Below are 228,262 nucleotides of genomic sequence, written 5' to 3'. Positions count from 1 at the left end.
GAAAGTCTCGACATGGAGGTCCACGGTGGCGGCGAAGAGATCTTCCTTGGAGGAGAAATGCGCCCAGAGCGTCGCCTTCGACCCGCCGAGCGCGTCGGCGATCGCCGACATCGTCGTCGTGGCGTAACCTTGTTCGAGGAACATGCGCGAGGCGACGCCGACGATTTCCGCGCGCTTGCGCACCTTGTTGAGCTCGCGCTTCGAGAGACCTGTCTTTTCTGCCATGGTGTACTCTTCAGTACAGTTTTTGATTGACAGCCGCAACCCATGAAACGATTAAAGCCGTACCGATGAGTACAAAATTCTCCTCCCGAGTCGCGACGGCCGCGCTGCTGATCGCCACCACCTCGCTCGCTGCGTGCGGCGCGCCCAATCTTGGGCCGCGTCCCGAGCTGCGCCCGCCGTCGAGCCTCGACAGTGCGGCCTCGATCCAGGGCACGTCCGCCGAATGGCCGCAGGAGCGCTGGTGGACCGCCTATGGCGATCCGCAGCTCGACGGGCTGGTGGACGAGGCGATCAGGAATTCGCCCGATGTCGCCACAGCGCTCGCCCGCATCCGGCAGGCGCAGGGCGCGCTCGAATCCTCGCGCGCGGCGCTGCTGCCGCAGATCGGCGCATCGGGCTCGGCCTCGGTCGAGAAGCAGAGCTACAACAACGGCACCCCGGCCGAAGCGCTGCCCAAGGGCTGGAAGGACTATGGCATGCTCGGCGTGTCGGCCAACCTGACGCTCGACATCTGGGGCAAGAACCGCGCGCTGCTCGCCGCCGCCACGTCGGCGAGCGAGGCCGCCGTCGCCGACGAGCGGCAGGCCGAACTGGTGCTCGCCTCCGAAGTGGTGTCCTCCTACTTCGATCTCGGCCGCCTGCTCGAACGCCAGAAGGTGCTCGAAGCGACGCTGGCGGCGCGCGAAGGATCGGCCAAGCTGACCGGCCAGCGCGTGCAGCAGGGCATCGACAACCAGAGCTCGTCGCGCCAGTCGAACGCGCTTGCCGCGCGTGCCCGCGTCGATGTCGCCGCCAACATGGAGCAGATCGACAAGCGCCGCCACGCGATCGCCGCGCTGATGGGCGCCGGTCCCGATCGCACGCTGACGCTCACCCCCCCGCCGATCGCGACGATAGAGCCGACCCCGGTGCCCAGCGACGCGGGCATCGCGCTCGCCGGTCGCCGCCCCGACATCGTGGTGGCGCGCAAGCTGGTGCAGGCGGCGGACAAGGGCGTGGAATACGCCAAGAAGTCGTTCCTGCCGGACATCTCGCTCAGCGGGCTGATCGGGCTCAGTTCGCTCGGCCTCTCGCACCTGTTCGACGACGGGTCCGACTTCGGCAACGCGGGCGCGGCGGTCAGCCTGCCGATCTTCCAGGGCGGCAAGCTCTCGGGCCAGTATCGCCTTGCCCGCGGCGGCTACGACACCACCGTCGCCAGCTACAACAAGGCCGTGATCGGCGCGCTGCAGGAAGTCGCCGACGCGCTTTCGGCGCGCACCTCGGCTGCCGAACAGGAGCGCCACGCGCTCGTCGCCCGGACCGAGGCGGACGCCGCCTACGACCTTGCGCTCCAGCGCTACAAGGGCGGCCTCAGCACCTACATCGACGCGCTGAGCGTCGAGACCACCGCGCTCGACACCCGGCTTGCCGCCGTCGACGCCCACTTCGCCACGCTCGCCAGCGAAGTCGCGCTCAAGCGCGCCCTGGGCGGCGGTTACGCAGACGATTCAGCCAAGAAAGCCACGACCGATGAGTGAACAGAACGCCAGCGGAGCCGAATCCGGCAGCGTGGTAGACAAGAGCAAGCGCAAGAACCTCCTGCTCGGCCTCGGCGGCGCGGTGGTGGTGATCGGCGGGCTATGGTTCCTGTATGAGGAGTTCATCGCCAGCCGTTCGGTCTCGACCGACAACGCCTATGTCGCGGCGGAGAACGCGCAGGTCACGCCGCTGACCTCGGGCCGCGTGGTCGAGGTGCTCGTCACCGACACCCAGCCGGTGCGCAAGGGCCAGCTCCTGTTCCGCATCGAGGATGCCGACCAGAAGATCGCGCTCCAGCAGGCCGAGGCCAATCTGGCGCAGGTCGAGCGCAAGTACGGCCAGTCGCTCGCCAACAACGCGGCGCTCGGCGCGGCTGCGGGCGCGAACGAGGCGCAGATCAACACCGCGCGCGCTGGCCTCGCCTCCGCGCAGGCGACGCTGACCAAGGCGCAGGAAGACTACAAGCGCCGCGCCGCCCTCGCAGGCTCGGGCGCGGTCTCGGCCGATGAGCTGACCTCGGCCCGGCAGGCGCTGGACTCGGCGAAGGCATCGTATCAGGAAGCGCAGGCCGCCGTTTCGCAGGCGCAGGAAAACGCCCGCAGCGCCCGCCGTCAGGAAGAGGCCGCCGTGGCGCTCACCAAGGGCACCACGCAGCAGACCGCGCCCGAAGTCCTCGCCGCGCAGGCGCAGCTGGCGCAGGCGAAGCTGGACCTCGAGCGCACGGTGGTACGCTCGCCCATCGACGGCGTGATCGCGCGCCGCACCATTCAGGTCGGCCAGCGCATCCAGACCGGGCAGGCGGCGATGACCATCGTGCCGGTCGCCCAGCTCTACGTCGATGCGAACTTCAAGGAAGACCAGCTCGGCAAGGTCCGCTCGGGCCAGAAGGCGACGCTGACCTCCGACTTCTACGGCGGCGACGTGGAGTACCACGGCAAGGTCGTCGGCTTCTCGGGCGGCACCGGCGCGGCGTTCTCGCTGATCCCGGCGCAGAACGCGACCGGCAACTGGATCAAGGTGGTGCAGCGCCTGCCGGTGCGCATCCAGCTCGACCCCAAGGAGCTCAAGGAGCACCCGCTGCGCGTCGGCCTGTCGATGGAAGCCGAGATCGACCTGACGGACAACGACTGATGGCTGGTGGCGCTCCGGCTGCTGCGGCGCAGGGGGGCGGGGCCGCTCCGCTGACCGGCGCCAGGCTGATCCTCGCGGGCTTCGTGCTCGCGATGGCGAACTTCATCGTCGTCCTCGACACCACCATCGCCAACGTCTCCGTCCCGCACATCGCGGGCGGGCTGGCGGTCTCGGTGTCGAGCGGCACCTGGGTCATCACCTCCTATGCGGTGGCGGAGGCGATCTGCGTGCCGCTGACCGGCTGGCTCTCCGGCCGGTTCGGAACCTTGCGCGTCTTCATGTTCTCGCTGGTCGGTTTCGGCGTGTTCTCCACGCTGTGCGGCCTGTCGGGCACGCTCTCGGCGCTGGTGATCTTCCGTCTCGGGCAGGGCCTGTGCGGCGGCCCGCTGATGCCGCTGACGCAGACGCTGCTGCTCAAGGTCTTCCCCAAGGAGATGCAGCCCAAGGCCATGGCGATGTGGGCGATGACCATCGTCACCGCGCCGATCGCCGGCCCGATCCTCGGCGGCTACATCTCCGACAACTGGTCGTGGGAGTGGATCTTCTTCATCAACGTGCCGATCGTGGCGCTGATCTTCTTCGGCGTCTGGGTGCTGCTGCGCGGGCAGGAAACGCCGACGCAGAAGCTGCCGATCGACAAGGTGGGCCTCGCGCTGCTCGTCATTTTCGTCGGCGCGTTCCAGATGATGCTCGACCTCGGCCGCGACGAGGACTGGTTCTCGTCCACCAAGATCGTCGCGCTGGCCTGCATAGCGGCGGTGTTCTTCGTCGCGTTCCTGATCTGGGAACTGACCGAGGAGCATCCCATCGTGAACCTGTCGGTGTTCCGATACCGGGGCTTCTCCGCCTCCACGCTGTCGCTGACGATCGCCTTCGGCACCTACTTCGCCTCGATCGTCATCATCCCGCAGTGGCTCCAGACCTCGATGGGCTACACCGCGACGGAGGCGGGCAGGGCGATGGCGTTCAGCGGCGTGCTGGCGGTTGTCGCCTCACCCTTCGTACCGGCGCTGATGAAGCGGTTCGACCCGCGCCTGATCGTCTTCGTCGGCGTGTCGTGGATCGGCATCTGCTCGCTGATGCGCATGACATGGTCGACCGAGATCACCTTCTGGACCATCGCCATGCCGCAGCTTCTGCAGGGCGTCGGCGTCTCGCTGATGATCGTGCCGCTGACGACGATCAGCCTCAGTTCGGTGCAGCCGCACGAGACGGCGGCGGCGGCGGGCATCGCCAACTTCGGACGTACCCTCGCGGGCGCCGTGGCGACGGCCATCGTCACCACCATCTGGAGCGACATGGGCCGCGAGCGCGGCGCGGAACTGGCGGGCGTGCTCAACGGCGCGGACGCCACGTCGGACATGCTCCAGCAGCAGGGCTACAGCGCCGAGCAGGCGCGCGGCGTGATCGCGCGGCTGGTGGAGAACCAGGGCGTCGCGGTCGGCACCGCCGAACTGTTCGGCATCTGCGCCATCGCCCTGTTCATCGCCGCGACCACCATCTGGCTGGCCCCGCGCCCGCCCAAGGGCGCCAAGCCCGCCTCCGGGCACTGATACAAGAACAGCCGGCGTCTCCCTCCCCCTGTCCCGGGAGACGCCGGCGCGACCGGCCGGACCGAAAGCATAGACAGCCCCCCGTCCCCCCGCTTTCGATCCGGCCGGCGCACCATCTGGTCCGATACGCCACTTGCAGGATGTCATGGCAGTCCCCATGGCTCTGCCATGCAGCACGAAGCCCCCTCCCGCGACGCGCGCCGACAGGCCCCCGCCACCGCGCGCAACCGCGATCCGATCCTTGGTGTTCTGCGCGAGGCGCTGCCGGTCTCGGGCCGGGTGCTGGAGATCGCGAGCGGCACCGGCGAACACGCCGTCCACTTCGCCGCCGCCTTCCCGGACCTGCTGTGGCAGCCCACCGACCCCGACCCGCAGGCGCGCGCCTCCATCGCTGCATGGCGCGAGGATGCAGGGCTGGCGAACCTGCTGGACCCGCTCGAACTCGACGCCGCCGGTGAATGGCCCGTCGCTGAGGCCGAGGCGGTGGTCTGCATCAACATGATCCACATCAGCCCCTGGTCCGCGACCGAGGGCCTGATGGCAGGCGCGGCGAGGGTGCTCGACAGCGGCCGCCCACTGGTGCTCTACGGCCCCTATAGCCGCCACGACCACCCCCTAGAACCGAGCAACGCCGCCTTCGACGAAGACCTCAGGCGCCGCAATCCGGAGTGGGGCCTGCGCAGCGTCGAGAGCGTCCACGCCTGCGCGCTCGATCACGGGCTTGAGTTTGACCGGCTGGTGGAGATGCCCGCGAACAACCTGATGCTGGTGTTCCGGAAGCGGTAGGGCTCAAAGCATTACTCACCCAGCGAAGCTCCGCCGGACCAACCTTGGCAGCACCAGCGCCTGACCCACGGCCCGCCCGCCGAACAACACCGCGAACGCCGCCCAGAGCCCATGGTTGCCGAGCGGCTGGAGCGCCCACAGCAGCACGAGGTAGGCCGCCATCGCCGCCGCCATCGTCCCCAGCATAGCCCGCGTCCATCCCGCGCCGACGAACACCCCGTCGAACACGAAGGACGAGACGCCTAGGATCGGCAGCACCGCCAGCCACGGCGCATATTCCGCCGTCGCCGCGATCACCGCCGGGTCCGTGCTGAACGCCCCCGCGAGCCGGGCGCCCGCCAGCGCATAGACTGCCGAAACGCCGAGCCCGGTCACGCCGCCCCAGATCAGCGAGGCGCGCACGGCGGCGGTGAAGCGGGCGCGGGCACTGGCGCCAAGGGCCTCTCCGCAGAGCACTTGCGCGCCGCTCTCGAACCCGTCGAGCAGCAGCGTCGCCAGCATGAAGAGCTGGAACAGCACGCCGTTCGCCGCCAGCGTCACCGGTCCGGCGCGCGCGCCGACGCGGGCGAACAGCAGGATCGATCCGGTCAGCAGCAGCGTGCGGATGAACAGGTCGCGGTTCAAAGCGAAGAGCTTCGCCAGTTCCGTCCGAGCCCATGTGCCCTTGCGACCGATGGCGGAGAGAGCCTCGCGCGCCGCACCCGTGCGCATCACCACGGCGGCGAGCAGCGCGAACTTGAGCAGTTCCGAACTCACCGTCGCCATGGCGACGCCCGCGACGCCCCAGCCGACGACGAGCACCAGCAACAGGTCGAGCGCGATGTGGACGAGGTTCGCGGCGATCTCCACGATGAGCACATGGCGCACCTTGCGCCGCCCGATGAGCCAGCCCACCAGCACGCAGTTGGCCAGCCACACCGGCCCCGCCCAGTAGCGGATCGCGACGTAGCTGCGCGCAGCCTCGCGCACCGGCCCCTCGGCGCCCAGCAGGTCGAGGCCGAAGGGCAGGGCCAGCGGCATCGCCATGAGCAGCACCGCGCCGATGCCGAGTGCCACGGCCATCGCGCGGGCCAGCGTCTCGCCCCCGTCGCCGTCGCCGCGTCCCGACCCTTGCGCAGTCAGCGCCACGGTGGAGGTGCGCAGGAAGTTGAAGACGTTGAGCAGGCCCAGCATGAACTTCGCGCCCAGCTCCACCGCCCCCTGCGCGGGCGCGTCGCCGAGGCGACCGATCGCCCACATGTCGGCGAGGCCGAACAGCGCGGTCGCCACGTTGGTCAGCATCGCCGGAAGCGCGATGGACCAGAGCTGGCGGGCGGTACTGGAGGACGGGGTGCTCAGGATGCGGGCCGATCGCAGGGGTTGGAAGGCCAAGCCGTATCGGACGCGCCGAATCCGGGCAACCGCCGCGAATCACGCAAGTGCCGGAATGAAGGTCGAAGAGGGTGCAAGCCTATGTTGCACCGCACAACCTGTCCCAATTAACAATAAGCAAACACCCTAAGTAGGGCTTGTTAAGTCGAGGAAAATCAGGAAGGTTACGGAGTGTTCGGAGCTTTGCAGGCCTGCTGCAGAAGCGAAAGAAATCGGCGCGCCGGAGTGATTGGATCATCCCCGGCGCGCTCTCTCCCAACACCGGTAAGGTTACAGGAACCTTTCACCGACCACATTGCACAAGAATTCGGCTTTGGCAAAGCCCGAATTGCATCCGATGCTGCGCAGCATGCAGAAAATTCGTTTATGGTTTTCCCTAGCGTTTCTGCGGTGTTTCTTGTCCAGCGTTGTCACTCGCACAGTCATCGGGGCGATCAATTGACGCCCCCGGTTGCGCGTCATCCGATGCGATGATCCCATGTCCTCAAAGGAGAGGGCGATGACGCACAATGTCGAAATCGGCATGGATCTGAAGCAGCAGAACGCGGACCCGGCTGGCTGTCTGGCGGCGACGGATGCGCAGGCGCGCCGGGTAGAGACGCCCTGCGGCGGGGGTACGATGGTCTGGCGCATCTGGGGCGCGGATCACCTGCCGCCGCTGGTGCTGGCCCACGGCGCGCAAGGATCGTGGACGCACTGGGTCCGCAACGTCGAGCGCCTGTCCCGCCATCGCCGCCTGATCGTGGCCGACCTGCCGGGCCACGGCGATTCCGCCATGCCGTCGACCGAAGATCATCCGGGCATCTCGGCGGCGCTGGCGACGGGGCTCGAAGCGATCCTCGGACCCGAGCGCCTGCCGGTGGACTTGTGCGGCTTCTCCTTCGGCGGCGTCGCGCTGGCGCATCTGGCCGCGCTTCATCCGCAGGTGGCGCGGCGGCTGGTGATCGTCGGCTGCGGCGGGCTCGGCACGCCGATGGGGCACCCCCGGCTCGGGCGGATCAGCGGCCTCGTCGGTGAGGCGCGGCGGGAGGCGCTGAAGGGCAACCTGCTCGGGCTGATGCTCCACCATCCCGAGAGCGCGGACGATCTCGCCATCCACATGCTGCTCCCCACCGCCAAGGCCGCGCGCCTCCACGCCGCGCCGCTGGTGGTGCCGGACAAGCTCATCCGCGTGCTGCCCGAAGTGCGCGCGCCGGTGGCCGCGATCTGGGGCGAGCACGACCTCCCGCACCCGGACCCGGCGGCGCAGGAAGCAGCCCTGCGCTCGGTCCAGCCCGATGCCGGGTTTCGGGTGATCGAGGGCGCGGGGCACTGGGCCATGTACGAGAGGCCCGAGGCGTTCGAGGCGGCCTTGCTGGGTATTCTGGCGCGGGATGAGCGCTGCGCCGATGAGGCTTCGACAAGCTCAGGGTGAGCGGGGTTAGTGTAACAACCTATCAACTCGGCTCAGGCTGAGCCTGTCGAAGCCCCCGGGCCATACGCAGCCCTTCACCTCACCACACCAGCGGCAGATGCTCCGGCCCGATGACGCCGCCGGGGCGGTACTCGATCCGGGTGCCGGGCTTCACCGAGAACGCCGGGATGCGCTTGAGCCATTCCTGCAGTGCGATCTTCACCTCAAGCCGGGCGAGGTGCGCGCCCATGCAGCTGTGGACGCCCACCGTGAAGGCGAGGATCGTCTTGCGCGGGCGGTCGAAGTCCACCTCCTTCGGGTTCGGGAACACTTCCGGGTCGAAGTTGCAGGACGGCAGGATGAAGGTCACGCGGTCGCCCTTCTTCATCTGCACGCCGCGCATCTCGTGGTCCTTGTCGAGCACCCGGCCCGAGAACGTCACCGACCAGCGGCGCAGCAATTCCTCGACGATCCGGTCGATGTCCTGCGGGCGCGAATGGATCTCCGCCAGCTTGTCCGGATTCTCGGCCAGATAGAGCCAGATGTTGTTCAGCGTCGCGAAGACGGTGTCGAGCCCGGCGATGAACAGGAAGCAGACGAAGCCGAAGATCTCCTTGTCGGACAGCGGCACGCCGTCGGGCGCGGAGTGGGCGATGCGGCTGACGACGCCGTCGTCGGGGTTGGCCTTCTTCTCCTCGATGGCCTGGCGCAGATAGGCGGTGATCTTGCCCATCGTCTCGCCCATCACGGCGCGGTCGTTGGAGTGGAGCAGCTTCATCGCCCAGTCCACGAACTCGTCGCGCATGTCCTGCGGCAGGCCCATGATGTCGAGGAACACCGTGACCGGCAGCGGGCGGCCGTAGTCCTCGGTGAACTCGCACGTCCCCCCGGCCGCGACTTTGGCCTCGATCTCGTCGATCAGGCCGTTGGCCCGCTCGCGGATCTGGGCTTCCAGCTTGAGCACGCCCTGCGGGCTGAACACGGGGTCGACGATGTTGCGGTACTTGCGATGGTGCGGCGGGTCGATCTCGATGGGGATGAAGTAGAAGTAGTCGTCCGGATCGCGCGGGAAGGGCGTGGCGCCCTCGTTTGAGAAGATGTCCGGGTGGCGCAGGCCGAACAGCGCATCCTCATGCTTGATGAGGTGCCACATGTTCCCCATCGGGCTGACGTCGTAATAGATCGGCGGCTGCTTCTCATGCAGCGCGGCCATGAAGTCGTGCGGGTTGGCGAGGAAGTCCGGCCCGACCGTCAGGCCCGACTGGCGCACCAGTTCGGGCGGGACGTGGTCGGGCACCTGATCCATCCCGACGTGGCGGGGGAAGCTGGGCGGAACGGGGTTGGCGGCGTCGATCGGCATCGGTCTTCCCCTTCCTCAGAACTGCGTTTCAGGCAGGTGGACGATCAGCCCGTCGAGCGCCGAAGTCATCTCGATCTGGCAGGAGAGGCGGCTGCTCGGGCGCAGTTCGGTAGCGACCGCGTCGAGCAGTTCGGCCTCGGTGTCGGAAGCGGGGCCGCCGACGGTATCGACCCAGTCTTCGTCGATGTAGCAATGACAGGTCGCGCAGGAGAGGCCGCCGCCGCATTCGCCGACGATGCCCTCGATCCCGTTGTAGAGCGCCCCGCGCATGACGTTTTCGCCCAGCGGCACATCGACGCGCGTCTCGTGCCCGTCGTGATCGACGTAAGTGACCTGCGGCATGGAATCCTCTCTTCTCTGTCCTGCGAGAACGTCGTTCTCAACCTTGTACGCGCGCGGCGGCGGCAAAGTCAACCTGGGCCGATGAGCGTCACGGCAGGACAGGGCTGGACCACGACGATGCGCGGGCGTAGCGGAGAGCGGATGGTCACTGCATATCCGCCGCTCTACACGATGCCCGATGCCGCCGCCGCGCTCGACGGGGAGGGCGACCGCACGCGCCTGCTGATCCGCACCGCCTACGACCTGCTCGACGAGTCCGGGCTGGAGGGCCTCACCATCCGCGCCGTGCTGGCCCGCGCAGGGCTGGCGCGGCGGGCGTTCTACGAGCGGTTCCAGGGCAAGGACGATCTCGTGCTGGCGGTGTTCGACAGCTCGCTGCGCGCGGCTGCGTTGCAGTTCCGGGAGATCACCGGGCAGTGCGACGGGCCGGTCGAGGCGCTGCGATCGATCGTCACGGGGATCGTCGTCGGCCAGTTGGGACAGGATCGCATGGGCGCGAACCGGCGCGGCGCCGCGCTCAGCCGCGAGCACCTGCGGCTGGCGCAGACGCGCCCGGCGGAGCTGAACTCGGCGCTGGAGCCGCTGCTGGACCTGATCGCCGGGCACGTCGGCGAGGGCATGGCGGGCGGCGTGTTCCGGCAGGCGGACGCCCAGTTGCAGGCGCGGCTGATCTACAACCTCGTCTCGACCACGGTGCATACCGTGCTGCTGGCGGAGGAAGAAGGCGTCGCGGATCGCACCGTCGATCGCACTGGGCGCGAGGAACTGGCGAACGAGTTGTGGGACTTCTGCCGCAGGGCCATCGTGGCCTGAGCATCGTCATTGCGAGCGTAGCGAAGCAATCCAGCGGCACCGCGCCGGGCTGGATTGCTTCGCTACGCTCGCAATGACGATTTGTGGGGGAAGGCCCCCATTCCCAAGTCCCGTCGCCCCTGCGAAGGCAGGGGCCCATCAGGTCCATAGCCACGGCACCTTGCTTGCTGTGAGGCTGCCAGTTTGGGATGGGCCCCTGCCTTCGCAGGGGCGATGGGGTAGGGGGAGCCCCGCTTAGCCCACCAGTCGGACCGGGCTCGCCTGGTTCACCACCGCCGGAGCGGCCTTGCCGAACAGGTAGCCCTGTCCCTGCGTGCAGCCTTCGTCGCGCAGGTAGTCGCGCTCGATCTCGCGTTCGATCCCCTCGGCGGCGACGGTGAGGCCGAGGCTGCGGCCAAGGCCGATCACGGCGCGGATGACCGCGCGCGAGCTCGCTTCGTCGTCGAGGTTCAGGATGAACGACTTGTCGATCTTGATCTTGGTGAAGGGGTAGTTGAGCAGATAGCTCAGCGAGGAATAGCCGGTGCCGAAATCGTCGAGCGAGATGCCGATGCCGAAGGCGCGCAGGTTGCGGATGATGGCGGAAGGGCGCGGGCCCTTTTCCATCAGCACCGCCTCGGTGATCTCAAGCTCCAGCCGTTCGGCGGCGAGGCCCGAGGTGGAAAGCGCGTTGATGACCGTGCTCAGCAGGTTGCCGTTGCGGAACTGGAGGGGCGATACGTTGACCGCCACCTTCACATGGTCCGGCCAGCCCATCGCGGCGGTGCAGGCGCTGCCCAGCACGAAGCGGCCGATCTGGTCGATCAGGCCGATCTCCTCGGCCAGCGGCACGAAGACGTCGGGCGGCACCGCGCCGCGCTCCGGGTGGTGCCAGCGCAGCAGCGCCTCGTAGCATTCGACTTCGCCGGACTGGAGATCGACGATGGGCTGGTAGTGGACCTCCAGCCCGCCCTCGCGCACGGCGGCGCGCAGGTCGATTTCGAGGCGGTTCTTCTCCTGCGCGGCGGCGTCCATGCCCGCCTCGAAGCTGCGGCAGGTGCCGCGCCGCTCGCCCTTGGCGGCATAGAGCGCAAGGTCGGCGTAGCGCAGCAGCGTTTCCGCATCGCGGCTGTCGTAGGGGGAGGAGGCGAAGCCGATGGTCGCGCCGATGTGGATCATGTGGCCCTGCACGAAGAACGGCTCGGACAGGGTGGTGATGATCGACTTGGAGACCAGTTCCGCCTGCGTGAGGCTGGACCGGCGGAAGATCAGCGCGAACTCGTCGCCGCCGATGCGGCACAGCAGCGCCTCGGGCGGGATCAGGTCGCGCATCCGGCGCGCGGCTTCGGTCAGCACGATGTCGCCGAAGTGGTGGCCGTAAGTGTCGTTGACCGGCTTGAAGTGGTCGAGATCGACGAGGGCCAGCGTCACCGTCTCGTGCGGTCCGGCCTGCTCCAGCACTTCGCGCAGGTGCTGGCGGCAGTGCGGGCGGTTGGCGAGGCCGGTCAGTTCGTCGTGCCGCGCCATGTGGGCCATGCGCTGCTCGATGCGGCGGCGCTCGGTCACGTCGAAGATAGAGACGATGGTGCCCGCGAAGCCCTGGATGTCGGAGGTGCGCGTGGCGATCACGGTTTCGAGGCAGGCGCCGTCGCGGCGGAGCATCTTCCAGCAGTCGCCGGTGTCGGCGCGGTCGGTTGCGAGCATATCAGCCGCGCGTGCCCGCACTGTTTCGGGGAAGAGGTGCCGGGCGGGCAGGCCCGCCATCTCGTCGGCGGAATAGCCGAACAGGCTGCAGGCGGATTCGTTGGCGGCGCAGATGCAGCCGCTGTCGATGTCGTAGACGAACATGGCGAGCGGGTTGCGCTCGAACAGCAGGCGGAAGGCGGCTTCCTTCTGCTTGAGGTCGGTGATGTCCACGCGCACCCCGATGGTGCCGCCGCTGCCGAGGCGGCGTTCCTCGATCATGATGCAGTTGCCGTTCGACAGCCACTGCTCATGACGCGTGCCGGGCTGGCGCAGGTGCTGGAGGCGGCTGGCGAGCCACTCCTCTTCCTGCCCCAGCGCTTCGGGATAGTCGCCCCGCGCGATGCCGATGCGCAGCGCGTCGCCCAGCTTGACGCCCGGCTTAAGCAGGTCCGCCGACTTCTCGTAGATCTCGGCGTACTTCTCGTTCCAGAGGATGTAGCGGTCCTCCTCGTCGAGGAAGACGAGACCCTGCGGGATCGCCTCTATCGCCTCGCGCAGCCGGGTCTCGGCCAGCGATGCGGCCTGGAGAGCGGTGTCGAGCGAACGCAGGTCTTCCCCGTCGCCGGATGCGACGCAAGGTTCCTTGCCCGTAATGTCGTGTTCAAGCCCCAAGTACACGCGGTTCCCCACCTGGTTTCACGCAGGCTATGGGCGAGAGGGTTAAAATTCTGCCCTATGGCGACAGCGATGTGACGAGCCGGATCGCGGAAATTCAGGGCTCTACGGGATGAATTTTTGGTAAGGGATAACGCAAATGGCCCGCCGCACCGGGGTGCGACGGGCCAAGCTTTCCTCCCCAGGAAATTGTGTTCAGTCCGGTCCTAAAGTGTGGCTTCGGACCGTTCGGCGCCTCAACGCCGGATGGCGCTGCCGAGGCGGTGATAGAGGTTGGAGTACTTGGACGAGATCGGATCGTCCTCGTGCGCCTTGAGATAGTAGACGACGGCTTCCTGCAGCAGCTTGAAGTCCTCGTTCGAGAGCACCGCGCGAGCGCGGGTCGGTTCTGCGGTCATGGTGGTCATGCTATGTCCTTTCCTTGCTTTGCGGGGTCTTTCCCGATGTGCCGGAGGGGCTGTCCCTCCGGCTTCCTTCTCGAAACTCTTCACTTCGTCATCGCGAGGACCGAAGGTCCGTGGCGATCCAGAACGGCGTTCCGCTGCGCTGGATTGCTTCGCTACGCTCGCAATGACGAACGCGGGGGTGGGCCGCCTCAGGCGGCGAACTGGTTCCCCGGCCGCCTCAGGCGGCGAACTGGTTCCCCGGCCGCCTCAGGCGGCGAACTGGTTCATCGTGTTGCGCGCGCCGCCTGCCTTGAGTGCGGCTTCACCGGCGAAGTATTCCTTGTGGTCGTCGCCGATGTCGGAGCCGGCCATGTTCTGGTGCTTCACGCAGGCGATGCCCTGGCGGATCTCCTGACGCTGCACGCCCTTGACGTAGCCGAGCATGCCCGCCTCGCCGAAGTACTCCCTGGCGAGATTGTCGGTGGACAATGCCGCGGTGTGGTAGGTCGGCAGGGTGATCAGGTGGTGGAAGATGCCCGCCTCGCGCGCCGCGTCCTTCTGGAAGGTGCGGATACGCTCGTCGGCCTCGTCCGCCAGTGCGGTGCCGTCGTAGTCGATGCTCATCAGGCGCGCCCGGTCATAGGCCGAGACGTCCTTGCCTTCGGCGCTCCACAGGTCGAACACCTGCTGGCGGAAGTTGAGCGTCCAGTTGAAGCTGGGCGAGTTGTTGTAGACCAGCTTGGCGTTCGGGATCACCTCGCGGATGCGGCTGACCATCCCGCCGATCTGGCCTATGTGCGGCTTCTCCGTCTCGATCCAGAGCAGGTCCGCGCCGTTGCGAAGGGCGTGGATGCAGTCGAGCACGCAGCGGTCCTCGCCGGTTCCCGGGCGGAACTGGTAGAGGTTGCTGGGCAGGCGCTTGGGCTTGAGCAGCTTGCCGTCGCGGCTGATCAGCACGTCGCCGTGGCCGACCGTCCCGATTTCCTCGCAGTCGAGGAAGGCGTTGTACTGGTCGCCGATGTCGCCCGCCTCACGGGTGAAGGCGATCTGCTTGGTCAGGCCCGCGCCGAGCGAGTCGGTGCGCGCCACGATCAGGCCCTCATCGACGCCCAGTTCCATGAAGGCGTAGCGGACCGCGCGGATCTTCGCGATGAAGTCCTCGTGCGGGACCGTGACCTTGCCGTCCTGGTGGCCGCACTGCTTCTCGTCCGAGACCTGGTTCTCGATCTGGATGCAGCAGGCGCCCGCCTCGATGAACTTCTTGGCGAGGAGGTAGGTCGCCTCCGCATTGCCGAAGCCCGCGTCGATGTCGGCCACGATCGGCACGACATGCGTCTCGTAGGCGTCGATGGCGTGCTCGATGCGCTTGGCCTCGACCTCGTCGCCGCTGTCGCGGGCCTTGTCGAGATCGCGGAACATGCCGCCAAGCTCACGCGCGTCGGCCTGGCGCAGGAAGGTGTAGAGTTCCTCGATCAGCGCCGGAACGCTGGTCTTCTCGTGCATCGACTGGTCGGGCAGGGGGCCGAACTCGCTGCGGAGCGCGGCGACCATCCAGCCCGACAGGTACAGGTAGCGGCCCTTGGTGGTGCCGAAGTGCTTCTTGATGGAGATCATCTTCTGCTGGCCGATGAAGCCGTGCCAGCAGCCGAGCGACTGCGTGTAGTTGGCCGGGTCGAGATCGTAGGCCGCCATGTCCTGACGCATGATGCGCGCGGTGTAGCGGGCGATGTCGAGGCCGGTCTGGAAGCGGTTCTGCAGGCGCATGCGGGCGACCGATTCCGCCTCGATCCCGCTCCAGTGGGATTCGGTGCCGATCGTCTGTCCGGCTTCGATGATCTTGCTCTGGTAGGTCACGGTCGGGAATCCTCTTGCGTAACGATGTTGCGTTCGATGACGCCGAGGTAATCGGAACTTTCGCGGCGCGGAACTGCCTGCGAGGTGCTGTTGTCAAACTTTACAGATGTTCCTTGTAAAGTTGTGTGGTTGTGACAGAATGGCCGCAAATGGCAGAAAACCGTCCCTTATACTTAGGTCCAAGGCTGCGCCGCCTGCGCCGGGAACTGGGCCTGACCCAGCAGGCCATGGCCGACGACCTGGAGATCTCGCCCAGCTACGTCGCCCTGCTGGAGCGCAACCAGCGCCCGGTCACGGCGGACATGCTGCTGCGCCTTGCGAAGACCTACCGCCTCGACATTGCCGACATCGCGGGCGACGACGGGGAGGACTACGGGAGGCGGATCAATGCGGTGCTGCGCGATCCGATCTTCGCCGATATCGACCTGCCCGCGCTGGAAGTGGCGGACCTCGCCACCAGCTTCCCCGGCGTGTCCGAGGCGCTGCTGCGGCTGCATCAGGCTTATGTCCGCGAAGCGCAGGCATTGGCGGAACAGCGCGCCGCCGGGCCGATGGCGGACGAGAACGAACCCGTGCGCGAGGCGCAGCGCTTCCTTGCCGCCAACCGCAACTACTTCCACGCCCTCGACACCCGCGCCGAAGAGCTTGCAGCGGAGATCGACAAGACGGGCGGCGCGACCGAGTGGCTGGCGAGCAAGGGCGTGCGGGTACGCCTGCTGCCGCCCGACGTGTTGATGGATTCGCTGCGCCGCTTCGACCGGCACAACCAGCAACTGCTGATCGCCGATACGCTCGACGCATCGAGCCGTGCGTTCCAGATCGCCACGCATATCGCGCACACCGCGCTGCGTTCGGAGATCAAGCAGACCATCCGGGCCGAGGCGTTTTCCAGCCGCACCACCGCCACCCTGCTGCTGCGTGCGCTGGCGGGTTATGCCGCCGCCGCCATTGTCATGCCCTATGGCCGCTTCGCCCGCGCGGCGGACCAGCGCCGCTACGACATCGACGCCCTGTGCGCGCTGTTCGGCGCCAGCTTCGAGCAGGTGGCGCACCGCCTCACCACGCTCCAGAGGCCGGGCGAGGAGCGCGTCGGCTTCTTCTTCATCCGCGTGGACGAGGCGGGCAACGTTTCCAAGCGGCTGGACGGCGCGGGCTTTCCCTTCGCGGCCCATGGCGGGGGATGCCCCTTGTGGAGCGTGCATCAGGTATTCCGCCGCCCCGGAGAGATCGCGACGCAGTGGCTGGAACTGCCGGGTGGGGAGCGGTTCTTCTCCATCGCGCGAACCGTCACCGGCGGTGCGGCAGGCTACGACGGCCCGCGTGTCCTGCGCGCGGTGGCGCTCGCCTGCGCGGCGGATCAGGCGGGGCGGCTGGTCTATGCGCGCGGGGCGGAACCCGCGACCGCGCCGGTCACGCCCATCGGCGTCACCTGCCGCCTGTGCCAGCGCGCCGAATGCACCGCGCGCTCGGTCCCGCCGATCGGGCGCGACGTGCTGGCGGACGACTACCGGCGTGCCGCGCAGCCTTATACGTTTGCGGAGAGTTGACGGGGGTTTTTAGGGTAAGGGGGTGCGAGCATCCGTCAGCGCAGCAGCACGGGCAGCCCCGAAACCCCCTGCTGCTCCAGCCCTCCCGTCATGAACGGCGCGGGCGCACCGGGATCGAGCCGCATCGCCGGGAAGTGATCGAGCAGGGCGTTGATCCCCCGGTTGATCTCCACCCGCGCGACATTCATGCCGAGGCAGCGGTGCGTGCCGAGGCCGAAGGCCATGTTGGTCAGCTTGGGCCGGAACATGTCGTATTCGTCGGGCCGCTCCCACCGCTCGGGATCGCGGTTGGCGGGACCGAGACCGAGTTCCAGCACCGACCCTTGCGGGATCGCGTGGCCGTAGAACTCGGTGTCGGCCATGACCATGCGGTAGAAGTAGGGCGCGGTGGGATACCAGCGCAGGCTTTCCTCGATGGCGTCGTCCACCAGTGAACGGTCGGCGCGGACGGCCTCAAGCTGCTCTGGGTGCGTCAGCAAGGCGTAGAGCGCGATGCCCATCTGCCGCCAGGACGTACCGCCGCCCGCCACCATGACGAGCTTGACGTGGGCCATGATCTCGCGGTCGGTGAGGGGGCGCGGTTCCTCGCCGGGCACCTGCAATTTCATCTCGATCAGGAAGCTGACAAGATCATCCTTCGGCTCCAGCCGCCGCCGCGCGATCAGGCCGAGCACGGTGCTCTCGACGATCTTCGCGTTCTCGATCCGCTGTTCCATCGTCACCGTGCGGCTGGAACTGGTGGAGTTGAGGTAGGCGTGGCGGAAGCGCAGCGCCTCGTCGCCGTCGAGGCCGATGGCGGTGGTGATCGTGTAGACCGGGATGCGCGCGCAGTAGTCGAGGTTGAGGTCCGCACGCTCGCCGCGCGCCATGCGGGCGATCAGGCGCTCGATGATGGTGTCGATCGTATGCGTGCGCCACCAGTCCATCGCGACGGGCATGTTGAAGCGCGGCTGGATGGTGCGGCGGTAGGCGCGGTGGATCGGCGGGTCCATTTCGAGGATGCCCATGGTCTTCTCGCCCGCCGGGTTGTCGTGTCCCTGCACCGAGTTGGAGAAGATCGCCGGATCGCGGAACGCCGCCTCGCACGCCTCGTAGGACAGCACCGTCCAGTGCGGCCGCCCCGCCGCGCGGGCGTGACGTTCGTGCAGCGGCAGGCCGAGCAGTTCGCGCAGCCGCCCCTTGATGACCGGACCCTGCGCGCGCAGGGCGTGGACTTGCGGCATGATCGCCGCGACCTCCACCGAATTGCCGACCGACTCCGCCTCGCGCCGGACGTCGTAGAGTTCCTCGTAGAGCGGGTCGTCGGCGGTGAGGACGTCGTCGCCGTCAGGGGCGGTGGCCGCGTCCAGCATCAGGAAATGCCCAGCAGCTTGCAGGCGTTGTCATGGATGATCGCGCGCACGTCCGCCTCGGGCACGCCCTCGAAATCGCGCAGGATGACCTCGCGCGATTTGGGGAAGGTCGTCTCCGAATGCGGGTAGTCTGACGACCACATGATGTTCCGGCCGCCGGGCATGTCGCGGTTGAGGATGCCGGTGCGGTCCTGAATGAACGATCCGTAGACGTTCTTGTCCATGTAGTAGGTCGGCGGGTTCTTGAGCTGGCTTTCGGTCCAGAACCGCTGCCGCTCCCAGGTGCGGGTGATGTATTCGGCGTACCACGCGAACCAGCCCACGCCGCTTTCCATGCTGCCGATGCGCAGGTCCGGGAAGCGGTCGAAGATGCAGTTGAAGATGAAGATGCCGATGGGTTCGGCCATGGCCATCTTGCTCATCGGCATGTCGGGCAGGAAGAACTCCTTCTGCCCGAAGCGCGGCACCCGCGCGCCGAGGTGGAAGGTGATGACGAGGTTGTGATCGCAGATCGTCTTCCACAGCTTGTCGAAGGCCGGGTCGGAGTACTGCAGCGCCCCCTTGCTGTCGCCGGTGAGCGCCGAGACCTGCCCGTCCTTCATCGCGGCGATGCCGGAAGAAGTCTTCCAGGCGTCCGGGTTCTGCGGGAAGGCGGGCAGGTTGATCGCCCGGAAGCCCTTCTTCGCCAGCCGCGTGACGTGCTGGCAGGTCTCGTCGATGTCGCGCATCGGCACGTAGCCCACGGGATAGAGCCGGTCGGGCGCGACCGAGGCGAAGTCCATCACCCAGTTCTGGTACGCCTCGTAGCTGGCGATGTAGAGTTCGTTGTCGAACGAGCCGAGCGGGCCGCCGCCGAACAGCAGCGCCGCGTCCATGCCGTCCGCATCCATGTCGGCAAGGCGGGTGGCGGGCTCCCAGACCTTGCGCTGGTCTGAGAGGCGGCCCTTCATCTTGAAGTTCTTGCCCTCGCGACCGGCCTGGTTGTTGATCATCATGAACGGGCGGCGATTGCCCTCGAAGCAGATGTAGTCCCCGTCCTCGGCGTGCTCGATGTAAGGCGCGCGGTCCTTGAGGTGCGAGGGGAGGTAGTCCTTCCACATGTCATGCGGCGGATCGATGTGCGCGTCGGCGTCGAAGATCGGGCCGTACTGCCAGTCCGCCGCGGCTGCGGTGCGGATTGCGGGATCTGCTTCGCTCATTTTCCGTTCCTCTCGTCCCGTTCTTATATTCTAAATAGCGAATTGATTATCGCACTTGTGAATGAGTCGGTCAAGCGGATCGGTTTGATGCTGGGGTGGCAATCTCCTCCTCGTCCGTCATTGCGAGCGCAGCGAAGCAATCCAGCGGCATGGGGAAACCGTGGATTGCTTCGCTGCGCTCGCAATGACGAAGGGTAAGTTACATTCAGTCGCGCCGCAGGATCATCGCGCCGTAGCCGTAGCCGCCGTTGGAGATGATGCAGGTCTTCGCGTCGCGCACCTGCCGCCCGCCGCCACGCCCCCACAGCTGCACGGTCGCCTCATGGATGTGCCCGTAGCCGTGGAAGCGCCCGGCGGAGAGCTGGCCGCCGCCGGTGTTGAGCGGGAGTTCGCCGTCGAGCGCGATCCGCGTGCCGCCCTCGGTGAAGCGGCAGGCTTCCCCCTTCGGCACGAGGCCGAGCGCCTCCAGCCACATCCAGACGTGGATCGAGAAACCGTCGTAGATCTGCGCGCAGTCCATCTCGGCGGGGCCAAGGTCCGTTCGCTGCCAAAGCATCGCCCCGGCGCGATGGGCGGCAGGCAGTTCGGTGAAGTCGCCGTCATGCCGCCCGACCCAGAGCCCGCCGACCGCCATGCCCATCGCCTCGACATGCAGCGGAGGGTTGCGCAAGTCCCTCGCGGCGTCGCGATGCGACAGGACGATCGCGGTCGAGCCGTCGATATGGCTGTCGCAGTCGAACAGCCTCAGCGGGGACGAGATCACCCGGCTGGCGAGGTAATCGTCGAGGCTGAGCGGCTTGCGATAGATCGCGTTGGCATTGTGCGCGGCGTTCGCGCGGTTGTTGACCGCGATGGCGCCCAGCTGCGCCTCGTTCGCGCCATACTTCTCGAAGTAGGCCTGCGCGTAGAGGGCGAAGGTGTTGATCGGCGAGAGCGCATTGTAGGGCACCGTCCAGGCGTTGTTCCCGTCCACCCGCTCGCGCGCGCCGGACATCAGCGTGGACGCGCGCGAGACCAGCCGCGCCTGCGCCTGCGCGACGCTGCGGAACACGACGACGTGGCGGGCAAGGCCGCAGGCGATGGCGGTGATCGCGTTGAAGATCGGCGCCATGTGGCTGAACCCCTCCGCCGAGGCGAGGATCCAGCGCGGCTCGATGCCGAGCACGGCAGCGGCTTCGGACGGGCTGACGGGCGCGATGCCGCCGCCTTCGCTGCTCTTGCCGGGATAGGTGGCGATGCCGTCGATGTCGGAGGGGGAGAGGCCCGCATCGGCGATGGCGGCATGGCAGGCATCGGCGGTCAGTTGCAGCGCCGTGCGCGGGGAGGGGCGCCCGACCTCCGACTGCGCCGCGCCGGTGATGCAGACGAGCTTTTCGGGGAGGTGGGTCATCGTGCGCTCCCCTCTCGACCCGATACCCCGTCACCCTGAACTTGTTTCAGGGTCCATTGCGCCTGAAGCGCTGCGCTATGCCTCTGCGAACCGACAGGGCCTTTGGTGAAACCACCGTCGGGCACCGACTGCCCGATGGACCCTGAAACAAGTTCAGGGTGACGAAGTGGAGAGGGGGAAGTCATGCCTTTTCCTCTCGAAACATCGGCAGCCAGACGTCGTCGTGCTGTTCGAACGACACCGTCAGCGGCATGCCGACGCGCACCTCGTCGGCCAGTATGTTGGTGAAGACGTAGAGTTGCGCTTGCTCGGCCAGTTCGACGACGCCGAACACGAAGGGCACGGCAAGGCCCGACACCCATGCCTCGCGGTTCACGGTGTAGCTGGCGAGCCGCCCCTTGCCGGACACCGCCTCCGGCGCCACGGCCTCGCTGCCGCAGGACGAGCAGCGCGGAAAGGGCGGGTGCTGGTAGGTGCCGCATTCCGTGCAGCGCTGGATGCGCAGCACGCCTTCGGCTCCGGCGGTCCAGTAGAACGCGGTCTCCGGCTCCAGCCTGGGCAGCTTGCGCTCGGCCATCAGAACACCACGCCCTGCACCTTGAGGTCGATGATCTCGTCCTCCGAATAGCCGAGGCTCTCCAGCACCGCGTCGCTGTGCGCGCCGAGTTCGGGCGAGCGGGCGGAGGGCAGCGGTGCGCCGTCGAAGACCATCGGCAGGCCGACCATCGGGATCTCGGTGCCGTCGCCGTAATCGACGCGCTTGATATAACCGTTGGCCTGCGCCTGCGCGTCGTCCTTCATCTCGCCCACGTCCTGGACGACGTCCCACTGGCCGGACTGGCGGGAGAGGATCGCCTTCCACTCCTCCAGCGACTTGCCGGCGAACAGGCCCTTTATTTCGGCATAGCAGGCCTCGATGTTCTCCCTGCGCGCGGCGGCATCGACGAACCGCGGATCGGCGGCGAGGTCGGGCCGCCCGGCGACTTCGCAGAAAGGGTGCCAGTACTTGTCCGCCTGCAACATGCACAGCGCAAGGAAGCGCCCGTCGGACGTGCGGTAATTGCTGACGAGGACGTTGTTTGGCCGGTCGGCGGGCGGCTTGGGGAACTTCTGCACGCCGTCCGCCGTCGCCTGGCAGACGTAGCGCTGCATCGACCACATCGCGGTGCCGAGCAGCGAGACATCGACCGTGGAAGCCTCCCCCGTCAGCGCCCGCTTGGCGATGGCCGCGCAGATCGCACCCGAGAGCATCGAGCCCGAAAGCGTGTCTCCGAAGGCCGGTCCCGGCGGGCCTACTGGAAGCGCCGCGTCGGGCTCGGTCAGCGAGGAGGAGATGCCGCCGCGCGCCCAGAATGTGATCGCATCGTACCCGCCCTTCTCGTAGTCCGGGCCATTGGGGCCGAGCGCGCTGCCGCTGGCGTAGATGAGGTCGGGGTAGGCGGCCCGGATCGTCTCCGCGTCGATCCTCATCGCACGGCGCGCGGGGGGTAGCAGGTTGGTGAGGAACACGTCGGCATCCGCCAGCAGCCGGTCGAGCACCGCGCGGCCCGCAGGCTGCTTGAGGTCGAGCGTGACCGAGCGCTTGCCGCGGTTGTAGCTTTCCCACGAATAGTCGATCCGGCTGTTGGCCATACCCCCGATGGAGAGCCCGCGCAGGGGGTCGCCGGTGGGCGGCTCGATCTTGATGACGTCGGCACCAAGGTCCGCGAGCATCCCGCCGCAGGCAGGCACGAAGGCCCACATCGCGACTTCGACGACCTTGATGCCTTCCAGCGGCTTGCCCATCGATCTCTCCCGTTTCTGTTACCATCGCTTGACCGATGAAATTCTATATTGCGAAGGATGGAACGAAATGGCGAATTAGGTCAAGCCGAACGAACAGATATCGGGAAAGGGAAAAGGCATGTCCGAAGTCCTCGAAAGAAGGGTGCCGTCGCAGCCGCAAGTGACGGTTCCGGCGACGCTGGAGCAGGCGCTCGATCCGCAGTGGCTGTCAGGAGCGCTGGCGGAAATTGCCGCTGGCCGCGCGATCATGAAGGTGGAGCAGGTCGAACTGATCCGCACCGTCGCCACCAAGGTGCGCTTCGCGGTGACGTTCGACGATGGCGAGACGCGGGGCTTCTGCCTCAAGGGCCTGCTCGACGTGGACGCGATGACCGCGCGCGGCGGACCGACCTGCGTGCTGGAGTCGGAGTTCTACAACAAGGTCGCCCCCGTCATCGACGTGCGCGTGCCCCAGTGCGTCGCCACGGTGATCGACCGCGAGGCGCAGCAGGCCGTGACGATCATGCGCGACCTGATCGTCGACGGCGCGCGGTTCTGCTCGGCGCTCGATCCCTTCACGGCTGACGATGCGGTGCAGAGCCTGACGCAGCTGTCGCTGCTCCACGCGAAGAGCGATTTCCTCAATGGAGCCGACTGGATTCGCCCGCGCGCGGCGGAACTGGCGAAGATGAGCTACGTCACGCCCGAGGCGTTGCAGGAACTGCTCGACGGCCCGCGCGGCGACAATCTCTCCCCCCGCGTGCGCAGCGCGGCCAATCTTGCGGTGGCGATCAAGGAACTGGCGGCGCGCGACGGCGGGCGGCCGCAGTTCATGATCCACGGCGATGCCCATGCCGGGAACGTGTTCCGAACGCCCGAGGGGATGGGCGTGATCGACTGGCAACTGCTCCAGCGCGGCGGCTGGGCGCTCGACGTGGCCTACCACCTCAACGCCGTGCTGCCGACCGAAGTGGCCGAGGTGGAGGAACGCCGCCTGCTGGGCGAATACCTTGCCATGATGCGCGGGCACGGCATGGCGATGCCGGACGAGGAACAGGCGTGGGCGCAGTACCGCGAGGGCGTGACCTACGGCTACTACCTCTGGTCCATCACGCGCCGCGTCGACCCGCCGATCATCGTCCAGTTCGTCGACCGGCTGGGCAAGGCGGTCATGCGGCACGACAGCTTCGGCCTGCTCGGCGTCGGCTGAGTTCCCCTTCCTTCGTCATTGCGAGCGCAGCGAAGCAATCCAGGGTTGGCGCATGACGCTGGATTGCTTCGCCGCGCTCGCAATGACGACGAGACAAGCAAGCCCATGAAAAAGCCACGCCGCATGCGGCGTGGCTCAGTTTGGCCGGAGGGCCAAGTGAACCCCGCGCACTCGGTCGGCGCGGGGTTCTTGTCTGTATCAGCGGCCGAAGGCGTACTTCAGGCGGACGCCGTACATGCGCGGCGGGCCGTACATGAAGTCGCCGATGCCCGACGATTCGAAGCCGCCGCCCGCCGTGGTGCGGTAGTGCTTGTTAGTGACGTTCTGGGCGAAGGCGGCGATGTCGAACCCGGTGCCGCCGATATCGTTGATCCCGGCGTTGAGGTTGAGCAGGTTGTAGCCGGGTATCCGGTTGTTGCCGTCGACCAGTTGCTTGGCGGTGTAGGTATAGATCACGCCGAAGTTCAGCTCGCCCACGCCTTCACCCAGCGAGACCGAGTAGTCGCCCGAGAGCGTCAGCTTGTGCTTGGGCGAGTAGGTCAGCGCACCGCCGATGGTGCCGCGCGGGATGATCTGCAGGAACGGGCTGTCGGCCGAGAGGGTCGGCGGGGTGAGTTCCTTCAGCTCGGTGTCGAGGTAGGTGTAGCCTGCCGAGAACCGCAGCCCCTGAACCGGCGTCACGCCAGCGTCGACTTCGACGCCCTTGATGACCGACTTGCCCGCGTTGATGATCGCCGCGCCGCCCGCAAGGCCGCTGTCCGGCTTGGCAATGAGGGCGCCGAACACCTGCTGGTTCGAGAAGTCGTTCCAGAAGCCGGCGACGTTGAAGTAGCCGGGCAGGGCGCCGCGGAAGGTCAGCTTGGCGCCCACTTCATAGGCGTCGACCTTCTCCGGCAGCGCGGTTTCGAGGCCGGGGTTGGTGAAGTTCACCGTGCCCTGGCGATAGCCGCGCGCGTACTTGGCGTAGACCAGCGTGTCGGGCGTCGGCTTGAAGTCGATGTCGATCAGCCAGGTCGGCTTGTTGGACTTGTTGACGATGCGGGTGCCGCAGGCCGCAAGGTTGCCTCCGTTGGTGAGCAGGTTGACGGTGCGGTGGTTGAGGTTGTCGTTGCAGACCCAGCTGACCACGCTGGTGCCCCGTCCGGGGATCGTCGCCATCGTGCGGCGGTTGCTCTCCGAATAGCCGTCGATCTTGTCGAAGGTCCACCGTCCGCCGAGGGTCAGCGAAAGCTGCTCGGTGAACTTGTAGGTGCCCTGCGCGAAGATGCCGTGGTTGTCGAAGGCCAGCTTGGTGCGCGATTCCGAGATGAGGTTGCCCGGAACGGTTACGCCCGGCGCGATCGGCACCAGCGGAATGCCGCCGACGCAGTCCATCACGCCCGGATCGACGCAGTTGCCGTAGATGCCGGTGCGCTGCTGGTTCCATCCGATCGGGCGGCTCCATTCCAGATAGCCGCCGACCACGAAGTTCAGCTTGCCGTCGGCCGAGCGGCCCTGCAGCTGGAGTTCCTCGGTCGTCGTGGATTCCGACGCGGCGTCATAGCCGGGCTGGGTGCCGAGCTGGATGTAGTCGAACCGCTGCCCCGGCAGTGGCCCGCCACGTCCCGCGAAGAACTGCGTGACCGGCGTGTTCGGAATGAAGAAGTTGTCGCTGTAGAGCTGGAACTGGCTCTGCTCGCGATACTCGCCGTAGCTGACGATGTTCTTGATCGTGATCGTGTCGCTGGCCTGCCAGGTGGTCGTGTTGATCGCCTGCCATGTGCGCAGGAACATGCGCGGGTTGGGGTTGCCGACATCGACGTCGAGCTTGCCGTCGCCGCGCGCGGCCTGGCGGTCGATCTGGTCGCAGGCGGCGAGCGAGGTATAGTAGCGCGGCAGGTTGCCGCCGGTAAGCGGCGAGGCCGGATTGCGGTCGCAGAACTCGTAGTGCGACGCGTAGCCGTTGGTGTCCGAACGGCTGTAGTGGAAGATCGTGTAGTTCTCCAGCTCCGGCGTCAGGTCGGCGACGATGCTGAGGCGGCCGTAGAAGTAGTCGACGTCGTTGAAGTCCTTGGGGCCGATGCCCGACTGGTTCTTCATGTAGCCGTCGCGCTTGTTGCGGTCGACCGCGACGCGGACCTTGAAGGTGTCGGCCAGCGGGACGTTGATCGCCGCCTGCACGCGCTTCTGGTCGTAGTTGCCGTAAGTGCCCTCGATCGAGCCTTCGAGCAGGTCGGTCGGCTTGGTAGGCACCAGCAGCACCGCGCCGCCGGTGGTGTTGCGGCCCTGCAGGGTGCCCTGCGGGCCTTTCAGCACCTGCACGTTCTGGAGGTCGGTGAAGGCGCCCGCGCCGACGGTGTTGCCGCCCGCAGTGCCGCCCTGCGCACGCACGCCCACGACGTCGGCGAAGTAGACACCCACGGTCGGCGCGGTCGAGGCGTCCTGGTTGAAGCCGCGGATCGAGAAGGTCGACTTCTCCGGGCCGTAGCGCGTGTTGACCGAGAGGGACGGCGTGAACACGGCAAGGTCGGAGGCGACGGCAATGTTGCGCTTCTGGATCTGGTCACCGCTGAACACGGTGATCGAGATCGGCACGTCCTGAAGGCGTTCCTCGGTACGGCGGGCGGTGACGATGATGTCGCCGGGGTTGATCCCCTCGTCCTGCGCCATGGCCGGCATCGCGGCGATACCCGCGAAGGCGATCCCCGAAAACGCGACGCCGCGCATCAGAACACCTCTGAAATTCCTTGCAACCATGATCTCTCCTCTCCTCCGGAAACTATGTTCTCGTTATCGGCAGACGGTGCTGCGGGACGGCCGGCTCTTGCCGGTCCGCGCGGGAGTTTTTCGGATAATCGAAGTCGGGGAAGCGCCTGGCGCGGGTCACCCCGGCCAGTATTTAGACGCCCCCCTGCGTCTGTCCTCTCTCCCTGGTGCCGATGCCCGGCATCCGTTCTTGCCTGAGGGAAACACTACGAATCCCTCAACTGTTTGCAAGAATAACTGCGACGCATTCAGTTCACAATTGGGAATATGAGGTCGCTAAAGTGAATTTACCTGACGTTGTGACCTGATTGTAACACCTGTTCAGTCAATCATGCCGCGAGGGTCACCTGCAGCAGCCCGAGTGTGCCGCTCCAGGCAATTCGATGTGCCACCGGGTCATAGGCTATCCCCTCCGCGATACCGTCATGGTCGGGGTCGGTGAAGGCGTGGCGGGCCTGCGAAAACTCCATAACCGAGTAGTCTGCCCCGGCCGCATCGAACTCGGACCGCAGGGCGTCGAGGTCGGCACGGGGCGCATAGGGATCGCGACCGCCGGTCCAGACGGCGACGCGCGCGCCCACCGCTCCGGCACGCGCCGGGGCATGGGTGGTAAGCAGCCCATGGAAACTCGATACCGCGCGCACCGGCGCACCGCTGCGTGCCAGTTCGAGGACGCACTTGCCCCCGAAGCAGTAGCCCACCGCCGCCACGCGTTCGGGATCGACGAAGCGCAGTGCGCACACGGTATCGAACCATGCGAGCACGCGGGAGCGGAGCAATTCGGGCCGGGCCATGAGGTCGGCGAAGTACGCTCCGGCCGACTGGGGCGTCGCGATGTCCGCGCCGCGTTCGTAGACGCTGATGCCGATGGCGGCATAGCCAGCGGATGCCAGTTCACGCACGGCCGCCTCGAAGCTCGGGCCAGAGCCGGTCGCGCCGGGGAACATCAGCACGGTCGGATGAGGCCCGTCTCCCTGCGGCCTGGCGAGGAAGCCTTCCATCGCGGTTCCGTCGTGGCTGCACTCGACGGGCTCGAAGCTCTGCGTCATCGCGGCACTCCCTTTGCTGGCGGATCGTCGTATATGCGAACGCTCTATCGCCAGTTGGAATGCTTGGCGGGGGAGGGCTTGTCAAAGGTTGCGCGTGCTTGTGCGCCCGTGCGATCAGCGGGGCATGTCGCGCCGGGATGCACGTATCGAAGGCAGGCCACGCCGGCCCCCGCGATGGGGGATCGCTGCGCTGGTCCTGTTCATGCATGTCGTCGTGGTCGCGGGGCTGGTCCGGGCCTTCACGCCCGATCTCGCGCAGCAGGTCGTGCGCTCGGTCACGCAGGCGTTCACGATAGAGGCGACCCCGCCGACCCCTCCCGAGCCCAGCCCCTCGCCGAAAGCCGCACCGGCACCACCGCAGAAGGAAGGCGCGGCGGGAGCGCCGGGCCGCAAGGCGACGCCGCGCGATATCGCGGTCCCGCGCGCGCCGGTGGTCGTCAGGCCGACGCAGGCTCCGCCCGTTGCAGGGCAGGGCACGCAGGATGCGGCAGGCGCGGCGGCGCAGGGCGAAGGGACCGGAGCATCGGGCAGCGGCACGGGCACCGGATCGGGAGCAGGCGGCGCGGGTACCGGTGGCGGAGGTGGTGCGCCTACGGTCAAGATCGCGGGCGACATCAATTCGGCGAAGGACTACCCCCGCGACACGCGCGAATTGCGCATCGGCGCCTCGGTCGTGATCGATCTTTCGGTGGCGACTGACGGGCACGTGTCGGCCTGCCGGGTGGTGCAGCCCAGTCCCGATTCGGAAGCAGACCGCATCACCTGCCGCCTTGCCACGAAGCGTTTCCGCTTCCGGCCCGCAAAAGACGGTTCGGGAAATCCTGTGGAAGCGGTCTATCGCTGGCGTCAGCGCTGGTTCTATTGAAGACTGTAACACGCCGTGCGTTGCATCGCAGCAACGGACGACTATTAGCATTGCGATGAAAACCGTCGCCGACGAGTGAAACTTACTGCATGCCTACGATCGTACCGGTAATTCTTTGCGGAGGCAGCGGCACGCGCCTCTGGCCGCGCAGCCGCGCCGCGATGCCCAAGCCGTTCCTGCCGCTGGTCGGCGACAGCACGCTGTTCGAGGCGGCGCTGGGGCGCTGCCCGGCCGAGGGCGGCTTCGCGCCGCCGGTGGTGGTGACGGGGCACAAGCATCTTGCGCATGTCGAGGCGCAGCTTGGCGCGGTCGCGGGGGCGCAGGTCATCGTCGAGCCCTCGGCGCGCAACACCGCCGCCGCCATCGCGCTTGCGGCCTGCCGCCTGCCCGAGGATGCGGTGATGCTCGTCTGCCCGAGCGACCACCACATCGGCAATGCCGAGGCTTTCGCGGTCGCCGCCTGCGCCGCCGCCGATCTGGCCGAGCAGGGCTGGCTGGTCTCCTTCGGCATCGAGGCGACGCGGCCCGAGACCGGCTTCGGCTATCTCAAGCGTGGTGAGGCGATCGACGCGACGGGCTTCCGCACCGCGCAGTTCGTCGAGAAGCCGGACCTCGAGCGCGCCAAGGCGTTTCTGGCCGAGGGCATCTATGCCTGGAACGGCGGCATCTTCGCGTTCCGCGTGAAGGATTTCCTCGCCGAACTGTCGGCGCACCGTCCCGAAGTCGCGGCGGGCGTTGCCGAGGCGGTGGCGAAGGGCACGGCCGAGGGGCAGCGCTTCCATCCCGACGCGGCGACGTTTGCCGAAGTGCCCAGCGTCTCGGTCGACTATGCGGTGATGGAAAACACCACGCGCGCGGCGATGGTGCCGGCCGACATGGACTGGTCCGACATCGGCAACTGGCAGGCGCTGCACGAGGCGCTGCACCGCGACGAGGACGGAAACTCGGTGCGCGGATCGGGCGCGGTCGAGATGGTCGACTGCCGCAATGTCCTCGTCGACAGCGACGGGCCGCGGGTCTCGGTGATCGGGCTGGAGGATGTCGTGGTCGTCGTCGACGGCGACGACATCATGATCACCACCATCGCCGGGGTACAAAAGGTTGGCAGCCTTTCCGGCGCGAAGAACCAGTGAGCACGCAGATGACCGCTTCGCTTCCCATCCGCCAGGTCGAGAAGCCCTGGGGCAAGGACGTCCTCCCCGCGCCGTTCCACGCGCCCGAAGGCCAGCGTATCGGCGAGATCTGGTTCGAGCCGCCCGCCGCGCTGCCCGAGCTTCTGGTCAAGTACATCTTCACCAGCGAGGCGCTGTCGGTGCAGGTGCATCCGTCCGACGAGCAGACGATCGCCAAGGGCATCGGGCGGCAGGGCAAGGAAGAGTGCTGGCTCATCATCGCCGCCGAACCGGGCGCGACGCTGGGCATCGGTTTCAATGACGAGATCGACGCCGACGCCATGCGTGCCGCCGCGCTCGACGGTTCGATCGAGCAGCTGATGACCTGGCACGAAGTCGCGCCGGGGGACTTCTTCTACATCCCGGCCAACACCGTCCACGCCATCGGTGCGGGCGTCAGCCTGATCGAGGTGCAGCAGAACAGCGACATCACCTACCGCCTCTACGACTACGGCCGCCCGCGCGAACTGCATCTGGAGGAAGGCATGGCGGTGTCGCGCGGCGAGATCTACTCGCGCGCGCAGTGGCACAAGCACGTCCCCGCGCATGGGTCGCAGGTGCTGGTCGATGGTCCGCTGTTCGTGCTCGATCAGGTCGAGGGCACGCCGACGCCGGACATCGCCGCGCGCTACCCCGATACGCTGCTGGTGATCCCGCGCGAGGGCGAGGTTCAGGTGGACGGCGAGACGATCGCGCCCGGCGGCTGCGCGCTGGCGACGAGCCTCGATGCCGTTCAGTTTGCGGATAAGGGCGTCTGCCTGCTCGCCCGGGCCTGTGCAAGCGCCGCCTGACGTTGCATGAGGGACGGCATGATCGTCCAGACCATCCAGCTCGCCCTGACGCCGGTCTTCGTGCTGGTCGCTATCGGCAACATCCTGAACATCCTCTCGGCGCGCCTTGGCCGCGTGGTGGACCGTGCGCGCACTCTGCAGGAACGCCATCCCACCACCGAAGGCGGCGAGCATGACATGGTCGTCGCCGAACTGCGGCTGGTGCATCGCCGGATGACGCTCATCACCCTCGCGGTGCGCTACATGGTGCTCTCGGCGCTCGCTATAGGCATTACAGTGGCGGTTCTGTTCCTTTCAGGTCTGGGTGGAATGGACTGGCACACGGCCGCCGCGGTGACGTTCCTTGCCGCGATCGTGCTGCTGCTCGTCGCCCTTGTGCTGTTCCTGCGCGAGACGCAGGTGGCCGCCGACGCGCTGCGGATTCCGACCGATTACCTTGAGCTTCACCGCCAGATCTGACCGCTATCGCAGCGGCGATTGGAGTTTGCGCGGTTTCGCCTAGGCTCTCCACCGGGAGAGCATCGACATGGCGACAGCGACGGGCGGGGCATTGCAGGAATGGAAGCGCGGCTGGGCTGTGGTGGTCGCGGCGATGGCGGGTTTCTCGTTCTTCTCCGTCCTGCTCTCGGCGACGGGCCTGTTCATCGAGCCACTGGAGCGCGCCTTCGGCTGGGACCGCGCGACGCTCTCCATCGGTCCCGCCATCGCCACCGCCGTCACCGCGCTGCTGTCGCCGTTCTATGGTGCCCTGATCGACCGCTTCGGCTCCCGCCGTCTCGGCCTTCCGGGCGTCGTCGCGACGATGGCGGCGACCTGCATGTTCGCCTTCGCCAGCGGATCGAAGACGCAGTGGGTGGTGATGTGGGTGGTCTTCGGACTGATCCTGACCTCCATCAAGTCGACCATCTGGACCACCGCCGTGGCGGGCACCTTCAGCAAAGGCAGGGGCCTCGCGCTCGGTCTTGCCGTGACCGGCCCGGCCATTGCACAGACGCTGGTGCCGCCGCTCGGCAATTTCCTGATCGAGAGCTTCGGCTGGCGCGCGGCCTACCTGTGGTTCGGCCTCGGCTGGGGCGGGGTGACGCTGCTGCTGTGCTGGCTGTTCCTCGCCGACGCGCACGATCGCAAGGCGCGGGCGACGCAGGCGGCAGGCGCGCTGGAGAGTGCCGCGCGTGTCGTGCTGCCGGGCCTGCGCAAGCGGGAGGCGTTGCGCAGCGTGGCTCTGCTGCAGGTCGCGGTCTCGTCGTTCGTGGTGATGATGATGACCATCGGCCTCTCGATCCACCTTTTCCCGATCCTGACCGAAGCAGGCGTCGCGCGGGCGGACGCCGCGTGGCTGCTGTCGCTGGGCGGGATCGCGGGCATCGTCGGCAAGCTGGTGACGGGGGCGTTGCTCGACCGGTTCCGGCCGAACTGGACCGGCAGCCTGACGATGGGCGTCACCGCCGTGACCTTCGTGGTGCTGGCGCGCTTCCTCGATTCGATGCCCGCGCTGATCGGAGCGCTCATCATCAACGGTTACGCGGCGGGCTCGAAGACGCAGATCACTGCGTTCCTGACGGCGGGTTATGCCGGGATGCGCAACTTCGGGATGATCTATGGCGCGATGTCGGCGCTCGTCGCGCTGGCGTCTGGGCTCGGGCCGTGGATCGCGGGCAGGGTCTACGATGCGACCGGCGGTTACGAGCCGTTCCTGTGGACCGGGGCGGTGGGCTGCGTAGTCGGCGGCGCGCTGCTGCTGGCGCTGCCGCCGATGCCGAAATGGGAAGAGGCCAGGCCTCAGGCCGACTGAGCGGCCTCGTCCGAATAACGCGGGTCGGGGTCGGCATCGTCCTTGCGGATGAAGCTGATCTTGCCTTCGGGTTCGAGGATGGCCCAGGCGATCTGGCTAAGGCTCGACAGCCCCGCAAGCCGCATCTCGATCGCGAGTTCGGCATCGTCGATCCGCTCTTCGTCGAGGTTGCTCTTGAGCAGCCGCCCGTCGCGCACCAGCACCACCGGGCGGCTCTCCAGCACGCGGCGCGCCTTGGGATAGCGGTGCGACAGGAGCCCCATCGCGAAGCTCCACGCTGCAAACGTGAAAATCGCCAGCATCGCGCCGGTCAGCGAGAAATCCTGATGCGTCACGCCCTGCTGGATGAGATCGCCGGTCACGATCAGCGACACGAGTTCGAACGGTGCCATCTGTCCCAGTTCGCGTTTCCCCATGAGCCTCAGCAGCACATAGACCAGCACGAACATCACCGAGGCGCGGATCACGATCTCCATTACGGCAGCACCGTGACGTTGAGCGGGATCGACAGCAGCGGTCGGTCGCCATCCTCGATGCGGATGCTGCCGGAGAGCGTACGCAGCGCGCGCGGCTGGATCTGGCCGTCGAACTTCATGCGGAAGGTCTCGCCCGCCTTCACCTTGCCGAAGTGGTGGGCGTAGCGGCCGTCCGTCGCCTCCACGCTCTCGGCATCAGGGGTGAGGGTGTCGATGCTCATGCCGCGCCAGAGCGGCTGGTCGACGGCGATGACGAGGTCCGCCGCATCGTGCGCGGGGGTGACGTTGAGCACCGTTTCGAACCAGTTGCCGCTGCGCAGGACGGGCTCGTACTCCAGCGTCGCCTTGGCTTTCGGCGCTCGGTATTCGGTAACGTCGGGCGGGCCGCCGCCGAGCCAGCCTGCCAGCGCGCTGCCCAGCACCACGACGAAGACGGCGGTTGCCAGCGGCGTGCGCCAGCGGGCGAGGCCGGGCACCTCGCAGTGGAGCGGGTCGATGCCGTAAGGGGCCTGCGAGGGGGCGCTGTCGGACATGGCCGAGGAGAAAACCGCGCGCCCGGTCCCGGTTCCCTGCGCATGAAAAAGGCGGAGCGCCTTTCGACGCCCCGCCTTTTCGTGTTCCGTCAGCCGTGGATCAGGCCGCGAGCTTGAACGGCTCGATCTCGCCCGAAAGGTACAGCTTCTTGGCCTTGGCGCGGCTGAGCTTGCCCGAGCTGGTGCGCGGCAGGCTCTTGGGCGGCACCAGTTCGACCACGCAGTTCATGCCGGTGATCGAGCGCACCTTGTCGCGGATCAGGTCACGCAGTTCGACGCGCTTGACCGGGTCGGAGACGCGGCAGTGGACGAGCACGGCGGGGGCTTCCTCGCCGTTGTCCATCTCCACCGAGAACGCCGCGATATCGCCGTGGTTGAAGCCCGGAAGCTGCTCCACCGCCCATTCGATGTCCTGCGGCCAGTGGTTCTTGCCGTTGATGATGATCATGTCCTTGGCGCGGCCGACAATGAACAGGTAGCCCTCCGCCATGTAGCCCATGTCGCCGGTGTCCAGCCATCCATCGACGAGGCAGGCCTCGGTCGCTTCGGGATCGCGGAAGTAGGAGTGCATGACCGAAGTGCCGCGGCACCAGACCTTGCCGATCTTGTGGTCGCCGAGCGTGCCGCCGTTCTCGCCGCGGATCACCACTTCCATGTCACGCACGGGCTTGCCGCAGTTGACGATGGCGCGGTAGCGGGCCGGGCGGGAGAGGTCGCGGGGCGCGCCCGAGAGACGCTCTTCCTCGACCAGCTCGACGCGGATGCCTTCGCCCGGGGGCATGATCGTCACCGCCAACGTCGCTTCGGCCAAGCCGTAGCTGGGCAGGAACGCCGATGCCTTGAAGCCCGCATCGGCGAAGGCGTTGACGAAGTTCTGCATGACGTCGGGACGGATCATGTCCGCGCCGTTGCCTGCGATGCGCCAGCGCGACAGGTCGAAGCGGTCGCTCACCGGGCTCTGGCTGGAGATGCGGCGCGCGCAGATGTCGTAGCCGAAGGTCGGCGAATACGACGCCGTCGTGCCCTGGTTGCGGGTGATGAGGTCAAGCCATGCCAGCGGGCGGCGGGCGAAGTCCTCGGTCTTGAGGTAATCGGCCGAAACCTGGTTGGCGATCAGCGACAGGAAACAGCCGACGAGGCCCATGTCGTGATACCAAGGCAGCCACGAGACGCAGCGGTCGGTCGGCTGGAACTCCATGCCGTGCGCGTGGCTGGCGAGGTTCGACAGCAGCGAACGGTGCGTGACCGCGACGCCGTGCGGGAAGCGCGTCGAGCCCGAGGAATACTGCAGGTAGCAGATGTCGTCCGGGTCGGCCTTGGGCAGATCGACCGGGGCGGCGTCCTTCGCCGCGAAGTCGCTCCACGCGGCGTGGGCGCAGCCCTGGCGCTCGGCGGCGGCGGCGGTCATCGCCGCGATCTCATCCGGGCCGACCAGCAGAATCGGGTCCGAGCTGGAAAGCTGGACGGCGAGCTGGTCGATGTAGTTTTCCTTGCCGCCGAAGCTGGTCGGCAGCGGCAGCGGCACCGGCCAGGCGCCTGCGTAGACCGTGCCGCAGAACAGCGCCGCGAAGTCCACGCCCGTCTCGGCGATGAGGGCGACGCGGTCGTCCTTCTTCACGCCGCGCGCGATCAGCGCATAGGCGACCTTCAGCGCGTCCTCGCGCAGTTCGGAGAAGGGATAGACCCGCGTCAGCGTGCCGCGCGGATCGTGGAAATTGAACCCGCGTTTGCCTTTCGCGGCATAATCAAGGGCATCGCCGAAGGTGGCGAAGTCGGCGAAGATGCGCTCGAGCGTGTCTTCGTTGGGGGTGGGGATAAGTGCCTGCCCCGTATTCGGCACCAAGTCGATGGTGTCGGCCATATGATCTAACCCGTTGTAGTTATACCGTTACTCTCGCGAGACCGGTGCTTCTATCCGGTCCATTCTGAACCGGAGTTAGCTGTGTTGCGTCCCATGCGGTCTCGCGCGCTCTCCCCAATCCGGCCTGAGTGTGGCACGAATAGGGCAACATGTCGGACAAGCGTCGCAATCCCCATCGCAGTGGACCGCCACCCCTGAACTCGATCCGCCTGGAGGAACTGGCGCTGGCCTATGTCGCGCGTTTCGCGACGACGCAAGCCAAGTTGCGCGATTATCTCCAGCGCAAGCTGCGCGAACGCGGCTGGGACGGGGAGGGCGACGCCCCGGTGGAAGACCTTGTCACCCGCTATGCCGAGAAGGGTTATGTCGACGATGCCTCGTGGGCACGGATGAAGGCAGGCAGCCTGCTGCGGAGCGGTTACGGTGCGCGGCGCGTGGGTGAGGCGCTGGGGCAGGCGGGCGTCGCGGAGGACTTGCGCGACGACACCCGGCCCGGCCCCGCCGAGCAGCGCCGCGCCGCTCTGGTGCTGGCGCGGCGGCGACGGTTCGGTCCATTCGCCGTTCAGGCGGTCGACGACATCAAGCTGCGCGACAAGCAGATCGCGGCGATGCTGCGCGCCGGGCACCCGCTCGACATCGCGCGCCGGATCGTCGAGAGCGAGGACGCCGACGCGCTGGAAGAATGGTGCGAGTCGGAATTCGGAGACTGATTGAATGCGCCTGACCCGGTCGAGTTTCGCCGTTGCCCTCCTGCTGGCCTTCGCCGCGTGCTCGCAGGCACCGCAGGACGCCACCGCCAAGGCGTCTTCGAAGGCGGCCGTCCACCCGATCTCGGGCCTGCCGGTGGTGCCGCTGACGGTGAAGTCGGCGAACGGCACGCATGCCTTCAAGGTCGAGGTTGCGGTGACGCCGGAACAGCAGGCCAAGGGCCTCATGTTCCGCAGCGAGATGGGCGCGGACGAAGGCATGGTCTTCGTGAACAAGCCAGCCCGCCGCGCCGCGTTCTGGATGCGCAACACCGTGATCCCGCTCGACATCATCTTCATCGGTACGGACCATCGCGTGCTCAACATCGCCGCGAACGCGGTGCCTTACGATGAGACGCCGTTGCCTTCGGACGGCGTGGCGGCGGGCGTGCTGGAGCTTAACGGCGGCCGCGCCGCGCAGCTCGGCATCAAGGCGGGCGACAAGGTCAGCTGGTAAGCAGTCCGCAGCGTAATCCCATGATCTCGTAACCTCACCACGCTATAACCCCGTCGCCCCTGCGCAGGCAGCGGCCCATCCCAAGCTTACCGCCTCGCGGTGAGCGGAGTGCCGGGGCGAGAGGCCTGATGGGCCCCTGCCTTCGCAGGGGCGACGGGTTTGCTGGGCGAGATCTCGACGCGATACTCGTCGCGCTTTTCTTCCGCCCCGCTCCCCAATAGACGAGGTGCCCTGCGCATCGCTCTTTCCTAGCATCACCCCGCAGATGGGCATGACGGGAGAGAGGATATGGGCTCGCTGACGGGCAAGACGGCGCTGGTGACCGGCGGATCGCGCGGGATCGGGCGCGAAGTGGCGTTGCGGCTGGCGGCAGATGGCGCACGGGTCTGTGTCAACTACAACAGCAACGCCGCAGCTGCCGACGACGTCGTCACGGCCATCCGCGCAAGCGGCGGCGAGGCGTTTGCGCTTCAGGCCGATGTCGGCTCCGCAGAGGCCATCGCGACGATGTTCGCGGCATTTGACAAGGAGGCCTACGGCCTCGATATCCTCGTCAACAACGCGGGTATCGGCGAGATGGCGACCATCGCCGAGACCGACGAGGCGCTCTACGATGCGATGATGCGGGTGAACGCCAAGGGGCCGTTCTTCGTGACGAAGGAAGCCCTGCCGCGCCTGCGCGACGGCGGACGCATCGTCAACCTGTCTTCCATGGTCGCCCGCGCCGCCTACGCATCGTGCCTTGCCTATGCGATGAGCAAGGCGGCGGTGGAGCATTTCACCCGCTCGCTGGCGCAGGAACTGGGACCGCGGAACATCACCGTCAACGCGGTCGCGCCCGGAGCGACGATCACCGACTTCGCGCCCGCACTGTTCAACGATCCGGCGACAGTGGACTATCTGGCCTCGGTCGCGGCACTCGGGCGGGTCGGCCAGCCGGGCGACGTGGCGCGCGTGATCGCCTTCCTTTGCGGCCCGGACGGGGCATGGGTGACGGGCCAGGTGATCGAGGCGAGCGGCGGGATGCATTTGTAGCATGCGAAGAGGGCTGTTCGCGCTTGCCTTGAGGGGCGCTTCGGGGCTAACGCGCGGCTCATGGGAATCCTGTCCAAGATCTTCACCTGGTGGGACGGTGCCACCATCGGCACCTCGCTCTGGAGCTCGCGCAATGGCGAGCACGTCGGCACCGACGCGCAGGGCAACAAGTACTATCGTTCCAAGAACGACAAGGTGAAGACCACCGAAGGGTGGGATCGCCGTTGGGTGATCTATGCCGGCGCCAACGACGCCAGCAACGTCCCCGCCGAATGGCACGGCTGGCTGCACCACTCCTATGACGGCGTGCCCGAAAGCCATCTTCCGGCCCCGCGCATCTGGGAGGTCGACTACACCCCCAACGCCACCGGCACCGCGACCGCGTATCGCCCGCAGGGCGCGCTGGAGCGTGGGGGCGTGCGCGCTGCCGCGACCGGCGATTACGAAGCCTGGTCGCCGGAAGCCTGAGGGCTTACCGGAAGTGATTCGCCTGAGGGCTCTGGCGGTCCTGCCTTTGCTGTCGGTCCTTGCGGCCTGCGGCGGCGAGCCTGCGCCCGAAGTTCAGGATACCGGCGTTCCGGACGCGATCGCGGGGATGCAGGCCGGACCTGCGCAGGCGGCCAAGGGCCAGCAGATCGGCACGCCCAACAAGGACCGCGTGGTCACGCTGGGCGTCCTCAACAAGCGCAACAACCTCACGCAGGATCTTGTGATGAAGCCGGGCGAATCGCGCCGGCTCGGCAACCTCGTCGTGAAGGTCGCGACTTGCGAGAAGACGCTGCCCTGGGAAAAGCCGCAGGAAGAGGGCGCCTTCGTCCAGGTCTTCGTCGAACAGCGCAAGACCACGGCGGAGAAGCTCGCCTGGCACAAGGTCTTCTCCGGCTGGCTGTTCAAGAACAACCCCGGCGTCAACGTGGTCGAGCACCCGGTCTATGACGTCTGGGTGAAGAGCTGCGCGATGAGCTTCCCGGGCGAAGAGGCGAGCCCGCAGGATGCCGCGTCGCCGAGCAGGGCGTCGAACGCCTCGGGCAGCGAGAGTACGCCGGCTCCGGCCGCGTCGGCCTCGCCCACTGCATCCGCCGCGCCAGCCGATCCCGAACCTGCCGAAGAGGCCGTCGTCGAGCAGTAAGCCGAGTTCTGCGCTGCCTCGAGTAGCGCCAGATAGCGCTTCTGCGGCATCTCCACTGCCCCCAGCGACGCCAGGTGCGGCGTCATGAACTGGCAATCGAGCAGCGTCGCGCCGCCGCGCCTGAGCGCCGCTACCAGCCAGCACAGCGCCACCTTCGACGAATCGCTGACGGTCGAGAACATCGATTCGCCGCAGAACACCCGGTCGAACCCGACGCCGTAAAGCCCGCCGACCAGTTCACCTTCGCGCCAGACCTCGATCGAGTGTGCATGGCCGAGGAAATGCAGGTTTTCGTAGCTCGCCTGGATGCGGTGGCTGATCCAGCTGCCGCCGTCGTCATCCTCACGCGCGCGGCGCGGGGCGGCGCAGGCGTCCATCACTTGCGAGAAGGCGCGGTTGCACGTCACCTCGAACCGCCCGCGCCTGAGCGTGCGCGCGAGAGAGCCCGATACGTGCAGCCCGTCCAGCGGCAGGATCGCCCGCAGTCGCGGCTCGATCCAGAAAAGCTCCGGGTCGTCGCGGCTGTCCGACATCGGGAAGATCCCGCTGCGGTAGGCGAGCATCAGGAGTTCCGGCTCGATGATCGGGTTGGAGCGGGGAGCGTGCACGGCAGGTGTCCTAACAGAAGGCGCGATCGGGTGCTAACGAACGCAATCGGTTGCTTGTCCACAATCGCCGCTTGCCATCCCGCAACTCTCCCATTAGAGGCCCCCGAGCCCGCAGGAGTGTAGCTCAGTTGGTAGAGCATCGGTCTCCAAAACCGAGGGCCGTGGGTTCGAGTCCCTCCACTCCTGCCAGCATCTTCCCAAAATCGCGATAACCACCCCTTCGGGGGAAGCCCGTCGTCGCGACGTTCAATTGCGGGCCGACTTGCTCTAGGAGAGCCCGTTCGCCGATTCGGGCACCAGCGGGAAAAGATCCAGTCGCACATGAACGCAAGCGCGCTCACTGAGGCCGTAGAGGCCACGAACAGCTCCCCCGGCAGCGAGAGTTACAAGAGGATCCGTCACGAGGCGGTGTGGATGGGCATCGTCCTGTCGCTGCTGGCGATGCTGCCCGCGATCGTCGCGTGGACGCCGCAGATGACGGACTACCCCTCGCACCTCGCGGGCTACAAGATCATGCTCGATCACGGGCACGATCCGTTCCTGACGCGCTACTTCCTGTTCAAGTGGGAATGGACCGGAAACCTCGGCGCCGAGCTGCTGATGGTGCCGCTAACCCCGCTGCTGGGACTGGAAGCGGCGGGTCGCTTCATCGTCGCGGCCATCCCGTTCCTGACCGGCATGGCGATCATGGCGGTCGAATGGAGCCTCAGGAAGCGCGTTGGCGTCGGCGCGATCCTCGCGTTCCCGATGATCTGGTCGCCGTCGTTCCTGATGGGCTTCCTGAACTACTCGCTGTCGATCGCCTTCGCGCTGTTCGTGCTGGCGGGCTGGGTGCGGCTGGAGAACTGGCGCTGGCGCTGGGCGGTGATGATCCCGGCCAGCTTCGTGGTGTGGCTGTGCCACGTCTCGGGCTGGGGCGTGATGGGCGTGCTGGTGTTCGGCTACGAGTGGTCGAAGCGTTCGAGCTGGCGCGACTGGCGGCCGTTCCTCAAGCCCTGGCCGCTGATCTTCCCGATCCTGCCGATGCTGCTGGGCATGGGCGCCAATTCCAAGGTGTCCTACGGGCGCTGGGGCGTCCTCGAATACAAGTGGCAGATCCTCTACCGCGCGATGCGCAGCTACGACATGACCTTCGATATCGTGAGCCTGTGCCTGGTGCTGGCGGTGATCGTGGCGGCGCTGTTCGTCCGCCGCTTCGATGGGCGCGTCGGCTGGGCGGCGCTGATGCTGCTGATCCTGACGCTGATCGTCCCGCGCCAGATCTTCGGCGGCGACTATGCGGACTATCGCCTGAGCACCGCCGCGCTGCTGGTGGCCTGCCTCGCGATCGACTGGCCGGTGCCGCGCTGGGGGCTGGCGCTGGCCGGGCTGCTGTTCACCACGCGCATCGCGGTGACGACCGTCGTCTGGTACGAGGACGCGCAGACCGCGCGCCAGCTGATCGGCGCGCTGAACTACGTGCCCGAGGGCTCGCGCGTAGCGACCGCCATCGCGATTCCGCGCCGCCAGTGGTTCTTCGGCCCGTTCGAGCATTTCGGCAGCTATGCCGTCGTCCGGCGCAGTTCGATGGAGAATTCCAACTTCGCGCTGCCCGACGTCCACATGCTGTCGATGCGCGAAACGCGCTACCGCTTCAACGACCCGACGCAGCGCATCCTCTATGCCGACAGCCAGCGGATCGACCTGCGCAAGTTCAAGCCTGCGCGCCATGCCGACTACCTCTGGTACATCGGCACCAAGGCGCCGGTGGCGATCCCGGACGGGGCGCGGATCGTCTACGCGACGCCGAACTCGTTCCTCGCACGGCTGCCTGACTCGGTGGACCTTGCAAATCCGGGCGACGGAAGCTAAATCCCCGTCTCCTCCCGACAGGCGGACTTCATCAGCCCCTCCCGGCCTCGGCCGGGGCGGCGATGACCCCTAGGCGGAAGAATCGCAGATTTTCCGCGCAAAGCGGCATAGTAGAGAGCGACGTAAGATGGCCAAGATCACCCCCGGCGAATTCATGCGCCAGGTTCAGGCGGAAACGCGCAAGATCCACTGGCCCTCGCGCCAGGAGACGACGACGACCGCGATCTTCGTCGGCCTGATGACGGTGCTGCTGGCGGTGTTCTTCCTCGGCATCGACGCGCTGTTCGGCTGGGTCGTCAGCACGCTCCTCAACGCCCTTTGATCGCCAGAATACAGGACTAAGAGACAGACATGGCCCGCTGGTATATCATCCACGCCTACTCCGGTTTCGAGAGCAAGGTTAAGGAAGCCATCATCACCGAGGCCGAGCGCATCGGTCTTTCGCAGCTCGTCGAGGACGTGCAGGTTCCCTCGGAAACCGTCACCGAAGTGAAGCGCGGCAAGAAGGTGCAGACCGAGCGCAAGACGATGCCGGGCTACGTCCTCGCCAAGCTGACGCTGAACGACGACGTCTACCACCTTATCAAGAACACCCCGAAGGTGACCGGATTCCTGGGTGCCAACAACAAGCCGCAGGCGATCAGCGAAACCGAGGCCGCGCGCTACTTCGGCGCCGCCGAGGCCGCTGCCGCCGCACCGCGCAAGACCGTCAGCATCGATTACGAGATCGGCGATTCGGTGAAGGTGCTCGACGGCCCCTTCGCGAGCTTCAACGGCATCGTGGAAGAGCTCGACTTCGACAAGAACCGCGTCAAGGTCGCGGTCTCGATCTTCGGCCGCGCCACCCCGGTGGAGCTGGAATTCGAGCACGTCGAACTCAGCAAGTAAGCGGGCGGGGGCCTCGCGGCCCCGACCTGCTGCCTGAGGCGCCCCGCAGGCCAGCCGGCCTTGCGGGGCGTTTCGCGTTTCGGGAAACGACGAATTAACCACTCCCGGCCTATCGCGGGGACATGACCTCGAACCGACTTGCGCCGCTGGATGGACTGCGCGGCCTTGCCGCGTGCGGGGTGGCGTTTCTCTATCATGCCAAGTCGCTGTTCTCCCCCGCCGCCGTTGCGAGCATACCGCAGCCCTTTGCCTGGGCGGTCGAATGGGGCTGGACCCTGGTGGACCTGTTCTTCCTGATATCCGGCTACATCTTTGCCCACGTATACCTGCAGGGCGACGGGCTCGCGCGCGGACGACTGGGCGACTTCGCGCTTGCCCGGTTCGCGCGGCTCTATCCGTTGCATCTGGTCATGCTGGTGGCCTGCGCACTGCTGCTGCCCGGCGAGCCGGGCAATACGCCGCATGCCTTCTTCGCCCATCTGGCGATGATGCAGCAGTTCGTGCAGCCGGTCGGTCATACTTTCGACGGTCCGGCGTGGTCGATCTCGGTCGAGGTGATCTGCTACGTGATCTTCGCCATGGCAGCCGTGCGCGGCCCGCGCGTGCTGCGCTGGACTAGCGTGGCGGCAATGCTTGTCGCGGTTGGTCACTTTGCCTTGCAGGGCAGGGCTGGCGGCCCCTGGGTCGGCGACGGCGTTCCGCGCGGTCTGCTCGGCTTCTTCCTCGGGCAGATGCTGTGGCAGGCGCGTGCGCGGCTCGCTGCCGTGCCGACCGGGTTTCTCGTGGCCACCCTTGTCTTGGGTCTGACGATCGACACCGGGACCGTCAGTTCGTTGCTGCCGCTGACCCTGCTGGCGTGGCCGGCCCTGCTGCTGCTGGCGCTGCGGTTTCCTGCGCTGGGTTCGCGACCGATGCTCTGGCTGGGCGACCGCAGCTATGCGATCTATCTCGTCCACTATCCGCTGATCCTGCTGCTGGAGCGCTGGCATGGGCCTTTCGGCGGAGGGCTGTGGACCGTGGCCCTGGTGACGGCCTCTTACACGGCGGTCGTGCTGGTGCTGTCCGACCTCAGCTTCCGCTTCGTCGAGGGGCCTGCGCGCCGTGCGATCCGGGCAGGCTTCCGGGCGCGTCTGGCGGTTCCGGAAGCGGCCTGAAACGGGCTCTTTCCTTCCTTCCGATTTTCGTATAGGGGCGCCCACTTCGGAAGCGGCTTGTGCCGTTCCCGATTCCCTGCGGGAGGGTGCTTGCGCCCGTCAACCGCTAGACATGAGCGCGGCATCGCCCGCGCGACAGTGTGAAAAGGAGTGGCCCCATGGCCAAGAAGATTACTGGTTACATCAAGCTGCAGGTTCCTGCAGGCAAGGCCAACCCGTCGCCGCCGATCGGTCCGGCTCTGGGTCAGCGCGGCGTGAACATCATGGAATTCTGCAAGGCGTTCAATGCCGCCACGCAGGAACTCGAGAACGGCATGCCGATCCCGACCATCATCACCGTCTACGCCGACCGCAGCTTCACCTTCGTCACGAAGACCCCGCCGGCCACCTTCCTCATCAAGAAGGCCGCTGGTCTGAAGTCGGGCTCGAAGGAGCCGGGCAAGATTTCCGCCGGCAAGATCGCCCGTTCGAAGCTGTCCGAGATCGCCCAGGTCAAGATGGCCGACCTCAATGCCAACGACATCGAGGCCGCAACGAAGATCATCGAAGGCTCCGCTCGCGCGATGGGCCTCGAAGTGGTGGAGGGCTGAGATCATGGCCAAGCAGACCAAGAACCAGAAGGCTCTCGCAGCCAAGCTCGGCGACAACATGAAGCTCTACGGCGTTGACGAAGCGCTGCAGACCCTGCGTGACGTCAAGGTCACCAAGTTCGACGAGACCATCGAAGTCGCGATGAACCTGGGCGTCGATCCGCGTCACGCCGACCAGATGGTCCGCGGCATGGTTTCGCTCCCGGCCGGCACCGGCAAGACCGTTCGCGTCGCCGTGTTCGCCAAGGGCGACAAGGCTGCCGAGGCTCTCGCCGCCGGCGCTGACAAGGTTGGCGCCGAAGACCTCATGGAAGACATGCAGGCTGGCAACCTCGACTACGACCGCGTCATCGCCACCCCGGACATGATGGGCGTCGTCGGCCGTCTCGGTAAGCTGCTGGGTCCTAAGGGCCTGATGCCGAACCCGAAGCTGGGCACCGTCACCCCGAACGTGACGCAGGCCGTGAAGGACGCCAAGGGCGGCCAGATCGAGTTCCGCGTCGAGAAGCAGGGCATCATCCACGCCGGCATCGGCAAGATGTCGTTCTCGGATGCCGATCTGAAGACCAACTTCTCGGCCTTCGTGGACGCCATCGTCAAGGCAAAGCCCTCGGGCGCCAAGGGCAAGTATGTCCGCAAGATCTCGCTCTCGTCCTCGATGGGCCCGGGCCTCAAGATCGACACCACCGAGATCGCTGGCGCCTGATTTCAGCGCTGACGTAAACGGATAGAAGGGCCGGGAGGGAAACCTCCCGGCCCTTTTCGTTTGAGCGATATCTGTCTCGTTTACGTCCGGGAGCTTCGGGTGTATCGGTGTGCTGTACATATGTTCAGCATAACGCCGGGAGAGACGGCCAGATGGCTATCCGCTTCGAAGACATCAAGGAATTCATCGGTTCGCGCGTGCTCTGGGACGATCGTGCAGACCTGTTCACCCCGGAGGCCGCGAAGGCGATTCGCGCCAAGGTGGAAGAGCGTACCGTGCTCGTCTTTCCCGAGGTGAACCTGTCCGACGCCGAACAGCTCGCCATCACCAATGCGATGGGGGAGAAGGTGCGCCTGACCGCGCGCAACAACGTCCAGAGCAACGATCAGGACGTCTATCAGGTCACCCTGGACGAGAAGATCAACCCGCAGCCCGAATACGTGCTCGGCACCTTCTTCTGGCACATGGACGGCATCACCGTGGACATGCCGCCGCCCTTCGCCACCCTGCTGTCCTGCCGCATCGCACCCGACAAGGGCGGCGAGACCGAGTTCGCCAGCACTTATGCCGCCTACGAGGGGCTTCCGGAGGAGGAGAAAGAGGCGCTCGAGGGACTGAAGGCGGTCCATTCGGTCCGCGCCAGCCTCTCGCCAATCGCCGATGCCATTCCGGAGAAGCATCGTGAGAAGGTGCTGGGGATCGGGCTCATCAAGGAGCACCCGCTGGTCTGGACGCACGAGTCGGGCCGAAAGTCGATGGTCATCGGCACCACCGCCGACCACATCGTCGGCATGGAGGTGCCCGCCGGGCGCGCGATGCTCATCCGTCTGCAGGAATGGGCCGCACAGCCCGCGTTCTCGCTGCGCCACAAGTGGACCAAGGGCGACTTCGTGATCTGGGACAACACCGGCGCCATGCACCGGGCGATTCCCTACGACAAGTCGACCGGGCGCATGATGCACCGCACCTCGATCGCGGGGACGGAGGCGGTGGCGGCCTGAAGTGTCCATCGTCCCGGGCCATGTCCGGGACGATGATCAGCGCAAGTTTGCTGCCGTGTAGCACTCCACCAGATAGGCCAGCGGCCGCCCGTCTGGCAGCATCAACATGGCCTGATGGGTGGAGATCGTGTCCGCCGGGCAATTCTCCGCCGGGCCGGCCACCCTCGAGAGCGAGCGGCGGCGGAAGTTCAGTGCCGCGACCACCTTGCCGAACGGCACGTCGGTCGAGCGCAGCGCCTCGTTTATCTCCGGCGTCAGGCGCGCCGGAACATACCAGTTCCACGCGACCGAAAGCACCGTCCCGCCGCAGCTGAGCCGCACGTTGCGCATGGCGAACGTCTCGCCTTCGCCAAGGGCAAGGCGCTCAGGCATCTTTGCGGGCGGATCGTCGCTGGTGGCGCTGAGCGTCTGTGCGGTGATGCGGGCGGGGTCAGCCATGCCGCGCTGGGCGCACCATTCCTCCAGCGCGAGCGTGGCGCTGTCATGGCGGCGCAGGACGGCTTCGAAGGCCTCCAGGGTGGGCGGGGAAATCACGGCGGGAGTTGCAGGCGTGGCCATCAGCGCGAGTGCGGCGACAAGCTCAGATGCCACCGGGGACCGCCGGGCGGCCCATCACCGCGAGCCCGTCGACCAGCATCCGCGTGCAGGCGGCGAGATCGTCCGCGCTGACCGAGCGGATCACGAAGTTCGCGCCGGTGCGCCCGTCTGCCCAGAACGGGTAGGAGCCGATCTGGCAGCTCTCGAACGCCTTCTCGGTCTCGCGCAGCAGTTCGGCGACTTCACTCTCGCCGACCCAGCAGCCGACCGTCTCGGACAGCAGCGGCGCGCCGCCTTCGAGTTGGCCCGAGAGCGCGTCGAGCATTCCGGCGGTGATGCTGGGGACGCCTGCCATGATGAAGACGTTGCCTGCGCGAATGCCGGGCGCGCCGGTGTAGCGATTGGGGATCAGGCTGGCACCTTCGGGCGTGCGGGCCATGCGCAGGCGCGCATCTGTGAGGCCGCCACGCGTGGTGTAGTATTCCTCAAGGATCGCGCGCGCTTCGGGGTGGACGATCACGGGTACGCCCAGCGCTTCGGCGATGGCGTCCACGGTGATGTCGTCGTGCGTCGGGCCGATGCCGCCGGTGGTGAAGCAATAGTCGTTGCGCGCGCGCAGCGTGTTCACCGCCTCGACGATGGCCGGGGTATCGTCCGCCACCACGCGCACTTCCTTCAGGCGGATGCCCTGGATCTGCAGCCAGGTGGCGACTTGCGCGATGTTCTTGTCGTGAGTGCGGCCCGACAGGATCTCGTCGCCGATGACGACGAGGGCGGCGGTGAAGATTCGCTGCTGGGAAGCCATGCCTGCTTCGCTAGGGCAAATGCGCGCAGACCGCCAGCCCATGCGCTCACGCCACGGTGCAGGTGCAAAAAGAAAGGGCCGGTCCGAGGACCAGCCCTGTAGAAGTTTTGGGAGAGGATGCCTGAAAGGCCCGATCCTTATGTCCAAATCGGCGCATTGCTGCAAATGCGAAAAGATTTAACAAAGTTGCAAGGAATGCAACTTGGAGCGTGCGGTTAGGGAAATCGGTCTGTTGGCCTCAGGAAACCGCGCGGAGAAGCGGAGGAACAAGCGTCAGCAGCCCGATCAACGCCGCAGCGATGGAGGCGACGAGCACCGCGCCCGCGGCGATGTCCTTCACGCGGCCGATGGTGGCGTCGAACTGCGGGCTGACACGATCGCACAGGTGTTCCAGCGCGGTGTTAAAGGCCTCCGCCAGCCAGACGATCGCGATGGCGAGCACGATCCAGCGCCAGTCGGATGCGGAAATGTGGAGAAGGAACCCGGCGGCTACCGCGACTGCGGCAGCTGCGAGATGTACCCGGGCATTGTGTTCACGCTCTACCATCAAGTGCAACCCGCGTGCCGCGAAGACGAAGCTGCGGAAGCGCGCCTTCATGCGGAAGCGTGCTGGCCCCGAAGTGGTATTTTGATTCTGCAAATGACGTTCCCTCCGCGCATCGGGTTTGATGCTGGAGGAACGATGTGCGGCAAGCGCAGTCCGGGCAAATGGAGATCGCGTGCAGAGGCGAAGGCTGGAGCACTGGTAGCGCGCTCGCCGTCGAGGCCAAAAAGAAAGGGCCGGTCAGAAGACCAGCCCTGTAGAAGTTTTGGGAGAGGATGCCTGAAAGGCACCCCCCATATGCTGTTCGGGGCCGATTCCCGCAAACGCGCAAAGCGCCACGTTAGTTGCATGCCTTGCAACGATCGTGTGCCGTGCGCTGAGCGTCAACTTTGCAAAACGGCTCCGTAAAGGTCGTGCTCGTCGGCATCTTCGACGAGAACGTCAACGATATCACCGACTTGCAGGCCCGAAGCGTCGCGCAGGAAGACGTTGCCGTCGATCTCCGGGGCATCGGCCTGCGAGCGGCCGGTTGCACCGACATCACCATCTTCGTCCGCCTCGCCGACCTCGTCGATGATGACCGGCAGGACGCGACCGACCTTGGCGGCAAGCTTCGCGGCACTGATCGCGGCGGTCTTCTCCATGATGCGCTGGTAGCGCTCTTCCTTGACCTCTTCCGGCACAGGATCGGGCAGGTGGTTCGCCGAAGCGCCTTCCACCGGCTCGAAGCGGAAAGCGCCGACGCGGTCGAGCTGGGCTTCGTCCAGCCAGTCCAGCAAATACTGGAAATCCGCCTCGGTCTCGCCGGGGAAGCCGACGACCAAGCTGGAGCGGATGGCGATGTCCGGGCAGATCTCGCGCCACTTGTGGATGCGGTCGAGCACCTTGGCTTCGTTCGCCGGGCGCTTCATCGCCTTGAGCACGGACGGGGCCGCGTGCTGGAAGGGGATGTCGAGGTAGGGCGTGATGAGCCCCTCGGCCATCAGCGGGATGACGTTGTCGACGTGCGGGTAAGGGTAGACGTAGTGCAGGCGCACCCACGGCTTGCGGCCCTGCGCATCGCTGAGCTGGCCGAGTTCGCGGGCGAGGTCGGTCATGTGGGTGCGGACCGCGCGGTCCTTCCACATGCGTTCCTCATGCCGCACGTCGACGCCATAGGCCGAGGTGTCCTGGCTGATGACGAGCAGTTCGCGCGTGCCCGCCTGCACCAGCTTCTCCGCCTCGCGCAGCACCGCATCGATCCGGCGGCTCGCCAGCTTGCCGCGCAGCGAGGGGATGATGCAGAACGAGCAGGCGTGGTTGCAGCCCTCGGAAATCTTGAGGTAGCCGTAATGGCGCGGCGTCAGCTTGACGCCTGCCTCGTCGTAGGCCTGTGGGATCAGGTCGAGGTAAGGCGAGAGTTCGGGCGGAGCCGCCTCATGCACCGCCTCGACGACCGCCTCGTACTGGTGGGCTCCGGTGACGGCCAGAACCTGCGGGAACTTGGCGCGGATCACTTCGGCTTCGTTGCCCATGCAGCCGGTCACGATGACGCGCCCGTTCTCGGCGATTGCCTCGCCGATGGCGGCAAGGCTTTCCTCCTTGGCGGAGTCGAGGAAGCCGCAGGTGTTGACCAGCACGACATCGGCGCCGGAATAGTCCGGGCTCATGTCATAGCCGTCCGCGCGCAGGCGGGTGAGGATGCGCTCGGAATCGACGAGCGCCTTGGGGCAGCCGAGGCTGACCATGCCGACTTTCGGCGGGGAGGGGAGTTCGATAGCCATGGGATTGGCGCGCCCGATACTCTCAAACGGCACGCGAGTCACGAAAAACGAAATTTGCGGATGATTCGCAAAACTTGCACAAGTGTACGGAGCCTGCAAGACAGTGACCGCAGGGCGCAGGGACGTGTCTGAGGGAAGGATTTTCGAATGGGTCCGGTGAATTGGCTGGCGGTCGTGCTCGCGGCGGCGCTCGCGGTGGCGATCGGCATTGTCTGGAACGGGCCGCTGTTCCGCACCGGGCGGCAGCTGCTTCCGGGCAATTCGGAGCGCGCGGGCGGATTCGTGACCGTCACGATCGTGTTCCTCATCAGTTCGATCATGCTCGGCCATGCCTTTGCGCGGATCGGTGCGGAGACGCTGGCGGTGAAGCCGTGGCTCTACTTCATGCAGACAGGCGGGATCGCCATTGCCTTCGTCATCCCGTCGGTCTGGCTGACGCACTTGCGCAACCGCACCGAGCCGATGCGCCGCGTCATCGACTGCGCGTTCTGGCTGATCGCCTACCTGGCGATGGGCCTCGTATTCTGGATTCTAGGCTAAGCCTTCGCGGCGGATGGTGGGCGCAACTTCGACCACCACGTCGCCGGCTTCCAGCTTGTGCGCTTCCGGCTCCCAGAAGCCGAAGCAGCGGTCGCCGCGATAGATGCGCACGCCCTTGCCGGTCTTGACGTCGTCGATCGAGCGGCCGATTTCATCGGGCGCGACGGGGCGCTCCACCAGTTGCACCCGGCCGCCGACCGAGGCGAGATCGGACATGTATTCGGCGATGTGCTTGCCCTCGGCCGAGCCCGCCAGCAGCAGGCCGGTGAAGCGGACGGGGTTGATGACGTTGTCCGCCCCGGCCTGATTGGCGAGCAGTTCGTTGTCGTCGGCGCGGATCACGGCGGTGATCGGCACGCCGGGTGCGAGATGGCGGGCGGTCAGCACGATCAGGATCGTCGTGTCGTCGCGCCCCGCCGAGACGAGGATCGTGCGCGCCGCGCCGATGCGCACCGCCGCCAGCGTCTCGTCGCGCGTGGCGTCGCCTTCGAGGATGTTGCAGCCCACCTTCTCGGCCAGCTTGAGCCGCGCGGGGGAGGGGTCGACGACGACGATGCAGGCAGGGTCCATGCCTCGCTCCATCAGTTCCTGCACCGCTTCCGCGCCGCTGACGCCATAGCCCAGCACGACGACATGGTCGGACAGGCGCTCCTGGATGCGTTTCATGCGCCAGCTCTCCCAGCTATGCTTGATGAAGTAGTTGTAGGCGGTGCCCACGAAGATGAAGATGACCGCGAAGCGGATCGGCGTGACCAGCACCGCCTCGATCAGCCGCGACCGGTCGCTGACGGGGGCGATGTCGCCGAAGCCCGTCGTCGTGATCGAGATCATCGTGAAGTAGAACACGTCGAGGAAGCTGACCGCCCCGTCGTGGGTGTCCTTGAGCCCGTCGCGGTCCATCCAGTGGACGAGCACGACGATGAAGACGAGCAGGAACGCCCCGCCGAGCCGCAGCGAAAGATCGGCCCAGACCGGCAGGTCGATGGCGCGCTTGAGGGGCTTCTGGACCGAAACCGGAGAAGCGGCGCGCCGTTTCGACATGACGCTCAGGGAGCCTTGGGAAGCTGGTCCCGCGGGTCCACGGGCTTCCCGTCCTGCCGTACCTCGAAGTGCAGTTCGCTGCCCTTGGCGCGACCGGTGGTGCCGACGAGGCCGACGCGTTCCCCGGCGGCGACCCTGGCGCCTTCCTTGACGGTCACACGGCTGAGGAAGCCGTAGGCGGTGTGCCAGCCGTCACCGTGATCGACGACGACGAGGTTGCCGAACTGGTCGGCCTCCTTGCCTGCGAACACGACCGTGCCTGCCGCAGCGGAGCGGACCATGGTGCCTTCGGGCGCGGTGATGTCGAGGCCGTCGTGATAGTCGCTGCCGGTGGCGTAGCCGCGCCGCACGGGACCGGCGAGGGGCCATGCGAAGCGGGCGGACTTCGCAGTCGTGGGTGCGGCGGCGGGCGTCGCGACCGGCCTGGGCGCAGGCGTCAGCGTCTTCGGGCCGGTCTTGGCGGGGTCTATGATCGTGGGGATCAGCAGGTTCTGCCCGACCTTCACCGGCGCGTCCGGATCGAGATTGTTGGCGAGCGCGATCTGTTCCCAAGGGACGGCGGTGTCCATCGAGATGGAAAAGCCGGTTTCGCCGGTCTTCACCACATGGCGACCGGTGCGCGGAATCCTGAGCTTCTGCCCGACGCGCACGTCGTAGGGCGGCTGCAGGCCATTGGCTTCCGCGATGAGCACGCGGGGAACCTTGGTGCGCGTGGCGATGCCGCCCAGCGTCTCACCGGGGGCGACGAGGTGCTCGGTCTCATACTCCGCCGCGCTGGGGGTGGAGGGCGCGCGGGCCTCGATCACGCGCGCGGCCTTGGCGACCTGCTTTGCGGCGGGTGCTGCGGCGTCGGCGGTGCGGGCGATGGCCTTCCTGTCCTGCGCGGCCTTGCTCTCACGCGGGATCGCCAGCTTCTGCCCGACGCGCACCGTGTAGGGCTCCTTGAGCGTGTTCGCCCTGACGATCGCGGCTGCCGTCACGCCCGCGCGGTTGGCGATGCCGTTCAGCGTCTCGCCCGGCTTGACGACGTGAACCGTCTCTTCCTCGACCGGCGCGGCGTAGGCGGGGGCGGCCGCCAGTGCGGCGGCGAGGACGAGGGCGCGCCTCACTTCGTGAAACGCTCCGCCAGCGCCTTCAGCGAGGCATCGTGAGTCAGGTCGAGATGCAGCGGCGTCACCGAAACGTAGCCCTCCGCGATCGCCTCAAGGTCCGTATCGTGACCCGGCGTATGTTCGATCCCGTGTAGCCCGAACCAGAAGTACGGAAAACCGCGCGGGTCGCGGCCTTCCACAACCGAGCCGCGGGCGTAATCGTGGAAGCCCTGTCGCACGACGCGGATGCCCTTCACGTCCTTGCCGAGCAGCGGCGGGAAGTTGACGTTGACGAGCGTGCGCGGAGCGAAGGGCTGGTCGATCAGTGGACGCAGCACTTTCGCGCCCCATTCCTCGGCGGCGGAGAAATCGACACCGTCGCCCAGATCCTCGCGCGAGGGCACCTGGCTCAGCGCGATCGAGCGGATGCCCGCCAGTGCGCCTTCGAGCGCGGCGGAAACGGTGCCCGAATAGGTCACGTCATCGCCAAGGTTGGCGCCGCGATTCACGCCCGAGAGGATCAGGTCGGGCTGGCCGGGCAGGGCCTTCTTGAGACCCAGCGTCACCGAATCGGTCGGCGTGCCGGTCACCGAGAAGCGCTTCTCCGCATGCTGGCGCATGCGCACCGGACGGTTGAGCGTCAGCGAGTGACCCGCGCCCGATTGTTCCTCACTCGGCGCGCAGATCCAGATGTCGTCGGAAAGCTGCGCGGCGATCTTCTCCAGCACGTAGAGGCCGGGAGCGTTGATGCCGTCGTCATTGGTGAGGAGAATGCGCATGTCTTGCCTTTAACCATAAGTGCGCGGGCAAGATACGGACAACTCTTACCTTTGCGACCAATTCCGACGAAATCGGGTGCCTGCTTACGCCAGCACCTCCAGCTTCTCGATACCACCCATCCACGGCTTGAGCGCCTCCGGCACCAGAACCGAGCCATCTTCCTGCTGGTAGTTCTCCAGCACCGCGACCAGCGTGCGACCGACCGCGAGGCCCGAGCCGTTGAGCGTGTGGACGAACTCGGTCTTCTTGGAGCCCTCGGGCTTGTAGCGCGCGTTCATGCGGCGGGCCTGATAATCGCCGCAATTGGAGATCGAGCTGATCTCGCGGTAGGCGGACTGACCCGGCAGCCAGACTTCGAGATCGAAGGTCTTGCGCGCCGTCGCGCCCATGTCGCCCGCGCAGAGCAGCACCTTGCGGTAGGGCAGGCCCAGCGCTTGAAGGATGCCTTCGGCGGCGGCGACCATCTTCTCGTGCTCGGCCTCGCTCTCCTCAGGCTTCGCGATCGTGACGAGTTCGACCTTCTCGAACTGGTGCTGGCGGATGAACCCGCGCGTGTCGCGCCCCGCCGCGCCCGCTTCCGAGCGGAAGCAGGGGGTGAGCGCCGTCATGCGCAGCGGCAGCGCCTCGGGCGAGAGGATTTCGCCAGCAACTGCGTTGGTCAGCGAGACTTCGGCGGTGGGGATCATCCAGCGACCGTCCGTCGTCTTGAACAGATCCTCGGAGAACTTGGGCAACTGGCCGGTGCCGTAGACGGCCTCGTCCTTGACCAGCAGCGGGACGTTGCATTCCATGTAGCCGTTGGTGCCGGTCTGCGTGTCCAGCATGAACTGCGCGAGCGCGCGGTGCAGGCGCGCCATCTGGCCCTTGAGGAACGTGAAGCGCGCGCCCGACAGCTTGGCGCCCGTCTCGAAATCGAGGCCGAGCGCGGGGCCGAGGTCGGCGTGTTCCTTCGGCGTGAAGGCGAAGTCGCGTGGGGTGCCCCAGCGGGTCACTTCGACGTTCTCGGCCTCGTCCGCGCCGTCCGGCACTTCGGCGACGGGGATGTTGGGCAGGCCCGCCAGCGCGTCCTGCAACTGCGCGGTCAGTTCCTTCTCCTCCGCCTCCAGAGCGGGGAGGGTGTCCTTGAGCTGCGCGACTTCGGCCTTGAGCGCCTCTGCCGTGGCGGTGTCGCCCGAGCCCATGGCCTTGCCGATCGCCTTCGAGGCTTCGTTGCGACGGTTCTGCCCCTCCTGCATGCGCGTGGCGACGGCGCGGCGCTGCTCGTCGAGGGCGACGAGGCTGGCGGAGACGGGCGCAACGCCGCGGCGGGCAAGGCCGGCGTCGAAGGCTGCGGGATTTTCGCGGATCTGGCGGATGTCGTGCATAGTGCGGCTGCCTATGCCGCCTGCGCCTTGCACTCGCAAGACGGCGAGTAGGAAATGCCACCGATCCTGAGGGAAAACCGCTACCATCCTTGGGGAAGGATGGTGGGCGCGACAGGGATTGAACCTGTGACCCCACCCGTGTGAAGGGTGTGCTCTACCGCTGAGCTACGCGCCCGCTCCGTTAGCGGAAGCGCGCCTTTAGACAGGCCGGATCGAATTGACAAGCGGGGAATGCAAGATAAATCGCTGCGGCATGACTGAAGAGAACATCACGCCCGAAACGGCCCCGACGACCTCTGGCTCGGACGTGCCGCCCGATCACCTCGCGATCAATCCGCGCAGCCCGTTCTTCGATCAGGAGAAGCTGCAGCGCGGTGTCGGTATCCGCTTCAAGGGCACCGTTCGCACCAACGTGGAAGAGTACTGCATCTCCGAAGGCTGGGTGCGCGTGCAGGCCGGCAAGACCACGGACCGCAAGGGCAACCCGCTGACGATCAAGCTCGTCGGCCCGGTCGAGGCCTGGTACGAAGACCTCGGCGAGAACGCGCCGGTCGCGAAGAAGGACTGACCTCGCGCTCCAACGAAAAAGCGCGCCGCAGCAGGGCTGTGGCGCGCTTTTCGGAGGGGTGAGGGCTTAGTGGGATGCGGCGATGATGTCGCCGATAGGGTCGCTGCGGCGGCCCTTTTTGCTGGGCGCCTTGCGCGGCGATTCAGCCAGCCGGGATTCGGCGCGGGGCTCGACGGGAGCGACATCGCGCAGCTTCGCGCCGGGCCTGGCGTTGTAGATGAAGCCCGAGACCGGCCAGTGCGTATTGCCGAGGTTCTGCGACGGGCCGTACCAGATGCGCACTTCGCTCCAGTCGTTGTTCGGCGACACGTCGAGGGCGGTGACGTTGCGCTCCACCGCGCCGGGGACCGACCAGTTGGCGTGGCTCAGCAGCACGGTGCGCGAATCGACCAGTCGGCTGACGGTGGCGACGTGGCCGAGCTTCGAATTGTTGAAGGGCTTGATCGCCATCACTGCGCCGACGCGCGGCGTGCTGCCGGTGGCGTAGCGGCTGCGCGCCTGGCCCCACCAAGTCCACGCATCGCCGTAGATCTGGATGCCGGACGTGGTGCGCGCATAAGGCACGCATTCCAGATAGCCCGGCGCCTTGGGTGCGGTGAGCGAGGCGGCGACGTCCGCATCGCCATCGACGTCGATGGAGGTGCGGGCCATGGCGGCCGCCGGCAGCAGGAGCGCAGCGGCCAGCGCTGCAGCGGTGATCTTTGCGTAAACCCTCATGTACGCCGTTTTGCCCTCGGAACATTGACGTGCGTCTTCCGGGGTTGGTTAACGGCGAGAGCGGGAAAGGTTCCGCGCCTTTCCATCCGATCCACGCAAAAATGTGACAGCAATCGTTTGTGGATTCGTTAATGCGCCGATGTGCCGCTTCGGGTCATTCTTACGCAATGCTTGCCAAAACCGCCGAAAATGCCCAAGCGCATCCGATCATGCTTCCCCAAGTCATCATCATCGGCCGACCCAACGTCGGCAAGTCCACGCTGTTCAACCGACTCGTCGGCAAGAAGCTCGCTCTGGTCGACGACCAGCCGGGCGTCACGCGCGACCGTCGCTTCGGCGACGCGGAACTGCTGGGCCTGAAATTCCAGATCGTCGACACCGCCGGCTGGGAGGATGACGAGGCCGAGACTTTGCCCGGTCGCATGCGCAAGCAGACCGAAGCGGCGCTGGAGACGGCGGACGTCGCGTTGTTCGTGGTTGACGCCCGCTCTGGGCTGACTCCGCTCGATGACGAGATCGGCAATTGGCTGCGTTCCTCGCCGGTGCCGGTGATCCTGCTGGCCAACAAGGCCGAAGGCCGTGCGGGTGAGGGCGGACTGCTGGAGGCCTATTCGCTGGGCCTTGGCGATCCCGTCGGCATCTCCGCCGAGCATGGCGAGGGCATGGCCGACCTGTTCGAGGCGCTGCTGCCGCACCTCGACCCGCTCCAGCCCGAAGAGCCGGAGTTCGAGGAGGAAGAGGACGAGGAAGCGCGCCTGCGCGCGCCGCTCAAGCTGGCGATCGTCGGTCGTCCGAACGCGGGCAAGTCCACGCTGATCAACAAGCTGCTGGGCGAGGATCGCCTGCTGACCGGGCCGGAAGCGGGAATCACCCGCGATTCGATCACCATTCACTGGGACTGGACCGACCCGAAGACCAAGGACGTGCGGCAGGTCCACCTGATCGACACGGCGGGCATGCGCAAGCGCGCCAACGTGACCGAGAAGCTGGAACGCCTCGCCGTTGCCGACGCGCGACATGCGATCGACTTCGCCGAAGTGGTCGTGCTGCTGCTCGACGCCACGCGCGGTCTGGAGCATCAGGATCTGACGATCGCCTCCAAGGTGCTGGAGGAAGGCCGCGCGCTGATGATCGCGATCAACAAGTGGGACGTGGCCGAGGATGCCTCGGGCCTGTTCAACGGCATTCGCGGCGCGCTCGACGATGGGCTGGCGCAGGTCCGCGGGCTGCCGCTGCTGGCGGTCTCGGCACGCACGGGCAAGGGGCTGGACGATCTGATCGCCGCCGCCTTCGACATTCGCGAGGCGTGGAACAAGCGCGTGCCGACTTCGGCGCTCAACCGCTGGTTCGACGATGCGCTGGCCGCCAACCCGCCGCCGGCGCCGGGCGGCAAGCGCATCAAGCTGCGCTACATCACGCAGGCCAAGACCCGCCCGCCGGGCTTCGTGGTGTTCGGCACCCGCCTCGACCTGCTGCCGGAGAGCTACAAGCGCTATCTCATCAACGGGATGCGGCGTGAACTGGGCTTCGAATCGGTGCCGATCCGCCTGAACCTGCGCAGCGCGAAGAACCCGTTCAAGAAGGACTGATGGGGCCGAAAGGTCGCCACATTTCGTCTTTGCGAGCGTAGCGAAGCAATCCACGGTCGGCCCATGCCGCTGGATTGCTTCGCTACGCTCGCAAAGACGAATGGGTGAGAGGCGGCGGCTACCCGTCTACGACGGATGCGCCACTGCCTCTTCGGCAGCCTTGGCCGCTGCCGCCTCGGTTTGCACCGGCACCGGAGAGCCCTCTGCCACAGCGACCTTGGCTTTGCGCCGGTCGCGGTGCTGGTTCCACACCGCGATGAACAGCGCGGCGATGACCGGGCCGATGATGAAGCCGTTGAGGCCGAACAGTTCCAGCCCCGAAAGCGTCGCGATCAGCACCACGAAGTCGGGCAGGCGGGTGTCGCGGCCGACGAGGATCGGGCGCAGCACGTTGTCGACCATGCCGATGATGAAGACGCCGCAGAACACCACGATTCCGGCCTTCACCATGTCTCCGGTCGCGCCGAGGTAGATCGCCACGGGCACCCAAATGATGCCGGTGCCGACGGCGGGGAGCAGCGAGAAGAAGCCCATCAGCACGCCCCAGATCAGCGCGCCTTCGATGCCCAGAGCCGAGAACAGAACGCCACCAAGGAAGCCCTGAACGACCGCGACGACCACCGTACCGCGCATCGTGGCGCGCACGACGAGCAGGAAGTTCTGGATCAGCGAATCGCGGGTGTCGGCGCGCAGCGGCAGGCTGGTGCGCACCATGTCGCCATAGCGGTCGCCGTCGCGCAGCAGGAAGTAGCTGAGGTATAGCATCACGCCCAGCGCCGCGACGAAGCTCAGCGCGCCCTGGCCGACAGAGAGCACGCGCCCGGCGACGGTTTGCAGGCCGCTGGTGATGCTGGAGCCGAACTGGCGGCGGATCGTCTCGAAGTCGTTGAGGCCGTATTCGGCGACGAGGCCGCGCACGCGGCGGGGCATCGCGTTCTGGATCTGCTGCATGATGCGGCCGAAGTCGATCTGGCCGCTGGTGATCTTCTGGTAGAGCGCCGTCGCCTCGTTGACGAGGCTGATGCCGAGCAGGATCGTCGGGATCACGAAGAGCGCGATCAGCCCGAACAGCACGATCGAGGCGGCAAGGTTCTTGCGACCGTTCAGCCGCGCGGCCAGCTTTGCCGTCATCGGCTGGAACATGATCGCCGCGACCACACCCCACAGAACTGCCCCGAAGTAAGGGGCCAGCAGGTACGCTGCGGCGAGGGAAATGAGCACTACGAGGACGGCGAAGCCGATGTCCTCGATCTCGAAACCGCTGTTGTCTTCCGAACCCATTCTTCCCCCTTACAACGCGACACCGCTCCTGCCAGCCAATAAATGACGGCAGGAGCGGCGGTTCCCGTTGTCAGGGGTACGCGAGAATTACGACTCGGATTCGCCGGCCGGCTTGCTCTGGAGCTGGCAGTAGTTCTGGATGCCCATGCGGGCGATCATGTCGAACTGTTTTTCGAGGAAGTCGACGTGCTCTTCCTCGCTCTCGAGGATGCGCGCGAAGATCTCGCGGCTGACGAAGTCGCGCACGCTCTCGCAGTGGGCGATGGCTTCCTTGAGCATCGGGATCGCATCGTATTCGAGCGCGAGGTCGGCCTTGAGGATTTCCTCGACCGTCTCGCCGACGCGCAGCTTGCCCAGGTTCTGGAAGTTGGGGAGGCCATCGAGATAGAGGATGCGGTCGGCGAGCACGTCGGCGTGCTTCATCTCGTCGATCGACTCATGACGCTCGTACTCGGCGAGCTTCTTGATGCCCCAGTTGTCCAGCATGCGGTAGTGCAGCCAGTACTGGTTGATTGCGGTGAGCTCGTTGAACAGCGCCTTGTTCAGAAACTCGATAACCTTGAGGTCGCCCTTCATCGCGCGGAAACTCCTATGCTGGAGCCGCGGCCTATAGTCGGCAAAGGTGAGTCGGGCAAGTCAGGTCATGAATTACGCGGCGGCAGCTATTCCCATTCCAGCCGAGGAATGCTCCTCGGCGATGATGTCTTCGGCTTCGTCCAGGCACTGGCGGCACTGCGGCGTGCGTCCGAGGGCACCGTAGATCGCTTCGGCGTCACCGCGGATGCGGCGGGCGGCGCAGCGAAGTTCGGTTTCCCGGATGGCATTGCAGATGCACACGTACATGAGCGAATCCTCTATTCCCGTCCCAATATATGCGAGTGCGAATGGATCGCAATAGCATATTTTGCATCAGGCTAGACGATTGTTCAGCACCTTGTGCTCGACGAGGCTGCGCCACAGCCATTCCAGCGGCCCGCGTCGGAAATGCCGCAGCCACAGCGGGCTCCAGCCCAGCATGAGCGCCCAGCCGCCCAGCACGAAGAGCCATTGCCCCATGCTATGGAACTGCCCGTAGAGGCCCAATCCCCAGCCGTAGAACGCGAACGTCATGACCAGGCTGGTGAGCACGTAGTTGCTGAATGCCATCCGTCCGGCGTCGGCGAGTCGCTGGCCGAGCCGGGTCGCGGCGAGGCGCGGTGCGGCGAGGACGAGCAGCCCGGCATAGCCGATCCCGCCCAGCAGGTGCGGCATGGCGAGGCCCCAGACGAGCGCCGCCTGCATCGCCACGGGCGGGAAGTGGCGCGGCCATGCCCAGCCGAGGAACATCGCCGTCAGCGCCAGTCCTGCGAACGTGCAGGCCAGCGAGACCTCTACCAGTTGTTTCCTCGGCAGGCGGTCGTCGAAGAAGCCGCGTCGGTAGAGGACGATGCCGACCAGCATCAGCGGCAGCGTCTCCGAGAACGCGCCCGACACCATCTGAATCTGCCATAAGGGCCGCTCGACCAGCTTGACGTGGACCAGATCCAGCCAGCCGAGCGTGCTTTCACGCAGTTCCTGCGCCGCCCAGGCCTGCATCGGCTCGATCCGTCCGGCGAGGAGGCGCAACTGTTCGGCGGTGGCGGTGTGCAGGCGCACCGCGTTCTCGGCGTCGATCGCGTCTGCGGCGTCGAACATGCCCCAGATGTGCCAGGCGTAGTAGAGCGCGAGCGCGATCCACAGCAGCGCGCGGTCGCTCATCGGGCGCATCAGCAGCGCCGCGATCCCGCAGGCGGCGTAGAGGAACAGGATGTCGCCCCACCACAGCAGGACGTAGTGGGCGGTGCCGAACAGCAGCAGCCAGCCGAGGCGGCGCAGTTGCAGGAGATCGCCGTCGCGCCCGGCGGCCTCGGCCCGCTCCCAGAACAGCATCAGCCCCGCGCCGAACAGCAGCGTGAAGAGCGCGCGCATCTTGCCTTCGAACACGAAGAAGCCGAGCGCCCACGCCGCCTCGTCCAGCGCGCCGACGGGACGCGGCAGGTTGGGCGTGGTCGTGCCGATCATCGGCCCGGCGAACCCGGCGATGTTGATCGCCAGGATGCCGAGCACGGCGACGCCGCGAATCAGGTCGAGCGTCGCCAGCCGCGCGGGTGCGGCGGCGGGTGCGTCCTCTTCGGCGAGGGCCGGGAGGATCAGTCCCTGCTCGGCAGGCACCCGAAGCCACCTGCGGTGAGGCGGGCGCAGGCGGCATCAGCCTCTGCCTTGGATGCATAGCCGGTGGCCTGAAGCTTGGTCAGGCGTCCTGCGGGCACGAGGGCGCGCGGATGCCCGGCCAGTTCGGGACGGCCCTTGATCTTGGTCCAGAGCGCCTCGGCATTGCCCGCGACACCGAACGCCCCAAGCTGGACGCGCCACGGCCCGGAGGCGACCGCCGGGGCGGGCTTGGGAGCCGGTTTCGGTTCCGGTTTGGCGGCGGTCTGAGGCGCAGGCTTCGGCGTGACCGCCTTGGGCGCAACCGGCGCTGCTGCGACTTTCGCCGGGGTCGCTGTCGGCAGCGGCGGGCGGGGCACGGCCATCGGCGGAGCGCTGCGCGGCTTCGCATAGTCCGCACCGGCGGTCGCGGGGCTGTCGGTTCCGGCGACGCGCGAGGCTTCTGTGACGGCTTTCTGCGGTTCCACGATCTCCGGCGCGCGGGCAGGGGCGGGGTCCGTCACGGCGAGGCCGGTGCCCAGTTCCGCCGAGGCGCTGAGGCGCTGGCGGTTGGCCTGCGCCTGCGCGGCGATCTGCTGGGCAAGGACCACGCTCTTCTGCCGGTCGGCGAGCGGGATGTACGAATCCATCTGCGTCAGCGCGCTGGTCGCCTGCGGTAGTCCGGCCTGCCGGGCAAGGCTGGTGAGGGCATAGGCGCGCACCCAGTCCTTCTTCACGATGTCGCCGTTGAAGTGCGCGACGCCCAGGATGTACTGCGCGCGCGGATCGCCGCGCGAGGCGGAGCTTTCGATATAGGGCAGGGCGCGCTGGCGTTCGCCGCGCTGGAACAGCAGCAGGCCGTAGGCGTCCCCGGCCTGCACATGGCCCTTCGCCGCCGCCTTGCCGTAGAGATCCTCGGCCCGGGTGAGGTCGAGCGGCACGCCGCGACCCAGCTTGTAGGCCTGCGCGAGGTTGAACATGGCGTCGGCGTCGCCCTTGTCGGCCAGCGGACGCCACACGCCGATCGCGGCGTCGTAGTTACCGTTGGCCCAGGCATCGACGCCGGCCTTGACGTCCGTCAGCGCAGCCGGGGCCGCCAGTGCCCCGGAGGCGACAAGGCCCATCGCGGCGGCAGTCAGTATCGGGAGAATCTTGCTCACGTCGTCGGGGTTCCGGTGCTGTCCCTGCAATGGCCGTTCCAGTAGGCATAACAGGGTGCGCCGCGCCAGCACGAAGCGCGCCCCGTTCCCACTATGAAGCGCGGATATGGGTACATGTGAAGAGTTAACGGGTCGTGGATGGTGATACCGTCCCGGAAAGGCCCCTCTGTGGCTCACTACCGCGCATCTAAGCAATTAACCGTAAATTAGGAACGATCTGGCACTCCCGGGGCTGAGGGAGGCGCGCCCGTCGCACGCCGCCCGCAAAGGGGGCTTTGTTTTGCGCGTACTGGCTTTGGCATCGCAGAAGGGCGGATCGGGCAAGACCACGCTGTCCGGCCACCTCGCCGTGCAGGCGGAGCGTGCGGGAGCAGGCCCCGTGGTGCTGATCGACATCGACCCGCAGGGCTCGCTGTCCGACTGGTGGAACGAGCGCGAGGCGGAGACTCCGGCCTTCGCGCAGACCACCGTGGCGCGGCTAGCCGCCGACCTTCAGGTGCTGCGCCAGCAGGGCTTCAAGCTTGCCGTCATCGACACGCCGCCCGCGATCACGCTGGCGATCCAGAGCGTGATCGCGGTGGCGGAACTGATCGTCATCCCGACTCGCCCCAGCCCGCACGACCTGCGCGCGGTGGGCGCGACGGTCGATCTGTGCGAGCGTTCGGGCAAGCCGCTGGTCTTCGTCGTCAACGGCGCCACGCCCAAGGCGCGGATCACGGCGGAGGCTGCCGTCGCGCTCTCGCAGCACGGCACCGTCGCGCCGGTCACCATGCACCAGCGCACCGATTTCGCGGCCTCGATGATCGATGGCCGCACCGTCATGGAGGTTGACCCCAACGGTCGCTCCGCCGCCGAAGTCGCGGCGCTGTGGGCCTATGTGGCCGACCGCCTCGAAAAGAATTTCCGCCGCACGATCTTCGCCGCACCGGCCGCCGCAGGGCAGCCGGTGCCGGGAGGCGTGCTTCGCCCCGCAGGCGGCTTCGGCCGCCGCGTACCGGCCTGATTGGGGAAAATGGCCATGAAGAACCGCCACAGCAGCAGCGCTCGGACCGCGGGCTTCACCTTGTGCTCGGCGATGGTTGCCGCGCTGCTCGCCGGTTGCGCGGGCGGACAGCCCTCGGTCGCCAGCGCGGGCGGATCCCGCGTCGCCGACGGTTCGGTGACGGGCATCGGCGAAGGTGTCAGCGACGCCTCGCTCGCCAAGGTCGAGGCGCGGGTCGCCAAGTCGCCCAACGATGCCGTGGCGCGCGCGGCGCTGGCGCAGGGTTACCTTGCCGCCGGACGCTTCGATTCGGCTGCCACCACCTTCGAGGACGCGCTGGCGCTGGGCGATCGCAGCCCGCGCACCGGCCTCAGCCTCGCGCTCGCCTATGTCGGGTCGGGCCGCAGCGCCGAGGCGCGCGATGTGCTGGCGCGCTTTGCCGACAAGCTTCCCGCGAGCGACTACGGCCTCGCGCTCGCCCTTGCGGGCCAGCCCGCGCAGGGTGTCACGGTGCTGTCCGAGGCAGTGCGCGGCGGTGAGAACACCCCCAAGATGCGCCAGAACCTCGCCTATGCCTACGCGCTCGACGGGCGCTGGGCCGAGGCGCGGGTGATCGCCTCGCAGGACGTCGCGGGCGACGATCTCGACGCGCGGATGCAGGAATGGGCCGCCGGTGCGCGTCCTGACGCCCGGGCCGATGCCGGTCGCGTGCGCGTTGCGGGCCTGCTCGGCACGCCGCTGCGCCTCGATCCGGGCCAGCCGACCGCGCTGGCGCTGAATGGTGTCGATCACACACCGCGTGCGATGATGGCCTCGGCCGAGCCGGTCGCCGCGCCCGCCGAACTGCCTGCGGTGGAAGAGGCCGCGCCGGTCTACGTGGCCGAGGCTCCCGCTGCACCGGTGGCTCCGGTCGAGGCGTCGGGGCGCAGTTCGATCGAGCGCGCGTTCGACGGCAGCCTCGCGAAGATGCAGAAGGCCCCGGCGCCTGCGAAGGCCGCCGTGGAGCGCCGTGCGGAGGCTTCGACGCACCTTGTCCAGCTCGGGTCGTTCCGGTCGATGGAGGGCGCGAAGCGGGCCTGGGGGATATTCCAGAAGCGCGACCCGTCGCTGCGCGGCCACAAGCTGCGCATCATCGAGGCGGACGTGAACGGCCAGCGCTATTACCGCGTCGCCGCAGAGGGCTTCGGCCGCAGCACGGCGCAGTCGATGTGCTCCACCGTCAAGCAGCGCGGGCAGCAGTGCTTCGCCTATGCCGACGGACGCCCGATGCAGGGCGCCATTGCCCCGAACGGCGCACAACTGGCGCGCCGCTGAGTTTCACCGGTTCCATGTGAACCTTGCACGGCCCTTCGTCCCTCGGGACGGAGGGCTTTCTTTTTGACGTAAGCCCCGTCGTCCCGGACTTGATCCGGGACCGCTGGCCGTGAACGGCCCACCCATCGGCAGGGCGGCTAACGGTCAACGATCACCTAAAGACAGACACCGGTCCCGGGTCGAGCCCGGGACGACGGGTTTCTGCGGGCCTCAGCCGCCCGTTTTCTTCATTCGCACCGCGACGCCGCCCTTGAACAGTGCGAGGACGCGGCCCTGGACGGGCTGGCGGTCGAACGGGGTGTTGCCCGCCGCCGCAGCCATCTTGTCCGAATTGACGATCCACGGGCGGTCGGCATCGACGATGGCGATGTCCGCCTCCGCACCCAGCGCCAGCCGTCCCGCATCGACACCGAGCAGGCGCGCGGGGTTGGCGGCGATGAGGTCGAAAGCGCGGCCCATGTCGATCACGCCGTCGCGCACGAGGCTGAGCGTGAGGGGCAGTAGCGTCTCCGCGCCCGCCATGCCGGGGGCCGAATCGGAGAAGGGCAGGCGCTTGTCCTCGGGCCCGCGCGGGTCGTGGCCCGATGCGATCACGTCGATGGTGCCGTCGGCGATCGCGGCGACCACGGCCTTGCGGTCCTCCTCGCAGCGCAGCGCGGGCGAGAGGTGGGTGAAGGTGCGGAACGCCCCGATCGCAAGGTCGGAGAGCATGAAGTAGGCCGGGCTCACGCCAGCCGTCACCTTGAGGCCCCGCGCCTTGGCGGCACGCACGAGGTCGAGCCCGGCGGCGGTCGTCACGTTGCGGAAGTGGATGGCCGCCCCCCCTTGGTCTTTGGCAGCCATCTCGGCCAGCGCGATGTCGCGGGCGATGGCGAGCGCCTCCGCCTGCGCTGGCGCGCTCGGCAGGCCGAGGCGGGTGGCCATCTCGCCTGCGGTGGCGACGGCATTGCCGACGATCCCGGCGTCCTCGGCATGGGCGATCACGACCATGCCCAGCATCCCGGTGTACTGGAGCAGGCGCAGCATGGTGCCCGAATCACCGACCCAGCGGCGGCCGGTGCAGACCGCGCGGGCACCCGCGTCGCGCATCATCGCGATCTCGGCGAGGGACTTGCCCTCCAGCCCCTGCGTCGCGGCGGCGAGCGGGTGGACCCAGAAGTCCGGCTTGCCCGACTGCGCCGCGAAGCGCACACGCGCCGACACGTCGAGCGGCGGGCTCTGGTCCGGCATCAGCGCCGCGCGGGTGATCCCGCCGAAGTGGAACGCGGGCTTGTCGATCGCGAAGACGCCGATGTCGACGAGGCCGGGCGTGACCAGCTTGCCCGCCGCATCATGCACGGTGTCGCCATCCTGCGCCGTCACGTCCGCGCCGATGGCGGTCACGAAGCCGCCTTCGGAGCGCACCGCGCCGGGCTGGATCGAGCCGTCGGGCAGCAGCAGGCGGCCGTTGACGATGGTGAGGGGTGCGTGAAGGCTCATGCCCAGCCCTCCATCTTGCGGCCTTTTCGGGTGAGCACGTCCAGGCAGGCCATGCGGATGGCGACGCCCATCTCCACCTGCGTGGTGATCATCGAGCGCTCCACATGGTCGGCGACGTTGCTGTCGATCTCGATCCCGCGGTTCATCGGACCGGGGTGCATCACCAGCGCATCGGGCTCGGCGAGTTCGAGGCGGTCGAGCGTCAGGCCGTAGAGATGGCGGTATTCGCGCGGGGAGGGGATGAACTGGCCCTCCATGCGCTCCATCTGGAGGCGCAGCATCATGACCACGTCCGCGCCCTTCAGCGCCGCGTCGAAGTCATGGAAGACCTTCACGCCCATCTGCTCGATATCGGCGGGCATCAGCGCGGGCGGTGCGCAGACGCGCACTTCGGCGCCCAGCGAGGCGAGGCACAGGATGTTGGACCGTGCCACGCGGCTGTGCAGGATATCGCCGCAGATCGTCACGCGCAGGCCGTTGAAGGCGCGCTTGGCGTGGCGGATCGTCAGGGCGTCGAGCAGCGCCTGCGTCGGGTGCTCATGCTGGCCGTCACCGGCGTTGAGCACGGGGCAGTCCACCTTGTCCGCAATCAGCTGCACCGCGCCCGAACTGGCGTGACGGATCACGATGGCGTCGGCGCGCATGGAATTGAGCGTCATCGCCGTGTCGATCAGCGTCTCGCCCTTCTTCACGCTGGAGGTGGCGACCGCCATGTTCACCACATCCGCGCCGAGGCGCTTGCCCGCGATCTCGAAGCTCAGCAGCGTGCGCGTCGAGTTCTCGAAGAAGGCGTTGATGATGGTCATGCCGGAAAGCAGCTCGCGCCGCTTCTGGGCTCCCCGGTTCATCTCGACCCACTGTTCCGCCTCGTCGAGCAGGAACCAGATCTGGTGCGGGGCAAGGCCCGCGATGCCCACGAGGCCGCGATGCGGGAAGGCGAGCGCGCCTTCCGGATAGGTGTATTCTGGGGATGTCATCAAAGACCACGCCATAGGCGGGGTGTAGGGGAGCGGCAAGGGGGTGTGAGGGGATCGTCCACCGCACAGGCGTGTTGCGGTCCATGCACTATCCAGCACGTCGCCCCTGCGCAGGGGCGACGGGGAAGGAAAGGTAATGGAACCGCTTTGGCTCCCGCCCCTTTCCCATCCCGCACCGCAGCAGGTAAGGCTGCATTCGAAAGGTGGTCGATACATGAGATTCGCGCGCAAGGTCTGGAAGTTGCTGGTCGCCGTGAAGGATGCGCTGGCGCTGCTGTTCCTGCTGGCATTCTTCGGGGTGATCTACGCCGCGCTGATGGCGCGCCCGGCGCCGGGCCGGGTCGAGGACGGCGCGCTGCTGCTCAGCCTCGACGGCACCGTGGTCGAGGAGAAGAGCAAGGCCGATCCGCTGGCGCTGCTGGCGGGCTCGGGCGAGCGGATGCAGGAATTCCAGGCCCGCGACGTGGAACGCGCGCTGCGGCTTGCTGCCACCGACACGCGGATCAAGGCGGTTGTCCTCGACCTGTCGCGCTTCCTCGGCGGGCGCTACGTCCACCTGCACGACATCGGCGCAGCCATGGATGCGGTGCGCAAGGCGGGCAAGCCGGTGCTGACCTTCGCCAACGTCTATGCGGATGACGGCGTGCAGCTTGCCGCCCATGCCAGCGAGGCGTGGGTAGATCCGATGGGCGGGGCCTTCGTGGCCGGGCCGGGCGGCAACTTCCAGTTCTACAAGGGCCTGTTCGACAAGTACGGCGTCAACGCCCACGTCTACCGCGTCGGCACCTACAAGAGCGCGGTCGAGCCCTACCTGCGCACCGACCTCTCGCCCGAGGCGCGCGAGGATTTCAAGCTGGTGCTCGACGCGCAGTGGAACGCGCTGCGGACGGAAGTGGCGAAGGCGCGGCCCAAGGCGCAGCTCGACCGCATGGTCGCCGACCCGGTCGGTTGGAACCGCGCGGCGGGCAACGACATGGCTGAGGCCGCCAAGGCCGCAGGCCTGATCGACCGCATCGGCGACGCCACCGAATTCGACGCCCGCGTCCAGAAGATCGTCGGCGAGAGCAAGGCGCCGCATGGCGAGGATGCACCCGGTTACGCTCACACCGCCCTCGCGACATGGCTGGCGGCGAACCCGGTGAAGGAAGAGGGCGACGCCATCGGCGTCGTCACCATCGCGGGCGAGATCGTCGACGGCGATGCCGGTCCGGGCACGGCGGGCGGTGATCGCATCGCCAAGCTGCTCGACGAGAATCGCGAGGAGGGCATGAAGGCGCTCGTCGTCCGCATCGATTCGCCGGGCGGCTCGGTCATGGCCTCGGAACGTATCCGCCGCGCGATCCAGCGCTGGCGCGACGCCAAGATTCCCGTCGTCGTCTCGATGGGCAGCATGGCGGCGAGCGGCGGCTACTGGGTCTCGACCCCCGGCCAGCGCGTCTTCGCCGAGCCCGCCACGATTACCGGCTCGATCGGCGTCTTCGCCTTCATCCCCAGCTTCGAGAAGACGCTCTCAGACTTCGGCGTGACCAGCGACGGCGTGCGCTCCACCCCGCTGGCGGGCCAGCCGGACATTCTCGGCGGCTTCACGCCCGAAGTGGACGGGCTGCTGCAAGGCTCGGTGGAGAGCATCTACGGCAAGTTCCTCGGCATCGTCGGCAAGGCGCGCGGCAAGTCGCCGCAACAGGTCGACGCCATCGCGCAGGGCCGCGTCTGGCCGGGCGCGGAAGGCCAGCGCATCGGCCTCGTCGACCAGATGGGCGGGCTCGACGACGCGCTCGCCTACGCGGCGAAGCTTGGCGGCGTCGGCAACGGCAAGTGGCATGCGGAATACCTCGCCGAGCCGGAGGACGGCTTCAGCGCCTTCGTCGAGAGCCTGACCTCGGGCTCGCAGGAGCAGGCGGCCTACGACTTCGCGGGACTGGTGGCGATGCGCCAGCGTTCGCAGATGGCGCAGGCGGTCTCGCGGCTGGATGCAGTGATGGGCGCGCGGGGCGTGCAGGCCTACTGCCTCGCCTGTGCGGCGGGGCCGGATTATCGCGCGAAGGTGAGGCCGGTGCGGGAGGACTCGACGCTGGCGATGCTGGCACGGGTCGTGGGATGGAAGTAGGGCCATCGTCGTCCCGGACTTGATCCGGGACCGCTGGCGGCCTTTAGGTGCGACGTCTCGTTAGAACTCCTCGCCGATAGCGTGGTCGTTCACGGCCAGCGGTCCCGGATCAAGTCCGGGACGACGGGCTTTCAATCCGGCGGCGGCAGTTCCACCGGAGCCTCGTTAGGCTGGTCGAAATCCGGCTCCTGTGGCGGCGTTTCGTCCGGGCTGCCGGGGAAGCCGGGGTCGTTGGCGGGAGTAGGAAATTCCGCAGGCGTGTCGCCGGGATTGTCGGCAGGCGGCTGGGTGGCCATCGTCTTGCTGCTCCTCTCGCCCCGCTCCACCGTCCAACTTGGGCACCGTCCGACCGATACGCAAGCCCTGCAATTTCGCGGCCCCGACTCGTCCCACTTGCCCTTTTTCGCGCGACGCTATAAGCGCCCGTCCCTTGAGTTTCGGGCTACACTCATGCGGGCGTGGCGGAATTGGTAGACGCGCTGGTTTTAGGTACCAGTATCGAAAGATGTGGGGGTTCGAGTCCCTTCGCCCGCACCAATCCGCCGCCTGTGCGAGGGAATGCCGCGTAATACGGGCCTCCGGGCCAATTGGATTGCACAGGAAGGCATCGAAATGCAGATCGTCGAAACGACCAACGAAGGCCTGAAGCGCGCCTACACGGTCACCATCCCCGCCGCCGCCATCACCTCGAAGATCGAGGGTGAGGTCAAGAAGATCGCCCCGCAGGTGAAGATGCCCGGCTTCCGCGCCGGCAAGGTTCCCGCGAACCTCGTCAAGAAGCTGCACGGCCCGGCGATCCACCAGGAAGCGCTGAACACCTCGATCCGTGAAGCCATGGACAAGCTGGTCGCCGACAAGGCGCTGCGTCCGGCGATGAACCCCGACGTCTCGCTCGGCGAAGGCTACGAGGAAGGCAAGGACGCCGAACTGACCGTCAGCCTCGAAGTGCTGCCGCAGATCGAAGCGCCCTCGCTCGAAGGCCTGAAGCTCGAAAAGCTGAACGTGCCGGTTTCGGACGAAGCCGTGACCGAGGCGGTCGAGAACATCGCGAAGCAGCAGCAGCGCTTCGAGACCAAGGACGGCGCGGCCGCCGACGGCGACCAGCTCATCATCGACTTCACCGGCAAGCTCGACGGCGTCGAGTTCGACGGCGGCAAGGCCGAGAAGGCCCCGCTGGTGATCGGCTCGGGCCGCTTCATCCCCGGCTTCGAAGAGCAGCTCGGCGGCGCCAAGGCCGGTGACGAGCGCACCATCACCGTGACCTTCCCCGAGGACTACCCGGCCGAGAACCTCGCCGGCAAGGAAACCACCTTCGACATCGTCGTCCACGAAGTGAAGGCACCCGCCGAATCGAAGCTCGACGACGACTTCGCGAAGGAACTGGGCCTCGAGAGCCTTGAGCAGCTCACCGGCCTGCTGCGCGGCCAGCTGGAGCAGGAAACTGCCGGCCTGACCCGCACCGCCATGAAGCGCTCGCTGCTCGACCAGCTTGCCGCGGGTCATGACTTCGACGTGCCGCCGACCATGGTCGAGGCCGAATTCTCGCAGATCTGGCAGCAGCTGACCCAGGAAGCGCAGAACGAGGAAGACCCGGTCGCCGCTCTCGAAGAGATCGAGGCCGAGAAGGACGACTACCGCAAGATCGCCGAGCGCCGCGTGCGTCTGGGCCTGCTCCTGTCGGAAATCGGCCAGGCCAACGGCGTTGAAGTGACCGCGCAGGAAATGTCGATGCTGGTCTCGCAGGCCGCTTCGCAGTACCGCCCGGAAGACCGCCAGCGCTTCATGGAATACGTCCGCCAGGACCCCATGATGGCCGCCCAGCTGCGCGCCCCGCTCTATGAGGACAAGGTCGTCGACTTCCTCATCGAGAAGGCCGAAGTCACCGAGCGCGACGTGACCCGCGAGGAACTGCAGGCCGCGATCGAGGCCGACGCCGACGGCGAGAAGCCGGCAGAGGCGAAGAAGGCTCCCGCCAAGAAGACCCCGGCCAAGAAGGCTGCCGCCAAGAAGGAAGAGGCTTCGGAAGAAGCGCCTGCCGCTGAAGCCGCTGCCGAGGAAAAGCCGAAGAAGGCTCCCGCCAAGAAGGCCGCGGCCAAGAAGGCCGACGCTGAGGAGGCTCCTGCCGCCGACGAAGCCAAGCCCGCCAAGAAGGCTCCGGCCAAGAAGAAGGCTGCTGCGAAGGAGGACTGATCCCTCCCTCGCGGTGTGACCGCTTAAAGAAAAAGGCCCGGTGCAGCGATGCACCGGGCCTTTTTCGTGTTCCCGTCGTCCCGGACTTGATCCGGGACGACGACGAGTTCAGTCGTCGATCTTCCCGAACGGCACCAGCTTGCGCGCCAGTTCCGCCGCCTTCTTCCCATCACCCGCGCGCAGGGCCGGGAGCACCGCCTGCGCGGCGCGCTTCATCAGGGCGTCGAGCGGGGTCGCCGCCTGCCCGCCGGACGCGGCTTCCGCCCAGCGGCGGGCGAGGGCGATGTCCTTGGGATCGTTGCGGATCTGGAGCAGCGCGGCGAGGCCGGGATAGAACGACCGGTCGCCGCCGAGCGACACCGCCTTTGCCAGCGCCGCTTCACCCGCAGCCGTCTTGGCGCCGAGTGCGGTGCGCGCGATGAAGCCGCCGAGTTCGTCCACCGCGCCGAGGTGCCATCCGGCAATCACCATCTGCGCCTCGGGATCGCGCGGGTTTTGCGCCGCCAGCTTCTCGAACACACCCAGCGATGCGCGCACGTCCGAGCGGCTGCGCGTCAGCTTGCCGCGATAGCCGATGGCGATGGCGCGTTGCAGGGTCGCTTCCCGGTCATTGGGACGCGCCGCGAGAATCCGCTCCGACGCGGTGATCGCCTGCGCGACGAGTTCAAGCGCGCGCGGCTTGGTCGACGTCTGGAATGCGGCGGTGGTGAGCAGTTCGCGCGGGGTGTCTGCCCTCGCGGCGGCCGGAGCCATAGAAACGATTGCACTGAAGGCTAGCAACGTCGATCGGTACACAGGGGCTCCTGCGAGGCTGGAAGGCGGCACGATGGCCGAATAGTGGGACGCCCGCCAGTCACTATCGTCGCGGCGCGCGTCCCGGTCGTCCCGTTTTCGGCCTATTGCGCCCAGTTTCGCAGGGCGGGAGCGGCCAGCTTCGCGCTGCGCGACCGTTCGTAGGCGGCGCCGATGCGCAGCACTTTGGCGTCGTCCCATTTCCCGGCCATGAATGAAATGCCCACCGGCAATCCCTCGACCGCGCCCATCGGCACCGAGAGGTGCGGATAGCCCGTCACCGCCGCCAGCGTCCCGGCACCGGCATCGACGAAGTGGTCGCCCAGCACCGGGTCGATCGGCCATGCCGGGCTGGTGGTCGGCGCGACGAGGACGTCGACGTCGTACTTCCTCAATAGCGCGTCGATCCCCTCGGCACCCGCGAGCCGCTGCGCATCGGCGCGGGCCTTGGCGTAGACGGCGGGGTCGGTGGCGGCGAGCGCCTGCTCGAAGGTTTCCTGCCCGTACCAGCGCAGTTCCTCTGCGGCATGGGCCTTGTTGAAGGCGATCAGCCCGGCAAGGTCGCGCGCGGGGATGGCGGCGGGCGTCCCGGCGAGATAGGCGTTCACGCCTTCGCGGAACTCGTGCAGCAGGACGGTGAACTCGGCCTCTCCGAGCCGCTCGTCAGGCTTGTAGTCGATCTCGACCACCTGCGCCCCGGCGCGCTTCATGTCGGTGAGCGCAGTGTCGAACAGCGTGGTGAGGGCGGGCATGTCGCCGACCTGACGGCGCAGCACGCCGACGCGCACCGCCTTGAGGCCAACCTTGCCGAGCCCCACCGTGAAATCGGGCTTGTGCCGGTTGGCCTCTGCCGTCGCCGGGTCGGCGGGGTCAGAGCCCGCGATGGCGTTCAGGATCAGCGCGGCATCGGCGACGCTGGTGCTCATCGGTCCGGCGGTGTCCTGGCTCGCGCTGATCGGCACGATATGCGTGCGGCTGACGAGGCCGACGGTCGGCTTGAACCCGACGATGCCCATCACCGAGGCCGGGCAGGTGATCGAACCGTCGGTCTCGGTGCCGATCGCCGCCCATGCCATCCCCGCCGCCACCGCAGCGCCGCTGCCCGAGGACGAGCCGCAGGGGCTGCGGTCGAGCGCATGGGGGTTCTTCGTCTGCCCGCCGATGGCGCTCCACCCGCTCGACGAGTGCTCGCCCCGGAAGTTCGCCCATTCGGAGAGGTTGGTCTTGCCCAGGATCACCGCGCCCGCACTGCGCAGCTTGGCCACCAGCGGGGCGTCGCGGCCGGTGGCATTGTCCTTCAGCGCGAGGCTGCCCGCAGTGGTCGGCATGTCGCGCGTCTCGATGTTGTCCTTGACCAGCACCGCGCGGCCCGCGAGCGGTCCTCTCGCCTTGCCCTTCGCGGCTGGCGCATCCTGAGGCGCAACGGCGACGACCGCGTGGATCGCCGGACCGCTATCGTCGATCGCCTCTATCCGTTCGAGGTAGGCGGTGGGGGTTTCCTGCGCGAATGTCGGAGAGGCGGCGAAGGCGCAGAGGGCGATAAGGGCACCGTGATACGCAGAGGGTCGGTACAAGGATTGCTCCCGGTTGGGCTGGACCGCACGAGGATGGTGCAAGCCAATGCCGTGCGCCAGTCCATTCCCGCCGCCTTCTCCCCCGTCCGTTAGGTTAACCCCCTTGAACATCGCGCATTGCCACGCGACATAGGCGGGGCAAATCAGAAGAGGACTCCCATGCTCGACCTGTTTGGCGCTTCGGGCGCCCAAGGAAAGTTCACCACCGATCCCGTGACGGGCGCACTCGTGCCGATGGTCGTCGAGCAGACCAGCCGCGGCGAGCGTTCGTTCGACATTTATTCGCGCCTCCTGCGCGAGCGCATCGTGTTCATCACCGGCCAGGTGGAGGACCACATGGCCTCGCTGATCGTGGCGCAGTTGCTGTTCCTCGAGTCGGAAAACCCGACCAAGGACATCTCGATGTACATCAACTCGCCGGGCGGCGTGGTGACGGCCGGCATGGCGATCCACGACACCATGCAGTACATCAAGCCGCGCGTGTCGACCGTGTGCATCGGCCAGGCTGCCTCGATGGGCAGCTTCCTGCTCGCCGCCGGTGAGCCGGGCATGCGCATCGCGCTGCCGAATGCGCGCATCATGGTTCACCAGCCCTCGGGCGGCGCGCAGGGCATGGCCAGCGACATCGAGATCCAGGCGCGCGAAATCCTGCGGATGCGCCGCCGCCTGAACGATCTCTACGTGAAGTACACCGGAAAGTCGCTCGACGAGATCGAGAAGGCGATGGACCGCGATACCTTCCTCGAAGCCGACGAAGCACTGGCGTTCGGCCTCGTGGACAAGGTGTTCGAAACCCGGCCCGACGCCGACAAGGCGGAAGGATAATCACTCTGTCCGAGGGAAGCCGGTCTTCAACCTATCGCAAGCATTATGGCGCTAGGATTGCAAAACCGGCTTCCCCCGGAGTAAGAGTCGGCGAGTCGCCTCGCTAGGAGGCTAAAGACGGAAAATGACGAAATTGAGCGGATCTGACGCGAAAAGCACCCTTTACTGCAGCTTCTGCGGCAAGTCGCAGCACGAAGTGCGCAAGCTGATCGCGGGCCCAACGGTGTTCATCTGCGACGAATGCGTCGAGCTTTGCAACGACATCATTCGTGAAGAGACGAAGGCCGGAATCGCCGGGCGCAAGGACGGCGAAGTCGTCTCGCCGCGCGAAATCTGCGAGACGCTGAACGACTACGTGATCGGCCAGGAACGTGCGAAGCGCGTCCTGTCGGTGGCTGTCCACAACCACTACAAGCGCCTCAAGCACAGCGGCAAGCAGGGCGACGTCGAGCTGTCGAAATCGAACATCCTGCTCGTCGGGCCGACCGGCTCGGGCAAGACGCTGCTCGCGCAGACGCTCGCCAAGACCTTCGACGTGCCGTTCACCATGGCCGACGCCACCACGCTGACCGAAGCGGGCTACGTGGGCGAGGACGTGGAGAACATCATCCTCAAGCTGCTGCAGGCGTCCGACTACAACGTCGAGAAGGCGCAGCAGGGCATCGTCTACATCGACGAGATCGACAAGATCAGCCGCAAGGCCGAGAACCCGTCGATCACGCGCGACGTTTCCGGTGAGGGTGTCCAGCAGGCGCTGCTCAAGCTGATGGAAGGCACGACCGCCTCGGTTCCGCCGCAGGGTGGTCGCAAGCATCCGCAGCAGGAATTCCTGCAGGTGGATACGACCAACATCCTGTTCATCTGCGGCGGCGCCTTCGCCGGTCTCGAAAAGATCATCGCGGACCGCCTGCAGAAGCGCTCGATCGGCTTCGGCGCGCATGTCGCCGACCCGGACAAGCGCCGCGTGGGCGAACTGCTCCAGAAGGCGGAGCCCGAGGATCTGCTCAAGTTCGGCCTGATCCCCGAATTCGTCGGCCGCCTGCCGGTGATCGCGACCCTCAACGACCTCGACATCGAGGCGCTGGTCAAGATCCTCAAGGAGCCGAAGAACGCGCTGATCAAGCAGTACGCCCGCCTGTTCGAGCTGGAGGACGTGGAACTCACGTTCACCGACGAGGCTCTCGAGGCGATCGCCCAGAAGGCGATCGACCGCAAGACCGGCGCACGCGGCCTGCGCTCGATCGTGGAAGGGCTGCTGCTCGACACCATGTTCGACCTGCCGACCGAGCGCGACATCGCCGAAGTCGTCGTCGACAAGGACGTGGTGGACGGCCGCAAGGAACCTGTCCGCGTCCTCAAGGGCGACAAGACCGAGGCTGCTGCCTGACGGCTGCGCGCTTCGGATCGCAATCATCGAAAGGCCCGGTCGGTTCGCCGACCGGGCCTTTTGTCGTGAAGGGGCAGGCGGCGTGAAGCGGTTCCTCTTCATATGCAGCCAGAACCGCCTGCGCAGCCCGACCGCCGAGCAGGTCTTCTCGCGACGCGGCGATATCGAGGTGGCATCGGCGGGAACCAAGGCCGATGCCGAGGAACCCCTGACCGGCGAACTGGTGGCCTGGGCGGACGTCATCGTCGTCATGGAGAAGCAGCACCGCGCCAAGCTGCAACGCCACTTCCGCCGGTGGCTCAACGGGCAACGGGTGATCTGCCTCGATATTCCCGACGACTATGTATTCATGGATCCCGAACTGATCCGACTGCTGGAAAAGCGGATGGCACGCTATCTTCCGACGCTGCCGGAGACGGCCTGAGCGCATCCGATATCGCCGGGACGTGGGTTCCCCGGCTTGGCAGGCCCGGCGCGGCATCACACTCTGCCCCGATAACGCAGGGGAGAGAGCCATGGCCGCGCGCATTCCGGTTTCGCGGGTGATCCACACCATCCACGCCGTCACCGATATCCACGCGGCGCGGGCGCTCTATCAGGATGTGCTGGGCGGGCTGGTCTTCGCCGAGAACTACTTCCCGGCCGAGGATCGCGACGCGGCGCTGCTCTACGTCACCGACCACATGGTCGAGCCGATGGCGGCGCGCCATCCTGAAGACCTGACCAAACCCTTCGCCCGGCAGGCGGCGAGGATCGGGCAGGCGTTCCACTCGTTCGAGATCAAGGTCGCCGACGGCAAGGCGGCCAGCGCCGCCTTTCGCGAGGCCGGATGCACGGTCGCCAGCGACTACGGGGTGTTCTTCTTCGTGAAGCCGGAGTCGACCGGCGGCGTGCTGCTGGAAGTCTGCGAACTGCCGATGCCCAACGATCCGTGGGAGCGCGGCAACTGGGATCCGAAGGTCGGGGCAGGGCACCACTGCACCGTCACCGGCCTCGACCACATCGCCTGCGTCACCGCCGACATCGAGACGGCGCTGCGCTTCTTCACGCAACTCGTCGATGGCGAGGTGCTGGAGGATGCGCGCACCAACCTGCCGCAACCGGGACGACGCGTGCTGCTGCGCGTCGGCGACACGCGTGTCGCTTTCGTGCAGCCGGATGACACCACCTCCGGCCCACTCGGGGCGTTCCTGTCGCGCACGCAGAACGGCATCTATGCGCTCGTCTGGCGGATCGCCGACGAGGGCAGGGCGCGGGCGCACTTCGCGGAGAAGCTCAAGCTGCGCCTGACGGGGGAGGGCTGCGTCTCGCCCGGGTTCGCCATCGATCCGGACGACTTCATGGGCGCCCGGCACGAGTTCGTGAGTTAGACGACGCCCTCGCTCTCCAGCGCACAGGGGCTGGTGGGGTCGGTCTCGATCTGGATGGTCGGATGGCCGATGCCGAATTCGTGCGCGAGATCGTCGGCCAGCGCGCAGAGGAAGGCGTCGCCGGGCTGCCCGCCCGGCATGACGAGGTGTGCGGTCAGGGCGGTTTCGGTCGTGCTCATCGGCCAGATGTGGAGGTCATGGACGCGCACCACGCCGGGGCGCGCCGCCAGGAAGGCGCGCACCTTGGCGCCGTCGATCCCCTCGGGCACGCCGAGCATCCCCATGCGCAGCGAATCCCGCAGCAGCCCCCAGCTCGACCAGCCGATCACCGCCGTGATGACGAGCGAGGTGATGGGGTCCACCAGCGCCCACCCGGTCCAGGTGATGACGAGGCCCGCGATCACCACGCCCACGGACACCAGCGCATCCGCCATCAGGTGAACGAAGGCCCCGCGCAGGTTGAGGTCGGACTTGGAGCCCTTGGCGAAGAGCAGGGCGGAAAGGCCGTTCACGGCGATGCCCAGCCCCGCAACGATCATCATCGTCGTGCCGCCCACCGGCTCGGGTTCGGCCATGCGGCGGATCGTCTCCACCAGGATCGCGCCGATCGCCACCCACAGCAGCGCCGCGTTGGCGATGGCGGCGAGGATCGAGGAACTCTTGAGCCCGTAAGTGAAGCGCTCCGAAGGCGGACGGGCCGAAAGCACCGCCGCCGCCCATGCCAGCATCAGCGACAGCACGTCGGACAGGTTGTGCCCGGCATCCGCCAGCAGCGCCATCGAGCCGCTGATGAACCCCGCCGCCACTTCCGCGACGACGAAGATCAGATTGAGCGAAACCGCGATCGCGAACGCGCGCCCGACATTGCCGGACGTCGGGTGCGCATGGGCATGGCCGTGATGATGGCCATGGGAATGCCCGTGGCCATGATGGTGCCCGTGCCCGTGCCCATGCTGGTGTCCGTGGTGATGCTGATGCCCTGCGCCCATGAGTCGGAGGAGTGGCACGGCAATGTCCGTCGCATCAAGGCATGACGTAACATCACACTGAAAATGAACCGATAAGGCGGTCGCTTGACCCCTCACGGGTTTCCCTTTCCCGTGACATTTATGCCGCAGTGCAGTATGCGCAATGTTTCACAACGCATTGGAAAATATGTGTTTTATAGCGAATGATGTCGATATGTGACCGTAGTGTCACAAAATTTCGTGGCGGCGCACGTATTTGAATCCCAAACGTCAGAAAGTTGTCATATTGCGCTGCTCTTAGCAGCCGCAGCAAATGCGGCCGGGCAACAGTTCGTCGCACATTGTGACCACTCCAGTCTGACAAGCTCAGGGGCATAGCATGAAATTCACCTCCCTCCTCTCGACGGCGACCAGCACCATCGCCGTTGGCGCCGCGTTCATCGCGGTGCCTGCGTTCGCGCAGTCCACTGGTTCGCTCGACTTCGAAGAAGGCGAGATCGTCGTCACCGGTCAGGTCGAGCGCGGCGTTGCCGGCGTTCAGCTGCCGCCGACGACCAAGGCCAAGCAGGTCCTGACGCAGGAGATCATCTCCACGCAGGCTCCCGGCCAGTCGATCAACGACATCATCAATCTCGTTCCGGGCGTCAGCTTCCAGAACAACGACCCGTTCGGTTCGTCGGGCGGTACGCTGACCATCCGCGGCTTCGACGATGGTCGCATCTCGCAGACCTTCGACGGTATCCCGCTGAACGACACGGGCGGCTACGCGCTCTATTCGAACCAGCAGCTCGACCCCGAGCTGATCGAGCAGGTCAACGTCAACCTCGGCTCGACCGACGTCGACTCGCCGACCGCCGCTGCCACCGGTTCGACCGTCAACTACCGCACCCGCAACCCGCGCGACGAATTCGGCGTCCGCTTCCTGGGTTCGGCCGGTGACTTCAACTTCATGCGCATGTTCGGCGAGATCGACACCGGCGTCCTGAACTCGTCGGGCACCAAGGCGTTCTTCGCAGCGTCGAAGGCCACCAACGACGTCGTCTTCGGCAAGATCGGCCAGGTCGACAAGATGCAGCTGAACGCCAAGATCTACCAGCCGATCGGCGACAACGGCGACTTCATCTCGATCGCCGGCCACTGGAACCGCAATCGCAACAACTTCGGTGGTTCGGTGCCGCTGCGCAACGACGCCAGCCGTCCGGTCAACAGCGACTCGGCCATCGGCCGCTTCCCGTTCACCAAGGCTGAGCGCGACAACTACGACGTCGGCGCCTACGACGCCGCCAACTGCCCGACCGCAGCCGGTGTCAACGGTCGTGCCGATGCGGCCAGCAGCTGCGGTTCGCTCTACGAGTACCGTTTCAACCCGTCGAACACGGGCAACATCCGCATCAACTCGAAGTTCACACTCACGGACAAGCTGACGCTGACCGTCGACCCGAGCATCCAGTACACCCGCGCCAACGGCGGCGGCACCGTCGTCGCTCGCGAGGGCTTCTACACCCAGACCGCCAACGCCACGCGCTCCGCGATCACGGCTGCGCAGCAGGTCTCGGGCTACATCGGCGGCGCGCCCTACTTCGGCGGCGTCGACCTCAACGGTGACGGCGACACGCTCGACCAGGTCCGCGTGCTTGCTCCGAGCAACACCGAAACCTGGCGCCTGGGCCTCATCGCCTCGCTGCGTTACGACTTCGACGAATCCAACCGCGTTCGTATCGCCTACTCGTACGATCGTGGCCGTCACCGCCAGACCGGCGAAGTCAGCCTGCTGAAGCCGAACGGTTTCGCGACCGACGTGTTCTCGGACAGCAAGCTGACCGACGCTGCGGGCAATGTCCTGCAGAAGCGTGACCGCCTGTCCTACGCGATCCTGCACCAGGTCTCGGGCGAGTACTCGGGCGACCACCTGAACGACAAGCTGCACATCAACATCGGCGTGCGCGCACCGTTCTTCAAGCGCAACCTGACCAACAACTGTCTGGCCACCAGCGCTTCGGGCTTCGTCGACTGCTTCACCACGAACACCGCGGACCAGGCCGTCTACGCCGCTGCGAACCCGACCTACAAGCTGCCGCAGCAGCGCATCTTCAATTACAACAAGGTGCTGCCGAACGCCGGTTTCGTCTATGACTTCACCGACGAGGCGAGCCTGAACTTCAACTACTCGAAGGGCCTGCAGCCCCCGGGCACCGACAACCTCTACCAGTCGTTCTGGTTCCCCGCCGACTCGGCGCAGGCGACCCCGGGCGTGGAAACCACCGACAACTTCGACCTCGGCGTCCGCTACAGCTCGGGCATCATCCAGGCGATGCTGACCGGCTGGTACACGATCTATCACAACCGTCTGGCCTCGTCGTATGACCGTGACCTCAACGTCACGATCTACCGTAACCTCGGCCGCGTGGACAAGTACGGCATCGACGGCAGCTTCGCCGTCCGCCCGATCCCCGAGTTCAGCCTCTACCTCTTCGGTTCGTACCTGAAGTCGGAGATCAAGGAAGACGTTGAAACCGGCAACGGCGTGTTCGCCCCGACCAAGGGCAAGCGCGAAGCCGGTGCCCCGGTCTACACGCTGGGTGCCCGCGCCGACGGCAACATCGGTCCGGTCTCGCTGGGCGCGCAGATCAAGCGCACCGGTCCGCGTTACGTCAACGACGTCAACCTGCCGATCATGAGCGGCACGACGCAGGTCTACGGTCGCAAGACCCCGGCCTACACGTTGGTGGACCTCGACGCCAAGGTCAGCCTCGAATTCGCCGGCCTCGGCGAACGTACTTTCCTGCAGCTCAACGTCCTGAACGTCTTCGACAAGCTCTATGTCGGCGGCTTCGATGGCGCTGGCACGTCGCAGACCTCGGTGCCGTTCGCGCAGATCGGTTCGCCGCGCACCTTCATCGGTTCGGTCAGCTTCGGCTTCTGATCGCCACCGATCCGGTAACGGAAACAGGGAAGGGGAGGGACCGCAAGGTTCCTCCCCTTTTCGTTTGTGCGGGACGGGAGCGGCGACGGCGCGTTCTGCGTTTTCCTACAGGCGTCGCGCTGGAGTACCCTCTCGCGAATGGATGCCGCTTACCAAGCCTTTCCCCTGCAGCCCCTCGGGCCGGATGCGTCGATCGCTCTGGTTCCGGAATCCATGCCCTTCGGGGGCAGGCGGCCGGGCGATGGTCATGCGCGCAAGGCGACACTCCACCCGCACAAGGCGACACCCAAGGCGACAGGTTCACACCGCAAGGCGACACATCCTGGCCACAAGGCGACACTCTCCGGTCCGGGAAGGCCGGTTTCCTCTCTGGACCGTGTAAACCGTGTAAACCTCTGTCGCCTTATGGGGCGGCGGGGGCCTTGGGGCAGGGGCTTACTCGTAGACGCAGCTGTCGTAGCCACCGCGCTTCACGGTGCCGATGCGTGCGGCGATGGTGTTGCCATAGCGGCGGGTGAAGCCCGCCGGGTTCTTGACCGAGCGGGTCTTGGGGCTGGGCAGGGCGGCGGCCATGCGGCCGGCCTCGGCGGCGGAAAGGTGTGCGGCGGACTTGCCGAAATAGCGCTGCGCACCGGCTTCGACGCCGTAAGTGCCGATGCCGGTCTCGGCGACGTTGAGGTAGACCTCCATGATGCGGCGCTTGTCCCACAGGTTCTCGATCAGGAAGGTGAACCAGACTTCGAAACCCTTGCGCGCGTAACGCGTCCAGCCGTCCCCCTGCCAGAGGAACACGTTCTTGGCGGTCTGCTGGCTGATCGTGGAGCCGCCCCGGATGCGCCCGCCCTTGGCGTTACGCTCCATCGCCTTCTCGATCGCGTCGGTGTCGAAGCCGTTGTGGGTGCAGAACTTGCCGTCCTCGGCTGCGACCACGGCGGCGACCATGTTGGGATCGATGCGGCTCAGCGGCACCCAGTCTTTGGTGATACCATTGCCGTCCACCAGCATCGTCACCGTCACCGGCGGCGGCACGAAACGGTAGAGCACCGTCATGCCGACGCTGATCGCGATGAACCAGAGGATGATCTTGGCGATGAGACGCATGGAGGAGAGATGCCCGGGAGAAGTGACAGAAGAACGTCCTCTCTAGTCCAGATCGCAGGGGCTGCGCCAGCGTCCTTGAAGCGGCGCGGCGCGACGCTCCACCGATGAGTGTATTCGCCATATCGACGTTTCATTTGCAGTTGCGACCGATCTCTCCGATACCTTCGCCATAACGAGAGACGGGAGAGCAGGCGCATGGCGGCATCGTTCGGCGTGGGGTGGAGGCAGGTGGCGGTCGGCTTCATGCTGCTGGCGGCGACGGGGATGGTCGCGGCGACCTACTCCATCGTCGCGGTGCCGCTGGCGCAGGAGTTCAAGCCCAGCCGCACCGTGCTGATGCTGGCGATGACGGTGATGTCGGGCATGAGTGCGATCCTGGCGCCGCTGCTCGGGACGCTGATGGACCGCTTTCCGCTGCGGCGGCTGATGGTGACGGGCGGGGTATGCCTGGGGCTGGGTTACGTGGCGATCTCGCTGGCGACCTCGTTCACGCAAGTGCTGGTGATCTTCGGCGTGCTGATCGCGCCCGCCAACGTGCTGACGGGACCAGTGGCGATCACGGTGCTGCTCTCTCGCTGGTTCGCGCAGAAACGGGGCAGGGCGGTCGGCATCGCCATCGCCGGGATTTCGGCGGGGGGCTTCGTGTTCCCGCTGATCGTCTCGGGCCTGTTCGCCGCCTTCGACTGGCGCATGGCGCTGCGGGCTCTGGCGGTGGTGCTGTTCATCTGGACGATCCCGATGGCCATGCTGGTGATCGATCGCCCCTCCGACCGGGGCCTCAACCCCGACGGCGCGGAAGAGCCTCCACAGCAGGCGCAGGCGGAACTCGCAAGGAAGCCGATCTCCGCGCGCGAGATTCTGAGCGACCCGACGTTCTGGATGATCGCCGTCACTGTCTCGATCGTCACGGCGGGCATGAAGGGGATGATTACGAACCTCGCCCCGCTGGCGATCGACACCGGGGTGACGGCGGCGCAGGCGGCGCCGCTGATCTCGATCTACGCGGCCTGCGGCTTCACCGCCAAGCTGAGCTTCGCCGCGCTTGCCGACAAGGTGGGCCCGCGCATCCTGATGTTCTGCGGCCTCGGCGGCTTCGCAGCAGGCATGGCCTGCCTGACGCAGGCGCAGTCGGGCTATGCCGTGATCGCGCTGGGCGTCGCGATCACGGGCCTGTTCGGCGGGCTGATGGTCCCGGCCGAGAGCTACCTCGCCCCGCGCATCTTCGGGCAGCGGGGAGTAGGGCGCGCCATGGGCCTCCTGTCAGGCGCGATCCTGCTGGCGATGCTGGCGACGCCGCCACTCTACGGCCTGATCTACGACCTCACCGGCAGTTACACCGGCATGTTCTGGACTTTTGCAGGCGTAGCGGTGGCGGCGCTGTTCTGGGTGCCGCTGCTGCGGTTGCATCCGCGCGGAGCCTAACAGCCACCGTAACTTGTTTGAACTCAAGGCTTGTGGTCTCTCCTGCCCGGCAGAAGAGAGGGAGAGACATGGCGAAGCTCGACGTGCTGCTGACCGCGCGTCAATACGATCCGGACTTGTGCATGCTCCGCAAGGTCATCGTGCTCGACCGCAAGCCGCAACTGTCGGAAGTGGTGCTGCGGACCGAATACGGCAATGCGGTGACCCTCTTCATCGATCACCAGACGCTCTATGTCATCGCCATCGATTGTGGTGCGGGTCCGTGGCGCATCCCCGACGCTGGTTTCCCGGAGGTGCCCGGCGCCAGGACGCTGGAGTTCGGGGGCAACTACAACGACCTGTGCATGCACCTTGAGCGGATCGAACTGAGCGCGGGGCTGCTTGAGGTGGCGGTGCGCAAGCTCTCGTTCCATCGACCCGGCGCGAAGGGTTCCGATTTCATGCTGGGCGAGAAGCAGGATCTGATCCGCCTGATCTTCGTCGTTTCGGAGGCGCTGCGGTTCTGGACCATCCAGCGAGACGTATCGAACCTGCTCAAGGATCCGGCGAAGTCGCTGTACGTCAACGACTACGCGGGCAGCGACAAGCCGCTCAACAGCTGGGGAACATGGTCCGAGCGGATCAACTGGCCCGACAAGGGCATCTTCGTGCCCAAGATCGTCTAGCCTCGGCGGCGCAAAGCAAAGCGGCCGGAGGATAAGTCCCCCGGCCGCTGTTTGCTTAGCTTGCAGCCTGACGAAGATCAGGCCGGCAGCAGGCGCTTTTCGCCGGCGATGCGGTTCATGGCCTTCTGCAGCTTCTCAAAGGCGCGAACCTCGATCTGGCGCACGCGCTCGCGGCTGACCGAATAGACCTGGCTCAGTTCTTCCAGCGTCTTGGGATCGTCGGTGAGGCGGCGCTCCGTCAGGATGTCGCGCTCGCGCTCGTTGAGCGAACCCATGGCTTCGACCAGCATGTCGTGGCGAACCGAGGCTTCCTCGGCGTCCGCGACGGTTTCGTCCTGCAGCGGGCGTTCATCCGCGAGGATGTCCATCCACTGGCCTTCGCCTTCCTCGCGCAGAGAGACGTTCAGCGAGGCATCGCCGCCCATCATCATGCGCCGGTTCATGTTGACGACCTCGGTCTGCGAGACGCCCAGCGTGGTCGCGATCTTCGCGACATCGTCGGGGTGCAGGTCGGTGTCCTCGTAGGCGTCGAGGTTCTTCTTCATGCGGCGCAGGTTGAAGAACAGCTTCTTCTGCGCAGCGGTGGTGCCCATCTTCACGAGGCTCCACGACCGCAGGATGTATTCCTGGATCGAGGCCTTGATCCACCACATCGCGTAAGTGGCAAGGCGGAAGCCCCTTTCGGGCTCGAACTTCTTGACGCCCTGCATCAGGCCGATGTTGCCTTCGGAGATCAGTTCGGACACCGGCAGGCCGTAGCCGCGGTAGCCCATGGCGATCTTGGAGACGAGGCGCAGGTGGCTGGTCACCAGCTGGGCGGCTGCCGCCGGATCCTGATGTTCCGAATAGCGCTTGGCGAGCATGTATTCCTGCTCAGGAGCCAAGATCGGGAACTTGCGGATCTCCGACAGGTAGCGGTTGAGGCTCTGCTCACCACCCAGGGCCGGGACACTCGGCAGGTTTCGATTATTGCTCACGATCATCCGTCCTTTCTAGGTCGGTACACGGTCTAAAACCCTTCATAGGCGTCTTAGCTTGTGACCACCCTTATACGTTAGCATGGATTTGCGATTTCAGTGTCGCAGTTCGTCGATCAGTGTCCGCATGTCGTCGGGCAGCGGGCTCGCGAAATGGACCCTTTCCTTTGAAACGGGGTGAACGAACCCAAGTTCCGCGGCGTGCAAGGCTTGGCGGGAAAAACCGAGTCGCTGGAGACTCGGGCGCAGCGGAGAAGGGGTTCGCCCATAGACAGGATCTCCTAATAGCGCATGACCGATTGACGCCATGTGAACGCGAACCTGATGCGTGCGCCCGGTTTCCAGGCGGCACTCCACCAGCGTGGCGCCGCGCAGCGCCTCCAGCGTGCGAAAATGGGTGATGGCGTGCTTGCCGCGGCGCCCTTCGTCTCTGGCCTCGACCAGTGCCATCTTCTTGCGATCATGCACCGAGCGCGCGATCGCGCCGCGTACGGTTCCGGCCACCGGCACCGGGCGGCCGCCGACGACCGCGTGGTAGGCGCGCTCGATCGAGTGATCGGCGAACTGGACGGCCAGTCCCTCGTGCGCCTTGTCGGTCTTGGCGACGACCAGCAGGCCCGACGTATCCTTGTCGATGCGATGGACGATGCCCGGGCGGGCGACACCGCCAATGCCCGAGAGCTGGCCCCGGCAGTGGTGAAGCAGCGCGTTCACCAGCGTCCCGTCGAGGTTGCCCGCCGCCGGATGGACGACGAGGCCCGCAGGCTTGTCGACGATGATGAGATGGTCGTCTTCGTAGACGACGACGAGCGGGATATCCTGCGCCACCGCTTCGGCAGGCGCGGCTTCAGGCACGTCGATGGCGAAGCGGGTGCCGGGCTCCACCTTGAGCGAGGCCTGCGCGACCGGCTTGCCTGCCAGCGAGATGCGCCCTTCGCCCATGAGCGCCTTGATGCGTTCGCGCGAAAGACCGCTGACTTCGGCGAGCGCCTTGTCGATCCGGCCGCCGTTCGCGACTTCGCCTTCGATGATGTTTGTAACGACCCCCATTGTAGGTAGGATTTGGGGATGATCGTCGAAGTGACAAGAGGTGTTCTCGCCACATTGGAGCGGGAAGCGCGCCGTGCCGCTCCGGAGGAATGCTGCGGGCTGTTGCTGGGCAGCAAAAGCGGCGCTTTCGAGCGGATCGAACTGGCACAGGCGGCGGTCAATGTCGCGCAGGACCGGCGCATTCACTTCGAGATCGATCCCGTGGCGCTGCTGGCGGCGCACAAGGCCGAACGTCAGGGAGGGGCGCGGGTGCTGGGCTACTATCACTCTCATCCTGCGGGGATTTCCGTACCGTCTGCCACGGATCAGGAACATTCCACCGGGGATTCGCGCATCTGGGCGATCATCTCCGAGAGCGAGGTTGCTTTCTGGCGCGATAACGCCAATGGATTTGCCGCCCAGCCGTTCCGCGTCGTCGAATAGGCAGGGTCAGAGAAGTACGAAAGAGCAGCTCAAGCCCATGACCACGAGTTCGATCGAACTTGCCAGCCTCCTGTGTTCGCGCCTTTGCCACGACATGCTGAGCCCCGTCGGTGCGCTGACGAACGGCCTCGAACTGCTGGCGGACGAAAAAGACCCGGAGATGCGCCAGCGCTGCTTCGAGCTGCTCGATCAGAGCGCCCGGATTTCGACCGACAAGCTGCGATTCTTCCGTCTTGCCTTCGGCGCGGCGGGCGGCTTCGGCGAGATGGTGGCGGTGAGCGAGGCCAAGGTGCTCGTCGATGCGCTCGTCGCCAACAACCCGCGCGTGACGCTCGCCTGGGCGCTGCCGAGCGATTCGCTGCCCAAGGCAGCGATCAAGACGCTGCTGAACTTTGCGCTGATCGGGCTGGAAGCGCTGCCGCGCGGCGGTACGCTGGAGATCGCGGCGGAATACCGCGATAACCACAGCGAGCTCGTCGTCCGCGCCGCGGGCCCGCGCATTGCCTTCGACCGTTCGGTCGGCTCGGCGCTGGAAGGCACCTTGCCCGAAGGCGAACTGTCGAGCCGCACCGCGCCCGCCGCGATGCTGCACCAGCTGGCGGTCGAACTGAAGGGCCAGTTGCAGTACGTGCTGGCGGAGGACGCTCTCGTCCTCGGCGCGATGCTGCCGAGGGTTTGAGGAAAGGGGCGCGCGACACGATGAACCGCTGGCTCGTCAATCGCACCGTCGCCTCTCCCAACTGGAACGAGCGCAAGCTGCCGGTCAGCATGGTCGTGCTGCACTACACCGGCATGAAGTCCGCCGACGAGGCGCTGGAGCGCATGTGCGATCCGGAGGCCGAGGTCTCCGCGCACTACATGATCGACGAGGAGGGCATTGTCACCTTGCTGGTCCCCGAGGACAAGCGGGCCTGGCATGCCGGACGCTCCTACTGGCGCGGCGAGACGGACATCAATTCGGTCAGCGTCGGCATCGAACTGGTCAATCCCGGCCACGAATGGGGCTACCGCCCGTTCCCGGAGCCGCAGATGGACGCGCTGCTGCCGCTGCTCGCCGACATCATGGACCGGCATGACATCCCCCGGGCCAACGTCGTGGCGCACTCCGACATCGCGCCTGCCCGCAAGCAGGATCCGGGCGAATACTTCGACTGGAACCGCCTCGGCGAACTCGGTCTCGCCCTGGAGATCCCCAAGGCGAAGATGAACCTGTTCTACGACAACCCGGGCGCCTTCTATCTCGCGCTGGAGCGTTTCGGGTACGACATAACGGACGGTAGGGCTGCAGTAGGTGCATTTCAGCGCCGCTGGCGTCCCGAGTACATCGACGGCGAGATCGACGGGGAAATCGGCGGAATCCTGTTCGAACTCCTGTTGGAGCGCGACATCGGTCGTGCTAGGTGACCGCCCGCGTCGGGGAGCCGGGCAGCCGCGGGGTCGCAAGACCGCGAGGAAAGTCCGGGCTCCACGAAACAAGGGTGGCGGGTAACGCCCGCCGGGCGAGTCGGGTTTTCAGGCCCGGGGAAGCTCAGGGAAAGTGCCACAGAGAGCAAACCGCCTAAGCCTCGCAAGAGGCCGGTAAGGGTGAAAGGGTGCGGTAAGAGCGCACCGCGCTGCCGGTAACGGTAAGCGGCATGGTAAACCCCACTCGGAGCAAGACCGAATAGGGGCTGCGCGCCGGCGTCGCGAAAGCGAGGGATCGGCGGGTTCGTTTCGGACCCAGGCAGCCCGGGTTGGTCGCTTGAGCGATGCAGCGATGCATCGCCTAGAGGAATGGCTGCCGCCGCGGCGTAAGGTCCCTCGCACAAGGCAACTTGGGGGGAGACCACGCCAGGCACAGAACCCGGCTTACAGGCTCCCCGACGCGTTAAGGAACTTAAGCGGCTTCCCTGCAGGATTTTTCCGCGTCGCTGGCGGTCAGGAACCACCGGTCGGTGCCCTGGAGGCCGATCGCGGTGAGCGTACCGTGCAGGAACGCCCCGGTGTCGATGCCGATGCGGTTGTCGCACACGTCCGGCTCCTGCGTGATCGTATGGCCATGCACCACGAACGCGCCGAAATCCCCGCGATGGCTAAGGAACGGCTCGCGAATCCAGCGGCAATCGCGGCCGAGCTGGTGCTCCAGCGGCGTTTCCGGGCGCACGCCAGCATGGACGAACACGTAGTCACCGATGCGGACCATCTTCTTGAAGCTGTCTAGGAAGTCGAAGTCGTCCTGTGGGATGACCTCGTTCATCAGGCGCTGCATCTCTTCCGGTTCGGCGGCAAGCAAGGCTTCCTTGTCGACGCCGTAGGACTGGATCGTCTCCAGCCCGCCGAACTTGAGGAAGCCGCGCAGCGCATCCTTATCGTTGCGCGCGACGAGGAGCATTTCCTCGTGGTTGCCCTGGATGAACTCCACCTCGCGCTGCAAACCCCACTCACGTGCCCGCGCAACGACGGCGGCGCTGTCGTGGCCGCGATCGATAAGGTCGCCCAGCAAAACGACCGTCGTATGCGCACGGCCGCGCTCGGCGTCGTCCTTCTCGATAGTGTGGATCAGATCCTCGAAGAGATCGGCCCGGCCATGGATATCGCCCACGGCATACACCCGTTCACCGGAGGGGGTCGAGGGGGCTCGCCGAGGTTCGGCCCGGCCCAGAAGCTTGCGTATGGTGCTCAGCATTTATTGCATTGCGGTATAAACCGGCGCTGCGTCCTGCACAACCCGTTGCATATCTCAGCGGTATGCGTGGCATAAAATCCACATATCATTTCTCTAATATTGCTGTTCTGAAATTTTTCTTGTGCGAACTCTGGGTGCGGTGCAGCAATATTGTGTTGCCGCAATCGGGGTCCGGGACGAGACCTCATGCGACTGACGCAGGTGGGACAAGCAGCAAAGACAATAATTTGTGAGGGAAAAACCATGCTCTTGTCCGTCCGCGGCGTAATCGCCGCCACTCTCCTTGCGGGCACTGCGCTTTCCGCCGCGCCGGCACTTGCGCAGGACGCTGAGGCGCCCAAGGAATTCACCGCCACCGGCAGCGCCGCTGTCACCACCGACTATCGTTTCCGCGGCGTTTCTCAGTCGGCGGGCGACATTGCGATCCAGGGCGGCATCACTGTTTCGCACGCCAGCGGGTTCTACGTGGGCACCTGGGGATCCTCGATCGACCTCGGTTCGACCTACGGTCACACTGAACTCGACCTGTTCGGCGGCTGGACCGGCGAAGTCACGCCCGGCCTGACCTTCGATGGTGGCCTGCTCTACTACGCCTATCCGAACGGCCACGTCGGCCATGCCGAGTTCTTTGAGCCCTATGCCTCGGTGTCCGGGCAGGTCGGTCCGGCCAAGCTCAAGGTCGGCGCCACTTATGCGTGGGACCAGAAGTCACTGCCGAACTTCGCCGGCACCAAGAAGGACGACAACCTCTATCTCTACAGCAACGTCGACATCGGAGTGCCGAACACGCCGCTGACCGTCTCGGGACACCTCGGCTACACCGATGGCGTGCTGGCGCCGTGCTACTACTGCAACGCGGACAAGACTGGCCTCGACTGGTCGATCGGTGCCTCGGCGTCGCTGTTCGGCCCGCTGTCGCTCAGCGTTTCCTATATCGGCGTCACTGGCCCGAGCGTTGACAGCTACACCGACGACACGGTGGTTGCGACGCTGACCGCATCGTTCTGATCGATACACAATTACGAGAAAATCGCAGGAGGCGGCCCGTCCGGAGTGACCCGGACGGGTTTTCTCATTTGAGGTAGAAATCGATCGTCGTGACGACCCGGACCTTCTTGTAAGGCGTGTCGGACTGCCCCCATCCACCGCCCGAATCGCCGTCGCGCGATTCGATCGAGAAGTATCCCTGTGCAGCGCTCTTGATGGCGCCGACTTCCGCTCCGCTGTCCTTGGCGAACTGCTCGGCGGCGGCGCGGGCATCCTGCGTCGCGGTGGCGACCATCTGCGGCTTGATGTCGTTGAGCTTGGTGAAGGCATAGGCCATCCCCGAACCTTCTTCGAGGATCACGCCGCGGCGGACGAGGTCGAACTGGCGGCGCACCGCATTCTCGGCGCGCTTGATGTCGGTAGTGCGAAGGCTTACCCGCTGGCGCACCGTGAAGCTGACGATGCCATTGTCCTTCATCTGGTTGACGTTGACGCCGGTGGGTTGAAGCGCTTCGGCGGGGAAACCGAGTTCACGGAAAAAGGCGCGAATCTGCGCAGTGTCGCGATCGACGCTGGCCTGAGCGGTGGCGACATCCGGCGCATTGGCGGAATAGCTGATTGTCCATGTGGCCAGATCCGCAGTGACGTTCCGCTCGGCCAGGCCCTTTACCGTAACCGCGCGGTCGGCGCGTTGTGCCCGCTTGATGCCATCTCCAAGAGCGAAGCCGCCGATGACGATGCCGATTGCGAGAATTGTCGAACTGGCTAACCAGCGGCCTGTCGCGCTGCCAAGCATCGTCCCGCTCTTGCCTGCGCTTTCACCCGAACTATCTTCGCCCATCGCACTCTCCATGACGGTCGCTTACTGATGATCGCTGACGGCTGTATGTGCGATGAACTGACGTATTTTATCGACGAAATGAAAAAGGCTTCCCATGACCCGCTACCTCCACACCATGATCCGTGTGTCCGATCCCGACGAGACGATCCGATTCTTCGAGTTGATCGGATTGAAGGAAACGCGCCGATTCTCCAGCGAACAGGGTCGATTCACGCTGATCTATCTTGCGCCTCCGGGTCAGGAGGAGACCGAGGTCGAACTCACCTACAACTGGCCGTCCGAGGACGGTTCCGCCGAAACCTATCAGAGCGGCCGGAATTTCGGTCACCTCGCGTTCCAGGTTCAGGACATCTACGAGACCTGCCAGCGCCTTCAGGACGGCGGTGTGACGATCAATCGTCCTCCGCGCGATGGCCACATGGCTTTCATCCGCACGCCCGATGGTATCTCCATCGAACTGTTGCAGGACGGCCGTCTCGAACCGGCAGAACCATGGGCCAGCATGCCAAACGTAGGTAGCTGGTAAGCGAGGCCAACGTCGCGTTAACTTTGTGAAATTGCGCGTAATCACGTTTGCCGAGGTGCCGTCGCTGCTCATAAGCTGGGCCGACGATAGAACACGGGGGTGTCTGTCGTCGGCGGCAGCCAGGGGGAAGACGTGCAGGCATCGCAGGCGTTACTCGGCGTTATTACCGGTTTACAGGCGTTCGAGCACGAACTGCTACTGTTCGTCGCATTCTGGTTCGTGGTTGGCGCTCTCGACGAATTTGCGATCGATGTCTGCTGGATAGCACTGCGCCTTACAGGCAAGGGGCGCGACGGACGGATCGTCCAGTCTCAGGCTTCGGCTGCGTTGTCAGGCCGCGCCACGATCCTGATCGCTGCCTGGCGGGAAGCCGAGGTCATCGGTCATACCGTCCGGCATGCGCTGTCGGCCTGGCCTCAACAGAGTTTCACACTTTACGTCGGCTGCTATCCCAACGATCCGGGCACCATCGCGGAAGTCGTTGCGGCTGCGGCGGGCGATCCTCGACTCCGGCTTGTCATCAATCGCAGGCCCGGGCCGACGACGAAGGCGGACTGCCTCAATGGCGTGTACTCCGCGCTCTGCGATGACGAAGGACGCAATCGCTGGAGGTTTCGCTCCGTCGTCCTTCATGACGCCGAGGACATGGTGCATCCCGCCGAACTGGCAGTCATCGATGGCGCGCTCGATCGCGCCGACTTCGTGCAATTGCCGGTCTGTCCGGAACTCATGCACGCGTCGCCATGGGTATCTGCACACTATGCGGACGAGTTCGCCGAATCGCACGGCAAGGCCATGGTGGTGCGCGACGCGCTGGGTGCAGCGATTCCGGCAGCCGGGGTGGGCTGTGGCTTCTCACGCGAAATCATCGCCAGGATCGCACGGCGGCGGGATCGGAGTGATGGACCGTTCGCGGCAGAGTGCCTGACCGAAGACTATGAACTCGGCCTCCTCATCCGGCGGGAGGGAGGGGCGTCGAAGTTTCTGCGGGTCCGAGATGCCGCAGGCTCTCTGGTAGCGACCCGGGCGTACTTTCCGGCACGCCTTGCCGACTCGGTGCGGCAGAAGTCCCGCTGGGTGCATGGTATAGCCTTTCAGGGCTGGGAGCGGCTCGGCTGGACGAGCGGACTGGCCGACACGTGGATGGCGTTGCGTGACCGTCGCGGGCCGTTGACGGCGATCGTGCTCGCCTGCGGTTACACGGTGCTGGCTATCGACGTTGCCCTCTGGCTGGGCAGATGCAGCGGACTGATCGGCCAGATTCCGCACATGGCCTTCTCGTCGCTGTTGCAGGCTTTGCTCGGGATCTGCTTTGCCAGTTTCCTGTGGCGATCCGCGTCACGCTTCTTCTTCACCGCGCGCGAGTATGGGGTGATCGAAGGGCTCGGCGCCATACCGCGTGTGCTGATCGCAAATGTCATCGCCATCTGCGCCGGAGCGAAGGCCTTCCGGGGTTACGCCCGCACCTTGCGTGGGGAGGCCGTGCGTTGGGAGAAGACTTCTCACGAAGGGCATCCGACGGTCTATGAGCCTGCCCCGCAGTTGGGGATGGCGGCGTGATGAAGGGCGGCACCTTGACGCGGGGGCATCCGCTGTTCGCGCTGCTGGCACTTCTGGCAGGCTGGGCGGGCGGTCGTGCGGCGACGTGGGAACCGCAGGCCGCACAGGCTACTGCGGCTGTCCCGGACACCTACGTCGCCGGTGCGCAGTCGATGCCCGGATCGGGAGCAAGCTATCCTGGTTCCTATGAAGCAATGACTGTTGGCGAACCCGGTACGCCGAGCCTTGTCCGCTACATTGTACAGGCTGTGCCGTCATGGTCTGCGCAGCCCGCAATTCACTCGACGCTGCGGCCATTCCCCGAAACTTCGGGCTTGTCGCATCTGCGCCAAGGTTTCGCGGAAATCGAAGAGTTGCCGAAGTTCTACGCTCCGGAGGTGGTGGGCACTACTCCCGCATCGCCGCCTGGCTCGCCGATCGCGCCGCAGCGCCAGCGTCGCTGGTCGATGGACGCATGGGCAATGTTGCGGCGTGACGATATGGGCGCTCCATCCCCCGCGGGGCTGCTGCCCGCTACCTATGGAGCGAGCCAGGCTGGCGGAGTGCTGCGATATCGGCTGGCGCTAGGCAATGCGCATCGACCGACCGTCTATTTGCGCAGCACGTCTTCCACCGGCATGATTCGCGAGACGGCTGCGGCGCTTGGACTATCCGCCCGACCCATCATCGCGATACCGGTGGTTGCGGCACTGGAGGGGCGCGTGACCGATCAGGGCGGCCAGCGAAGAATTCAGGGTGCCGCGATGGCGATCACCGAGTTGCCACCTTTCCGCCTTCCCTTAGGTCTGCGCGGCGAAGCTTATGCGCAGGCGGGCTATGTCGCGGGTCGATACGCGACTCCGTTTGTCGATGGACAGTTCAGGGCAGATCGCAGGCTCGTGCGGCTTGGCTCGGTCGATGCGCGGCTGGGTGCAGGTGTATGGGGCGGGGCGCAGAAGGGCGCAGCGCGGCTTGACGCCGGACCGAGCGCTTCGGTCGCGATGCCGCTCGGTCGCGGGATGAACGGACGGGTCGCAGTAGACTGGCGCTTCCGCCTCGCGGGCGATGCAGTACCCGGCTCAGGCCCCGCCGTGACGCTTTCCGCAGGATTCTGAAACGCGGCTTTTCCGCGACGCCATGCTGCGGTAGCGAGGGAGCCGCAATGGACGTCTATCTCCCCATCGCCAATCTCTCGGTCAACGGTCTCATCATCGTCGGCCTCGGAGCGCTGACCGGCGTGCTTTCGGGCATGTTCGGCGTCGGTGGCGGATTCCTGACGACTCCGCTGATGATCTTCTACGGCATCCCGCCGACGGTGGCCGCGGCTTCCGCTGCCAGCCAGGTGACGGGCGCCAGCGTCTCGGGCGTCTTCGCGCATACGCGGCGGGGCGGCGTGGACTACCAGATGGGCGCGGTCATGGTGGCGGGTGGCATTATCGGCACGGGGCTCGGCTCGCTGCTGTTCAACCTGCTCGAACGGCTCGGCCAGATCGATACGGTCATCAACATCCTCTACGTGGTGCTGCTAGGCTCCATCGGCGGACTGATGGCCAAGGAGAGCATCCAGTCGATCCGGGCCGAGCGGACGGGCGTGCCCATCGCGGCTAGGAAGCGGCGGCATCACCCCATGGTGGCCAGCCTGCCGATGCGCTGGCGGTTCTATCGCTCGGGCCTTTACATCTCTCCGCTGGCACCGCTGCTGCTGGGGATCGGCACCGGCATCCTGACCATGCTGATGGGCATCGGCGGCGGTTTCGTGCTGGTTCCGGCGATGCTCTACATCCTGGGCATGAGCGCCAACGTGGTCGTCGGCACGTCGCTGTTCCAGATCCTCTTCGTGACGATGGCGACGACGATGATGCATGCGCTGACCACGCATGCCGTGGACATCGTGCTCGCCTCGCTGCTGCTGCTGGGATCGGTGTCCGGAGCGCAGGTCGGCGCGCAGTTTGCCCAGAAGGCGAGCCCGGTGAAGCTGCGTCTGGTCCTTGCCGTGATCGTGCTGCTGGTCGCGGGGAGAATGGCGCTGGGCCTCGGCTATCGGCCGGACGAGATTTACACGGTAGCGCCGCTGTGAGAGTGCTGCTCGCCCTGCTGACGCTTTTCGCGCTGACGGGCGCGCGCGATCCGATCCTCGTGCCTGAGATCTCGCAGCATGAGGTCGATCTGCAACAGGGGTTCACCGGCACCGAACTGTTGCTGTTCGGAGCCGTTCTTACACCTGAAGGTTCCCGAGCCGCGCAGGACTATGACATCGTCGTGGTGCTGAAAGGGCCAACCCAGTCGATCGTGCTGCGCGAAAAGCAGAAGGTCGCGGGCATCTGGATCAACGCGGCCAGCACCGAACTGCGCAGCGCGCCGAGCTATTACGCCATCGCCTCCAGCCGCCCTATCGCCGATATCGTCGACGACAAGACCGCCGCGATCTACGAGCTCGGCCTCAAGTGGCTGCAGTTGTCCCCCATCGGCGCGATCGACCCGGAGGAGCAGACGCGGTTCTCCGGGGGGCTGGTCGATCTCAACCGCCGTACCGGTCTGTACCGCGAGCAGGAGGGCGGCGTCACGGTCAAGGAACAGGTGCTCTATCAGGCACGCATCGAACTTCCATCGCGCGTGCCGACCGGCATCTATACGGCCGAGACTTTCGCCATTTCCAAGGGCAGGGTGGTCGCCTCCGCAAGCAGCCAGGTGGAGGTGCGCAAGTTGGGCGTCGAGCGCGCGATCGCCAATTTCGCGGAAAACTACGGTTTCGCTTATGGCCTGCTCGCGGTTTTCGTGTCGGTCGCGATGGGGTGGCTGGCAGGGCGTCTGTTCGCGCTGATCTGATCCTTGATCGCTACCGGTTCCGTTCACTGGTGATCGCCTTAGGGGGAAATTAACCTAGCGGCTGATAGGCACCGCAATCGGTTGCGAAACAAGCGCGATGGGTTGACGAAGCAGATGCACCTCGATGGTCTCGACACGTTCCAGGGCACCCGCGAGGATGCGAGCCTGACGGCCGTGAACGGGCTGGACCCGATCGGCGTCGTGCTCGACATCAGCGGTGCGGGCAGCCGCGTCGCCTTCGACATGGAGCGTCTGCACGAGATCGGCGGCGATGCCGACCCTTCGGTCGCGATGTCGGGACAGGTCAGCAGCCAAGTCAAAATCCGGGTCGGGACCGGCTGGCTGCTCGCCAACGTGCGCAATCAGAAGCAGGACGGACGCGTCGCGGGCGTAGTGTCGGAAATCGACTTTCTCGGCGAGGGGCTGGAGGAGCGCCTGACCGGCCGCATCCATGGCTTCCGTCGCGGCGTCACCGCCTATCCGATCCCCGGTGCGCTGGTCTATCCGGCGACGAGCGACGATCTCAGGCAGATCTACGCCAGTGACGGCCGCTCGGCGATCCAGGTCGGCAACGTCTATCCCACCAAGGACATCCGCGCGGGGCTCTATGTCGATGCGCTGCTGGGCAAGCATTTCGCGCTGCTGGGTTCCACCGGCACCGGCAAGTCGACCAGCGCCGCGCTGATCCTTCATCGCATCTGCGACCATGCGCCTGAGGGGCACATCATCATGGTCGATCCGCACGGCGAATATGCGGCGGCGTTCCGCGATACCGGCGTGATCCTCGACGTCTCGAACCTCCAGATGCCGTACTGGCTGATGAACTTCGAGGAGCACTGCGAGATCCTCCTGACCTCGCGCGGGGACGAGCGGCAACTGGATGCCGAAATTCTCGGCAAGGCGTTGCTGGAGGCGCGGTCGAAGAACCGGCTGGCCGAGCAGATGGGCAAGATCACGGTGGATTCGCCGATTCCCTATCTGCTGTCGGACTTTGGCAACATCCTCAACAACGCGATGGGCAAGCTCGACAAGGGGCACACCAGCGCGCCCTACCTGCGCATCCGCAACAAGCTGGACGAACTGAAGTCCGACCCGCGCTACCAGTTCATGTTCTCGGGCATGCTGGTGGGCGACGTGATGGCGGACTTCATCATGAAACTGTTCCGTCTGCCGTCGCGCGGGCGGCCGATCTCGATCATCGACGTGTCGGGCGTGCCGACCGAGATCACCTCCACCGTCGTCGCGGTGCTCAGCCGCATGGTCTTCGACTTCGCGGTCTGGGCGCGCGAGGAGGAGACGCGGCCGATCCTGCTCGTCTGCGAAGAGGCGCACCGCTACGTGCCGAACGAGCGGAACGCCGATGGTTCCTCGGTCGGGCGCATCCTTTCGCGCATCGCCAAGGAGGGCCGCAAGTACGGCATCTCGCTCGGCCTCATCACGCAGCGGCCCTCCGATCTGGCCGAGGGCGTGCTGTCGCAGTGCGGCACCATCATCTCGATGCGCCTCAACAACGAGCGCGATCAGGCCTTCGTGCGCGCGGCCATGCCGGAGGGCGCACGCGGGTTCCTCGATTCGATTCCCGCGCTGCGCAACCGCGAGTGCATCGTCTGCGGCGAGGGCGTGGCGATCCCGATGCGCGTCGCTTTCGACGACCTTGAGGAGCGCAAGCGTCCTGCCTCCGCCGACCCCTCGTTCACCCAGCTATGGAACCAGACCGGCGGCGAGGAGGAGATGGTCCTGCGCACCGTTCAGAGGTGGCGCGCCCAGGGGCGGTAAGTACTGGGGCGGTAAACCCGTGGGCGGCAGGCTCAGAGCTTGAAAGCCGCCCGCCACTTGCCCCAGCGGTAGTAGCCGAGCGAGATCAGCACCGTCAGGCCGGAGCCCACCGGGAAGGCCCACCAGACCGCGTCGCTGCCGATCAGCGGGCGGGCGAGGGCGTAGAACCCGAGGCGCCCCGGATAGAGCCCGACGAACAGGATCACCAGCGGGGCGACGACGGCGCCGTAGGCGCGCATCGTGCCGGTGAGGATCATGGTGATCGAGACGATCACGAACGAACTCGTGCAGACGAGCTGGATGTGCTCGGCGATCGGCATCGCCGGGCTGTTGCCGCCGAGGAACAGCGCGAGCAGCGGACGGTCGAAGCCAACGATCAGCGCGGCCAGCGCGCTCGACATCACGAGGTTGGTGACGAGGCCGATCGTCGTCACCTTGTCGACGCGGCCATGGTCCCCCGCGCCCAGCGACTGCGCGACCATTGCGCTGACCGCGGAGCCGATCGCGAAGGCGGGCATCTGGAGGTAGTTCCACAGCTGGAGCGATGCGCCGTAGGCGGCAGCGGCGTTCAGCCCCTCGCGGTTGATGAGGCTGATCATGATGAGGCCCGCCGACGATACGATGAGCATCTGCGCGCCCATCGGCAGGCCCTTGGCCAGCACATAGTGCAAGTCCTCGCCGCGCGGGCTGAGGTAGCCGAGTTCGGCGCCGCGCAGGCGCAGCGGCAGATCCTTGCGGTAGATCACCCAGATCTGGAACAGCATCCCCGCCGTGTTGGCGAGCGCGGTGGCGATGGCCGAGCCCGCGACGCCCAGCGTCGGCAACGGGCCGACGCCGATGATGAGCAGCGGGTTGAATGCGATGTCGAGCACGACCGCGATGATCATCGCGTAGAGCGGCGTCTTGGAATCGCCGACGCCGCGCATGCCCATCGACACCATCATGTTCACGGTGGCGAGCGGCAGCGTGATGAAGATCACGCGCAGGTAATCGAGCGCGTCGGTGCGGCTGACGGCGGGCGTGCCGAGCGCATCGAGCAGCGCGCCCGCCCCGAACCAGCCGATCACCCCGGTGGCGATCGAGATCAGGATGCAGAAGCCGACGCCGGTGCCGAAGGTGCGCCGCGCCGCCTCGATGTCGCGCGCGCCGAAGTGCTGGCCGACGCGCACGGTGGTCGCCATGCCGAAGCCGAACACGGCGGCGAAGACGAGGAACATCACGATGTTGGCGTTAGCCGTCGCCGCCAGCGCGCTCTCGCCCAGCAGGCGGCCGACCCAGATCGCGTTGACCGATCCGTTCAGCGTCTGGAGGACGTTCGAGACCAGCATCGGGATCGAGAAGAACAGCAGCGTCTTCAGGATCGGTCCCTTGGTGAGATCACCGCGCATCGCGGGGCGCGCGGCGGCTTCCTCCTGCGGCTTGTCGGCGGTCGAGCTGTCCTCGCACAGCGGGATGGGCGATGCTTCGTTCATGTCCCTCTCGTGTCGCCCCAGAGGTGGATGTGCAAGCGGTCGGTGAAGCGCAGTCCATTAGTCGAGCAGAAATCCGCCAGCCAGCCTGACCGTTCCCGGATGACATCGCTGGAGCGGCCCTCTGGCATCAGGAACAGGCGGTTGCCGGGGATGGTGTAAGCCTGTTGCAGCGCCATGACTTCGTCGAGGTCTTCGGGCTTCGCCACCACGAACTTGAAGAAGGCGCGCGGTTCGGCGGCCCATGCCGCAAGGCGGTCGGGCAGCAGGGCGAGGTCGGCGGGGTTGCCGCTGTGCGCCAGCTTGGGGCTGACGTTGTACTGGTTCACCCGCGCGTCGAGCGCGGCGTGCGGCGCGACGGTGGAGTTCGTCTCGATCTCGACATGCATGCCGGGACGGATCTCGTCGAGCGCGGCGACCATGCGGGCCAGCGCCGCGCCTTGCAGCAGCGGCTCGCCGCCGGTGATGACGAGGCGGTCGGGGACGAGATCGGCCACCGCCTGCGCCAGTTCCGCCTCCTCCATCTTCACCTGGTTTTCCTGCCGCTCGAAGGCGAGGTCGTCGCGGTGGAAGCGGTTGTCGCCGGTGAAGCGCCATGTGTAGGCAGTGTCGCACCACTGGCACGCGAGGTTGCAGCGCGACAGGCGCACGAACGTGCTCGGGCGGCCCATGGACGGGCCTTCGCCCTGCAGCGAGGCGAAGATTTCCGGCTGGCCGGGGGTGGTGGTGGCTAAGGTGAGGGTCATCGTTCGGGTGTCATAAGGTGACAGGTTTACACGGTTTACACGGTCCAGAGGGAAAAGGTGTCACCCGGGGCTGAAAGTGTCGCCTTGCGAGGGTGAGGTGTCACCTTGCGGGGCGAAAGTGTCGCCTTGTGCGCTCGATGTGTCACCTTATGCGGCTGGATAGTGGTCATGGCGCGAGGGTGCCAGACGCAGGACGAGTAGGAAAGCGCAGTTCCTCCCCGGAACGGGGAGGGGGGCCATGCGAAGCATGGTGGAGGGGCACCATCGGGATCACCGGACCTCGCTGCGCGCACCTCAGACAGCGCCGCCTTTCGAGGGCAAGTGATCCGCCGCGTGCCCCTCCACCACCCTGCGGGTGGTCCCCCTCCCCCGATGGGGGAGGAGCTTACCCGAGCCTCGCCAGCGCCGCCGCGAGCCGCTCCGCTTCGGCGGAGTGGGCGGCGTGGTCGGCCTTGGCCTTCTCGACCGCTTCGGGCTTGGCCTTCTCGACGAAGGCGGGGTTTTCGAGGCGCTTGCCCAGCGAGTCGCGTTCCTTGGCCGAAGTCGCCAGCGCCTTTTCCAGACGGGCCTTCTCGGCGGCGATGTCGATCACGCCTTCGAGCGGGATCGCCAGCATCGCATCGCCTGCGCCGACCTGCATCGCAGCCCCTGCCGGAGCCGCCTCGAAGCGGATGGGCTCAAGGCGGGCGAGGCGGTCCACGACGGCCGGGTTGCGCTCGATGATCGCGCGCGTCTCGGCCGAGGGATCGGCGAGGTAGGCGGAGAGGCGCGCGCCCGGCGAGATGCCGAGTTCGGCCTTGGCGCCGCGCAGGTTGCCGACGAGGGCGATCAGCCATTCGACTTCGGCCTTGGCCCCGGCGTCCACCGCAGCCTCGGGCGCGGGCCATGCGGCGACGATCAGTTCGTGCGCGCGCTCGCCGGTCTTGCTCCACAGCTCTTCGGTGACGAAGGGCATGAAGGGGTGAAGCATGACGAGGATCTGGTCGAGCACCCAACCGGCGACGGCCTTGGTCTCGTCATCGAACTGACCCTTGATGAGTTCGATGTACCAGTCGCAGAACTGGTTCCAGACGAAGTGGTAGATCGCGTTGGCGGCGGCGTCGAAGCGCAGGTCGGCCATCGCCCTGTCAAGCGCGGCGACGGTCTCGACCACTTCGCCGATGATCCAGCGGTTGACCGCCGAAGTCGCCTTGGGCGCGGCGATCGAGCCTTCGCGGCCGACGATGCCGCCAATGATCCCATTAGCCTGGCAGAAGCGCGCGGCGTTCCACAGCTTCGTGGCGAAGTTGCGATACCCCTCGACGCGCTTCTCATCCATCTTCACGTCGCGGCCCTGGCTCTCCATGGCGGTCATGAAGAAGCGCAGCGCGTCGGCGCCGTACTGGTCGATGAGGCCCAGCGGATCGACGACGTTGCCCTTGGACTTCGACATTTTCTGCCCGTCGGCGGCGCGTACCAGACCATGCAGGTAGAGCCGCTTCCACGGCACTTCCTTCATGAAGTGAATACCCTGCATCGCCATGCGCGCATCCCAGAAGAACAGGATGTCGAAGCCCGAGACGAGCAGGTCGTTCGGGTAATGCTTGGCGAGCAGCGCCGAGTCCTGATCGGGCCAGCCCAGCGTGGCGAAAGGCCACAGGGCCGAGGAGAACCACGTATCCAGCACGTCGCTGTCGCGGGTCAGCGCCTTGTTGCCGGCAAGGGCCTGCGCCTCTTCCTCGGTCTCGGCGACGAAAATCTCGCCGTCTTCCGAGTACCACGCCGGGATGCGGTGGCCCCACCAGAGCTGGCGGCTGACGCACCACGGCTGGATGTTCTCCATCCAGTTGAAGAAGGTCTTCTCCCACGACTTCGGGACGATCTCGATCGAGCCGTTGCGCACCGCTTCCATAGGCGGGATGGCGAGGGTGGCGGCATCGACGTACCACTGGTCGGTCAGCCACGGCTCGATCACCACGCCGCCGCGGTCGCCGTAGGGCGTCGCGATGGTGCGCGGCTCGGCGTCGTGCTCGACCGGGTTGCCTTCCTTGTCCTTGGTGACGTGCGGGATCAGGAGGCCCAGCTCCTTCATCTCCGCGACCACGGCGGCGCGCGCCTCGAAGCGGTCGAGGCCGAGGAAGGGGTGCGGGATAAGGCCGTCGGCGGTCTGGCAGACCTTCGCCTCGGCATCGAGCATGTTGAGCATGTCGCGCGCCTCGATCCCGGCGCGCTTGCCGACCTCGAAGTCGTTGAAATCATGCCCCGGGGTGATCTTCACCGCACCCGAGCCCAGTTCCGGGTCGGCGTGCTCGTCGGCGACGATGGGGATCTCGCGGCCCGTGATCGGCAGGGTGACTGTGGCCCCGCGCTCCAGCAGCGGCTTGTAGCGCTCGTCGTTCGGGTTCACCGCGACGGCCATGTCGGCCAGCATCGTCTCCGGGCGCGTGGTGGCGACGGTGATGTGGCCCGAGCCGTCGGACAGCGGATAGCGGAAGTGCCAGAAGTGGCCCTGAATCTCGCGCGTCTCAACCTCAAGGTCGCTGATCGCGGTCTTGAGCTTGGGATCCCAGTTCACCAGCCGCTTGTCGCGGTAGATCAGGCCCTGCCTGTGCAGGTCGACGAAGACCTTGACCACGGCCTTCGTGAAATGCGGGTCCATGGTGAACTGCTCGCGGCTCCAGTCCATCGAGCAGCCGAGGCGGCGCAGCTGGCCGGTGATGGTGCCGCCGCTTTCGGCCTTCCATTCCCAGACCTTCTCGATGAACTGCTCGCGCGTGTAGTTGGTGCGCTTGTCCTGCTTCGCTTCCATCTGGCGCTCGACCACCATCTGCGTCGCGATGCCCGCGTGGTCGGTGCCGACCACCCACAGTGCATCCTTGCCGCGCAGGCGCTCGTAGCGGATCACCACGTCCTGCAGCGTGTTGTCGAGCGCGTGGCCGATGTGCAGCGATCCCGTGACGTTCGGTGGCGGGTTGACGATGGTGAAGGGCTGCGCGTCGGGACGCTCGGGGCGGAACAGGTTGTTCTGCTCCCAGTGGGCGTACCACTTGGCCTCGATCCCGGCGGGGTCGAAGGTCTTGTCGAGAGCGGGTTCTGCGATCTGGTCGGTCATGGCGGGGGCCATGCCAAAGCGCGGGTTTGGGCGCAAGTTTGCATTGCCACGGTTTTGCCGCATGCATGTGCGAACCAGTCGCAGAAACACAAACGTCACACTTCGTCGCCACCATGGAACATCTTGCCGGTCCAAGGTTTTTCCCCCAAAGCGAGCGAACATGCGGGAATGGGCTGAATTCACCCTGTCGGAAAACGACCAAGGCGCCGACCATGTCCTGGCGCTGAAGGGGGCGCTGTGCGTTCACTCGCTGGGCAATCTCGACGCCAAGCTGCACAAGTTGAGCGGGAATTTCACCCGCGTCGACATGTCCGGCGTGACCGACATCGACACCACCGGCGCCTGGCTGGTGACGTACTACGCCAATCGGCGCGGGCTTGAGATCACCGGCGAGAGCGAGCAGGCCCGCCGCCTCTTCGCCGCCATCGGCAACATGCACGAACATGAGTGCGAGCCCGAACCCAAGCTGCCCTTCATCACCCGCCAGATCGCCGAACTGGGCGACCTGATGGCCAATTGGGGGCACGGCATCATCAAGGTGCTGTCCTTCTTCGGCGAACTTGTCACGGCGCTGGGCGCGGTCCTGCGTCGCCCATCCAAGCTGCGCGGCACGGCGCTGATCTTCCACATGCAGTATGTGGGCATCAATTCGCTGTGGATCATCGGGCTGATGAGCTTCCTCATCGGGATCGTCATCGCGCAGCAGGGCGCGGTGCAGCTCGCGCAGTTCGGCGCGGAGTTCTACACGATCAACCTCACCGGCCGCCTGTCCATGCGCGAACTGGGCATCCTGATGACCTCGATCATGGTCGCCGGGCGCTCCGGATCGGCCTTCGCGGCGCAGATCGGCACGATGAAGCTGACCGAGGAAGTCGACGCCATGCGCACCATCGGCGTCTCGCCGGTGCAGGCGCTCGTGGTGCCGCGCGTGCTGGCCTCGATGCTGATGATGCCGCTGCTGGGCTTCTACAGCTCGGTCCTCGCGATCATCGGCGGCGCGGTGATCGGCGACCTTGCGCTCGACATTCCGTTCTGGACCTTCCTCCAGCGCACGCAGGAAGTTGTGCCGATCACCGACGTGTGGATCGGCCTCATCAAGGCCCCGGTCTTCGCGCTGATCGTGGCGCTGGCGGGCTGCTATCAGGGCATGCAGGTGACGGCCAACGCCGAGGAAGTCGGCGCGCGCACCACGCAGGCGGTGGTCACGGCGATCTTCACCGTGATCGTGCTCGACGCCTTCTTCGCCATCTTCTTCACCAAGATCGGTTGGGCATGACGGACCTGTCCGACGACTATCAGGGCGAGTACCCGATCCTCGTCGAAGGGCTGCGCAACAGCTTCGGCGAGCATGTCATTCACGAGAACCTCGACCTCAAGGTCCGCAAGGGCGAGATCCTGGGCGTCGTCGGCGGATCGGGCACCGGCAAGTCGGTGCTGATGCGCTCGATCATCGGCCTCCAGCAGCCGACCGACGGCAGCATCACCGTGCTCGGCCACAGGATGGGCGAGGCGACCGAGGACGAGGACATCGACCTGCGCTCGCGCTGGGGCGTGCTGTTCCAGGGCGGCGCGCTGTTCTCCACGCTGACCGTGGGCGAGAACGTGGAAGTGCCGCTCAAGCAGTTCTTCCCCGAGATCACCGACGACCTGCGCGCTGAGATCGGCCGCTTCAAGGTACGCCTCTCCGGCCTGCCCGAGAACGCGGCGTTCAAGTATCCGAGCGAGCTTTCGGGCGGCATGAAGAAGCGCGCCGGCCTTGCTCGCGCGCTGGCGCTGGACCCGGAACTGCTGTTCCTCGACGAGCCGACCGCGGGCCTCGACCCGATCGGCGCCGCCGCGTTCGACAGCCTGACGCGCGAACTGAAGGAGACGCTGGGGCTCACCGTCTTCCTCATCACGCACGACCTCGACACGCTCTATGCCATCTGTGACCGGGTGGCGGTGCTGGCGGACAAGAAGGTCATCGCGGTGGGCACGATCCCGGAATTGCTCGCGCTCGACCATCCGTGGATACAGGAATACTTCAACGGCCCGCGCGGCCGTGCGGCTCTCGCCGCGAAACACGACCCGGCGGTTGCGCCGGAACAGGACACGGCAGCGGCCGTTGACACAAGCTCGCCGTCCGATGTGGATAGCAACAGGTCGGAGGCATAGGGACGCAGGCGATGGAAACACGGGCCAATCACGTCTGGGTCGGGGTCGTCACGCTGGTGCTGCTGGCGGCGCTCGCGGCCTTCGTCATCTGGATCGCCCGCCTTGGCGACGGGGCGAAGAACGAATACGACATCTTCTTCAAGCAGTCGGTCGACGGGCTCGCGAAGGGGTCGGAGGTCGGCTACGCGGGCGTGCCTTCGGGGCAGGTCACGCAGATCGAGCTGTGGCCGCAGGATCCCAGCTTCGTGCGCGTGCGCGTGAAGGTTGACCAGAAGGTGCCGATCACCGTGGGCACCACCGCGACGATCCAGGGCAGCTTTACCGGCGTGTCCGACATCCAGCTCGAAGGCGCGGTCAAGGGCGCGCCGCTGTTGACCGATCCCGGCCCGGAAGGCGTCCCCGTCATCCCGACCAAGCGCGGCGGCTTCGGCGAACTGCTGTCCAACGCCCCGCTGCTGATGGAGCGGCTGGCGACGCTGACCGAGAACCTCAACCAGCTGATGAGCGCGGAAAACCGCAAGTCGATCACCGGCATCCTCGCGAATACCGACAAGATGACCAAGGATCTGTCGCAGGCGACGCCGCAGCTGCGCGCGACGATGACCGACCTGCAGGGCGCGCTCCAGCAGGCGACCCGCACGCTCAGCGCGTTCGAGGGCGTGGCAAGCAAGGCGGACAGCCTGCTCGGCGACGAAGGCAACTCGCTGGCCGAGCAACTGCGCCAGACGCTGGCCTCCGCGCAGCAGTCGATGGACCAGTTGAACAAGACGATGCAGCATGCGCAGCCCGCGCTTGATCAGGTGTCGCAGCAGACGCTGCCCGCCGCCGAAAGCGCGATCCGCGACCTGCGCGCCACCAGCAAGGCGCTGCGCAGCCTGACTGAGAAGATCGACGAGCAGGGCGCAGGCGCGCTGCTCAAGGGGCAGAAGCTGCCCGACTACAAGCCATGAGGAATCTGGCCTTGAGGGGTATCACGATGCGCAACATCCGCCTGAGCCATGGCCTGCTCTCCGCCGCGGCCGCGCTGGCCCTGTCCGGCTGCGTCAGCCTTGGCACCAAGCCGCCGGACGAGCTGCTCAAGCTCACGCCCGAGGAAAGCGCGCCCGCCGGGGCGACTGTCAGCGCGCAGCTGACCGACGCCATCTTCGTGATGGACCCGGAAACCGACCGTGGGCTCGACGTGCTGCGCGTGCCGGTGACGGTCGATGCCGCCAGCGTCGCCTATCTCAAGGATGCGCTGTGGGTGGAGCGCCCCGCGCGCCAGTTCCGCTCGCTGCTGGCCGAGACGCTGCGTGCCCGCACCGGGCAGATGGTGGTCGAGGGCGGCGACTTCGAGACGACCGGCAGGACGCTGCTCGGCGGTCGCCTGCTGCAGATGGGCTATGATGCGCAGAAGCAGGCGGTCGTCGTGCGCTTCGATGCGATGCGCACCGATCGCGGCACCGGCCCGGTCCAGACCCGCCGCTTCGAGGCCGTGGTGAACGGCGTCGAGGCCAAGGCCAAGCCTGTCGGCGCGGCGCTCAACCAGGCGGCGAACGACGTGGCGCGGCAGGTTGCGGACTGGGTGAAGTAGGCCCGTCGTCCCGGGCTCGACCCGGGACCGCTGGCTGTCTTCAGGTGAGTGCTATTGGCGGGGGCTTCGACAGGCTCAGCCTGAGCGGATTTGAGGGAATGCCTTCCGCGACTGGGCGCGGGCCATTCGCCGCCAATTCGTCATTGCGAGCGCAGCGAAGCAATCCACGGTCGGCCCACGCCGCTGGATTGCTTCGCTGCGCTCGCAATGACGAACTGACGGGTTCCCGCTCAGGCTGAGGCTGTCGAAGCCCCCTCGGCTTGGCGCATCTTGGCCGCTCAGGCTTCGCCTTTCGCTGCAACCGGGGAAATCACCACCCAGCGGTTGATCTCACGACAAGGGCGACTAGTCTCCGCGCCATTCAAAGGCTCAGAGAGGTTCCCCCCATGAAATTCGCGTCAACCGCACTGGCCGCGCTCGCCGCCGGGCTGTCCTTCGTCGCCGTGCCCGCGCACGCCGAGGACTATCCCGTCACCGCTGAGGGCGCGGCGAAGTTCGTCGCCGATGCCGAGAAGGATCTGTTCGACTTCTCGCTCGACAACAACCGGATCAACTGGCTCAACTACACCTACATCAACGACGACAGCGACGCGCTCGCCGCCAAGTCGAACGGCGAGGGTACCGAGAAGCAGGTGAAGTATGCGGTCGAGGCCGCGAAGTTCGCCAAGGTGCAGGGCCTCGACGCCAACGTGTCGCGCAAGCTGGGCATCCTGCGGCAGGGCATCGTGCTCCCCGCACCGAGCACGGCGGGCGCCGCCGCGCAGCTCGCCGAGATCAACACCCGCATGTCCTCCACCTATGGCAAGGGCAAGGGCACGCTCGACGGCAAGCCGATCAACGGCTCCGACATCGAGGCGGAGATGGGCAATCTCCAGCACACGCCCGCCGAATTCGCCGAGATGTGGACGAGCTGGCACGACAATGTCGGCAAGCCCGTCAAGGACGACTACGCGAAGATGGTCGGCATCGCCAACCAGGGCGCGAAGGATCTGGGCTTCGCCGACGTCGGCGCGATGTGGCGTTCCGGCTACGACATGAGCCCCGAGCAGTTCGCGGCGGAAACGCAGCGCCTCTGGGAAGAGACCAAGCCGCTCTACCTCGCGCTGCACACTTATGTGCGTCGCAAGCTGAACGAGAAGTACGGCGATGCCGTGCAGCCGCGCACCGGCCCGATCCGCGCCGACCTGCTCGGCAACATGTGGGCGCAGGAGTGGGGCAACATCTACCCGCTGGTGGCGCCGCAGGGTGCGGGCGATCTCGGCTACGACATCGGCGATCTGCTCAAGGCGCAGAACAAGACCCCGATCGACATGGTGAAGGCGGGCGAGGGCTTCTACTCCTCGCTGGGCTTCGATCCGCTGCCGGGCACGTTCTGGACCCGCTCGATGATCGTGAAGCCCGCCGACCGCGAGGTGATCTGCCACGCATCGGCATGGGACGTCGACAACAAGGACGACATCCGCATCAAGATGTGCACGAAGGTCAATTCCGAGGACTTCGTGACGATCCACCACGAACTCGGCCACAACTACTACCAGCGCGCCTACAACAAGCAGCCGTTCCTCTACCTCAACGGTGCGAACGACGGCTTCCACGAGGCGATCGGCGACTTCATCGCGCTGTCGATCACCCCGCAGTACCTTGTCCAGATCGGCCTGCTCGACAAGGCGAAGGTGCCCAGCGCCGACAAGGACATCGGCCTGCTGCTGCGTCAGGCGATGGACAAGGTGGCGTTCCTGCCGTTCGGCCTGCTGATCGACCGCTATCGCTGGCAGATCTTCGACGGCACCATCCAGCCCGCCGAATACAACAAGGCGTGGACCAAGATGCGCCTCGACTATCAGGGCATCACCCCGCCCTCGGCGCGTCCGGACGACGCCTTCGACGCGGGCGCGAAGTATCACGTTCCGGCGAGCACGCCTTACACGCGCTACTTCCTCGCGCGCATCCTGCAGTTCCAGTTCTATCAGGCGGCGTGCAAGCAGGCCGGCTGGAAGGGCCCGCTGCACCGTTGCAGCTTCTACGGCGACAAGAAGGTCGGCGCGAACCTCGACAGGATGCTGGCGATGGGCCAGTCGAAGCCCTGGCCCGAAGCGCTGAAGACCTTCACCGGCTCGCCGCAGATGAGCGCCAAGCCGATGCTGGACTACTTCGCGCCGCTCAAGAAGTGGCTCGACGCCCAGAACAAGGGCGAGACGCAGGGCTGGTGATCTCCTCCCACAACGCGAAGTCCTCGGCGTAGAAGTCCTTCACGAAGGCTTCCTGCCGGGGGCTGAGCACCAGCGGCGCGGGCGCGCTGCTGCGATTGAGGCGGGGCAGGTCGGTCAGGCCATCTAGGCCGGTGATCTGCCCCAGCCGGTCGATCTCATGGTACGGCACCAGCCTGTCCACGCGGCAGGCGCCCTGCGCATCGTTGAGATACCAGGACTGCGGCCGGAAGATGTGGTCGACGTCGAACGGGCTGCGCGCCGAGGCGAGGTGGTCGATGGCGTCGTCGATCCGGCTGAAGGCCCGGTAGCGCGCGTTGAACGGGCGCGCCACGGCGCGGTCGCGCGTGCCGCCGCTGCGGGCATAGGCGAAGGCCGAACGGAACCGGCAGACCGGATCGCGCAGGATCGCGAAGCTCGGCAGGTCCAGCACGTCGGGCGCTACGCTGGCGTAATAGCGCACCGTCTCATGCTTGATCTGCGTGCCGTAGAGCTGGTGGCACACCGATGTGCCCGCGTTCTTGGGGACATGGATGAACAGCACGCCGCTGTCACGGATCGCGTCGATCCGCGCGCGCCGCCGGGCATTGGGGCGGTAGGGGATCGGCGAGCGGGTCAGCCGCTCGGGCACGTCGCTGACGAGGCGGACGCCGAAGGCGGAAGCGATCAGGCGGTTGATGCCGGTCGTGCCGGACTTGCTGGAGGGCGGCTGGTACATGCCGCTCTGGGTAAGGTTGCAAGGTGAGCGCAGGATTTCGCAATGTTGCAACTCAAGCAACCCGCCCCGCACGATGCAGGGCCTGCCTCGAGGCGAGCCGGGGGTGGGGTAGGGCGCCAATTCCTCCCCGAGATTAGGTCGGGGAGGAATTGCCTTACCTGAACGGCGGTTCGTTGCCGCCGCCGTTCACCTGAACGGCGGTTCGTTGCCGCCGCCGTTCACCTGAACGGCGGTTCGTTGAACGCGCGCAGCTTGCGGGAATGCAGGCGGTCTCCCTGTTCGCGCAGCAGGTCGCAGGTGATGAGGCCTATCTTGAGGTGGCTGGCGATCGCTTCCTCGTAGAAGCGGTTGGCCTGGCCGGGCAGCTTGAGTTCGCCGTGCAGCGGCTTGTCCGATACGCAGAGCAGCGTCCCGTAAGGCACGCGGAAGCGGTATCCCTGCGCGCTGATCGTGGCGCTTTCCATGTCGATGCCGATCGCGCGGCTGAGGGAGAAGCGCTTGGCCGATTCGGTGTAGCGCAGTTCCCAATTGCGGTCGTCGGTGGTGACGATGGTGCCGGTGCGCATCCGCTTCTTGAGGTTCGCGCCGCCTTCTCCGCTGACGACTTCGGCCGCCTGCGCCAGCGCGAGCTGCACTTCGGCGATGGCGGGCAGCGGGATCTCGGGCGGCAGCACCGGGTCGAGCACATGGTCGTCGCGCAAGTATGCATGGGCGAGCACGTAGTCGCCGATGCGCTGGCTTTCGCGCAGGCCGCCGCAGTGGCCGATCATCAGCCATGCCTCGGGACGCAGCACGGCGAGGTGGTCGGTGATGGTCTTGGCGTTGGACGGGCCGACGCCGATGTTGACAAGAGTGATACCCGAGCGGTCCTCGCGGATGAGGTGGTAGGCGGGCATCTGGTGGCGGCGCCATGCGGTGTCGGACAGGCGCGCGCGCGCCGCGTCGATCGGCGCGTCGATGTAGAGCCCACCGGCGCCCGAAAGCGCGATGTAGCCGTCCGAACCGACCTGCTGCCCCGCCCAGTCCACGAACTCGTCGACGTAGCGGTGATAGTTGGTGAACAGCACGAAGCGCTGGCAGTGGTCAGGGCTGGTGCCGGTGTAGTGCGCCAGTCGCGCGAGGCTGAAGTCGGTGCGCAGCCCGTCGAACAGCGCGAGCGGGTGCGGTTCGTCCTCGCCCGACAGGAAGGTGCCGTCGGCGATCTCGTCGCCGATCATCGCCAGTTCGGTGCTGGGGAAGTGCGCGGCCAATTCCTGCGGCGTGACGCTGCCGACCGAGACGCCTTCGAGGACGTAGGGGAAGGGGATCTCCTGCGTGGAGGCGGCGACTTCGAACTCCACCTCATACTCGGCCTCGATCAGCGCGAGTTGTTCGGCGAGGTAGTCGGCGAAGAGGTGGGGGCGGGTGACGGTGGTGGCGTAAGTGCCGGCCATTTCGAGCCGCCCGAACGCGCGCGATGCCCGCGCGGCGCGCTCGGTGCCGCGGTAGGTGATGCGCAGCTCCGGATAAGTCCAGAGGCGGTTCGCGCGGCGATCGGCGGGGGGGAGGGTGCCATGCTCGACGAAGGCGGCGATATCGGCCTTGAGGGTGGAGACGGCGGTTTCGTAGACGCGGACCAATTCCGCGAGGGTTTCTGTCATCTTTTGCATGGCCATCTATTACGCATTCCGTGGTGCGGTGCAATAGCGGCCCATGGAGGCGGGGCGATGACGGTGCCTGGCCGTCATTGCGAGCATAGCGAAGCAATCCATGGGCGGGCGTGACGCTGGATTGCTTCGCTATGCTCGCAATGACGAATGTGAGGCTTACAGTTCCAGCGCCAGGTACGTCACCGTCTTGCCGTTCCCCAGCAGCGCCTCGCCCACAGGAGCGAAGCCCAGCGCGGCGTGGAAAGCGTCGGATGCCGGGTTGGGCGGGTCGGAATTGACCTCGCAGACGATGCGCTGGTGCCCGGCGTCACGTGCGGCATCGAAGAGGTGCGCGTAGAGTTGCTTTGCGAGGCCGCGCCCTCGGGCATCGGCGGCCACGACCACGCGGTCGACGTAGACGAAGCTGGCGTAGTTCTCCACGAACCAGCGGTAGTTGGCGCTGTCGTAGGCGGCGCCCGGCGCGAATGCGAGCAGCAGGGCGTCCACCATGCCGACTCGTGCGGCGAGGAAAGCCTCGTCCACCAGCATCGCCATGCGCGCCTCGTCCGCAAAGGAGAGTTCGACGGCATGGGCGTTGTTCAGCGCCAGCATGGCTGCGCGCAAGGATGCGTCGGCGCGGTAGTCGGCGGGGGCGATGGGGTGGATCATGATTTCCTCGCGGTGCTCGCGCTCCGCGCAAGCCGGGACAACGGGAAAAAGGAAAAGCCCCCGTTCCGCTGGGGAACGAGGGCTTTCGTATTCCTCGGATATCCGAAGGAAGGACTTAGGCCTGGGCCTCGCCCTCTTCCTCGGTTTCCTCGACCGCGATTTCGCCGGGTTCGGCGTTCGGGTCGTAGGCTTCGGTGAAGCCCGAGACGTCCTGTTCGAACATCGCGGCCATCACGTCCACGCCCTGCGACTGCAGTTCGGCTTCGTCGGGCGAACGGGCGACGTTCACCTTGACGTTGACCGAAACTTCGGGGTGCAGGTTGACCTTGACGTCGAAGATGCCGAGCGTCTTGATCGGGCGCTCGAGCACGATCATCTGCTTCGACACGCCGGCGCCCTGTTCGTTCAGGCCGTCGACGATGTCGCGGACCGAGACCGAACCGTAAAGCTGGCCCGAGTTCGACGAGGCGCGGATCAGGACGATCTGCTTGCCTTCGACGTTGCCCGAGTTGGCTTCGGCGGCCGAACGACGCTCTGCGTTGTCCGACTCGATCTTGGCGCGGTTGGCTTCGAAGACCTTCTTGTTCGCCTCGTTGGCGCGAAGGGCCTTCTTGTTCGGAAGCAGGTAGTTACGGGCGTAACCGTCCTTGACCGAGACGACGTCGCCGATGGCGCCGAGCTTCTCGATGCGCTCCAGGAGGATGATCTGCATGGGTAGGTCCCTCCCTTACTTCACGATGAAGGGAAGCAGGCCGATGTGGCGGGCACGCTTGATAGCCTGGCCCAGCTCACGCTGCTTCTTGGCGGAAACCGCGGTGATGCGGCTCGGAACGATCTTGCCACGCTCGGACATGAAGCCCTGGAGCAGACGAACGTCCTTGTAGTCGATCTTCGGCGCGTTCTTGCCCGAGAACGGGCAGGACTTGCGGCGGCGGAAGAATGCACGTGCCATGGAAATCAGTTCCCTTCACGTTCGCGACGGCGAGTACGCTCGCGGTCGGTCTTGCGCATCATCACCGAGGGGCCTTCCTCGTGCTCGTCGACGCGGATGGTGACGTAGCGGATGACGTCTTCGTTGATCTGCGTCTGACGCTCGAGCTCGGCGACGACGTCGCCCGAAGCTTCGATGTTGAGCATCACGAAGTGCGCCTTGCGGTTGCGCTTGATCTTGTAGGCGAGATTCTTGAGGCCCCAGGTCTCGGTCTTGACGACCTTGCCCTGGTTCGACTCGACGATCTCGGTGGCGGCGGCAGCAAGCGCATCGACCTGCGCCTGGCTGAGGTCCTGGCGTGCCAGGAACACGTGCTCATATAGAGCCACGGCAGCTTCCTTTATCTAGTCTAACCGATCGCTGGCGACCCGCGGGATTGCGGGGCCCCTCCGGCTTTCTTTCAGTTTCCCCGTGCCACATGGCTGCGGGGAAGGGGCGCCCTTAGCGGATTCGGCGCAGAAAGCAAGGGTAGCGCATGGTGCGCGGAGTTCGAAATTGTCTGACCCTTCGACAAGCTCAGGGTGAGCGGAGTTTGCGTAACAACCTTTTACGCAGGCCAGGCTGAGCTTGTCCAAGCCCCGGGCGCTACCGCAAAGTGAGTGCGTGTAAAGTTGCACATTGCAGTTAAATTGTTGCGTCCCTGAGACAGAGCGTTAGCAAAGCATCATTATCCCCCCTTCGTGAGTCGCAACATAATGAAGAAACCGTATCGTCGCGCCGCGCTGGCGCTTCTCGCCGGCGTTGCTCTTCCGCTGTCCGCTTCGGCGCAAGACGCGGGGCAGGGCACTGGCGCCTCCTCGACCACCAAGGGCGCGACCGCCGATACGGTGACCACGCAGCTTCCCCGTTCGGTCCGTCCGAGCCACTACGACATCACCGTAACCCCCGATGCGCAAGCGATGACCTTCGCGGGCAAGGCGGCAATCACCGTCGATGTGGTCGAGGCGACCAGCACGATCACGCTCCACGCCGCCGACCTCGCGATCGCCAAGGCCGCTCTCGCCACCAAGGCGGGCAAGAAGGCGGGCACGCCCACCGTCGCCATCGATGCGGAGACGCAGACCGCGACCTTCACTTTCGCCAAGCCGATCGCTCCGGGCAGCTACGTGCTGTCGATCGACTACGCGGGCAAGATCAACACGCAGGCGTTCGGCCTCTTCGCGCTCGACTACAAGGCGGCCGACGGCTCGCAGAAGCGCGCGCTGTTCACCCAGTTCGAGAACTCGGACGCGCGCCGCTTCATGCCTTCGTGGGACGAGCCGTTCTGCAAGGCCACCTTCAGCCTGAAGACCGTGGTGCCGACCAGCGAAGTCGCCGTCGGCAACCTGCCGGTCGAGAGCCGCAAGGATCTGGGCAACGGCAAGACCCTCGTCACCTTCGGCACCAGCCCCAAGATGTCGACCTACCTGCTGTTCTTCGGCCTCGGCGATTTCGAGCGCAAGACGAAGATGGCGGGCCAGACCGAAGTCGGCGTGCTGACCAAGAAGGGCGATCTGGCGCAGGCGGACTACGCGCTGAACGCCTCGGCCGATCTGCTGCCGTGGATGAACGAATACTTCGGCGAGAAGTACCCGCTCCCCAAGCTGGACCACATCGCGGCGCCGGGCCGCAGCCAGTTCTTCTCCGCGATGGAGAACTGGGGCGGCATCTTCTACTTCGAGAACGCCATGCTGCTCGACCCGAAGATCGCGTCGAACGCCCTTCGCGAGCGTATCTTCACCGTCGTCGCGCACGAGATGGCGCATCAGTGGTTCGGCGATCTCGTCACGATGTCGTGGTGGGACGATCTGTGGCTGAACGAGGGCTTCGCCTCGTGGATGGAGAGCCTCGCCACCGCGAAGTTCCACCCCGAGTGGCACCCGGAGCTCTCCGCACTCGGCTCGCGCGAGGCGGCGATGGCGCAGGATGCCTATGCCACCACGCACCCGGTCATCCACCACATCGCGACGGTGGAGGAGGCCAGCCAGGCCTTCGATTCGATCACGTATTCCAAGGGCGAGTCGGTCATCCGCATGCTGGAGGCCTACGCCGGTTCGGACCAGTGGCGCGCAGGCGTGCAGGCCTACATGGCGCGCTACAACCATTCGAACACCGTCACCGACGACCTGTGGCGCGAGATCGACAAGACCTCGGGCAAGCCGATCAGCGAGATCGCGCACGACTTCACGCTCCAGCCGGGCATCCCGCTGGTGAAGGTGACGGCAAGCTGCGCGGCGGGTTCCACAACGCTGGCGCTGGAGCAGGGCGAGTTCACCCGCGACCGTGCCGACAAGCAGCCGCTGAACTGGCGCGTGCCGGTTCGTGCAGCGGGCCAGGGCGGTCAGGCCGAGACGCTGCTGCAGGGCAAGGGCGCGCTCAAGGTCGCGGGTTGCGGCCCGGTCGTCGTCAACGCGGGCCAGTCGGGCTACTACCGCGTGCTCTATGATGCGAAGACCTTCGCCGGTCTCGCCAAGGGCATCGCCACGGTGCAGCCGGTCGACCAGCTCGGCATCCTGAACGACGCGGTCGCGCTCGGCTATGCGGGCAACCAGCCGATGGCCGACATGCTCGACCTCGTTAAGAACCTGCCCGCCGATGCCTCGCCGCAGGTGATGGAGCGTGCGGCCAGCGTCATCGGTGGCCTCGCCGATTTCGCCAAGACCGATCCCAAGCGCAAGGCGGCGCTTTCGCGCTTCGCCTCGGCGCGCCTGCTGCCGGTGCTGAACGCCCTCGGCTGGACCCCGAAGGCCGACGAGCAGGCGACTGCGGGCGATCTGCGCGCGTCGCTGATCGAGACGCTGGGTGGCCTCGGCGAGCCCACGGTGGTGGCCGAGGCGCGTCGCCGCTTCGCCGATCCCGCCTCGATAAATCCGTCGGTCAAGGTTGCCGTGCTGACCGTCGTTGCCAAGAACGCCGACGCGCAGACCTGGGACGCGCTGCACAAGATGGCGCAGGAAGAGACTTCGGCGCAGGTGCGCACGACGCTCTATTCGCTGCTCGGCCGTGCCGAGGACACGACGCTGACGCAGAAGGCGCTGGCGCTTTCGCTCACCGACGAGCCGGGCGTGACCACCAGCCCGGTCATCATCAGCTCGGTCGGTGCGGCGCACCCGGAGCAGGCGTTCGACTTCGTGCTGGCGAACTACGACGCGGTGATGAAGCGCGTCGACGTCTCGGGCGCGACCCGCTACGTCGGCCGCCTCTCGGCCGGCAGCGGCGATCCGGCGATGGTCGGCAAGCTCGACGCTTATGCCAAGGCCCACCTCGCCGCCGGTTCGCGTCGCCCGGTGGACGAGGCGATCGCCAAGATCCAGGACCGCGTGAAGGTCGGTCAGACGCGACTTCCCGAAGTCGACGCCTGGCTGGCGAAGTCTGGCTACTGAGCTATAGAGGGGAGGGGCCGCGAGGCCTCTCCCTTTTTCTTTCGTCATTGCGAGCGTAGCGAAGCAATCCACGGATGCCCGGCGCCTCTGGATTGCTTCGCTACGCTCGCAATGACGAGATGGTATTCAGGCCATCGCGAGGATCATGTTCCGCACTTGCGGATAGACCTCGCGCTCCCACTTCGAGCCCGAGAACACGCCGTAGTGGCCCACTCCCGGCTGGAGGTGGTGGCGCTTCAGGTGCGGGCGCAGGCTGGTGCAGAGCAAGTGCGCCGCCGCCGTCTGGCCGACCGCGCAGATGTCGTCCCGCTCGCCCTCGACGGTGAGCAGCGCGGTCTTGCGGATCGCCGCGCAGTCCACCTTTCGCCCGCGATGCGTGAGTTCGCCGCGCGCCAGTTGCGCCTGCTGGAACACCTTGTCGATCGTCTCCAGATAGAACTCGGCGGTCATGTCGAGCACGGCGAGGTACTCGTCGTAGAAGTCCTCGATCTTCGCCGCCTCGGCCATCTCCAGATCGGCGAGGTGCTGGTAGAGCTTGCGGTACTGCGCGTTATGCCGCCCCATGTTCATCGACATGAACGCGGTGAGCTGGATGAAGCCCGGATAGACCTTCCGCCCTGCGCCCTTGTAGCGCCACGGCACGGTGTGGATCAGGTTGCTCTCGAACCAGTCGTAGCTCTGCGCGTTGGCCAGTTCGTTCACCACCGTCGGCGATTCGCGCACGTCCACCGGGCCGCCGAGCAGCGACATCGTGCGCGGCTGGCAGGGATCGTCGTTCTGCGCCATCACCGCCACCGCCGCCAGCACCGGCACGCAGGGCTGGCACACCGCAAGGACGTGCGCCCCGCGCCGCCCCACTGCACCGTCTTCCGGATCGCCCAGTTCCTGAAGGAACCGGATCACGTAGTCGATGTAGTCCTCCAGCCCGAACCGGCCCGCCGAAAGCGGCACGTCGCGGGCGTTCTTCCAGTCGGTGATGTAGACGTCGTGGTCGCGCAGCAGCGTCTCCACCGTATTGCGCAGCAACGTGGCAAAGTGGCCCGATAGCGGTGCGACGACCAGCACCTTGGGCTGCGGCGCACTGACTTCCGGCTTGGCGAAATGCAGCAGGTCGCCGAACGGCAGGTCGAGTGCGACCTGTTCGACCACCGGGGTCATCGCATTGCCGGACAGCACCTCGTCGATGCCGTAGGGCGGGCGACTGTGCGTGATCGTCGCCTTGTCGAACGTCTCGGCCAGCGCGAAGAAGCGGCGCGCCATCGGCATCTTTTCCGCGCCGCCCAGGAACTTGTCGCGAAAGCCGGTGGCGGCGCGCGCGGCCATGCGGGCCGGCGTCATCGCGTCGCAATACGCCTGATAGGCCTGGTAGAGCATCCGCAGAACCCCTTTGAACCTCGCGATTCGCGCCCTCACGATTCGGACAGGGAAGCGCAAACGGTTGTGGATTCATGCTGCGCTGCATCATAAGCTGATGCAAGCTAAACGAAGGGGCAGGGCGGATGACCGATACCGAAGCCACGCTGACGATATCCAGCAAGACCTATTCGGCCTGGTCGCTGCGCGGCTGGCTGCTGTGCCGCCTCGCCGGGCTTGAGGTTGCGGAGAAGACCGTCGCCAACGACGCCGCCAACCGCGCCGAACTCCTGCTGCTGTCGCCTTCCGTACTTGTGCCCCGCCTCAGCTATCGCGGCGCGAGTGTCTGGGACACGCTCGCCATCGCGGAGTTCCTGAACGAGCAGTTCCCTGATGCCCAGATGCTTCCGGCGGACCCGATCGCGCGGGCGCACTGCCGGTCGATCTCGGGCGAGATCCACTCGGGCTTCACCAACTTGCGCTCGGCCCTGCCGATGAACCTCAAGGTGAAGCACGAGAGGTTCCCCGTCTTCTCCGGCGCGCGCCCGGATATCGAGCGGATCGAGGCGATCTGGCTGGAATGCCTCGACCGCTACGGCGGGCCGTTCCTGTTCGGCGATACGCCCACCGTGGCCGATGCGATGTACGCGCCGGTGACGACACGCTTCGTCAGTTACGCCGTCGCCCTGCCGCCCGCCTGTGCCGCCTATTGCGATACCATCGCCGACTGGGCGCCGATGCGCGAATGGATCGCCGCGGCAAAGGCGGAGCCGGAGGAGATGGAAGAACTCGACGTCGAGTTCTGAAGCCACGTCGTCCCGGGCTCGACCCGGCACCGCTGGCTGCCTTTAGGTGAGTGCTATCTGCGGGGGCTTCGACAAGCTCAGCCTGAGCGGTGTTGATAGATCAGCTCTAAATCCGCTCAGGCTGAGCCTGTCGAAGCCCCCACGAAAACACCCGGCGGCCATTGCTGACCGCCGGGCATCCGGCCTTCCGGGACGGGGAAGGCATTCCAAGGTGTCTCTTAGCGCAGCAGCGAGAGGACGTTCTGCTGGCTCTGGTTGGCCTGAGCGAGCATGGCGGTGGAGGCCTGCGAGAGGATCTGCGCCTTGGCCATCTGCGTGGTCTCGGACGAGTAGTCCGCGTCCTCGATGCGGCTGCGGGCGTCCGACAGGTTGGTGACCGTGTTGGTCAGGGTGTTGATCGCCGATTCGAGGCGGTTCTGGCCGGCGCCCAGCGAGGCGCGGGTGGCGTTCACGTCGGTCAGCGCGGCATCGACATTGGTCAGCGTCGTCGCGGCAAGCGCGGCGGTCGTCACGTCGAGCGCGGTGGCCGAAACCTTGGTGCCGTCGATCGCCTTGGAGGTCAGCGTGACCTGCTGGCCGCCTTCCGAAACCCATTATCAACGCGATGAGCCGGAGACGCCGCAAAAAGGCCCGGCTGACGCCGGGCCTTTCCCACTCCATCACGGCACGATCACGAAGTCCGGGTTCGACACCGCAAACACAGCCTCACGATCCGGCGCAGGCGGATAGATCCACACACCGTTGATCTCCTGCTTGAGCTTCTTGCCCTCTTCGCGGGTAAGGTGGACCTGCCGGTCCCAGCCCTCCGTATAGAGCGCACCCCAGGCGCCGAGGTCGAGGCAGGTTACGTACTTGGGCTGGCTGTAGGGGTGCAGCGGCAGGTCGACCAGTTCGGCGGCGGCATTGTGACCCGCGACACGACCGAGGCTCAGCGCATGCTGGCAGGACATGACGGTGAAGTTGCCGATGTCGTCGGTGGCGGCCTTCACGGTATCGCCGGTGACGAAGACGCCGGGCGCCTCGGGAGCGCGCAGGAAGGCATCGCCCAGCACGCGACCGGTTGCGTCATGCTCGCCGGGAACCTGCGCGGCGAGGGGATGGGCGCGCATGCCTGCGGACCAGACAACCGTCGCCGCCTCGATCCGCGAGCCGTCGGAGAGGGTGACGCCTGCGGCGTCGACCGCCGTGACGCGGACGCCGGGGCGCTGCTCGATGCCCATCTCGTCGAGCGCATCGCGCACGATCTCGGCAGCGTCTGCGCCCATCTCGGCAGCGATCTGTTCGGCGGGATCGACGATGACGACGCGGATCGCTGCATCGGCGCCGAGCACTTCGCGCAGGCGCTCGGGCATTTCCGCCGCGCCTTCAAGGCCGGTGAAGCCGCCGCCGACCACCACGACCGTGCCGCGCGCCTCATCGGTTCGGGCCGCCAGCAGCCTGAGATGGGCATCGAGGCGCTGCGCCGCATGGAGCTGATCGACGTTGAAGGCATATTCCTCGATCCCCGGCACGGGCGGAGTGGCGAGGCGGCTGCCTGTGGCGAGGACGAAGCGGTCCCAGCAAATGGTCTCGACCGTACCGTCGTTGCGGGTGATCGTGGCCGCCCTATCATCCGCGCCGATGTCCGAGACGATGCCCGGCACGAAGCGCGCACCGACCGCCGCAAGCAACGCCGAGATGTCGGGGTTCATGTTCTCCAGCACGGCTTCATAGAGGCGCGGGCGGATCACCAGCGTCGGGCTGGGCGAGACGACGACGATCTCAATGTCGTCCTCCCGGCCCGCGAGCGATACGGCGCGGGCGGCCGAAAGGGCGGCCCAGACTCCGGCGAATCCGGTGCCGGCGATGAGGATGGTCTGCTTGTTCATGGCTCTTCTCCTTCGTGTGTGCCGGACGCGCTTCATCGTTCCGGGAAGCACGTCGCCGTGGATGCGGCGCACACGTTCCGGTGCTTTCCCGGTGCGTCCGGCAGGAAGCCGAGAAAGGTGTTCGGGGATCAGGGACGGCGCGCAGTCACGCGCCCGACTTCACCGTGTCAGGAAGGTCCGTCGCGCTTCGGGCGGCCTGAGCGGGCGGTGCGGGTGTTCTGGCGGTCCCCCGCCCAGTCGCGGAAATCGCTGAAGAAGCTCTCCGGCGCCTTGCGACCGAAGCGAGTGGCGACATCGCCGAGCGTCTGCGCGGCAAGCGCATCGCGCATGGCCTTCTCGGCCTGAAGCATGACGGCATGGACCGCGCAGGTTCCGGCAGTCGCCCAGCCCGGCGCGGTGCCGCCGAACAGGGCGCAGCGGCCGCGCACTTCCTGGCAATCGAACAGCGGCTTGTCGCCTTCGATGGCATCGACGATCTGGAGGAACGTGATCTCCTGCGCCGGGCGGCCGAGGCGATAGCCGCCGCGCACGCCTTCGTTGGCGGCGACGATCCCGGCCTTCTCCAGCTTGGGGAAGATCTTCGCCAGGAAGCTGGGCGAGATGCCCTGAAGCTCGGCGATCTCACGGCTGCTCAGCGCCCGCGTCTCGTCGTCGACGAGCCAGAGGAGGCCGTGGATCCCGTATTCGACGCTGGTGGTGATGTGTGCCATGAACACGGAGTTACTCAATCCGCGTTATTGAGTCAAACATAAAACGACGACTATTTTAGTCCTCGTTATTTATCTCCGAAGCCCATGCGAAAAGGGCGGGCCCTTGCGGACCCGCCCCTAATTGCGCCGAAGCGGTGTGGCTGTCTGGTTCAGCCGCGCGCCTTGCCGAAGGCGACGATCTGGAGCAGGCCGCCGGCAATCGCGATGTTCTTGAAGAAGTGGATGAACTGGTTCTGGTCGGCCAGGTTGTTGTGGAAGAAGACCGCGGTTGCGACGCTGAACAGCGCGATCACTACCGCGACGGTGCGGACGCGGTAGCCGACGATCAGCAGCGCGCCGCCGACCAGTTCGACGACGATCGCGGCAGCCAGCGCCACGGCGGGGAGCGGCAGGCCGACAGAAGAGATGTAGGCCATCGCGCTGGCGGGATCGGTGATCTTGGAAATGCCGCTGAGGATGAAGATCGCGGCGATCAGCACGCGGCCGACGACGGGCAGCCAGGCTTCGAGCGAATTCGAGACGGCGGGAGCAGTTTGCGCATTGGTGGTCATGATGGAACTCCGGCGATGATGGAGGGGATCGAGTTGGCTTCGACGATCCGGGGATCGTTCTGATGCCGCCAAGATGGTCCACATCCGGGGTCCAAAATAGTGCGATAAATCGCGATCACATGTGCAAGAAAGCCGAACAGATATCCCCGCAGGGTCGGTCAGCCCTGGGGCAGTTCCGCCGCGTACAAAGTGATCTGACCGTGGAGGCCGTCCTCGGAGGACTGGCCCACCCAAATGTCGAACACGCCCGGCTCCGCCAGCCGCCGGTTGCCCGCGCCGACGAATTCGAGGTCCGCGCGCGCCAGCGTGAAGCGCACGGCCCGGCTTTCGCCCGGCTCCAGCGTCACGCGCTCCATCTTCTTGAACTCGCGGATCGGGCGGGTGCGGCTCGCCACGCGGTCGCGGATGTAGAGTTGCACGGTCTCGCTGCCGCGTCGCTTGCCCTTGTTGGTCAGGCGCGCGGTGATCGTCACGCTTTCGTCCCAGCGCAAGGCGGGATCGGAAAGCTGCAGCCGGTCGAGCGCGAACTGCGTGTAGCTGAGGCCGTGGCCGAAGGGATAGCGCGCGCTATTGTCGGTCGTCGCGTAGCGGGCCTTGTACTCGGTGCTGCCTCTGGCCAGCACGGGGCGGCCGGTGGACTTGCGGTCGTAGAAGAATGGCTCCTGCCCGGACTCCCACGGGAAACTGACCGGCAGCTTGCCCGAGGGATCGACCTTGCCGAACAGCACGTCGGCGATGGCGTTCCCGGCCTCGGAGCCGAGGAACCACGTCGCCAGCACCGCATTCGCGTTTGCCACGCCGCCGTGGATCGCCAGCGCGCGGCCGTGGCGCAGCAGGACGACGGTGGGCTTCTTCACCGCCGCCACCGCATCGGCGAGGGCTTGCTGGGCGGGCGGGATCTCGATGGTGGTGCGCGACTGCGCCTCGCCCGACATGTCCTGCGCCTCGCCCACGGCAAGGATCACGATGTCCGCGTCCTTCGCCGCCTTCACGGCGACCTCGATGCCACCGTCGATGGCGTCTTGGATGCCGCAGCCGGGCATGACGGAGAGCAGTTCCGCGTCGCCCATCGCCTCGCGCAGCCCGCTGGCGACGTCGATGCCCTTGCCGGGGTCGCCATAGAAGGCCCATGGGCCGTAGAGGTTGGTCTTGTCCTCCCCGAACGGCCCGATCAGCGCGATCTTCTGCTTCCTGCCCGCATCTAGCGGCAGCACGCCGTCGTTCTGGAGCAGGACGATGGAGCGCGCGCCCGCCTCGCGCGCAAGGGCGCGGTGGCCCGAGGTCTCGATGCGGCTCTTCTCGGCGTTCTCGTCCAGCGAGCGCCAGGGGTTGTCGAACAGGCCCATGGCCATCTTCACGTAGAGGATGCGCCGCACCGCCACGTCCACGGTGCCCATCGGCACCGCGCCACTCTTCACGAGGTCGGGGAGGTAGCGGATGTAGAGCCCGCTCTGCATCGACATGTCGACGCCCGCCAGCACCGCGAGGCGCGCCGCGTCGCGTTCGTCCTCGGCAAAGCCGTGGGCGATCAGTTCCTCGTCCGCCGTGTAGTCGGAGAAGACGAAGCCGTGGAAGCCCATCTCGCCGCGCAGGATATCGGTGAGGAGCGTGCGGTCGGCGGTGGCGGGGACGCCGTTGATCTCGTTGAAGGCCGCCATCGTCGTCAGCGCGCCCGCGCTGAAGCCCGCGCTGAACGGCGGGAGGTGGGTTTCGCGCAGGGTCTCGTCGCTGATATCGACGTTGCCGTACTCCAGCCCGCCCGCGACGGCGCCATAGGCCGCGAAATGCTTGGGGCAGGCGAGCAGGGAATCGTCCTTGCGCAAGTCGCGCCCCTGGAACCCGCGTATCCGCGCCGCCGTCAGCAGAGAGGTCAGCGTCACGTCCTCGCCCGCGCCCTCGACCACGCGGCCCCAGCGCTGGTCGCGCGCAACGTCGGCCATCGGCGCGAAAGTCAGGTGCAGGCCCGCGGCCGTCGCCTCTATCGCCATGGCGCGCGCGGTGCGCTGGGCAAGGCCGGGGTCGAAGCTGGACGCCTCGCCAAGAGGCACCGGGAAGATCGTCTTGAGGCCGTGGATAACGTCGCCCGCGAAGAGCAGCGGGATGCCGAGGCGGCTGCCGTTGACCGCCAGTTCCTGCGCCTTGCGCGCACCCGCCACGCCGATGCCGTTGAACAGGCAGCCGACGCGGCCCTTGCGGATCTCGTCCGAGAGGCGCTTCTCGTCCTGGATGCCAACCTGGGGATTGGGCGGGTTGAAGGGGCGGAAGCTGTCGGCAAGGCAGGTCATCTGCCCGGCCTTCTCCTCGATCGTCATGCGCTTGATGAGATCGTCGACGCGCGCCACTTCGGCGGCGGCGAGTGCCCTGAACGGCAGTCCGGATGCGATGGCGCTGGCGATGATGCCGGAAAGAACGGTGCGGCGGTCTAGGTTCATGAACTCGTGAAGGCTGGTGCGTCGACTTGTCCCGAGAAGTCGCGGTAGGCCAGTTTGTTGCATTGCGGCAAGTATCCGAACGGGCAATGGCATTCGGCCCGCCGCGCCGCAGATGCCGCTCGGCGCGCGGCAATGCTTCGATACGCGACAGGTACGAAGGTTCAGACCATCGGGCTCTGCCGACCGCCCCGATGGTGCAGCAGCGCGTCGAGCACCTCCAATGCGCGGGCAAGCCGGTGACGGTCGAGGCTGCCGCCGATCGACAGCCGCACCGCGCCGGTGCCCTGCGTCGGATCGACCGCGAACTGCTCGCCGGACACCACCGAGACGCACAGCGGACGCAAACCGCCGATGACTTCGTAGGGCTGGATACCCCTCAGCGGCACCCAGAGGTGATACCCGGCCTGCGCGGCGCGGTAGCTTCCGGCAGGCAGGTGCGCGGCGACGATGCGCTGGCGTTCGAGGCATTCCTCGCGCACTTCGCTCACCAGCCGCTCCCAGGTGCCGTCGCCCAGCCAGCGGGTGCAGACCGCAAGGTTGATCGGCGGCGGCATGATCGTCGTCTCGTGCGTGTCGGCAGCCAAGGTCAGCGCATCGCGCAAGTGCGGCGCGCGCAGGTAGGCGATGCGCAGCGCCGGGGAGACGAGCTTGGACAGGCTGGCGACATGCCACGTCCGTTCGGGCGCCAGTGCCGCCAGAGAAAGGGGCGCGGCGGGATCGAGGCGCGAATAGGGATCGTCCTCGATGATGCGCACGTCGTGGCGGCGGGCGATCTCGACGATGCGGGCGCGGCGCTCGGTAGACAGCGTGGCGGTCGTCGGGTTCTCGTTGTCGGGGACGAGGTAGATCGCCCGCACCGCCTCGCGTTCGCAGGCGGCGGCGAAGGCATCGGGGTCTATCCCGCCCTCGTCCGCCGCGAGCGGGACCAGCCGGACGCCGCGACGGCGACAGATCGCGCTCCAGCCCGGATAGACGAACGGCCCTGTACAGACCGCATCGCCGGGCTGGAGCACCGCGCTCGCCACCGCGTGGAGCGCCGTCTGCGCGCCGCTGGTGACGAGGACATTGTCCTCCGACGCCGCGATGCCCGAGGCCGCCAGCCACCGCGCGCCCGCCAGCCGATCCTCCGGCGCGCCGCCTGCGGGCTGGTACTGCATCCGGTTCGCACCTGCAGGACCGTTCAGCACCTCCTGCACGCCTTGCGTGAAGGCGGCGGCGAAGCTGGTGCGCTGCGGGATCGGCGGCAGGTTCATGCCGGTGTCGAACGGCTCCACCTGCGCGCCGACGCCCGGCCGCTCGCGCACGAAGCTGCCGCGCCGGCCTTCCGCCTCGATCAGCCCCTGCCGCCGCGCCTCGGCATAGCCGCGCGTCACCGTGCCCAGATCGATCCCTAGCGCCTCTGCCAGTTCGCGCTGCGGGGGCAGGCGGTCGCCCGCAGCCAGCCGCCCGCTGTCGACATCGCGCGCGATGGCCTCGCTGATCGCGAGATAGAGCGGGCCTTGCGTCGCGCTCAAGCTGGGTCGCCAAATTTGCGTCACGGTTTGCATTGACTTTGTATGCATACAAAACCCATATGGGGCAACAGTCGATTCCCACAATGCCGGAAAAACGCATCATGGCTGACCAGGACCCCCACCGCGCAACCAAAGGCAGCTGGATATTCCACTGCGGCCTCAAGGGGTTGTGCCCTCACTGCGGAAAAGGCGCGATGTTCCGAAAGTGGCTCAAGCTGCAGGACAAATGCCCCAGCTGCGGCCTCGACTACGGCTTCGCCGCACCCGACGACGGCCCGGCGTTCTTCTCGCTGTGCATCGTCGCCTTCCCGCTGACCTTCTTCGCAGTGTGGCTGCAAGTCCGCTTCGAGCCGCCGTTCTGGGTCCATCTGCTGACCTCGTTCCCGCTGCTCGGCGTTGGTTGCGTGCTGCCGCTGCAGTACATCAAGGGCTGGCTGGTCGCCTCGCAATACGTGAATAAGGCGCAGGAGGCGGGCACGGAGAAGCTCTGGGCCGACCTCAACGCCCGCGCATCGCAGGACCGCGAATGAACGCCGCCGCCTCATCAGCCGCGTCGATGGCGCGCGAGTTCGCCGCCGGATACCTCGGCGCTATGGGCCGCGCGGACCTTGCCCGCATGGTGCTCGACGGCGAGGGGGACGACTTCGCCGAGGTGCAGGCCGCCTCCTCGCTGCTCGACCGCCAGGCCGAGCGCCTCGCCCGCTACGAACAGGCGCTGGCGCTCTATGCCGACGCGGACTTCTGGGACGACGCCCTACCCGGCGGCGCGCTCGCCGCGCATGACGGCGGCGAGATGGCGCGCAACGTCCTTTCGGGAAAGCCCGCCTTCTTCCACCGCGACTGAAACTTCCTGACCGCAAGCCTTGACGCTCCCCGCCTCGACAGGCACAGACGTTTATGCGAATAATTCGCAATAGCGCTCGTTAATTCCTGCATAGGGGGCCGTCATCCGTCCTGCGTCCATATCTTCTGGCAAATCCGGCGGCATCTCCACCGGCATCGCCGCCGCCCTGCTCGCGCTGGCGATGGCGGCAAGCCCCGCGCTCGCCCAGCCGCCCATCGCCAAGGCGCAGACGGCGACCACCTTCGAGCAGGACCGCGCCGACATCCTCGCCATGGCGGGCACTTACAAGGTGCGCTTCGACATGCAGGAGACGACGCCGTGGGTCGCGGGCTACACCCCGCTCGAACGCAAGATTTCCGGCGGCAACGAAGTCGTGCGCGTGATCGAGGATACGGGTCGCCACATCGCCCTCCAGCACCTGCTCGTCGTCGAGCACGGCGGCGAGACGATGGTCATCAAGCACTGGCGGCAGGACTGGGACTACGAACCCGCCCGCGTCCTCGTCTACGACGATGCGAGCGCGTGGAAGTGGGAAGCCATCCCTGAGAAATTCCGCAAGGGCCGCTGGTCGCAGACGGTCTATCAGGTGGACGATTCCCCGCGCTACGGCGGTTGGGGCGCGTTCGACACCGAAGGCGGCGTGCGGCGCTGGCGCTCCAACTGGACCTGGCGCCCGCTCGCCCGGCGCGACGCGGTGCGCCATCCGGTCTACGACCGCTACCTCTCGATCAACCGCCACCAGAACACGCCCGACGGGTGGATCCACTGGCAGGACAACACCAAGCTCGGCCTCAAGGACGGCAAGCTGGCGCCGGTCGTGCAGGAATTCGTGCTCAACACCTATACCCGCTTCGACGGCTACAATGTGAAGGCCGCGGACGACTACTGGGCGGCGACGAAGGACTACTGGGCCGCGATCCGCGCCGAATGGGCGAAAGTGGCGGAGAGCAAGGGCGGCATCGCCGTGACCGAGGAGGCCGAGACCGGCACCGTCATCAGCGGCCGCCTGCTCGAGATCGCCGACGAGATCCAGTCCGGCAAGACCGACACCACAAGGGCGCTGGTCGAAGCGCGCAGGCTGATCTCCGAAAACACCCGGAAGCTGTAGGAGGCGATAACCCCGTGTACGACTTCATTGACCGCCCCGTCACCGAACTCGACAACGACGGCCGCTTCCTGCTCTGGGCGATGCGCGGGTGGGTGCATTCGGCGGCGAAGGGCAACTGCCCGGCGCAGTCGCTGGGCCGCGCCTTCGCGGGTCACAACGCGACCACCGTGCTGCCCGACTTCCACATGGCGATGTCGCTCATCAGCCGCCGCGCCACCGAGCGCGTGATGCTGGCGCCGATGGGCTGCCACCGCATCTGCGAGCACGAGGCCTTGCTCCTTGCACTTTGGCGCGATGTCGGTATAGGCCGCCGCGAAAACGTGCGCGCGACTCTCGCGCATGTCGTGCCATGCGACACGGTCGCCGCGGTCGCACAGGCCATGTGCCGCGCCAGCGCCGCAATGACCATCGCAGGCTTCGGCATCGCACTGATAAACCCGCCCGCCTGACCAGTTGATATGTATCGAGGACCGATGTTGATGAGCGATAGCAAGGCCGAAGCCGCCACTCTTGATACGTCTGCGGCGCCTGCCACCGTTCTGGAGCCCACCGGCGCGCTCAGCGTGGAGACCGTGCTGTCGGTCCATCACTGGAACGAGCACCTCTTCAGCTTCAAGATCACCCGTCCGGCCTCGTTCCGCTTCCGCTCGGGCGAGTTCATCATGATCGGCCTGCAGGGCGACAACGGCAAGCCGCTGCTGCGCGCCTACTCGATCGCCAGCCCGTCGTGGGCGGAGGAGATCGAGTTCCTGTCGATCAAGGTCGAGGACGGCCCGCTGACCTCCAAGCTCCAGCTGATCCAGCCGGGCGACCAGATCTACCTCGGCCGCAAGCCCACCGGCACGCTCGTCACCGACGCGCTCTCGCCGGGCAAGCGCCTGTTCCTGTTCGGCTCGGGCACCGGCCTCGCGCCGTTCCTGTCGCTGATCCGCGACCCGGACGTCTATGAATGCTTCGAGCAGGTCGTGGTCGTCCACTCGGTCCGCCGCGTGTCGGACCTCGCCTTCCGCCAGGAGCTGGAAAGCCAGCTCGCGGGCGACCCGCTGTGCGAAGACCAGGCGCTGCTCCAGCTCAGCTACGTGCCCACCGTCACGCGCGAGCCTTTCCACACCACCGGCCGCATCCAGACCCTGATCGAGACCGGCCGGATGTTCGAGGGCCTGAAGGGCGAAGCCCGCCTCGACCCAGCGACCGACCGCGTGATGCTCTGCGGCTCGATGGCGATGAACAAGGACATCGCCTCGATGCTCGAGGGCCTCGGCTTCGTCGAGGGCTCGAACAACAAGCCCGCCGATTTCGTGATCGAGCGCGCGTTCGTAGGGTAATCTGGCGTCGGGTAATCCGGCGTCGGCTGATTTTCAGTCCTGACGATGCAAGAGCGGCCTGCCCGAAAGGGCGGGCCGTTTTCGTTTGGGGGGCGGGTTATGCCCTTCCCCCTTACCTTCGTCATTGCGAGCGCAGCGAAGCAATCAACGGTCGGCCCGCGACGCTGGATTGCTTCGCTGCGCTCGCAATGACGAACGGTAGCGTGCCGTTCACCCGTGCGCCGCCACCCAATCCTTCAACGCATCGTCGATCCGCGCCTGCCAGCCCGGCCCGGTCGAGCGAAAGTGCGCGATCACTTCGGGCGAAAGCCGGATCGTCGTGCTCACTTTGGTCGGTGCCTTCTGAACGCCGCGGCGCCTGATAGTCTTTGCAAGGTCAGGAAATGCCTCCGCGAAAGGCACTGCCTTTGCGAAGTCCTCCTCGGACCATTCGGGGTTGTCGCTGACCGCATCCATGTCGGCCTGCGTGTATTTGGGCTTGCTCACTGGATCAACCTCCGTTCCTTCGTGCTCGCGGGCCGGGCCGAAACGAGCGAAACGCCCTCGGTCCCGAGGGTCATGAAGATCACGGCGATGACGCCGTCCATCCGTCCGATCGCTGCATAACGGCCATCTTTGGCCTGCCGGATCAACGCGGAAGCAAAGAACTCCTCGGTGACATCGGCAAAATCAATGCCATGCTTGGCGAGATTGGCGATGCGCTTCGGCTCGTCCCACACGATGATCATACTCAGATTGTAATTACGATTTATGTCAATGGCAAGCCACTCGGCTTTCGCGAAAGCTCCCCCGGAACCGCGCCGCCCCCACGCGTGTTAGCGCATGCAGCATCATGCAGGAGGCATCGCATGTCACAGGGGCCAGCAGCCGAAGATTTCTCCTTCTCCCGTCCCGAGCGGATGATCCACGAACTCGGCGCCGAATATACCGGCGAGGGTACGCATTTCGGGGTGTTTTCCGAGAATGCCGAAGCCATCGAGCTATGCCTGTTCTCCGACGACGGCACCGAGGAGACCGCGCGGCTCGAACTCCCCTCGCGCGAGGGGTCGATATTCTCCGGCTACCTGCCCGGGGTTAAGCCCGGCCAACTCTACGGGCTGCGCGCCCATGGGCCTTACGATCCGGCGAGCGGCCACCGCTTCAACCCCAACAAGCTGCTGCTCGATCCCTATGCCCGCGAAGTCTCGGGCGCGGTGAAGTGGGACGATGCGCTGTGGGGTTATGACCTGACGACCGGTGACGACACCACTTTCGATACCCGCGATTCCGCGCCCTTCATGGTCAAGAGCGTGGTGCAGGACCCCGATTTCGACTGGGAGGGCGACAAGTCCCTCTCCCGCCCCTGGACCGAAACGATCATCTACGAGGCCCATGTCCGCGGCCTGACGATGACGCACCCGGACGTGCCCGAGGCCCTGCGCGGCACCTATGAGGGAATGGCGAGCGAGCCGATCCTCGATCACCTGCGCAAGCTCGGCGTCAGCGCCATCGAACTGCTGCCCAGCCAGTTCTTCCTCGACGACCGGATGCTGCTGGACAAGGGGCTGTCGAACTACTGGGGCTACCAGACGCTCGGCTTCTTCGCGCCCGAGCCCCGCTTCCTGCGCAACGGCGACCTCGCCCCGCGCGCGATCCGGCAGTTCAAGGACATGGTGAAGCGGTTCCACAAGGCCGGAATCGAGGTCATCATGGACGTGGTCTACAACCACACCGCCGAGGGTTCCGAGCGCGGGCCGACGATGTGCTTTCGCGGTCTCGACAACGCCAGCTACTACATGCTGAGCCCCGAGAACCCCCGCTTCAGCTTCGACAACACCGGCACCGGCAACACGCTGGCGGTCGCGCATCCGATGGTCATGCGGATGGTGCTCGATTCCCTGCGGTACTGGGTGCAGGTGATGCACGTCGACGGGTTCCGCTTCGACCTCGCCTCGACGCTGGGGCGCGAGCAGACCGGGTTCGACCGCGAGGGCGGCTTCTTCGACGCGATCCGGCAGGATCCTATCCTGGCGGGCGTCAAGCTGATCGCCGAGCCGTGGGACATTGGGATGGGCGGCTATCAGGTCGGCGGCTTCCCCCACCCCTTCCGCGAATGGAACGACAAGTTCCGCGACGACGTGCGCGCGTTCTGGCGCGGGGACGAGGGGCTGGTGGGCGACATCGCCCAGCGCCTGATCGGCTCCCCCGTCCAGTTCAACCACTCCGACCGCGGCGCGACGAGTTCGATCAACTTCCTCGCCGCGCATGACGGGTTCACGCTGATGGACACCGTCTCCTTCAACGAGCGCCACAACGAGGCGAACGGCGAGGGCGGCGCCGACGGGCACGACAACAACCTGTCCGACAACATGGGCGTGGAGGGCGACACCGACGACAAGGGCATCGTCGCCGCCCGCGCCCGCCGCCGCCGCGCCATGGTGGCGACGCTGATGGTCAGCCAGGGCGTGCCGATGCTCCTGTCCGGTGACGAGATCGGCAACGGCCAGCAGGGCAACAACAACGTCTACTGCCAGGACAACGAACTGAGCTGGCTCAACTGGGGCAGGAAGGACGACCAGTTCCTCGACTTCTGCGCGAAGATGATCGCCCTGCGCCGCCAGTACCCCGTGCTCGCGCAGGAGAACTTCCTGATGGGCGAGACCGGCGACAACGAGCGCGTCGAGATCGCATGGTTCCAGCCGGACGGCCGGGCGATGGATCAGGAACTGTGGAGCCAGCAGGGCCTGCGCGTGCTGGGCCTGCTCATCGACTATTCGACGCGCGAGGTCTTCCTCGACGGTGGGCGGCCGCTGTTCACCGTGGTCAACGCGGGCGACGGCCTCGACTTCAAGCTGCCCGAGGGCGAATGGGTCCGCGTGCTCGACACCGCGCGGGACGATCCCTTCACCGAGGAGGCGATCGAGGGCGAGGCGGCGGCGATCTCCCCCGCCAGCCTCTGCCTGTTCCGCCCCGCCTGATGGCCACGCACTGGGGCGCGAGGCCCATCGGAAACGCCCAGTGGCGCTTCGGCCTCTGGGCGCCCGACGCCGAGGAGGCGCGGGTGGAGATCGACGGCCTCGCCATGCCCGCGCTCGCCGCCGGGCAGGGCTGGTGGCTGTTCGAGGGTGAGGCCGAGGCGGGTGCATCCTACCGCTGGGTGATCGAGGGTACGCCCTACCCCGACCCCGCCGCCCGCGCGCAGGAGGGGGACGTCCACGGCCCCTCGAAACTCGTCGATCCCGCCGCGTTCGCATGGCGCAACGACTGGCAGGGCCGCCCATGGCACGAGGCGGTGATCTACGAACTGCACATCGGCACCTTCACCGCCGAGGGCACCTTTGCCGCCGCCATGGCCGAACTGCCGCGCCTTGCCGCGCTGGGCATCACGATGATCGAGATCATGCCCGTCGCCCAGTTCGAGGGGGAGCGCGGATGGGGCTACGACGGGGTGCTGCCTTACGCCCCGCACCCGGCCTATGGCACGCCCGACGACCTGCGCACACTGGTGGACGCCGCGCGCGGCCACGGCATCGGCGTGCTGATGGACGTGGTCTACAACCACTTCGGCCCCGCCGGGAACTACCTCGCCGCGTGGTGCCCCTCGTTCTTCCACCCCGAACGCGCCTCGCCATGGGGCGCGGGGATCGCCTTCGAGGCCCCGGCGGTCCGTGAGTTCTTCATCGCCAACGCCCTGCACTGGATCGACGAATACCGCCTCGACGGCCTGCGCCTCGACGCCGTCCACGCCATCGAGGACCGGTCGCCGACGCACTTCCTCGACGAACTCGGCCAGCGCATCCGCGCGCATGACCGGGGCCGCCCGATCCACCTCGTCACCGAGGACGAGCGCAACCACGCCCGCTACTTCACCACCGATGCGCCCTACGACGGCACCTGGAACGACGACTGGCACCACGCCGTCCACTGCCTGCTGACCGGCGAGGACGAGAGCTACTACGCCCCCTTCGCCGTCGATCCCGTCGCCGACATCGCCACGGCCCTGTCGGACGGCTACATCGAGCAGGGCCAGCCGCGCAAGAATGGCGACGCGCACCCGCGCGGCGAACCCTCCGCCGCCCTGCCGCGAACAGCCTTCGTCAACTTCCTCGGCAACCACGATCAGGTCGGCAACCGCGCGCAGGGCGAGCGCCTGCACCAGCTGCTGACGGACACCCATGCGTACCGGGTCATGACCGCGCTGACCCTGCTCGCCCCGTTCACGCCGATGCTGTTCATGGGCGACGAGTTCCTGACCGACGCCCCGTTCCAGTTCTTCGTCGATTTCGAGGGCGATCTGGCCGAGGCGGTGCGCAAGGGCCGGGCGCAGGAATTCGCGCGCTTCAGCAGCTTCGGCGGCGCGGTGCCGGACCCGGTTTCGCCCGAGACCTTCCTCGCCTCGAAGATCGGCGCTCCGACACGCGAGGAGCAGCGCGCCCACGCCGGGTTCGTGGCCGACATGTTAAAGCTGCGTTGCAAATGCATAATTCCGCTGCTCGCCCGGAACCCGCAGCCCCTCGTCGCCGTTCGGCGAGTGGGTGAGGATATCGAGGCGCAATGGTCGTTCGGCCCGGGCACGCTGCAACTGCGCGTCCGGCTGGGCGAGACGGAGAGCCCGTTCGAGCCTCACCCGGAACCTGTCCTGCTGCTTTCCGACGCGCACAGCCCCTTCGCGCTTTCGGTGGCCGTCACGCCGGAGTGAGCCTGTTGCCGAACGCCCTTCCCCTTATCGCCACCTATCGTCTTCAATTGCGCAATGGCGTCGATCTCGATGACGCCCGCGCGCTCCTGCCATGGCTGGGCAAGCTGGGCGTCAGCCACCTCTACCTCTCGCCCCCGTTCCACGCCGCCGCCGGATCGACGCACGGCTACGACGTGATCGACCCCGACCGCATCGACCCGGCGCTGGGCGGTGACGCCGCGTTCGCGCGGCTGAGCGAGGCCGCGCAGTTGGCCGGCATCGGTATCGTGCTCGACATCGTGCCCAACCACATGGGCTTCACGCCGGAAAACCCCTACCTCGCCGACGTGCTGCGCCATGGCCGCGAGAGCCGCTATGCCACCGTGTTCGACATCGATTGGCAGGCGATCGGGGACGGCGCGCGCATCCACTTCCCGGTGCTGGACGGGACGGTCGCGCAGCTTCTCGCCGATGGACAGATCGGGATCGCCGGTACGCCCGACGATCCCCGCCTTCGCGTCTACGACCGCGAATATCCGCTGCGCCTGACCGAACAGGCCGCCTATCTCGCCGGCATCTCGCGCACGCTGGATGCCGCCACGCTCGATGCGCTGCTGGCCGAGCAGCACTGGTCGCTCGGCCACTGGCGCGACGGCGACAGGACGATCACCCACCGCCGCTTCTTCAACATCTCCGACCTGATCGGCGTGCGGCAGGAAGACCCGGAAGTCTTTGCCCTCACCCACCGCTGGATCGTCGAGCAGGTCCGCGCGGGGCACGTACAGGGTCTGCGCGTCGATCACATCGACGGCCTCGCCCGCCCCGGCGGCTACCTCCATCACTTGCGCGAAGCCGTGGGCGACGTGCCGGCCTGGGTGGAGAAGATCGTCAAGGACGCCGAGCCGCTGGCCCCCAACTGGCCGGTCGAAGGCATGAGCGGCTACGAGTTCATGACCCCCGTGACCCGCCTGCTCACCCACCCGGACGGGCTCGGCACCCTGCGCGAAGCGGCGGAGGACGCGGTGCCGCCGTCCTACGGGCGCGAAGTGCGCAAGGTGCGCCGCGAACTGCTGGACGCGGTGTTCGTGCCGGAGCGCGAGCGCGTGGCCGACGCGGCGATGGCTGCGCTCGCCATCGATGCCGAGGCGCGCCCCGGCGTGGTCGAGGCGGTCTGTCGCCTCGCGACCGCCTGGCCGGTCTACCGCTCCTACGCCGCCGACCTGTCTCCGCTGTCCCCCGCCATCGCCGAGGCTGTGGCCGACGCCTGCGACCAGCCGCTCGTCGCCTGCCTGCTCGACCTGCTGCGCGCCACCGACGACGCGCTCGCCCGCACTTTCGCGACGCGCTTCGAGCAGCTGACCGGCGCACTGACCGCCAAGTCGGAGGAGGACACGGTGTTCTTCCGCAGCGTCGCCTACCTGCCGCTGTGCGAAGTAGGCGCCGAGCCCGACCTCGACGCGATCGACCGGGCCGCGTTCGAGGCCGCGATGGCCGAACGCGCACGGCTGACCCCGCTGGCGCTGAACGCGCTCTCCACGCACGACACCAAGCGCTCCGCCGATGCCCGCGCGGTGCTGGTGGCGCTGAGCCACTTCCCCGCGCTGGCGCGCGACCTCTACGCAGAAGCGCGGAGTCGCGCCGTCGCCGCCGGGGTGCCCGAGCACTGGGGCCTCTATGCGCTCCAGACCGCGCTGATGCTGCGGAGCGAGCCCGAGGCGGACACGCGCATCGCCGATCACATCGCCAAGGCCATGCGCGAGGGCAAGGAACTGTCCCGCCACGAAGACCCGGACACCGCAACCGAAGCCGCCGTCGCCGACCTCTGCCGCGCGCTGCATGGCGACCTGCCCGCGCGCCTCGGCGCCGGGTTCGAGGAGATGGTGGAGGCGGTGACGCTGGCGCAAGTCGCGCTGCAACTCACCGCGCCGGGCATTCCCGACATCTATCAGGGGACCGAGGGCCTGTCGGTCGGGCTCACCGATCCAGACAACCGCCGCCCGGTCGCATGGGACACGCTCGAACACGCCGAGGGGGGAGGCGACCTCAACGCCCGCAAGCTGCGCCTCACCCGCGACCTCCTCGCCCGTCGCCGCGCCGCGCCAAACCTGTTCGCGCGGGGAAGCTACCGGCTGCACAACGACGACGGCATCTGGACCGTCGAGCGCGAATGGCAGGGCCAGTCGGTTTGGGTGCGCATCCCGATGCCCGCGTCCGCTGCGACAGCCAGGCCGGACGCTCTCCTCCCGGTCTAGGCCACCAGGAGTCCCACCCGCCGTTGACATGAGGCACTCCCCCGCCTAGCGCAATTTTGCGATTGCGTCGCAATAACGAAAGCCGCTTTGGCGGCGGGGGACATCTCTTGAATACGCTCAATGCCTGCAACCCGACCGGGCACGCCCCGCTCCTGCCCCTTCGGGGCCGGTGACCGCCATGGCGCAACGCAAGCAGGGCATCGGTCGCGGTGAAGTGGCAGCGCGGATCATCGCAGCGATCCCGGCGAACTATCTGCTGACTTCACTGGCCACCGCCTGCCTCGCCCGGCTGCTCTGGAAGGGGTTCGGGGTCGATGCGGCCAACGCCAGCGTGGCCGCCACGCTGTTCGCGTTCGCCCTGTTCGCCACCGTCGCGCTCGTGGCGTTCGCAGTGCGCTCCGTGAGTCGCCTCTGGCTCTGTCTGGTGGCGCTAGGTGCCGTTCAGTGCATCGCCCTGTGGCTCTCGATCGAGGCGGGAGGGCGGCTGTGAAGGAGAGCCTGCGTCAGTCGATGTGCCTGGTCCACACCTGGACCGGACTCCTGCTCGGATGGCTCCTCTTCGCCATGTTCGCGACCGGGAGAGCCGCCTATTTCCAGGACGAAATCACCCGCTGGATGCAGCCGGAAGTCACCGGAACCGCCGATCCGGCCCGCTCCGCGCAAGGCGCGATGCGCTACCTGAACACCGTCGCCCCGGATGCGAAGAGCTGGTACATCTCGCTCCCCAACAGCCGCAGCGCGACCACGCAGGTCTACTGGCAACCGGGTGGGGCAAAACCCGCAAAACGCAGCGAAACCAGAGCCTTGCTTGACGGCGAAGGCCGGGAAATCACCTCGCGCGACACCCGCGGCGGCTTCTTCCTCTACCGCTTCCACTTCGACCTGCACTACATGCCGGTGCTGTGGGCGCGCTATCTCGTTGGAATCGCTGCGATGTTCATGCTCGTCGCGATCCTCTCGGGCATCATCACCCACAAGAAGATCTTCGCCGACTTCTTCATGCTCCGCTTCGGAAAAGGGCAGAGAAGCTGGCTCGACGCGCACAACGTGACCGCCGTGATCGCGCTGCCGTTCCACCTGATGATAACCTTCACCGGCCTCGTCACGCTGGCCGTGATGTACATGCCCTGGGGCATCGCCGCGAACTACGCCGCGCAGGACGCCTTCTACGAGACCGTCCTCGGCCGCCCCGGCCCCGCCGAGCCCGCCGGAAAACCGGCTCCGCTGGCCGATCTCGCGCCGCTGGTGCGCACCGCTTCCGCGCAATGGGGCGAGCGCCGCGTCGGCTACATCAGCGTGTCCAATCCCAACGACGCCGCCGCCCGAATCGAAATGACCCGCGCCCCCGAGGCCGCATTCGGCGCACGCGGCGAGACCGTCTCCTTCGAAGGCGCAACCGGCCGCCTGCTGTTCTCCCACGATGCGAAGGGCGCAGCGCTCGCCACCGAGAGCGTCATGATCGGCCTCCACACTGGCCGCTTCGCTGAATGGGGCCTGCGCTGGCTCTACTTCCTGAGCGGACTTGGCGGCACGATCATGGTCGGCAGCGGCCTAGTCCTGTGGACCGTCAAGCGTCGCACCCGCCTCCCCGATCCGACGCGCCCGCACTTCGGCTTCCGCCTCGTCGAACGGCTCAACATCGCCGCCATCGCGGGGCTGGCGACCGGCATTGCGGCCTATTTCCTCGCCAACCGGCTGCTGCCTCTGGGCATGGCCGACCGTGCGGAGCGTGAGATCGACTGCTTGTTCCTCGCCTGGCTTGCCGTCGGCCTCTGGGGCATGGTCCGCCCCGCCGCACGGGCATGGACCGAGGGGCTTGCGCTCGCGGGAGCCTGCTTCGCTGCCGTTCCCGTGGTCAACGCCCTGACCACGGCACGCGGCCTCGTCCCGAGCCTGCTGGCGGGCGACTGGATCTTCGTCAGCTTCGACCTCGTCATGCTCGCGCTGGCAACCGGTTTCCTGCTGGCTGCCGCGAAATCGAAAGCGCGCGCCAGGGCCGGTGCCAAACCGCGCACATCCTCGCGCCGGGCGGTGAGTTCATGATCCACTTGCTCGCCCTCCTCATCGCCTGCGCCGCGTTTCTCGCGCTTGCCGTATCGATGAAGCGCCATCAGCGCGATCTCGTCGGTCGTTCGCTGCCCGACACGCAGGCACGCATGGCGCGGATCACCGGCTGGCTGCTGCTCGCGGTCGTCTGGGCCATCGAGGCCGCGCTGATCGGCCCGGCCATGGGCTCCATCGTCTGGTTCGGAGAAGCGAGCATCGGTGCCTGGCTGACCGTCGCGACGATCAACTGGAAGACGGCGCGCTAACCCGCTGTCAGGCACCCGGCAGCACCAGTTCGGCCTCCAGAAAGTCCAGAAAAGCGCGGATCCGGGAGGCCAGCCTGCGGTGCCCCACGTAGAGGGCGTGGATGTCCTCATAGTCGCCGGGATTGCAATCCTGCAGAATCTCGACGAGCCTGCCTGCCGCAAGATCGGCAGCGACGTGGAACCGCCCAAGGCGCGCGATGCCCCCGCCCGCGACTGCCATCATGCGCACCACTTCGCCCGAATTGCCGAGAAACGCGCCCTCGATCGGTCGCTGCACCAGTGCGCCGTCGATGCGGAACGGCCAGGTGTCGATCGAACGGCGGAAACTGAACTGGAGGCACGGATGCGCCGCCAGTTCGCGCGGATGCCGGGGCTCGCCACGCTCCTGCAGGTAGCCGGGGCTGGCGACGACGGCCATCGCGCTGCGGCCCAGCTTCTTGGCTTTCAGGCCGGTGTCGCGCAGCGGCCCGATGCGGATGGCGATATCGGCGCGTTCTTCCACCAGATCGACAAGCGTGTCCGCAAGGGCAAGGTTCACCGTGACGCCTGGATGGCGAAGCTGGAAACGCGGCAGGATCGGCAGCAGACACTGCGTCCCGAACGGGACCGACGAATTGATCCGCAGCGGCCCGCGCGGCGCTTCGTCCTCATGCCCGAAGCCGCGCTCCACCTCGTCGATCTCGGCGACGAGCCCGGCCACACGCGCCCGATAGACCTCCCCCTCCGCCGTCAGGGCCAGCGCGCGCGTGGTGCGCGAGACGAGCTGAGTGCCTAGACGCGCCTCCAGCCGCGCGATGGCGCGACTGACGGCGGAAGGGGTCAGCCGCAGTTCCCGTGCGGCCCCGGCAAAGCTGCCGTTCTGCGCCACCGCGAGGAATATCTGCATGTCGCCGAAGCGGTTATCCATTCGTATCATCCGTGACTCTGGATCACTTCTGATATGCATTGCCGCGCACTGTGCATCAATGCCGGGCGCACCTAGATTTCCGTCCACATCAGGAAGGAATACCAACATGGATCTCAAGCTTACCGGCAAGACCGCGCTCGTTACCGGCTCAACCGCCGGCATCGGCCTCGCCATCGCCGAACGCCTCGCCGCCGAAGGCGTCGACGTCGTGATCTCCGGCCGCAGCCAGGCCAAGCTCGACGAGGCCGCCGCCAGCGTTACCGCCAAGGCCGCGAACGGCGGCAAGGTGCGCGCCGTGCTTGCCGACCCCGCCACCGCCGAAGGCGCAGAGGCGCTCATTGCCGCGGTTCCCGAGATCGACATCCTCGTCAACAACCTGGGCATCTACGAGGCCAAGCCCTTCGCAGAAATCACCGACGAGGACTGGCACCGCTTCTTCGAGGTCAACGTGGTCAGCGGCGCGCGCCTCGCCCGCCACTACTTCCCGAAGATGCTCGAAAAGAGCTGGGGCCGCGTGATCTTCATCGCCAGCGAAAGCGGCCTCGTGATCCCGGGCGAGATGATCCACTACGGCATGACCAAGACCGCCCAGCTTGCCATCGCACGCGGCCTCGCCGAGCAGACGCGCGGCACCGGCGTGACGGTGAACTCGGTTCTCCCCGGCCCGACGCGCTCGGAAGGCATCGGCGAGTTCATCCGTTCGGTCGTGGACAACAAGGACGCGCCGGAGGCCGAGCGCGAGGCCGAATTCTTCGCCAAGCTGCGCCCGCTCTCGCTGATCCGCCGCCTGATCGAAGCGGACGAGATCGCCGCACAGGTCGCGCTGCTGGCCAGCCCGCTGGGCGCGATCACCAATGGCGCCTCGATCCGCGTCGAAGGCGGGATCGTCCCTACCATCGCGTAAACCTTCGAACCCCCTGTCATTCCGCCGCATATGGGTGGCAGGGGGTGCTCGCGTAGCGGGAATGCTCCATTTCCCACATTTTACCGAGGTAATTTTGGTTGCAACGCAGCGACGTTTGACAGAGGGCATAGCCTCCCGTTTTTTACGGAGATTCCCTTGGTCGGGTCGTTGTCGCGTCGCATTGTGATTCTGTGCAGCTTTCTGTGCCTGCTCCTGGCACTGCTGGCCGGACTCCTGCTCGAAGGCTCCTCGCAGACACGCAGCAGTCTGGCGTGGGTCACGCATTCCGCTCAGGTGCTCAAGACGGCGAACAAGGCGCTCAGCCATCTCCAGCAGGCGGAATCGGGCGAGCGCGGCTTCGCGCTGACGCACAAGCCGGAATTCGGCGAAGCAGTCGAGGAAGAAGTCGGCAAGGCGCGCGCGACAGCCGCCGAACTGGTCATTCTCACCAGCGACAACCCGGCGCAGAATGACCGCGCCAACCAGATCCGCACGCTGATCGGCCAGCGCGCCGACCTGCTCGAACAGATCGCGAAGCAGACCCGCGCGGGCGACTTCACCGGCGCGCAGGCCGCCGTGGCTTCGGGACGTGGGCGCTATCTCATGCAGCTCGTCGATGCGCGCGTGGGCGACCTGCTCAATGAGGAACGCGGGCTTTCCGCCAGTCGCACGACTGCCGTGGAACTGCGGCTCAGCTACATCACCTGGCTCGTCATCATCGGCGTGCCGCTGACGATGGCCGCCATCGCCTATACCGCGACTTCGCTGATCCGCCGCATCCGCCGTCCGGTCGACGAGATGATGACGGTGATGGGCCAGCTGGGCTCCGGTGACCGCTCCGCCCGTGTCGAAGCGCGGATGGATTCGAGCGAATTCGAACGCCTCGCCAATGGCTACAACGCCATGGCTGACGAATTGGAAGCCGCCGTCGCCGACCAGCACGAGAGTCAGGATCGTCTCCACGTCGCCAACGCCGAACTCAGCCGCAACACCGAAGTCCTGCGCGAGCGCGGCGAGGTGATCGAACTGCTCGGCGGCATGGCGCATCGCATGCAGGCCGCTCGGACCGACGACGAACTCGCCTCGATCATCCGCGTCTTCGTGCCCCGCGTGCTGCCCGAAATTCCGGGCGCGCTCTATGCGCACAACAATTCGCGCAACCTGCTGGTGCCGATCGCGGCGTGGGGCGGGCTCGACGTCTCCTCCGCCGGGTTCGCGCCCGACCAGTGCTGGGCGCTGCGCCGGGGCCAGAGCCATTTCGTGGTCGAGCCTGACTCCGACATCGTCTGCGCGCACGTCGGTAGCGAGACCGACCACTACCACTGCGAGCCGCTGCTGGCGGGCGGCGAGGTCATCGGCGTGCTCTATCTCAAGGGCGTCGTCGGCGCGGAAAACCGCTTCCGCCTGACGGTCCTGACCGAGAACATCGCCTCCGCTCTCGTCAACCACCGCCTCCAGCGCGGCCTGCGCGAGCAGACGATCCGCGATCCGCTGACCGGGCTGTTCAACCGCCGCTACATGGAGGAGACGCTGGCGCTGGAGATCGCGCGCGCTTCCCGCTCGGGCAGTCCGCTCAGCCTCGTCATGTGCGACGTCGACCATTTCAAGCGCTTCAACGACGAGTTCGGCCACGATGCCGGCGACGCGGTCCTGCAGGCGGTGGCCGCGGAAATGCGTGGCCGTTTCCGCGACGGCGACGTGATCTGCCGCTTCGGGGGCGAGGAATTCACCATCATCGCGCCCGGAACTTCGGCCGTCACGCTGGCTACGCGGGTCGATGCGGTGCGCCAGTCGATCAGCGAACTGGTGGTCCATCAGGGCGGCAGGGCGCTGGGTTCGATGACGATGTCGTTCGGCATCGCGACCTGGGAGGAGAACATGGAGCGCGACGGTTCCACGCTCATCAAGGCCGCCGATGCCGCGCTTTACCGCGCGAAACGCGAAGGTCGCAACCGCGTCCTGGTCGATGCGCGGTCGGAAGCTCTGGCCGCCTGAGGGGTGTACTGAACGGCACCTAAAGGCACCTACGCGCACCAAGCGGGGCTTGAGCGCCACTCAGCGTTCGATGAAGCCGCGCCGGATCGCCACCGTGACGGCATGGGTCCGATCATCCACGCCGAGCTTTTCGAACGCCCGCTTCAGGTGCGCCTTGATCGTGTCGATCGACAGGTCGAGCCGCCAGGCGATCTCCTTGTTGGCATGCCCCTCCGCGACCAGCCGCAACACTTCCAGCTCGCGGTCGCTTAGCGGCTCGTCGAGGGCGTGTGCGGCAAGGTCGTGGACGATCTCCGGGCTGAGCGCGGGTCGCCCGGTATGGACCATGCGGATCGCATCGAGCAGTTCCTTGCGGATGCCGTTCTTGAGCAGGTAGCCCGCCGCCCCCGCCTGGATGCAGCGCACCACCTGCGCATCGCCGGGGTAGGTGGTGAGCACGAGGATCCGTGCATCGGGCGACCGCCCGCGGATCGCCTCTATCGCTTCGAGCCCGCTGATGCCCGGCATCTGGAGGTCCATCAGGACGACGTCAGGCGCAAGTTCCGCAAAGCGGGCGATACCCTCGGAACCGTCCCCCGCCTCGCCCGCCACCGCCATGTCCGGCTGGCGCTCGATCAGGGTCGCAATCCCATCCCGCAGGAACGGGTGGTCATCGACGATCAATACCCGTATCGGCCGGTCCAGGCCCGCTTCTGACGCCATCCGTCTGCTCTCCCCGGGCAGCCGCAGCGAATGCGATGATCTGCCCGGCATCCTGATCTCGGCTGAGAATGCTGGGAAAAGCGGTCCGGATCAACGCGATTCCCAATATCGCGCCGCCAAATACCCGAATGAGTGATGCGTAGCCCCCAATCGGGGGTCGGTGCCCGGCAGGCCTCTGGATACTCTCAGGCATAGTCCGCGATGCGGCCAATCCGAGGCAACCGAGGGGGCAGGCAGATGACCAGTGCTATCCGGTTCGACGAAGCGCACGGCTTCGCATTCGGGCCTTTCATTCTGAAGCCCACGCGCCAGCTCCTGCTGCGCGACGGAGCGCCCGTGCCACTCGGCGGCCGCGCTCTCGATCTCCTGACCGCCCTGGTCGAGCGGCCGGGCGAACTGGTGGAAAAGCGCGAGCTCATGGCGCGCGCCTGGCCCGATACCAATGTCGAGGACGGGAATCTCAAGGTCAACATCGCCACGCTTCGGCGCGCCTTGCGGCATGATACGGAGGAGAACGGGTATATCGCCACCGTGACGGGGCGCGGCTACCGCTTCGTGACGCCGGTGCATCGCCTGCCCGGAGCGACATCGGCGGCATGCACGGCGGCGTCACCGCGCACGGCAAACAACCTGCCCGAAGCGATCCAGATGGTTGGCCGGGCACGGCAGATCGCAACCGCCCGCACCGCGATCGATCAAGGCCGATTGCTGTCCGTCATCGGCCCCGGCGGTGCAGGCAAGTCCGCCCTTGCGCTGGCGCTGGCACGCGAGCTTGTCGCCGAAACCGGTAACGCGGCCCACCGGGTCGATCTTTCCGCGCTGGATCCGGCAGACGCCCCGTCAGCCGTCCACACCGCAATCGCGAGCGCGCTCGGCCTCGATGCCGGAACCACATCCCCTTCCGCCCTCGCCGACGGGTTGCGCGGGCGCGGCACCCTGCTGATCCTCGACAATTGCGAGCCTGCCGTCGATGCGGTCGCCATCACCGTGGACAGCCTGCTCGCGGCGGCCCCCGCCCTGCGCATCGTCGCCACCAGCCGCGAGCCGCTCTGCGCGCGCGGGGAGCGCATCCTGCGCCTCGGCGGTCTCGACCTTCCGCCCGAGTGCCCCGGCCTGTCCGCCGACGAAGCCCTGCGGTCCGGCGCCGTCGAGCTGTTCGTCGACCGGGCGGGCGACCTGACGCGGCCGTTCCGGCTGAACGACGACGAAGCGCCCGAAGTGGCGCGCCTGTGCCGGATGCTCGACGGACTGCCGCTCGCGATCGAGCTCGCCGCCATGCAACTGGCCGCGTTCGGCGTGCGGCAATTGCGGCTGCTTCTGGAAAGCGGCATGGAGCAGCTCGGCGGCTTCCGCAGCGACGCGCCCCGGCAGCGCAGCCTGCGTTCGTGCATCGACTGGAGCTACCGCCTGCTGTCCGAGCGCGAGCGCTTCCTGCTCCGGCGCCTGAGCGGGCACCCGGACAGCTTCACGCTGGCCCTCGCATGTCGCACCGGCATGGACGCGGGCATGGTGGAAAGCGCGGTGATCGACGATCTTTCCGCGCTCGTCGCCAAGTCCATGGTGGAGGCGCAGACCGGCCCGAGGGCAACGCGCTACCGCCTGCCGCATACCGTGCGGGCCTACGGCCTCGCCCGTTCGGCGGAGACCGGCCGCAAGGATGAAACCTGGCCGAACCCGGCGGGCGGTGCGTTCCCCGGCATGGCAGCGGCGGATGCGCGGCGGAAACGGTGCTGTATCGGGCTGGCCGCTACGGCTTGAGGGTGGGGTGAGAAGCGGACGTGACATTCCGCTTCGTCATCCTGAACTTGTTTCAGGATCCATCAGGCAGTGTGTGCCGGATCGTCGTGCTGCACGTTGCACCCTCGGTCCACTGATCCCAAAACTGAGCGAGCGGCCTGATGGACCCTGAAACAAGTTCAGGGTGACGGCGGATTTTGGGTGGATTGCTGCCGTTCGCCTATTCGTCGTCTTCGTCACGGAATAGCGCGTCCACATCCTCGGGCCGCATACGTTTCAGCTTTGCGTCGAGCTTATGATCGAATCCTCGATCGTTTGGCTCCAGTCCCTTTTGAGCCTGTCGCCCAATCTGCTTGAGGTAGCGAGCAGTGGCGGCGGCCAAGCGCTGCTTCTTTTCCAGTGCTTTCATGACCCGAAACTATCATTTCAGTGAATGACGACAATGGGGCGCTTGCGGTTTGTCCGAATTCCGGGGCGATAGCGTGGATTGCCGACATTCACTCCACATGAAATGCGTCTATGATTTGCTGTTCTGATATTCCCTGCTGACGCGCCCAAAGCGTAAGGTATCCAGCAAGATGCCAATCTATCTCTTCATCTGGTCGCGCGAGGCAATTTGAGAGGCGCAACCCGCTCTGCTGATCGATTGGCAGAGGTTTCATCATCGCCCACATCTCGTCTTGAAGTGCCAGACCGTGTGTACTCTGTTCACCACGGTCGAAGGTCTCCAACGCTCTCTGCTGAACGGCCTCCACCAAACGCATATGCCGATGAAGGGCGCGAACCACTTTATGAGTGCGCGGTCGTAGCCTCCCCTCGTCGATCTCATCGACAACCGTATCTGCATTGACCATGTCCGTCGTCATAATTGGAGAATAGGCCAAAGCGGAACGTCTGTAACGGGGCGCAACCAGCCGTCACCCTCTTTCCAGTTTTAACCCAATCATCCTCAGGCCGAACCTGTCCAGGCGTGGCAGCCAGTTCCTCCCCTGGACGGGGAGGGGGAGCACCCGCAGGGTGGTGGAGGGACGCGCGGCGGATCGCGTGACCTCTCGTTCGAACGTTCGGGGACAGGGCGCGCCGATCGACGTTCGGCGATCGCGAGGGTGCCCCTCCACCATGCTTCGCATACCCCCCTCCCCCCAAGGGTAGGAACTGGTCACCCCGCGCTGGCACTCATCACGTAGGCCTTGGTGGTGTCGAGCATCCGGTAGAACGGCGCGTCGCTGCGGAAGTCTACCGAGAGCAGCGACTTTTCGTAGAGGCTGGACAGCGCCTCGGGCGGGCGGGTGCAGCCGGCGCGTTCGCACAGGGCGATGGCGTCCTCGGCGGTGAACGGGCCGGAAAGCGTCGCGAGGTGGCCCAGCGTCTTCTGCTCGGCATCGGACAGCAGGCTGTAGCTCCAGTCGAGCGCGGCGGAGAGCGTGCGGTGGCGGGGCAGCGCGGTGCGCCGGCCGCGCGTGAGGATCGAGAAGCAGTCGCCCAGCCGTCCGGAAATCTCCCTCAGCCCAAGGTCCGAGACGCGCGCCGCCGCGAATTCGAGGGCGAGCGGGATGCCGTCCAGCTTGCGGCAGATCTCCGCGATCATCGGCAGGTCGCGCGCGTGGAGCGCGAACAGCGATTGCGCCTGCACCCGCTCGTTGAAGAGCACCACCGCCGAGAACTGCGCCATGTTCTCGGGCGTGAGCGGCTGCGCCTCGTCCGGGAACGACAGCGAGCACAGGCGGTGGCTCCATTCCCCGGAGGCGCGCAACGCCTCGCGGCTGGTGAGCAGCAGCTTGAGGTGCGGGCACTGCGCCAGCAGCGTCTCCACCAGCGCAGCCATGGCCTCGACGATGTGCTCGCAGGTGTCGAGCACCAGCAGCGCCTCGCGGCCGCGCAGTTCCTCGCAGAGCACGGCGAGCGGGTTGTCCTCTGCCTCGATCCCGAGCGCGGCGGCGATCGCATGGGCCGCCTGCTCGCCGTCGTTCGCGGGGGAGAGATCGACGAAGCCCATGAGCCCGCGATAGGACCGGGCATAGCTGTGGGCGATGGCGACCGCGACTGTGGTCTTGCCGATGCCGCCCGGGCCGGTGATCGTCACCAGCCGCCGCTCGTCCAGGGCCTCGGTCACGCGGACGATCACCTCGTCGCGGCCGATCACCGGGTTGAGCAGCACCGGCAGCGGCGCGATCACGGGCAGCGGCGCGCCGGAGGACGACACGCCGGTGAGGTTATGACGGACCGGCAGGATGAAGCAGTAGCCGCGCAGCGGGATCGTCTCGATCGCGCGGTGCGCCTCGTCGCATTGCGAGAGGATCTTGCGCAGCATCCCCATCTGCACGCGCAGATTGGCCTCCTCCACGGTGACGGAGGGCCAGACGAAATCCATCAGTTCGTTGAGGCTGACCACGGTGCCCGCGCGGGACACCAGCATCAGCAGGACGTCGAAGGCCCTGCCGCCGATGGTGACGAGTTCCGAATCCCGCAGGAGCGTGCGCTGGTGCGGATAGAGGCGGAAGCTTGCGAAGGCGAAGCATTCCTCCGACGGCTCCGGCAGCATCACGCCCTCCCCCGGCGCAGGCGCGCCGCAGTTTGGGACGGAACCACCGGGACTCGGGACTCGCAGGTCATAGTCGCCTCCTCTTCGAACGCCACATTACTGCAGCGCCGGGAGGAGCGGGGTTAAGTGAGGTTAAAAGGGGGTCAGGGCGCGCGACGCGCCCGGCCCCGTCCTACTGGAGTGTGGCGTCGAGCGTGATCTCGCATTTGAGGAGCTTGGAAACCGGGCAGTTGACCTTGGCGCCCGCGACGATCTCGTCGAATTCGGCCTGTTCGATGCCGGGAATGCTGGCGACGAGCGTGAGCGCCGACTTGGTGATGGTGAAGCCGTCACCGTCCTGCACCAGCGTCACCACTGCCTTGGTGTCGAGCGTGCCGTCGGTCCGGCCGGTCCCCGCGAGCGCGAAGGACAGCGCCATGGTGAAGCACCCGGCATGCGCGGCGGCGATCAGTTCCTCGGGGTTGGTGCCGGGCTCGTTCTCGAAGCGGGCGCCGAAATCGTAGCGTGCTTCCGTCAGCACGCCGGACTGCGTGTTCAGGCGACCCTTGCCGGCCTTGCCGAGACCTTCGTAATGCGCGGTGCCGGAGCGGTTGATCATCGCTATCTCCCTGTGAATGGACGGATCTTAGGAACGGCCGAAGCCCGGCGCATGAAACGCCGGGGACGGCACCTTGTCACAGGTGGGGCGAATTGCGTCATGTAAATCGTCATAGAATCTGCACGGTCCGCCGCTCACCGCCGTGCTGCCCGAACGGGCGCACGCGATGCCGGAAACATGTACAGCGGCACTTTTACAGGATTTGCAGGAATTTACTTGCGACGGATCGGGACGCCGGTGCCCTGGGGGGAGGGCGGAACGGCACCGGCGCCCCGATCTGCGGCCCGGCGGGACAAGGCCGACCGCAATCGCTGATCGTCGATGCGCCCCGCTAGGCGCGCCCCGCCGCTTCGGCATGCCAGGCGGCGGCGGGCTGGCGCGCCACCCCGGCATCCAGCGTCATGCGATGATCCGCGCGGGCATCGGCGCGTGTGAAGGCGGTGAGGTTCATGTCGTGCGTGCGCCCGGCAGCGGTCGGCCGGAACAGCGCGCGATCCTGGAACACCTGCGTCTCGATCGCGCTCATCAGCGCCCGGACGCGCGGGTACTTGGCCAGATCCTCATGCACCGCGAGCCAGTAGGTCCGCTCGAACACGGCCTCGTCGGGCAGCAGCCGCTCCAGCGCGGGCTGCGCGTCGGCGACGAAGCAGGGCAGCGCCGCGAGCGCATATCCGCCTATTGCCGCGCCGAGCTGCACGGTCATGCTGGTGGTGCGATAGCGCACGCAGGCTTCCTCCGACGCGCGCGGCAGGAGCTCCAGCTCGGGCGTGAACAGCAGTTCCTTGATGTACCCGCACCAGGTCTCCTGCGAGAGTTCCTCCATCGAATCCGGCCGCTCGCGATCCCCGAAATAGGCGCCAGTACCGTAGACACCGAACTCGACGTCGGTCAGCTTCTTGAAGCGCACGTCCCCGGTGGTCGGCCGGTCGAGGCTGACGACAAGGTCCACCTCGCGCGTGGCGAGCGAGAAGGAGCGCGGCAGCGCGACCAGTTCGATCTCCAGCCCCGGATGCGCCGTGGTGAGCGCGCAGAGACGGGCGGCAAGGTAATGCGCGCCGAATTCCTCGGTCGTGCCGATCCGCACCGGCCCGGCGATGCGGTCCCGCTCGCCCGACAGGCTGAGGATCTCCCGCAGGATGATGGATTCGAGCTTTTCCGCCGACATCTTGAGCTTCTCACCCTCGGCGGTCAGCGAGAGGCGGCGCCCGGCGCGCTCGAACAGTTGCACGCCGGCCTCGCGCTCCAGCCGCGAGATGCGTCGGCTGATGGTCGAATGATCCATGCGCAGGATGCCGGTCGCCCCGACCATGGTGCCTTCGCGGACCACCTGCAGGAAAACCCGGATATCGCTCCATTCCATAGATCGCTCCGATCGCTGTCTGGGCCGACGGCAAATACCGCCGATAGACAAGGTGTATCGGAGATGCCGCGGGGCGGCCCGTTAATTTAGGTGAAAGTTGGATAGCGCGCTCTTTACCTCGCCACGGGAAGCTCCCGTGATTCGGTGTGCAGGCGACGCTCGTCTGCGCAGGCCAGCCGCACAGCAGGCCGCGCGGCGATACGCATGTGCCAGCGTCCGATGTTGCCGAACCCCGTCGCCTCACCGGCGAGGCAGGGTATCGCCCCGCCATCTGGCGAGTGCCCCTTTGCAAGCAGAACCCAGATATAGATGTCGGCGATGGTGAGCCCGCTGCCGCACAGATACGGCCCCGTCGCCAGTTGCAGGTCGATCCAGCCGAGCTGACGAAGCGACACGGCGCCATCCGAGCCCTCCGCGCAGTGCAGCCACTCCGACAGGCGCAGCGCGGGCAGGCTGTCGCATAAGGCGCCGTCATCGGGTGCAGCCAGTCCCGCCCACGGTGCGAGCCCGGCAACGAAGCGCAGGATGACCGGCGCGTGATGCAGCGTCGCGCCGTCGTCCAGTTCCAGCAGCGGCACTTGCCCGAGCGGGCTCAGCGCGTCGAAGTCCCGACCGTCGTCGGTTCGTCGACGGGCGAGATCGACGCCGATCGCCTCCACCGCGATGCCCGCCTCGTGAAAGGCGATCTGTGGAGCCAGCGACAGGGTTCCGGGGGAACAGTAAAGCTTCATGGGCGCCTCACCCGCGACGGAACGCGGCTCATCGGCGCAATTGCTCGCCTTTCGGCCCGGTCGTGGCAACCGGGCGATTTCGCACAAGCCCCGTTCGGCATCTCCGATTGTTCCGCGCGTCGATAGGCCGACACTCGGGGCCAGAAGCGAGGACACCATGCCAAGGCTTTACACGACCCTGACCCTGGACGACGCGAAGCAGATGCTGGCTGCCGGAGAGGCCGCCGCGCTCGAAACCGGGCTTGCCTACAACATCGCCGTGGTCGACGCGGGCGGCAACCTGATCGCGTTCTCGCGGCAGGACGGTGCCCTGATCGGCAGCATAGATCTTGCCATCGGCAAGGCGCGGACCGCGCGGCTGTTCGACAAGACGACTGACGAACTCTCCCATCTCGCCCAGCCCGCAGCGCCTCTGTTCGGCATCGAGCAGAGCAACGAGGGCAAGATCGTGATCTTCGGCGGGGGGCTGCCCGTCCACCTCGACGGCGCGATCATCGGCGCGGTGGGGACCAGCGCCGGGACGGTCGAGCAGGACATCGCCGTCGCCAGAGCGGCCGTCTCCGCCCTCGCACACGCATCGTAGAAGGAAGGAAATCCGCCATGAAAGCTGCGCGCATCCTCGAATACAAGAAGCCGCTGGTGATCGAGGACATCCCGATTCCCGACATCCAGCCGGACGAGGTGCTGGTGAAGGTCGCCGCCTGCGGCATGTGCCAGTCGGACATCCTGCTGGTCGATGGCTTCTTCCAGACTTACGCGGACATCCCGCCGCCGGTCATCCCCGGCCACGAGATCACCGGCACCATCGAGAAGATGGGCAATCTCATACCCGCGATAGCGGGCCTTGCCGAAGGCGACCACGTCGCCGTATCGCCCGGTTGGGGCGACGGCGTGTGCCGCCACTGCCAGGCGGGCAACCACCAGATCTGCCCCAACGTGCGCTGGCCGGGCTTCGGCACTTACGGCGGCTTCGCGGAGTATATCCCGGTGCCCGCCCGCTACATCATCAAGGTGCCCAAGAACCTAACCCTCACCCAGCTCGCCCCGCTGACCGATGCGGGCCTTACGCCCTATCGCGCGATCAAGAAGATTCGCGATGCGGGCGGCTTCGGGCCTGACCGGGTGATCGGCGTGTTCGGCGTCGGCGGCCTTGGCGCCTATGCGGTGCAGTACGCCAAGCTGATGAGCGGCGGCGGCAAGGTCGTCGCCTTCGCGCGCAACCTCGACAAGCTCGCCATCGCCAAGGAATACGGCGCGGACCACATCATCGCGATCAAGGGCAAGTCCGCCGCCGATGTCGGCAAGGAGCTGCAACAGGCGACCGGACAGGGCAAGCTCGACGCGATCATCGACACGGTGGGCGCCACCGAAATGATGCAGATGGGCTTCTCGCTGCTCGCCACCAGCGGCCACTATGCCGATGTCGGCTTCATGGGCGACCGCATCGACGTGCCGCTGTTCCCGCGCGTCTCGGGCGAGCAGACGTTCCACGGATCGTTCTGGGGCAACAACACCGACCTCAGCGAAGTCATGGCGCTCGCCGCGCAGGACAAGATCAAGCACACGATCAAGACCATCCAGTTCGATCAGATCAACGAATACATCGAACTGCTGCGCGCCGGCGAAGTGATCGGCCGCGCCGTGGTGGAATACTAGGTTCACCGCGCGCCCGTCGGCCGGCGCAACGATCCACCCGGAGAGCCCGGCCGACGGCTCTCCGGCCACCTTAAGGCCCCATCTGCCGCAGGTGCCGCAGGTGCCGCCGCTTGGGATACTACATTTCGTCGTCATGCCTCCCTGAAATTCAGGTGAGATCCTCGCGATCGCCCTTGCCCTTTGCGATCGCTGCCTGCGGCACCGGCAAGCGCGTCCGAGGCGCGGTTCCGGTGCCGCCGTTTGCCGGGAGGTGCAGTGCCGTCACCAACGGCAGACGCGCTTAGTGGTCACATGTGGCCATAAGCCTGTGCGCAGTGGTCATCGCGGTCTGAGCGCGGCCGATCCGGTCAGCGTCACGGCGAAGATCGCCAGCCCCAGCAGCGTCAGGCCGAAGCCCGCCCATACCGCCGAGAGCAGCCCCCACCCGGCAGCGATGGTCATCCCGCCCGCCCATGCGCCGATGGCGTTCGCCACGTTGAGCGCGGCAAGGTTCATCGCGCCCATCAGCGAGGGCGCTTCGGGTGCGAAGCGGGTCAGGCGGACCTGGATCGTCGGGATCGCCGTCATCATCGTCGCCCCGACGCCGAACATCGTGCAGAGCATGATCGGGGTATTCGCCCCCGCGCTCGCCAGCACGGCCAGAACGACGAGCGCGCAGCCGAAGCCCGCGACGATGCCCCGCGCCGGGTAGGCATCGGCCAGCCGCCCGCCGACGAGGTTGCCCACGGTCATGCCCAGCCCGAACAGGCCGAGCGCCACCGGGATCAGCGTCGGCGCGCGCATGGCCACGTCGGTCACGATCGGCCCGATGAAGGTGTAGACCGCGAAGATGCTGCCCACCCCGATCGCCGCGACCAGCATCACGCCCCAGACCGCAGGCTTGCGCAGCGCGCTGAGTTCCCGGAGCACCGGGCTGCCCGCCAGTTCCCCGGTGCGCGGCACCCACAGGAACAGTGCGCCGAACGCCACCGCCGCCAGTACCGCCACCGCGACGTATGTGTCCCGCCAGCCGAGCATCTGGCCGAGGAACGTGGCGAGCGGGGAGCCGAAGATCGTCGCGATGGTCAGCCCCATCATGACGATGGCGAAGGCCTTGCCCGACTGTCCCGGCCCCACGATGTACGAGGCCACCACCGCGCCCGCGCCGAAATAGGCGCCCTGCGGCAATCCGCTGACGAAGCGCGCCGCCATCAGCAGGTGCAGGCTTCCGGCCAGTGCCGACAGCAGGTTGCCGACCACGAACAGCGCCATCAGTCCCAGCAGCAGCGCTCGACGATTGAGCCGCGCGGCGGCCAGCGTCACCAGCGGCGCGCCGATGATGACGCCAAAGGCATAGGCAGTGACCGCGTTGGTCGCCTCCGGGATGGAGATGCCGAGGTCCGCCGAGAACAGCTGGATGATCCCCATGCTCGCGAACTCGGACGTGCCGATGCAGAAGCTGCCGAGCGCCAGCGACATCAGCGTCAGGTTGCAGTTGCGCCGCCCTTTCGCGTCGGTGCAGTGGATCGGCACCGCCTCCGCCTGCGCCTTGTACGCCTTCTCATGCGGGCTTATGCCCCGCAGATCGGCGTGGACGCTGCCGCCAGCACCATCGGGAATGCCCTCAAGCTTGTTCATCGCATGGCTCCTTGCGAGCGCGCAGGCTATCACGGCGGCCTCGGGCGACCGCCTAATGCGTGTAAATCGCGCTCCGTCAGCCGAGCAGGGCCCGCGCGCGACGCAGGTCGAGCGTGTCGAAGCCTTCGGTGAAGCGGGCGTAGGCCGTCGCCAGCGCCGCCTCGGCTTCACTGCTCCCGCCCCGGCCGCGCTCCAGTTCGACGAAGTCGGTCGCCGCGCGCAGTTCCCAGGTCAGGGCGCCCTGATGGCGCGCGATGTCGATGGCCTCGCGATAGCACCGCGCGGCGGCGTCCTCGATCCCCCGCACGCCGCTGCGGCGGATGTAGCCGCCCTTCATCCGCAGCATCTCGGGAATGCCCCATAGCTGGCCGCTGCCGGAATAGAGCGAGATCGCCCGGTCGACGCAGGACAGCGCCCCCTCCGGGTCGCCGCCATTCAGCAGGACTTCGCCATAGTTCGCCAGGAACGGCGGATAGCGCGTGCCCAGCTCGCCGTCGCGGATCTTCGCCAGATCGGCGCGGTAGTCCTGCAAGTCCACCGGTTGCCCGGAATCGAGCCGCCATTTCACCCGCATGCACGCCGCCATCGCCCGCCACAGCGGCAGTCCATGCGTCGCCGCGTAGGCCTCCACGAAATCCAGATCGCGCTCGGCCGCGGCGAATTCGCCGGTGAAGACCTGGATCGGCAGGGATACGAGCACGATCGAGGCGCAGAGCGGCAGCGCGTAATTGCATGCCTCCGCCTCCTCCCGCTGCCTGCGCGCCTCGACCTTCGCCTGTTCCACGAAGCCCGAAAGCCACAGCACCATCGCCAGCGCGCCGCGCGCCTCCAGCCGCAGGTCGAATTCGAACCGGGCGGCGCCTCCGGCCACGCCCTGCTGCGTCGCGGGGGCAGACTGCAGGAAGCTCTCAAGCCGTTCGCGCGCGGATGCCAGATCGCCTAGGTAGTAGAGTGCGATACCCGCATGGGCATCCGCATTGACCATCCCGGCGGCGTCTTCCCGGAACGCGGCGGTCGCGCGCAACAGTTCCGTCACCGCGAGGGAGGAACGCGCGTCCCCGGTCCAGAGGTGATGCTCCGACAGCTTGCGCAGGCTCTCCACCCGCAGGTCGAGATCGCCAAGCTTCTCCGCAAGATCGAGCGCGCGGCTGAACATCGCCTTCGCCTGCGGCAGCGGCCCGCAGGTATACAGCAGTGCGGCTCCGTGGGCGAGACACAGGATCAGTTCGTCCCGCTCGCTCCGGCTTTCGTCAAAACGCGCAGCGAGAGCCTGTTCGGCCGCGTGGCGGCATTCGTCGAGCAGGGAAAGGCGCTCCCAGAACGGTATCGCCGCGACCGTCAGGGTGATCGCCAGCGCAGCGTCACCGTCCGCGCCGAACGCCCACGCCAGCGCGACCCGCAGGTCATCGATCTTGCGACGATGGCTGGCGATCCAGGCCCTTTCCCCGAGTTGCACGAGTTCGAGGTTGGCCTGTGCGACAAGCGTGGCGACATGCTCTGCATGGCGTCGCCGAAGCCGGGCCAGTTCTCCGCATTCCGCCAGTCGCTCCTGCGCATAGCTGCGAGTGGTGTCGAACAGGCGGTACTCGACCTCGAAGTCACTGGCTTCGGCAGCCACCAGCGACTTGGCGACGAGGTTCGCCATGTCCTGAGCGATCTGCCCCGGCGTAATGGTGGCATCGGCCGCTACCGCAACCGCCGATGCCAGCGTGAAGGGGCCGGCGAAAACCGACAGCCGCCGTAGAAGGGCATGTTCGCCGGGGGAAAGGAGATCGTAGCTCCAGTCGATCGTCGCCGTGAGCGTCTGGTGCCGGTCGGGGCCGTAACGCCTGCTCGTAAGCACCCGGAAGCGGTCGCCCAGCAGTTCGCGCAGTTCGGCAAGGCCGAATGCGTCCACCCGGGTGGCCGCGAGTTCGATGGCCAGCGCAAGGCCGTCGAGACGGCGGCAGATGTCTGCCACCACCGGCGCATCGGCATCGGTCAGCCGGAAGGTCTCCAGCCGGTCCATCGCGCGCTCGACGAAGAGCTCCACGGCGGGGTAGGTCATGGCGTCCCGCGCGGTCAGCATGGCATCAGCGTCCGGCGCATCTAGGCCGGGAAGTCTGCGCACGCGTTCCCTGCCAAGGCCCAGCGGCTCGCGGCTTGTGGACAGCACGCGCACACCCGGCGCAGACGCCAGGATGCGGCCGACGTTCGCCGCCACCGCATCGATCAGATGCTCGCAGCTGTCCAGCATCAGCAGCATCTCGCGACCGCGCAGGTATTCGAGAAGCGCCGCCTCCATGTTGGCGGAATGCGCAGTCATCCCGACCGCCGCTGCGATGGCGGCAGACACCCGCCCGGCTTCCTTCAGCGGCGACAGATCGACCAGCCATACGCCATGCTCGAAGCGCGGCAACACCTGCTCGGCCACGGCGCATGCGACAGTGGTCTTGCCGATCCCGCCGGGCCCAACCACGGTGACGAGCCGGTGATCCTCGAGTTCCGCCGCTATGTCGGCGATGATCTCCGAGCGCCCCACCACCCGCGTCGCGGCCAGCGGCAGATTGTGATCGCGGGTGACGGCCACCGCATCATGGACAGCCGGCAGCGATGCTTCCGTGCTCTGCACCGGACTGACGAAGCGATAGCCCCGGCCGATGATGGTCGCGATGAAGCGCTCTTCCCCCGGCCCTTCGAGCTGCCGCCGCAGGCTGGCGATATTGACCTTGAGGTTGCCTTCCTCGACCACGATGTCCGGCCAGGCGCGCGACATCAGGTCGCGCTTGCTAACCAGCTCTCCGGGACGTTCGACGAGGGCGGTCAGGATATCGAGCGCGCGGCCGCCGACGCGCACGGGCTTGCCGTTCCTCAGGAGGAGTTGTCGCTCCGGCATGAGGACAAAGGGTCCGAACAGGAATGACCGGGGAACCGGTTCTGAACTGACGGCAACCAAACTCGCACCCGCATCTGCAAACACGGCTCAAGGTGTCACAGGCACGTTCGTCACGGCGGTTAAAAAAGGTCAATCCTCAGGCTCGGCAGGAACCCGGATACCGCCTTCGATATCCGGGCCGCACTGTCAGCGCTGCTGGCGCAACTGGTCCGATAGGTAATCGACCAGCGGCTGTTCGAACTTCGGGTTGATCGCCAGGAAGTGGCGTCGCCGGTCCTGCTCGTCGGGCAGGCGGCACAGCACACCCTCGTCGACGAGCCTGCGCACCAGCCGCAGCGCGGTGCTCATCGGTGCGCCGGAGGCGATGCAGGCGCTCGAAACGGAGACGCGGCGGTGTTCGATCTTGGCCAGCAGCAGGTCGAGCAGCATGGCCCATGTCGGATCGCCGAACAGTTCGCCGCCGCCGATCTCCCGGCGCTTCATCTCCTTGCGCAGCAGGTCGCGGATGAAGCCCGTCAGTTGCGCCGGGCCGACAGGATCGGCGTCGGCAAGCTGCGGCATCGCTGCGGGAACAATCGCAGGAGCCGGAGCGACCATTGCCGCAGCCGCTTCCGGCGGCGCGCGGCCGGGCTCGTCCATCAGGTGCGAGAGGCGTTGCAGTTCGGTGCTGAGCGTCGACATCCGCTCCAGCAGCGCATTGCGCGCACCGGTAGCCTCGGGCAGCCCCTGGATGCGCTGGAGGGCACGGCGCAGGTCGCCCTGGCTGATCGGCTTTTCGAGGAAGTCGACCGCAGAGGCGCGCATGGCGTCGATGGCGACATCCTTGGTCGCATGCCCGGTCGCCATGATGAAGCGCAGCTGGCGCCCCTGCCGGTCGGCATGCTGGGCCATCTCGCCGATGAGCGTGATCCCGTCGAGCCCCGGCAGGTTGTAGTCGACGATGGCGATGGAAATCTCGTTCGACCGGAACACCGACAACGCTTCTTCCGCGCTCGATGCGACGAATGGCTCGTAGCCCATCTGCCGCAGCGCGAAGGCGCACTCCATGCCCCAGTCCGTGTCGTCGTCGACGACGAGCACCGGCTCCACCTGCCGGAACACTCCTGCCTCTATCGCCTTTGGTATTTCGGCCATCGGTACTCGCTCCCTTGCGTGTTCCGCGTCGATTTCCTCAGCATCATCGCTCTGTGGGCCAAGAAGAGACCCCAGGCGTGTCCGCCAGCTCTTAGGCATCGCATCTTCCCATCACTGTATTTGCGGATGCCCTTATCACATTCCGGGTAAATATTGCTGCAACGCGACCGAGAGGATTGCCACCGCGAGGATCGCCGATGCGTCCGGACGACGCCGCACTGCGCCCGCCCGTTGGAAGGCAGCTATCAGCACCAGCGCCAGTACGGCCACCGCCACCATCGCGAATGTTCCGCTTATTCCCAGCCAAGTGGCCCCCGCCCCAAGCAGCTTGATCTGACCCCCCGTCAGGATCCTTGCGCGGGTCCGCGCCCGAAGCACGGTCACGGCAAGGCTCGCGACGGCAATGCACCCCACCCCTGCGGCGCATGCCCGGTAGAATCCGGGTGTTCCTTCTAATGCCGCCGCTCCGACGAGGCCGCAACCCGCAAGCACGACATAAAGCCAGTCGGGCGTGGTCTGCCCTTCCCAAGGCAGGATCACCACGGGAACCAGCACAAGTATAAGAAGAGCAAGATAGAAGTATCCTGCGGCCTCCATCGTCAATATCCCCCGTTGGTCACGGTAACGCTGGCTTCGAGGGTGCTGTCCGGCAGCGGCACGAAGGCGCCGTAGCGCATGATCGGGCTGCCGCTCATGTCGTAGCGCACCTCGACGCGAAACGTTCCCCTGGTGGTCCCTGCCGCAGCGGTAATCTGCGGCGGCGTCTTGCCACCGAGCAGGGATCCGTAGTTGTCGATCACCGCCTGCGCCCGGCTGGTGGCAAGGGCCACGCGCTCGCCGGTCGAAAGACCCGCGACCGCCGCCCGGGCGCCCTCCGCAGCGGCCTGTCTCACGCCGATGAGGGCCGTGAAGTAGATCGAATAGACGATGACCGAGAAGACGAGGGTGAGCAGCGCCGGAGCCAGCAGGGCGAACTCCAGCGCCGCAATCCCCCTATCGCATTTCAGCATGCGGACCGCTGTCCTTGCCGTCATGCGCATGATGTCCTCCTCTTTTAGACGCCGCCGGCGCCGCCAGCGCCACCTGCACCGCCGCTGCCACCACTGAAGAGGTTGGAGAAGGCGGTCGAGAGATCGCTCTGGAAAGCGGTTCCTACTGCGAGCAGCGCAGCCACGACGATACCGCCGAGAACTGCGTATTCGACTGCCGTAAGGCCGCGCTCATCGCCACGCAGGCGGGTCATCAAATTGTGGATCGAATTCATCATAAAAATACTCCCCATACCCCTCCGTGGTCGCAAGAGGCGCGTCCGGGACAGGAGGGGCGTCCCGCCGCGCCATGAACGAAACCCTAGATCAGCACCGGCACCCCGCAGCGCACGCCGTTGGTCCACACCGTCGCATGGCCAAGCTGCACGCCCAGCGCGGCGAGAACGTTGTCGAGCAGGGGATCGGTGGTGGAACCCAGCACGCCGCCCACCGCATTCACCACGCCCAGCACAGCGGACACGGCCTGCGTGTCGCTGCCGACGCAGACGAGCGAGACGAGGCAGGTCTGCAATTGCAGATTGTTGGTAACGCCTTGCAAAGTCGCGCCGACCTGGAAGCGGTTGCCGACGACAACGCCCTGACCCGGTACAGCCACCGTGCCGATGGTGCCGTTACCCCCGGGACCGAAAATGACATTCGCGCTTGTCCGCCCCAGCACCGGCTTGACGATCGCCTTGCCCTGCACCTGCGCCACGCTCAGGCCACCGAGGATGTTGAGCACGTTGAGATCGAGGATCTTGCCGTACTCGAAATCGCTGTTGCTGAGCGGCGGCAGGGCCTTGGTCATCGCGTTGGGATTGACCAGCCTGCCGAGATAGACGTTCACCAGCCCGGAATTGGCGGTCACGTTCACGCGCGTGCGGCTGTTCTGCTCGGTCTCGCCGGTGCAGTCGATGCCGGACACCCGCGCGTCGGCGGCGTCCACGTCGACTACCAGCGGCACGTTCGCCTCGCCGTTCACGAGGTTGAGGACGTTGAGGTTGATAAGCTTCACGTCGACCTGCAACCGCAGCATCGAAGTGCCGACAAGCGTCTCGCCGACCGGGCCGAACGCGAAGCGGGGGCGGTTGGTCAGTCCGGAACTCGCCGCCCGGATGGCGACGGTGCTGTTGGGCACGACGAGGCTGACCAGATCGGACGCATCGATCACGCCCGGCCCCGCCTGCACCGCATACGAGACGAGCTGGTAAGCATTCATCCCGGCCCGCAGCGACGGCTTCACGTCCGCTTCGCCCACCGGCATGTTCTTCCACACGCCCAGCCCGAACAGCCCGCTCAATGGCACCCGGTAGCCGTTTCCGACCTGCGACCCGAAGGTGCGTAATGCGTTGCCGGTCCGCGCGTCTCCCGCGGCTTCGGCGGCTGAAAGGACGAGATCCTGAAGTCCGTAAGTGCCCTCTACCAGTTGCCCGTAAGTCCCGGTCTGGCCGGAGCGGCGGGCGAGCGCGTCGAAGAACAGGCCGGCATCGACATTGCCGCCCATCAGCGCCTCGATGTCCGCCGTCGTCAGCCGCAGCTTGATGCCGATGAGCGCGCCGAGCAGGTCGTTGACCGCGTTGACCAGCGTGTTGGTGACGGTCAGCAGGCCCGACGTGACCGAGATGCCCGCCTCGTCCACGCGCGCGGCGCTGGCGGTGGCGGCAAGGTCGGGGATCGGGCTCGCGTCGCCCAGCGCGCCGGTCAGGAAGCGGCGGCTCGGCTCGCCCGTGGTCAGGCGCACGGCATTGACGGTGGAACTGCCGGGGCAGTTCACGGTGTCGGGCGATCCCGCCGCGACGAAGCGCGATCCCGAATCCCGGTTGATGTTGGCACAGTAGTAGCCGACCTCGACCCGCTTGAGGATCGTCGGGTCCGAATAGCCGTTGCGGTTCAGGTAATCCTGCGCGCGGGCCTGCGCGCGGGCGGGCTCCATCGCCGCCGCCAGTGCCGCCGCCTCGGTCGCGATGCGCAGTTCGCGGTTGCCGCTGTAGTAGAGCGCCACATCGAGCGCGAGCCCTGCCGAGAGCAGCAGCGGCACGCCCAGCACGGCGACGGCGGGCGCGATCGCGCCGCTTTCATCACGCCGCAATTCGCGCAGGCGGCGAAAGGCGGAGCGCAGCGCGGTCATGAGCCCAGGGACGGCTTGCCGCCCCCTGCCGCCGCGATCCGCGCCACCTCGCCCGCGACCTGCTGGCGCAGTTGCGCCTTGGCCTTGGCGTCGGTCATGCCGGACATCATTGCGTCCGCTTCGCCCAGCCGCCCGTTGAGCGTCAGCGCGAGGATCAGGTTGTTGCGCACCACCATGTCGTCCGGCACCAGATCGCGCGCGGCACGCAGCGTCTCGACCGCCTCGGCGGTCTGGCCCGAGCGCAGGCGGGCATAGCCCAGCGCATTGGTGATGAAGGCATCGGCGGGGCTCGCCTGCAGGGCCGCTGCGTACTGAACCGCCGCCTGCGGCCACTGCCCTTCGGCGGCGAGGACATGCCCGCGCACCGCCAGCGCCTGTCCGCTGCGATCGTTCGACGGGATGCGTTCCATCGCCGTGCGTGCGGCCTCGGTCTGGTCGAGGTCGAGCAGGCAGTTGACCCGCAGCACGCGCGCATCGCTGTCCGAGGGGTACTTGCGGTCGAAATCGTCGAGATAGGCGAGCGCGGCGCGGGCGCGACCGTCGCTGCGGGCCTGCCGGATCAGCGTCATGTACAGCGTGCGCGTGGAGTTCTCCTCCTGCGCTTCCGCCGTGCGGTCCGAACGGTCGGCCGCCATGGCGGGCATCGGGGCGAGGCCCGCCAGCGCCAGCGTCGTCACGGGAAGCAGGTATCGCATCATCGTCCGGTACTCCGCAGCGTGTCGAGGATCGCGGCCACCGGCGGGCCGGCCAGCACGATGAACAGCGCAGGCATGAAGAAGACGAGCATGAGCACGACCATCCGCACGGTGATCTTGCCGATCTGCTCGCGCGCACGGGCGACGCGGCGCTGCGAGAATTCGCGGATGAATTCGCGCAGGGCCGGGACCAGCTCCATGCCCTGGAACAGCGACTGCCGGAACAGTGCCGCCAGTTCGCGAGAGCCCTGCACGCCTACGCGGGTCGCCCAGCGGTCGAACGCGACCTGGTAGTCCTGCCCACGGTCGAGATCCTCGACCAGCATCGCCACCAGCTTCGCATGGTTGGGCACCGCCACCCGCTCGTCCCGCGCGATGCCGCGGAAGCACTGGTCGAGCGAAACGCCGCTTTCGAGCATCATCAGCATCAGGTCGAGCAGGAACGGAAACTCCGCCGTCAGCACCCGCTCGCGCGCGGTGGCGCGCATCTGGAGGGCGTACTTGGCGCCAATGTAGGTGAGGCCGGTCAGCGCGAACGTCGGGAAGATCGGGCGCAGCGGGTTGCCGGTGACGGCGAAGCACGTCGCCATCGAGGCCAGCATCACCAGCAGCGTCGCGGCGAGCCGCAGCGCGACGAAGACGTCGAGCGCACCCGGCTCGAAGTAGCCGGCGGCGCGCAGGCGCTTCTCGATCTCCTGACGGTCGCGCCCCTGCGCCAACAGCGCGCGCGGCGCCTTGAGGTTGCGCCAGCCGCGCGAGGGGGCGCTGCCGATGGCGGCCTGTCCGTCGATCCGCGCGCGGAGCTGGGCATCGACCTGCAGCCAGCGCAGGCCCAGCACCACCATCGCCCCGCCCGCGACGGCGGCGATGAGCGAAAGGAGGGCGAGCGCGCCGGCCATCAGAACGCGAGCCTCATCATGCGGCGGATAATCATGATGCCGATCAGTTCGAGCACGATCGCCACCATCGACATCGTGCGGCCACGCGGATCGTCGATGAAGAATTCGATGTAGGCGCGGTTCATGCCCACCAGCAGCACCATGGCGAGCAGCGGCATCGCGATCAGCACGCGCGCGCTCACCTTGGCCTCCGACGTCGCCGCCTGCAGGTCGCGGCGGATGCGCACGCGCTCGCGCAGGATGTTGGAGAGGTTGCCGAACACCGTCGCGATCGAGCCGCCGTAGCGCAGGTTGGTGCGGATGGCGGCGGCGATCATCGAGACTTCGGGCACCTGCAACCGGTCGGCCAGCTGTTGCATCGTCTCGGCCACCGGCGCCCCCATGGCGAGGCGGCGGCCGACCGGCGCGAAGTAGCTCTGCACCGTCTCGGGGGCATCGGCGAGGGCGCGGGCAAGCGCCTGCGACAGCGAATTGCCCACCGCCTGAAGCTGGCGCACACCGTCGAGATAGAGCGGCAGCGCCTCGGCCAGCGCCTCGATCCGCTTGCGCGCACGGCCCTGGAGCCAGGACAGCACCGCCATCGGCACGCCGACCACTAGGACCACCGCAGCGGCCGGCCCGAACAGCAGGAGCACGATCAGCGTCGCGATGAGCATCCCGCCGGTCAGCGCCTGCACCGCGCCGAAGGTGATCTCAACCTGCGCCTGCGCCAGCAGCGGCGCGATCCGCTCGGGCACAGTGACCGCGATGATCGGGCGCGCAGGCGCGGCGTCGGGCGTGGCGATGGCCTCCAGCCGCCGGTCGAGTACCACGCGGTCGCGCGTGCGCTGCGAGAACCAGTGCCATGCCATCGCGCCGAGGATGAGCAGCGCCAGCAGGAGATAGGCGCCGCCCTTCACCATGCGGTTGCTTCCCCATGGCCGACGGCGCCGGTGGCCTTGTCCAGCGTGGGCGCGGCGTAGTCCTTGAGGCGCGCGACGTGATAGGGCCGCGGCGACATCGTGCGATGCAGCCCCTCGCCCGACATCGGCGGATTTTCCTCGAAGTGGAACAGTTCGTTGAGCGTGTAGGCCTCGCCCTCCACCCCGGTCACTTCGGCGACCGAGGTGATCCGGCGCGAGCCGTTGGCGAGGCGCTGGATGTTGACGATGACGTGGATCGAGTTGGCAACGAAGCGGCGCACCGCGCGCACGTCGTTCTGCTGACCGGCAAAGCCCAGCAGCATTTCGAGGCGCGACAGCGCGTCGCGCGGGGTGTTGGCATGGAGCGTCGCCATCGAGCCGTCGTGGCCGGTGGACATCGCCTGCAGCATCTCCACCGCCTCGACGCCGCGCACCTCACCCAGGATGATGCGGTCGGGCCGCATGCGCAGGGCGTTGCGGACGAGATCGCGCGCACTCACCTCGCGGCTGCCGTCGACATTGGGCGGGCGCGTCTCCAGCCGGACGACGTGCTCCTGTCGCAGTTGCAGCTCGGCCGCGTCCTCGATGGTGACGAGGCGTTCCTTGTTGCTGATGCAGCTCGACAGCACGTTGAGCAGCGTGGACTTGCCCGCGCCGGTGCCGCCGCAGATCAGGATGTTGAGGCGCGAACGCACCGCGCTCGTCAGGAACGCGGCCATCGCCGGGCTCATGACGCCGCCGCTCACGCAGTCCTCGACGCTGAGCGCCTGAAGGCGGAACTTGCGGATCGAGACCAGCGGGCCGTCGAGCGCGATCGGCGGGATGACGATGTTGACGCGCGAGCCGTCCGGCAGGCGCGCATCGACGAAGGGCGTCGCCTCGTCCACGCGGCGGCCGATGGGGCCGACGATGCGCTGGATGATGTTCATGAGGTGCGCGTCGTCGCGGAAGCGCGTCTCGACCCGTTCCAGCACGCCCGAGCGCTCGGCGTAGATGGTGTTGGCGCCGTTGACGATGATGTCGTCGATGGTGCTGTCGCGCAGCAGCGGCGCGATGGGGCCGAGGCCGACGACCTCGTCCTCGACGTCCTCGATCAGCAGCAGCCGCTCGGCGCTGTTGAGCGCGAGCTGGCCGCGACGGCTGCGGCTGTTGATGACCTGCTCGATCTCGCTGCGCAGCGTGCGCCGGTCCAGCCCGTCGGCGGTGGAGCCCTGCGTCTCCAGCTGCTCGATCACCTGCGCGCAGGTCAGCGCCTTCACCGCCTGGTAGCTGTCGCTCATGCGCTGCGCGGCGGGCTGCGCGATGGCGGCCTTGCGCTTGGGCTCCGGCTCGCCGCCCTCTCCGGGCACGAAATCGTTGGTGAGCAGGCTCATGCGGTGCGCTCCACCGAACGCAGGATTGCCTTGCGCATGCGGTCGATCCCGAAGCTGGCGCCCTTGGCCTGCGACGAGATCCCGCAGGCGCGCCGCACGGCCTGCGCGTAAGTGCCGCCATCCCGCTCGGTCATCATCGGTCGTCCGGCGTTCAGCGCGTTGCGCTGCTGCACGCGGTCGACCGGGATACCGAGCACGGTGTCGATGTCGAGCGCATCGGCCATGCGGCGACCGTCGAGCAGGATGCGCGGATCGTGCTCCCACACCAGCAGGCGCAGGCGCTGTGCGCTAGCGGTGTCGATGGCCACGCGGTCGAGCAGGCGGCGGGTGGCGTCAAGCTCGCGGATCGACTGGCTGCACACAACCTCGACGCTCTGCGCCTGCGAGGCGAGTTCGCGCAGCAGCCCGCCGTTACGCAGGGATCCGCCGCACAGGACGACGTGGTTGCAACTCGCCCGCAGCAGCTGGATCAGGCCGACGATGTCCGCCGGACCGATGCCGACAGGCTCCGCCCCGGTGCCGCCGTCAAGCGTCAGCAGGGTCAGCCCGCTGCGGTCGTGATGCGCCAGCGCATCGGACAGCAGGCTCGCGTCCATGCGGTCGATGTCGGAGATCGCCGAGGCGAGGCCGTAGTCCACCTTGAGGTCGAGGTAGGCCTCGGCCGTGCTGCTCGGCAGGGTGCAGTCGATCAGCAGCGTCGATGCGCCGTCGAGGCTGTAGGCGAGCGCCATGTCGGTCGCCAGTACGGCGGTCGCGTCACGGTCGGTGCCGAGGACGAGGGTGAAGCGGCCCAGCCTCCCCTGGCTCGCCAGCGAAGTGTTGAGCACGCGCGAGAGGATCTCGCTCACTTCCGAGGCCACCGCGCCGCGCGGCAGCACATCGGTCGCGCCGGAGCGGATCGCCTGAAGGACGTGGCCCGCGTACATGTCCTCAGTGGCGAGCACCACCGCGCGGCCCGGAGCCGCCTGCGCGACTTCGGCGATGACCGATGCCATCGCGCGCTCGGCGGGGATCGAGGCATGGTCGATCACGACGATGCCCGGGCCGTCGAACTCGGCCTCGTCGAGCGACTGGGCCATCTCGACAGTGACGTGGGCGCCCATGGCGTCCGAGATGCGCTGCGCCAGCGCGCGGTCGATCGAGAGAAGATGGATGCGTGCCATGTCAGCGCCTCACCACGCCGAAGTTCCTGATGCCCTGTTCGACGCCGTCGTTGCCGACGATCATCTGCCCGATGCTGGGATCGACCGGCTTGTTCGCCGTCGCCAGCATCGGCTTCACCGCCTCGGGCTCCACCAGCCGCGGCGTCGCGACGATGATGAGCTCCTGGCGCTCCTTCTGGTTCTGCTGGCGCTTGAAGAAGGCCCCCAGCACCGGCAGGTCGCCGAGGAACGGCACCTTGTCCTTGGTGACCGAGCTGTTCGAGTAGTTGAGCCCGGCGATCACGAAGCTCTGCCCGCTGCCCAGCTCCACGGTCGTCTCGGTGGAGCGGCGGCGGATGCCCGGCACCACGTAGCCCTGAAGCTGGACGCCGTTGTTGTAGTCCAGCTCGCTGACTTCCGGCGCGAGCTTGAGGACGATGTTGCTCTCGCTCAGCACATAGGGCGTCACCGAAAGGCGCACGCCGAATTCCTTGTACTGGATCGAGATCGCGTTGGTGTTGCCGCCGCTGGACTGCGGCACCGGCACCGGGAACTCGCCACCGGCAAGGAAGCTAGCCTGTTCGCCCGAACGCACCAGCAGCGTCGGCTGCGCGAGAAGCTGCGAGAGCCCGTTGGACGACAAAGCGCTCAATACCGCGCCGATGCCGCGGTTTGGCGCCGACAGGAAGAGGTTGAACGCGCTCTGGATCGGCGCGGAGGCATCTACGCTCAGCCCCGGCCTTACCGGCGTGCCGCCCGTGCCCCCCGTGCTGAAAGAATAGCCGTTGAGACTGGACGACGGCACCAGCGCCCCCTGGATGTCCCCGGAGAGCTTGGCGAAGCTGAAGCCCAGCGCCTTGAGCGTCGAGGACGACACCGCCGCGAACTGCACGTCCACCGCGACGACCTTCTCACCCGGTCGCAGCGGTCCGGCTCCGGTCGAGTAGACGGGCGCGGGCGGATCGACGTGGAACAGCGTCTGGCCGATCATCGTGCCGTCCGCCGCATAGACGTTGAGCGACGCGTCGCCGGCGCCCTGCCCGGTCACGCGCAGCGATTGCGCGGTGGGCGACGATACGCCGATCACGTTGTCGCGGCTCACCTCGACCCGACCAATCGAGCGAGTGAACGTCAGCGTGCGGGCCTCATCCACCTGCAGGGACCGCTGGTCCTGCGCGGCGGCCATGGTCGGCACCAGCGCGATCGGTGCGGCGCAGGCGAACAGCCCGGTTGCGATCAGGCTTTTCACTTGGCCCCACTCCCCGAATAGATGACTTCGCGATTGCCGCCGACGACCAGTTCGATCGCATGCGGGGCAGGAGCCGCCCGACGCGGCTGTGGAGCCGGTGGCGCCGCCGCCGCGCGAGGGGGTAGCGCGGCGGCGAACGCCGGCGCCGGCCTTGCCGTCGCCGAAGGAGTCTCGAGAATGGAGGCGACCTGCGCAGTCGCGACTTCCTGCTTGTCTTCCGGATTGCGCAGGGAAAGGTAGAGCGCGCCGGTGCTCTTCGCGAGCGAGAGCTCCGACACCTGCTGCGGGCTCAGCGCCAGCGTCACGTTGCGCGCGGGCGGCGGCGGCGCGGATACCGCGCCGGTCACGCCGTCCTTGACCGCCTCGCCGACGACGACCTCGCCCACCGCAAGCACCGGCACCAGTTGCAGCAGTGTGGTGGAGCGACTGCGACCGTTGCCGCGTGCGCCGCCGATGGCGTCCTCGCCGGGATAGACGACCTGCACGTCCACGCGGTCACCCGGTCGCACCAGTCCGGCAACGGCGATCTCCGCCGTGGTGTCGATGCTGATCGCGCGCATGCCCACCGGCACGCGGATCGCCAGCTTGCCTTCCTGCTGCAATGCCTCGCGCGGGATGAGCGTGTTGGCCTTGATGTCGCGCGTGGCGACACGACCGACCACCTCGGCGGGGGTCGCCGCACCCGGAAAGCGGGAAGGATCGAAGGCAGTATTGCGGATCATGTCGGCCGTGATCGTCTCCCCGATCCGCACATCCCGCGTGGTGGTAGCGAGCACGATGCCCGCCGCCTGCGATGTCCCGGCGATGAGACCGGGCACCGAGGCCGCCTTCGGCTTGGCAGATCGTCCTAGTTCGCGAACGCCGAGAAAGCCGAATGTCGCCGCAGCGACCATTCCGACGGCAATCGTCAGCTTCGCTTTCGAACCGAGGCGCATGCAATTCCCCTCTTGCCATTGCGCTTACGCAAACGAAGCGCTGCCCCCGCGCTTCGAAAAATCAGAACCGTTCCTTGCCGGGACAGGTTCGCCTTGATTTCTGAAACATAGCGCGTCCCCGATTCAGCCGGTCATGGAGAAGCAGCCAATGCGAGGGGATCACGAGATGCGCGGATTTACGGGGTCAGGAGCCCTCGGGCGAGGTTACCCGCCGCAGCCCGCAACTTGTCGAGAAAGCAAGCGACTATGCGTTTCTACGGGATTTAAAGTAACCTTCGCATCGGTTCTTTTCGTGACTTGTGCCCAAGGCCAAGGCAATAAGAACACCATGTCCGGCAGCAGCGTCATCCCCCTTCGGTTCCCCCGTGTCCCCAGGGCCGATCCCGTGGATTCGCAGAGAAATTTCGTTGAACGCGGCAGGATTTGCGCGTGAGTGGTCGGGAGCCTTGGCCCGGTTCGCGGCTTTTGACACCGTTGGCTTCTTGATGGTCTGGAGACGGCTTTGGCGCTTGTGGGGATGACGGGGAAACGGAAAGTGACGGTCGATCGGCGTCCCGCTCGATGCGCGGCGGAACGGAGGACACCCTCATAGGCTGGTGGTCGAAGCGTTCCCGCAAGGGCCGCGGGTGGGAGGACAGCACCAGGCTGTATCCCGCAGCCACGGCCCTGTGCGCGCTCGTCCTGGGTCTGATCGCACCGCAGGCCCCGGGTGCCGGGGTCATTGCGGCAGCCTCAGCAGGCGCGCTGTTCATCCTGCGCCGTCCGATCCTGACGCTGGGGGCCACGCTGCTGCTGGCGATCGGACTGATCCAGCCCGCCGCACTGCATTCGCCGTTCTACTGGATGGACCTGCTGCTGCTGACCGCCGCCACGGTCATCCCGAGGCGCTTCGCGCCGGCCCTGCTCCGGGCTCCCCGCTGGTCATGGCCCACGGTCATGGCGCTGGGTGCGATGTGCCTGTTCGGCTACACGTTCGCGGGGCCTGTGCCGGGCGCGGTGCTGGCGGTGATCGCATCGTTCTGCGCCGCATTTATCGGCGCGGGCATCGCGCGGCACCTTGCCGTCGTCGATGCGCGGCTGCTGGCATGGGGCGACGGCGGCCTCGTCGAAGTCACCCGCGACCTGCTGCTCGGCCGCATCACGAGCGGAATGCTGCACGACCTCGCGCAGCCGCTGAACGTGATCTCCATGGCGAACGCCAACATGGATTACATCATCAGCCATCTGGAGATGGACGAGGAGCATCGCGGGCAGTTGCAGGAACGCGTCGGCCGCATCGCCACGCATACCGAGGGCGCGGCGCATATCCTCAGCCTGTTCCGCTGGTTCGGACGCGATGGGCGGGAGGGCGACGGCTCACTCACGGTGCGCAGCGCGCTGGACTGCGCGATCGCGACCACCAAGTCGAACGTGCGCCACCACGGCGTCTCGGTTCACATGCGCGGCAATGCTCTCGACCATGTCGTGCCGGGCCAGTACGGCGCCTTGCAGATGATGGCGGTGGCCGCGCTGCTGAGCGCCTTCGGCAGTTTCCTGGGCCGCGATGGTCGCAAGCATCGCGGCGACGTCCTGCTGAATGCCAGCGTCTCGCCCGCGCATGTCGTCATCACCGTGGAATGCACCGACGATGAAGGCCGCCCGGTGCCGAGCCTGCGCATCGACGAGGCGACGCTCTGGCTGGTCGAGCAGGTGGCGCAGGAAGCTTCGGCGGAATTCCGGTGCCTCGTCCTTGGCCGTCAGCCGGTGCGGTTCGTCATCCGCCTCGGCCGCGACGACATCTGAACTTACGCCGTTTCGAGCAGCGGCAGTTCGATCTCCACCCGCGCACCTTCGGTCTCACCCGGTACGAGCGCGACTTCGCCGCCGATCTTGCCGATGACCTGACGGCAGATATGCAGCCCCAGGCCCGTGCCGACGCGCGGCTTGGTGGTGAAGAACGGCTGGAATGCGGACTTGGCCTGATCCTTCGAGAGACCCGCGCCATTGTCGGCCACGCAGCACTGGACCTTGCCGTTTTCGGTGAAAATGTGGATCGCGATGCGACCGGCGCCCTGCCAGCCCGCGTCGCGCCGGGTCTCGATGCTCTCCGCCGCGTTGCGCAGGATGTTCACGAAGACCTGCTCCGCCTCGATCTGGCAGAGGGCGACCTCGCCGCGCACCTGCGCATGGCGGTCGTCCACCTCGATCCCGGTCGCGTCGAACAGGGGCTTCAGGAATCGCACCGCGTTGCGCGCCGCGAGGCCCAGATCGGCGCTCACGACGCCGCGGCTCTGGCCCGAAGCGTAAGCGAGCGTGTGGTCGATGATCGTCTGCGCGCGCTGCACCTGTTCGGAGATGCGCTCCACCGCCTTGACGAGCTGCGGCTGCATCATGTCGCCGAGCGCGAGCATCATGCGCAGGTTCTCGTTGGCGATGGCGATCGAGAACAGCGGCTGGCGCAGTTCATGCGCCAGGGCGGAACTCTGCTCGCCCAGATCGGCAAGCCGCGCCTTGGCGGCGATCGTGTCGAAAATCTGGAGCGCCTCGCGCTCGTCGATGTTGCCGCAGTTCTGCTGCGCGCCGCTTTCGGTCGGGCGGCAGAGCTGGGTGGTCGGCGTGCAGCGCGTCCACTTGTCGATGTCGCGCTGGGTGATCTCGTTGGGTTTCATCGCACGCCCCCCGCGGTTTCCGATACTTCGCTGATGCGGCCAAGCATCTGGTTCAGGGTGGAAATCAGCAGTTGCGGCTGGACGGGCTTGGTCAGCACCAGATGCTCCGGCATCGGCAGCGCAGGGTCCGGTCGCAGCTGGTCGCCGGTGATGAAGAGGTAGCCGAATTCGCGCTCGCTCAGCAGCGCGTTCTCGCGGATCCGCGAGACGATGGACAGGCCGGATTCCTGCCCCAGCCGCACATCGCAGGCGAGGACACGGATCGCCGAATTCGCTTCAAGGGCAGCCACCGCCTGGTCGAGATCGGAAACCCCGACCGCCGGGATGCCATGAAGCTCCATGAACGTCAGCAGCTCTTCGACGATCGCGCTCACGTCGTCCAGGAGCAGCACCAAAGCCGGACTGTTGCTCATGCAACCCTCTTGTATTCTTGTCTCCCCTAGCCCGGATCTCATCGGACCGGTCCTAGTTACTACCACTTAGGTTGTTTTCCGTTGCCAAATCAATAACGCACAAAAAAAATCCACCGGAGCACGGCAACTTCCGTGCATGGCCCGGTGGATAAGCCGATCAGGCACAACTGCGGTAGTCGGGAGTGACCAGTCGCGGACGCGCGAACTGCTTGAGATGAATACCGGATTCGGCAACCGCCGGCGAAGTATTGCCTTCAAGCACGTTGATCGCGCCCGAGATCATCGCCGCAGCAACCAGCGATTCGTCATCTTCGAGCAATTCGAGCGCAATGCGGAGCAAGTCGCGGGCGCGGGAAGCATCATTGGTCATCGCTCTAATCCTTTCTCGTGAATTCTGGCCCCGAAAAATGGAAGGGGTGGCCCACGGCAAGGGCCACCCCTTCCCCCCTACCTCGGCCACGCGAGGCAGGGCTGTGGCGTGTCCGGCCAGGGGGAGGGCAACAGAGTGGTGGACACGCCGGTCTTCATCCTAGTTGCCCGAGCCGCCCCCCAGCAGCCCCCCGACGAGCCCGGTCACCGGAGCCAGCACAGAGCCGGTTCCCGAACTGCCGCCCGTTCCGCCGAGAAGTCCTCCCACCACGCCCGTCACGGGTGCGAGGATGTTGCCGGTGCCGGTGCCGCCACCGGTCCCGCTGACGAGGCCGCCGACGACGGTCGTCACCGGCGCCAGCAGACTGCCCGTACCGCCGGTCCCACCGAGCAGTCCGTCGACCACGCCGGTCACCGGTGCCAGGACGTCGCCCGTCCCGGTGCCGCCGCCGACAAGACCGCCGACCACGCTCGTCACCGGGGCGAGCAGATTGCCGGTGCCGCCCGTTCCGCCGAGCAGCCCGCCAACCACGCCGGTCACCGGAGCCAGGACGTCACCCGTCCCTCCGCCGCCACCGACGCCGCCGACCAGTCCGCCGACGATGCCCGTGACCGGTGCGAGCACCGATCCGGCCGTGCCGCCCGAGCCGATGCCGCCGACCACCTGGCCGAGCGTACCGTTCAGGGTGTCGAGCACCGGCGAGGTCACCGCGTCGACTGCGGCGGTGACGGGAGCCACCACCGGGGCGAGCCCGTTGGTCACCTGCGTCACGCCGGCCCCGACCTGCGCCCCGAGCAGGGCCCCGGCGAGGTTGCCGACAGGGGCGAGCCCCTGCGCCACGCCTGCCGCGGTCGTCGGCAGCGTCACGTCGAGGACGTTGCCGTCGGCGAGCACGTCAGCCGTCACCAGTTGCCCGGAGACGAGGCCCGGATTGTCCGACAGCACGTTGACGCCCGCTAGGGTGCCGCTGGTGCTGGGGCCGGTCAGGACGTTGTTGCCGAGATCGACGCCGAGCAGCGGTCCGGTATAGGACGGTGCCGGACCGGAGCCGCCGCCGGGCAGGTTCCCGGTGACGCCGCCGATCAGGCCGCCGAGCTGTCCCGTGACCGGACCCAGCACGCCGTTCGAACCGACGATCGGGGCCAGCACCGCGTCGACCGTGCCGAGAACCGGCGTGGTCACCTGGCTGACGGTCGAAGTCACTGCGGTCACCGTCGGGGCGAGCCCGTTGGTCACCTGCGTGACGGTCGAGCCGACCTGGCTGCCGAGCAGGGCGCCCGCAAGCGAGCCTACCGGAGCCAGAGCCTCCTGCGTCTGCTGCGTGGTGGTCGGCAGAGCGACGTTCACGACATGGCCGTCACCGGTCAGCACGTCGACCGCAAGACCGCCGCCGTTACCCGTCGCCGTTCCCGGCGTGACGTTGACGTCGATGATCGTGCCCGGACCGCTCGGCCCGAGGATCGGCGTGCCGCCGACACCGACGCCCACCAGCGGACCGGTGATGCTGCTCGGACCTCCGGGGCCGGTTGGACCTCCGGGACCAGTCGGGCCTCCGGGACCAGTCGGGCCTCCGGGACCAGTCGGACCGCCGGGGCCAGTCGGACCGCCGGGACCAGTCGGACCACCGGGGCCAGTCGGACCACCGGGACCAGTCGGACCACCGGGGCCAGTCGGACCACCGGGACCAGTCGGACCGCCGGGACCAGTCGGGCCACCGGGACCAGTCGGGCCTCCTGGACCAGTCGGACCGCCGGGGCCAGTCGGACCGCCGGGGCCAGTCGGACCGCCGGGGCCAGTCGGACCACCGGGGCCAGTCGGGCCTCCGGGGCCAGTCGGACCGCCGGGGCCAGTCGGACCGCCGGGGCCAGTCGGACCGCCGGGGCCAGTCGGGCCTCCAGGACCAGTCGGACCGCCAGGGCCGCTGGGATCGCTCGGACCGGAAGGCCCGCTCGGGCCAGACGGACCGCTCGGGCCGCTGGGACCGGACGGCCCAGAGGGAGTGCCGCCCCCGCCCGCACCGACGCGGAAGCCTACGCCGTCGGCGCAGGCTCCCAGCAGCAGAAGGGGAATGGCGGTCGCGCACAGCAATATGTGCCTTGTGGATCTGCGTGGCTTCTTACCCGGCATGATGTTGTCCTCCATGAATGCCCAGTGCGCAGAGGGTTAGGCACAGTCGCGGAGCACATCTCGCTCAGAAGAAGTCGTCCCGGCGGCAGGACCGAAAGCGGTTGTTTCGGCTCGATCGGGCGTTTCGGAAAGCCATGGCCAGACCCGGCAAAAGATCTTCGCCGGAGCGGGACGGCCCGACAGACCGCGCATTTGCGCCGCACAGGGCGCGCAAAAGCGACGGCCCGCGTGCAAACTCTCGTCTGCGCGCGGGCCGTGCGATGGAACCGGAATGAAAGTGATTTGTCTCCGTCGCGCCCTGATTTCCGTGGCGCGACGGCTTGCGGTCAGTCCTCGACGGGTTCGGCCTCTTCGGCGACTCGCGCCCGGCCTTCCAGCACGGCGGCGCGGACGGCCCTGAGCACCTGTTCGAGATCGGTATCCTCGCCGATGGTCAGCTCCACCGACAGACCGTCACGCGCAGGGCGGACGCGGCCCACCCGCGTGTCGCCCACCACCAGCGCCGTCTCGTTCCCGCGCGCGCCGCCGACTTCCGCCACCGCCTGCTTCAGCCGTGTCAGCACCGTCGCCGCCGGGATCATCCGGTCGCTCGCCGCCGCCAGGCGCTGCTGCTCCAGCCCGATCGCGCGAGCAGCGACCAGCAGCCGCTCACGCTGTTCGGCACGGCGCAGCAACGGGGTCAGCACTTCGGAATGGCGTACACGCAATTCCTCGCGCGTGGCGAAGGCGTCGACCACCTCGTCCGGCATCTGCGCCAGGGCAAGCAGGCGACTGAGCTGGCTGTTCGACAGGTTCAGCGCCTCGGCCATGCGGGACTGGACGCCACCGTAGAAGCGATCGACCGCGCTCTGGTAACTGCGCGCGCGGTCAAGCTCGGTGATGTCCTGCCGTTCGCGGTTCTCGATGTCGGCAAGGCGGAACGCCTCCTCGTCGCTCAGGTCGACGATCATCGCGTTCAGCCGGATCTCCGGCCGCCCGTTGTGGTTGAGCCAGTCCACCGAAAAACGGCGGCGGCTGCCCACCAGCAATTCATAGGGAAGTTCCGATCCGGGTGGATTGTGACGCACCAGCACCGGAATGCGGTTGCCGTCCTCCTGCGCGATGGATTCAATCAGCGAGCGGCAGCTGTCGGCGGAAAGCCCCGGCACGTCGCGCGGGTTTCCGTCCCACACCGAACAGTCGGCGGGGCGGATCGAGATCGCCGTGCGCCCGCGGCTATTGCCCTGGGAAAAACCCGCAAGCCTTTGATCGAGCCGCGAAAGTTCTTCACCTTCGTGTCGCAGGGTCTCGACCGGGTCGGGCTCGTAAGACAGCGTCGTCAGAATATCGCGAACAAAATTCCCCATCGCATGTCCCCCTTCTGCCATGATCCGAGAACCCGTTCATAGCGGAAGGTACGACGGCACATCCCGCCGAACTATGTTCGGATCGGCTGTTTCATGGCTCCATTGTGGAGCCCTGCAATCTCAGAACCGGTGGTTCGCGGTGACGGCGAAGCCATGGATGCGCCGGTCGTTGCCGAACTCGCCCGTGTAGGACAGTCGCAGCCCGGTACGCTCGCCATGAGTCGCGCTGATCCCGGCGCCGACGACGGCGCCATCGCGATCGTAGCGGGTCGAAGGCAGGGTGAAGATCGGCGTTCCGCCCGCAAGGAAGATCGCTTCGATCCGGCTTTCGGGGCGCGAGCGCAGCTCACGCTGCCATTGCCCCTCAACGCTGGGACGCAGGGTCCAGGCGCCCTTCTTCAGACTGGCAGATGCCCGCAGGCCGAGGCTGCTGCGGACCGATTCCGTCTTGAACTTGGCCACGGCCAGCGAAGCCGCGCCGCCGCTTTCGACCAGCCCGCCGAGATCGGCGTAGCGGTAGTGAAGCCCGGCGAAAGGTTGCGCCCGAAGGACGCCGAGCTTGAGGATGCCACCGGCCTCGACCGTGGCCGCGGCGTTATCGCCGTTCGGCCCGGACTGCAGCCGGTCGCTGAAACCGGTGAAGTTCACCTGACGGCGCAGCTGATACCAGCTGCGCGTATATCCCGCGGTCGCGTCCACGTAGTACCGCCCGTTGGTGTAGCTCGCATAGGGGGTGACGTTCGCGTTGAAGACCGTGCTCCGCGGGTTCTGGTTGCGGTCGAGATTGGCGTCGATGCCGTCGATACCGATCGACGTGCCGAGGATCAGCCCCGGCACGGGCGAGATGTCGAAGCCCGCGCGGATCGAGCGGCTGTCGAAATCGGCGCGCGGACGGTCGGGCCGTGCCTTGTACTTGCCCTGCTTGAGCCCGTAGCTGACCATGACGTTGATCGTGCGATCGCCGCTGGCCGGGACGTCCGCCGACGCATCGAGCGCCAGTTCGCGCCGCTGCGCAAGGTAGCCGCGGATCTCCCGGTCGGTCGCGTCCATCGACTGGATCGAAAGGCGCGGCATCAGACGGTAGGGGCTCGGCCCCAGATGCCCCAGCGCATCGGCCCGCGCCGCCGCGTTCGGCAATCCATCCACCGCGTCGAGAATATCGGCATAAGGGCTGGTGTCCGGCGCCTGGACGGCATCGAGCGCGCGGCCCACTGCGGCCTGCCCGGCGCTCGCGCCGTAGCTCTCGTAGCTCTGCGCGAAGGCCGGCGATGCAAGGCCGGCCATCGCCATCGCGGATGCCGCAAGGCCGATGGAAAGCCGGATCGTCGAACCCGAAAGTGCCTGCCGCAAGTCTCTTCCTCCGCTGTCGTCCGAGGCCTCCGATGCCTCATGAATTGATCCTAGAGTGCCTCCGTGATGGGCTCCGGGCCAGCCGAACTGCCATCGGAACGAGGCCATCGCGGCTTCCGTCCCAGCAGCGCCGTTTCCCGGGTTTCGCTGGCCCGTTTCCGGGGCTTCCGCAGCCGAAACCGGGAGAAAGCCTTGCCATGCTCCCGGCTTTCGGCGCCTTTTGCGTGGTTCCCGGGAGGGGTCGGAACTTACCACCGGATCGGTGTCGATAGTGTCCTGGCGGTTCACGCCATGACGCTGCATGCGGCCATCGCCAGCGAGCCGATCGGCGGCGCGAGCGACACCAGCGCGCCCGCCACGATCGCCACGCCGTAAGGCACGCTGTCGGCCCGCACGAAGCAGAACAGCCGGGCGAGAAGCTTAAGCGCAAGGGCCAGGAAGGCTCCGGTGAGGACAGTGACGCCAAGCATCAGCGGCATCCCGGCGACGGGTATCCAGAGCAGCAGCGCAAGGGCGAGCTTCACGTCGCCGCCGCCGATCTGGCGCATCGCAAAGAGCATAAGCAGCGGCACCGCCACCAGCACCGCGATGCCACCGCGCGTCGCGAAATCGACGATACCCGCCCACCCACCGCAAGCCGTTGCATAAACCAGTGCCATCGCGCCGATGGCGACGCACAACCCGTTGGGGATGCGCCTGCGGGTGATGTCGGCGTGAACGACCGCGCCGCAGGTCAGCACGAAGCCCAGCAGCGCCAGGGCCGCCAGGCTCGGTATCGTTGCAGCTTCCCCCATCGCCGTTATCCGCGCTCGCCGCTGGTCAGCGCCAGTTCGGACCTTCGACCCATGTGACCAGACTGCGGCGCAGCCCGTCCGTCACCGGCAGGACGCGGTGCTGGAGGAACGAGGGGAAGATCAGGATGCTGCCTCGGCCGGTGAACTGCTCACCGGGATGCTGCAGGCCGAAGAACTCGAACTCGCCGCCCTTGTAGTCCGCCGGATCGGAGAGCTGGACGACGACCGACAGCTTGCGCGCATAGGGCCGGGGAGATTCGATCCAGACATCCTGATGCCAGTCGTAATGCCCCTTGTTCGTCGCCCGGTATTCGGTGAACTGGATCTCGTAAGGCGCGTCGATATCGACGCCGAAATTCGTCCGGTTCGACGAGCGCACGAATTCCATGATCCGCGCGACGATGTCCTTTTCGCGCACCGCATCGAACCAGCGGATCGTCGACGTGCGATAGGACAAGTCGCTGCGCAGGGACGCGGAGAACCCGATTGTGGCATCGGCTTCCGCGTAGTGTTCGGCGCGAGCCAGAATTGCATCGCATTCCGCGCCCGACAATGCGCCGGACCAGACTTCCCAGATATTTTGCATGGAGAGATCCTGTTCTCCCGCACTTTGCGCAAGGCGGGCGTTTTGCGTATACGCAAAGGCGCAATCAGAGCGTGCGGGACACGCTGAAGAAAAAGCGCGCTTTATTACTCATTCCATCGAATGGTTTCTTGACAGGTACTGCAATTTGTGCAGATGCCGTCCAACCCTTGAATGGAGTGATTCGCGCGCCGCCTCCGGCTGAGGCGAGCGAGTAGTCCTGGTCGACCAGACCATAGAGCGGTCGCGACCGTGAATTGGCCAAAGCACCGTCGGCATAGGCGAACACCGTCAGCCCCCGTGCGTCCGCCTTGCCGCCGACGACGCGCCATGAAAGTTCCGCGCCGCCCGCCACTGCCTTGTCGGCAGTCAGGAAGCCATCGCGGAACGCAAGGCCCGCCCCCTCGCCCCCGAGCACGAAGCGCTCGGTCGTCGGCAACCGGTCCGGACTGTACTGCGCGCGCGCCGTCACCTTGGCGACCAGCCGCGGGCTCAGTTCCTTGACGCCGGTGGCCTGAAGGTTCGCCTTGCGGAACGCCTCCTTCGAGTAGCCGACGATCGCGCGCGAGCCGAGACCTTCGATGCCCTGGCTCAGCGAGACGGAAATACCGTAGCCGCTCTTCTCCTCGATCGCCGACCAGCTGGCGCCGAGGCGCGCGGCGCGGGTGCGGAAACCACCGAAGGCGGTATCGAGGTAGTAGTTGTTGCTGTTGGTCGCGTCGACCGAGGCGGTCAGCGTCAGGTTGCGGCGATAGCTGCGGATCAGCGGATGGGCGACGACGATGCCCGCCTGCTTCGCTTCGCCGAGGATGTCGAGATCACGGGTGCGGGTGCGGACATACGTGCCGGTCAGCCCGACCGTGGTGCCGCTCGTCCCGACGGGGGTCTGGTGGCTCGCCGAGTAGAACTGGTAGCGACGCGGCTGCAGCGGCACGTACCCGGAAAGGCGCGTGGTGTCGCCTTCGCGCAGCAATCCGTTCAGCGCGACGCCGACTTGCGCCTGCGCGCCGGTGGTCACGTTGAACACGCCGCGGTTGTTGACGTTGAGGGTGATCTCCACCTGCTTGCGCGTCACCTCCAGATCGAGCGCAAGCTCGCCCGGCCTGGTGGTGCCGCGCAGCTTGGCCTGCACCGTCTGGCCGGGGATGTCGCGAAGGAGCGACAGCGTGCGCTCGATCGTCGACTTGTGCGTCGGCGTATCGCGCATGAGGCGCTGGACGTGCGCATCGATCAGCCGCTTGGGCGTGCTCTTGGTCTCGCCCGCGAGCGCATACTGGACGATGCGCCCTTCGACGACGCGCAGGGTCAGCACGCCATCGGCCGCAGACTGCGCCGGGATGCTCACCGCGTAGAAGGCGATGTCGCTTTTCGCGTAAGCCGCACTGACCGCGTTGGCGAGCTTCTGCAGCATATCGCGCGTGATCGGCGTGTCGATGAAGGGGCGCGTCGCGACGTCCAGCACGTCGCTGGACAGGCTCGCCCCTTCATAGCGCACCATCCTGAGCGCGACCTGCGCCGGCGTCGCGGCGTCGATGCTGACCGGCGCAGCGGGAAGCTGCGCGGGCGCTCCGGCGCGCGGGATGGTGGGATCGACACGGTCGAGCCGGTCGCGATCGACGGTGGGGGACTGGCTGACCGGCGGCGCGGAACCCTGCGCTAAGGCGGGCCCTCCCACGAGTGCCAGCATAGGCGCCAACAGCGCCCCCATGCCGAGCAGGCCGTGTCGAATGCCGCGACGCGATCTGCTTCGGTCTTTCGTTTCGTGAAGTGCCCTCATCACGCTCGGCTGCCCAGCCTGCTCCCCTGCCGTCCGGGAGGCCGGATGCCTCCCTGCGGATCAGACTACGCAGGGCGGGAAAGCGATCACGCCGAACCGGAACCGCTCCGACTTCATCGGTCGGAGTGCGCGCGGAAAGCGGGGTCGGAATCGGGGAAAGGGCCGTCCGAAGGCGCGCAAAGGGGGCGTGGAGGCGCTCAATCACGCCGGTTTTGGCGATTTCGCGGCGTATTGCCCGATCCCGGAGCCGGGCGAAGCGCTGCAACCGACTTGGCCGCATCGGCTGCAATAAGGGCCGGGGCGGCGGTGGTTTTGCTGGCGGCGCGCATGCCGACGGGGTTGCGGCAGGCTTAGCTGCGACCCTTCGACAAGCTCAGGGTGAGCGGAGTAGGAATAACAACCTCTCAACACCGCTCAGGCTGAGCTTGTCGAAGCCCTTGCGGCAAGTCGCGAACATTCCCTCGTCATTGCGAGCGTAGCGAAGCAATCCATGGTCGGCCCGTGAGGCTGGATTGCTTCGCTACGCTCGCAATGACGAAGGGCGGGCCCGTCCGCCTGTCAGTCCTTCAACCGCTCGGCATGCCAGGCGACGTGCTCGGGCATGAAGGTGGAGATGAAATAGTACAAATGGTCGTAGCCGTCCTGCATGCGGATCGTTGCAGGCTGGCCTGCCTTCTCGCAGGCTTCGACGAGGAGCGTGGTCTTGAGTTGGTCTTCGAGGAAGCCGTCCGCCGTGCCCTGATCGACCAGCAGGTCGGGCACGCGCGCGCCGTCCTCGATCAGGGCGCAGGCATCGTACTCGCGCCATGCGCCGCGATCCCCGCCGATATAGCCGGTCAGCGCCTTGTCGCCCCACGGGCAGTTCAGCGGCGAGACGATCGGCGAGAACGCGCTGACCGAGCGGAAGCGGCCGGGATTGCGCAGCGCCACCGTCAGCGCGCCGTGACCGCCCATCGAGTGCCCGGTGATCGACTGGCGAGCCATGTCGACCGGGAAATGCTGCGCCAGCAGCGCGGGCAGCTCGCTCTCTATATAGGAGCGCATGCGGAAGTTCCTGGCCCACGGTTCCTGGGTGGCGTCGACGTAGAAGCCCGCGCCCTTGCCGAAGTCGTAGGCGTCGTCGTCCGGCACGTCGTCGCCGCGCGGGCTGGTGTCGGGGGCGACGAAGATCACGCCATGCTGCGCGCATGCTGCGCGGAATTCACCCTTCTCGGTGACGTTGGCGTGGGTGCAGGTGAGCCCGGAAAGATACCACAGCACGGGCAGCTTCGCGCCCGGTGCATGGTCCGGCACGAAGACGGAGAACGTCATCGGCGTGCCCGTCTCCGCGCTGTCGTGGCGGTAGACGCCCTGCGTGCCGCCGTGGCTGCGGTTGGTCGAGACCGTCTCCAGACTCATGCCGGTCAGCCCTGCGGCGCCTGCCACAGGCACAGCTTGTTGCCGGTGGGATCGCGCAGGTACGCGCCATAGGCGCCGGGGAACATCTCGCGCGGGCCGGGCGCGCCTTCACAGCTGCCGCCGTTGGCGAGGCCCGCCGCATAGGCCGCGTCGACCGCCGCCGAACCGGGAGCGGCGAAGCCGATGGTGCCGCCGTTGGCGAAGCACGCGGCGTTGCCGTCGCGCGGGGTCACGGCGGCGAAGAAGCCGCCTTCGGTACGATAGCCGACGCCGCGACCTTCACCGATCACGCCGCCCTCGGCATGGCCGAGCGCGCCGAGCACGGCGTCATAGAAAGCCTTGGAAGCGGCGACGTCGTTGGTGCCGACCATGATGTGCGTGAACATGAGAACTCTCCCCCTCTTCTTAGAATACGACGACCGAACGGATCGACTTGCCTTCGTGCATCAGGTCGAAGGCGGTGTTGATCTCCTCCAGCCCCATGACGTGGGTGATCATCGGGTCGATCTCGATCTTGCCGGTCATGTACATGTCGACGATCTTGGGCACGTCGGTGCGGCCCTTGGCCCCGCCGAACGCGGTGCCGCGCCAGTTGCGCCCCGTCACGAGCTGGAACGGGCGGGTCTCGATGGTCTTGCCCGCTTCGGCCACGCCGATGATGATCGAGGTGCCCCAGCCGCGATGGCACGCTTCGAGCGCGGTGCGCATGACTTCGGTGTTGCCGGTGGCGTCGAAGGTGTAGTCCGCGCCGCCGTCGGTCATCAGCACGATCTTCGCGACGATGTCCTCGCGGCTCATGCCCTTGGTGTTGAGGAAGTCGGTCATGCCGAACTTGCGGCCCCACTCCTCGCGGTCGGGGTTGATGTCGACGCCGATGATCCTGTTCGCCCCGGCAAGGCGCGCGCCCTGGATGACGTTGAGGCCGATGCCGCCGAGGCCGAAGATGACGACGTTGTCGCCCACCTGCACCTTGGCGGTGTTGATGACCGCGCCGACGCCGGTGGTGACGCCGCAGCCGATGTAGCACGACGACTGGAACGGCGCGTCCTCGCGGATCTTGGCGACCGCGATCTCGGGCAGGACGGTGAAGTTCGAGAAGGTCGAGCAGCCCATGTAGTGGAAGATCTGCTGGCCCTTATAGCTGAACCGGCTGGTGCCGTCGGGCATCAGGCCCTGCCCCTGCGTGGCGCGGATCGCGGTGCAGAGGTTGGTCTTGCCCGACAGGCACGACTTACACTGGCGGCATTCGGGGGTGTAGAGCGGGATGACGTGGTCGCCCGCCTTCACGCTGGTGACGCCCGGGCCGACTTCGCGCACGATGCCGGCGCCTTCGTGGCCGAGGATCGAGGGGAACAGCCCTTCGCTGTCCAGCCCGTCGAGCGTGTAGGCGTCGGTGTGGCAGATGCCGGTCGCCATGATTTCGACCAGGACTTCGCCCGCCTTGGGGCCTTCGAGGTCGACTTCCACGATTTCGAGCGGCTTCTTCGCTTCGAAGGCTACGGCGGCGCGGGTCTTCATCGGGTCTGTCTCCTGTATTCGCCGCAGTCTTTAGAGGGTGGCGGCGCGCAGGGGAAGACGGCGGATGGCCGGATTTCACCCGTTATCCCACATATTGTCGATTTACAGAATTTGTGGGATAACGCCCCATGCCCATGGTCCGCCCGTTCAGCGACGAACAGTCCCGCCTGCTGGTCAACCTGCGCCAGCGCTACGAGGTCTGGGCCGACGCCGAGCGCGCCCTCGCCGCCCTGCCCTACGACCTTCGGCGCAAGACGGTGAGCGGGCACGAATACCTCTACCGCATCTTCGACCGGGGCGGCAACGGCCGCAGCCTCGGCCCGATGACGCCGGAACGCGAAGCGCAGCTGGAGGCCTACCGCGCCGACAAGGAGGCGCTGAAGGAGCGGATCAGGGGCCTGCGCCCTGCCCTTGCCGAAAGCGCCGCGCTGTACCGGGCGCTGCGCCTGCCGCTGCTCTCGTCCGACGCCGGGCCGATCCTGCGCGAGTGCGACCGGCGCGCGCTGCTCGGCTCGCACCTGCTGGTGGTCGGCACCAACGCCATCGCCGCCTACATGGCCGAGGCCAACGGCCGCATCGACCTGCCCGACGAGACCGAGGACTTCGACCTCGCCTGGATCGCCGAGGAGCGGGACGAGGAACGCCGGGTCTGGGACATGCTGAAAGCCGTCGATCCGACCTTCACTATCAATGTCGAGCGCGATTTCCAGGCCCGCAACGCCCGCGCCTACGAGGTGGAACTGCTCGTCGCCCCGTCCCGCGCGGATACGCTGGGCGGGCGCGACCAGCCGCGCCCGGTGCCGCTGCCCGAACAGGAATGGCTGCTGCTGGGCACCCCGGTGGACCACGTCATCGGCTGCCGCGACGGTTCCCCCGCCCGCATCGTCGCGCCCGATCCGCGCTGGTTCGCGTTGCACAAGCTGTGGATGGCGGCGCAGGCCAAGCGCAATCCGCTCAAGCGCCCGAAGGACCGCAAGCAGGGCCTCGCCCTGCTCGACGCGGTGACGGAGGCGATGCCGCATTACCCGCTGGGCGATGCGTTCGAGGCGCAGCTCCCCGACGAACTGCGCCCCCATTTCGAGGAATGGCGAGACCTTTCGGCCGCGCCCCCTGCCCTCGACTGGTAGGTTCTGGAATCCGTCTCAAGCCTCGTCATTGCGACCCCGGCGAATGCCGGGGGAAGCAATCCACCGCAGCCTGCGGCTCTGGATTGCTTCGCTCCGCTCGCAATGACGATCGAGAGGATCAGCGCCCGCCGAAGGCGTAGCGCACGTTGATGCCGAACTCGCGCGGGGCGGTCGTCGTCACGCCGGTGTAGGTGCTGGTATAGGTCACCGCCGCGCCGCCCGCCGCCACGTTGCGGTACGAGGTGAACAGCGGGTCCGAACGGGTCAGCGTCTTCGTGGTGTCGAGCAGGTTCTTGGCGAACAGCGAGACTTCCCAGGCGCCCTTGGCGTCGCGGATGCCGGTGAACAGGTTGACGAGGCCGTAGGAGCCGACGTCGTCATAGACGTTCACCGGATCGACCCGCGAATTGCCGAAGAAGTTGAACAGCCCGCGCAGATAGGCGTCCATGTGGTCGCTGACCGCGAAGCTGTATTCGCTGGTGAGCGTCGCGCTGAACGGCGCCTGGAAGCCCGAGCGCTGGTTGACCTGGCACGCCGAGAGGTTGTCGCTGCCGACCGCCGCCTGCAACTGCGCGAGCGAGGGTGCGGAGGTGATCCGGTCCGGCACGCCGTCGCCGTTCAGGTCGTTGCAGGGCACGACGCCGCTCTTGATCTTGCCCAGCGAATAGCTGGCGACGAGGCCGATGTTGAAGCCCGGCATCACGTCGAACGCGATGTCGCCCTCGATGCCGTTCACCTCGACCGGCACCGCGCCGACGAAGTTGAACTGCGTCACCACCGGGTTCGCGAGATTGGTGTAGTCGACGTAATAGACGCCACGCCCGCCGGTGCGGTACGGATAGTTCTTGAACTTCTGGTGGTACGCGGTGGCGTTGAGGCGCATCTTCCCGCCCATCAGCGTGCTCTTGAAGCCCAGCTCGTAGGACTTCGACGTTTCCGCCGGCAGGTTGATGAAGCTCTGCTCAAGCTCCGACTGGCGCTGGCTGAAATCGCCGACGACGTTGATGCCCGGGCGCCATGAACTGCCGGTCGAGGCATAGACCATGAAGTCTGGCGAGAAGTTGTGCTTCACCGACGCGGAATAGATCCACTTCTTCGCGTCCTGCCCCTGCGTGTCGGTCAGGGCGCCGTTCACGTAAAGGCCGTTCTGCGAATTGTAGGAAATGCGGCGCACGCCGCCCGAAATCTCGGTGCCCTCGCCCAGATGCGCGGTGAGGTTGCCGAAGAACGACTGTTCGTGGCTGGTGCCGGTGCGCTCGATCGCAGTGTTGACGATGCCGAACACGCCGCCGGTGGTGGCGCTGGTCGGGAAGCCGAGCACGGTCGGGCGGGTCAGCACGGTCGGGTTGTCGGTCTTGTAGTCGAAGAAGCCGACGACGTAGTCGAAGATGTCGGCGATGCGCGCGTCGTTCTGCAGGCGCACTTCATGCGAGGTCGCGGACGGGTGAGAATAGGTGTCCTGCGTGATCGCGGTGGGGAAGTAGCTCGCCTCGTCCATCACCTCGATGCCGGTGATTTTCTGCTTGTGATGCTGCCCCTGGTAGATAAGCACCTGCCCGAAGCCCGATGCCTCGGCGCGCCAGTTGAAGATGTCGTAGACCTGATGGATCGGGCGCGGCGCCTTCATGATTGAGCGGCGGTCCGAACTGTCAATGTAGAGCGGGCCGGTGACGGCGTCCGGGTTCGCTTCGCTGAACGAGGCGACCTGATCGTAGACGAACGCCTTGCGGTCCATCTTCTGGTACATGCCCTCCAGCTTCAGCCAGTCGGTCGGCTGGATCAGCGCGGAGATGCGCCCGCTCTTGGTGCGGGAGAACGGATCGCGCAGGTCGGCGATCGGGCGCACGCGGTCGGCTTCGTTCTCGTCCCACACGCCTGCGACGCGGATCGCGGCGATGCCCTCGATCACCGGCAGGTTGAAGCCGCCCTTGAAGTTGAGCGTGCCGATGTCATTCGCAGTCATGTCGACGAAGCCGCCGACGGCATAGAGATCGGGCTTCTTCGCGCCGATGGTGATCGAGCCCGAAGGCGCGGCGCGCCCGCGCAGCGTCCCCTGCGGGCCGCGCTGCACTTCGATCTGGCCGATGTCGTAGAGCTGCTGGAGCAGCACGCCCGCGGTGATCGGCGCGTCGTTGAAGTAGAATTCGACCGTGGGGTTGCTGCCGCTCGCGGAAACGTCGAAGTTGACGCCGCGCAGGCGACCGCCACCGCCGACGCCGTTGGTCTCGGTGGTGAGCTGGAGGCCGGGAACCAGCGTCGAGACTTCCTTGAAGTCACGCAGGTTGAGCTTGGCGAGGTCGTCCGCAGTCACCGTGTCGATCACGGCGGGCACGTCCTGCACCGCCTCGTCGCGGCGACGGGCCTGGACGATGATGACGTTGCCGGGAACCGCTTCGTCGGCGGAAGTCTCCGCGTCCTGAGCGAGGGCGGGCGTCGAAAACGCGGCCAGGCTGGCGGAACACAGAAGTACGGACGAAAACAGCCTCATCACATCATCCCCAATCGTTGGTCTTACCGTTCTTGTCGGACCGGGCGTCTTTTCGTCCGCTCCAGCGCCCCGGATTACCCCGCAGCCGTGCAGCGATCGTGACGTCTTCGAACTATCGGTCCGGCCAATCGCGATGCGCAGATGCACTCACAATCGGCACGCGGACCATACGGACCGAGGCTGCGGGAATGAAGCAGCCGCCGCCAACATCTTCCGGGCGATGAAGGACGCCACGGGGTTCGCGGGGGCGATTTGTCCCCGATTGCGGCTGTTTTCCTTGAAAAAGCGCGGGTGGGGGTGCGCTTTTGGGCCGTCTGGAGGATAAAATCGGGGCTCTACTGATCCCGGTCGGGCGACCGCCGGGGTATTACTTGGCGACTGGCCTTACCAATCTCTCAACGTAAGTTCGGCGAGCCGATATGCGCACATTGGACAGAACTGCGTCCGATTCGCTGTCCGCCCGCCTTCCGACGCAGCGCGATTTTCCTACACGCCGGTCGACTGATAGACCTCTCGCATGACGCCTTCGCCTCAGCCTTGTCGACCACCCTGCGCACCCGTGCGCGGAAGGTCACACGCATATGGGCGCGCAACCGCTCAGTTCCGCCGGAAATCGGCGTTCGGACGGGACACTTTCGGGCCAGTTTGGTTCAACCAAGCCCCGTCCGGGCGTCAGCTGCCTGCCATGGCCTGCACGGGTGTCGAAGCGCCGCCACCGATGGCCCGGACGAACGCGACGCTCGCCTGCATCCGCTGCGTCTGCACCGAGATGTACGCACGCCGGGCGTCGAGCGCATCGGTCTGCGCCGTCACCACGTCGAGATACCCCGCCGCTCCGTCGCGGTAGCGCGACATCGCGATGTCGCTGGTGCGCTGCGCGGCGTCGGCGGCTTCCTTCTGCGCCACCGCAGCAGAGGACAGGTGGTGCATCGCGGCGATGGAGTCCTCCACCTGCCGGAACGCGGTCAGCACCGTGCCGCGATAGTCGGCGGCGACTTCCTCGTACTCCGCGCGGGAAATCTTCACCTGCGCATTGCGGCGCCCGCCGTCGAAGATCGTCAGCAGGCTCGCCACCGGGCCGAGCGACCAGAAGGTGTTGGGGGTGGTCAGCAGGCTGCCGCCGGTGGTCTCCCAGCCCCCCGCCGCGCCGAGCGTCAGCGAGGGGAAGAACGCCGCCTTCGCCACGCCGATGCGGGCATTCGCGGCGAAGACCCGGCGCTCCGCCGCCGCGATGTCCGGACGGCGCTGGAGCAGGTCGGAGGGAGTGGCGGCAGGCGGCGCGGGCGGCGCGAAGTCCTCGATCTCGGGCGCGACCGAGAAGCCGGACGCCAGTTCGCCGACCAGCGCGGCGATCTCGTGCTCGGTGGCGGCGCGCTGGTTGGCGATCGTCGCCACCTGCGCCCGCGCATTGCCCAGCACGGTGCGCGCGCGGTTGACATCGATGCCCGACGCGACGCCGCCGTCGTGCCGCTTGGACGTCAGGTCATAGGCCCGCGCGAAGGCCTCGACCGACCGGTCCAGCACCTGCGCCTGCGCATCGAGGCCGCGCAGTCGGAAATAGGCATCGGCCACCGCCGCCTGCAGACTGAGCTGCGCGGATGCGAGGTCGGAAGCACTGGCGTCCGATTCCGCCTGCGCCGCCTTCACCCGATTGCGGATGCGGCCCCAGAGGTCGAGTTCGTAATCGATCGATCCGCCGACGATGTAGTCGTCGAACGTCTGCGCCCCGCCCACGGCCAGCGGCCGGTTCGCCGAGCGCCGTTCGCGAGAGGCCTGTGCATTGACGCCCGCCTCGGGCAGGAGATCGGACCGCTCCACCCGCGCCGCCGCGCGCGATGCATCGTAGCGGGCCAGCGCCGCCGCCAGCGTAGGGCTGGCCTTGGCCGCCCGCGCTTCGAGGTCGGCCAGGGTCGGATCGGCATAGGCATCCCACCACGGCCCCCTGCCCTCCCCGTCGCGCGGCGCGGCCATGATCCAGCCGGCGACTTCCTTGAACGCGGCGGGTGCGGCGGTCTGCGGCGGCTGATAGTCCGGCGCCATGGAGCAGGCGCCCAGCGCAAGGACCAGCGCGCCGGTGAGAGCACGCCCGGCGGCAGCCTTAGCCATTCTTGCCGCCCTTCGTCTCCGGCGCGGCCACGCGCACGCGGTCGCCGGTGCGGATGGAGTCCGGCGGGGAGTCGATGACCTTGTCGCCCGGCTTGAGGCCGACCGAGACGAGCACCGTCCTGCCTTCGTCCCGCGCGATAGTGACGCGGCGCAGGGTGACCTTGCCATCGCTGCCGACCAGCGCGACGCTGGGACCATCTTCCGCCGCCAGGATCGTGCTGCCCGGCAGGCGCAGCCCGCCCGAAGTGCCTTCGATGGCAAAGCGCACATGCGCGAAGGCGCCGGGCTTGAGCGCACCGTCGGAGTTGTCCGCCTGAAGCTCCACCAGCATCGCGCCCGACTGCGCATCGACCGAGTTGGCGCTGCGCGTCAGCGACGCTTCGAACTCCCTACCCGCGAATTCAGGCAGGCTGAGGCTGGCCTTCATCCCGGCGTGGATCTGCGAGGAATAAACCTGCGGCACGCGAACGTAGATGCGCATGCGGTGGACATCAGAGACGGTGAACAACGGCTGCGACGCCGCGTTGCCCGCCACCACCAGCGCACCGACCTGCGCCGAGCGGCTCGTCACGACGCCGCTGAACGGAGCCGAGAGGCGCGTGAACCCGTGCAGCGCATTCAGCTCGCGCACACTGGCGAGTGCGGCGTTGGCCAGAGCCGTTTTGGCCGCAAGGTCGCCCGCCTTCTCGTCCGCTTCCTGCTGCGAGACGGCGTCCTGCGCCAGCATCGCATTCCAGCGCTTCGAGGTCGTCGCCGCAAGGCGCTGGTTGGCGAGCGCGGTCTGGTAGTCCGCCTTGGCCTGCGCCAGCCGCTGGTCGATCTCCGGCGCGTCGAGGATGGCGAGCGTCTGCCCCGCCTGCACCCGGTCGCCGATGTCGGCCAGCCAGCGACGCACGTAGCCGTTGGTCCGCGCGTTGATCGCCGCGCTGTTGTAGGCCTGCACGTTGCCAGGCAGCACCAGCCCGTCGCCGCCCTGTGCGGCGGTGGGAGACACGACGCTGACCGTCGGCATCGAGGCCTGCTCGGCAACGGTCTCCAGATCGTTGGTCGCGCTGATACGGGTCGCGACGCCGAAGGCCACGACGGCAAGCGCAATGACGGCCGCGCCGATGCCGACCTTCTTCAGCGTGCCGGAATCCGGCCCGGTGTCTTCGGCAGCGGTCTGGGTGGTGTGGGGATCAAGCATGGCTGGGCTGCATTTCCATCGAACGGGTCGGCTCGTCGCCATGGCGGCGGCGGTGGACGAAGCTGAACACGGTGGGGACGAAGAACAGGGTTGCAATAGTGGCACAGATCAGGCCGCCGATCACGGCACGACCGAGCGGCGCGTTCTGCTCGCCGCCCTCGCCCAGCCCGAAGGCCATCGGCGCCATGCCGATAATCATGGCGAGCGCGGTCATCAGCACCGGGCGGAAGCGTACGAGGCCCGCCTCGACCGCCGCCTCAGTGGCGTCACCCAGCTCGGCGAGCTTCTCGCGCGCGAAGCTGACGACAAGGATCGAGTTGGCGGTGGCGACGCCCATACACATGATCGCACCGGTCAGAGCTGGCACCGAAAGCGTGGTCCCCGTCGCGAAGAGCATCCAGACGATGCCGGCCAGTGCGGCAGGCAGCGCGGTGATGATGACGAAGGGATCGACCCAGCTCTGGAAGTTCACCACGATCAGCAGGTAGATCAGGAAGATCGCACCCAGCAGGCCGAAGCCGAGGCCGGAGAACGCGGTGTTCATGGTCTGGTACTGACCGCGGATGGTGACAGTCGCGCCCTTGGGCTGCTCCTTCTCCAGCGACTTGATCGCATCCTGCACCGCGCCTGCAACGCTGCCGAGGTCGCGCCCCTGCGTCGTCGCATAGATGTCGATGACCGGCTGGATGTTGTAGTGTGAGACAACCGGCGTCGTGCTCGACCGGGTCAGTTCGCCAAGCGCGCCCAGCGGCTGCGTGGGAATGCCGGCAGCGCCCGAGATCGGGATATCCGACAGCGCGTTGATAGAGCCGACCTGATACTCGGGGGCCTGCGCGACGACCGGGTAGGAGACGCCGTTCTCCGGGTTCACGAAGAACACCGGCGCGGTCTGCGACGTGCCCGCCAGCGAGTTGGCGAGGCTCGTCGTCACGTCACGCTCACTGAGGCCGTACTGGCCGATGCGCGAACGGTCGACGTCGACCTGAAGCTGCGGCGCGCGGGCGGGTTGCTGCAGACGCAGATCGGCGATGCCGGGAATGCGCGACAGCTTCTCCATCAGCTTGTGCGCATATTCGCGCGCGCCTGCCGGATCCTTGCTCGCGATCTGCACGTCGATCGGTGAGGGCGAACCGAAGTTCAGGATCTGGCTGGTGATGTCGGCCGGGAGGAACGCAAAGGTCACGCCGGGGAAGCGACGCGGCAGATCGGCGCGCAGCGCGTCAACGAAGCGCTCGGTCGGCTCATGTCCTTCCTTGAGGGTGATGAGCACGTCGCCGTCCTGCGGGCCGATGGTGCCGCTGTTGGAATAGATCGTGTTGATCGCGCTGACCGGCAGGCCGATGTTGTCGGTGATCGTGCCGAGTTGTTCGGCGGGGATCATCTTGCGCACTTCCTGCGTGATCTCCTCGAACCGCGCGGCCGAGGTCTCGATGCGGGTGCCGGACGGCAGGCGGACGTGCATGGCGATCTGGCCGGAATCGACGCTCGGGAAGAAGTTGCTGCCGAGGAACGGCATCAGCCCGAACGAGACGACTACGACCGCGAGGAAGCCGATCATGAAGCCCTTGCGTGCGCGCAAGGCGCGCTGAAGCATGCTGATGTAGACGGCGCGCACCTTCTCGAACCGCGCCTCGAACCCGCGCTGGAAGCGCACGAAGACGTTGGTCGAACCCGGCTCACCGGCGTTGTGATGGTTCTCTCCAGCGGGCTGGTGGGGCTTCAGAAGGAACATCGCCATCGTCGGCACCAGCGTGCGCGACAGGATGAACGAGGCGATCATGGCGAAGACCACCGACAGCGCCATCGGCACGAAAAGGTAGCCCGCTACGCCCGGCAGGAAGAACATTGGCACGAACACGATGCAGATGCACAGCAGCGAGACGAAGGCCGGGGTTACGATCTGGGCCGCGCCGTCGAGGATGGATTCGACCACACCCTTGCCCTGTTCCAGATGCCAGTTGATGTTCTCGATCGTCACCGTCGCGTCGTCGACAAGGATGCCGACCGCGAGCGCGAGACCGCCCAGCGTCATGACGTTTAGGGTCTGCCCGAACATCGCCAGCGCCATGATCGCGGCCAGCACCGCCAGCGGGATCGACAGCGCGATGATGACGGTGGAGCGCCAGGACCCCAGGAACAGCAGGATCATCAGGGAGGTCAGCGCCGCCGCGATCGCACCTTCGTGGATGACGCCGCTGACCGCTGCCTTCACGAAGAGCGACTGGTCGCCGACCGTCAGCACCTTCAGCGTATTGGGCAGCGTCTGCTGGATGCCGGGAAGGTTCTCCTTGACGCCGTTGACGATCGCCAGCGTCGAGGCGGCGCCGTTCTTGAGGACGGTCAGGAGCGCGGACCGGCTGCCGTCGACATGCACCACGTTCTGCTGCGGCGCGCTGCCGTCACGCACGAAGGCGACGTCGCGCATGTAGATGGTGGCACCGTTGACCACCTTCACCGGAATGTCGTTCAGCGCCTCGATCGAACTGGGCGAGTTGTTGAGACGGACGCTGTACTGCGTCGGCCCGATCTTCACGAAACCGGCGGGATTGATCTGGTTCTGCAGCGCGATGGCGGTGCCCACGTCCTGCGCCGAGAGGCCCCTCGCCTGCAGCGCCTGGGGATCGAGGTCGATCTGCACCTGCCGCTGCTTGCCGCCCGAAGGGAACGGCATGGCAAGCCCGGGAACGACGACCAGTCGCGGGCGGATCTGGTTCTGGCCGATATCGAAGAGCTGCTGCTCCGACAGGCCCTTGCCCGACAGCGCAAGCTGCAGGATCGGCACCGTGGAGGCCGAATAGTTGATGATGAGCGGCGGCGTCGCGCCGGGCGGCAGCTGGCGCAGGATCGTCTGCGAGATCGAGGTGACCTGCGCCGTCGCGGTGCGGATATCGACGCCCGGCTGGAAGTAGATCTTGACGATGCCGATGCCCTGATAGGACTGGCTCTCGATATGCTCGATGTCGTTGACCGTCGTCGTCAGCACGCGTTCGTAGGGAGTGACCATGCGGTCGGTCACATCCTGGGGGGGGAGGCCCGCGTACTGCCAGGCGACGGCGATAACCGGCACCTTGATCTCGGGAAAGATGTCGACCGGCGTCCGCAGCGCGGCGATGAGACCGCCGACCGCGATCAGGATGGCCATGACGATGAACGTCAGCGGGCGGGTCAGGGCGACTTTGACGATACCGATCATCGACTTCTCCATGCGCCGCAAGGACGCGGTCGATCCGCGCCTGACGGGCCTTTCATGGTCATCCTCTACAAAGGTCCGTCCGCAAGCCCCTGCCCCGCCGCGCCCGGCGCGTCACGAAGTCAGGCCTTGCAGGCCGGAAACAGGAATGCGGACCAGTCCCCCGCCTTGTCGAGCAGGATCGGGTATGGCCGGCCGCACCTAGAGGGGAACCCCTCAGCATTTCGCCGATGCGCGCTTGGATCTTTTCTGTCCAATATATATAGGCGCTTGATTGATATCGCTAACGTCTCAATCGGAGATGGTTCGTTGGAACTGAGACACCTTCGCTATTTCGTCTGCGTCGCCGAGGAACTGCATTTCGGCAATGCGGCGCAGCGCCTCGGTATCTCCCAACCGCCGCTCAGCCAGCAGATCAGGGCGCTTGAGGACGAACTGGAAGTGCGGCTCTTCGAGCGTACCAGTCGCAGCGTGCGGTTGACGGAAGCCGGGCTGCACTTTTTGCCGCAGGCGCGCGAGACGCTGGCACAGGCTGATCGGGCGGCACGCATCGCCCGTCTCGCTCATAGCGGCGAAGTGGGGCGACTGAGCCTCGGCTTCTCGCCGTCGGTGCCCTTCACGCCTTACGTGGTGGATGCTCTTGCGCGTTTCCGGGCCGACTTTCCCGAAGTGAACGTCGAACTCAACGAACTCCCGCGTGAAGAGCAGATCACCGGGGTCGAGCGCGGCACCATCGACATCGGCATCCTTCGCGCGTTCTCGCCATTGCTGCTGCCGCCCCAGATGGCCGCCCTGCCCCTGCAATGCGAAGGCATGATGCTGGCGATGCGCCGCGATCATCCCTTGGCAGACTATGATCGCATGCTGACGCTCGCAGATATCGAAGGCGAGCAATTGATTCTGTTCGGGTCGATGAACGGCGCAGGGTTCAACGAAATCCTCGCTGACCACTGCGGCAAGCTTGGCTTCACCCCCACGGTGGCTCTGGAGGCCGGCAGTTTCGGCACTCTCGTTGGCCTGACCGCAGCGGGCCTCGGCATCACCATCCTGTCGCGCTCGCTGGCGCGGTTCAACGTGGACACGCTGGTATTCCGGCATATCGAAATGCCGTTTTCCAGTCAGCTTATGATGTTCCACTTGCGCGATGCGTCACCCGCCACGCGCAACTTCCGCAAGCTGATCGAGACACGGGCTGAACGGCGCGAACAATGAGCCCCCCTGCCTCGGTACGAGGCAAACGGCTCGGACATCATCGGTCACTCGCCCTCGGCATTGCTCCTGCGTCGGGCGTAGCTGACCACGAAGGCATCCCAGACGCGCAGCCATTCGGTTTCGCTGCGCTTTCTGGCAATGCCGGGGAAACCGGCACGGAAGGCATCGGCCATCTGGTCCACCGACCAGGGATGCCCCTTGTCCAGACCGATCTTGCGGAACGCCGCCTCACGGTCGCCGAAGCTCATGCTCCCGCTTGGGAATGCAAGCAGCGGAACCTCTGCATCGATCGCCTTTGCAGTCTTTGTCGGGACCGATGATCTCGGTGCCTTTTCCGGGACCGGCGCGCCAAGCAGTCGCAAATGTGCGCCGACGAGCTTGCGTTCCAGCGGCGCAGGCGACGGGTGCAGCACGACCTTGCGCCCCGAAAGATCGACGTTGGCGTTCGGATAGACCGCCGAGACGAGTTGCATCGTCTCGCGCACCGTCTGCCGGAACCGCTTGTTATCGGCCTCGTTGCCAAGGTGCCGGGCAAGCTGGTCCCACGAGATCGTCTGCCCCTTGTCGCTTGCGATGCGCGGCAGACGATAAGCAAGATAAGTATAGAGATCGAGCGCGGTCGGCGTGCCCTTCAACTCACGGATGGCGACTTCGTTGAGCGGCACGGCATGGTCGATGAGATGTGCGTAGAAGCCTTCCGACATGCGGATTTCACGCGCAAAGGCCCCGTTCTTTTCGAGCGAACCGGCATATTCGTTGGAAATCTTCACGTCGCGCACGGCAAAAGCGTTGTCGCCTGCCTCGGTACCGTCCCAGCGGATCTGCCATTCGCAGGCCAGCAGCCTGTCGACCTGCTCGCGCATCCGGTTGGCAGTGCCACGCGGCCCGTAGGACACGGTCTGATAGCCGAGTCTGCGCATCCATTCAGTGAAGTTACGGCCAAGATAGACGTCGCGCGACCGCTTCGTCACCGCCTGCGACAGAAGATAGATCAGCGCGACGCGCGGATAGGCTCCGTATGGCACGCCGAGACTCTTGAACACCGGCTTGCCGTCGATGTTCTGCAACACAGGCCGCGGGTTGATGGCCAGCGCATACTTGCCATCTTCCCGGAGGATCGGCTGAGTCTCGTCCTTGGGCCGCTTTGTCGGCAGAGACATGGCACACAGCGCCGAATGGAGGAATGCCGGTACCGGCTCCTCATCCTGGACGCGCAGAAACGCATCCATCGTGATCTGAGTCCCGGCTGCACGGGCTAGCGAACGAACCTGTTCTTCCCCGCCATCCAACATGGCGAGAGCGTACTGGTGTCCGATCGGCTTGGTATTGTCCCCGTTCATTTCGCCCTGACTTGCCCCGACTCAGGGCGTTTGCACCCTGTTTAGACAACAGGTTTCGCAGCGCTTGGCAAGTTCGTTGGCAGTTTTGGCAGGTTTCAGCGGTTGAAACCTACAATCACACCGATGATCTCGGTGCCTTGAGCTCAGTCTTGGCGCAATTTCAGTCTCTTCCTTCGAAAAATAGCCGATTCGCGAATCGGATTTTGATTAGGGATTCTTGTAATAGGTTTGCGCTCCGAGATCATCGGTGGCTACCGCTCCGAGATCATCGGGGGAACGCACGGACATCATCGGCCTGCACCGAGATCATCGGTGGCCATCCACACACCGGATGACGCTCCAAAATAGGCCTCGAACCGAGCGTCGATTCGCAGCCGATTCGCGAAAGTTGCGGCAAAGGGCACCGAGATCATCGGTCGAGTTGCCGAGCGTATGGCATCCGCTGCTCCGGGAACGGCAAAACGGCTCGGAGATCATCGGCCCGATTGCAACATTGGTGGACCGATCGTTGCTCGAAACTTCCAACGAGAGTAGTACGGGGCCTCAAACCCACAAGACGGTAGATATGGCCACTCATCCTCGCGAATCCTCCGCAGACGTCACCGGCGATGAACTGCTCGAAGACAGCCTCGGCCTGCTTCATCGCAAGGCTCTCACCATTCTGAAGCGTATTCGGGATGGCGCGCTCGATCCGGAAACTGGTCATAAGGTCGGTCCGTCGTTCGCCATCTCCAAGGCGGCCTCGCTGGTCGGGCGCACGGCCTCGGCGATCCGCGAGGCGGAACGCGATGGCCGTCTGCCGGAGCGGGATCGGACGGCGTCGGGCCACCGGGTGCAATATACGCTTGAAGAGCTCGACCACATGCGCGCGGTCTTCGGCACCCGTCCCTGGCGTGCGCCGGGTGATACGCCGGCGATTCTCTCGGTGTCGAACTTCAAGGGCGGCGTCGGCAAGTCGACCGTGGCGCTGCATCTTGCGCAGCACTTTGCGATCAAGGGCTATCGCGTGCTGTTCATCGACTGCGACAGCCAGGCCAGTTCGACGATGATGTTCGGCTATCGTCCCGACGTCGATCTGGGGGAAGACGACACTCTCTATGGGCACTTCCATAATCCCGAGCTGCTTGGGGTTCGCTCGATCATCCGCAAGACGCACTTCTTCGGGCTCGACCTGATTCCGGCCAACCTCAAGCTCTACAACCTTGAGTACGAGATCGCCGGCTACCTTGCCCAGAACCAGAGCTTCGACATCATCGACATCATCGCCCAGGCCATCGACGAGGTCGTGGACGATTATGACATCGTCGTGATGGATCCGCCGCCGGCGCTCGGCATGGTGTCGATGGCAGTGCTCCAGGCAGCCAATGCGATGGTGATTCCGGCGCCGCCGAGCGTGATCGACTTTGCCTCCACCGTCTCCTTCATCGACATGGCGCGCACCACGATGAAGCAGCTTGAGCAGCTAGGGGGCAGGGTGAAGCCTGCTTACAATTTCATCCGCCTCGTTGCGAGCCGCGTAGATGACAGCAAGTCCATGCACCGTGAGATCCTGTCGATGATGCGTCAGGTGTTCGGCGGCTCGATGATCGGCTCGGTCCTGAAGGTTAGCGCCGAGATCGACAACGCCAGTTCGCGCATGAAGACGGTCTACGAACTCGACAAGCCTGTGACGTCGCATGAGGTGCATAACCGCTGCGTCCGGTTCCTCAACGATGTCTGCCATGACATCGAACAGGATGTGCTGCGGACATGGGAAAGTCGTGCTGCGGACTTCGCATGATCGGCTGTTGCCACGTGGCAACGAAGTGAAAAACTGAATATAATCAGTTTGTTGAAATTCAGATCGATGCGCAGTTGCGAGAACGCGCGATCCGCATGGAAGACGGGATAGGGAGCGGTTGCCACGTGGCAACAGTCCTCCGAAATCGCCCGACTGAGAAGGAAATATGAGTATGAGCAAGGGTAATCGCGGCTTCGGAAGCAGCCTGACGGAAGGCTTGGACGATGCGGAACTGGATGCGTCCGCACCGTCCGAAAGCATCATGGCGAGCCGCAGCCAGACCCTTGCGCGACTGGCCTCCGGCAAGGTCGTCACCGACCGGACCGAGTGGGTCGACCCGGCGCGGTGCCGCCCGTGGCGGCTTCATAATCGTGACCTGGACCATCTCGATGAGGAGACCTGTCGCGATCTGATCGACGCATTCCTCTCGGCCAAGAAGCAGCGCATCCCGGCGATCGTCCGCAAGCTGCACAACGACCCCGACCACGACTACGAGATCATCGCGGGCGTCCGTCGCTGGTGGACGGTGCAGTGGCTGCGTGCACATCATCATCCAGAGTACGAATACCTCGTCACCATCCAGCATGTGTCCGACGAGGAAGCGTTTCGCGTTTCCGACATCGAAAACCGGTCCCGCAAGGACATTTCCGATTGGGAGCGCGCCAACGAATATCTGCGTGCGCTCGACGAGTTCTACGACGGCTCGCAGAGCGAGATGGCGGAGCATCTCAAGATCTCGCGGTCGTGGCTCAGTCGACTTCTCGACGTCGCGCGATTGCCGACGGAACTGATCGAAGTGTTCGCGGACACTCACGACATCACGGTGCGCGTGGCGCGCGACCTCAAGCCGCTGTCGGGTGATGCCCGCGCGCTGGCGCTCATGCTGGACGAGGGGAAGGACATCCGCGCGCAACGGGACGACCTTGGCGTCCGGCTGAGCGGGCCCGAGGTCGCCAAGCGCCTGGTCGGCGCGACCGTGGTCAAGGCCAAAGGCGGCAGTGGTGAACTGGTAGTGCCGGCGACCAATGGGAAGCCGATGCTCCGATATACCCGCTCCGCGCGCAGCGGACTGAGCCTCAAGGTGGTGCCGAGGTCCGGAGCGGGCGTGGATGAAGTGCTGGCGGCGATCCGTAAGTTGCTGACGGAGTGATCGGCCCGTCTGCGTCGCCAATCGAGGCAAGGCTTCTTTTTCGAGGTTCGTTGGCCGCGAATTGGCCCGGCGTTGCTGAATTTGCCTTTGGGGCCTCTTACAGCGCGTGAGGGCGGTTTGTGACCCTCAGTGACATCTGGTCCTGGATTGGCTCTCTAAGGGGCGTTTCTGGCGCTCGAAATTTTGCAGCTGAGCCGCAAAACACGGTATCAGAGGGACGAGGGATACGATCTTGAGCGCTCCTATCTCGCAATCGGCTCGGAGTTCATCGGTCGTGTTTGTTGTCCAGCAGTCGATCTAGGTCGGCCAGAGAAGCATCGTACTCGTCCAGCGCGGCGGTGGAGAACGCCGGCGCATTGCTCGCCTCCGGGGATGGGATTTCCAGCTTCGATGGATGCGCCGCGTCGAAGAGGTAGGCACCGGCGACTTTGGTGCGCTCGACCATCCCTGCGGAGAGGAGCGTATCGAGCATGCCGCGCACGCCGAGGCGCGATGCACCGATCACGGTTTCGAGTTGCGTGGATCGCATTGCACCGAACCCCGCGAGCAGTTCGAACAGCGCCGGTGCTCGCGAAGTGCTGCGCAGTTCGAGCGCCTTGTCGGGCGATGCCGCCAATCGTGCGCAATCGGCGACCGCGGTGCTGAATTGCCGAGCAACGCTCTCCAGCGCAGCCGCTCGCGCCTGCCTTGCTTCGGATGCAGTACCCGACAGGCTGTTCAATCGGATCAGGTCGGGCAGGGGGATCGGGAAGGGCAGGGCGCCTTGACGGTGCAACCATTCTCCCGCCAGCATTTCAACCGCCCATCGAGGCGATGCAGCGGGCTCGACATTTCCACTTCGACGCCCCGTCAATGACTGCGTTGGAACAGGCTCCGCGCGGGCGAAGGTCACGCTCGTCGCGAGATCGTGATGGAGTCTTTCGAGCGATGCGAGGGGGGAACTGGAGTGCGATGCGAGCCCGGCGCTTATGAGAACGCGGGCTTGCGCGATGACGTCGAGCGCGGCTTCATGGGCATTGTCGGTATCGAGATCCCGCGGTGCCAGGAATGCCCGTATCAGCCGAGCGGCTAGGCCGGCAAGATCCTGCCAGGCACTATGGGTCAATTCCATGAGTATCGCGTCGCCCATGGCCCGGGGAGACCGGGCGTGGCGCGCAGGCGTATCCGACAGCGTTGCGAGCCCTGCGAACCAGGCTTGAAATCGCAGATCGGTGAAGGCATGGCCCTCTTGCCGCAGGGCTGAAACGAGAGTGCTCCTGAGTACTTTCCCGGCGAAGATTCGGCGTGTTGCCGGTGTGCAATGGCGCAGGGCTCCGTCCAATTGGCCGAGCCGGAACATTGCGTCAGCCTCGCACTTAAGGATGCCGCGCGGCTCCGAAAGCCATGAATCGCTCACGAAAAATCGCTACAAATCAGCATTTTCTGTACCATAAGTATATCTAATCTGATTAAGATATACAGGAGGTTGCATGCGCTGAAAAGTGGGTGCCGTCGATGCTCTCAACGCCTTGGACAAGAGCCTCGCCCTACCGGTCGCGTGCTGCTGCGGACTACCAGTTCTCCGGGACACACGACCCGTTCGTGGCCATCTGAAACCGCTCGCAGTGCAAGGATCAGGCGAACCGTGGCCTCGACCATCTGCGTTGCGGGTTGCGAAAAAGTAGTGAGGGCGAAGCCGGGCCATGCGGCCATGGGCACATCGTCGTATCCGGCGATCGAAACCTCGCGGCCGACGTCCAGACCGAATTCGTGACGGGCGACGGTGATGGCGGCAATGGCCATGGTGTCGTTCGCGCAGAAGATGGCGTCGGGTCGATCCTTGCGCAGCAGGAGTCTGCGGGCGGCCGCCATGCTCTGTTCGAAGGCGTATTCGCCGTACTCCCGGATCGGCGGCGGGGCGCCGTGCTCGGCGAGATAGCCGCAGAAACCGGCCTCTCGCTCCGCATTGGTGGAGGAGTCCGCCGTACCGGCGATGAAGGCGAGCGACAGGTGGCCTCCCGCCAGCAGGTGAGCGGCGATGGCCCGAGCGCCGGTGCTGTTGTCGCCGACCACGCATGACGCGTCGCGTGCGGGGGTGGTGCGGTTGAAGTGGATCACAGGCACCCGCGCACGGCGGCATTGCTCGGTGAGGTCGGAGGAAGGGCTTACCGAGAGCAGCACCAGCGCGTCGATGCGATAATGCAGGATTTCGCTGACCGAAGGTTCGGCCTGCGAGCCGCCTTGCGCGGGGAATAACATAAGCCGCAGCCCTGCCGCATCGAGAGCATCGGCGAGTAGTTGCAATGTCTGGACGAAAAACGGGTTGGCAAGATCGCCGACGCCCACGCCGACGATGTTCGAACGTCCGCGAAGAAGCGCGCGCGCCAGCGGATTGGGTCGATAGCCGAGCTTTTCGGCTGTCGTGAGAATCCGTTCCCGCGTCTCGACAGCAACGCTGGCGCCCGGGGTGAACGCCCGGGAGACTGCCGATTGCGAGACCCCGGCCTCACGCGCCACATCGAAGGCCGAGACGGGCTCTTTGTCCGGTTCCATGGGCATCACCTATCGGGAGTTCGCCGTTCCGGTCAACGTTGCAGGACGCAGCGGAGGCGGTTTGGTGCATATGCATGCGGGGATTCTCATCAGGCGATTATCAGCTTATCCCACCGTCGCGTCGCATGCTTCCGCATCATACATGCATATGTATGCAAAATATATCGGCCGGGTGCTGAACACACCGGTCGAAAGCAGGAGCAAGTTCGATGGCGATCTATCTCAAGCGTGGCGCAAGCGCGGAGGCCAAGGCCGATGCGGACCGCAAGGTGCGCGATATCGTGGAAGCCGCGCTCGCCGATATCGAGGCGCGGGGCGATGCGGCTGTGCGCGACATGAGCAACAGGTTCGACGGCTGGGATCGCGAGGACTATCGCCTCAGCCAATCCGAGATCGACGCTTGCGTGGAAAGCCTGTCCCGGCAAGAGCGCAAGGACATCGAATTTGCGCAAACGCAAGTCCGCAACTTCGCCATCATCCAGCGCGAGAGCATGAAGGATGTCGAGGTCGAAACGCTGCCCGGCGTGGTGCTCGGTCACAGGAACATCCCTCTCAATTCGGCAGGCTGCTACGTTCCCGGCGGCAAGTATCCGCTGCTCGCTTCGGCGCACATGAGCGTCATCACCGCCAAGGTGGCTGGTGTGAAGCGCGTCATCACTTGCGCGCCGCCATTCCAGGGCAAGCCTGCACGCGCGATCGTGGCGGCACAGGCGCTGGCGGGTGCGGATGCGATCTACGCGCTCGGCGGCATCCAGGCGGTGGGGGCAATGGCGCTCGGCACCGAGACGATCGACCCGGTGGACATCCTTGTCGGCCCCGGCAACGCCTTCGTGGCGGAGGCCAAGCGGCAGCTCTACGGCCGGGTCGGCATCGACCTGTTCGCCGGTCCGACCGAGACGCTCATCATCGCCGACGAGATCGGTTGCGACCGGGAGATCGCTGCGACCGACATTCTCGGCCAGGTCGAACACGGCCCCGACAGCCCGGGCGTCCTGCTCACCAATTCGGAGAAGTTCGCGCGCGAGACGATGGCCGAGATCGAGCGCCTGCTGGAAATCCTCCCCACTGCCGACCATGCGCGCAAGGCATGGGATACCTTTGGCGAGGTAATCGTGGCGGACAGTTACGACGAAATGGTCGCGATCGCCGACGAGATCGCTTCCGAGCACGTTCAGGTCATGACCGCCGACCCCGACTACTTCCTGCGCCACATGACGAACTATGGCGCGCTGTTCCTTGGCAAGCGCACCAATGTCAGCTTCGGCGACAAGGTGATCGGCACCAATCATACGCTGCCGACGAAGAAGTCCGCGCGCTACACGGGTGGCCTTTGGGTGGGCAAGTTCCTGAAGACCTGCACTTACCAGCGCGTCCTAACCGACGAGGCTTCGGCGCTGATCGGCGAGTATTGCAGCCGTCTCTGCGCGCTGGAGGGCTTTGCCGGGCATGGCGAACAGGCAAACATCCGCGTGCGTCGGTTCGGTGGCCGCGAGGTGCCTTACGCCGGGCAGGCGGAGCCCACGCCGCTGACGATCGCCTGATATCAGGGGTGGACAGACGGGGCTCAGCGCTCTTGTCTGTCCGCGCATATCCAAGGAGTTAGCCGATGAAACTGCCCGTCACGCCCAGCCTTCGCCTCGATGGACGGCGCGCCGTGGTGACGGGGGCGGGCAGGGGTATCGGATTTGCCGCTGCCGCCGCTCTGGCACAGGCGGGCGCGGAAGTGACGCTGGTCGCGCGGACCGGGGTCGAGATCGAGGCCGCGGCGGCAGGGATCGTGGCGCAGGGCGGCAGCGCAGAGGCGGCGACGCTGGACGTGTCCGACCTTGCGGCCGTCGATGCCTTCTTCGCGGAACGTCCGGCGTTTCATGTGCTTGTCAACAATGCGGGCACCAATCGGCCCAAGCCGCTGTGGGACGTCACCGTCGAGGATTATGACGCTGTGCTCGACCTCAACCTCAAGAGCGCCTTCTTCGTCGCCCAATCCTGCGTTCGGGCGATGATGGCAGCCGGGGAGGGGGGCAGCCTGATCCACATGGGATCGCAGATGGGTCACGTCGGCGGCCCCAACCGTTCGCTTTATTGTGCTTCCAAGTGGGCACTGGAGGGCATGAGCAAGGCCATGGCGCTGGACCTCGCAGCACATGGCATCCGCTCCAACACCATCGCGCCAACTTTCATCGAGACGCCGATGACCAGGCCGTTTTTCGAGGACGAGGCGTTTCTCTCCAGCGTGCTCGCCAAGATCAAGTTGGGCCGCCTCGGCACCGTGGAAGACCTGATGGGCGCGGTGCTGTTCCTCGCCTCGGATGCCTCGGCGATGATGACGGGGACCAGCCTTGTCGTCGATGGGGGATGGACCGCAGACTAGCCGCTCCCTTCCGGGGATTTTGCGCAGACGCAAGATTTGACCCCCGGGAACCGCGTCGATACGGGAACAATCCGGGCGCCGGTCGATTGGACAGGCCCGCGCCGACGCCGCGCATTCCTAGTGCGCGTGCGTCTTCCCCAGGGCCGACACGGGTCGCACCGTGACGCTTTCCGGCCCACAGACGCAGGATTACGAGCACGCGATGAGCGCAAGCAAGACAACCGAAGCCGCGGTCACGCCGACCAGGGCGGCCGTACCGGACGTGCAGGGGCAACTGCACGACCTGTCCAACGCCACCGTGACCTGGTTCCAGGCCTACTGGCTCCAGATCATCATCGCGATCGGCATCGCGGTCGCCATAGTCTCGGCGCTCTATGCGCTGCGCGGCCTCGGCGCGCGCCTGTGCCGGGCAGAGCGCGGGCGGGGCGACTGGCTGACCATCCTTGGCCGGGTGGTGACCAAGACGACCAATTACTTCATCATCATGGTCGCGATCCGCGCGGTGGACGGATATGCGCAGACCCCGCCCATGATCGACAGGCTGGTGACGTTCCTGTTCACGCTGGCAGCGGTGATGCAGGGCGCGATCTGGGCGCGCGAGTTCATCCTCGGCGCCATCGAGCACAAGACCTCGGGCGAGCACTTCAAGGGCGAGGCGATCATCAACGCGATGGGCTTGATCCGCCTGCTGGTGAGCGTCGCCGTGTTCGCGGTCGCGGCGGTCGTGCTGCTCGACAACATCGGGGTCAACGTGACCGGCCTCGTCGCGGGCCTCGGTGTCGGCGGCATCGCCATCGGTCTGGCCGCGCAGGGTATCTTTGCGGACCTCTTCGCGGCCTTGGCGATCATCTTCGACCGGCCCTTCTCCAAGGGAGACCAGATCAGCTTCGGCACCAGCTCAGGCGTGATCGAGGCGATCGGCCTCAAGTCCACGCGCGTGCGCGCCTACACCGGCGAGTTGCGGATCATCTCGAACAAGAAGCTGCTCGACATGGAGATTCTCAACGTCAGCGGACGCGATCACATCCGCCTGCCGTTCACCATCGGCGTTGCCTATGAAACGCCGCCGGAGAAGCTGGCGCGCGTGCCTGACATCCTCCGGGAACTGGTCGAGGCGGAAGGCGGCAAGGCAGCGCGTGCAGGCTTCGAGACGTTCGGGGCAAGTTCGCTCGATTTCAGCCTGCTCGTCGACGTGCCGGGCAGGGACTGGAATGTCGCGCACCCGCTGCGTGACCGGCTGATGGTGGCCATCGTCCGGCGTTTTGCGCAGGAAGGCATCTCGATCCCCTATCCCACACAGATCAGCTATACCGCCGCGCCCGACGGTACGCTGGTCATGCCGTATCACGAAAGCGAAGGCGCCCACTGATCGCTCGTCCCGGGCCGAGCCCGGGACGACCTTCGTCGAAAGCGCGGATGCGCTTGGCCGGAGAATCGGCTAAACGCAGGCGGCAATGGAGCTTTCCCGCCACATAGCCGCAGATTCCCGCACGCCCGAGCTCGACAACGTGCTCGTCGAGACACCCCTGTCCGGCAATACGGGTTGGCGTAGCTGGCCGGGACGGGCGTGGCGCTGGCTGTGGCGACGCCTGCCGTGGCAGCGCTGGACGTGGAAGCAGCGCATCGTCCGAACGCTGGCGGGGTTGCTGGCGCTGTTCGTGCTAATGGTCGCCTATCTGGCCGTTACCGCGCCCTTGTCGAAGTCGCTCCAACCCATCGCGCCGCCGGAAATCACCCTTCTCGCCGCCGACGGCACGCCGATCGCCCGCAACGGCGCGGTTATCGAGGGGCCGGTGAAGGTCAGGGATTTGCCTGCGCATGTCCCGCAGGCTTTCCTCGCGATCGAGGATCGCCGGTTCTACACGCACTGGGGTATCGACCCGCGAGGCATCGCCCGCGCCGCGCTGAGCAACCTGACCGGGGGCAGCACGCAAGGCGGCTCCACGATCACGCAACAACTGGCGAAGTTCACGTTCCTCACCGCCGAACGCAGCATGACGCGCAAGGCGCGCGAGATGCTGATCGCCTTCTGGCTGGAGGCATGGCTCAGCAAGGACGAGATTCTCGAACGCTACCTGTCGAACGCTTACTTCGGCGACAATACCTACGGCATCCGCGCTGCGTCGATGCACTACTTTCACCGCCAGCCCGAGAAGCTGAACGCGGGTCAGGCTGCGCTGCTCGCAGGACTGATGAAGGCGCCTTCGCGGCTGGCGCCGACCAACAACTTTGCGCTTTCGCAAAAGCGGATGCGTGTGGTCCTGCAGGCGATGGTCGATGCGGGATACATGACCGCACGCGAGGCCAAGGCGGTGCCGACGCCCAAGCTCGACGTGCGTGACCGCGCCGAGCTGCCGACCGGCACCTATTTCGCCGACTGGGCGCTCCCTCAGGCGCGCCAGATCGAGGCGGCGGGCTATGCCGGGCAGACCTATCGCACCACGCTCGATTCCCGCCTCCAGGCCGCGGCGCACCGTGCCATCCGGCAGGCGGGCGCGGGAACGCAGGTCGCGCTGGTGGCGATGCGCCGGAATGGCGAGGTCGTCGCGATGGTCGGCGGGCGCGATTATTCGCAAAGTCCGTTCAACCGCGTCACGCAGGCGCGCCGCCAGCCGGGATCGACCTTCAAGCTGTTCGTCTATCTCGCCGCGCTCAAGTCCGGGATGACACCCGAGGACACCATCCCCAACACGCCCATCGAGACCGGTTCCTATCGCCCGCAGAACGCCGGTGGCGCCTATTCGCCAACGATCACGCTGGAGGACGCCTTCGCGCGTTCCAGCAACGTGGCGGCGGTGCGGCTGTTCAATCAGGTCGGCGACGAGGCGGTGATCGATATGGCGCGGCGGCTTGGCGTTTCCTCCCCGTTGCCGACGGGCGACCCCAGCCTTGCACTCGGCACGGCGAGCATGACGCTGCTGGAGCTGACCTCGGCCTATGCGGGTGTTGCCGCGAACAGCTTCCCGGTCGCTCCGCGCGCCTTCCCGGTGCCCGAGGCGGGTTGGTTCGACTGGCTGCTCGACGGTAAGCGCTCGCTCTCCTCGCGCGATCACAAGGCGATCGAGGGGATGCTGCGGGCAACCGTCAATCGTGGGACCGGCAGGGCGGCGATCCTGCGCGGACCCAACTTCGGCAAGACCGGAACCAGCCAGGAAAATCGCGACGCGCTGTTCGTCGGCTATTCCGGCGATCTGGTGGTCGGCGTGTGGGTGGGCAAGGATGACAACACGCCGCTCAAGGGCGTGTCCGGCGGCACCGTACCAGCACGCATCTGGCGCGATTTCATGCGTGAGGCGCTGGGCGAGAAACCCGCGCCGCCGTCGCGCAAGGCTGCGGATCCCGATGGGCCCGTCCAGCCGCTCGACGTGCCCGATCTGGGCGATATCCCGGTGGGTGGTGATAACCACATTCGCATCGAGGATGGGCAGGCAGTTCTGAGCACTCGCGTCGAGGGCGTGCCGCTCGACGTCAAGCTGGACGGGCAGGGATTGCGCATCGAACCGGGTTCATCCGCACCAACCGCACCGAGATCATCGGTCCCACCAAGCCCGTCGTCGACGCCGTAAGAAGGGTTCAGACCGGGATCTTGGTCCGGTAGACCACCGGCCTCAGCGCAAAGCTCGTCGTCACCTGCGACACGCCGTCGATGCGCGTCAGCTTGAAGCGCAGGAAATCCTCGAACATGCCGAGTGAAGGCACCAGCACGCGCAGTTGGTAGTCCGCCTCTCCGGTCATCAGATAGCATTCCATGACCTCCGGAAACTGCGCCACCGCCGTTTCGAACGCTTCCAGGTGCCGGTCGTCCTGCTGGTCCAGCCGCACGCGCACGAAGGCGCTGACGTCGAGGCCCACCGTCTCCGGGTCGACCAGCGCGACGTAGCGGCTGATGACGCCCTCACTCTCCAGATGCTTGAGCCGCCGCAGACACGGCGAGGGCGAGAGGCCGACCCGTTCCGACAGTTCCTGATTGGTGATGCGACCATCGGACTGAAGTTCGTCCAGGATTCGGCGATCTATCAGGTCGAGGGAAGTCTGTGGCATATATCGTCTCAATGAAACGCATGAATGGCAGATATTGCCAAATCATATGTTGCTGAACGCCTACAACGCAAGGACATGAAAGGCCTCGCCCACGTATCCTGCTCCGATGGCGCCTTGCGCCACTCCGGAGAGCAGACATGGCCGATACGATCACCCAGACCCGCACCGAACTCGTCGAGACGCTGGAAGCGCTCGAAAAGCGGCTGCTGTGGCTTTCTGCCTGGACGATCCACAACGCCAACCACCTGCGCAAGAAGCGCGATGGTCTGAAGGTCGGCGGCCATCAGGCCAGCTGCGCCTCGATGACGGCGATCATGGCCGCGCTCTACTTCCACGCGCTGCGTCCACAGGACAAGGTGGCGGTAAAGCCCCACGCCGGGCCGGTGCTCCACGCGATCCACTACTTGCTGGGCGAGCAGACGCGCGACAAACTGGAGCGCTTCCGCGGCCTTGGCGGTGCGCAAAGCTACCCCTCGCGCACCAAGGACACCATCCCGGTCGACTTCTCCACCGGCTCGGTGGGTCTAGGTGTCGCTGTGACCGCGTTCAGTAGTCTCGTTCAGGACTATCTCGTGGCGCACGGGCAGGTCCGCGAAGAGGACGCCGGGCGCATGATCGCGCTGATGGGCGACGCCGAACTCGACGAGGGCAACATCTACGAATGCCTAATCGAAGGCTACAAGCACGACTTGCGTAACTGCTGGTGGATCGTCGACTATAACCGACAGTCGCTCGACAGCACGACGGCGGACCGCATGTTCCGCCGCTTCGACGACATCTTCGAGACCTGCGGCTGGCGCGTCGTCACGCTGAAGTACGGCAAGCTCCAGCGCGAGGCGTTCAGGAAGCCGGGCGGCAAGGCGATCGAGGAATGGATCGACCAGTGCCCCAACGCCGACTTCGCGGTGCTGACCTATCAGGGCGGCGCGGCCTGGCGGGCGCGGCTGATGGCCGACATTGGCGACAAGGCGCAGGTCCGCAAGCTGCTCGACAGCTACGACGACGATGCTCTCGCGGCGCTGATGACCAACCTTGGCGGGCATTGCATCGAGAGCCTGATCGACGCCTTCGATGCCTGCGACGATGACCGGCCGACGCTGTTCATAGCCTATACCGTCAAGGGCCACGGCCTGCCGCTAGCGGGCCACAAGGACAACCATTCGGGCATGATGAACCCGCCCCAAATGGAGCAGTTCCGCACCCGAATGGGCATCCCGGAAGGCCAGGAATGGGAACCGTGGGGCGGCCTTGGCGACAATGCCGCCGCTGCGCTCGACGCCTTCGTCAAGGCGAGCCCCATCGCCCGCAAGGCGGCGGAGCCGGTCGCACCGACCGTTCGCGTTCCCGCTCTGGCGGTGCCCGATGGTGCTGACCAGTCCACGCAGGCTGCGTTCGGGCGCATCCTGCTCGACATCGCCAAGTCCGGCGAGGAACTGGGTGACCGCATCGTCACCACCGCGCCCGACGTGACGCAGACGACCAACCTTGGCGGCTTCGTCAACCAGCGCGGGCTGTTCCGCCGTCAGGAACTGGCCGACGTGTTCCAGAAGGCAAAAATTCCCTCGGCGCAGAAGTGGGCGGCGCACGCGGCGGGCCAGCATATCGAACTGGGCATCGCTGAGAACAACTTCTTCATCATGCTCGCCTCGCTGGGCCTTGCGGGGCCGCACTTCGGCACGCGCCTGCTGCCGGTGGGGACGGTCTACGACCCGTTCATCTCGCGCGGGCTCGATGCGTTGAACTACGGCTGCTATCAGGACGCGCGGTTCCTGCTGGTCGGTACGCCCTCGGGCCTGACGCTGGCTGCGGAGGGTGGTGCGCACCAGTCGATCAACACGCCGCTGATCGGCATGGGCCAGCCGGGGCTGACGGCCTTCGACTCGGCCTTTGCCGACGAACTGGCGCTCATCATGCGCTGGTCTTTCGAGCACATGCAGCGCGAGGACGGCGGTTCGGTCTACCTGCGCCTCTCGACCCGCTCGATTCCGCAGGTCGCGCGCGAGGATGATGCGTGGCAGGCCGATGCGCTCAAGGGTGGTTACTGGCTCAGGAAGCCGGCACCCGGCGCGCAGGCGGCGATCGCCTTCTCCGGCGTCGTCGCGCCCGAGGCGCTGGCGGCGTGGGAGCAGCTTGCCGAAGACCTACCGGGTCTTGGCCTGCTCAACGTCACCTCGCCGGACCTGCTCCATCGTGGCTGGTCGGCCCGCCGTGCGGCGCGCTGGACGGGTGAGAAGCAGGCGCCGAGCCATGTCGAGACGTTGCTGGGTGCGTTGGCGCCGGGAGCCGGGCTGGTCACGGTGCTCGATGGTTCGCCTGGCGCGCTGTCTTGGCTTGGCGGCGTGAAGGGCATGCGTGTCAGCCCGCTGGGCACCGACCGTTTCGGGCAGACCGGCGACCTGCCCGACCTCTACCGCACTTACCGGCTCGACGCGGACTCGATCATCGACGCGGCGGCGGAACTGTTCCTGGAGGACTGAGGAGCGGATCAGCCAGCCTGATCCGCACCGCGAGCCCTGGCGCTGCGTCGTGGAGGTCTACGCCGCCGCCGTGGAGGTGCGCCACGGCCTGCACCAGCGACAGGCCGAGCCCCGCTCCCCACCCACCACGCGCTTCGTCGAGGCGGGTGAACCGGCGCAGCGCCTGTTCGCGCCGTTCCGGCGCAATACCGGTGCCTTGATCGGCTACCACGATGGTTGCACCACCTGGCTCAGACTCCAGTGACAGGGTGATCGTGCCTGACCCGTACTTCAGCGTGTTGTCGACGAGATTGCCCAGAGCCTGATCCAGCAGTTGCCGGTGAACCCGCAGCGACAGATGCCCGGGGGCCTCGACGACAATCGCGCGCCCCTGATCCTCGACAAGCGGAGCGTATATCTCCGCGACGGTTTCTAGCAGTTCGGGCAGGTCGCAAGCCTCGAAACTCTCGCGGCCCATGCCGGCTTCGGCGCGGGTGATGCTGAGCGCGGTTTCGACGATAGCCATCAGGCGGTCGCTTTCGGTCAGCGCCTGATCCACGAAGGGCTGGGCCAGCGGATCCTCGACATGCTGTGCTGCCCGATCGAGCGCGGCGCGCATGCGCGTCAGTGGCGATTTCAGATCGTGCGCCAGCGCATCGGTCGCGAGCTTCAACTCGGCGTTGAGCGCCGCCATCCGGTCGAGTGCCTGGTTGACCTCGCTGCCAAGCAACGCGAACGCGTCACCCGTTGGATCAGCCGGAACTCGGCGGGAAAGGCGGCCCTCGCGGACGTCGCGCAAGGTGGCGACGCTGGCCTGTAAACGGTTGAGGATTAGCCGGGTCGAGACGAATGCTGCGAATGCTGCGAAGATGACCGACAGGCCCAGCGCGATCAGCGATGTACGCTCGAGCAGCGCGATGACCTGCCGCTCGCTCTCGACGACGGTGCCGGTGACGAGCACAGACCCGTCGCGCAGGCGGACGGACTGCAGCAGTACGGCCTCGGGCGAAGCATGTCTGGGGCGGACGAGCTTTACGAGCGTATAGGGGGCATCGGGGATCAGACCCGACGGCAGGTGGTCGAGATTGCCCGCAACCGGCGTGCCGTCGGGGTGAGCGAGTAACAGCACCGTAGACCGCTCGATCCCGCGGGAGGCGCGGGCATCGACGGCGCGGGCAAGGGCGGTTGTTCCGCCGTCCGCATAGGCGTCCAGCAGGTCGTCGCGCAGGGTTTCCGCCACTGTGACGGCGTTGGCATGGCTCTGAGAGCGCAGCAGCAGCGCCGGCCCAAGAAGCAGCACGGCTGCGGCGACGAGCTGGAACAGGAAGACGAGCGCGGCGAAGCGGAACGTCGTCGAACGCCAGGGTTTCACGGCTCGATCCCGATGCGATAGCCCGCGCCGCGCACGGTATGCAGCAGGCGGCGGGGCTCGCCCTCGTCGATCTTCTTGCGCAAGCGGCTGAGGTGGACATCGACGACGTTGGTGCCGGGGTCGAAGTGGTAGTCCCACACGCCTTCCAGCAGCATCGTGCGGGTCACCACCTGGTCGGCGTGGCGGAGCAGGAACTCAAGTAGACGAAACTCACGCGGCTGGAGGTCTATCGCGCGCTCGCCGCGGCGGACGCGGCGGGCGAGGAGGTCCATCTCCAGATCGTCGCATCGGAGCACGGTATCCGGCCCGCTGGCCGGGTTTCCGCGGCGGATGAGCAGGCGGATGCGGGCGAGCAGTTCGGCGAAGGCGAAGGGTTTCACGAGGTAGTCGTCGCAGCCGTTGGTCAGGCCCTTGATCCGGTCTTCCGGCGATCCCAGCGCGGAGAGGATGATGACCGGGGTCTCCAGTCCCGCGCCGCGCAAGGCCGCCAGGACCGCCATTCCGTCGAGGCCGGGCAGCATGCGGTCGAGGACGATGCACGCATATCCGCCGTCTGTCGCAAGGAACAGGCCGTCGCGGCCGTTGGCGGCGCGGTCCACGGTGAAGCCGGCTTCGTCGAGGCCCTTGGCGATGAATTCGGCGGTGGCGGCGTCGTCTTCCACGAGCAGGATCTTCTGGCTCAAACCGGGCTTCTCCTCATGCATCCTGCCGTTTTGTGGGGCACGCTGCCCTTCCGCCTTGTGAGGAGCGGATTAACTTTTGCTCATGTCCTCTCCAGCGCTGGGAGGCGTGCGCCATCGTATCCGCGTGACACCGTTCACGACAAGGCCGCCGCCATGGAAACAGAGACCGAACCGGACCCGACGGGCCTCGACGCCCGCACCTGCCGCCTGATCTGCCCGATCGCGTCGGGCATGGTGGGGGTGTGCATGACGGGAATCGGCCTGCTGCGCGTCGCCGTGATGGTGCGCGGGCACGAGACCATCGCCGACGACCTGCTTTCGGCCGATGCGCTGCTGTTCCTGCTGGCGACGCTGTGTTCCTACTTCGCGCTGAGGGTGCAGTCCTCCACGCGGCTGCACGGACTTGAGCGGGTAGCGGACGCGGCGTTCATCCTTGCGATGTCGCTGCTGACCGTGGCCTGCTTCGTCATCACCTACTCGCTTGGCGGCTGAGCGACAGATTGCCGATTTTTCATGTTGCGGAGAAATGGGTGCAATCCGGCTGGGTTCAGAGTGGCACCATGTCACGGAAAATCACCCTGCTGATCCCGCTCCTCGCCGCCGCGCTGGCCGTTCCGGCGGGTGCGCAGGCATCGCCCGCCGATCTGGCGCAAGGCATCTGGCTGAACCCCTCGCACAGCGTCGCGGTGCGCACCGGACCCTGTGAAAGCCAAGGAAATCAGGGACTTTGCGGCCGCGTCGTCTGGGCGAATGCGAAGGCGAGGGCGGATGCGCAGGCCAGCGGCATTGCGGTACTGAACGGCACCGAGCTGCTACAGAACTACCACCAGGCGGGACCGGCGACGTGGCAGGGCACCGTCTACGTGCCCGACATGGGACGCAGGTTCGATTCGCACATCGAGCCGCTCTCTCCCGACCGTCTGAAGATCAGCGGCTGCATCCTCGGCGGCCTGTTCTGCCGCTCGCAGGTGTGGACGCGCCTTGCGGGAGTTCCGGCATGACCGCGCTGCTTTCCTTGATCGAGCGGCACCGTCGCGCGCTTGAAATCGCCGCCGTGCTTGCCGTGATCGCGCTGGGCTTCGTCGCGCTCGATTCGCTGACGCACGAGATCCGCTATTCGCAGGTCCGCGCCGCGTTCCATGCGCTCGGCGCCGGGCAGATCGCGCTGAGCCTCGCCTTCACCGCCGCGAGCTATCTCGCGCTGACGTTCTACGACTTCCTCGCGCTGCGCACCATCGGGCGGCCGCTGCCGTGGCGCACGGCGGCGCTGGCCTCGTTCACCAGCTATACGCTGAGCCACAACCTTGGCCTCTCGCTGCTGACCGGCGGGTCGGCGCGCTATCGCATCTATGTCAGCGCCGGGCTCGACGGGCCGGAGGTGGCCAAGGTCGTCATGCTCGCCGCCGCGAACTTCTGGGCGGGCGTGCTGGCGGTCGCCGGAGCGGCCATGCTGGTCCATTCCGGCGGGCTGGACTTCGGCGCGGTGGCGCTCAGCGCCGATGCGACGCACCTTGGCGGAGCGGGCCTGCTGGCGCTGCTCGGCGCGCTGGCCTTCGCCGCCACCCGCGCGCGCCGCATCGCCTTGCCCCGTTCTCTGGCAGGCATCCGCATGCCGCTGCCCTCGGGGCGCGCCATTGCGGCGCAAGTGGGCGTCAGCGTGACCGACATCGCCTGCGCGGGCGCGGCGCTCTTCGTGCTGCTGCCCGGCGCAGACCCGGCGCAACTGCCCGCCTTCGTGCTCGCTTATGCGCTGGGCATCATCGTCGCGCTGGTGAGCCACGTTCCCGGCGGCCTCGGCGTGTTCGAGGCGGTCGTCCTCGCGATCGTACCGGGCGACCGCGCGCAGCTGTTCGCAGCGCTCATCGCCTATCGCCTCGTCTACTACCTGCTCCCCCTTGCGCTCGCCGCGCTGCTGCTGGCCTGGCGCGAGGGGACGCGCAGCGCGCGCGTGGCGCGCATCTTCGGCGGCGTGCAGAGCGTCGCCACCGGCCTCTCGCCGCTGGTGCTGGCGAGCGCCACGTTCCTTGGCGGCGGGATGCTGCTGCTTTCGGGCTCGCTCCCCGCGATCCACGCGCGCATGGGCCTGCTGGCCGACCTGCTGCCGCTGCCCTTCATAGAGGCGAGCCACATCGCCGCCAGCCTTGTCGGCACCGCGCTGCTGCTGCTCGCACCGGGGCTCTACCGGCGGCTCGACGGGGCGTTCCACGCCACCCGGCTGCTGCTGTTGGCGGGCGCGTTCTTCTCGCTCACCAAGGGCATCGACTACGAGGAAGCCATCGCCTGCCTCGCGCTGGCCGGGCTCCTCCAGATGACGCGGGCTGCGTTCTATCGCCGCACCGCGCTGACCGAAGCGCCGCTGACCGCAGGCTGGGCGGCGGCGGTGGCGATGGCGGCGGGGCTGGCGCTGTGGGCGGGCCTCTTCGCCTATCGCCACGTCCCCTACGACGACGACCTGTGGTGGAAGTTCGCCCTGCGTGCCGATGCCCCGCGCTACCTGCGCGCGGCGCTCGCCTGCGCGGTGTTCCTGGCAGGCTTCGCGATCTGGCGTCTCTTCGCCCCCGGCCCCGCACGCGGCGACACACAGGCCGCGCGCGGAGACGACGAGGCCGTGCGCGCCATCCTCGCCACCAGCCCGCGCACCGAGGCGATGCTGGCGCTGACCGGCGACAAGCGCTTCCTGGTCTCCGCCGCCGGGGACGCCTTCCTGATGTATCAGGTCAAGGGGACGAGCTGGGTCGTCATGGGCGATCCGGTGGGCGCGGAAGGATCGTGGGGCGAACTGCTCTGGGCCATCCGCGACCTATCGCACCGCCAGCAGGGGCGGCTGGTGCTCTACGAGATTTCGCCCGCGATGCTGGACCTTGCCATCGGCATGGGCCTCCAGATCGTGAAGTACGGCGAGGAGGCGGTGGTCGACCTGACGAGCTTCGAACTGGATACGCCGCAACTGCGCTCCATCCGCAAGTCGGAACGCACGGCGGCGCGCGCCGGGGCGCGGCTGCGCGTGGTCCCGGCAGGCGCGGTGCCGGTCATCCTCGACGAGCTTGAGGCGATCTCCGACGAATGGATGGAGGCCAAAGGGCAGCGCGAGAAGGGCTTCAGCCTCGGCGCGTTCGACCGGCAGTACCTGTCGAACTTCGACATGGCGCTGGTCATGGTGGAGGACCGCATCGTCGCCTTCGCGAACCTGTGGTGTACCGAGGATCACACCGAGGCTTCGGTGGACCTGATGCGCCATCGCGAGGATGCGCCGCGCGGGACGATGGACTTCCTGTTCACCAACCTGCTGCTCTGGGCCAAGGCGCGTGGCTACCAGCGTTTCACGCTGGGCATGGTGCCGCTGTCCGGGATCGAGGGCGGTCATCTCGCCCCCGCCTGGGCCAAGGCGGCGGCGCTGGTGTTCCGCCATGGCGAGCGGTTCTACGGTTTTCGCGGCCTGCGCGGCTACAAGGAGAAGTTCGGTCCGCGCTGGGAATCGCGCTATGTCGCGGGCCCGCACGGGATCGGATTGCTGCAGGGGTTGCACGATGTCTCGCGCCTGATCGGAACGGGTGGGCGGGAACCGCCGCGCCCGGCGCTCCCGCTGCGGAGGCAGGTGGCATGAGGGGGCGCATCAGGCAGCGCATTCTTGGCGCGCTGGCCGGGCTCGCCGCGCTGGCCGCGATCGTGACCCATGCGCCGATGTTCGGCCTGCTGGGCACGCAGCCGATCCGCGAATTTCCGGCTGTCCGGAAAGAGGGGCGCGCGCATCCGCCACTGGCGGCGGTGTTCCTGTCCGGCGACATGGGCTTTCACTTCGGGATGAGCGGCGATGTCGCGCAGGCGCTGGGCGACCATGGCATCCCGGTGATCGGCGTCACGTCTCCGGCGGTCTTCGCGCACCAGCGCTCCTATCCCGAGGCGCAGGCCATCGTGGAAGGGGCGATCCGGCTTGCGCTGGCTCGAACCGGCGCGCAGCGCGTGCTGCTGATGGGGCAGTCCTATGGCGCGGACATTGTTGCCACTGTGGCACCCGAACTGCCGCCGGACCTGCGCGCGAAAGTTGCCGCCATCGACCTGACCGTGCCCGCGCTCGACGTCTACTTCCGCGCCGATCCCAGCGGGCTCGCCTATCTCGGCAAGGCGGATGCGCATCCGCTGGCAGGGGTGCGCGCGATCGACTGGGCCCCGGTGATCTGCGTCCACGGCCTCAGCGAGCCGGGCAGCCTGTGTCCCGCGCTGCGCGGCACGCACGTCGCGGTGATCGGCCTGCCGGGCGACCATCACCTCAACCACGACCACGTCCGCGTCGTCGCCACCACGCTCGCCGCGCTGCGCGCCGCCGTTCCCGGAGAAATCGCCTGATGGCCTCCTCACCGCTCTCGTCGGGCACCCTCGTCGACTGCCGCGCGGAACGGCATGTCGCCTCGCGCAAGATCACCATCGACGCCTCGGGCGTGCAGCACTGCCGCTGCAAGGTCTGCGGCTGCGACTTGCGGCGGCTGCCCGCGATGCGGCGGTGGTTCCGCTCGGGGATGATGGGGTGAGGGGAAGCTGCTCCTTCCGTCGTCATTGCGAGCGCAGCGAAGCAATCCACGCTCGGCCCACGCCGCTGGATTGCTTCGCTGCGCTCGCAATGACGAAGTGCCCACTCCCCAACATGACGAAAATTTAAGGCGCCGATCAGGTCGCCGAGAGCACGCGGGGTTTATCGCGCGGGGGACATTCCCTCTCCCCCCGGACCCGTACCGTCATGAGCAAGCCCATCTTCTACGACCCCACCGGCCGCCGCAGCCGCTGGGCACGCGGTGTCCTCGCGGCGCTGCTGGCGGCGGTGCTGCTGGGCGCGGCGGCCTTCGCGACGACGCTGGTGGCGGTGCCTGCGCAGCGCGAACTGGAACTGCCGACGCCGAAGCTGAAACCCTCCACCCTGCACGGATCGCGCCTGAAGCACGAACTCAAGGCGTGGCTGCCGCGCGGGCGCGGGCAGGTGGGAGCGGGGCAGAAACCGTTGAGCGTCGGGTTCTACCTGCCCGGCAACGACGCGAGCTTCCTCTCGCTGGTCCACCACGGCAACGATCTCGACTGGGTGGTGCCGGCGCTGGTCAACGTGGCGGGGCCGCACCATGACGTGACGGTGGAGGCCGACGCCCGCTTCGACCGCCTTGTCGCCGGGCAGGCGCATCACTTCCGGGTGCTGCCGATGGTCCAGAACGTCGCGGCGGACGGCTGGGACGGCGCGGGCACGGCGGCGCTGCTCCACGACCCCGCGCAGCGCCTCGCGCTGGCGCAGCGGCTGGCGGGCGTGGTGGCGCAGCGGCACGAGGCGGGGCTGGTGATGGACTTCGAGGCGCTGCCCGCGCGCGCCATGCCGGACTACCTCGCGTTCCTGCGCGCGCTGCACACCGCGCTTCCGGCAGGCTCCGCGCTGGCCGTGACGGCGCCTGCGGATGATGAGGGCGGCTGGCCGCTGACGGCTCTGGCGAAGGCGACCGACAAGGTCATCTTCATGGCCTACGACCAGCACTGGGAAGGCGGCACCCCCGGCCCGATCGCCGCGCAGGACTGGTTCGTGCGCGAAGTGCAGGGCGCGCTGCGCAGGATCGGCCCCGACCACATCGTCGTCGCGCTGGGCAGCTACGCCTACGACTGGCACGGCGACGATACCGATGCGCTGGCGATCGAGGACGCCTGGCTCGCCGCGCACGACAGCGGCGCGAGGATCGCCTTCGACCCCGCCAGCGGCAACGCCGCCTTCGCCTACGACGACGAGAGCAGGCACCACACCGTCTGGATGCTCGATGCCGCGACCAGCTGGAACGAGCTGTCCGCGCTGAAACGCCTCGGCATCCGCGACATGGCGCTGTGGCGGCTGGGGACCGAGGATTCGGGCTTCTGGAACGACCTCACCGCCTTCCGCAAGGGCGGCACGCCCGACCTCTCCACCCCGCGCGCGCTCAGCAGCGCCGATATCGAGGGCTCGGGCGAGATCCTGCGCATCACCGCCACTCCGCGCGATGGCGAGCGCACGGTGCGCCTCGATCCCAACGGCGTGATCCGCGACGAGACCTACGGCGCGCTGCCGACGCCCTACGTCGTCCAGCGCTCGGGCGGTAGCGATCCCAAGCGCATCGCGCTCACCTTTGATGACGGCCCGGACCCCAAGTGGACCCCGCAGATCCTGCGCGAGCTGGAGGCGGCGCACGTCCCCGCGACGTTCTTCGTGATCGGCGAGAACGCGCTCGGCAGCCCGGGCCTGCTCCAGCGGATCGTCGCCGACGGGGACGAGCTGGGCAACCACACCTATACCCACCCCAACCTCGCCAACGCGGGGCCGGGGCAGACGCGGCTGGAACTGAACGCGACGCAGCGGCTGGTGGAGGCTTATACCGGGCGCAGCATGACCCTGTTCCGCGCGCCCTACTTCGGTGATGCCGAGCCGACCACGCCCGACGAACTCGGCCCCGCGCTGGAGGCGCAGAAGGCGGGCTATACCGTCGTCGGCCTCCATGTGGACCCCAACGACTGGCAGCGCCCCGGCGAGGACCAGATCGTCGACCAGGTGCTGCGGCAGGTCCATTCCGCCACGCCCGAGAACGCGACCAACGTCGTGCTCCTGCACGACGGCGGCGGCGAGCGGTCGGAGACGGTGGCCGCCCTGCCGCGCATCATCGCCGCGCTGAAGGGGGAGGGCTATACCCTCGTCACCGCATCGCAGCTTGTCGGCATCCCGCAGGCACGGGCCATGCCCGCGATCTCCACGCCCGACCTTGCCGCCGTGCGGGTGGACGTGGCCGCCTTCGTGGCGCTTATGGCGCTGGCGGCGGTGCTCGCCTGGCTGTTCTACCTCGCGATCTCGCTCGGCATCGCGCGCGCGGTCATCATGGCGGCGCTCGCGTGGTTCCAGAGCCGCCGCAAGCGCGCCGAGCCGCCGCATTTCGAGCCCGCCGTCTCGGTCATCATCCCCGCCTACAACGAGGAGCGCGTGATCGCCGCCTCCGTCGCGCGGGTGCTGGCCAGCGCCTATGGTGACAAAGGTGGCCCTGAGTTGCAGGTCATCGTCGCCGACGACGGATCGAAGGACGCCACCAGCGAAATCGTGCGCAGCGTGTTCGGGACCGACCCGCGCGTCACGCTGCTCACCCTGCAGAACGGCGGCAAGGCCAGCGCCCTCAACCGCGCGCTGCTGGAGGCGCGGGGCGAGGTCATCATCGCGCTCGATGCCGACACCCAGTTCGAGCCGGAAACGATCCGCCGCCTTGCCCGCTGGTTCGCGGACCCGCAGATCGGCGCGGTCGCGGGCGATGCGCGGGTGGGCAACCGGGTCAACCTCGTCACCCGCTGGCAGGCAGTGGAGTACATCACCGCGCAGAACCTCGAACGCCGCGCGCTGGCCGGGTTCGATGCGATGACGGTGGTCCCGGGCGCGGTCGGCGCATGGCGGCGCGCAGCGCTGGATTCGGTCGGTGGCTATCCGGAAGACACGCTGGCCGAGGATCAGGATCTGACGATCGCCATCCAGCGCGCGGGCTGGCGCGTGACCTACGATCCACGCGCGGTGGCGTGGACCGAGGCGCCCGAGAGCTTCACCGCGCTTGCCAAGCAGCGCTTCCGCTGGGCCTTCGGCACGCTCCAGTGCCTGTGGAAGCACCGCGCGGTGATCGCGCAGCGCAAGCCCGCCGGGCTCGGCCTCGTCGGACTGCCGCAGGCGTGGCTGTTCCAGATCGCCTTCGCCGCGATCTCCCCGCTGATCGACCTTGCGCTGGTGCTCTCGATCATCGGCACCACGCTGCGCGTCGTCGCGCACGGCTGGGCGCAGACGCGCGGAGACGTGGGGACCATGGCGGTCTACTGGCTGGCCTTCACCGCGATCGACGTGATCTGCGGCTGGATCGCCTATCGGCTGGATGGCGACGCTGACCGGGGCCGGACGCGCTACCCGGCGCACCTGCTGGTGGCGCAGCGGCTGGTCTATCGCCAGATCATGTACTGGGTGGTGATCCGCGCCATCGCCTCCGCCGTCGCGGGCTGGTTCGTCGGCTGGGGCAAGCTGGAGCGCAGCGGGCGGGTTTCGGCGCAGGTGGCATAGTCGTCATTGCGAGCGTAGCGAAGCAATCCGGCGCTGATGCGGACGCGCTGGATCGCGCTCAATCTGAAATATCTGGTCGTCATCCCCGCGAAGGCGGGGACCCATCTGATGACCGATCAGCAGGCACCGTCAGGAGATGGGTTCCCGCCTTCGCGGGAATGACGGTAACAAAACCGGACATGATCGTTTCCTAGACCAGCACTCCCCGCAGCCACGCCGAGGCTTCGTGTAGCGCCCGGTCCGCCAGCGGAGAGATCGACACGGCTTCGAGGAAGCTGTGGCACGCCCCGGCATACGTCACCGCCTCCACCGCATTGCCCGCGTCCCTCATGCGCTGCGCCATGGCGCAGGCCGCATCCGCCAGCGGATCGCATTCGGCGATGGCGTGGAACGAGGGCGGCAGGTCATGCACCTGCGCCAGCGCAGGCAGGGCGAGCGGGCTGTGCCATCCTGCCGTGCCGTCGAGATAATCGCGCAGGAAGCCGCGCAGTTCGTCGGTGGTCAGCAGTTCGTCCGGCCCGCCGAAGCGCGCCTGCGAGGGCGTATCGTAATCCTCGCCGAAGAAGCCGTAGTTCAGCAGCAGCGCATCCGCCTGCCTGCCTCCACCGTCGCGGATGGCCAGCGCCGCCGACAGCGCAAGGTTGGCCCCGGCGGAATCGCCGCCGAACGCCAGCAGGTCCCGGCCCTCCGCCCGGAGCGCCGCAGAGGCATCCACCACCTGCTCCATCGCCACCGGCCAGCGCACCTCGGGCGAAAGCGCATAGTCGATGCCGATGACCGCGATCCCGGCGCGCGCGGCATATTCGCGCATCAGCCGGTCATGCGTGTCGAGGCTGAACGTCACGAAGCCGCCGCCGTGGCAGTAGAGCAGGGCAGGGGCATCGTGGGCGACGCCCTCCGGGCGCAGCAGGCGCAGGCGGACGGGACCGTGGCGCGTACCGACGTGGAAGTCGTGCCGCTCGGCCATCACCGGCCCGCCCTCGGCCCAGCGCGCGCGGACGAGGCCCGCGATCTCGCGGCGGCGGGGCATGTCCGCCCCGGCAAGTTCAGGGAATGCCGCATAGCCTTCGACCAGCGCATCGCGGAACCGGGCGATCTCGGGCGTGAGTTCGCCACTCATGGTGTGGTCTCCCCGGCGAACCACGAGGCGGGCTGTTTGCGCTGGCGCGGCCATGTCTCGTCGAGCGTGGCGGGATCGTAGATGCGCCCGTTCTTCATCACCGCGCCGATCTTCTGCGTGTTGCGGATGTCGCTGCGCGGGTCGGCGTCGAGGATCAGCAGGTCGGCCAACTTGCCGGGCTCGAGACTGCCGATCTCGCCCGCACGACCGATCACTTCGGCAGAACCGATGGTGGCGGCGTGGAGCACTTCCATCGGCGTGGCCCCGCCGGACGCATAGGTCTGGAGTTCCCAGTGATAGCCGAGGCCCTGCAATTCGCCATGGCTGCCCATGCCGACGAGGCCGCCTGCGCGCTGCAGTTTCACCGTATCGGCGGCGAAAAGCTGGTAGCTTTGCGCCTCGGCGGGCGCCCAGTGGCGGTTGCGCAGCTTCTCCACCAGCACTTCGGGCGGCATGAAGTGGCGCACCTTGGGATCGTCCTGCGGGCGGTCGTCGATGATCCGCTCGAACAGCGCCGGATAGCCGCCGTAGAGCACGCCCAGCGTCGGGGTATAGCTGGTGCCGCTGAACGCCATCAGCTTAAGCACGTCCTCGCGCAGCGGAGCGATCGGCAGGGCGTGCTCGTTGCCCGCGAAACCGTCGATGAAGTGCGTGAGGTCGAGGTCGAGGTCGCTCGCGCCCTCGGTGGTGGCCATGACGCCGACTTTCGCGTCGGCCTGCACCATCGCCTGCCGGGTGGCGCGGTCGCCCACCATGTAGGACTTGATGTTGCGGGTGCGGTAGTGGTCGCGGTAGCGGGTGAGCACCGCCGCGATGTCGTCCACGCTGGCATTGGGGCTGTTGCGGAACACGCCCGCGCCGACCGAGTAGGCGCGCGGTCCCGGCATCATCCCGGCGTCGATCATGTCCTGATAGACGAAGATGTCCGGGCTGAACGCCTGCACTTCCAGCCCCGAGGTGACCCCGAAGGCAAGGTTGATGAGGAAGTCCCAATGCCCGGCTTCCTGCACGCCCTTGCGCACTTCGAACCAGTGGGCGTGGGTATCGACGAAGCCGGGGACGATGACCTTGCCCGCGACGTCGCGCACGGTGGCGCCGCGCGGGATCTTCACCGAGCCGGAGGGGCCGACGGCGAGGATGCGGTTGCCCTGCACCACGACGTCGGCGTTCTCGATCACTTCGTCGCCGCGCATGGTGAGGGCGGTGCCGCTGCGCAGGACCACGGTGCCCTCGGGCACGTCGCGCGGGACGGCGACTTGCGCCGATAGCGAAGTCGCGCGCGCCTCGCTCGCGCCCGGCGCGCCGCGGTCGATGCGGGCGAGGGGAAGGCGGCGCAGGGTTGAGCCGACCGACCATTCCAGCGCCGTCCCGTCCCCGCTCCAGCGCGCGAAATCGGCGCCGACGCGCGTGAGGCGCAGGGCGGGGGTCTTGCCGTCGAGCAGCGAGACGGAGGGCGCGTCCTTCCCGGTACGGGCGGGCACGTCGACCAGCATGAGCTGCGAGGCCTGGCGGATCAGCGCCTGCGTGCCGCTGGGGGAGAGCACCACCTCGTCGGCGGGCACCGGCGCGCCGACGTACTGGCCCATGGCCTGCGCCATGACGCTCAGCTCGTCGCGCCGGTCGCTACCGTCGAGGTTGACCGACTGCACGCGCCCGTCGGCATAGAAGCGCAGCCGGTCCGTGCCCGCCGCAAGATCGAGCAGGCGCGCGTTGCCTGCGTGGGCGACGAGTTCCGGCGCGCCGCCGGTGGCGGGCAGGCGCACGATGTCGGTCGGCCGGTCGGGCGCGATCTCGTTGAGGGCGCGCACGCGGTCGTGGTGCGAGGCGCGCAGGACCGCGACGGTGCCGCCGTCGTGCGAGAACAGCGGTTCGGTGTAGAAACCGGGCGCGGCAGTCAGGCGGCGCGGTTCTCCGCCCTTCGCGGGGATCGTCCAGACCGATCCGCCCTCGCGCGCGGTCCAGGTGACGTAGGCGAGGGTGCGGCCATCGGGCGACCATGCGGGCTGAAACACCGCGTCGCCCGCCGCCGCTATGCGCCTGGGCCTGCCGCCGCTCGTCGTCTGGACGTAGAGCCCGCCGAGCGCGGTGAAGGCCACCGTCCCGCCGTCCGGCGAGCGGCGCGGGGTCTGGCTGATGCGGACGCGGACCGGGCCGGTCTCTTCCGGGATCGCCACGCGCGTCTTCGGGCCGAGGCCGAGCGATACCGGGGCCTCGAACGGGATGTCGGTGACGCGACCGTCGGTGATGGCCATGCGGGCCAGCCTGCCGTCGCGGCTGAGGATCAGGCTGCGGTCGTCGGGCGCCCAGGTGAAGCGCGGGGTGAGGCCGTAGTAATAGCCCTGTTCCTGCGCGTCGCGGTCGATCGGGCCGAGCACGCGGTCCTCGCCGCTCTCCAGATCGCGCAGCCGGATCACGGTGGCGGCAGGCCCTTCCTTCGCGACGCGCGCGGCGTAGGCGAGAGTGCGCCCGTTGTGCGAGATCGCCGGGCTGAACGCGCCGCCCGCGCCGTCCACCACGCTCTCCTGCGCGCCGCTTGCAAGGTCGCGGCGGACTACCGACCACACCGGCGGATCCTTCTCGGTCCAGGTGTGGCCGAGCTTGGTGGCATAGTAGAGATACCTGCCGTCACGCGAAGCCGAGAGCCCGAGCGCATTGGGGCGCGAATCCCAGTTCGGGTTGGCCGCCTTCGTGAGCTGCGTTCCCGCGCCGCCTTCAATAGGGAACGACCACAGTTCGAACGCCAGCAGCGAATGGACCATGCGCGAGACGTAGACGGTCCTGCCGTCCGCGCTCCATGCGGGCGTGGACAGCACGTTGAGGGAGGTTTCGCGGGAAAGCTGGGTCAGGCCGGTGCCGTCGACGTTGGCGACCCACAGGTTCACCACGCCCGAGCGGTCGGAGATGAAGGCGAAGCGCTTGCCGTCGGGCGAGAACACCGGATGCGTCTCGAAGGCAATGCCGGTCAGCACCGGGCGCGCCGCGCCGCCCCGGGCATCCAGCGCGTAGATGTCGCCCAGCAGGTCGAACAGGATCGTGCCGCCGTCGGGCGAGATGTCCGGCTGCATCCAGGTGCCCTCGTGCGCGGCGAAGGCGAGGGTGCGGGCGGGCTGCAGCGTCAGCCCGCCCGCGGTTTCCGCGTTCGCGGGGACGGAGAGGGCCGTCGCCGCGAGCGCAAGGGCGCATGTCATTCCTGTGCGGAACCGGCCCGCGCCGTGGTGATCCGATGTCCGGTTCCGCATTGTGGTCGTATTCTCCTGAACGGTCAGCGCAGCGACCAGTTGGCCTGGAGGCCGAAGGTGCGCGGGCGGACGTAGAACTGCGTCTGCCCGTAGATGTCGCTGCCGTAGCCGAAAGTCACGGCGCGCTTGTCGCCGATGTTGTTGACGAAGGCGGTCAGCGTGAGCGTACCGGCGGACACCGAGGCGCGCGCATCGAAGATGTTGTAGCCCTTGAACGTGGTGTCGGATGCCAGATAGCCCGGCGCGTCGGACACGTAGCGGTGCATCAGCGTCAGCGTGGGACGGTAATCGCCGCCGAAGTCGTAGCTTGCCGTGTTCGACACGCGCCACTTGGCCGCCGAGGGCAGGCGCTTGCCGTCGGGGATCACGCCGCTCGCGGTGTCGATCTCCTCGGTGATCCTGGCGTCGAGGTAGGTGCCGTTGAAGGCGTAGCTGAAGCCGCCGAGGTTGACGTTGAGGCTGGCCTCGACGCCCTTGATGCGGGCGGTGCCGGCGTTCGCTCCGTAAGTCAGGTCGTCGGGGCGGGTCAGGCGGACCTGCAGGTTGCTCCAGTCGATCCAGAAGCCGGTGAGGTCCAGCGTCACCTTGCGGTCGGCCAGCGTCAGGCGGGTGCCGACTTCGTAGTTCCACAACGAGTCGGTCGTCGTCCCCTCGGGCGTGTCGAAGCCGGGCAGCGGCAGCAGGCCGAGGTTGGGCGAACCGAAGCGGAAGCCCTTCGAGGCGAGCGCGTAGACCATCGCATCGGGCGTCGCCTGGAACTTGATCGAGGCCTTGGGCGCGAAGCCGTCGTCCTTCAGGCGGGTGCCGTTGATGATGTTCGGCGTCGGGTAGAAGTAGCCGTAGGCGGCGGAGCGGCGGGTCTGCTCGTTGCGGAACAGACGACCGCCGCCGGTCACGGTCACGCGGCCGAGATGCAGGTTCGCCTCGCCGAACACGGCGGTCTCCAGCGCGTCGGTGTCGCCGTAGGCGTAGTGGTACTCGTCACCCTCGATGATCTGCGACGGGGCCAGCACGCTGCCCGCGCCGGGCGAACCGAGGTGCTCCTCGAAGCGCTTGCGGGTGTCGATGTAGGTCGCGCCGATCAGGAAGTCGAAGGTCTTGCCCGCGGGGGAGGCGAGGCGCGCTTCGGTGGAGACGACCTCGCTCTTGCCCGCCTGCAGGAAGGCATGCGTCGCGCCCGGATTGATGAAGGAATAGTACGGCGTGTAGTCGAAGTAGAGGTCGCCGGTCTTGCGGTTGTAGGCGCCGATGGCGGTGAACTTGTAGCCGCCGAAATCGTGGTCGAGCCGCAGCGAGTGGACCTGCGTCTCGTACTTCTCGGTCTGCGCGAAGTTGGACGAGCGCGCCAGTTCGCCCACGTCGAGCTGGGCGTAGGAATTGTCGTCCGCCTTGGTGCGGTAGTAGAGCCCGAGGTAGCTCAGCGTGGTATCGACGTCGGGCGTCCACACGATCGAGCCGCGCAGGCCGAGGTTGTGGATGTCGTTGGCACCGTTCACGCCGGTGCCGACGTTGTCGATGTAACCCGCATCGACGCGCTGCGTCGCGGTGACGCGCGCGGCCAGCTTGTCGGCGATGATCGGCACGTTGACCATGGCCTTGGCGCGGTAGCCGAGTTCGCCGCTGGAGTTCTTCGTGGACGTGACCGCGCCTTCCGCCGCCGCGTCGAAGCCCTTGGGGTCGGCCATGTTGGCGACGTAGTTGATCGCGCCGCCCAGCGAGGCCGAGCCGAACAGCGAGCCCTGAGGGCCGCGCAGCACTTCCACGCGCGCCACGTCGAAGGCGTCGACGTCGGGCACGACGATGGCGTAGCCGGGCTCGGTCAGCGCGATCTCGTTGATGAAGTAGCCGGTCGTGCCCTGGCCCTGGTCGAGACCCGCCGTGGTGCCGACGCCGCGGATCACCGCGGTCGAGTTCTGCGGCGGACCTTCGTTGAAGGCGACGCCGGGCGTGCGGCTGAGGTAGTCCTTGAACTCCTGCGCGCCGATCTGCTGCAACTGCTCGCCGGTCAGCGCGGAGACGCCGCCCGCGATCTCGCGCAGGCGCTCGTTGCGCTTGGTGGCGGTGACGATGATGTCGCCGCTGCTGGAGGCATTGTCGGCGGCTTCCTGCGCCATCGCCGGGGAGGAGGCCACGGCCAGCGCCATTCCGGCGGCTGAACAGGCAAGCAGGGTACGGGTCACGAACATAGGACTTCCCTCACGTTTTGCTGCCTGCCGCTGTCCCGAGCGTTTCAGGCGGTGATGCTCCCAAGGCCCGCTGTCGCGGTGCTCTCCGGTTGCTGCGAGGTCAGGTTTCCCGTTCGATCGGTTCTCGAAAACATCCAATATCGGGAAGATGAGGGGTCCAAGGCTCCAAAGCCGACCGGCCCGTCCGGTCCTCCGTCATTGCGAGCGCAGCGAAGCAATCCAGCGGTCCGCGCATGGCGGTGGATTGCCGCGCGGCTTCGCCGCTCGCAATGACGAAGGAGAATTGGGGACGCGCCCTTGGTCCCTTGGCCCGGTGTGATATTGGATGTTGGCGGGGCCGTGCATCGGGGCAATGACGCTGGCAAGGCAAGGAAGTCAAAGGAAAGCGCCATGTTAGATCGTCGTCGGTTTCTGGGCACCGGAGCCGCGCTTGCCGCGATGAGCACGACGTTCGCGCGCCACGCCTTCGCCGCCGATGCGCCGCTCGACTGCGCGCTGGTGGGCGGCAAGGTCTGGACCGGAACCGGCGTTCGCTCAGACGCGATCGGCATCGTCGGCGACCGGATCGTCGCGGTGGGCGCGGGCGCGGTGAAGGCGCGGATGAAAAGCTCGACGCGGGTGGTCGATCTCAAGGGCGCCTTCGCGATGCCCGCCTTCACGGATAACCACACGCACTTCCTGATCGGCTCCAACACGCTCTCGCGCCCGGACCTGCTCAACGTGAAGGACCGCGCCGAATTCGTCGCGCGCGTCGCGGCCGCCGTGAACGCGGAGCCGAACACCTGGCTGCTCGGCGGATCGTGGGACGAACAGCGCATCGGCGGCGAACTGCCTACGCGCGAATGGATCGATGCGGTCAGCCCGAACACGCCGGTCGCGGTGCCGCGTACCGACCTTCACAGCTACCTGTGCAACTCGCTGGCGCTGAAGCTTGCGGGCATCACCCGCGACACGCCGGACCCGGCAGGCGGCGTGATCGTGCGCGACGCGAAGGGCGAGCCGACCGGCGTGGTCAAGGACAACGCCAAGAACCTCGTCGACCGGGTGATCCCGCCGCTGACGCACGAACAGCTCGAAGCCTCGCTGCGCGGCGGCGTCGCGCACGGCCTGAAGCACGGTTTCGCGCAGGTCCACGTCCCCGACCCCTTCGACTGGGACTGCTTCGATGCGCTCCGCCGCCTGCGCGCCAAGGGCGAGACGGACATGCGCTTCTACAACTTCGTGCCGCTGCGCGACTGGGAGAAGATGGCGGCGCTGGTGAAGGCCGAGGGGCGCGGCGACGACTGGCTGCGCTGGGGCGGTCTCAAGGCTCTGGTGGATGGCTCGCTCGGCGCGCGCACTGCGCTGTTCCACGATCCCTACACCGACGATCCGCATACGCGGGGCGTGCGCGTGATGCCGCTGGCCGACTTGCGCGAAGCGGTGATCGCCGCCGACCGCGCGGGTCTGCACATCACCGTCCACGCCATCGGCGACGAGGCGAACGACGATATCCTCGACCTCTATGCCGAAGTGGAGACGCTCAACGGCAAGCGCGACCGCCGCTTCCGCGTCGAGCACGCGCAGCACATAGCGCCCGCCACGATCCCGCGCTTCGCGAAGCAGAAGGTGATCGCCTCGGTCCAGCCCTACCACGCCATCGACGACGGCCGCTGGGCGGTGAAGCGCATCGGCGAAAAGCGCCTGAACGGCACCTATGCCTTCGGCTCGCTGATGAGGAGCGGCGCGACGGTGACGTTCGGCTCCGACTGGCCGGTCGCCCCGCTGAGCGCGATGGAGGGCATCTACGCCGCCGTCCTGCGCGAGACGATCGACGGCGCGAACCCGCAGGGCTGGCTGCCTGACCAGAAGGTGACGGTGGAGCAGTCGCTCCACGCCTACACGGTCGCCAACGCCTATGCCGGGTTCCAGGAGGACCGCCTCGGCCGCATCGCGCCGGGCTTCCTGGCGGACATCGCGGTGCTCGACGCCGATCCCATGGCCATCGACCCGGAAAAGCTGCCCAGGGTGGAAGTGCTGCGCACGTTCGTCGGCGGGCGCGAGCGTTTCACGGCGGCTTCGGCATGAGCGTCTGGTCTCCCCGCAATGCCGCCGAAGTGGCGGCGCTGGTCGCGCGCCATCCGCTGGCGTGGGTGGTTTCGGGCGCGCCCGCTTTCCACGCGACGCCGCTGCCGCTGGTCGCCGATCTGGCCGAAGACGGCAGCGTCGCCGCGCTCGTCGGCCACTTCGCGCTGCGCAATCCGCAGGTGGAGGCCCTCAAGGCCCACCCCCGAGCGCTGGTGCTGTTCCAGGGCGCGCACGGCTATATCTCGCCCGAACTCGTGACGCAGCCGCAGTGGGCGCCGACGTGGAACTACGCGGTGGCGCGCTTCGAGGTCGAAGTGACTTTCGCGCCGGAGGACAACGGGGCGGCGCTGGACCGCCTGATCGCGCACATGGAGGGTGACGGCCCCGACCGCTGGACCCTTGCGAACATGGGCGAGCGCTATGAGCCGATGAGCCGCCACATCATCGCCTTCCGCGCGCAAGTGCTGTCCTGCGACGCGACGTTCAAGCTGGGACAGGACGAGCGGCCGGAAAGCTTCGCGCAGATCCTCGCGGCCCATCCCGATGCAGCGCTGGTGGCGGCGATGCGGGAGGCGAACGAGGGATAAGCGGGGTCAATCCAGCACGGACCGCAGCACTTCCAGCGCCTGCCGCGCTTCCCGCTCGTCGAGGCTCGCAAAGCCGATCCGCAGGCCCCTCGGCGCGCCTTCGCGGGTCATGAAGGAACGCGAAGCGGCGAACCGCAGGCCCGCCGCCGCAGCGCCCGCCTCGACGCGGTCGAGCACCTCGTCCGAAGCGAAGCGCAGCCAGAAGGCGAGGCCGCCCGGCGGCATCGTGTAGCTCACCCGGTCGCCCAGCGTGGCGTCGAGCGCCTCGGCGAAGGCGCTGCGGCGCTGGGCGTAGATCTGGCGCACCTTGCGCGCGTGCCGGCTGAGTTCACCGCTCTCGATCAGTTCGGCGGCGGCGTTCTCGGTTACCGTATTGCCCATGCCGTCGACCAGCGAGACGACGTGCGCCAGCGCCTCGATCACTTCCACCGGCGCGGCGATGTAGCCGATGCGCAGCGCGGGCAGCAGCAGCTTGGACAGCGACCCCGCGTAGATCACCCGTCCCGGCGCATAGGCGGCCATCGGCAGCAGCGGCTGCGAGGCGAAATGGAATTCGTGGTCGTAGTCATCCTCGATCACCGCGAAGCCGAACTGGCGCGCAAGATCCAGCAGACGCAGGCGCCGTTCGGGCCTGAGGGCCACGGTAGTGGGGAACTGGTGGTGCGGCGTCACGAACACGGCGGCCACGCGGTTCCGGCGGCAGGCGGCCTCCACGTCGTCGAGGCAGATGCCGCCGCCGTCGAGGCCGACCGCAACGATCTTCGCCCCGCGCGCGGCGAAGGCGGCGACGGCGGGCTCGTAGGTCAGTTCCTCGACGATCACCGCGTCGCCCGGCCGGATGAGCAGGCTGGCGGCGAGGAAGATGCTGTTCTGGCTGCCGCGCGTGATGCAGATGTTCTCTGCCGTCACCGGCAGGCCACGCTGGCTCTTGAGCATTTCCGCCACGCTTTCACGCAGCGCCGGAGCGCCGCGCGGGTCGCGGTACTGAAGCCCGTTGCCGCGCGCGAGCCGTTGGCCTGCGGCGCGGTAAGCACGGGAGAGCAGTTCCACCGGGAACAGCCGTCCATCCGGTGCGCCCTCGTCCAGCTTGAGGCCGGGGCCTTCGGGCAGTGCCAGTGGATGCGTGGGGCCGGGGATGAAGCGGTACTCGGCCTGCACGGCGTCCCCGGGCTGCGCCGGAGCGGCATCGCGACCGGGTTCGGGCAGCGCGGCGGACACCATCGTGCCGCGTGTCCCCGCCGACGACAGCCAGCCCTGCGCGATCAGGTCTTCGTAGGCGAGCACTACGGTCTTGCGGTTGACGCCGAGGCTGGTGGCCAGTTCGCGGCTGCTCGGCAGGTAGCTGCCCGAGGTCAGGCGGCCGCTCTCGATGTCGCGGATCACCGCCTGGATGATCTGCATGTAGACGGGCTCGGACCGCGCGGCATCGATGCGCTGGCTGAGGCTGATCTGCCAGGGACGCAGCATCGGATCAGCGGGCGGGCTTGTTGTTCATGATCGCGGCCTAGCCAAGCCGGGGGGCGGCTGGCAACCGCCGTTTCGCTTCTTCATGACCGGAGCTCGACCGCAT

At 66.9% G+C, this 228,262-nt stretch carries 199 protein-coding genes, 3 tRNA genes, 1 other RNA gene and 1 pseudogene (1 of these 204 only partly in view); 94 read left to right on the top strand and 110 right to left on the bottom strand.

Features of this window, described 5'->3' with window-relative positions; genetic code table 11:
- Positions 1-225 carry the 5' portion of a TetR/AcrR family transcriptional regulator gene (locus LO787_RS11605; protein ID WP_232495983.1) on the bottom strand. Its footprint begins 381 nt before the window's first position, so the window shows 225 of its 606 coding nt (coding positions 1-225); it begins with the start codon at positions 223-225; its stop codon lies beyond the left edge, outside the window.
- A gap of 65 nt (positions 226-290) precedes the next feature.
- Between LO787_RS11605 and LO787_RS11600 the strand changes: the two genes are divergently transcribed.
- The 4 genes from LO787_RS11600 (at position 291) to LO787_RS11585 (ending at position 5,216) form a co-directional block, all read left to right on the top strand.
- A complete protein-coding gene (locus LO787_RS11600; RefSeq protein WP_232495982.1) occupies positions 291-1,745 on the top strand; it encodes an efflux transporter outer membrane subunit in 1,455 nt (484 codons plus the stop codon).
- The gene (locus LO787_RS11595) at positions 1,738-2,877 is read left to right on the top strand and encodes an HlyD family efflux transporter periplasmic adaptor subunit (RefSeq protein WP_232495981.1); all 1,140 of its coding nucleotides are present in this window, start codon (positions 1,738-1,740) and stop codon (positions 2,875-2,877) included. Before LO787_RS11600 ends, LO787_RS11595 begins: the two co-directional genes overlap by 8 nt.
- Positions 2,877-4,430, top strand: coding sequence for a DHA2 family efflux MFS transporter permease subunit (locus LO787_RS11590; RefSeq protein WP_232495980.1), 1,554 nt, complete (start codon positions 2,877-2,879; stop codon positions 4,428-4,430). Before LO787_RS11595 ends, LO787_RS11590 begins: the two co-directional genes overlap by 1 nt.
- Positions 4,431-4,598: 168 nt before the next feature.
- The gene (locus tag LO787_RS11585; RefSeq protein ID WP_232495979.1) at positions 4,599-5,216 is read left to right on the top strand and encodes a DUF938 domain-containing protein; all 618 of its coding nucleotides are present in this window, start codon (positions 4,599-4,601) and stop codon (positions 5,214-5,216) included.
- Positions 5,217-5,231: 15 nt separating this feature from the next.
- On the opposite strand, the gene LO787_RS11580 is transcribed toward LO787_RS11585, so the two are convergent.
- Positions 5,232-6,587 (bottom strand): MATE family efflux transporter, encoded by a 1,356-nt coding sequence (locus LO787_RS11580; protein ID WP_232495978.1) that lies wholly within the window; start codon positions 6,585-6,587, stop codon positions 5,232-5,234.
- 499 nt (positions 6,588-7,086) lie between these two features.
- Here LO787_RS11580 and LO787_RS11575 point away from each other — a divergent pair, with 499 nt between their 5' ends.
- Positions 7,087-8,001, top strand: coding sequence for an alpha/beta fold hydrolase (locus LO787_RS11575; RefSeq protein ID WP_232495977.1), 915 nt, complete (start codon positions 7,087-7,089; stop codon positions 7,999-8,001).
- Between the two features lie 79 nt (positions 8,002-8,080).
- Here the strand turns inward: LO787_RS11575 and LO787_RS11570 are convergent, their stop codons facing one another.
- Both LO787_RS11570 and LO787_RS11565 read right to left on the bottom strand, forming a co-directional pair.
- Positions 8,081-9,340 (bottom strand): cytochrome P450, encoded by a 1,260-nt coding sequence (locus LO787_RS11570; protein WP_232495976.1) that lies wholly within the window; start codon positions 9,338-9,340, stop codon positions 8,081-8,083.
- Positions 9,341-9,355: 15 nt separating this feature from the next.
- A complete protein-coding gene (locus tag LO787_RS11565) occupies positions 9,356-9,682 on the bottom strand; it encodes a 2Fe-2S iron-sulfur cluster-binding protein (protein WP_232495975.1) in 327 nt (108 codons plus the stop codon).
- An 81-nt stretch (positions 9,683-9,763) separates the two neighbouring features.
- Between LO787_RS11565 and LO787_RS11560 the strand changes: the two genes are divergently transcribed.
- Entirely contained in the window at positions 9,764-10,495 is a 732-nt protein-coding gene (locus LO787_RS11560; protein ID WP_232495974.1) for a TetR/AcrR family transcriptional regulator, read from the top strand.
- 234 nt (positions 10,496-10,729) lie between these two features.
- On the opposite strand, the gene LO787_RS11555 is transcribed toward LO787_RS11560, so the two are convergent.
- The 3 genes from LO787_RS11555 to LO787_RS11545 form a co-directional block, all read right to left on the bottom strand.
- Complete coding sequence (locus LO787_RS11555; protein WP_232495973.1) at positions 10,730-12,838, bottom strand: putative bifunctional diguanylate cyclase/phosphodiesterase; 2,109 nt, start codon at positions 12,836-12,838, stop codon at positions 10,730-10,732.
- A 233-nt stretch (positions 12,839-13,071) separates the two neighbouring features.
- The gene (locus LO787_RS11550) at positions 13,072-13,242 is read right to left on the bottom strand and encodes a hypothetical protein (protein ID WP_232495972.1); all 171 of its coding nucleotides are present in this window, start codon (positions 13,240-13,242) and stop codon (positions 13,072-13,074) included.
- Positions 13,243-13,488: 246 nt separating this feature from the next.
- Positions 13,489-15,075, bottom strand: coding sequence for an isocitrate lyase (locus LO787_RS11545; protein ID WP_232495971.1), 1,587 nt, complete (start codon positions 15,073-15,075; stop codon positions 13,489-13,491).
- 149 nt (positions 15,076-15,224) lie between these two features.
- Here LO787_RS11545 and LO787_RS11540 point away from each other — a divergent pair, with 149 nt between their 5' ends.
- Positions 15,225-16,622 carry a helix-turn-helix domain-containing protein gene (locus tag LO787_RS11540; RefSeq protein ID WP_232495970.1) on the top strand — a complete coding sequence of 466 codons (1,398 nt, stop codon included), beginning with the start codon at positions 15,225-15,227 and terminating at the stop codon, positions 16,620-16,622.
- A 35-nt stretch (positions 16,623-16,657) separates the two neighbouring features.
- On the opposite strand, the gene LO787_RS11535 is transcribed toward LO787_RS11540, so the two are convergent.
- The 5 genes from LO787_RS11535 to LO787_RS11515 all read right to left on the bottom strand — a co-directional run bounded on the left by LO787_RS11535 (position 16,658) and on the right by LO787_RS11515 (position 22,348).
- Positions 16,658-17,974, bottom strand: coding sequence for a cytochrome P450 (locus LO787_RS11535; protein WP_232495969.1), 1,317 nt, complete (start codon positions 17,972-17,974; stop codon positions 16,658-16,660).
- Positions 17,974-19,173, bottom strand: a complete 1,200-nt coding sequence (locus LO787_RS11530) for an amidohydrolase family protein (protein WP_232495968.1) — start codon at positions 19,171-19,173, stop codon at positions 17,974-17,976. The genes LO787_RS11535 and LO787_RS11530 overlap by 1 nt, the downstream gene beginning before the upstream one ends.
- 205 nt (positions 19,174-19,378) lie before the next feature.
- Positions 19,379-20,563 carry a thiolase family protein gene (locus LO787_RS11525; protein WP_232495967.1) on the bottom strand — a complete coding sequence of 395 codons (1,185 nt, stop codon included), beginning with the start codon at positions 20,561-20,563 and terminating at the stop codon, positions 19,379-19,381.
- A gap of 181 nt (positions 20,564-20,744) precedes the next feature.
- Positions 20,745-21,140: a Zn-ribbon domain-containing OB-fold protein gene (locus tag LO787_RS11520; protein WP_232495966.1), complete on the bottom strand. Its 396-nt coding sequence runs from the start codon at positions 21,138-21,140 to the stop codon at positions 20,745-20,747.
- Entirely contained in the window at positions 21,140-22,348 is a 1,209-nt protein-coding gene (locus LO787_RS11515; protein ID WP_232495965.1) for a CaiB/BaiF CoA transferase family protein, read from the bottom strand. Before LO787_RS11515 ends, LO787_RS11520 begins: the two co-directional genes overlap by 1 nt.
- A gap of 118 nt (positions 22,349-22,466) precedes the next feature.
- Here LO787_RS11515 and LO787_RS11510 point away from each other — a divergent pair, with 118 nt between their 5' ends.
- A complete protein-coding gene (locus tag LO787_RS11510; RefSeq protein WP_232495964.1) occupies positions 22,467-23,537 on the top strand; it encodes a phosphotransferase in 1,071 nt (356 codons plus the stop codon).
- A gap of 198 nt (positions 23,538-23,735) precedes the next feature.
- Here LO787_RS11510 and LO787_RS11505 read toward each other — a convergent pair whose 3' ends face one another.
- A complete protein-coding gene (locus tag LO787_RS11505) occupies positions 23,736-26,273 on the bottom strand; it encodes a TonB-dependent receptor (RefSeq protein WP_232495963.1) in 2,538 nt (845 codons plus the stop codon).
- A 338-nt stretch (positions 26,274-26,611) separates the two neighbouring features.
- Complete coding sequence (locus LO787_RS11500; RefSeq protein WP_232495962.1) at positions 26,612-27,331, bottom strand: dienelactone hydrolase family protein; 720 nt, start codon at positions 27,329-27,331, stop codon at positions 26,612-26,614.
- Between the two features lie 124 nt (positions 27,332-27,455).
- On the opposite strand from LO787_RS11500, the gene LO787_RS11495 reads away from it, so the two are divergent.
- From LO787_RS11495 to LO787_RS11475, 5 genes are all read left to right on the top strand, one after another.
- On the top strand, positions 27,456-28,196 hold the full coding sequence (locus LO787_RS11495) for a TonB family protein (protein WP_232495961.1): 741 nt from the start codon (positions 27,456-27,458) through the stop codon (positions 28,194-28,196).
- 89 nt (positions 28,197-28,285) lie between these two features.
- Positions 28,286-29,329, top strand: a complete 1,044-nt coding sequence (locus tag LO787_RS11490) for a mannose-1-phosphate guanylyltransferase (RefSeq protein ID WP_232495960.1) — start codon at positions 28,286-28,288, stop codon at positions 29,327-29,329.
- 8 nt (positions 29,330-29,337) lie between these two features.
- Complete coding sequence (locus tag LO787_RS11485; protein WP_232495959.1) at positions 29,338-30,159, top strand: class I mannose-6-phosphate isomerase; 822 nt, start codon at positions 29,338-29,340, stop codon at positions 30,157-30,159.
- 18 nt (positions 30,160-30,177) lie between these two features.
- Entirely contained in the window at positions 30,178-30,618 is a 441-nt protein-coding gene (locus tag LO787_RS11480) for a DUF2721 domain-containing protein (protein WP_232495958.1), read from the top strand.
- A gap of 67 nt (positions 30,619-30,685) precedes the next feature.
- On the top strand, positions 30,686-31,951 hold the full coding sequence (locus LO787_RS11475) for an MFS transporter (protein WP_232495957.1): 1,266 nt from the start codon (positions 30,686-30,688) through the stop codon (positions 31,949-31,951).
- Here LO787_RS11475 and LO787_RS11470 read toward each other — a convergent pair.
- The 3 genes from LO787_RS11470 to LO787_RS11460 form a co-directional block, all read right to left on the bottom strand.
- A complete protein-coding gene (locus tag LO787_RS11470; RefSeq protein ID WP_232495956.1) occupies positions 31,939-32,427 on the bottom strand; it encodes a DUF421 domain-containing protein in 489 nt (162 codons plus the stop codon). The two genes, LO787_RS11475 and LO787_RS11470, sit on opposite strands and share 13 nt — an antisense overlap.
- A complete protein-coding gene (locus tag LO787_RS11465; protein WP_232495955.1) occupies positions 32,427-32,960 on the bottom strand; it encodes a hypothetical protein in 534 nt (177 codons plus the stop codon). Before LO787_RS11465 ends, LO787_RS11470 begins: the two co-directional genes overlap by 1 nt.
- Before the next feature lie 100 nt (positions 32,961-33,060).
- A complete protein-coding gene (locus LO787_RS11460; RefSeq protein WP_232495954.1) occupies positions 33,061-34,821 on the bottom strand; it encodes a fatty acyl-AMP ligase in 1,761 nt (586 codons plus the stop codon).
- Between the two features lie 149 nt (positions 34,822-34,970).
- On the opposite strand from LO787_RS11460, the gene LO787_RS11455 reads away from it, so the two are divergent.
- The 5 genes and pseudogenes from LO787_RS11455 to LO787_RS26175 all read left to right on the top strand — a co-directional run.
- Positions 34,971-35,531: a regulatory protein RecX gene (locus LO787_RS11455; protein ID WP_232495953.1), complete on the top strand. Its 561-nt coding sequence runs from the start codon at positions 34,971-34,973 to the stop codon at positions 35,529-35,531.
- A 4-nt stretch (positions 35,532-35,535) separates the two neighbouring features.
- Positions 35,536-36,024, top strand: coding sequence for a DUF192 domain-containing protein (locus LO787_RS11450; protein ID WP_232495952.1), 489 nt, complete (start codon positions 35,536-35,538; stop codon positions 36,022-36,024).
- A 288-nt stretch (positions 36,025-36,312) separates the two neighbouring features.
- Complete coding sequence (locus LO787_RS11445; RefSeq protein WP_232495951.1) at positions 36,313-37,059, top strand: SDR family oxidoreductase; 747 nt, start codon at positions 36,313-36,315, stop codon at positions 37,057-37,059.
- Positions 37,060-37,119: 60 nt separating this feature from the next.
- Positions 37,120-37,527, top strand: a complete 408-nt coding sequence (locus LO787_RS11440) for an NADH:ubiquinone oxidoreductase subunit NDUFA12 (RefSeq protein ID WP_232495950.1) — start codon at positions 37,120-37,122, stop codon at positions 37,525-37,527.
- A gap of 127 nt (positions 37,528-37,654) precedes the next feature.
- Positions 37,655-37,954 (top strand): annotated as a pseudogene (locus LO787_RS26175) (DUF2155 domain-containing protein); the annotation flags it as partial.
- Between the two features lie 35 nt (positions 37,955-37,989).
- Here the strand turns inward: LO787_RS26175 and aat are convergent.
- On the bottom strand, positions 37,990-38,796 hold the full coding sequence (gene aat, locus LO787_RS11430; RefSeq protein ID WP_232495949.1) for a leucyl/phenylalanyl-tRNA--protein transferase: 807 nt from the start codon (positions 38,794-38,796) through the stop codon (positions 37,990-37,992).
- Positions 38,797-38,909: 113 nt separating this feature from the next.
- Between aat and LO787_RS11425 the strand changes: the two genes are divergently transcribed.
- The 8 genes from LO787_RS11425 (at position 38,910) to LO787_RS11390 (ending at position 44,986) form a co-directional block, all read left to right on the top strand.
- Positions 38,910-38,985: transfer RNA gene (locus LO787_RS11425), tRNA-Trp, on the top strand.
- A gap of 132 nt (positions 38,986-39,117) precedes the next feature.
- Positions 39,118-40,647: a hypothetical protein gene (locus tag LO787_RS11420; RefSeq protein WP_232495948.1), complete on the top strand. Its 1,530-nt coding sequence runs from the start codon at positions 39,118-39,120 to the stop codon at positions 40,645-40,647.
- Positions 40,648-40,774: 127 nt separating this feature from the next.
- Positions 40,775-40,969 carry a preprotein translocase subunit SecE gene (gene secE / locus LO787_RS11415; protein ID WP_232495947.1) on the top strand — a complete coding sequence of 65 codons (195 nt, stop codon included), beginning with the start codon at positions 40,775-40,777 and terminating at the stop codon, positions 40,967-40,969.
- Positions 40,970-40,998: 29 nt separating this feature from the next.
- Positions 40,999-41,535, top strand: a complete 537-nt coding sequence (nusG, locus tag LO787_RS11410; RefSeq protein ID WP_232495946.1) for a transcription termination/antitermination protein NusG — start codon at positions 40,999-41,001, stop codon at positions 41,533-41,535.
- 122 nt (positions 41,536-41,657) lie between these two features.
- A complete protein-coding gene (locus LO787_RS11405) occupies positions 41,658-42,689 on the top strand; it encodes an acyltransferase family protein (protein WP_232495945.1) in 1,032 nt (343 codons plus the stop codon).
- Positions 42,690-42,847: 158 nt separating this feature from the next.
- Positions 42,848-43,279, top strand: a complete 432-nt coding sequence (gene rplK, locus LO787_RS11400; protein ID WP_008830816.1) for a 50S ribosomal protein L11 — start codon at positions 42,848-42,850, stop codon at positions 43,277-43,279.
- Positions 43,280-43,283: 4 nt separating this feature from the next.
- A complete protein-coding gene (gene rplA, locus LO787_RS11395) occupies positions 43,284-43,985 on the top strand; it encodes a 50S ribosomal protein L1 (RefSeq protein WP_232495944.1) in 702 nt (233 codons plus the stop codon).
- 152 nt (positions 43,986-44,137) lie between these two features.
- Entirely contained in the window at positions 44,138-44,986 is an 849-nt protein-coding gene (locus LO787_RS11390) for a TauD/TfdA dioxygenase family protein (protein ID WP_232495943.1), read from the top strand.
- Between the two features lie 36 nt (positions 44,987-45,022).
- Here the strand turns inward: LO787_RS11390 and LO787_RS11385 are convergent, their stop codons facing one another.
- The 4 genes from LO787_RS11385 to rimO form a co-directional block, all read right to left on the bottom strand.
- Complete coding sequence (locus LO787_RS11385; protein ID WP_232495942.1) at positions 45,023-45,544, bottom strand: hypothetical protein; 522 nt, start codon at positions 45,542-45,544, stop codon at positions 45,023-45,025.
- Positions 45,545-45,566: 22 nt separating this feature from the next.
- Positions 45,567-46,328, bottom strand: coding sequence for a competence/damage-inducible protein A (locus LO787_RS11380; RefSeq protein WP_232495941.1), 762 nt, complete (start codon positions 46,326-46,328; stop codon positions 45,567-45,569).
- Between the two features lie 238 nt (positions 46,329-46,566).
- Complete coding sequence (locus tag LO787_RS11375; RefSeq protein WP_232495940.1) at positions 46,567-46,926, bottom strand: diacylglycerol kinase family protein; 360 nt, start codon at positions 46,924-46,926, stop codon at positions 46,567-46,569.
- Positions 46,927-47,255: 329 nt separating this feature from the next.
- Complete coding sequence (rimO, locus tag LO787_RS11370) at positions 47,256-48,635, bottom strand: 30S ribosomal protein S12 methylthiotransferase RimO (RefSeq protein ID WP_232495939.1); 1,380 nt, start codon at positions 48,633-48,635, stop codon at positions 47,256-47,258.
- Between the two features lie 147 nt (positions 48,636-48,782).
- On the opposite strand from rimO, the gene LO787_RS11365 reads away from it, so the two are divergent.
- The gene (locus tag LO787_RS11365; RefSeq protein ID WP_232495938.1) at positions 48,783-49,175 is read left to right on the top strand and encodes a DUF1761 domain-containing protein; all 393 of its coding nucleotides are present in this window, start codon (positions 48,783-48,785) and stop codon (positions 49,173-49,175) included.
- Here LO787_RS11365 and LO787_RS11360 read toward each other — a convergent pair.
- The 5 genes from LO787_RS11360 to LO787_RS11340 form a co-directional block, all read right to left on the bottom strand.
- Positions 49,167-50,216, bottom strand: a complete 1,050-nt coding sequence (locus tag LO787_RS11360) for a potassium channel family protein (protein WP_232495937.1) — start codon at positions 50,214-50,216, stop codon at positions 49,167-49,169. The two genes, LO787_RS11365 and LO787_RS11360, sit on opposite strands and share 9 nt — an antisense overlap.
- 5 nt (positions 50,217-50,221) lie before the next feature.
- Positions 50,222-51,325 (bottom strand): LysM peptidoglycan-binding domain-containing M23 family metallopeptidase, encoded by a 1,104-nt coding sequence (locus tag LO787_RS11355; RefSeq protein WP_232495936.1) that lies wholly within the window; start codon positions 51,323-51,325, stop codon positions 50,222-50,224.
- On the bottom strand, positions 51,322-52,086 hold the full coding sequence (gene surE, locus LO787_RS11350; protein WP_232495935.1) for a 5'/3'-nucleotidase SurE: 765 nt from the start codon (positions 52,084-52,086) through the stop codon (positions 51,322-51,324). Before surE ends, LO787_RS11355 begins: the two co-directional genes overlap by 4 nt.
- 84 nt (positions 52,087-52,170) lie before the next feature.
- Complete coding sequence (gene serS, locus LO787_RS11345; RefSeq protein ID WP_232495934.1) at positions 52,171-53,451, bottom strand: serine--tRNA ligase; 1,281 nt, start codon at positions 53,449-53,451, stop codon at positions 52,171-52,173.
- A 100-nt stretch (positions 53,452-53,551) separates the two neighbouring features.
- Positions 53,552-53,626: transfer RNA gene (locus LO787_RS11340), tRNA-Val, on the bottom strand.
- 78 nt (positions 53,627-53,704) lie between these two features.
- Between LO787_RS11340 and LO787_RS11335 the strand changes: the two genes are divergently transcribed.
- Positions 53,705-54,019 carry a DUF3297 family protein gene (locus tag LO787_RS11335; protein WP_232495933.1) on the top strand — a complete coding sequence of 105 codons (315 nt, stop codon included), beginning with the start codon at positions 53,705-53,707 and terminating at the stop codon, positions 54,017-54,019.
- Positions 54,020-54,085: 66 nt separating this feature from the next.
- On the opposite strand, the gene LO787_RS11330 is transcribed toward LO787_RS11335, so the two are convergent.
- On the bottom strand, positions 54,086-54,736 hold the full coding sequence (locus LO787_RS11330) for a CHAP domain-containing protein (protein WP_232495932.1): 651 nt from the start codon (positions 54,734-54,736) through the stop codon (positions 54,086-54,088).
- A 209-nt stretch (positions 54,737-54,945) separates the two neighbouring features.
- On the opposite strand from LO787_RS11330, the gene der reads away from it, so the two are divergent.
- Positions 54,946-56,325 carry a ribosome biogenesis GTPase Der gene (gene der, locus LO787_RS11325; protein ID WP_232495931.1) on the top strand — a complete coding sequence of 460 codons (1,380 nt, stop codon included), beginning with the start codon at positions 54,946-54,948 and terminating at the stop codon, positions 56,323-56,325.
- A gap of 126 nt (positions 56,326-56,451) precedes the next feature.
- On the opposite strand, the gene LO787_RS11320 is transcribed toward der, so the two are convergent.
- The 5 genes from LO787_RS11320 to LO787_RS11300 all read right to left on the bottom strand — a co-directional run bounded on the left by LO787_RS11320 (position 56,452) and on the right by LO787_RS11300 (position 60,932).
- Positions 56,452-57,606 (bottom strand): AI-2E family transporter, encoded by a 1,155-nt coding sequence (locus tag LO787_RS11320; protein WP_232495930.1) that lies wholly within the window; start codon positions 57,604-57,606, stop codon positions 56,452-56,454.
- Positions 57,607-57,693: 87 nt separating this feature from the next.
- Positions 57,694-58,182, bottom strand: coding sequence for a bacterioferritin (gene bfr, locus LO787_RS11315; protein ID WP_232495929.1), 489 nt, complete (start codon positions 58,180-58,182; stop codon positions 57,694-57,696).
- A 72-nt stretch (positions 58,183-58,254) separates the two neighbouring features.
- Positions 58,255-58,449, bottom strand: a complete 195-nt coding sequence (locus tag LO787_RS11310; RefSeq protein WP_232495928.1) for a (2Fe-2S)-binding protein — start codon at positions 58,447-58,449, stop codon at positions 58,255-58,257.
- Positions 58,450-58,515: 66 nt separating this feature from the next.
- Positions 58,516-59,796, bottom strand: a complete 1,281-nt coding sequence (locus LO787_RS11305; RefSeq protein WP_232495927.1) for a DUF418 domain-containing protein — start codon at positions 59,794-59,796, stop codon at positions 58,516-58,518.
- Positions 59,775-60,932, bottom strand: coding sequence for an SPOR domain-containing protein (locus LO787_RS11300; protein ID WP_232495926.1), 1,158 nt, complete (start codon positions 60,930-60,932; stop codon positions 59,775-59,777). Before LO787_RS11300 ends, LO787_RS11305 begins: the two co-directional genes overlap by 22 nt.
- Before the next feature lie 280 nt (positions 60,933-61,212).
- Here LO787_RS11300 and LO787_RS11295 point away from each other — a divergent pair, with 280 nt between their 5' ends.
- Entirely contained in the window at positions 61,213-61,935 is a 723-nt protein-coding gene (locus tag LO787_RS11295; protein WP_232495925.1) for a ParA family protein, read from the top strand.
- 15 nt (positions 61,936-61,950) lie between these two features.
- A complete protein-coding gene (locus LO787_RS11290; protein ID WP_232495924.1) occupies positions 61,951-63,228 on the top strand; it encodes an SPOR domain-containing protein in 1,278 nt (425 codons plus the stop codon).
- A gap of 210 nt (positions 63,229-63,438) precedes the next feature.
- Here LO787_RS11290 and LO787_RS11285 read toward each other — a convergent pair whose 3' ends face one another.
- Positions 63,439-64,707, bottom strand: a complete 1,269-nt coding sequence (locus tag LO787_RS11285; protein ID WP_232495923.1) for a dihydroorotase — start codon at positions 64,705-64,707, stop codon at positions 63,439-63,441.
- Positions 64,704-65,684: an aspartate carbamoyltransferase catalytic subunit gene (locus LO787_RS11280; protein WP_232495922.1), complete on the bottom strand. Its 981-nt coding sequence runs from the start codon at positions 65,682-65,684 to the stop codon at positions 64,704-64,706. Before LO787_RS11280 ends, LO787_RS11285 begins: the two co-directional genes overlap by 4 nt.
- Positions 65,685-65,898: 214 nt before the next feature.
- On the opposite strand from LO787_RS11280, the gene sppA reads away from it, so the two are divergent.
- On the top strand, positions 65,899-67,791 hold the full coding sequence (gene sppA, locus LO787_RS11275) for a signal peptide peptidase SppA (RefSeq protein WP_232495921.1): 1,893 nt from the start codon (positions 65,899-65,901) through the stop codon (positions 67,789-67,791).
- 131 nt (positions 67,792-67,922) lie between these two features.
- Here the strand turns inward: sppA and LO787_RS11270 are convergent, their stop codons facing one another.
- Entirely contained in the window at positions 67,923-68,087 is a 165-nt protein-coding gene (locus LO787_RS11270) for a hypothetical protein (protein WP_232495920.1), read from the bottom strand.
- A 156-nt stretch (positions 68,088-68,243) separates the two neighbouring features.
- Here LO787_RS11270 and LO787_RS11265 point away from each other — a divergent pair.
- Both LO787_RS11265 and tig read left to right on the top strand, forming a co-directional pair.
- Positions 68,244-68,328: transfer RNA gene (locus LO787_RS11265), tRNA-Leu, on the top strand.
- Positions 68,329-68,403: 75 nt separating this feature from the next.
- Complete coding sequence (gene tig, locus LO787_RS11260; RefSeq protein WP_232495919.1) at positions 68,404-69,981, top strand: trigger factor; 1,578 nt, start codon at positions 68,404-68,406, stop codon at positions 69,979-69,981.
- A 108-nt stretch (positions 69,982-70,089) separates the two neighbouring features.
- Here the strand turns inward: tig and LO787_RS11255 are convergent, their stop codons facing one another.
- Both LO787_RS11255 and LO787_RS11250 read right to left on the bottom strand, forming a co-directional pair.
- Positions 70,090-70,734 carry a hypothetical protein gene (locus tag LO787_RS11255; protein ID WP_232495918.1) on the bottom strand — a complete coding sequence of 215 codons (645 nt, stop codon included), beginning with the start codon at positions 70,732-70,734 and terminating at the stop codon, positions 70,090-70,092.
- 143 nt (positions 70,735-70,877) lie between these two features.
- Entirely contained in the window at positions 70,878-72,347 is a 1,470-nt protein-coding gene (locus tag LO787_RS11250; protein WP_232495917.1) for an amidase, read from the bottom strand.
- A gap of 159 nt (positions 72,348-72,506) precedes the next feature.
- Between LO787_RS11250 and clpP the strand changes: the two genes are divergently transcribed.
- The 4 genes from clpP to LO787_RS11230 all read left to right on the top strand — a co-directional run bounded on the left by clpP (position 72,507) and on the right by LO787_RS11230 (position 75,929).
- On the top strand, positions 72,507-73,172 hold the full coding sequence (gene clpP, locus LO787_RS11245) for an ATP-dependent Clp endopeptidase proteolytic subunit ClpP (protein ID WP_276574181.1): 666 nt from the start codon (positions 72,507-72,509) through the stop codon (positions 73,170-73,172).
- A 124-nt stretch (positions 73,173-73,296) separates the two neighbouring features.
- A complete protein-coding gene (gene clpX, locus LO787_RS11240; RefSeq protein ID WP_232495916.1) occupies positions 73,297-74,559 on the top strand; it encodes an ATP-dependent Clp protease ATP-binding subunit ClpX in 1,263 nt (420 codons plus the stop codon).
- 82 nt (positions 74,560-74,641) lie between these two features.
- Positions 74,642-74,983: a low molecular weight protein tyrosine phosphatase family protein gene (locus tag LO787_RS11235; RefSeq protein ID WP_232495915.1), complete on the top strand. Its 342-nt coding sequence runs from the start codon at positions 74,642-74,644 to the stop codon at positions 74,981-74,983.
- A 91-nt stretch (positions 74,984-75,074) separates the two neighbouring features.
- Positions 75,075-75,929 carry a VOC family protein gene (locus LO787_RS11230; RefSeq protein ID WP_232495914.1) on the top strand — a complete coding sequence of 285 codons (855 nt, stop codon included), beginning with the start codon at positions 75,075-75,077 and terminating at the stop codon, positions 75,927-75,929.
- Here LO787_RS11230 and LO787_RS11225 read toward each other — a convergent pair.
- Positions 75,926-76,918 carry a cation diffusion facilitator family transporter gene (locus LO787_RS11225; RefSeq protein ID WP_232495913.1) on the bottom strand — a complete coding sequence of 331 codons (993 nt, stop codon included), beginning with the start codon at positions 76,916-76,918 and terminating at the stop codon, positions 75,926-75,928. The genes LO787_RS11230 and LO787_RS11225 overlap by 4 nt on opposite strands.
- Before the next feature lie 358 nt (positions 76,919-77,276).
- Here LO787_RS11225 and LO787_RS11220 point away from each other — a divergent pair, with 358 nt between their 5' ends.
- Complete coding sequence (locus LO787_RS11220; protein WP_232495912.1) at positions 77,277-79,820, top strand: TonB-dependent receptor; 2,544 nt, start codon at positions 77,277-77,279, stop codon at positions 79,818-79,820.
- 435 nt (positions 79,821-80,255) lie between these two features.
- Here LO787_RS11220 and mtgA read toward each other — a convergent pair whose 3' ends face one another.
- On the bottom strand, positions 80,256-80,921 hold the full coding sequence (gene mtgA / locus LO787_RS11215) for a monofunctional biosynthetic peptidoglycan transglycosylase (protein ID WP_232495911.1): 666 nt from the start codon (positions 80,919-80,921) through the stop codon (positions 80,256-80,258).
- Between the two features lie 195 nt (positions 80,922-81,116).
- On the opposite strand from mtgA, the gene LO787_RS11210 reads away from it, so the two are divergent.
- On the top strand, positions 81,117-82,343 hold the full coding sequence (locus LO787_RS11210; RefSeq protein WP_232495910.1) for an MFS transporter: 1,227 nt from the start codon (positions 81,117-81,119) through the stop codon (positions 82,341-82,343).
- A gap of 68 nt (positions 82,344-82,411) precedes the next feature.
- Positions 82,412-83,008 (top strand): ribosome-inactivating family protein, encoded by a 597-nt coding sequence (locus LO787_RS11205; protein ID WP_232495909.1) that lies wholly within the window; start codon positions 82,412-82,414, stop codon positions 83,006-83,008.
- A gap of 77 nt (positions 83,009-83,085) precedes the next feature.
- Here the strand turns inward: LO787_RS11205 and rpoH are convergent, their stop codons facing one another.
- Positions 83,086-83,991 carry an RNA polymerase sigma factor RpoH gene (gene rpoH / locus LO787_RS11200; protein ID WP_232495908.1) on the bottom strand — a complete coding sequence of 302 codons (906 nt, stop codon included), beginning with the start codon at positions 83,989-83,991 and terminating at the stop codon, positions 83,086-83,088.
- A gap of 90 nt (positions 83,992-84,081) precedes the next feature.
- Positions 84,082-85,035: an RluA family pseudouridine synthase gene (locus LO787_RS11195; RefSeq protein ID WP_232495907.1), complete on the bottom strand. Its 954-nt coding sequence runs from the start codon at positions 85,033-85,035 to the stop codon at positions 84,082-84,084.
- 18 nt (positions 85,036-85,053) lie between these two features.
- Between LO787_RS11195 and LO787_RS11190 the strand changes: the two genes are divergently transcribed.
- The 4 genes from LO787_RS11190 (at position 85,054) to rnpB (ending at position 87,325) form a co-directional block, all read left to right on the top strand.
- Positions 85,054-85,458, top strand: a complete 405-nt coding sequence (locus tag LO787_RS11190) for a M67 family metallopeptidase (RefSeq protein WP_232495906.1) — start codon at positions 85,054-85,056, stop codon at positions 85,456-85,458.
- 37 nt (positions 85,459-85,495) lie between these two features.
- A complete protein-coding gene (locus tag LO787_RS11185) occupies positions 85,496-86,137 on the top strand; it encodes a histidine phosphotransferase family protein (protein WP_232495905.1) in 642 nt (213 codons plus the stop codon).
- 20 nt (positions 86,138-86,157) lie between these two features.
- Positions 86,158-86,862, top strand: coding sequence for an N-acetylmuramoyl-L-alanine amidase (locus LO787_RS11180; RefSeq protein ID WP_232495904.1), 705 nt, complete (start codon positions 86,158-86,160; stop codon positions 86,860-86,862).
- Between the two features lie 9 nt (positions 86,863-86,871).
- Positions 86,872-87,325: RNase P RNA component class A (gene rnpB, locus LO787_RS11175), an RNA gene on the top strand.
- 9 nt (positions 87,326-87,334) lie between these two features.
- Here rnpB and LO787_RS11170 read toward each other — a convergent pair.
- Positions 87,335-88,123, bottom strand: coding sequence for a metallophosphoesterase (locus tag LO787_RS11170; protein WP_232495903.1), 789 nt, complete (start codon positions 88,121-88,123; stop codon positions 87,335-87,337).
- A gap of 243 nt (positions 88,124-88,366) precedes the next feature.
- Between LO787_RS11170 and LO787_RS11165 the strand changes: the two genes are divergently transcribed.
- Complete coding sequence (locus tag LO787_RS11165; RefSeq protein WP_232495902.1) at positions 88,367-89,131, top strand: TorF family putative porin; 765 nt, start codon at positions 88,367-88,369, stop codon at positions 89,129-89,131.
- A 64-nt stretch (positions 89,132-89,195) separates the two neighbouring features.
- On the opposite strand, the gene LO787_RS11160 is transcribed toward LO787_RS11165, so the two are convergent.
- A complete protein-coding gene (locus LO787_RS11160; RefSeq protein ID WP_232496298.1) occupies positions 89,196-89,906 on the bottom strand; it encodes an SIMPL domain-containing protein in 711 nt (236 codons plus the stop codon).
- Positions 89,907-90,045: 139 nt separating this feature from the next.
- On the opposite strand from LO787_RS11160, the gene LO787_RS11155 reads away from it, so the two are divergent.
- From LO787_RS11155 to LO787_RS11130, 6 genes are all read left to right on the top strand, one after another.
- The gene (locus tag LO787_RS11155) at positions 90,046-90,477 is read left to right on the top strand and encodes a VOC family protein (protein WP_232495901.1); all 432 of its coding nucleotides are present in this window, start codon (positions 90,046-90,048) and stop codon (positions 90,475-90,477) included.
- Between the two features lie 99 nt (positions 90,478-90,576).
- Positions 90,577-92,037, top strand: coding sequence for a glycosyl transferase family protein (locus LO787_RS11150; protein WP_232495900.1), 1,461 nt, complete (start codon positions 90,577-90,579; stop codon positions 92,035-92,037).
- Positions 92,037-93,131 carry a hypothetical protein gene (locus LO787_RS11145; RefSeq protein ID WP_232495899.1) on the top strand — a complete coding sequence of 365 codons (1,095 nt, stop codon included), beginning with the start codon at positions 92,037-92,039 and terminating at the stop codon, positions 93,129-93,131. Before LO787_RS11150 ends, LO787_RS11145 begins: the two co-directional genes overlap by 1 nt.
- 47 nt (positions 93,132-93,178) lie before the next feature.
- A complete protein-coding gene (locus LO787_RS11140; RefSeq protein WP_232495898.1) occupies positions 93,179-94,093 on the top strand; it encodes a sulfite exporter TauE/SafE family protein in 915 nt (304 codons plus the stop codon).
- Positions 94,090-94,842 carry a TIGR02186 family protein gene (locus tag LO787_RS11135; protein WP_232495897.1) on the top strand — a complete coding sequence of 251 codons (753 nt, stop codon included), beginning with the start codon at positions 94,090-94,092 and terminating at the stop codon, positions 94,840-94,842. The genes LO787_RS11140 and LO787_RS11135 overlap by 4 nt, the downstream gene beginning before the upstream one ends.
- Before the next feature lie 114 nt (positions 94,843-94,956).
- Positions 94,957-96,618: an ATP-binding protein gene (locus tag LO787_RS11130; protein WP_232496297.1), complete on the top strand. Its 1,662-nt coding sequence runs from the start codon at positions 94,957-94,959 to the stop codon at positions 96,616-96,618.
- A gap of 32 nt (positions 96,619-96,650) precedes the next feature.
- Here the strand turns inward: LO787_RS11130 and LO787_RS11125 are convergent, their stop codons facing one another.
- The 3 genes from LO787_RS11125 to LO787_RS11115 form a co-directional block, all read right to left on the bottom strand.
- Complete coding sequence (locus tag LO787_RS11125; protein WP_232495896.1) at positions 96,651-98,090, bottom strand: MATE family efflux transporter; 1,440 nt, start codon at positions 98,088-98,090, stop codon at positions 96,651-96,653.
- On the bottom strand, positions 98,087-98,833 hold the full coding sequence (locus LO787_RS11120; RefSeq protein ID WP_232495895.1) for a 7-carboxy-7-deazaguanine synthase QueE: 747 nt from the start codon (positions 98,831-98,833) through the stop codon (positions 98,087-98,089). Before LO787_RS11120 ends, LO787_RS11125 begins: the two co-directional genes overlap by 4 nt.
- A 385-nt stretch (positions 98,834-99,218) precedes the next feature.
- Entirely contained in the window at positions 99,219-101,924 is a 2,706-nt protein-coding gene (locus LO787_RS11115; protein WP_232495894.1) for a valine--tRNA ligase, read from the bottom strand.
- A 160-nt stretch (positions 101,925-102,084) separates the two neighbouring features.
- Between LO787_RS11115 and LO787_RS11110 the strand changes: the two genes are divergently transcribed.
- From LO787_RS11110 to LO787_RS11090, 5 genes are all read left to right on the top strand, one after another.
- The gene (locus LO787_RS11110) at positions 102,085-103,200 is read left to right on the top strand and encodes an ABC transporter permease (protein ID WP_232495893.1); all 1,116 of its coding nucleotides are present in this window, start codon (positions 102,085-102,087) and stop codon (positions 103,198-103,200) included.
- A complete protein-coding gene (locus LO787_RS11105) occupies positions 103,197-104,078 on the top strand; it encodes an ABC transporter ATP-binding protein (protein ID WP_232495892.1) in 882 nt (293 codons plus the stop codon). Before LO787_RS11110 ends, LO787_RS11105 begins: the two co-directional genes overlap by 4 nt.
- A gap of 11 nt (positions 104,079-104,089) precedes the next feature.
- Positions 104,090-105,028: an MlaD family protein gene (locus tag LO787_RS11100; RefSeq protein ID WP_232495891.1), complete on the top strand. Its 939-nt coding sequence runs from the start codon at positions 104,090-104,092 to the stop codon at positions 105,026-105,028.
- 26 nt (positions 105,029-105,054) lie between these two features.
- Positions 105,055-105,651, top strand: coding sequence for an ABC-type transport auxiliary lipoprotein family protein (locus tag LO787_RS11095; RefSeq protein WP_232496296.1), 597 nt, complete (start codon positions 105,055-105,057; stop codon positions 105,649-105,651).
- Between the two features lie 386 nt (positions 105,652-106,037).
- Positions 106,038-107,861, top strand: a complete 1,824-nt coding sequence (locus tag LO787_RS11090; protein WP_232495890.1) for a M2 family metallopeptidase — start codon at positions 106,038-106,040, stop codon at positions 107,859-107,861.
- Here LO787_RS11090 and LO787_RS11085 read toward each other — a convergent pair.
- The 6 genes from LO787_RS11085 to rpsF form a co-directional block, all read right to left on the bottom strand.
- Complete coding sequence (locus tag LO787_RS11085) at positions 107,812-108,576, bottom strand: sulfotransferase family protein (RefSeq protein WP_232495889.1); 765 nt, start codon at positions 108,574-108,576, stop codon at positions 107,812-107,814. The two genes, LO787_RS11090 and LO787_RS11085, sit on opposite strands and share 50 nt — an antisense overlap.
- Before the next feature lie 218 nt (positions 108,577-108,794).
- The gene (locus LO787_RS11080) at positions 108,795-110,225 is read right to left on the bottom strand and encodes an AMP nucleosidase (RefSeq protein WP_232495888.1); all 1,431 of its coding nucleotides are present in this window, start codon (positions 110,223-110,225) and stop codon (positions 108,795-108,797) included.
- 156 nt (positions 110,226-110,381) lie between these two features.
- Positions 110,382-110,873: a GNAT family N-acetyltransferase gene (locus LO787_RS11075; protein ID WP_232495887.1), complete on the bottom strand. Its 492-nt coding sequence runs from the start codon at positions 110,871-110,873 to the stop codon at positions 110,382-110,384.
- A gap of 115 nt (positions 110,874-110,988) precedes the next feature.
- Entirely contained in the window at positions 110,989-111,585 is a 597-nt protein-coding gene (gene rplI / locus LO787_RS11070; RefSeq protein WP_232495886.1) for a 50S ribosomal protein L9, read from the bottom strand.
- Between the two features lie 15 nt (positions 111,586-111,600).
- On the bottom strand, positions 111,601-111,825 hold the full coding sequence (gene rpsR, locus LO787_RS11065) for a 30S ribosomal protein S18 (protein ID WP_007686754.1): 225 nt from the start codon (positions 111,823-111,825) through the stop codon (positions 111,601-111,603).
- 5 nt (positions 111,826-111,830) lie between these two features.
- Complete coding sequence (gene rpsF / locus LO787_RS11060; RefSeq protein WP_008832807.1) at positions 111,831-112,193, bottom strand: 30S ribosomal protein S6; 363 nt, start codon at positions 112,191-112,193, stop codon at positions 111,831-111,833.
- A gap of 366 nt (positions 112,194-112,559) precedes the next feature.
- Between rpsF and LO787_RS11055 the strand changes: the two genes are divergently transcribed.
- Entirely contained in the window at positions 112,560-115,226 is a 2,667-nt protein-coding gene (locus LO787_RS11055) for a M1 family metallopeptidase (RefSeq protein WP_232495885.1), read from the top strand.
- A gap of 126 nt (positions 115,227-115,352) precedes the next feature.
- Here LO787_RS11055 and LO787_RS11050 read toward each other — a convergent pair whose 3' ends face one another.
- The gene (locus LO787_RS11050) at positions 115,353-116,600 is read right to left on the bottom strand and encodes a polyhydroxyalkanoate depolymerase (RefSeq protein WP_232495884.1); all 1,248 of its coding nucleotides are present in this window, start codon (positions 116,598-116,600) and stop codon (positions 115,353-115,355) included.
- Positions 116,601-116,725: 125 nt separating this feature from the next.
- On the opposite strand from LO787_RS11050, the gene LO787_RS11045 reads away from it, so the two are divergent.
- Positions 116,726-117,385 (top strand): glutathione S-transferase, encoded by a 660-nt coding sequence (locus LO787_RS11045; protein WP_232495883.1) that lies wholly within the window; start codon positions 116,726-116,728, stop codon positions 117,383-117,385.
- Between the two features lie 218 nt (positions 117,386-117,603).
- Here the strand turns inward: LO787_RS11045 and LO787_RS11040 are convergent, their stop codons facing one another.
- From LO787_RS11040 to LO787_RS11015, 6 genes are all read right to left on the bottom strand, one after another.
- Positions 117,604-117,897 carry a flagellin gene (locus LO787_RS11040; protein WP_420847799.1) on the bottom strand — a complete coding sequence of 98 codons (294 nt, stop codon included), beginning with the start codon at positions 117,895-117,897 and terminating at the stop codon, positions 117,604-117,606.
- 147 nt (positions 117,898-118,044) lie between these two features.
- Positions 118,045-119,253, bottom strand: a complete 1,209-nt coding sequence (locus tag LO787_RS11035; protein ID WP_232495882.1) for an NAD(P)/FAD-dependent oxidoreductase — start codon at positions 119,251-119,253, stop codon at positions 118,045-118,047.
- A gap of 167 nt (positions 119,254-119,420) precedes the next feature.
- Positions 119,421-119,963, bottom strand: coding sequence for an RrF2 family transcriptional regulator (locus tag LO787_RS11030; RefSeq protein ID WP_232495881.1), 543 nt, complete (start codon positions 119,961-119,963; stop codon positions 119,421-119,423).
- 149 nt (positions 119,964-120,112) lie between these two features.
- Positions 120,113-120,514 carry a DoxX family protein gene (locus LO787_RS11025; RefSeq protein ID WP_232495880.1) on the bottom strand — a complete coding sequence of 134 codons (402 nt, stop codon included), beginning with the start codon at positions 120,512-120,514 and terminating at the stop codon, positions 120,113-120,115.
- A 158-nt stretch (positions 120,515-120,672) separates the two neighbouring features.
- A complete protein-coding gene (locus tag LO787_RS11020; protein ID WP_232495879.1) occupies positions 120,673-122,946 on the bottom strand; it encodes a glycoside hydrolase family 3 N-terminal domain-containing protein in 2,274 nt (757 codons plus the stop codon).
- Positions 122,947-123,107: 161 nt separating this feature from the next.
- Positions 123,108-124,460 (bottom strand): aminotransferase-like domain-containing protein, encoded by a 1,353-nt coding sequence (locus tag LO787_RS11015; protein WP_232495878.1) that lies wholly within the window; start codon positions 124,458-124,460, stop codon positions 123,108-123,110.
- Between the two features lie 101 nt (positions 124,461-124,561).
- Here LO787_RS11015 and LO787_RS11010 point away from each other — a divergent pair, with 101 nt between their 5' ends.
- The 5 genes from LO787_RS11010 to LO787_RS10990 all read left to right on the top strand — a co-directional run bounded on the left by LO787_RS11010 (position 124,562) and on the right by LO787_RS10990 (position 127,737).
- Positions 124,562-124,990, top strand: coding sequence for a DUF983 domain-containing protein (locus LO787_RS11010; RefSeq protein WP_232495877.1), 429 nt, complete (start codon positions 124,562-124,564; stop codon positions 124,988-124,990).
- Complete coding sequence (locus LO787_RS11005; protein WP_232495876.1) at positions 124,987-125,304, top strand: hypothetical protein; 318 nt, start codon at positions 124,987-124,989, stop codon at positions 125,302-125,304. Before LO787_RS11010 ends, LO787_RS11005 begins: the two co-directional genes overlap by 4 nt.
- 181 nt (positions 125,305-125,485) lie before the next feature.
- Positions 125,486-126,412: a DUF6607 family protein gene (locus tag LO787_RS11000; protein WP_232495875.1), complete on the top strand. Its 927-nt coding sequence runs from the start codon at positions 125,486-125,488 to the stop codon at positions 126,410-126,412.
- A 14-nt stretch (positions 126,413-126,426) separates the two neighbouring features.
- Complete coding sequence (locus LO787_RS10995) at positions 126,427-126,861, top strand: hypothetical protein (protein WP_232495874.1); 435 nt, start codon at positions 126,427-126,429, stop codon at positions 126,859-126,861.
- Positions 126,862-126,891: 30 nt separating this feature from the next.
- Positions 126,892-127,737, top strand: a complete 846-nt coding sequence (locus LO787_RS10990) for a ferredoxin--NADP reductase (RefSeq protein WP_232495873.1) — start codon at positions 126,892-126,894, stop codon at positions 127,735-127,737.
- A 210-nt stretch (positions 127,738-127,947) separates the two neighbouring features.
- On the opposite strand, the gene LO787_RS10985 is transcribed toward LO787_RS10990, so the two are convergent.
- Both LO787_RS10985 and LO787_RS10980 read right to left on the bottom strand, forming a co-directional pair.
- Positions 127,948-128,223, bottom strand: coding sequence for a BrnA antitoxin family protein (locus tag LO787_RS10985; RefSeq protein ID WP_232495872.1), 276 nt, complete (start codon positions 128,221-128,223; stop codon positions 127,948-127,950).
- Positions 128,220-128,465, bottom strand: coding sequence for a BrnT family toxin (locus LO787_RS10980; RefSeq protein ID WP_232495871.1), 246 nt, complete (start codon positions 128,463-128,465; stop codon positions 128,220-128,222). The genes LO787_RS10985 and LO787_RS10980 overlap by 4 nt, the downstream gene beginning before the upstream one ends.
- Before the next feature lie 120 nt (positions 128,466-128,585).
- Between LO787_RS10980 and glgX the strand changes: the two genes are divergently transcribed.
- From glgX to LO787_RS10950, 6 genes are all read left to right on the top strand, one after another.
- Positions 128,586-130,694: a glycogen debranching protein GlgX gene (gene glgX, locus LO787_RS10975; RefSeq protein WP_232495870.1), complete on the top strand. Its 2,109-nt coding sequence runs from the start codon at positions 128,586-128,588 to the stop codon at positions 130,692-130,694.
- A complete protein-coding gene (gene treZ / locus LO787_RS10970) occupies positions 130,694-132,415 on the top strand; it encodes a malto-oligosyltrehalose trehalohydrolase (RefSeq protein ID WP_232495869.1) in 1,722 nt (573 codons plus the stop codon). The genes glgX and treZ overlap by 1 nt, the downstream gene beginning before the upstream one ends.
- Complete coding sequence (gene treY, locus LO787_RS10965) at positions 132,412-134,646, top strand: malto-oligosyltrehalose synthase (protein WP_232495868.1); 2,235 nt, start codon at positions 132,412-132,414, stop codon at positions 134,644-134,646. Before treZ ends, treY begins: the two co-directional genes overlap by 4 nt.
- Positions 134,647-134,824: 178 nt before the next feature.
- Positions 134,825-135,136 carry a hypothetical protein gene (locus tag LO787_RS10960; RefSeq protein WP_232495867.1) on the top strand — a complete coding sequence of 104 codons (312 nt, stop codon included), beginning with the start codon at positions 134,825-134,827 and terminating at the stop codon, positions 135,134-135,136.
- Entirely contained in the window at positions 135,133-136,689 is a 1,557-nt protein-coding gene (locus LO787_RS10955) for a PepSY-associated TM helix domain-containing protein (RefSeq protein WP_232495866.1), read from the top strand. The genes LO787_RS10960 and LO787_RS10955 overlap by 4 nt, the downstream gene beginning before the upstream one ends.
- Positions 136,686-136,958, top strand: coding sequence for a DUF3325 domain-containing protein (locus tag LO787_RS10950; protein WP_232495865.1), 273 nt, complete (start codon positions 136,686-136,688; stop codon positions 136,956-136,958). The genes LO787_RS10955 and LO787_RS10950 overlap by 4 nt, the downstream gene beginning before the upstream one ends.
- Positions 136,959-136,965: 7 nt before the next feature.
- Here the strand turns inward: LO787_RS10950 and LO787_RS10945 are convergent, their stop codons facing one another.
- Positions 136,966-137,865, bottom strand: coding sequence for a LysR substrate-binding domain-containing protein (locus LO787_RS10945; RefSeq protein WP_232495864.1), 900 nt, complete (start codon positions 137,863-137,865; stop codon positions 136,966-136,968).
- A 106-nt stretch (positions 137,866-137,971) separates the two neighbouring features.
- On the opposite strand from LO787_RS10945, the gene LO787_RS10940 reads away from it, so the two are divergent.
- Complete coding sequence (locus LO787_RS10940; RefSeq protein ID WP_232495863.1) at positions 137,972-138,769, top strand: SDR family NAD(P)-dependent oxidoreductase; 798 nt, start codon at positions 137,972-137,974, stop codon at positions 138,767-138,769.
- Positions 138,770-138,925: 156 nt separating this feature from the next.
- The gene (locus tag LO787_RS10935; protein ID WP_232495862.1) at positions 138,926-140,764 is read left to right on the top strand and encodes a diguanylate cyclase; all 1,839 of its coding nucleotides are present in this window, start codon (positions 138,926-138,928) and stop codon (positions 140,762-140,764) included.
- Between the two features lie 60 nt (positions 140,765-140,824).
- On the opposite strand, the gene LO787_RS10930 is transcribed toward LO787_RS10935, so the two are convergent.
- The gene (locus tag LO787_RS10930; RefSeq protein ID WP_232495861.1) at positions 140,825-141,466 is read right to left on the bottom strand and encodes a response regulator; all 642 of its coding nucleotides are present in this window, start codon (positions 141,464-141,466) and stop codon (positions 140,825-140,827) included.
- Between the two features lie 237 nt (positions 141,467-141,703).
- Between LO787_RS10930 and LO787_RS10925 the strand changes: the two genes are divergently transcribed.
- Positions 141,704-143,224: an ATP-binding protein gene (locus tag LO787_RS10925; RefSeq protein WP_232495860.1), complete on the top strand. Its 1,521-nt coding sequence runs from the start codon at positions 141,704-141,706 to the stop codon at positions 143,222-143,224.
- Between the two features lie 199 nt (positions 143,225-143,423).
- Here the strand turns inward: LO787_RS10925 and LO787_RS10920 are convergent, their stop codons facing one another.
- The 6 genes from LO787_RS10920 to LO787_RS10895 all read right to left on the bottom strand — a co-directional run bounded on the left by LO787_RS10920 (position 143,424) and on the right by LO787_RS10895 (position 148,434).
- On the bottom strand, positions 143,424-143,612 hold the full coding sequence (locus LO787_RS10920) for a hypothetical protein (protein ID WP_232495859.1): 189 nt from the start codon (positions 143,610-143,612) through the stop codon (positions 143,424-143,426).
- An 88-nt stretch (positions 143,613-143,700) separates the two neighbouring features.
- Entirely contained in the window at positions 143,701-144,069 is a 369-nt protein-coding gene (locus tag LO787_RS10915; protein ID WP_232495858.1) for a hypothetical protein, read from the bottom strand.
- A gap of 293 nt (positions 144,070-144,362) precedes the next feature.
- Positions 144,363-145,745: an ATP-binding protein gene (locus LO787_RS10910; protein ID WP_232495857.1), complete on the bottom strand. Its 1,383-nt coding sequence runs from the start codon at positions 145,743-145,745 to the stop codon at positions 144,363-144,365.
- A gap of 172 nt (positions 145,746-145,917) precedes the next feature.
- The gene (locus LO787_RS10905; protein WP_232495856.1) at positions 145,918-146,343 is read right to left on the bottom strand and encodes an OsmC family protein; all 426 of its coding nucleotides are present in this window, start codon (positions 146,341-146,343) and stop codon (positions 145,918-145,920) included.
- A 331-nt stretch (positions 146,344-146,674) separates the two neighbouring features.
- Positions 146,675-147,703 (bottom strand): LysR family transcriptional regulator, encoded by a 1,029-nt coding sequence (locus LO787_RS10900; protein WP_232495855.1) that lies wholly within the window; start codon positions 147,701-147,703, stop codon positions 146,675-146,677.
- A gap of 113 nt (positions 147,704-147,816) precedes the next feature.
- Positions 147,817-148,434 (bottom strand): glutathione binding-like protein, encoded by a 618-nt coding sequence (locus LO787_RS10895; RefSeq protein WP_232495854.1) that lies wholly within the window; start codon positions 148,432-148,434, stop codon positions 147,817-147,819.
- A gap of 157 nt (positions 148,435-148,591) precedes the next feature.
- On the opposite strand from LO787_RS10895, the gene LO787_RS10890 reads away from it, so the two are divergent.
- Both LO787_RS10890 and LO787_RS10885 read left to right on the top strand, forming a co-directional pair.
- Positions 148,592-149,017, top strand: a complete 426-nt coding sequence (locus tag LO787_RS10890) for a GlcG/HbpS family heme-binding protein (RefSeq protein ID WP_232495853.1) — start codon at positions 148,592-148,594, stop codon at positions 149,015-149,017.
- Positions 149,018-149,034: 17 nt separating this feature from the next.
- On the top strand, positions 149,035-150,090 hold the full coding sequence (locus LO787_RS10885; protein ID WP_232495852.1) for an NAD(P)-dependent alcohol dehydrogenase: 1,056 nt from the start codon (positions 149,035-149,037) through the stop codon (positions 150,088-150,090).
- Positions 150,091-150,408: 318 nt separating this feature from the next.
- On the opposite strand, the gene LO787_RS10880 is transcribed toward LO787_RS10885, so the two are convergent.
- From LO787_RS10880 to cpaB, 14 genes are all read right to left on the bottom strand, one after another.
- Entirely contained in the window at positions 150,409-151,707 is a 1,299-nt protein-coding gene (locus tag LO787_RS10880; protein ID WP_232495851.1) for an MFS transporter, read from the bottom strand.
- 76 nt (positions 151,708-151,783) lie between these two features.
- Positions 151,784-154,543: an ATP-binding protein gene (locus LO787_RS10875; RefSeq protein WP_232495850.1), complete on the bottom strand. Its 2,760-nt coding sequence runs from the start codon at positions 154,541-154,543 to the stop codon at positions 151,784-151,786.
- A 225-nt stretch (positions 154,544-154,768) separates the two neighbouring features.
- Positions 154,769-155,716: a response regulator gene (locus LO787_RS10870; RefSeq protein WP_232495849.1), complete on the bottom strand. Its 948-nt coding sequence runs from the start codon at positions 155,714-155,716 to the stop codon at positions 154,769-154,771.
- Positions 155,717-155,851: 135 nt separating this feature from the next.
- The gene (locus tag LO787_RS10865) at positions 155,852-156,313 is read right to left on the bottom strand and encodes a hypothetical protein (RefSeq protein WP_232495848.1); all 462 of its coding nucleotides are present in this window, start codon (positions 156,311-156,313) and stop codon (positions 155,852-155,854) included.
- 2 nt (positions 156,314-156,315) lie between these two features.
- Entirely contained in the window at positions 156,316-156,726 is a 411-nt protein-coding gene (locus LO787_RS10860) for a TadE/TadG family type IV pilus assembly protein (RefSeq protein ID WP_232495847.1), read from the bottom strand.
- Positions 156,727-156,770: 44 nt separating this feature from the next.
- Positions 156,771-156,983 (bottom strand): Flp family type IVb pilin, encoded by a 213-nt coding sequence (locus LO787_RS10855; RefSeq protein ID WP_232495846.1) that lies wholly within the window; start codon positions 156,981-156,983, stop codon positions 156,771-156,773.
- Positions 156,984-157,066: 83 nt separating this feature from the next.
- On the bottom strand, positions 157,067-158,872 hold the full coding sequence (locus tag LO787_RS10850) for a TadG family pilus assembly protein (RefSeq protein WP_232495845.1): 1,806 nt from the start codon (positions 158,870-158,872) through the stop codon (positions 157,067-157,069).
- Positions 158,869-159,570, bottom strand: coding sequence for a tetratricopeptide repeat protein (locus tag LO787_RS10845; protein WP_232495844.1), 702 nt, complete (start codon positions 159,568-159,570; stop codon positions 158,869-158,871). Before LO787_RS10845 ends, LO787_RS10850 begins: the two co-directional genes overlap by 4 nt.
- Positions 159,567-160,466, bottom strand: a complete 900-nt coding sequence (locus LO787_RS10840) for a type II secretion system F family protein (protein WP_232495843.1) — start codon at positions 160,464-160,466, stop codon at positions 159,567-159,569. The genes LO787_RS10845 and LO787_RS10840 overlap by 4 nt, the downstream gene beginning before the upstream one ends.
- Complete coding sequence (locus LO787_RS10835) at positions 160,466-161,368, bottom strand: type II secretion system F family protein (RefSeq protein WP_232495842.1); 903 nt, start codon at positions 161,366-161,368, stop codon at positions 160,466-160,468. The genes LO787_RS10840 and LO787_RS10835 overlap by 1 nt, the downstream gene beginning before the upstream one ends.
- Entirely contained in the window at positions 161,362-162,741 is a 1,380-nt protein-coding gene (locus tag LO787_RS10830; protein ID WP_232495841.1) for a TadA family conjugal transfer-associated ATPase, read from the bottom strand. The genes LO787_RS10835 and LO787_RS10830 overlap by 7 nt, the downstream gene beginning before the upstream one ends.
- Positions 162,738-163,904 (bottom strand): CpaE/TadZ family protein, encoded by a 1,167-nt coding sequence (locus tag LO787_RS10825; protein WP_232495840.1) that lies wholly within the window; start codon positions 163,902-163,904, stop codon positions 162,738-162,740. Before LO787_RS10825 ends, LO787_RS10830 begins: the two co-directional genes overlap by 4 nt.
- A gap of 1 nt (position 163,905) precedes the next feature.
- On the bottom strand, positions 163,906-165,132 hold the full coding sequence (locus LO787_RS10820) for a type II and III secretion system protein family protein (RefSeq protein WP_232495839.1): 1,227 nt from the start codon (positions 165,130-165,132) through the stop codon (positions 163,906-163,908).
- Complete coding sequence (gene cpaB, locus LO787_RS10815; RefSeq protein WP_232495838.1) at positions 165,129-166,067, bottom strand: Flp pilus assembly protein CpaB; 939 nt, start codon at positions 166,065-166,067, stop codon at positions 165,129-165,131. The genes LO787_RS10820 and cpaB overlap by 4 nt, the downstream gene beginning before the upstream one ends.
- A gap of 561 nt (positions 166,068-166,628) precedes the next feature.
- Between cpaB and LO787_RS10810 the strand changes: the two genes are divergently transcribed.
- Entirely contained in the window at positions 166,629-167,849 is a 1,221-nt protein-coding gene (locus LO787_RS10810; protein WP_232495837.1) for a sensor histidine kinase, read from the top strand.
- A 2-nt stretch (positions 167,850-167,851) separates the two neighbouring features.
- Here LO787_RS10810 and LO787_RS10805 read toward each other — a convergent pair whose 3' ends face one another.
- From LO787_RS10805 to LO787_RS10790, 4 genes are all read right to left on the bottom strand, one after another.
- Positions 167,852-168,715 carry a sensor histidine kinase gene (locus LO787_RS10805; RefSeq protein ID WP_232495836.1) on the bottom strand — a complete coding sequence of 288 codons (864 nt, stop codon included), beginning with the start codon at positions 168,713-168,715 and terminating at the stop codon, positions 167,852-167,854.
- Complete coding sequence (locus LO787_RS10800; protein WP_232495835.1) at positions 168,712-169,128, bottom strand: response regulator; 417 nt, start codon at positions 169,126-169,128, stop codon at positions 168,712-168,714. Before LO787_RS10800 ends, LO787_RS10805 begins: the two co-directional genes overlap by 4 nt.
- A gap of 157 nt (positions 169,129-169,285) precedes the next feature.
- A complete protein-coding gene (locus LO787_RS10795) occupies positions 169,286-169,498 on the bottom strand; it encodes a hypothetical protein (RefSeq protein ID WP_232495834.1) in 213 nt (70 codons plus the stop codon).
- A gap of 159 nt (positions 169,499-169,657) precedes the next feature.
- On the bottom strand, positions 169,658-170,986 hold the full coding sequence (locus tag LO787_RS10790; RefSeq protein ID WP_276574180.1) for a hypothetical protein: 1,329 nt from the start codon (positions 170,984-170,986) through the stop codon (positions 169,658-169,660).
- Positions 170,987-171,024: 38 nt separating this feature from the next.
- On the opposite strand from LO787_RS10790, the gene LO787_RS26145 reads away from it, so the two are divergent.
- Positions 171,025-171,627: a hypothetical protein gene (locus tag LO787_RS26145; protein WP_276574179.1), complete on the top strand. Its 603-nt coding sequence runs from the start codon at positions 171,025-171,027 to the stop codon at positions 171,625-171,627.
- A 324-nt stretch (positions 171,628-171,951) separates the two neighbouring features.
- Here LO787_RS26145 and LO787_RS10780 read toward each other — a convergent pair whose 3' ends face one another.
- From LO787_RS10780 to LO787_RS10745, 8 genes are all read right to left on the bottom strand, one after another.
- Positions 171,952-172,971, bottom strand: a complete 1,020-nt coding sequence (locus LO787_RS10780) for a ParB/RepB/Spo0J family partition protein (RefSeq protein ID WP_232495833.1) — start codon at positions 172,969-172,971, stop codon at positions 171,952-171,954.
- A 120-nt stretch (positions 172,972-173,091) separates the two neighbouring features.
- Positions 173,092-174,321, bottom strand: a complete 1,230-nt coding sequence (locus tag LO787_RS10775) for an autotransporter outer membrane beta-barrel domain-containing protein (RefSeq protein WP_232495832.1) — start codon at positions 174,319-174,321, stop codon at positions 173,092-173,094.
- A 284-nt stretch (positions 174,322-174,605) separates the two neighbouring features.
- Positions 174,606-175,115: a prepilin peptidase gene (locus tag LO787_RS10770; RefSeq protein ID WP_232495831.1), complete on the bottom strand. Its 510-nt coding sequence runs from the start codon at positions 175,113-175,115 to the stop codon at positions 174,606-174,608.
- A gap of 25 nt (positions 175,116-175,140) precedes the next feature.
- Complete coding sequence (locus LO787_RS10765) at positions 175,141-175,701, bottom strand: 2OG-Fe(II) oxygenase (RefSeq protein ID WP_232495830.1); 561 nt, start codon at positions 175,699-175,701, stop codon at positions 175,141-175,143.
- 64 nt (positions 175,702-175,765) lie between these two features.
- Positions 175,766-177,373 (bottom strand): ShlB/FhaC/HecB family hemolysin secretion/activation protein, encoded by a 1,608-nt coding sequence (locus LO787_RS10760; RefSeq protein ID WP_232495829.1) that lies wholly within the window; start codon positions 177,371-177,373, stop codon positions 175,766-175,768.
- Between the two features lie 660 nt (positions 177,374-178,033).
- Positions 178,034-178,873 carry an S-formylglutathione hydrolase gene (fghA, locus tag LO787_RS10755; RefSeq protein ID WP_232495828.1) on the bottom strand — a complete coding sequence of 280 codons (840 nt, stop codon included), beginning with the start codon at positions 178,871-178,873 and terminating at the stop codon, positions 178,034-178,036.
- Between the two features lie 5 nt (positions 178,874-178,878).
- The gene (locus LO787_RS10750) at positions 178,879-179,259 is read right to left on the bottom strand and encodes a VOC family protein (RefSeq protein WP_232495827.1); all 381 of its coding nucleotides are present in this window, start codon (positions 179,257-179,259) and stop codon (positions 178,879-178,881) included.
- 19 nt (positions 179,260-179,278) lie between these two features.
- Positions 179,279-180,391, bottom strand: a complete 1,113-nt coding sequence (locus LO787_RS10745; protein ID WP_232495826.1) for an S-(hydroxymethyl)glutathione dehydrogenase/class III alcohol dehydrogenase — start codon at positions 180,389-180,391, stop codon at positions 179,279-179,281.
- 128 nt (positions 180,392-180,519) lie between these two features.
- Between LO787_RS10745 and LO787_RS10740 the strand changes: the two genes are divergently transcribed.
- Positions 180,520-181,518 (top strand): GSU2403 family nucleotidyltransferase fold protein, encoded by a 999-nt coding sequence (locus tag LO787_RS10740; protein ID WP_232495825.1) that lies wholly within the window; start codon positions 180,520-180,522, stop codon positions 181,516-181,518.
- A 118-nt stretch (positions 181,519-181,636) separates the two neighbouring features.
- On the opposite strand, the gene LO787_RS10735 is transcribed toward LO787_RS10740, so the two are convergent.
- From LO787_RS10735 to LO787_RS10720, 4 genes are all read right to left on the bottom strand, one after another.
- Positions 181,637-184,006: a TonB-dependent receptor gene (locus LO787_RS10735; protein ID WP_232495824.1), complete on the bottom strand. Its 2,370-nt coding sequence runs from the start codon at positions 184,004-184,006 to the stop codon at positions 181,637-181,639.
- Between the two features lie 672 nt (positions 184,007-184,678).
- Positions 184,679-186,112 (bottom strand): efflux transporter outer membrane subunit, encoded by a 1,434-nt coding sequence (locus LO787_RS10730; protein WP_232495823.1) that lies wholly within the window; start codon positions 186,110-186,112, stop codon positions 184,679-184,681.
- Positions 186,105-187,298 carry an efflux RND transporter periplasmic adaptor subunit gene (locus tag LO787_RS10725; RefSeq protein ID WP_232495822.1) on the bottom strand — a complete coding sequence of 398 codons (1,194 nt, stop codon included), beginning with the start codon at positions 187,296-187,298 and terminating at the stop codon, positions 186,105-186,107. The genes LO787_RS10730 and LO787_RS10725 overlap by 8 nt, the downstream gene beginning before the upstream one ends.
- The gene (locus LO787_RS10720) at positions 187,291-190,491 is read right to left on the bottom strand and encodes an efflux RND transporter permease subunit (protein ID WP_232495821.1); all 3,201 of its coding nucleotides are present in this window, start codon (positions 190,489-190,491) and stop codon (positions 187,291-187,293) included. Before LO787_RS10720 ends, LO787_RS10725 begins: the two co-directional genes overlap by 8 nt.
- A gap of 54 nt (positions 190,492-190,545) precedes the next feature.
- Here LO787_RS10720 and LO787_RS10715 point away from each other — a divergent pair, with 54 nt between their 5' ends.
- Entirely contained in the window at positions 190,546-191,700 is a 1,155-nt protein-coding gene (locus LO787_RS10715; protein WP_232495820.1) for a LysR family transcriptional regulator, read from the top strand.
- Positions 191,701-191,744: 44 nt separating this feature from the next.
- Here the strand turns inward: LO787_RS10715 and LO787_RS10710 are convergent, their stop codons facing one another.
- Complete coding sequence (locus LO787_RS10710; RefSeq protein ID WP_232495819.1) at positions 191,745-193,040, bottom strand: replication protein RepA; 1,296 nt, start codon at positions 193,038-193,040, stop codon at positions 191,745-191,747.
- A 565-nt stretch (positions 193,041-193,605) separates the two neighbouring features.
- Between LO787_RS10710 and LO787_RS10705 the strand changes: the two genes are divergently transcribed.
- Complete coding sequence (locus LO787_RS10705) at positions 193,606-194,820, top strand: AAA family ATPase (protein ID WP_232496294.1); 1,215 nt, start codon at positions 193,606-193,608, stop codon at positions 194,818-194,820.
- A gap of 172 nt (positions 194,821-194,992) precedes the next feature.
- Positions 194,993-195,970 carry a ParB/RepB/Spo0J family partition protein gene (locus tag LO787_RS10700; RefSeq protein WP_232495818.1) on the top strand — a complete coding sequence of 326 codons (978 nt, stop codon included), beginning with the start codon at positions 194,993-194,995 and terminating at the stop codon, positions 195,968-195,970.
- 265 nt (positions 195,971-196,235) lie between these two features.
- Here the strand turns inward: LO787_RS10700 and LO787_RS10695 are convergent, their stop codons facing one another.
- A complete protein-coding gene (locus LO787_RS10695) occupies positions 196,236-197,366 on the bottom strand; it encodes a hypothetical protein (RefSeq protein ID WP_232495817.1) in 1,131 nt (376 codons plus the stop codon).
- Positions 197,367-197,470: 104 nt separating this feature from the next.
- Positions 197,471-198,502 (bottom strand): LacI family DNA-binding transcriptional regulator, encoded by a 1,032-nt coding sequence (locus LO787_RS10690; protein ID WP_232495816.1) that lies wholly within the window; start codon positions 198,500-198,502, stop codon positions 197,471-197,473.
- Positions 198,503-198,711: 209 nt separating this feature from the next.
- On the opposite strand from LO787_RS10690, the gene hisD reads away from it, so the two are divergent.
- The 4 genes from hisD (at position 198,712) to LO787_RS10670 (ending at position 204,439) form a co-directional block, all read left to right on the top strand.
- Positions 198,712-200,043, top strand: a complete 1,332-nt coding sequence (gene hisD / locus LO787_RS10685; RefSeq protein ID WP_232495815.1) for a histidinol dehydrogenase — start codon at positions 198,712-198,714, stop codon at positions 200,041-200,043.
- 65 nt (positions 200,044-200,108) lie between these two features.
- Positions 200,109-200,873, top strand: coding sequence for an SDR family NAD(P)-dependent oxidoreductase (locus tag LO787_RS10680; RefSeq protein ID WP_232495814.1), 765 nt, complete (start codon positions 200,109-200,111; stop codon positions 200,871-200,873).
- A gap of 202 nt (positions 200,874-201,075) precedes the next feature.
- Positions 201,076-202,242, top strand: coding sequence for a mechanosensitive ion channel family protein (locus LO787_RS10675; RefSeq protein ID WP_232495813.1), 1,167 nt, complete (start codon positions 201,076-201,078; stop codon positions 202,240-202,242).
- 85 nt (positions 202,243-202,327) lie between these two features.
- Positions 202,328-204,439 carry a transglycosylase domain-containing protein gene (locus tag LO787_RS10670; RefSeq protein WP_232495812.1) on the top strand — a complete coding sequence of 704 codons (2,112 nt, stop codon included), beginning with the start codon at positions 202,328-202,330 and terminating at the stop codon, positions 204,437-204,439.
- Between the two features lie 7 nt (positions 204,440-204,446).
- On the opposite strand, the gene LO787_RS10665 is transcribed toward LO787_RS10670, so the two are convergent.
- Entirely contained in the window at positions 204,447-204,914 is a 468-nt protein-coding gene (locus LO787_RS10665) for an Lrp/AsnC family transcriptional regulator (RefSeq protein ID WP_232495811.1), read from the bottom strand.
- 137 nt (positions 204,915-205,051) lie between these two features.
- Between LO787_RS10665 and LO787_RS10660 the strand changes: the two genes are divergently transcribed.
- Positions 205,052-207,391 (top strand): transketolase, encoded by a 2,340-nt coding sequence (locus LO787_RS10660; protein ID WP_232495810.1) that lies wholly within the window; start codon positions 205,052-205,054, stop codon positions 207,389-207,391.
- Here the strand turns inward: LO787_RS10660 and LO787_RS10655 are convergent.
- Both LO787_RS10655 and LO787_RS10650 read right to left on the bottom strand, forming a co-directional pair.
- On the bottom strand, positions 207,354-208,742 hold the full coding sequence (locus tag LO787_RS10655) for a sensor histidine kinase (RefSeq protein ID WP_232495809.1): 1,389 nt from the start codon (positions 208,740-208,742) through the stop codon (positions 207,354-207,356). The two genes, LO787_RS10660 and LO787_RS10655, sit on opposite strands and share 38 nt — an antisense overlap.
- Positions 208,739-209,425: a winged helix-turn-helix domain-containing protein gene (locus tag LO787_RS10650; protein WP_276574178.1), complete on the bottom strand. Its 687-nt coding sequence runs from the start codon at positions 209,423-209,425 to the stop codon at positions 208,739-208,741. Before LO787_RS10650 ends, LO787_RS10655 begins: the two co-directional genes overlap by 4 nt.
- Positions 209,426-209,578: 153 nt before the next feature.
- Between LO787_RS10650 and LO787_RS10645 the strand changes: the two genes are divergently transcribed.
- The 6 genes from LO787_RS10645 to LO787_RS10620 all read left to right on the top strand — a co-directional run bounded on the left by LO787_RS10645 (position 209,579) and on the right by LO787_RS10620 (position 217,493).
- On the top strand, positions 209,579-209,917 hold the full coding sequence (locus LO787_RS10645; protein WP_232495807.1) for a hypothetical protein: 339 nt from the start codon (positions 209,579-209,581) through the stop codon (positions 209,915-209,917).
- Between the two features lie 68 nt (positions 209,918-209,985).
- Positions 209,986-210,426 (top strand): DUF2147 domain-containing protein, encoded by a 441-nt coding sequence (locus tag LO787_RS10640; RefSeq protein WP_232495806.1) that lies wholly within the window; start codon positions 209,986-209,988, stop codon positions 210,424-210,426.
- Positions 210,423-213,029 (top strand): bifunctional lysylphosphatidylglycerol flippase/synthetase MprF, encoded by a 2,607-nt coding sequence (gene mprF / locus LO787_RS10635; protein WP_232495805.1) that lies wholly within the window; start codon positions 210,423-210,425, stop codon positions 213,027-213,029. Before LO787_RS10640 ends, mprF begins: the two co-directional genes overlap by 4 nt.
- Complete coding sequence (locus tag LO787_RS10630) at positions 213,026-213,769, top strand: AcvB/VirJ family lysyl-phosphatidylglycerol hydrolase (protein ID WP_232495804.1); 744 nt, start codon at positions 213,026-213,028, stop codon at positions 213,767-213,769. The genes mprF and LO787_RS10630 overlap by 4 nt, the downstream gene beginning before the upstream one ends.
- A complete protein-coding gene (locus LO787_RS10625; protein ID WP_232495803.1) occupies positions 213,769-213,951 on the top strand; it encodes a hypothetical protein in 183 nt (60 codons plus the stop codon). Before LO787_RS10630 ends, LO787_RS10625 begins: the two co-directional genes overlap by 1 nt.
- A gap of 206 nt (positions 213,952-214,157) precedes the next feature.
- A complete protein-coding gene (locus LO787_RS10620; RefSeq protein ID WP_232495802.1) occupies positions 214,158-217,493 on the top strand; it encodes a trifunctional glycoside hydrolase family 18/polysaccharide deacetylase/glycosyltransferase family 2 protein in 3,336 nt (1,111 codons plus the stop codon).
- 190 nt (positions 217,494-217,683) lie between these two features.
- Here LO787_RS10620 and LO787_RS10615 read toward each other — a convergent pair whose 3' ends face one another.
- From LO787_RS10615 to LO787_RS10605, 3 genes are all read right to left on the bottom strand, one after another.
- Positions 217,684-218,613 carry an alpha/beta hydrolase fold domain-containing protein gene (locus LO787_RS10615; RefSeq protein ID WP_232495801.1) on the bottom strand — a complete coding sequence of 310 codons (930 nt, stop codon included), beginning with the start codon at positions 218,611-218,613 and terminating at the stop codon, positions 217,684-217,686.
- Entirely contained in the window at positions 218,610-221,801 is a 3,192-nt protein-coding gene (locus LO787_RS10610) for an amidohydrolase family protein (RefSeq protein ID WP_232495800.1), read from the bottom strand. The genes LO787_RS10615 and LO787_RS10610 overlap by 4 nt, the downstream gene beginning before the upstream one ends.
- Before the next feature lie 74 nt (positions 221,802-221,875).
- Positions 221,876-224,032, bottom strand: coding sequence for a TonB-dependent receptor (locus LO787_RS10605; RefSeq protein WP_232495799.1), 2,157 nt, complete (start codon positions 224,030-224,032; stop codon positions 221,876-221,878).
- A 396-nt stretch (positions 224,033-224,428) separates the two neighbouring features.
- On the opposite strand from LO787_RS10605, the gene LO787_RS10600 reads away from it, so the two are divergent.
- Both LO787_RS10600 and LO787_RS10595 read left to right on the top strand, forming a co-directional pair.
- Positions 224,429-226,105 (top strand): amidohydrolase, encoded by a 1,677-nt coding sequence (locus LO787_RS10600; protein ID WP_232495798.1) that lies wholly within the window; start codon positions 224,429-224,431, stop codon positions 226,103-226,105.
- Positions 226,102-226,692, top strand: coding sequence for an FMN-binding negative transcriptional regulator (locus LO787_RS10595; RefSeq protein WP_232495797.1), 591 nt, complete (start codon positions 226,102-226,104; stop codon positions 226,690-226,692). Before LO787_RS10600 ends, LO787_RS10595 begins: the two co-directional genes overlap by 4 nt.
- 6 nt (positions 226,693-226,698) lie before the next feature.
- Here the strand turns inward: LO787_RS10595 and pdxR are convergent, their stop codons facing one another.
- Complete coding sequence (gene pdxR, locus LO787_RS10590) at positions 226,699-228,159, bottom strand: MocR-like pyridoxine biosynthesis transcription factor PdxR (protein ID WP_232495796.1); 1,461 nt, start codon at positions 228,157-228,159, stop codon at positions 226,699-226,701.
- Positions 228,160-228,262: the final 103 nt, after the last annotated feature.

Origin of the sequence: Novosphingobium kaempferiae (genome assembly GCF_021227995.1) — a bacterium.
In the GTDB taxonomy this organism is placed as follows: Bacteria; Pseudomonadota; Alphaproteobacteria; order Sphingomonadales; family Sphingomonadaceae; genus Novosphingobium; species Novosphingobium kaempferiae.
The sequence above is the reverse complement of the archived record's forward strand: the minus strand, read 5'-3'. Positions and strand labels throughout refer to the sequence as shown.

Excerpts from the sequence above, each read along its gene's own strand:
- LO787_RS10830 (WP_232495841.1), bottom strand. The coding sequence starts at position 162,741 with ATGAGCCTGCTCACCAACGATTTCGTGCCCGGAGAGGGCGGCGAGCCG.
- LO787_RS11220 (WP_232495912.1), top strand. The coding sequence starts at position 77,277 with ATGAAATTCACCTCCCTCCTCTCGACGGCGACCAGCACCATCGCCGTT.
- LO787_RS11440 (WP_232495950.1), top strand. The coding sequence starts at position 37,120 with ATGGGAATCCTGTCCAAGATCTTCACCTGGTGGGACGGTGCCACCATC.
- LO787_RS11375 (WP_232495940.1), bottom strand. The coding sequence starts at position 46,926 with ATGAAGGCGCGCTTCCGCAGCTTCGTCTTCGCGGCACGCGGGTTGCAC.
- LO787_RS11010 (WP_232495877.1), top strand. The coding sequence starts at position 124,562 with ATGGCTGACCAGGACCCCCACCGCGCAACCAAAGGCAGCTGGATATTC.
- LO787_RS11445 (WP_232495951.1), top strand. The coding sequence starts at position 36,313 with ATGGGCTCGCTGACGGGCAAGACGGCGCTGGTGACCGGCGGATCGCGC.
- LO787_RS11550 (WP_232495972.1), bottom strand. The coding sequence starts at position 13,242 with ATGACCACCATGACCGCAGAACCGACCCGCGCTCGCGCGGTGCTCTCG.
- LO787_RS11455 (WP_232495953.1), top strand. The coding sequence starts at position 34,971 with ATGTCGGACAAGCGTCGCAATCCCCATCGCAGTGGACCGCCACCCCTG.
- LO787_RS11130 (WP_232496297.1), top strand. The coding sequence starts at position 94,957 with ATGCACCTCGATGGTCTCGACACGTTCCAGGGCACCCGCGAGGATGCG.
- LO787_RS10700 (WP_232495818.1), top strand. The coding sequence starts at position 194,993 with ATGAGCAAGGGTAATCGCGGCTTCGGAAGCAGCCTGACGGAAGGCTTG.
- LO787_RS10740 (WP_232495825.1), top strand. The coding sequence starts at position 180,520 with ATGCCCATGGTCCGCCCGTTCAGCGACGAACAGTCCCGCCTGCTGGTC.
- LO787_RS11490 (WP_232495960.1), top strand. The coding sequence starts at position 28,286 with ATGCCTACGATCGTACCGGTAATTCTTTGCGGAGGCAGCGGCACGCGC.
- LO787_RS10735 (WP_232495824.1), bottom strand. The coding sequence starts at position 184,006 with ATGAGGCTGTTTTCGTCCGTACTTCTGTGTTCCGCCAGCCTGGCCGCG.
- LO787_RS10880 (WP_232495851.1), bottom strand. The coding sequence starts at position 151,707 with ATGAACAAGCTTGAGGGCATTCCCGATGGTGCTGGCGGCAGCGTCCAC.
- LO787_RS11600 (WP_232495982.1), top strand. The coding sequence starts at position 291 with ATGAGTACAAAATTCTCCTCCCGAGTCGCGACGGCCGCGCTGCTGATC.
- rplA (WP_232495944.1), top strand. The coding sequence starts at position 43,284 with ATGGCCAAGCAGACCAAGAACCAGAAGGCTCTCGCAGCCAAGCTCGGC.
- LO787_RS11505 (WP_232495963.1), bottom strand. The coding sequence starts at position 26,273 with ATGGTTGCAAGGAATTTCAGAGGTGTTCTGATGCGCGGCGTCGCGTTT.
- LO787_RS11030 (WP_232495881.1), bottom strand. The coding sequence starts at position 119,963 with ATGGCACACATCACCACCAGCGTCGAATACGGGATCCACGGCCTCCTC.
- LO787_RS11205 (WP_232495909.1), top strand. The coding sequence starts at position 82,412 with ATGGCGAAGCTCGACGTGCTGCTGACCGCGCGTCAATACGATCCGGAC.
- clpX (WP_232495916.1), top strand. The coding sequence starts at position 73,297 with ATGACGAAATTGAGCGGATCTGACGCGAAAAGCACCCTTTACTGCAGC.
- LO787_RS11095 (WP_232496296.1), top strand. The coding sequence starts at position 105,055 with ATGCGCAACATCCGCCTGAGCCATGGCCTGCTCTCCGCCGCGGCCGCG.
- LO787_RS10825 (WP_232495840.1), bottom strand. The coding sequence starts at position 163,904 with ATGGCACGCATCCATCTTCTCTCGATCGACCGCGCGCTGGCGCAGCGC.
- LO787_RS11170 (WP_232495903.1), bottom strand. The coding sequence starts at position 88,123 with ATGCTGAGCACCATACGCAAGCTTCTGGGCCGGGCCGAACCTCGGCGA.
- LO787_RS10990 (WP_232495873.1), top strand. The coding sequence starts at position 126,892 with ATGAGCGATAGCAAGGCCGAAGCCGCCACTCTTGATACGTCTGCGGCG.
- LO787_RS10680 (WP_232495814.1), top strand. The coding sequence starts at position 200,109 with ATGAAACTGCCCGTCACGCCCAGCCTTCGCCTCGATGGACGGCGCGCC.
- rimO (WP_232495939.1), bottom strand. The coding sequence starts at position 48,635 with ATGGCTATCGAACTCCCCTCCCCGCCGAAAGTCGGCATGGTCAGCCTC.
- LO787_RS10615 (WP_232495801.1), bottom strand. The coding sequence starts at position 218,613 with ATGAGTGGCGAACTCACGCCCGAGATCGCCCGGTTCCGCGATGCGCTG.
- LO787_RS10600 (WP_232495798.1), top strand. The coding sequence starts at position 224,429 with ATGTTAGATCGTCGTCGGTTTCTGGGCACCGGAGCCGCGCTTGCCGCG.
- LO787_RS10920 (WP_232495859.1), bottom strand. The coding sequence starts at position 143,612 with ATGAAAGCACTGGAAAAGAAGCAGCGCTTGGCCGCCGCCACTGCTCGC.
- LO787_RS11255 (WP_232495918.1), bottom strand. The coding sequence starts at position 70,734 with ATGGCTCCGGCCGCCGCGAGGGCAGACACCCCGCGCGAACTGCTCACC.
- LO787_RS10810 (WP_232495837.1), top strand. The coding sequence starts at position 166,629 with ATGCGCGGCGGAACGGAGGACACCCTCATAGGCTGGTGGTCGAAGCGT.
- mprF (WP_232495805.1), top strand. The coding sequence starts at position 210,423 with ATGACCGCGCTGCTTTCCTTGATCGAGCGGCACCGTCGCGCGCTTGAA.
- LO787_RS11115 (WP_232495894.1), bottom strand. The coding sequence starts at position 101,924 with ATGACCGACCAGATCGCAGAACCCGCTCTCGACAAGACCTTCGACCCC.
- LO787_RS10770 (WP_232495831.1), bottom strand. The coding sequence starts at position 175,115 with ATGGGGGAAGCTGCAACGATACCGAGCCTGGCGGCCCTGGCGCTGCTG.
- LO787_RS11210 (WP_232495910.1), top strand. The coding sequence starts at position 81,117 with ATGGCGGCATCGTTCGGCGTGGGGTGGAGGCAGGTGGCGGTCGGCTTC.
- LO787_RS11515 (WP_232495965.1), bottom strand. The coding sequence starts at position 22,348 with ATGGGCAAGCCGCTGGAAGGCATCAAGGTCGTCGAAGTCGCGATGTGG.
- LO787_RS11390 (WP_232495943.1), top strand. The coding sequence starts at position 44,138 with ATGGCTATCCGCTTCGAAGACATCAAGGAATTCATCGGTTCGCGCGTG.
- LO787_RS10960 (WP_232495867.1), top strand. The coding sequence starts at position 134,825 with ATGGCGCAACGCAAGCAGGGCATCGGTCGCGGTGAAGTGGCAGCGCGG.
- LO787_RS10780 (WP_232495833.1), bottom strand. The coding sequence starts at position 172,971 with ATGGGGAATTTTGTTCGCGATATTCTGACGACGCTGTCTTACGAGCCC.
- rplK (WP_008830816.1), top strand. The coding sequence starts at position 42,848 with ATGGCCAAGAAGATTACTGGTTACATCAAGCTGCAGGTTCCTGCAGGC.
- LO787_RS11045 (WP_232495883.1), top strand. The coding sequence starts at position 116,726 with ATGACCGATACCGAAGCCACGCTGACGATATCCAGCAAGACCTATTCG.
- LO787_RS11365 (WP_232495938.1), top strand. The coding sequence starts at position 48,783 with ATGGGTCCGGTGAATTGGCTGGCGGTCGTGCTCGCGGCGGCGCTCGCG.
- LO787_RS10645 (WP_232495807.1), top strand. The coding sequence starts at position 209,579 with ATGGAAACAGAGACCGAACCGGACCCGACGGGCCTCGACGCCCGCACC.
- LO787_RS10710 (WP_232495819.1), bottom strand. The coding sequence starts at position 193,040 with ATGAACGGGGACAATACCAAGCCGATCGGACACCAGTACGCTCTCGCC.
- LO787_RS10745 (WP_232495826.1), bottom strand. The coding sequence starts at position 180,391 with ATGAAGACCCGCGCCGCCGTAGCCTTCGAAGCGAAGAAGCCGCTCGAA.
- LO787_RS11105 (WP_232495892.1), top strand. The coding sequence starts at position 103,197 with ATGACGGACCTGTCCGACGACTATCAGGGCGAGTACCCGATCCTCGTC.
- LO787_RS10900 (WP_232495855.1), bottom strand. The coding sequence starts at position 147,703 with ATGGAATGGAGCGATATCCGGGTTTTCCTGCAGGTGGTCCGCGAAGGC.
- LO787_RS11280 (WP_232495922.1), bottom strand. The coding sequence starts at position 65,684 with ATGACATCCCCAGAATACACCTATCCGGAAGGCGCGCTCGCCTTCCCG.
- LO787_RS10630 (WP_232495804.1), top strand. The coding sequence starts at position 213,026 with ATGAGGGGGCGCATCAGGCAGCGCATTCTTGGCGCGCTGGCCGGGCTC.
- serS (WP_232495934.1), bottom strand. The coding sequence starts at position 53,451 with ATGCACGACATCCGCCAGATCCGCGAAAATCCCGCAGCCTTCGACGCC.
- LO787_RS11470 (WP_232495956.1), bottom strand. The coding sequence starts at position 32,427 with ATGGAGATCGTGATCCGCGCCTCGGTGATGTTCGTGCTGGTCTATGTG.
- rplI (WP_232495886.1), bottom strand. The coding sequence starts at position 111,585 with ATGCAGATCATCCTCCTGGAGCGCATCGAGAAGCTCGGCGCCATCGGC.
- LO787_RS10640 (WP_232495806.1), top strand. The coding sequence starts at position 209,986 with ATGTCACGGAAAATCACCCTGCTGATCCCGCTCCTCGCCGCCGCGCTG.
- LO787_RS10950 (WP_232495865.1), top strand. The coding sequence starts at position 136,686 with ATGATCCACTTGCTCGCCCTCCTCATCGCCTGCGCCGCGTTTCTCGCG.
- LO787_RS11320 (WP_232495930.1), bottom strand. The coding sequence starts at position 57,606 with ATGGGTTCGGAAGACAACAGCGGTTTCGAGATCGAGGACATCGGCTTC.
- LO787_RS11000 (WP_232495875.1), top strand. The coding sequence starts at position 125,486 with ATGGCGGCAAGCCCCGCGCTCGCCCAGCCGCCCATCGCCAAGGCGCAG.
- LO787_RS10940 (WP_232495863.1), top strand. The coding sequence starts at position 137,972 with ATGGATCTCAAGCTTACCGGCAAGACCGCGCTCGTTACCGGCTCAACC.
- LO787_RS10945 (WP_232495864.1), bottom strand. The coding sequence starts at position 137,865 with ATGGATAACCGCTTCGGCGACATGCAGATATTCCTCGCGGTGGCGCAG.
- LO787_RS11035 (WP_232495882.1), bottom strand. The coding sequence starts at position 119,253 with ATGAACAAGCAGACCATCCTCATCGCCGGCACCGGATTCGCCGGAGTC.
- LO787_RS11050 (WP_232495884.1), bottom strand. The coding sequence starts at position 116,600 with ATGCTCTACCAGGCCTATCAGGCGTATTGCGACGCGATGACGCCGGCC.
- LO787_RS11560 (WP_232495974.1), top strand. The coding sequence starts at position 9,764 with ATGAGCGTCACGGCAGGACAGGGCTGGACCACGACGATGCGCGGGCGT.
- LO787_RS11125 (WP_232495896.1), bottom strand. The coding sequence starts at position 98,090 with ATGAACGAAGCATCGCCCATCCCGCTGTGCGAGGACAGCTCGACCGCC.
- sppA (WP_232495921.1), top strand. The coding sequence starts at position 65,899 with ATGAGATTCGCGCGCAAGGTCTGGAAGTTGCTGGTCGCCGTGAAGGAT.
- LO787_RS11225 (WP_232495913.1), bottom strand. The coding sequence starts at position 76,918 with ATGGGCGCAGGGCATCAGCATCACCACGGACACCAGCATGGGCACGGG.
- LO787_RS10670 (WP_232495812.1), top strand. The coding sequence starts at position 202,328 with ATGGAGCTTTCCCGCCACATAGCCGCAGATTCCCGCACGCCCGAGCTC.
- LO787_RS11485 (WP_232495959.1), top strand. The coding sequence starts at position 29,338 with ATGACCGCTTCGCTTCCCATCCGCCAGGTCGAGAAGCCCTGGGGCAAG.
- der (WP_232495931.1), top strand. The coding sequence starts at position 54,946 with ATGCTTCCCCAAGTCATCATCATCGGCCGACCCAACGTCGGCAAGTCC.
- LO787_RS11090 (WP_232495890.1), top strand. The coding sequence starts at position 106,038 with ATGAAATTCGCGTCAACCGCACTGGCCGCGCTCGCCGCCGGGCTGTCC.
- glgX (WP_232495870.1), top strand. The coding sequence starts at position 128,586 with ATGTCACAGGGGCCAGCAGCCGAAGATTTCTCCTTCTCCCGTCCCGAG.
- LO787_RS10765 (WP_232495830.1), bottom strand. The coding sequence starts at position 175,701 with ATGCAAAATATCTGGGAAGTCTGGTCCGGCGCATTGTCGGGCGCGGAA.
- LO787_RS11155 (WP_232495901.1), top strand. The coding sequence starts at position 90,046 with ATGACCCGCTACCTCCACACCATGATCCGTGTGTCCGATCCCGACGAG.
- LO787_RS11530 (WP_232495968.1), bottom strand. The coding sequence starts at position 19,173 with ATGAGCGAAGCAGATCCCGCAATCCGCACCGCAGCCGCGGCGGACTGG.
- LO787_RS10595 (WP_232495797.1), top strand. The coding sequence starts at position 226,102 with ATGAGCGTCTGGTCTCCCCGCAATGCCGCCGAAGTGGCGGCGCTGGTC.
- LO787_RS10890 (WP_232495853.1), top strand. The coding sequence starts at position 148,592 with ATGCCAAGGCTTTACACGACCCTGACCCTGGACGACGCGAAGCAGATG.
- LO787_RS10840 (WP_232495843.1), bottom strand. The coding sequence starts at position 160,466 with ATGGCCGGCGCGCTCGCCCTCCTTTCGCTCATCGCCGCCGTCGCGGGC.
- LO787_RS11360 (WP_232495937.1), bottom strand. The coding sequence starts at position 50,216 with ATGTCGAAACGGCGCGCCGCTTCTCCGGTTTCGGTCCAGAAGCCCCTC.
- LO787_RS11595 (WP_232495981.1), top strand. The coding sequence starts at position 1,738 with ATGAGTGAACAGAACGCCAGCGGAGCCGAATCCGGCAGCGTGGTAGAC.
- LO787_RS11085 (WP_232495889.1), bottom strand. The coding sequence starts at position 108,576 with ATGTACCAGCCGCCCTCCAGCAAGTCCGGCACGACCGGCATCAACCGC.
- mtgA (WP_232495911.1), bottom strand. The coding sequence starts at position 80,921 with ATGCGTCTCATCGCCAAGATCATCCTCTGGTTCATCGCGATCAGCGTC.
- LO787_RS11270 (WP_232495920.1), bottom strand. The coding sequence starts at position 68,087 with ATGGCCACCCAGCCGCCTGCCGACAATCCCGGCGACACGCCTGCGGAA.
- LO787_RS11565 (WP_232495975.1), bottom strand. The coding sequence starts at position 9,682 with ATGCCGCAGGTCACTTACGTCGATCACGACGGGCACGAGACGCGCGTC.
- LO787_RS10675 (WP_232495813.1), top strand. The coding sequence starts at position 201,076 with ATGAGCGCAAGCAAGACAACCGAAGCCGCGGTCACGCCGACCAGGGCG.
- secE (WP_232495947.1), top strand. The coding sequence starts at position 40,775 with ATGGCCAAGATCACCCCCGGCGAATTCATGCGCCAGGTTCAGGCGGAA.
- LO787_RS11160 (WP_232496298.1), bottom strand. The coding sequence starts at position 89,906 with ATGCTTGGCAGCGCGACAGGCCGCTGGTTAGCCAGTTCGACAATTCTC.
- LO787_RS10850 (WP_232495845.1), bottom strand. The coding sequence starts at position 158,872 with ATGACCGCGCTGCGCTCCGCCTTTCGCCGCCTGCGCGAATTGCGGCGT.
- LO787_RS11075 (WP_232495887.1), bottom strand. The coding sequence starts at position 110,873 with ATGATCCACCCCATCGCCCCCGCCGACTACCGCGCCGACGCATCCTTG.
- fghA (WP_232495828.1), bottom strand. The coding sequence starts at position 178,873 with ATGAGTCTGGAGACGGTCTCGACCAACCGCAGCCACGGCGGCACGCAG.
- LO787_RS11535 (WP_232495969.1), bottom strand. The coding sequence starts at position 17,974 with ATGCTGGACGCGGCCACCGCCCCTGACGGCGACGACGTCCTCACCGCC.
- LO787_RS11335 (WP_232495933.1), top strand. The coding sequence starts at position 53,705 with ATGACTGAAGAGAACATCACGCCCGAAACGGCCCCGACGACCTCTGGC.
- LO787_RS10725 (WP_232495822.1), bottom strand. The coding sequence starts at position 187,298 with ATGCTTGATCCCCACACCACCCAGACCGCTGCCGAAGACACCGGGCCG.
- LO787_RS10750 (WP_232495827.1), bottom strand. The coding sequence starts at position 179,259 with ATGTTCACGCACATCATGGTCGGCACCAACGACGTCGCCGCTTCCAAG.
- LO787_RS11500 (WP_232495962.1), bottom strand. The coding sequence starts at position 27,331 with ATGACGCAGAGCTTCGAGCCCGTCGAGTGCAGCCACGACGGAACCGCG.
- LO787_RS10865 (WP_232495848.1), bottom strand. The coding sequence starts at position 156,313 with ATGGAGGCCGCAGGATACTTCTATCTTGCTCTTCTTATACTTGTGCTG.
- bfr (WP_232495929.1), bottom strand. The coding sequence starts at position 58,182 with ATGAAGGGCGACCTCAAGGTTATCGAGTTTCTGAACAAGGCGCTGTTC.
- LO787_RS11165 (WP_232495902.1), top strand. The coding sequence starts at position 88,367 with ATGCTCTTGTCCGTCCGCGGCGTAATCGCCGCCACTCTCCTTGCGGGC.
- LO787_RS11525 (WP_232495967.1), bottom strand. The coding sequence starts at position 20,563 with ATGACCCACCTCCCCGAAAAGCTCGTCTGCATCACCGGCGCGGCGCAG.
- LO787_RS10715 (WP_232495820.1), top strand. The coding sequence starts at position 190,546 with ATGGTCATCCTCTACAAAGGTCCGTCCGCAAGCCCCTGCCCCGCCGCG.
- LO787_RS10795 (WP_232495834.1), bottom strand. The coding sequence starts at position 169,498 with ATGACCAATGATGCTTCCCGCGCCCGCGACTTGCTCCGCATTGCGCTC.
- LO787_RS11110 (WP_232495893.1), top strand. The coding sequence starts at position 102,085 with ATGCGGGAATGGGCTGAATTCACCCTGTCGGAAAACGACCAAGGCGCC.
- tig (WP_232495919.1), top strand. The coding sequence starts at position 68,404 with ATGCAGATCGTCGAAACGACCAACGAAGGCCTGAAGCGCGCCTACACG.
- LO787_RS10885 (WP_232495852.1), top strand. The coding sequence starts at position 149,035 with ATGAAAGCTGCGCGCATCCTCGAATACAAGAAGCCGCTGGTGATCGAG.
- LO787_RS11120 (WP_232495895.1), bottom strand. The coding sequence starts at position 98,833 with ATGACCCTCACCTTAGCCACCACCACCCCCGGCCAGCCGGAAATCTTC.
- LO787_RS11570 (WP_232495976.1), bottom strand. The coding sequence starts at position 9,340 with ATGCCGATCGACGCCGCCAACCCCGTTCCGCCCAGCTTCCCCCGCCAC.
- LO787_RS11575 (WP_232495977.1), top strand. The coding sequence starts at position 7,087 with ATGACGCACAATGTCGAAATCGGCATGGATCTGAAGCAGCAGAACGCG.
- LO787_RS11540 (WP_232495970.1), top strand. The coding sequence starts at position 15,225 with ATGGCAGAAAACCGTCCCTTATACTTAGGTCCAAGGCTGCGCCGCCTG.
- LO787_RS10925 (WP_232495860.1), top strand. The coding sequence starts at position 141,704 with ATGACCAGTGCTATCCGGTTCGACGAAGCGCACGGCTTCGCATTCGGG.
- LO787_RS11025 (WP_232495880.1), bottom strand. The coding sequence starts at position 120,514 with ATGACCACCAATGCGCAAACTGCTCCCGCCGTCTCGAATTCGCTCGAA.
- pdxR (WP_232495796.1), bottom strand. The coding sequence starts at position 228,159 with ATGCTGCGTCCCTGGCAGATCAGCCTCAGCCAGCGCATCGATGCCGCG.
- LO787_RS10610 (WP_232495800.1), bottom strand. The coding sequence starts at position 221,801 with ATGACATGCGCCCTTGCGCTCGCGGCGACGGCCCTCTCCGTCCCCGCG.
- LO787_RS11100 (WP_232495891.1), top strand. The coding sequence starts at position 104,090 with ATGGAAACACGGGCCAATCACGTCTGGGTCGGGGTCGTCACGCTGGTG.
- LO787_RS11330 (WP_232495932.1), bottom strand. The coding sequence starts at position 54,736 with ATGAGGGTTTACGCAAAGATCACCGCTGCAGCGCTGGCCGCTGCGCTC.
- LO787_RS11190 (WP_232495906.1), top strand. The coding sequence starts at position 85,054 with ATGATCGTCGAAGTGACAAGAGGTGTTCTCGCCACATTGGAGCGGGAA.
- LO787_RS11080 (WP_232495888.1), bottom strand. The coding sequence starts at position 110,225 with ATGCAAAAGATGACAGAAACCCTCGCGGAATTGGTCCGCGTCTACGAA.
- rpsR (WP_007686754.1), bottom strand. The coding sequence starts at position 111,825 with ATGGCACGTGCATTCTTCCGCCGCCGCAAGTCCTGCCCGTTCTCGGGC.
- LO787_RS10905 (WP_232495856.1), bottom strand. The coding sequence starts at position 146,343 with ATGATCAACCGCTCCGGCACCGCGCATTACGAAGGTCTCGGCAAGGCC.
- LO787_RS11145 (WP_232495899.1), top strand. The coding sequence starts at position 92,037 with ATGAAGGGCGGCACCTTGACGCGGGGGCATCCGCTGTTCGCGCTGCTG.
- LO787_RS10835 (WP_232495842.1), bottom strand. The coding sequence starts at position 161,368 with ATGGTGAAGGGCGGCGCCTATCTCCTGCTGGCGCTGCTCATCCTCGGC.
- LO787_RS11195 (WP_232495907.1), bottom strand. The coding sequence starts at position 85,035 with ATGGGGGTCGTTACAAACATCATCGAAGGCGAAGTCGCGAACGGCGGC.
- LO787_RS10930 (WP_232495861.1), bottom strand. The coding sequence starts at position 141,466 with ATGGCGTCAGAAGCGGGCCTGGACCGGCCGATACGGGTATTGATCGTC.
- LO787_RS10730 (WP_232495823.1), bottom strand. The coding sequence starts at position 186,112 with ATGGCTAAGGCTGCCGCCGGGCGTGCTCTCACCGGCGCGCTGGTCCTT.
- LO787_RS10910 (WP_232495857.1), bottom strand. The coding sequence starts at position 145,745 with ATGCTGCCGGAGCCGTCGGAGGAATGCTTCGCCTTCGCAAGCTTCCGC.
- LO787_RS11450 (WP_232495952.1), top strand. The coding sequence starts at position 35,536 with ATGCGCCTGACCCGGTCGAGTTTCGCCGTTGCCCTCCTGCTGGCCTTC.
- LO787_RS11420 (WP_232495948.1), top strand. The coding sequence starts at position 39,118 with ATGAACGCAAGCGCGCTCACTGAGGCCGTAGAGGCCACGAACAGCTCC.
- LO787_RS10860 (WP_232495847.1), bottom strand. The coding sequence starts at position 156,726 with ATGCTGAAATGCGATAGGGGGATTGCGGCGCTGGAGTTCGCCCTGCTG.
- LO787_RS11475 (WP_232495957.1), top strand. The coding sequence starts at position 30,686 with ATGGCGACAGCGACGGGCGGGGCATTGCAGGAATGGAAGCGCGGCTGG.
- LO787_RS10665 (WP_232495811.1), bottom strand. The coding sequence starts at position 204,914 with ATGCCACAGACTTCCCTCGACCTGATAGATCGCCGAATCCTGGACGAA.
- LO787_RS10805 (WP_232495836.1), bottom strand. The coding sequence starts at position 168,715 with ATGAAACCCAACGAGATCACCCAGCGCGACATCGACAAGTGGACGCGC.
- LO787_RS11480 (WP_232495958.1), top strand. The coding sequence starts at position 30,178 with ATGATCGTCCAGACCATCCAGCTCGCCCTGACGCCGGTCTTCGTGCTG.
- LO787_RS10625 (WP_232495803.1), top strand. The coding sequence starts at position 213,769 with ATGGCCTCCTCACCGCTCTCGTCGGGCACCCTCGTCGACTGCCGCGCG.
- LO787_RS10915 (WP_232495858.1), bottom strand. The coding sequence starts at position 144,069 with ATGACGACGGACATGGTCAATGCAGATACGGTTGTCGATGAGATCGAC.
- LO787_RS11520 (WP_232495966.1), bottom strand. The coding sequence starts at position 21,140 with ATGGCCGAGCGCAAGCTGCCCAGGCTGGAGCCGGAGACCGCGTTCTAC.
- LO787_RS11230 (WP_232495914.1), top strand. The coding sequence starts at position 75,075 with ATGGCCGCGCGCATTCCGGTTTCGCGGGTGATCCACACCATCCACGCC.
- LO787_RS10855 (WP_232495846.1), bottom strand. The coding sequence starts at position 156,983 with ATGATGAATTCGATCCACAATTTGATGACCCGCCTGCGTGGCGATGAG.
- LO787_RS10845 (WP_232495844.1), bottom strand. The coding sequence starts at position 159,570 with ATGATGCGATACCTGCTTCCCGTGACGACGCTGGCGCTGGCGGGCCTC.
- nusG (WP_232495946.1), top strand. The coding sequence starts at position 40,999 with ATGGCCCGCTGGTATATCATCCACGCCTACTCCGGTTTCGAGAGCAAG.
- LO787_RS10690 (WP_232495816.1), bottom strand. The coding sequence starts at position 198,502 with ATGGAACCGGACAAAGAGCCCGTCTCGGCCTTCGATGTGGCGCGTGAG.
- LO787_RS11290 (WP_232495924.1), top strand. The coding sequence starts at position 61,951 with ATGAAGAACCGCCACAGCAGCAGCGCTCGGACCGCGGGCTTCACCTTG.
- cpaB (WP_232495838.1), bottom strand. The coding sequence starts at position 166,067 with ATGCGCCTCGGTTCGAAAGCGAAGCTGACGATTGCCGTCGGAATGGTC.
- LO787_RS10895 (WP_232495854.1), bottom strand. The coding sequence starts at position 148,434 with ATGAAGCTTTACTGTTCCCCCGGAACCCTGTCGCTGGCTCCACAGATC.
- LO787_RS11380 (WP_232495941.1), bottom strand. The coding sequence starts at position 46,328 with ATGGCTTCCCAGCAGCGAATCTTCACCGCCGCCCTCGTCGTCATCGGC.
- LO787_RS11020 (WP_232495879.1), bottom strand. The coding sequence starts at position 122,946 with ATGAACCTAGACCGCCGCACCGTTCTTTCCGGCATCATCGCCAGCGCC.
- surE (WP_232495935.1), bottom strand. The coding sequence starts at position 52,086 with ATGCGCATTCTCCTCACCAATGACGACGGCATCAACGCTCCCGGCCTC.
- LO787_RS11385 (WP_232495942.1), bottom strand. The coding sequence starts at position 45,544 with ATGGCCACGCCTGCAACTCCCGCCGTGATTTCCCCGCCCACCCTGGAG.
- LO787_RS10800 (WP_232495835.1), bottom strand. The coding sequence starts at position 169,128 with ATGAGCAACAGTCCGGCTTTGGTGCTGCTCCTGGACGACGTGAGCGCG.
- hisD (WP_232495815.1), top strand. The coding sequence starts at position 198,712 with ATGGCGATCTATCTCAAGCGTGGCGCAAGCGCGGAGGCCAAGGCCGAT.
- LO787_RS10660 (WP_232495810.1), top strand. The coding sequence starts at position 205,052 with ATGGCCGATACGATCACCCAGACCCGCACCGAACTCGTCGAGACGCTG.
- rpoH (WP_232495908.1), bottom strand. The coding sequence starts at position 83,991 with ATGATCGTGAGCAATAATCGAAACCTGCCGAGTGTCCCGGCCCTGGGT.
- LO787_RS10980 (WP_232495871.1), bottom strand. The coding sequence starts at position 128,465 with ATGATCATCGTGTGGGACGAGCCGAAGCGCATCGCCAATCTCGCCAAG.
- LO787_RS11585 (WP_232495979.1), top strand. The coding sequence starts at position 4,599 with ATGCAGCACGAAGCCCCCTCCCGCGACGCGCGCCGACAGGCCCCCGCC.
- LO787_RS11310 (WP_232495928.1), bottom strand. The coding sequence starts at position 58,449 with ATGTACGTGTGCATCTGCAATGCCATCCGGGAAACCGAACTTCGCTGC.
- LO787_RS11285 (WP_232495923.1), bottom strand. The coding sequence starts at position 64,707 with ATGAGCCTTCACGCACCCCTCACCATCGTCAACGGCCGCCTGCTGCTG.
- LO787_RS11005 (WP_232495876.1), top strand. The coding sequence starts at position 124,987 with ATGAACGCCGCCGCCTCATCAGCCGCGTCGATGGCGCGCGAGTTCGCC.
- LO787_RS11055 (WP_232495885.1), top strand. The coding sequence starts at position 112,560 with ATGAAGAAACCGTATCGTCGCGCCGCGCTGGCGCTTCTCGCCGGCGTT.
- clpP (WP_276574181.1), top strand. The coding sequence starts at position 72,507 with ATGCTCGACCTGTTTGGCGCTTCGGGCGCCCAAGGAAAGTTCACCACC.
- LO787_RS11180 (WP_232495904.1), top strand. The coding sequence starts at position 86,158 with ATGAACCGCTGGCTCGTCAATCGCACCGTCGCCTCTCCCAACTGGAAC.
- LO787_RS11405 (WP_232495945.1), top strand. The coding sequence starts at position 41,658 with ATGACCTCGAACCGACTTGCGCCGCTGGATGGACTGCGCGGCCTTGCC.
- LO787_RS11140 (WP_232495898.1), top strand. The coding sequence starts at position 93,179 with ATGGACGTCTATCTCCCCATCGCCAATCTCTCGGTCAACGGTCTCATC.
- LO787_RS11465 (WP_232495955.1), bottom strand. The coding sequence starts at position 32,960 with ATGTCCGACAGCGCCCCCTCGCAGGCCCCTTACGGCATCGACCCGCTC.
- treZ (WP_232495869.1), top strand. The coding sequence starts at position 130,694 with ATGGCCACGCACTGGGGCGCGAGGCCCATCGGAAACGCCCAGTGGCGC.
- LO787_RS11590 (WP_232495980.1), top strand. The coding sequence starts at position 2,877 with ATGGCTGGTGGCGCTCCGGCTGCTGCGGCGCAGGGGGGCGGGGCCGCT.
- LO787_RS10705 (WP_232496294.1), top strand. The coding sequence starts at position 193,606 with ATGGCCACTCATCCTCGCGAATCCTCCGCAGACGTCACCGGCGATGAA.
- LO787_RS11510 (WP_232495964.1), top strand. The coding sequence starts at position 22,467 with ATGTCCGAAGTCCTCGAAAGAAGGGTGCCGTCGCAGCCGCAAGTGACG.
- LO787_RS10720 (WP_232495821.1), bottom strand. The coding sequence starts at position 190,491 with ATGATCGGTATCGTCAAAGTCGCCCTGACCCGCCCGCTGACGTTCATC.
- LO787_RS11495 (WP_232495961.1), top strand. The coding sequence starts at position 27,456 with ATGTCGCGCCGGGATGCACGTATCGAAGGCAGGCCACGCCGGCCCCCG.
- LO787_RS11185 (WP_232495905.1), top strand. The coding sequence starts at position 85,496 with ATGACCACGAGTTCGATCGAACTTGCCAGCCTCCTGTGTTCGCGCCTT.
- LO787_RS10620 (WP_232495802.1), top strand. The coding sequence starts at position 214,158 with ATGAGCAAGCCCATCTTCTACGACCCCACCGGCCGCCGCAGCCGCTGG.
- LO787_RS11460 (WP_232495954.1), bottom strand. The coding sequence starts at position 34,821 with ATGGCCGACACCATCGACTTGGTGCCGAATACGGGGCAGGCACTTATC.
- LO787_RS10870 (WP_232495849.1), bottom strand. The coding sequence starts at position 155,716 with ATGGCCGAAATACCAAAGGCGATAGAGGCAGGAGTGTTCCGGCAGGTG.